At 57.7% G+C, this 175631-nt stretch carries 122 protein-coding genes, 10 tRNA genes, 1 rRNA gene and 3 pseudogenes; 105 read left to right on the top strand and 31 right to left on the bottom strand.

What is annotated here, in order from left to right; genetic code table 11:
• From BM235_RS07210 to BM235_RS07235, 6 genes are all read left to right on the top strand, one after another.
• Positions 1-282, top strand: a 23S ribosomal RNA gene (locus tag BM235_RS07210); the annotation flags it as partial.
• A 107-nt stretch (positions 283-389) separates the two neighbouring features.
• Positions 390-465, top strand: a tRNA-Thr gene (locus tag BM235_RS07215).
• A 7-nt stretch (positions 466-472) separates the two neighbouring features.
• A tRNA-Glu gene (locus tag BM235_RS07220) sits at positions 473-547 on the top strand.
• A 7-nt stretch (positions 548-554) separates the two neighbouring features.
• Positions 555-630: transfer RNA gene (locus BM235_RS07225), tRNA-Val, on the top strand.
• Positions 631-647: 17 nt separating this feature from the next.
• Positions 648-722 (top strand) — tRNA-Gln (locus BM235_RS07230).
• Between the two features lie 37 nt (positions 723-759).
• A tRNA-Leu gene (locus BM235_RS07235) sits at positions 760-842 on the top strand.
• 165 nt (positions 843-1007) lie between these two features.
• Here the strand turns inward: BM235_RS07235 and BM235_RS07240 are convergent.
• Entirely contained in the window at positions 1008-1655 is a 648-nt protein-coding gene (locus BM235_RS07240; RefSeq protein WP_090111124.1) for a carbohydrate-binding family 9-like protein, read from the bottom strand.
• A 174-nt stretch (positions 1656-1829) separates the two neighbouring features.
• On the opposite strand from BM235_RS07240, the gene BM235_RS07245 reads away from it, so the two are divergent.
• The 18 genes from BM235_RS07245 (at position 1830) to BM235_RS07330 (ending at position 18096) form a co-directional block, all read left to right on the top strand.
• Positions 1830-3596, top strand: a complete 1767-nt coding sequence (locus BM235_RS07245) for an ABC transporter ATP-binding protein (RefSeq protein ID WP_255374136.1) — start codon at positions 1830-1832, stop codon at positions 3594-3596.
• A complete protein-coding gene (locus BM235_RS07250) occupies positions 3593-5428 on the top strand; it encodes an ABC transporter ATP-binding protein (protein ID WP_090111136.1) in 1836 nt (611 codons plus the stop codon). Before BM235_RS07245 ends, BM235_RS07250 begins: the two co-directional genes overlap by 4 nt.
• A 24-nt stretch (positions 5429-5452) precedes the next feature.
• Positions 5453-6208 (top strand): class I SAM-dependent methyltransferase, encoded by a 756-nt coding sequence (locus BM235_RS07255; RefSeq protein WP_090111138.1) that lies wholly within the window; start codon positions 5453-5455, stop codon positions 6206-6208.
• A gap of 441 nt (positions 6209-6649) precedes the next feature.
• Positions 6650-7780, top strand: coding sequence for an ABC transporter substrate-binding protein (locus BM235_RS07260; RefSeq protein WP_158543684.1), 1131 nt, complete (start codon positions 6650-6652; stop codon positions 7778-7780).
• A 51-nt stretch (positions 7781-7831) separates the two neighbouring features.
• Positions 7832-9199 carry an LLM class flavin-dependent oxidoreductase gene (locus BM235_RS07265; RefSeq protein WP_090111142.1) on the top strand — a complete coding sequence of 456 codons (1368 nt, stop codon included), beginning with the start codon at positions 7832-7834 and terminating at the stop codon, positions 9197-9199.
• A 13-nt stretch (positions 9200-9212) separates the two neighbouring features.
• Positions 9213-9689: a VOC family protein gene (locus BM235_RS07270; protein ID WP_090111145.1), complete on the top strand. Its 477-nt coding sequence runs from the start codon at positions 9213-9215 to the stop codon at positions 9687-9689.
• A 1-nt stretch (position 9690) separates the two neighbouring features.
• Positions 9691-10530: an ABC transporter ATP-binding protein gene (locus BM235_RS07275; protein ID WP_090111147.1), complete on the top strand. Its 840-nt coding sequence runs from the start codon at positions 9691-9693 to the stop codon at positions 10528-10530.
• A gap of 30 nt (positions 10531-10560) precedes the next feature.
• Positions 10561-11490, top strand: coding sequence for an ABC transporter permease (locus tag BM235_RS07280; protein WP_090111150.1), 930 nt, complete (start codon positions 10561-10563; stop codon positions 11488-11490).
• 31 nt (positions 11491-11521) lie between these two features.
• Positions 11522-12952 (top strand): LLM class flavin-dependent oxidoreductase, encoded by a 1431-nt coding sequence (locus BM235_RS07285; protein ID WP_090111152.1) that lies wholly within the window; start codon positions 11522-11524, stop codon positions 12950-12952.
• Positions 12949-14331, top strand: coding sequence for an LLM class flavin-dependent oxidoreductase (locus tag BM235_RS07290; RefSeq protein WP_090111154.1), 1383 nt, complete (start codon positions 12949-12951; stop codon positions 14329-14331). Before BM235_RS07285 ends, BM235_RS07290 begins: the two co-directional genes overlap by 4 nt.
• Positions 14324-14692 carry a YciI family protein gene (locus BM235_RS07295; protein ID WP_090111156.1) on the top strand — a complete coding sequence of 123 codons (369 nt, stop codon included), beginning with the start codon at positions 14324-14326 and terminating at the stop codon, positions 14690-14692. Before BM235_RS07290 ends, BM235_RS07295 begins: the two co-directional genes overlap by 8 nt.
• Positions 14689-16044 (top strand): amidohydrolase family protein, encoded by a 1356-nt coding sequence (locus BM235_RS07300; protein WP_090111158.1) that lies wholly within the window; start codon positions 14689-14691, stop codon positions 16042-16044. The genes BM235_RS07295 and BM235_RS07300 overlap by 4 nt, the downstream gene beginning before the upstream one ends.
• On the top strand, positions 16029-17399 hold the full coding sequence (locus BM235_RS07305) for an LLM class flavin-dependent oxidoreductase (protein WP_090111160.1): 1371 nt from the start codon (positions 16029-16031) through the stop codon (positions 17397-17399). Before BM235_RS07300 ends, BM235_RS07305 begins: the two co-directional genes overlap by 16 nt.
• Before the next feature lie 237 nt (positions 17400-17636).
• A tRNA-Gly gene (locus BM235_RS07310) sits at positions 17637-17711 on the top strand.
• 6 nt (positions 17712-17717) lie between these two features.
• Positions 17718-17794 (top strand) — tRNA-Arg (locus BM235_RS07315).
• A gap of 12 nt (positions 17795-17806) precedes the next feature.
• Positions 17807-17883, top strand: a tRNA-Pro gene (locus BM235_RS07320).
• A gap of 8 nt (positions 17884-17891) precedes the next feature.
• Positions 17892-17965 (top strand) — tRNA-Gly (locus BM235_RS07325).
• A 56-nt stretch (positions 17966-18021) separates the two neighbouring features.
• A tRNA-Gly gene (locus tag BM235_RS07330) sits at positions 18022-18096 on the top strand.
• 129 nt (positions 18097-18225) lie between these two features.
• Here the strand turns inward: BM235_RS07330 and BM235_RS07335 are convergent.
• On the bottom strand, positions 18226-18939 hold the full coding sequence (locus tag BM235_RS07335; protein WP_090111162.1) for a GntR family transcriptional regulator: 714 nt from the start codon (positions 18937-18939) through the stop codon (positions 18226-18228).
• 445 nt (positions 18940-19384) lie between these two features.
• Between BM235_RS07335 and BM235_RS07340 the strand changes: the two genes are divergently transcribed.
• From BM235_RS07340 to BM235_RS07375, 8 genes are all read left to right on the top strand, one after another.
• Positions 19385-20746 carry an ABC transporter substrate-binding protein gene (locus BM235_RS07340; RefSeq protein WP_158543685.1) on the top strand — a complete coding sequence of 454 codons (1362 nt, stop codon included), beginning with the start codon at positions 19385-19387 and terminating at the stop codon, positions 20744-20746.
• Positions 20747-20761: 15 nt separating this feature from the next.
• On the top strand, positions 20762-21691 hold the full coding sequence (locus tag BM235_RS07345; RefSeq protein ID WP_090111167.1) for a carbohydrate ABC transporter permease: 930 nt from the start codon (positions 20762-20764) through the stop codon (positions 21689-21691).
• Between the two features lie 15 nt (positions 21692-21706).
• Entirely contained in the window at positions 21707-22636 is a 930-nt protein-coding gene (locus BM235_RS07350) for a carbohydrate ABC transporter permease (protein WP_090111169.1), read from the top strand.
• Positions 22637-22696: 60 nt separating this feature from the next.
• Positions 22697-24025, top strand: a complete 1329-nt coding sequence (locus tag BM235_RS07355; protein ID WP_090111170.1) for a 6-phospho-beta-glucosidase — start codon at positions 22697-22699, stop codon at positions 24023-24025.
• A 68-nt stretch (positions 24026-24093) separates the two neighbouring features.
• Complete coding sequence (gene nagB / locus BM235_RS07360) at positions 24094-24861, top strand: glucosamine-6-phosphate deaminase (RefSeq protein ID WP_369803494.1); 768 nt, start codon at positions 24094-24096, stop codon at positions 24859-24861.
• 118 nt (positions 24862-24979) lie between these two features.
• On the top strand, positions 24980-26728 hold the full coding sequence (locus BM235_RS07365) for an S-layer homology domain-containing protein (protein ID WP_158543686.1): 1749 nt from the start codon (positions 24980-24982) through the stop codon (positions 26726-26728).
• Positions 26729-26740: 12 nt separating this feature from the next.
• Positions 26741-29296: a hypothetical protein gene (locus BM235_RS07370; RefSeq protein WP_090111175.1), complete on the top strand. Its 2556-nt coding sequence runs from the start codon at positions 26741-26743 to the stop codon at positions 29294-29296.
• 113 nt (positions 29297-29409) lie between these two features.
• Positions 29410-29766 carry a DUF1304 domain-containing protein gene (locus tag BM235_RS07375; RefSeq protein WP_090111177.1) on the top strand — a complete coding sequence of 119 codons (357 nt, stop codon included), beginning with the start codon at positions 29410-29412 and terminating at the stop codon, positions 29764-29766.
• Between the two features lie 23 nt (positions 29767-29789).
• Here the strand turns inward: BM235_RS07375 and BM235_RS07380 are convergent, their stop codons facing one another.
• Entirely contained in the window at positions 29790-30518 is a 729-nt protein-coding gene (locus BM235_RS07380) for a class I SAM-dependent methyltransferase (RefSeq protein WP_090111179.1), read from the bottom strand.
• Between the two features lie 310 nt (positions 30519-30828).
• Here BM235_RS07380 and ppc point away from each other — a divergent pair, with 310 nt between their 5' ends.
• From ppc to BM235_RS07430, 10 genes are all read left to right on the top strand, one after another.
• A complete protein-coding gene (gene ppc / locus BM235_RS07385) occupies positions 30829-33621 on the top strand; it encodes a phosphoenolpyruvate carboxylase (protein WP_090111181.1) in 2793 nt (930 codons plus the stop codon).
• 793 nt (positions 33622-34414) lie between these two features.
• On the top strand, positions 34415-34972 hold the full coding sequence (sigW, locus tag BM235_RS07390; RefSeq protein ID WP_369803495.1) for an RNA polymerase sigma factor SigW: 558 nt from the start codon (positions 34415-34417) through the stop codon (positions 34970-34972).
• 115 nt (positions 34973-35087) lie between these two features.
• Complete coding sequence (locus tag BM235_RS07395) at positions 35088-35696, top strand: zf-HC2 domain-containing protein (RefSeq protein WP_090112189.1); 609 nt, start codon at positions 35088-35090, stop codon at positions 35694-35696.
• A gap of 171 nt (positions 35697-35867) precedes the next feature.
• Positions 35868-36713, top strand: a complete 846-nt coding sequence (cdaA, locus tag BM235_RS07400; protein WP_090111183.1) for a diadenylate cyclase CdaA — start codon at positions 35868-35870, stop codon at positions 36711-36713.
• A complete protein-coding gene (locus BM235_RS07405) occupies positions 36706-38145 on the top strand; it encodes a CdaR family protein (RefSeq protein WP_090111185.1) in 1440 nt (479 codons plus the stop codon). Before cdaA ends, BM235_RS07405 begins: the two co-directional genes overlap by 8 nt.
• A gap of 69 nt (positions 38146-38214) precedes the next feature.
• A complete protein-coding gene (gene glmM, locus BM235_RS07410; RefSeq protein WP_090111187.1) occupies positions 38215-39555 on the top strand; it encodes a phosphoglucosamine mutase in 1341 nt (446 codons plus the stop codon).
• A 623-nt stretch (positions 39556-40178) separates the two neighbouring features.
• On the top strand, positions 40179-42011 hold the full coding sequence (gene glmS / locus BM235_RS07415; protein WP_090111189.1) for a glutamine--fructose-6-phosphate transaminase (isomerizing): 1833 nt from the start codon (positions 40179-40181) through the stop codon (positions 42009-42011).
• Positions 42012-42213: 202 nt separating this feature from the next.
• Positions 42214-42696 carry a DUF1206 domain-containing protein gene (locus tag BM235_RS07420; protein WP_090111191.1) on the top strand — a complete coding sequence of 161 codons (483 nt, stop codon included), beginning with the start codon at positions 42214-42216 and terminating at the stop codon, positions 42694-42696.
• Between the two features lie 544 nt (positions 42697-43240).
• The gene (locus tag BM235_RS07425) at positions 43241-43672 is read left to right on the top strand and encodes a MerR family transcriptional regulator (RefSeq protein WP_090111193.1); all 432 of its coding nucleotides are present in this window, start codon (positions 43241-43243) and stop codon (positions 43670-43672) included.
• An 11-nt stretch (positions 43673-43683) separates the two neighbouring features.
• Positions 43684-44655, top strand: a complete 972-nt coding sequence (locus BM235_RS07430; protein WP_090111195.1) for an aldo/keto reductase — start codon at positions 43684-43686, stop codon at positions 44653-44655.
• A 257-nt stretch (positions 44656-44912) separates the two neighbouring features.
• On the opposite strand, the gene BM235_RS07435 is transcribed toward BM235_RS07430, so the two are convergent.
• Both BM235_RS07435 and BM235_RS07440 read right to left on the bottom strand, forming a co-directional pair.
• Complete coding sequence (locus BM235_RS07435; RefSeq protein WP_158543688.1) at positions 44913-46382, bottom strand: glycoside hydrolase family protein; 1470 nt, start codon at positions 46380-46382, stop codon at positions 44913-44915.
• 266 nt (positions 46383-46648) lie between these two features.
• Complete coding sequence (locus tag BM235_RS07440) at positions 46649-47836, bottom strand: GntR family transcriptional regulator (RefSeq protein WP_143106646.1); 1188 nt, start codon at positions 47834-47836, stop codon at positions 46649-46651.
• Between the two features lie 230 nt (positions 47837-48066).
• Between BM235_RS07440 and BM235_RS07445 the strand changes: the two genes are divergently transcribed.
• The 5 genes from BM235_RS07445 (at position 48067) to BM235_RS07465 (ending at position 59881) form a co-directional block, all read left to right on the top strand.
• On the top strand, positions 48067-50919 hold the full coding sequence (locus tag BM235_RS07445; RefSeq protein WP_090111202.1) for an alpha-mannosidase: 2853 nt from the start codon (positions 48067-48069) through the stop codon (positions 50917-50919).
• A 29-nt stretch (positions 50920-50948) separates the two neighbouring features.
• Positions 50949-51908 (top strand): ABC transporter permease, encoded by a 960-nt coding sequence (locus BM235_RS07450; protein WP_255374144.1) that lies wholly within the window; start codon positions 50949-50951, stop codon positions 51906-51908.
• Positions 51902-52855, top strand: a complete 954-nt coding sequence (locus tag BM235_RS07455) for a carbohydrate ABC transporter permease (RefSeq protein WP_199408920.1) — start codon at positions 51902-51904, stop codon at positions 52853-52855. Before BM235_RS07450 ends, BM235_RS07455 begins: the two co-directional genes overlap by 7 nt.
• Before the next feature lie 63 nt (positions 52856-52918).
• The gene (locus tag BM235_RS07460; protein WP_090111204.1) at positions 52919-54544 is read left to right on the top strand and encodes a type 2 periplasmic-binding domain-containing protein; all 1626 of its coding nucleotides are present in this window, start codon (positions 52919-52921) and stop codon (positions 54542-54544) included.
• Positions 54545-54718: 174 nt separating this feature from the next.
• Entirely contained in the window at positions 54719-59881 is a 5163-nt protein-coding gene (locus BM235_RS07465; RefSeq protein WP_090111206.1) for a glycosyl hydrolase family 28-related protein, read from the top strand.
• 60 nt (positions 59882-59941) lie between these two features.
• On the opposite strand, the gene BM235_RS07470 is transcribed toward BM235_RS07465, so the two are convergent.
• Together BM235_RS07470 and BM235_RS07475 are read right to left on the bottom strand one after the other, a co-directional pair.
• On the bottom strand, positions 59942-60358 hold the full coding sequence (locus BM235_RS07470) for a MerR family transcriptional regulator (protein ID WP_090111208.1): 417 nt from the start codon (positions 60356-60358) through the stop codon (positions 59942-59944).
• A gap of 21 nt (positions 60359-60379) precedes the next feature.
• Positions 60380-61114, bottom strand: coding sequence for an SDR family oxidoreductase (locus tag BM235_RS07475; RefSeq protein ID WP_090111210.1), 735 nt, complete (start codon positions 61112-61114; stop codon positions 60380-60382).
• Between the two features lie 242 nt (positions 61115-61356).
• Here BM235_RS07475 and BM235_RS07480 point away from each other — a divergent pair, with 242 nt between their 5' ends.
• From BM235_RS07480 to BM235_RS07510, 7 genes are all read left to right on the top strand, one after another.
• Complete coding sequence (locus BM235_RS07480) at positions 61357-61782, top strand: MarR family winged helix-turn-helix transcriptional regulator (protein ID WP_090111212.1); 426 nt, start codon at positions 61357-61359, stop codon at positions 61780-61782.
• 101 nt (positions 61783-61883) lie between these two features.
• Positions 61884-63218 (top strand): NtaA/DmoA family FMN-dependent monooxygenase, encoded by a 1335-nt coding sequence (locus BM235_RS07485; protein WP_255374149.1) that lies wholly within the window; start codon positions 61884-61886, stop codon positions 63216-63218.
• Positions 63219-63252: 34 nt separating this feature from the next.
• The gene (locus BM235_RS07490; protein ID WP_110468834.1) at positions 63253-64695 is read left to right on the top strand and encodes a DHA2 family efflux MFS transporter permease subunit; all 1443 of its coding nucleotides are present in this window, start codon (positions 63253-63255) and stop codon (positions 64693-64695) included.
• The gene (locus tag BM235_RS07495) at positions 64695-65453 is read left to right on the top strand and encodes an NADPH-dependent F420 reductase (RefSeq protein ID WP_255374277.1); all 759 of its coding nucleotides are present in this window, start codon (positions 64695-64697) and stop codon (positions 65451-65453) included. The genes BM235_RS07490 and BM235_RS07495 overlap by 1 nt, the downstream gene beginning before the upstream one ends.
• A 145-nt stretch (positions 65454-65598) precedes the next feature.
• Entirely contained in the window at positions 65599-68628 is a 3030-nt protein-coding gene (locus tag BM235_RS07500; RefSeq protein WP_090111218.1) for a hybrid sensor histidine kinase/response regulator, read from the top strand.
• A complete protein-coding gene (locus BM235_RS07505; protein WP_090111221.1) occupies positions 68621-69739 on the top strand; it encodes a response regulator in 1119 nt (372 codons plus the stop codon). The genes BM235_RS07500 and BM235_RS07505 overlap by 8 nt, the downstream gene beginning before the upstream one ends.
• Before the next feature lie 87 nt (positions 69740-69826).
• Positions 69827-74050, top strand: coding sequence for an S-layer homology domain-containing protein (locus tag BM235_RS07510; protein WP_177244209.1), 4224 nt, complete (start codon positions 69827-69829; stop codon positions 74048-74050).
• Positions 74051-74159: 109 nt separating this feature from the next.
• Here the strand turns inward: BM235_RS07510 and BM235_RS07515 are convergent, their stop codons facing one another.
• On the bottom strand, positions 74160-75251 hold the full coding sequence (locus BM235_RS07515) for a GntR family transcriptional regulator (RefSeq protein WP_090111225.1): 1092 nt from the start codon (positions 75249-75251) through the stop codon (positions 74160-74162).
• Between the two features lie 202 nt (positions 75252-75453).
• Here BM235_RS07515 and BM235_RS07520 point away from each other — a divergent pair, with 202 nt between their 5' ends.
• The 4 genes from BM235_RS07520 (at position 75454) to BM235_RS07535 (ending at position 79606) form a co-directional block, all read left to right on the top strand.
• Positions 75454-76827 carry an ABC transporter substrate-binding protein gene (locus BM235_RS07520; RefSeq protein ID WP_090111227.1) on the top strand — a complete coding sequence of 458 codons (1374 nt, stop codon included), beginning with the start codon at positions 75454-75456 and terminating at the stop codon, positions 76825-76827.
• A 72-nt stretch (positions 76828-76899) separates the two neighbouring features.
• Positions 76900-77757: a carbohydrate ABC transporter permease gene (locus BM235_RS07525; protein ID WP_090111229.1), complete on the top strand. Its 858-nt coding sequence runs from the start codon at positions 76900-76902 to the stop codon at positions 77755-77757.
• Complete coding sequence (locus BM235_RS07530; RefSeq protein ID WP_255374172.1) at positions 77754-78599, top strand: carbohydrate ABC transporter permease; 846 nt, start codon at positions 77754-77756, stop codon at positions 78597-78599. The genes BM235_RS07525 and BM235_RS07530 overlap by 4 nt, the downstream gene beginning before the upstream one ends.
• A gap of 26 nt (positions 78600-78625) precedes the next feature.
• A complete protein-coding gene (locus BM235_RS07535) occupies positions 78626-79606 on the top strand; it encodes a glycoside hydrolase family 43 protein (protein ID WP_090111234.1) in 981 nt (326 codons plus the stop codon).
• 155 nt (positions 79607-79761) lie between these two features.
• Here BM235_RS07535 and BM235_RS07540 read toward each other — a convergent pair whose 3' ends face one another.
• From BM235_RS07540 to BM235_RS31985, 7 genes are all read right to left on the bottom strand, one after another.
• On the bottom strand, positions 79762-80961 hold the full coding sequence (locus BM235_RS07540) for a trans-sulfuration enzyme family protein (RefSeq protein ID WP_090111236.1): 1200 nt from the start codon (positions 80959-80961) through the stop codon (positions 79762-79764).
• A 32-nt stretch (positions 80962-80993) separates the two neighbouring features.
• Positions 80994-81824, bottom strand: a complete 831-nt coding sequence (locus BM235_RS07545; RefSeq protein ID WP_090111238.1) for a carbohydrate ABC transporter permease — start codon at positions 81822-81824, stop codon at positions 80994-80996.
• On the bottom strand, positions 81824-82699 hold the full coding sequence (locus tag BM235_RS07550; RefSeq protein WP_090111241.1) for a carbohydrate ABC transporter permease: 876 nt from the start codon (positions 82697-82699) through the stop codon (positions 81824-81826). The genes BM235_RS07545 and BM235_RS07550 overlap by 1 nt, the downstream gene beginning before the upstream one ends.
• 90 nt (positions 82700-82789) lie before the next feature.
• Positions 82790-84148 carry an ABC transporter substrate-binding protein gene (locus tag BM235_RS07555; protein ID WP_090111243.1) on the bottom strand — a complete coding sequence of 453 codons (1359 nt, stop codon included), beginning with the start codon at positions 84146-84148 and terminating at the stop codon, positions 82790-82792.
• A gap of 172 nt (positions 84149-84320) precedes the next feature.
• Positions 84321-85004 carry a FadR/GntR family transcriptional regulator gene (locus BM235_RS07560; protein ID WP_090111245.1) on the bottom strand — a complete coding sequence of 228 codons (684 nt, stop codon included), beginning with the start codon at positions 85002-85004 and terminating at the stop codon, positions 84321-84323.
• 96 nt (positions 85005-85100) lie between these two features.
• Entirely contained in the window at positions 85101-85700 is a 600-nt protein-coding gene (locus BM235_RS07565) for a hypothetical protein (protein WP_143106647.1), read from the bottom strand.
• Positions 85701-86076: 376 nt separating this feature from the next.
• The gene (locus tag BM235_RS31985) at positions 86077-86253 is read right to left on the bottom strand and encodes a hypothetical protein (RefSeq protein ID WP_158543690.1); all 177 of its coding nucleotides are present in this window, start codon (positions 86251-86253) and stop codon (positions 86077-86079) included.
• A gap of 387 nt (positions 86254-86640) precedes the next feature.
• On the opposite strand from BM235_RS31985, the gene BM235_RS07575 reads away from it, so the two are divergent.
• The 5 genes from BM235_RS07575 (at position 86641) to BM235_RS31610 (ending at position 89808) form a co-directional block, all read left to right on the top strand.
• Positions 86641-87114, top strand: coding sequence for a hypothetical protein (locus BM235_RS07575; RefSeq protein ID WP_090111251.1), 474 nt, complete (start codon positions 86641-86643; stop codon positions 87112-87114).
• Positions 87115-87313: 199 nt separating this feature from the next.
• Positions 87314-88078, top strand: coding sequence for an MBL fold metallo-hydrolase (locus BM235_RS07580; RefSeq protein WP_090111253.1), 765 nt, complete (start codon positions 87314-87316; stop codon positions 88076-88078).
• A 19-nt stretch (positions 88079-88097) separates the two neighbouring features.
• Complete coding sequence (locus tag BM235_RS07585; protein WP_090111254.1) at positions 88098-89093, top strand: hypothetical protein; 996 nt, start codon at positions 88098-88100, stop codon at positions 89091-89093.
• An 18-nt stretch (positions 89094-89111) separates the two neighbouring features.
• On the top strand, positions 89112-89615 hold the full coding sequence (locus tag BM235_RS07590) for a GNAT family N-acetyltransferase (protein ID WP_090111256.1): 504 nt from the start codon (positions 89112-89114) through the stop codon (positions 89613-89615).
• Positions 89569-89808 carry a hypothetical protein gene (locus BM235_RS31610; RefSeq protein ID WP_143106648.1) on the top strand — a complete coding sequence of 80 codons (240 nt, stop codon included), beginning with the start codon at positions 89569-89571 and terminating at the stop codon, positions 89806-89808. Before BM235_RS07590 ends, BM235_RS31610 begins: the two co-directional genes overlap by 47 nt.
• Before the next feature lie 99 nt (positions 89809-89907).
• Here the strand turns inward: BM235_RS31610 and nudK are convergent, their stop codons facing one another.
• A complete protein-coding gene (gene nudK, locus BM235_RS07600; RefSeq protein ID WP_090111259.1) occupies positions 89908-90873 on the bottom strand; it encodes a GDP-mannose pyrophosphatase NudK in 966 nt (321 codons plus the stop codon).
• A complete protein-coding gene (locus BM235_RS07605) occupies positions 90870-92060 on the bottom strand; it encodes a MerR family transcriptional regulator (RefSeq protein ID WP_090111261.1) in 1191 nt (396 codons plus the stop codon). The genes nudK and BM235_RS07605 overlap by 4 nt, the downstream gene beginning before the upstream one ends.
• Before the next feature lie 252 nt (positions 92061-92312).
• On the opposite strand from BM235_RS07605, the gene BM235_RS07610 reads away from it, so the two are divergent.
• The 13 genes from BM235_RS07610 to BM235_RS07665 all read left to right on the top strand — a co-directional run bounded on the left by BM235_RS07610 (position 92313) and on the right by BM235_RS07665 (position 114257).
• On the top strand, positions 92313-93998 hold the full coding sequence (locus BM235_RS07610) for a CehA/McbA family metallohydrolase (protein ID WP_090111264.1): 1686 nt from the start codon (positions 92313-92315) through the stop codon (positions 93996-93998).
• Positions 93999-94100: 102 nt separating this feature from the next.
• Positions 94101-95711: a response regulator gene (locus tag BM235_RS07615; RefSeq protein ID WP_090111266.1), complete on the top strand. Its 1611-nt coding sequence runs from the start codon at positions 94101-94103 to the stop codon at positions 95709-95711.
• Positions 95712-95746: 35 nt separating this feature from the next.
• On the top strand, positions 95747-97495 hold the full coding sequence (locus BM235_RS07620) for a sensor histidine kinase (RefSeq protein ID WP_090111268.1): 1749 nt from the start codon (positions 95747-95749) through the stop codon (positions 97493-97495).
• A gap of 325 nt (positions 97496-97820) precedes the next feature.
• Positions 97821-98711, top strand: a complete 891-nt coding sequence (locus tag BM235_RS07625) for an ABC transporter permease (protein ID WP_090111270.1) — start codon at positions 97821-97823, stop codon at positions 98709-98711.
• A 31-nt stretch (positions 98712-98742) separates the two neighbouring features.
• Positions 98743-99630, top strand: a complete 888-nt coding sequence (locus BM235_RS07630) for a carbohydrate ABC transporter permease (RefSeq protein ID WP_090111272.1) — start codon at positions 98743-98745, stop codon at positions 99628-99630.
• Positions 99631-99697: 67 nt separating this feature from the next.
• Positions 99698-101401: an extracellular solute-binding protein gene (locus tag BM235_RS07635; protein WP_090111274.1), complete on the top strand. Its 1704-nt coding sequence runs from the start codon at positions 99698-99700 to the stop codon at positions 101399-101401.
• An 85-nt stretch (positions 101402-101486) separates the two neighbouring features.
• Positions 101487-102146, top strand: a complete 660-nt coding sequence (locus tag BM235_RS07640; RefSeq protein ID WP_090111277.1) for a histidine phosphatase family protein — start codon at positions 101487-101489, stop codon at positions 102144-102146.
• 20 nt (positions 102147-102166) lie between these two features.
• Positions 102167-103420: an amylo-alpha-1,6-glucosidase gene (locus tag BM235_RS07645; protein ID WP_090111279.1), complete on the top strand. Its 1254-nt coding sequence runs from the start codon at positions 102167-102169 to the stop codon at positions 103418-103420.
• 41 nt (positions 103421-103461) lie between these two features.
• The gene (locus BM235_RS07650; RefSeq protein WP_090111281.1) at positions 103462-106032 is read left to right on the top strand and encodes an alpha-L-rhamnosidase; all 2571 of its coding nucleotides are present in this window, start codon (positions 103462-103464) and stop codon (positions 106030-106032) included.
• A gap of 77 nt (positions 106033-106109) precedes the next feature.
• Positions 106110-112019, top strand: coding sequence for an InlB B-repeat-containing protein (locus BM235_RS07655; protein ID WP_090111283.1), 5910 nt, complete (start codon positions 106110-106112; stop codon positions 112017-112019).
• Positions 112020-112191: 172 nt separating this feature from the next.
• Positions 112192-112863: a helix-turn-helix domain-containing protein gene (locus BM235_RS07660; RefSeq protein ID WP_090111285.1), complete on the top strand. Its 672-nt coding sequence runs from the start codon at positions 112192-112194 to the stop codon at positions 112861-112863.
• Positions 112864-112905: 42 nt separating this feature from the next.
• Complete coding sequence (locus tag BM235_RS31615) at positions 112906-113133, top strand: cytochrome P450 (protein ID WP_110468840.1); 228 nt, start codon at positions 112906-112908, stop codon at positions 113131-113133.
• A gap of 20 nt (positions 113134-113153) precedes the next feature.
• Positions 113154-114257 (top strand): cytochrome P450, encoded by a 1104-nt coding sequence (locus tag BM235_RS07665; protein WP_255374279.1) that lies wholly within the window; start codon positions 113154-113156, stop codon positions 114255-114257.
• A gap of 89 nt (positions 114258-114346) precedes the next feature.
• On the opposite strand, the pseudogene BM235_RS07670 reads toward BM235_RS07665, so the two are convergent.
• A pseudogene (locus BM235_RS07670) lies at positions 114347-114598 on the bottom strand (GNAT family N-acetyltransferase); the annotation flags it as partial.
• 69 nt (positions 114599-114667) lie between these two features.
• On the opposite strand from BM235_RS07670, the gene BM235_RS07675 reads away from it, so the two are divergent.
• The 8 genes and pseudogenes from BM235_RS07675 to BM235_RS07710 all read left to right on the top strand — a co-directional run bounded on the left by BM235_RS07675 (position 114668) and on the right by BM235_RS07710 (position 128761).
• Entirely contained in the window at positions 114668-114994 is a 327-nt protein-coding gene (locus BM235_RS07675) for a LysR family transcriptional regulator (protein WP_090111292.1), read from the top strand.
• Positions 114995-115144: 150 nt separating this feature from the next.
• On the top strand, positions 115145-116527 hold the full coding sequence (locus tag BM235_RS07680; RefSeq protein WP_255374182.1) for a copper amine oxidase N-terminal domain-containing protein: 1383 nt from the start codon (positions 115145-115147) through the stop codon (positions 116525-116527).
• Between the two features lie 121 nt (positions 116528-116648).
• Entirely contained in the window at positions 116649-124403 is a 7755-nt protein-coding gene (locus tag BM235_RS07685; RefSeq protein WP_090111297.1) for an S-layer homology domain-containing protein, read from the top strand.
• Positions 124404-124546: 143 nt separating this feature from the next.
• Positions 124547-124993 (top strand): MarR family winged helix-turn-helix transcriptional regulator, encoded by a 447-nt coding sequence (locus BM235_RS07690; RefSeq protein WP_090112197.1) that lies wholly within the window; start codon positions 124547-124549, stop codon positions 124991-124993.
• Between the two features lie 14 nt (positions 124994-125007).
• Positions 125008-126234: an epoxide hydrolase family protein gene (locus tag BM235_RS07695; RefSeq protein ID WP_090111299.1), complete on the top strand. Its 1227-nt coding sequence runs from the start codon at positions 125008-125010 to the stop codon at positions 126232-126234.
• 24 nt (positions 126235-126258) lie between these two features.
• Positions 126259-127042 (top strand): annotated as a pseudogene (locus BM235_RS07700) (MBL fold metallo-hydrolase).
• Between the two features lie 175 nt (positions 127043-127217).
• Positions 127218-127703 carry a hypothetical protein gene (locus BM235_RS07705; protein ID WP_090111301.1) on the top strand — a complete coding sequence of 162 codons (486 nt, stop codon included), beginning with the start codon at positions 127218-127220 and terminating at the stop codon, positions 127701-127703.
• 29 nt (positions 127704-127732) lie between these two features.
• A complete protein-coding gene (locus tag BM235_RS07710; protein WP_090111303.1) occupies positions 127733-128761 on the top strand; it encodes a methyl-accepting chemotaxis protein in 1029 nt (342 codons plus the stop codon).
• A gap of 3 nt (positions 128762-128764) precedes the next feature.
• On the opposite strand, the gene BM235_RS07715 is transcribed toward BM235_RS07710, so the two are convergent.
• Positions 128765-129700: a cation diffusion facilitator family transporter gene (locus tag BM235_RS07715; protein ID WP_090111305.1), complete on the bottom strand. Its 936-nt coding sequence runs from the start codon at positions 129698-129700 to the stop codon at positions 128765-128767.
• Between the two features lie 211 nt (positions 129701-129911).
• Between BM235_RS07715 and BM235_RS07720 the strand changes: the two genes are divergently transcribed.
• The 8 genes from BM235_RS07720 (at position 129912) to BM235_RS07755 (ending at position 140476) form a co-directional block, all read left to right on the top strand.
• Positions 129912-130415 carry a hypothetical protein gene (locus BM235_RS07720; protein WP_090111307.1) on the top strand — a complete coding sequence of 168 codons (504 nt, stop codon included), beginning with the start codon at positions 129912-129914 and terminating at the stop codon, positions 130413-130415.
• Complete coding sequence (locus tag BM235_RS07725; RefSeq protein ID WP_090111309.1) at positions 130412-130990, top strand: hypothetical protein; 579 nt, start codon at positions 130412-130414, stop codon at positions 130988-130990. Before BM235_RS07720 ends, BM235_RS07725 begins: the two co-directional genes overlap by 4 nt.
• Positions 130991-131483: 493 nt before the next feature.
• Positions 131484-133301 carry a sensor histidine kinase gene (locus BM235_RS07730; RefSeq protein ID WP_255374186.1) on the top strand — a complete coding sequence of 606 codons (1818 nt, stop codon included), beginning with the start codon at positions 131484-131486 and terminating at the stop codon, positions 133299-133301.
• Between the two features lie 42 nt (positions 133302-133343).
• Positions 133344-134123, top strand: coding sequence for a helix-turn-helix domain-containing protein (locus BM235_RS07735; RefSeq protein WP_090111311.1), 780 nt, complete (start codon positions 133344-133346; stop codon positions 134121-134123).
• Between the two features lie 175 nt (positions 134124-134298).
• Positions 134299-135180 carry an ABC transporter permease gene (locus tag BM235_RS07740; protein ID WP_090111313.1) on the top strand — a complete coding sequence of 294 codons (882 nt, stop codon included), beginning with the start codon at positions 134299-134301 and terminating at the stop codon, positions 135178-135180.
• 2 nt (positions 135181-135182) lie between these two features.
• Complete coding sequence (locus BM235_RS07745) at positions 135183-136052, top strand: carbohydrate ABC transporter permease (protein WP_090111315.1); 870 nt, start codon at positions 135183-135185, stop codon at positions 136050-136052.
• 73 nt (positions 136053-136125) lie between these two features.
• Entirely contained in the window at positions 136126-137709 is a 1584-nt protein-coding gene (locus BM235_RS07750) for a type 2 periplasmic-binding domain-containing protein (protein ID WP_090111317.1), read from the top strand.
• A gap of 73 nt (positions 137710-137782) precedes the next feature.
• Positions 137783-140476, top strand: a complete 2694-nt coding sequence (locus BM235_RS07755) for a glycosylhydrolase-like jelly roll fold domain-containing protein (RefSeq protein WP_090111319.1) — start codon at positions 137783-137785, stop codon at positions 140474-140476.
• 22 nt (positions 140477-140498) lie between these two features.
• Here the strand turns inward: BM235_RS07755 and BM235_RS07760 are convergent, their stop codons facing one another.
• Positions 140499-141353 (bottom strand): helix-turn-helix transcriptional regulator, encoded by an 855-nt coding sequence (locus tag BM235_RS07760; RefSeq protein ID WP_090111321.1) that lies wholly within the window; start codon positions 141351-141353, stop codon positions 140499-140501.
• A 178-nt stretch (positions 141354-141531) separates the two neighbouring features.
• Here BM235_RS07760 and BM235_RS07765 point away from each other — a divergent pair, with 178 nt between their 5' ends.
• Positions 141532-143592, top strand: coding sequence for a beta-galactosidase (locus BM235_RS07765; protein WP_090111323.1), 2061 nt, complete (start codon positions 141532-141534; stop codon positions 143590-143592).
• A 96-nt stretch (positions 143593-143688) separates the two neighbouring features.
• On the opposite strand, the gene BM235_RS07770 is transcribed toward BM235_RS07765, so the two are convergent.
• Complete coding sequence (locus BM235_RS07770) at positions 143689-144630, bottom strand: alpha/beta hydrolase (RefSeq protein ID WP_199408921.1); 942 nt, start codon at positions 144628-144630, stop codon at positions 143689-143691.
• 185 nt (positions 144631-144815) lie between these two features.
• On the opposite strand from BM235_RS07770, the gene BM235_RS07775 reads away from it, so the two are divergent.
• Positions 144816-145361 (top strand): TetR/AcrR family transcriptional regulator, encoded by a 546-nt coding sequence (locus BM235_RS07775; RefSeq protein ID WP_090111325.1) that lies wholly within the window; start codon positions 144816-144818, stop codon positions 145359-145361.
• Positions 145362-145452: 91 nt separating this feature from the next.
• Here BM235_RS07775 and BM235_RS07780 read toward each other — a convergent pair whose 3' ends face one another.
• Genes BM235_RS07780 through BM235_RS07805 form a run of 6 tightly spaced genes read right to left on the bottom strand, consistent with a single transcriptional unit; the run spans position 145453 to position 149825 of the window.
• Positions 145453-146478 carry a potassium channel family protein gene (locus BM235_RS07780; RefSeq protein ID WP_090111327.1) on the bottom strand — a complete coding sequence of 342 codons (1026 nt, stop codon included), beginning with the start codon at positions 146476-146478 and terminating at the stop codon, positions 145453-145455.
• A gap of 59 nt (positions 146479-146537) precedes the next feature.
• The gene (locus tag BM235_RS07785; RefSeq protein ID WP_090111329.1) at positions 146538-146930 is read right to left on the bottom strand and encodes a DUF350 domain-containing protein; all 393 of its coding nucleotides are present in this window, start codon (positions 146928-146930) and stop codon (positions 146538-146540) included.
• A complete protein-coding gene (locus BM235_RS07790) occupies positions 146930-147604 on the bottom strand; it encodes a hypothetical protein (protein ID WP_090111330.1) in 675 nt (224 codons plus the stop codon). The genes BM235_RS07785 and BM235_RS07790 overlap by 1 nt, the downstream gene beginning before the upstream one ends.
• Positions 147601-148803 carry a glutathionylspermidine synthase family protein gene (locus tag BM235_RS07795; protein WP_090111332.1) on the bottom strand — a complete coding sequence of 401 codons (1203 nt, stop codon included), beginning with the start codon at positions 148801-148803 and terminating at the stop codon, positions 147601-147603. Before BM235_RS07795 ends, BM235_RS07790 begins: the two co-directional genes overlap by 4 nt.
• Positions 148800-149582 (bottom strand): hypothetical protein, encoded by a 783-nt coding sequence (locus BM235_RS07800; protein WP_090111346.1) that lies wholly within the window; start codon positions 149580-149582, stop codon positions 148800-148802. The genes BM235_RS07795 and BM235_RS07800 overlap by 4 nt, the downstream gene beginning before the upstream one ends.
• A gap of 27 nt (positions 149583-149609) precedes the next feature.
• Positions 149610-149825, bottom strand: a complete 216-nt coding sequence (locus BM235_RS07805) for a hypothetical protein (RefSeq protein ID WP_090111347.1) — start codon at positions 149823-149825, stop codon at positions 149610-149612.
• Positions 149826-150097: 272 nt separating this feature from the next.
• Between BM235_RS07805 and BM235_RS07810 the strand changes: the two genes are divergently transcribed.
• The 4 genes and pseudogenes from BM235_RS07810 (at position 150098) to BM235_RS07820 (ending at position 152443) form a co-directional block, all read left to right on the top strand.
• Entirely contained in the window at positions 150098-151180 is a 1083-nt protein-coding gene (locus BM235_RS07810) for an alkene reductase (RefSeq protein ID WP_090111350.1), read from the top strand.
• Positions 151181-151226: 46 nt separating this feature from the next.
• Positions 151227-151382: pseudogene (locus BM235_RS32495) on the top strand (TetR/AcrR family transcriptional regulator); the annotation flags it as partial.
• A gap of 90 nt (positions 151383-151472) precedes the next feature.
• On the top strand, positions 151473-151838 hold the full coding sequence (locus BM235_RS32500; RefSeq protein WP_255374295.1) for an LmrA/YxaF family transcription factor: 366 nt from the start codon (positions 151473-151475) through the stop codon (positions 151836-151838).
• Positions 151835-152443 carry a DNA-3-methyladenine glycosylase I gene (locus tag BM235_RS07820; RefSeq protein ID WP_090111353.1) on the top strand — a complete coding sequence of 203 codons (609 nt, stop codon included), beginning with the start codon at positions 151835-151837 and terminating at the stop codon, positions 152441-152443. Before BM235_RS32500 ends, BM235_RS07820 begins: the two co-directional genes overlap by 4 nt.
• Before the next feature lie 212 nt (positions 152444-152655).
• Here BM235_RS07820 and BM235_RS07825 read toward each other — a convergent pair whose 3' ends face one another.
• Positions 152656-154437 (bottom strand): ABC transporter ATP-binding protein, encoded by a 1782-nt coding sequence (locus BM235_RS07825; RefSeq protein WP_090111355.1) that lies wholly within the window; start codon positions 154435-154437, stop codon positions 152656-152658.
• Positions 154430-156199 carry an ABC transporter ATP-binding protein gene (locus tag BM235_RS07830; protein ID WP_090111357.1) on the bottom strand — a complete coding sequence of 590 codons (1770 nt, stop codon included), beginning with the start codon at positions 156197-156199 and terminating at the stop codon, positions 154430-154432. Before BM235_RS07830 ends, BM235_RS07825 begins: the two co-directional genes overlap by 8 nt.
• Before the next feature lie 318 nt (positions 156200-156517).
• Here BM235_RS07830 and BM235_RS07835 point away from each other — a divergent pair, with 318 nt between their 5' ends.
• Positions 156518-157408 (top strand): sugar phosphate isomerase/epimerase family protein, encoded by an 891-nt coding sequence (locus BM235_RS07835; RefSeq protein ID WP_255374196.1) that lies wholly within the window; start codon positions 156518-156520, stop codon positions 157406-157408.
• A gap of 622 nt (positions 157409-158030) precedes the next feature.
• Here the strand turns inward: BM235_RS07835 and BM235_RS07840 are convergent.
• Together BM235_RS07840 and BM235_RS07845 are read right to left on the bottom strand one after the other, a co-directional pair.
• Entirely contained in the window at positions 158031-159668 is a 1638-nt protein-coding gene (locus tag BM235_RS07840; RefSeq protein ID WP_158543693.1) for a response regulator, read from the bottom strand.
• A gap of 46 nt (positions 159669-159714) precedes the next feature.
• A complete protein-coding gene (locus tag BM235_RS07845) occupies positions 159715-161250 on the bottom strand; it encodes a glycoside hydrolase family 31 protein (RefSeq protein WP_090111362.1) in 1536 nt (511 codons plus the stop codon).
• Between the two features lie 244 nt (positions 161251-161494).
• Between BM235_RS07845 and BM235_RS07850 the strand changes: the two genes are divergently transcribed.
• The 6 genes from BM235_RS07850 to BM235_RS07875 all read left to right on the top strand — a co-directional run bounded on the left by BM235_RS07850 (position 161495) and on the right by BM235_RS07875 (position 175268).
• Positions 161495-162847 (top strand): ABC transporter substrate-binding protein, encoded by a 1353-nt coding sequence (locus BM235_RS07850; RefSeq protein ID WP_090111364.1) that lies wholly within the window; start codon positions 161495-161497, stop codon positions 162845-162847.
• Positions 162848-162923: 76 nt separating this feature from the next.
• Positions 162924-163793: a carbohydrate ABC transporter permease gene (locus BM235_RS07855; protein ID WP_090111366.1), complete on the top strand. Its 870-nt coding sequence runs from the start codon at positions 162924-162926 to the stop codon at positions 163791-163793.
• Between the two features lie 12 nt (positions 163794-163805).
• Complete coding sequence (locus BM235_RS07860; RefSeq protein WP_090111368.1) at positions 163806-164642, top strand: carbohydrate ABC transporter permease; 837 nt, start codon at positions 163806-163808, stop codon at positions 164640-164642.
• Positions 164643-165541: 899 nt separating this feature from the next.
• Positions 165542-171949 carry an S-layer homology domain-containing protein gene (locus BM235_RS07865; RefSeq protein WP_090111370.1) on the top strand — a complete coding sequence of 2136 codons (6408 nt, stop codon included), beginning with the start codon at positions 165542-165544 and terminating at the stop codon, positions 171947-171949.
• An 83-nt stretch (positions 171950-172032) separates the two neighbouring features.
• Positions 172033-173550, top strand: a complete 1518-nt coding sequence (locus tag BM235_RS07870) for an extracellular solute-binding protein (protein ID WP_090111372.1) — start codon at positions 172033-172035, stop codon at positions 173548-173550.
• Positions 173547-175268 carry a sensor histidine kinase gene (locus BM235_RS07875; protein ID WP_090111375.1) on the top strand — a complete coding sequence of 574 codons (1722 nt, stop codon included), beginning with the start codon at positions 173547-173549 and terminating at the stop codon, positions 175266-175268. Before BM235_RS07870 ends, BM235_RS07875 begins: the two co-directional genes overlap by 4 nt.
• Positions 175269-175631 lie beyond the last annotated feature (363 nt).

The following is a 175631-nucleotide window of genomic DNA, read 5'->3' on the forward strand; positions in this document are numbered from 1 at the left end:
CCCTATCTGTCGCGGGCGTAGGAAATTTGAGAGGGGCTGTCCTTAGTACGAGAGGACCGGGATGGACGCACCGCTGGTGTACCAGTTGTTCCGCCAGGAGCATCGCTGGGTAGCCAAGTGCGGGAGGGATAAGCGCTGAAAGCATCTAAGCGCGAAGCCCGCCTCAAGATGAGATTTCCCAATAAGTAAGACCCCTTGGAGAACACGAGGTTGATAGGCTCGGGGTGTAAGCACAGTAATGTGTGTAGCTGACGAGTACTAATCGGTCGAGGGCTTATCCTACGGTTTGCATGCATGCAGACCAACGGTTAAGCTACACAGGCAAGAGAATTTCTAGCGCAAATTCGTTTCGCATCCGGTTTTCAGGGCGCAAGCTCTGTAAAACATAAGCTCTCATAGCTCAGTAGGTAGAGTGCATCCATGGTAAGGATGAGGTCACCGGTTCGATCCCGGTTGAGAGCTCCAGCTTTATGGCCCGTTGGTCAAGCGGTTAAGACACCTCCCTTTCACGGAGGTAACGGGGGTTCGATTCCCCCACGGGTCACCATACATACGGAGGCTTAGCTCAGCCGGGAGAGCATCTGCCTTACAAGCAGAGGGTCGGGGGTTCGATCCCCTCAGCCTCCACCATCCATTATCTTATCCGTTGGGGATTAGCCAAGCGGTAAGGCAACGGACTTTGACTCCGTCACTCCTAGGTTCGAATCCTAGATCCCCAGCCATTTGGTTTTATTACAGCCGGCTAGACACTGGCCATCTGCGCGTATGGCGGAATTGGCAGACGCACCAGACTTAGGATCTGGCGGGCAACCGTGGGGGTTCAAGTCCCTCTACGCGCACCAACTTTATACTTTAATGATCGAAAACCTTTGACGTTCATTCAAAGGTTTTTTTGCATTTAGCAGAGTTTATCGTTGCTCGCATTAAAGGTAAACCGACTTTATGATTAATGATGAAAACCGCCGCAAGACTAAGTCTCAGCGGCGATTGGTCATAAAGCCGTAGGATTATCGCTCGAAAATCAAACTTCCGAAATATTGGCTGCGATGAAAGTCAGGCTTAACTTCCGGTATGTCGGACCATGAGGCATAATGCGGTCTGGGCGTAAGATCTCCGCATTTGTAGAAATTGCCCTTCATCGCCATCCGATCTGACGGGGTGAAGCTGGGGAACCAATCCGCAAGAACCGCAAATGGAATACGGAAGGATAACTGCCAGTAAACATGACCATGCTCGTCAAGAAGTCCGCGCTCTGCCTGAATGCCATAATGCGAAGGCTGATGACCAGGCGTTTGATCTCTGTTTTCTCTGTTGACGCCGAGGCCAAGCAGCAACGATCCATTCGAGTTGAATTCGAAGTTCAAATAACGCGGATCCTGGTCCGGCGCAGGCTGAAGGAAAAATTCGACGCAGCTATCCTGGTATACGGTGGGGTTAAATCCATCGTTATGTATGGCTACGGGATCGGATTCATACGTGCGGAAACGCGCGTATAGGGCCTCGTCCGTATAGTAAAGGCGTACCTGGACCTCCGGTCTGTAAGGCTCTTCGGCCGTTTCCCATAAAAAATGAGCGATATGCAACGGGGGAATCGCATCCCATTGCGCGTCGCCAAGCTCTTCGGCATGATATTGAACCCGATGACTCTCTGCCATTTTCAACGCCTCGCTTCCAAAAAATTGGCTCTATGCTCCATAGTGTACTCCGACCTGAAGGCCCGCACAATGACAATTCAATGCCATCGGGGACATTCTAGGTCGCCCACGACGGTCCGCACCCTGTATAATAGACGGCATGCAGATTTATGGATTCGAATTACGAGGTGAGACATGAACCGTTCTAACGATACGCCAAAGCAAGAGCGTCATTACGGAGATATGATCAAACGCTATTTGCTGCCTGAATGGCGAGCTCTCGTCTGGTTGGGCGTACTGCTGCTGTCTTCGATCGCGCTGCAGCTCGTCAATCCGCAAATCATCCGATACTTTATCGACACGGCGCAAGGACAAGGCAGTTTGACGCCGCTCTACTATGCAGGCGCATTGTTCATCGGGTTTTCCTTGCTTCAGCAAGGCGTGTCCGTCGTGGCGTCTTACTTCAGCGAAAATCTCGGCTGGAAGACGACCAACAAGCTGCGCGTCGACCTGGCGGCGCATTGCTTGTCGCTCGACATGTCTTTTCACAAGAAGCATACCTCGGGCTCGCTCATCGAACGGGTGGATGGCGACGTCAACGCGCTCGCTCAGTTTTTCTCCAGCTTTATGATCAATCTCGCGGGCAACGGACTGTTGACGCTCGGCATCCTCGTCCTGCTGTTCCGGGAAAACCTCTGGATCGGCATCGTGATGGCTGTTTTCGTCTTCGGCAGCATCTGGGCGATCCAGCGCATCCGGGCGTTCGCCGTCCCTGTCTGGACGCGGTGGCGGCAAGCCAACGCCGAATATTACGGCTTCATCGGCGAACAGCTTGAGGGGACCGAAGACACGCGAGCCAACGGAGCCGTCGGCTTCGCGATGAACCGCTTCTACGACATGACCCGCAGGATGCTTCCGATGCGCGTGCGGGCGTTTCTGGGCTACTTCCTCATGTGGAGCACGACGATCCTGGTGTTCGCGCTAGGCAACGCCGCGGCCTTCGTCGTTTGCGCGATTCTCTGGAAGCGAGGCGAACTCACGATAGGCTCGGCGTATCTCGTATTCTACTATACGGAGCTGCTCGCGAAGCCAATCGAGAAGATTCGGACCCAACTCGAGGATCTGCAGAAGGCCGACGCCAGCCTAGTCCGGATCGGCGAACTGCTCGCGACGCGCTCGGCCGTTCAGGACGGACCGGGAGCGTCGCTCCCGAGCGGTCCTGCCTCGGTCGAACTGCGCGGCGTTACGTTCGCCTATGAAGAAGAAGGAGAACCTACTTTGCATGACGTGAATCTGAGGCTCGAGAGCGGCCGCACGCTTGGCTTGCTGGGCCGAACGGGCAGCGGCAAGACGACGATCGCGCGCCTACTGCTCCGTTTCTACGATCCGCAGCAGGGCGCCGTCGTGCTCTCCGGTACGGACTTGCGCGAGTTCAAGCTTGGCGAACTGCGCGGCTACGTCGCGATGGTGACGCAAAACATCGAGATTTTGGCGGGCACGATCAGAGACAATCTCACGTTGTTGGACGCGCGTATTCCCGATAGCCGCATTATGGCTGTGCTGTCCGAGCTCGGACTGGACGGATGGTTCGCGGGCATGCCGGACGGGCTGGATACTTATTTGTCTTCGGGCGGGGCGGGCTTGTCTGCAGGCGAAGGACAGCTGCTTGCTTTTGCGCGCGTATTCCTTACCGATCCAAAACTAGTCATATTGGACGAAGCTTCGTCGCGGCTGGACCCGCTGACGGAGAGCCGAATCGAAGCGGCAGTAGACCGGCTGCTGCAGGATCGAACCTGCATTATCATCGCGCATCGGCTAGCGACGATTCAGCGGGCCGACGATATCGCGATCCTTGAGCAGGGGCGGGTCGTCGAGTACGGCAGGCGCGCTTCGCTCGCCGCAGACTCCGACTCCCGCTTCAGCCTGATGCTGGCCGTCGGCATGGAGGAGGTGCTCGTATGAAAACAAGCGGATTTTTCTGGCGGATGCTCGGATACCGGCCCGGCTTGTACCTGCTTAATCTGCTGGCATGGACGCTCATCCACATGGCGCCGCTGCTGCCGGGTCTGCTGACCAAAGCCTTTTTCGATCATCTGGAAGGCACGCATCCGTTTCCCTTCGGCGCCGGCGCGATCGCCGCGCTTCTCGTGGCCGCGGCATTGGCGCGCATCGCGCTGATTTACTGCGGGTTTTTGACGGACGTCGCGTTCCGGTACCGGATCTCCAGCCTGCTTAGGCGCAACTTGTTGGCTCACGTCCTGCGTGCGCCCGGCGCCCGCGCGCTCCCCGGCTCTCCCGGCGAAGCGATCAGCAACTTCAGGGACGACGTCGAACAGGCCGAAGAAGCGACGAGCTGGTCGGTGGATACGCTCGGTCTCGTCGGCTTCGTGGTCGCGGCCAGCTGGATTCTGCTCTCGATCGACGCGCAATTGACCGCGCTCGTGTTCGTGCCCCTCATTCTCGTCGTCACCGCCGCCCAGATCGCCACGACGCGCATCCGCAAGTACCGTGCGGCAAGCCGGGAGTCGACCGCCCAGGTGACGGGAGCGATCAGCGAGATGTTCGGCAGCGTGCTGGCCATACAGGTCGCAGGCGCGGAGAAACGGGTTGTCGACCGATTCGCGAAGCTGGGCGAGAGCAGGCGGCAGTCGATGATCAAAGACAAGCTGCTGACCGAGACGCTGTCGTCGGTGTTCAACAACTCCGTGAACCTTGGCACAGGCATCATCCTCTTGCTGGCGGGTATCAAGATGAGGGGCGGCGAATTCACGATCGGCGACTTTTCGCTGTTCGTCTACTATTTGACCTTCGTGACGCAGCTCATCTCCAATGTCGGCAACTTCATGACCTACTACAAGCAGATGGACGTCAGCTTCGGGCGGCTCAAGGAGATGCTGCGCGGCGCGTCGCCGGCGCTGCTCGTGCGGAAGGCATATATCGGTCTCGGTAAAAAGGAAGGACGTGGAAGCGCGCAACATGAGCAGGATAGGAAAGGTGGCGTAGCGCAGCATGAGGAGGAAGAGGCGCTCGCGCCGGTCGTTCGGGCGGAGCCGCTGCGCGAGCTTGCCGCTGCCGGCTTGACCTACCGGTATCCAGAGACGGGAAGAGGCATCGAGGACATCGATCTGACGCTGCCCCGCGGCTCGTTTACGGTAATCACCGGCATGGTCGGCTCGGGCAAGACGACGCTCCTGCGTACCTTGCTGGGGCTGCTGCCTGCAGAGCGCGGCGCGATCCGATGGAACGGCGAGCCCGTCGCGCAGCCCGCCGACTTCTTCGTGCCCCCGCAGAGCGCGTATACGGCCCAGATCCCCAGGTTGTACAGCGCCTCCTTGCGGGACAACATCCTGCTCGGCGCGTCCTCCACGCCGGAGGAGCTCGCCGACGCGTTGCACGCCGCCGTACTGGAGGAGGACATCGCGGGGCTGAGGGACGGCTTGGATACGATGGTGGGACCGAGGGGCGTGAAGCTGTCCGGCGGGCAGGCACAGCGTACGGCGGCGGCGCGCATGCTCGCGCGGGACGCGCAGCTGTACGTCTTCGACGACTTGTCCTCCGCGCTCGACGTGGACACCGAGAGGCGGCTATGGGAGCGCCTGTTCAAGGCAAAGGGCAGCGCGACCTGCCTCGTCGTCTCCCATCGCAAAGCGGCGTTGGCGCGAGCCGACCGAATCGTGCTGCTAAGCGACGGGCGAATCGAGGCGCAGGGCACGGCGACGGAACTGCTCGCGTCGAGCGAGAGCTTCCGCAAGCTTTGGCAAGGAGAGAGCGCGGAGGAAATCGGGGAAAAGTAGAATAAAGCGAGGAGGCAGCAAGGCATGGAGAACAAAGAGCGTTTTACCGATCGCGTGGAAACGTACGTGAAGTACAGGCCGAGTTATCCGGCGGCCGCCATCGATTATTTATACGGGGAGGCCGGTCTCCGTCGCGATTCCCAAGTAACCGATATCGGCGCGGGTACCGGGATCTTCTCCCGGCTGCTGCTGGAGCGGGGGACGCCGGTCACGGCCGTCGAGCCCAACCGGGCGATGCGCGAGGAAGCGGAGCGGTCGCTGGAGGGATATCCGGGCTTCAAAGCAGTGAACGGCGCGGCCGAGCAAACGGGGCTGCCGGATGCTTCGGCGGACTTTATCGTTTCCGCTCAAGCGTTCCACTGGTTCGACCAGGCGGCGGCGAAGCGGGAGTTCCACCGGCTGCTGCGGCCAGCCGGGAAGGCGGCGCTCATCTGGAATACGCGGCTTACGAGCGGTACGCCGTTCTTGGAAGCTTACGAGGCGCTGCTGCTTCGTCTAGGCACCGATTATGCCACGGTGAATCATCGCAATATTACGCCGGAGCAGCTCGCGGCCTTTTTCGAGCCGGGCACGAAGGGAGAGGCTCGGTTTCCCAACCGCCAGCTGTTCGACTTCGACGGCCTGAGCGGGCGGCTGCGCTCTTCCTCGTATACCCCCGTACCGGGTCACCCGAACTATGAGCCGATGATGCGCGACCTGCGCGACATCTTCGATCTTTATCAGCAGGATGGATACGTATCCTTTGATTATGAGACGGAGATTTACTGGGGCGAGGTATAGGGACGTAAAATTTAATATAAATCATTGAAAACCGATCGACATTATTATAATATTATTCCAAGTACAGAAGGACGGCATGGCAGCGGAATTCATTTTCTCCAGCCGTGCCCGTCGACGCCGTCTTTGCGGCTGTCTCCCTCAGGTAATCGAGACCTTTGGCTAGTTCTGCGTTAGCGGGATTGCTGCGGTCTTTTTTTGTTATCCGTCATCATCGGTGGACACCTTGCAATTATAATCCCTATTATTCGCATTTAATAAAAGGGTATTGTGAACGAGACCCGGCATGTCGATGAGGAACAGACTGCGTCATCCCGGCTAAGCGATCAAGCAGAACCAGCCGGTCTGCGCATAGGAGGCGTAGGAGACCAGAATCGGGGATCGGTCATCCGGAGAGCAAGCACTAAGAGACAGATCAAAAAACAAATGGAGCGTGGGAATCCCATGAGCAAAAAGTCGTTGAGCTTATTCGTACTTATTCTCGTATTCGCCGTCATCGCGTCCGCTTGCGGAAAAAACGGCAACAACAACGCCGGAGCCTCGGCTTCCTCGGCGGCGCCTTCGTCCCAAGCGGCATCTCCAAGCGCATCGCCCGAACCGTCGCCGAGCGCATCCTCCGGAGCCTCGCCAAGCGCCTCCCCAGCCTCCGCATCGCCTGAAGGCGAGATCGCCAAAGCGGACGAGCTCAGCAAGGTGACGCAGGTGCTAGATTGGTTCGCGCAACCGACGCACGGCGGCTTCTATGCGGCGAAGCAAAAAGGGCTGTATCAGGAAGCGAACCTCGACGTATCGATCGAACCGGGCGGGCCGCAAGTGTCGGCCGTGCAGATCGTAGCATCCGGCAAGGCAGACTTCGGGCTGGCAGGCGCGGACACGCTGCTGCAGGCTCGCGAGCAGGGGATTCCGGTCGTGGCGCTCGGCGCCGTACTGCAGATCAGCCCCTCCGCGCTCTTTTATCACAAGGAAGATACGAGCATCAAGGACTTCGGCGACCTGAACGGTCACAAGGTATCCGCCGTTCTGGCCGCGACCTACTGGCAATACCTGAAGTCGACCTACAAGCTGGACAAGGTCCAGGAGCTCCAGTTCAACGGCCAATACGCGAACTTCATCAACGATAAGACGGCCGTCACGCAAGGCTATGTCACCAACACGCTGGCGGATCTGACGGCGCAGGGCGTCGAGACGAATTATTTGCTCGTGGCGGATTCGGGCTATCGGCCTTATTACACGGTCATCTTCGCGACCGAGAAGTACGTGCAGGAGCATCCGGACATCGTCCGGGCCTACGTCGGGGCGACCGCAAGGGGCTGGGCTTACTATAAGGACAACGCGCCCGAGATCAATGCGGAGCTGGTCAAGCTGAACCAAGGCGCGAAGGTGGAGAGCTTCAATGCAGAGGCGGAGGCGCAGAAGCCTTATATATTCGGCCATGACGCCGAACAGAACGGCGTGCTGTACTTCACGAAGGAACGTTGGGAAGAGCTCTCCAAGCAGCTGCACGATATCGGCATTTTGAAGAAAAACGAGGACGTGGCGAAGGCGTTCACCATCGAATATCTGCCCAAGGCGTGATGTGGCGCGGAGCGTAAAGTCGCATTTACGAAGCGGGCGGGAGGGAACGGGATGGCCGGAAAAAGAATCATTTTGAACGCGATCGAGAAGGCTTGTCCGACCGATACGCCGGGTCTGTGGGCTCACCCCGAGGATCAGGGAGCGCGTTATACGGATCTGGCCTACTGGACCGGGCTTGCGCGTCTGCTGGAGGACGGGGGCTTCGACGCCGTGTTTCTGCCGGACGTGCTGGGGCAATACGACGTCTATGGCAACAGTCGCGACACGGCGCTCAAGCAGGCGATCCAGTCGCCGATCAACGATCCGGCGTACCTGCTGCCCGCGATGGCGGCCGTAACGAAGCATCTGTCGTTTGCGGTGACCGCCTCGACGTCATACGAACATCCCTACGCGCTGGCACGCAAGATGACGACGCTCGATCATCTGACCGACGGTCGCGTCGGCTGGAACATCGTCACTTCCTTTCTGACGAGCGCCGCGCGCAACTTCGGATTGGAGGGACAGCTTAGCGCGGAGGAGCGATACGCGCGCGGCGAGGAGTATCTGGAGGTCGTCTACAAGCTGTGGGAGCAAAGCTGGACGGAGGGGGCTGTCGTACGCGACCCCGCTAGAGGCGTGTACGCCGATCCGGCAGGCGTACGCGATATCGGGCATATAGGCGAGCATTACCGCGTGCCAGGCATTCATCTGGGCGAGCCTTCTCCGCAGCGGACGCCGGTGCTGTTTCAGGCAGGCGCTTCATCCAGCGGGAGAGACTTTGCCGCGAGGCATGCGGAATGCGTCTTCCTGAACACGCCGACGCTCGAAGCGACTCGCGCGATCGTGGACGACATTCGGCGACGGGCGGCGAGCTTTGGCCGGTGCAGCGAGGATATCCTGTTTTTCCCGAAGCTCACCGTCATCACGGCGCCTACCGACGCGGAAGCCGAGGCCAAGCATGCGGATTACTTGCGTTACTCGAGCACGGAGGGGCTGCTGGCGCTGCTCGGCGGCTGGTCCGGCATCGATTTTGCCGTCTACGGTCCGGAGCGGTTGCTGCAGTTCGCGCAGCGGGGAGGCAACCGCTCGATCGTCGAGTACATCAACGAGCGTCCGGAGCACCGGTGGACGACCGAGGAGCTGGCGAATCTGTACGCGTTCGGCACGAGCTCCCTCCACGTGGGCTCTCCGGCAGTCATCGCCGACGCAATGGAGCGGTTCATGGCGGAGACCGGCGTTGACGGATTCAATATTTCGTATCTGATCCGTCCGGGCTCGATCCGCGACTTCGTGGAGCTCGTCGTGCCGGAGCTTCGCAAGCGAGGTCTGGTCGGGGACTATGCGCCGGGCACGTTCAGGCAGAAGCTTTTCGGCCGCGGGGACCGGCTCCCGGAAGCGCATCCCAGGAGAAACGCAAAGATACCTTCCGGAAGCCAATAAGGGGGACACCTGAATGACCTATCGGATCCATATCGCGCTTAACGTATCGGACGTCGCGGCTTCCGCCGAGTTCTACGCCCGCTTGCTCGGCTCGCCGCCGGACAAGCGGAGCGAGGGCTTCGCGAAGTTCGAGCCGGCGGGAATCGCCCTTAATCTGGCGCTCATTCAGCGCGGCGAGACCGCTCGGCCGGCGTCCGGCCACGGCGATATCAATCATCTCGGCCTGCAGCAGCGGAGCGCGGAGGAGGTGCGCGCCGAAGCCGCGCGGCTTCGGGAGGCCGGTCTTGCGCCGGTGCCCGATGTCAGCCTGTCCGGCGAGGAGCGGGTGCTGCTCTACGACCCGGACGGCAACGAGTGGGAAATTTTTTATGCGACGGCGCTTCGGGCGCCGCAAGCTCCGGATGCGCCAACATCGCAGGAAGAGCGGGACAGGCCTCGGGGAGCGGGAGAAACGGAGCCGGACGGATCGCGGCGGGCGGGGAGGGATTAAAATGGCCGGGACAGTCTTGCGTGAAGCGCTCGTCGGTCGGGCATCATCGGGCGATCGATCGCCGCAGGAGAACGCGGCTTCGCAGGAAGCTCCGCTCGTCGTCCTGCGGGACGTCGTCAAAACCTACGCCAACGGCACGGTTGCCGTGAGCGACGTGAACCTGTCGATCCGCGAAGGAGACTTTTTATCCTTCGTCGGGCCTTCCGGCTGCGGAAAGTCCACGCTGTTTCGCATCATTGCCGGACTAGGGCGCCAGAGCGAAGGGACCGTCGACGTGTTCGGCGGAGATCCCGAGCGCTCTCGCAAGCAGGGAGGCGTGTCCTATGTGTTTCAGGACGCGACGCTCATGCCGTGGGCCAACGTGCTCGACAATGTCACGCTGCCGCTCAAGCTGGCGGGCGAGAGCCGGCGGGACCGGATCGCCCGGGCCGAAGAGGCGCTGGCGCTGGTCGGCTTGGCGGATTACCGGAAGGCGCTGCCCCGGCAACTGTCCGGCGGCATGCGGATGCGCGTCTCGATCGCCAGATCGCTCATCTCCAAGCCGCGGCTGCTGCTGATGGACGAGCCGTTCGGGGCGCTCGACGAGATGACGCGGCAGACGCTGCAGGACGAGCTGCTCAAGATCCGGGAGCGGGACCCGCGCCTGACGGTGCTTTTCGTCACGCACAATGTGTTCGAAGCGGTGTACTTGTCCTCTCGCGTCGCGGTGATGTCCGTGCGGCCCGGTCGCATAACAGAGGAGATCGCGATCGACGTTCCTTACCCGCGAGGCGAGGATTTCCGTACGACCCCGGTATTTTCAGAGCTGGTCAGGCGCGTTGGGAGAGGTCTCGCGCACTGATCGGCTATTGCAGACAAGGGAGGGATGAACATGACCGACCGTTCCGCGGCAGCGGCCGCAGGCGAGCATGGGGAACGGAGCGACGGCCGAACGCGCGAGGCGCGAGGCCCGGCCGGCCGTCGCGGCGATTCGGCTCGCAAGCACGAGGCGGGCGCCGGCTTCTTCGTCCGGTTGACAAGTCGATGGGGCGCCGGCGCGCTGCCGCCGCTCGGGGCGCTGGTCGTCGTGATCGCGTTGTGGCAGTTCGGCCTCAAGCTGCTCGGCACGCCTTCATATTTATTTCCGAAGCCGACGGACGTCGTCCGCGCCGCATCGGACAATTTTCCGTTACTGCTGCAATCCGTCTGGACGACGGCTTACGAGTCGCTCCTTGGCTTTTTGCTCAGCATCGTCTTCGGCGTCGCGCTGGCGATCGTGCTGGCGACTTCACGTATGATCGAGAAAAGCGTCTATCCCTACGCCATCGTACTGCAGACGATCCCGATCGTCGCGATCGCGCCGATCATCGTGATCTGGTTCGGCGCAGGGCTGAACGCGGTCGTCGTCATCGCTTTTCTGATCGGCTTTTTCCCGATGCTGTCGAACACGCTGATCGGCCTTCATTCGACCGACCAGAACCTGCGCAATCTATTCTATCTATACAATGCAGGCAAGTGGCAGACGATGTGGCGGCTGCGTATTCCTGCAGCGCTCCCATACATGGCCGGAGGGCTTAAAATCTCGGCGAGCCTGTCCGTCGTCGGCTCGATCGTCGGCGAATACGTCGCCGGAATCGGCGGCGGCAAGGGCGGTTTGGGCTTCGCGATCACCCAGGCCGCCATTCGAGTCCAGACGGATTATTTGTTCGCCTGCGGCCTGTCGGCATCGCTGCTCGGCATCGCTTTTTTCCTGGCGGTCCAAGGGCTCTCCAGATGGATGCTGAGCTCCTGGCACGAATCGGCCATGCGAATTGAGAACTAACACGATAAACGGAAATGGGGCCAGATCGAACATGAGCGAAACGGCGAAAGCCGGCGCAGCCGGGGGAGAGCAAGCCAAGCGCCTCCGGCTGAACGCCGTAGAAATGGCGTGCCCGCTGCAAGACAATTCGGGCATGTGGCACCTGGAAGACAACCAAGCCGAACGTTACAAGGATCTCGATTACTGGATCGACTTGGCGCGGTTGCTGGAGCGGGGGCGCTTCGACAGCGTCTTTTTCGCGGATATTTTGGGCGTGTACGACGTGTACCAGGGCAGCCGCGATACGGCGGTACGCGAGGGGCTGTACGTGCCGATGAACGACCCCTCCTACGTCATTCCGGCCATGGCGGCCGTCACGGAACACCTGGGATTCGCGGTGACGAGCTCGATTACTTACGATCACCCTTACTCGCTGGCCCGCAAGATGTCCACGCTCGACCATCTGACCGGCGGGCGCGTCGGTTGGAATATCGTCACCTCCAATCTCGACAGCGCGGCCCGCAACTTCGGGCTCGATGCCCAGATCGCTCATGATGAGCGCTACGACAGGGGGGACGAATTCCTTGAAGTCGCCTATAAGCTGTGGGAGAAAAGCTGGGAGGAGGGCGCCGTCCTCCGCGACCGTCAAAGCCGCGTCTACGCGGATCCGTCACTCGTCCGGGATATCCGGCATCATGGACGCTCCTTTTCGGTGCCCGGCATTCATTTGAGCGAGCCGTCTCCGCAGCGGACGCCTGTGCTGTTCCAGGCCGGCTCGTCCGAACGCGGGCGGGACTTCGCGGCCCAGCATGCGGAATGCGTCTTTTTGAACGCGATGACGGCCGAGGAGACGCGATATCTCGTGCAGGATGTCCGGGCGCGGGCCGCCGCGTACGGACGCAGGCCGGAGGAGGTCCTCTTTTTCCCGAAGCTCAATCCCATCGTTGGGCGCACCGGAGAGGAAGCGCAGAGCAAGCTGCGCGGTTACCTGGAAGCTGCCAGCGCGGAGGGCTCGCTGTCGCTGTTGTCCGCCTGGACGGGCATCGATTTCTCGACGTTCGGCGCGGACGACCTGCTCGGCTTCATTCGGCGGGGAGAAGAGCGCAACGGCAGCGGCTATTTGGCGGAGTTTTTCTCCCGGCGGCGCGACGGCGGCGACTGGACCCGCGAGGAGCTGGCCAAGTATTTTGCGTTCGGCGGCGTCGGCTCCGTCGTGGCGGGCACGCCGGAGGAGATCGCGGACCGGCTGACGGCGTTCGCGGACGAGACGGGCGTCGACGGATTTAATATCGCTTATATTTCGCGGGGCGAAACGTTCCGGGAATTCGTCGATCTTGTCGTGCCTGAACTGCAGCGGCGCGGCCGCGTTCAGACGGATTACGCGCCGGGCACCCTGCGGCACAAGTTGTTCGGAGAAGGCGCGCGCTTGCCGGACTCGCATCCGGGCAGCAAGATCACGATCGAAGAAGAGGTGCGGACATGACTAAAAAAAGAATCTACCTGAACGCGGTGACGATAAACGGTCCGACGGCATCGCCGGGTCTGTGGGCGCATCCCGAGGACCGCAGCGACGAATACACGAGCTTGAAATACTGGACCGAATTCGCGAAGACGCTCGAGCGCGGTCGTTTCGACGCCGTCTTTTTCGCGGACATGCTCGGGGTTTACGACGTCTACAAGGGCAGCCTCGATACGGCCGTCCGGCAGGCGATCCAAGTGCCGCTCAACGATCCGAGCTACTTGATTCCGGCGATGGCCGCCGTCACCAAGCATCTGGGCTTCGCGGCCACCTTTTCGACGACTTACGAGCATCCTTACGCCCTCGCGCGCAAGCTGTCCACGCTCGATCATCTGACTCGCGGCCGAGTCGGCTGGAACATCGTCACGTCTAACCTCGATAGCGCGGCGAAAAACTACGGGCTCGAAGGCCAAATCGGACTGAACGAGCGCTACGACCGCGGCGACGAGTACATGGAGGTCGTCTACAAGCTGTGGGAGGCGAGCTGGGAAGAGGACGCGGTCCTGCGCGACCGCGAGCGGCGGATCTATACCGATCCGGCGAAGGTTCACGACATTCATCATAAAGGCCGTTACTTCTCCGTGCCGGGCATTCATCTGAGCGAACCGTCGCCGCAGCGTACCCCCGTGTTGTTCCAGGCGGGCAATTCGACGCGCGGGCGCGAATTCGCGGCGAAGCACGCGGAAGCGATCTTCTTGAATACGCCGACGGCGCAGGCGACGAAGTTCATCATCAGCGACATTCGGGAGCGGGCCGAGCGGCAGGGACGCGATCCTTCCAAGGTGCTGTTCTTTCCCAAGCTGACGCCGATCGTCGGCCGCACGGAGCAGGAGGCCAAGGAACGGCTTCAGGAGTTCCTCAGCTTTTCGAGCGCGGAAGGCATTTTTACGCTGCTCGGCGCATGGTCGGGCATCGACTTCGCTTCGGCGGGGGAAGGCAAGCTGCTTGAGTTCGTGGAGAAAAGAGACAACCGCGGGCTGATCGAATCGCTGCGCCGTACCGATCCGAACAAGCGCTGGTCGGTGGACGAGCTGGCCAATTTCTTCGCGTTCGGCACGAGCTCGCTCACCGTCGGCTCGCCGGAGCAAATCGCGGACGAGATCGAAGCCTTCGTCGAGGAGACCGGCGCGGACGGCTTCAACATCGGCCACGTCATCCAGCCCGGCACGGTGGAGAGCTTCGTCGATCTGGTGGTGCCCGAGCTGCAGAAACGGGGCTTGACGCAGAAGGAATACGCCGAGGGAACGTTCCGCGACAAGCTTTACGGCGAAGGTCCGCATTTGCGGTCGGATCATCCGGGGCAGGCTATTGCGCGCGAAGGGAGGCTGGCGGCCCATGAGTGACTTCGTCGTCTTATTAAAGACGCTCGACGCGGACAAAGTGGACGCGCACCGGGAGACGCACATCGCTTTTCTGGAGGCGCTTCGGGCGGAAGGGAGCGTCGTCGCCAACGGCAGGCTGGCGGACGGTTCGGGCGGGCTCGTCATTTACCGCGGCGAATCCGAGGCGCAGATCAGGGCGCTGGTCGAAAATGATCCGTTCGTCGTCAGCGGCGCGCGCAGCTACGAGATTCGCGAATGGCTCGTTAAGTGGGGGCCGGCTGCGGCATCGCTAGCCGAGCCTGCCGGCGAAACGTATCGGAGGGCGCCGAGCGAGGAAGGCAGGGATGCCGGGGACCACGACGTCCAGCGCGAACGGCCGTGAGCGGCGGCGAGGGAGCCGATCTCCGGCTGATTCGCGCGAGACTGCCGTCGCTCGACGGCGATGGCGGCGGCCTGTACCGGTTAGAGGCGCGCCGAGGCGTCTGGACCAAGATCGAACGGCAGACGCCAGCGGACGATCCGCCGCATGGCGTGAGGGAGCCGCGGCAATCAGGCTGCCTTGCAGACGACGACGGGCTTGAAGAAGACGGCGCGATCGATTGCCGGGGAGGCATCGTGCTTCCCGGCTTCGTCGATTTACACATGCATCTGGACAAATCGCATTCGCTCCCTTTCGCAGGCAACGATTCGGGTACGCTCGGCGAGGCGATCGCGAGCTATTCGGCCGCTTATTCCAGATTTACGATGGACATGCTGAAGGCGCGCATCCGCAGGACGGCGCTCGATGCGCTGTCCAAAGGCACGACCGCGATTCGTTCGCACCTGGATTTTCAGGCGCGGCACGGCCGCGAAGCGGCGTTCCGCACCGTGCACGCGGCGCTGGAGGTGCGGGAAGAGCTACGGGACCTGATTGATCTGCAATTCGTACTTATGACGCCTAGCTTCGGGGATACGCCGGAGGTATGGTCCTGGATCGAGGAGACGCTGCTGCTCGGCGTAGACGGGCTCGGCGGGGCTCCGCATATCGCCCCGAATCCGAAAGAGCTGACGGACCGCATATTTAAGCTGGCGACCAAGCATAGCCGATTTATCGATCTGCACGTCGACGAGAGCGACGATCCGGCCCGGGATACCGCGCTCTACCTGGCGGACAAGACAATGGCCGAAGACTATCAAGGACGAGTCGTCGCGGGGCATTTGTGCTCGCTGTCCGCGATGGAGCCCGGACGGGCAGCGGTCATCATCGAACGGCTGGCGGAGGCAAGAGTCGGCGCCGTCACCTTGCCTGCGAGCAATCTCTATCTCCAGGGACGCGAGGATGCGGGCCTTGTCCGCCGCGGGATCACGCGCGTACGCGAGCTGCTCGTCGCCGGCGTGCCGGTAGCGGTCGCCTCGGACAATATCCAAGATGCCTTCCATCCGCTGGGCAGCGGCGACCTGCTGCAGATCGGGCTGCTGACGGCTTATGCCGCGCATCTGGGCACGGATCGCCATCTGGCAGAGCTCCTGCGGATGCTGACGCAAACGCCTGCTTCGCTGGCTTCCCTGCCGGAGTATGGCATCGAGGCGGGGAAGGAAGCGAATTTCGTCCGCTTCGAGGCGACATCGTTCCGGGAGGCGCTGTCTTACTTGCCGTCTCACCGCTTCGTCTATCGGAAAGGGAGGCTGCTTCGTCAGCCGCGCAGGGCAGAGGAACAACAGGGGGAGGCGGAAGTTGGATGGGCAAACGCATAAGGCTCCAGTTTATCGAGAAAAACTGCCCGACCGTCGACAATATCGGGATGTGGACGCATCCTGACAGCAAGCCTGAGCTGTACAACCAACTCGATTACTGGGTATCGCTGGCCCGGACCCTGGAGAAGGCCCGGTTCGACGGCATTTTTTTCGCGGACGCGCTTGGCACGTTCAGTACTTACGGCAATAGCAGGGATACCGCGGTTCGCGAAGGGATGAGCCTGCCCATCAACGATCCGATGTACCTCGTCCCGGCCATGGCCGCCGTCACGGAGCATCTGGGCTTCGCGGTCACCGGTTCGCTGACCTACGATCACCCGTACGCGATGGCGCGCAAGATGTCCACGCTCGATCATCTGACCGGCGGCCGCATCGGATGGAATATCGTGACCTCGAATCTGGACAGCGCCGCTCGCAACTACGGGCTGGACGCGCAGCTGGAGCACGACCGGCGTTACGATCGGGGAGACGAGTTCCTGGAGGCGTGCTATAAGCTGTGGGAGCGAAGCTGGGAGGAGGACGCGGTCGTCAGGGACCGGACGCGGGTCGTGTATGCCGAGCCTGCCAAAGTTCATGACATCGGCCACCGGGGCGAGTTCTTTTCCGTGCCCGGCATCCATTTATGCGAGCCGTCGCCGCAGCGGACGCCCGTCTTGTTCCAGGCGGGATCGTCGCAGCGGGGACGACGGTTCGCCGCCCGGCATGCGGAGTGCGTGTTTTTGAACGCGATGACGCCGGAGGAGACGAAGCTGCTGGTCGACGACGTGCGCGCAAAGGCGGAAGAGGAAGGCCGCGATCCGGCCGATCTGCTGTTCTTCCCGCGGTTCGTGCCGGTCGTGGCCCCGACCGAGGCGGAAGCGAAAGAAAAGTTCGAATCGTATCTGGCCCATGTGAGCACCGAAGGTACGCTGGCGCTGCTCTCCTCGTGGTCCGGCATCGACTTTTCCCGATTCGGCCGGGACGAGCTGCTGGCCTTTATCGAGCGCAAAGGCAACGGCAGCCAGTACATCTCCGATTATCTCGCCCGCGTCTCGACGGAGCGTCCGTTGACGGTGCCCGATCTGGCGCGCTTGTACGCGTTCGGGGGCATCGAGAACGTATCCGTCGGTTCGCCTCGCCAGATCGCCGAACGCATGATTTCGTTTGCGGACTACACGGGCGTGGACGGCTTCAATATCGCGTACGCGATCCGTCCGGACAGCATCGGGGACTTTGCCCGGCTCGTCGTGCCGGAGCTGCAGCGCGCCGGTCGCGTCCAGACGGAATATCGCCCGGGAACGCTGCGCGCCAAGCTGCTCGGCGGAGGGGATCGACTGGCGGCTGCGCATCGCGGCGCCCGGGTCGAGATCGGGTAATGCGCAGGCGTTCCGATACTGCCGCCGCTTGCTTGTGCGGCGGTAGAGGACGCCTGCTGGCCGATATGCGGCCACGCGCAATAAGCGCCCTGAATAGGGGCCAAGACGGTCCGCGAAAGTTTTTTTGAATTTTTGCTTGCATTTGTCTTGGGGATTTGCTAATATAAAAAAGTCGCTTTTGGGGGAACACGTTAACGAAGACAACGAGGCCATTTGCCCCCGGACTGACCATTATACGCGGAAATAGCTCAGTGGTAGAGCATCTCGTTGCCAACGAGAAGGTCGCGGGTTCGAATCCCGTTTTCCGCTCCATGATATGCGCCCTTAGCTCAGCTGGATAGAGCGTCAGACTACGAATCTGAAGGCCGGGAGTTCGAATCTCTCAGGGCGCGCCACTTTCATATTAACGGGACGTAGCTCAGCTTGGTAGAGCACCTGGTTTGGGACCAGGGGGTCGCATGTTCGAATCGTGTCGTCCCGACCATTTGTTTTGCGGGTGTAGTTCAATGGTAGAACCTCAGCCTTCCAAGCTGATGGCGTGGGTTCGATTCCCATCACCCGCTCCAATATCTACTTGCAAGCACCGGCCTTGCCATCAAGGCTTTTTATTTTGACTACATATGCGGAAATAGCTCAGTGGTAGAGCATCTCGTTGCCAACGAGAAGGTCGCGGGTTCGAATCCCGTTTTCCGCTCCATAACGAATCCAACATCCGCCGACGGCGGATTTTTTATTTTATCGAGGATAATGCCGATGCCCGCATCTACCGCCTAGAGACGAACGCGACAGCCGCGGATCGTCTCTTTTTTCGTATGGTCGCCAGGCCTCAGTAAAACCGCTCGATCGTGAAGTTCGGGAAATCTCCCCGGAAAATGCCGTAGTTGTATTCGAGCGGCGTGTTGTCCGTCAGATACGTAATCGTCTGCACCTCGAAGCAGGGCGAGCCTTCGGGGATGTTCAGCAGCTTCGCGACCTGTTTGTCCGCGAGCACGGGCTTCAGCTTCTCGACGGAACGGTGAATCTGCAGCTGGTAACGGCTCTGAATGAGCGAGAATAAGGAGCCCTCGTCATGATTAAGCGCAAGACCCGGCGCCAAGCTCCAGGGAATGTACGAGGTTTCGTAGATCAACGGCTCGCTGTCGGCGTACCGCAGGCGCACGAGCTTCGTCACCGGCGAATCGAGGGGGATGCCGAGCACACCGGCGAGCGGCGAGTCCGCGGGCACGACGACGGCTTCGAGCACCTTGTTGCTCGGCTTTTTGCCTTGGGCGCTGATATCCTCGGAAAAGCTGCGGGTCGCGAGCAGCTGGAGCTCTTTGCGCTTGACGAACGTCCCGCTCCCTTGAATCCGTTCGAGTATGCCTTCCCGCTCCAGCTCCTGGAGCGCGTATCGTACGGTCGTGCGGCTCACTTGGTACTGATCGCACAGCTCCGACTCTGTTGGCAATCGATCCCCCACCTTGTACTCCTCGGATTGAATTTGAAGCAGCAGCTTCTCCTTCAGCATCGCGTAAAGGGGATTATGTTGTTTCTTTGTCATTACAAATTACCTCCACTAAGTGCAACTGCCAACATTCATCATTATAAATGTATTCGTCATTTTTGTGAATCGAATCCTCGTTTCCGTGCAATTTCGCTATGTTTTTCTCAAAACCATTGTAAAGACAACGCTTCCTTCCTTTTCAAACTGTCCATTGCACACAAAAATATTTTAGACGATTGACAAAGGTAATAACAAATAATAACATGTACTTAATTCATTATTACCATTTAGAGACGAGGGGATAACGAAGGTACGAATTAACTGGCGGAGCAAAGGTTGGAAGAACATCCGATCATTGCTTGCATAACGCGAAAGCCGCAGGATGCACGATCCAGAGGGGCGCTATCGCGAACGGGCGAGCTACGCACAAAAGAAAGCGTTACCACGAAAAGCATGCAAACCGCGTCATCGAAACGAATATCAGACAGGGAGGTCATCCGTTTTGCCAAACAAACATTCCTGGCCCAAGTGGGCCGCGCCGGTCCTCTTATCCGCAGCGCTGCTGTCGGCCTGCGGCGTGACGCCGTCCGCCAAATCGGATGCGTCGCAGCCGGCTTCGTCGGCATCCGCCGGCGGCGCGCAAGCCGAGATGGATTGGTCGAAGCTCGGAGACGGCTCGCAGAAGGGCAAGAAAATCACCGTGCTGATGGTCGATACCGACGGACGCGTCGCTGAAATGGCTAAAAAGTTTACCGAAGAAACCGGCATTGAAGTGAACTTCATGGGCGTCGATTATAACTCGCTCTTCGGCAAGATCACGACGGCCTCGCTGTCCAGCTCCTCCGACATCGACATCATCGAGATGGATACGATCTGGGGCGGTCAATTTTACGAAGGCAAGATCGCGGCGGATCTGACGAACGTCATGCCCAAGGAGACGCTCGCGAACTACACGCAATCCTCGGTCGATTCGGTCATCTACAACGGCCACGTGCTCGCCATTCCTTATTACTCCAGCAGCAAGCATCTGTATTGGAACAAAAAACTGCTGGCCGATGCGGGCTATGACGCGCCGCCGAAGACCTGGGACGAATTCCGCGATATGTCCAAGAAGCTGACCAAAAACGGCGTCTACGGCTCGGCTTGGTCCTGGAAGCAGGCGGAATCGCTCAACATCGACTTCGATACGATCGTCGCGGCGTTCGGCGGCCAGCTGCTGGACGAACAGGGCAAGCTGCACGTCAATTCCAAGGAAGCCGTACAGGCGCTCACGTATATGACGGATCTGCTGCACATCGACAAGACGGTCGATCCTTCCAGCCTTCAATGGACGGAGGACGACGTGAAGAACGCCTTCTCCGCTGGCAAGATCGCCATGATGATCAACTGGGAGGGCATGTATCCCGACCTGAACAACGCGGAGATGTCGCAGGTGGTCGGACAGACCGACGTCGGCCTGATCCCGGGACAGGGAGACATCATGTCCACCGCCGTCTCCGGCTCGGAAGGCATCGGCATCATGCAGAGCAGCAAGAACAAGCAGGCCGCGCTGGAGTTCGTCAAGTGGATCGGAGAAAAGGGCTTCCAACTCGACAACTTCAAGGAGATGGGCATTTATCCGTCGCTGAAAAGCCTGTACGAGGATCCCGATATGATCGCAGCGGACTCGACCGAGACGCTGGGCAAGATCGTCGAGCAGTTCCAATACGGGTCCAATCGACCGAACGCGCCCGGCTACGTCGAGTGGGCAGATATCCAATCGAACGAAATTTACAACGCGCTCGTGAAAAACAAAACGCCGCAGCAGGCGCTGGACGACGCGGCTGACAAGATCGACCAAGCGATACAGCGCGCGGCCAAATAGCAAGGAGGAGCAGGAGTGGCTGAGCCGAACGCGGCACCGAAGAGAAAACGAGCGAAATTCACGCCCGCCATGCGACACGACGCGCTGCTGGCCTACGTGCTGCTGGTGCCGACCCTTTACATTCTGTTCCGCATCTTTATCGTGCCGATTTTCCAGTCCTCGGTATGGAGTCTCTACAAGTACAACCTGATGGACGGTTCGGATCCGAAGCCCGTGGGCTTTGGCAACTATGTCGACATCTTCAAGCTGCAAGACTTTTGGACGTCGATGGGGAACACCGTGTACTTCACGGTTTTCTCCGTCGCGGCCGAGCTCGCGATCGGATTTTTCGCCGCGCTGCTGCTGAACCACGCCTTCAAGGGCCGGCTGCTTTTCCGCGGCATGATCATGATCCCGTGGGCGATGCTGACGCTCGTCAGCGGCTTGCTGTGGAACTGGATCTACCAGCCGGGCTACGGCGCGCTCACGGTCGTGCTGCACAATCTGCATCTGCTGCCGGATACGTCCAACCCGCTTTGGCTGTCCAGCTCGACGAAGGTCGTCACGTTCTCGGCGATCGCGGATATTTGGAAGATGACGCCGTTCATGACGCTGCTGCTGCTCGCAGGCCTGCAGAGCATTCCGCATTCGCTGTACGAGGCGGCCGTGATCGACGGAGCGGGCTTCTGGAAAAAGCTTCGGCACATCACCGTGCCCCAGCTGCTGCCGACGGCGATCGTCGCGGTCATCCTGCGCATCATCGGGGCGTACCGGGTGTACGACATCCTCACGGTATTCACGGGCGACGCCAAGACCTCGACCTCGTATCTGACCTACAATTATGCCTTCCGCTATTTCTATCTCGGCAAGGCGTCGGCGATGGCATGGGTATCCACGCTGCTCATCCTGATCCTCGTCATCGTCTACATGGTGCTGCTGAGGCGCAACCAAGATTCCCACCTTTAAGGAGCCGAGCAACGTATGGAATCGACTAACCGCGGCGCCGGCATCCGGCGCTGGTTCACCAGGCCTCGCGAAAGCGATCTGATGCCGCCGTTCTATCTGTGGCTCGGCATCGTCTTGCTGACGCTGTTCACGCTGGGACCGTTCATCTACCTGCTGACCAGCTCGCTTAGCCTGACCCGCGATCTGTTGTCCGGACACCTGCTGCCGCATTCGCCGACCTGGCTCAACTATCGGCATCTGCTAGGCGGGACTGTCGGCAGCGACTTTTTCCACGCGCTCCGCAACAGCTTCACCGTGAGCGCCGCCACGACCGTGCTGACGATCGTCGTCGGCACGCTGGGCGGGTACGCGCTGGCAAGGCTCAAGTTTCCGCTGCGCGTCACGCTGCTGTTCATTATCCTGGCGATGCAGCTGCTGCCCTCGATCAGCATCATCGTCCCGCTGTACGTCATGATGCGGGACGGCATCGACTTCAGCATCCCGTTCACCGGCATCGGCTGGCATACGCCGCCGCTGCTCGATACGAACGCGGCGCTCATCGCAGCCAATCTGTCTTTTTCCCTTCCGTATGCGGCATGGCTTCTGTCGGGCTATCTGCAGGGCGTGTCCAGGGAGCTCGAGGAGGCCGCGTACATCGACGGCTGCGGCAAGCTCGGCACGATGGCGCGTATCCTCGTGCCGCTCGCGATGCCCGGCATCGCGGCGACCGCGATCTTCACGTTCCTCAACTGCTGGGACGAATTCATATACGCCAATGCGTTCACCCAGACCGCTGCCTCGAAAACGCTGCCGATCGTCGTGCGTGAATTCATCGGCAAGCACAGCATCGACTGGGGCCTCATGACGGCCGGAGGCGTCGTCGCCTCGCTGCCGCCGGTGATCATCTCGCTCGTGCTCTACCGTTATATCGTGAGCGGCCTGTCGGCGGGCGGCGTCAAGGAATAAACCGGCGGCGGGCATCGGTCTCGGGAAGCAAGTCAGCAACATGAAGGAGCGTAAAATCGTATGACCAGACAACATCTGAAGGTGGCCGTCATCGGAGGCGGCTCCTCTTACACGCCTGAATTGATCGACGGCATACTGCGGTATCACGACGAATTCCCGGTTCGGGAGCTCGTGCTGGCGGACATCGAAGCGGGCGCGGAAAAGCTCGCGATCGTCGCGGATCTGGCCCGCCGGATGATCGCGCGCAGCGGCAAGGAAATCGAGCTGCGCACGACGCTGGACCGCCGGGAGGCGATCGCCGGGGCGGACTTCGTCACGACGCAGCTGAGAGTCGGCATGCTGGAGGCGAGATCGCTCGACGAGAAAATCCCGCTGTCGCACGGCCTGATCGGCCAGGAGACGACGGGCGCGGGCGGCTTCGCCAAGGCGCTGCGCACCGTGCCGGTCATCCTGGACATCTGCCGGGACATGGAGGAGCTGGCGCCGGACGCCTTCCTCGTCAACTTCACCAATCCGGCGGGGCTCGTCACGGAGGCGGTGCTGAAGCACTCGCGCATCAAGACCGTCGGGCTGTGCAATCTCCCGATCGACACCAAGATGCAGATCGCGGCCCTCTACGGCGTGGAGCCGGAGCGGGTGTTCATCGAGATGGCGGGCATCAACCATCTGCACTGGACGACGCGCGTACTGCTGGACGGCGAGGACGTCACGGCTTCGTTCCTGAAGACGCTCGGATCGGGCAAAGGGCTGACGGTCAAAAACGTCCCCGATCTCGAGTGGGACGCGGCGTTCATCGCCTCGCTCGGCGCGCTGCCGTGCTCGTATCACCGCTACTACTATATGAAGAACGAGATGCTGGCCGAGCTGGCGTCCGACTTCGAGCGTACGGGCAAGACCCGCGCGGACGAGGTCAAGGCGGTCGAAGCCGAGCTGTTCGACATCTACCGACGGCCCGAGGTGACGGAGAAGCCCAAGCAACTGGAGAAACGGGGCGGCGCCTACTACTCCGAGGCGGCGGTGCGGCTCATGAAGTCGATCTACGCGGACAAGGGCGACATCCAGGTCGTCAACGTGAGAAACGGCGGCATCGTATCCTGCCTGCCCGACGACGCTTCGATCGAGGTCAACTGCGTGATCAAGGCGGACGGCGCGCATCCGCTGCAGCTGACGGCGCCGCTGTCCCCGCAGATCCGGGGACTGCTGCAGCTCGTCAAGTCGTACGAGGAATTGACGATCGAGGCAGCCGTGCACGGCGACCGCCACGCCGCGCTGCAGGCGCTAACGGTTCACCCGCTCGTCGGCGACGCCGTGCTGGCGAAGGCGGTGCTCGCCGATATTCTGGAGGCGAATGCGGCTTACCTGCCGCAGTTCGCGGCGGTAGTGCCGTGAGGTCGATCATGAACGAGACGAGCGCCGCGGATGCATCGGTCGCGGAAGCCGGACGGCACGCGAAGGGCGTGAAAGTCATGGTCCTGCCTTCCGCAGCGGATGCGGAGCATCACGTCGCCGCGCTGTTCGCGAAGCAACTGCGGCGCAAGCCGGACAGCGTGCTCGGGCTGGCGACCGGAGGGACGCCGGTCGGCGTCTATCGGGCGCTGGCCGCGGCGCATCGGGCGGGAGCGGCGGACTTCGCACGGGCGCGGACCTTCAACCTGGACGAATATGCCGGACTGCCGGAGACGCATCCGCAGAGCTATGCGGCTTATATGAAGGCGCACCTGTTCGACCTCGTCAACCTGTCGCCTGCGCGGACGCATCTGCCGGACGGCGAAGCGGCGAACGCCGAAGACGCTTGCAGGTTCTATGATGCGCTCTATCGCTATTATGGCCCCGCGGACTTGCAGTTGCTCGGCATCGGGCTGAACGGGCATATCGGCTTCAACGAGCCGGGCTTCGCTCCCGCTCCGGGCGGCACGCATGTCGTGCGGCTCGACGAGTCGACCCGTCGGGCCAATGCGCGGTTTTTCGGCGAAGGCGAGCAGGTGCCCGAATATGCGCTGACGATGAGCGCAGGGCGGATCCTTCAGGCCAGGTCCATCGTGCTGCTCGCCACGGGCGCGGCCAAGGCGACGATCGTCGTCAGGGCGCTCGAGGGACCGATCGGCACGGATTGTCCCGCGTCGCTGCTGCAGCTCCATCCGGACGCGACGTTTGTCCTGGACATCGAGGCTGCCGGCAAGCTAGAGCCTGAGACAGCGGCAGGGCCGCCGCTCGAGAGGGGCTGATCGGCCGGCGGCGCGGCGTCGGAGCGAGCGGGGAGCAAGGCAACAGAGGTTCGAGGCAACAGGGGTTCGAGACAACAGACTTCGATGTGTCCAAATGATCAACCGAGGAGGCTCGCAAATGGGAAAAAGGTGGAAGCAAGGAGCAGTGTCGCTACTGTCGGCGTCGGCGCTGATGGCGCTCGGGCAAGGCGCGTATGCCGCGACGTCCGCGGAGACGATTCCGGCCTGGGCATCGGCCGAGATTCAGACATGGCAGGAGCTCGGGCTGCTGAAAGGCGATCAGAACGGACTCGTCCGTCCGAATGGCGCCGTAACGCGCGCTGAACTGGCCGCGATGCTGAATCGCATATACGGCTATGAAGCGGGACGCGCGGCATCGTTTGCGGATGTGCCGGCGCAGGCCTGGTATGCGGCCGATATCGCGAAGGTCGCTGCGGCCGGCATTTTGCAGGGCGATGCGGCGGGCAACGCGACGCCGCTGGCCAACGTGACTCGCGAGCAAGCGGCCGTCATGCTGAGCCGGGCGCTGCACCTAAGCGCGGCCTCGTCGGACGGCGCATTCGCCGACGAAGGGCAGATCGCAGCCTGGGCGAAGGATGCGGTGCATGCGCTGCAGGAAGCCGGCTACATAACAGGGACGCCTGCGGGCGAGTTCCAGCCCAAGAAAAGCCTGACGCGCGCCGAGGCGGTCAAGATGCTGAACGGGGCGATGGGGACGCTGATCGCCGACGGCGCCGCGCACGAGGGCGTGGCCGGCGGCAATCTGACCGTCAACAAAGCGGGTTCGACGCTGTCGGGCTTAAACCTGACGGGCAGCCTGTACGTCGGGCCGGGCGTCGGGGACGGCGAAGTGACGATCGAAAGCTCGAACATCGGCGGCACGGTCTATGTGCTGGGCGGCGGCGCGCGTACGGTCGTGCTGAAGGATACGAAGGCGGCGCGCCTTGTCGTGGACAAGGCATCGGGCGAGATCCGGGTCAAGCTCGAGGGCGACACGAACATCGCGAACGTCGAGTTTGCGTCGGGCGGCGAGCTGGACAACGGGTCCAAGCAGCCGATCGGCCTCGTCGTAATCAAGGCGAAGCCTACGGACACGGTCCATTGGAAGGGCGCTGCGACGGAGCTGACGTTCGCATCGGGCCTGTCGTTTGAAGGTTCTGCGGGACATATCTCGAAGTTCACGGCAGCCTCCGGCTTGAAGAACGGTAAGATCGTGCTGGCACCCGATTTTCAGCTGGAGACGTTCACGGCCGACGGTCCCGTACAAGTGACGGGCGAAGGCAAGATCGGGACTGCGATCATCAACGCGGAAGGCGTCGAGCTGTCCAAGGCGCCGGGCGTGCTGACGCTTAATGCGAAGAGCGCTACAATCGCCGGCGAAACGAAAACGAGCGGCAGCACGGGCAACAACAGCAGTGGCGGCGGCGTTATCGACCTGAGCACGAAACTGTACAGCTACGCGGAAGCGTCCGCGCAATTGGGCGGCACGACGGCCGAGCTGCAGGTCAAGCAGTATATCGCGTTCCTGCAGGACCCGAGCTACAAGCCAAGCGTAGCCAATTCGGCGACCAAGGTGCCGGATCTGACGAATGCGACGACTTTCGTCAATTCGTCCTTCGACGTTAAGCCTTCGATCTTCGCCTCGCTCCGGGGCGTCAACGCTTCGGTGCTGGACGCGTCGCGTACGTGGCTGTGGCTCGGAACGAACGACGGCGTAACGCGCGTCCGCCTTGCGGACAACGAGATGAAGTCCTACACGACGGCAAGCAACGATCTGAAGGACGACAAGGTGCTGCTTCTGATCTCGGACGGCAGAACGGGCGTTTACGCGATCACCGCGACCGGCGTATCCCACATCCAACAATAAGGAAGGTGCCCCATGGCGAACAAAAAACTCAGCAAATGGACGACCGGCGCGCTGACCGCGACGCTGGCCGCCGCGATCGCCGTTCCGTCCGCCAGCGCGAACGTCGCGCTTCCCGGCGCGAGGTTCGCGCCGGTCCAGCTCCATGCCGCGGCGACCAAAAACGTCGCTTATTACAAAGCGGGCGACGCCTCCATCCCCGCGAATCTCGCATGGACGACCGCCACCGACATCCCGTTTCTGCCCGGCGCCGTAACCGGCGACGTCACCGCCGCGTTCAAGGACAAGAACAACGTTTACTGGATCGGCACCAAGACCGGCCTGCAGCGCGTGGACTTCACGGAATCCGATGCGCGTGACATCGTCCAGTACTTCGCGGGTCCGCGTTATCTTTACGGCGGAGACGACAATGTGCTAGCGCTGGCTACCGACGACAACGGCGGCGTATGGGCCAAGACGGCAAGCGGCGTCACGCACATCACGATGCCCAAGATGACGCTGCTTGAGCGGACCACCGTATACGAGAAGCTTGTCAAAGCCGTCAACGACCGCCGGGGCATGGCTTCCGGAGCATCGTTCACCTTCTCGGACGGCGCGAACGCGAGCGTAGACTACAATTCCGCTACCGGAACGTTCACGGGCTCGCCGGCGACGAGCGACAATGACGGCTTGTGGACGACGATGTACGCGATCGGCGAGATCTTCCGCTACCGTACGCTGAAGGATGAAGCGGGCGCGAGCCCGACGACGCGGCAGAAAGCGGATATCGCGGCCGCAAAAGCGGACGCGCTGCGCGCCTCCAAGGCGGTCCTGCTGCTGGACTATGTGTCCGGCCGCGGCAACGGTTTTCCCGCCCGCTCCTACATGCTGACCAGTGAAGGGCTCGCACAAACTACTGACGGCACCGACTACGGTTTCCAGAGCCAGAACGGCCTCTGGTTCCATACGATCGTCGGCGATAACGCGGTTAATCCGAACGCCATCATCCCGAGCATGCAGCAGGCCGGCAAGACGCCGATCGGCTACGGCCTTGTGCGGGTCACCAAGGACGCCGAGAGCAAAAAGGGCGACACGCTGTTCCCTTCCGGCGGTTCGGACGTCATGAACTACAACGGCTTCGGCCTGAGCCACGAGGCGATCGACGCGCTGAACGCGACCCGGCCCGAAGGGCAAAAGCTCGGCATCGAAATCAAGACCTCCGTCGCCAAAGACGTTTATCAGGTGCTGCCCGTCATCACCGCCAAGACGAACAACGCGAGCGCCGCGGAGGACAAGTCGACGACGGCTTCCAACAAGCCCCTGTTCCAGCTGACCGTGCCGGTTTACGAGAAGATCCCGACCTTCTTCAACGATCTGTTCCCGGCCAGCGCCATCGGCAGCGACGGTTATATCGACCAGAATCAGATCGTCTACAAAGCCGATACTTCCTCGGATGAGGTCGACGGCCACTATGCGCTCTTTTTCACCGCCTATCAATATTTGTGCGACGATGCTTCCGATCCCGAGCTGGCCGAGTTCAAGCGCCTGACCGCCGAGGCGACCGACCGGATGACGAATCTGATCCTGAAGGACGACCACTACTACATCGAGGACGCGACAGGCAAGTCGACCCAATGGTCGAGATGGCTGTCCAAATACTTCAACGACAGCTTGTCCGTCATGGAAAAGCAGGCGCTGTGGACGCAGCACATCGGCGTGGACGAGAACGGCGACGACGCGCTGTCCTACGGCTACGAAGACGGACCGCTCAACGCGCTCGAGATCATGTCCATGCTCAAGACGGCGATCACGGTGACCGCGGAGGCATACCCGCAGGATCAGGCCAAGTTCAAGGCGGCCTACGATCTGGTATACGACGGCGATTATAGCAAGGAAGAGCCGTTCGTCAACGGCAAGGGTTACATCAACATGGCGCTGAACTACCAAGAGCGCAGGCTCGTGCGTCAGGCGAACAACGCTTACGGCATCAACGACAACAATCCTGTAACGTACGAGAAGCCCGGCTACACGGGAGACCGCGAAGACGATTCCAACATCAACGGAACGCTGCACGGCGATTGGACCCAGTACATCAACTATTCGGACGAGGAGCTTGGTTGGTTCCCGGTCTACGAATTGATTTTGCAGGAACAGGATCCGGTCCGCAAAGCGCAGATCGTAGCGGCTTACGACCAATGGTACGCGAACGAGAAACGCGAGGAAAATCCGTTCTACACGTTCCTGTACCAAATGGCGCATCCGGAGGATACGAGCGTCGACCTCGCGTCGGCCGTCCGCTTCCTGTACCGCATGCCGCTGTACCGCATCGAGTTTGCCGCTCAATACGACCGTCAGGACGTCCTCTATATCGAACCGGGCGATCGCGACAAGTACAAGCAAACGAACTACGCGCTCGCGCCGGACGAACGGAAGATCATCAAGAACAACAACAACCCGTTCGCCCAGCTCGACGCGGCGTATACCGTCAATCCCAATTACGATTACAATCACGGCAGCATGGACACGTCCGCGGTGTTCACGCTTCCGTATTGGATGGGCCGCTACTTCGGCATCATCAAGGAAGCGCAGTAAATCGTCAGGCTGCAGCTGCGCATACGAAAAAAACGTCCTTTCGGGGACGTTTTTTTTGCCGTCGGGACGGCGCGACCGATGATATACTGAAGTCCATTAAGGGAGGTTTTCACATGTTAGGTCAAATATTTGCGGGCTTGGTCGCCTTGGAGCATGTCTACATTCTGATCCTTGAAATGTTCCTCTGGACGACGCCCCGGGCGATGAAGTCGTTCGGCACGACGCCGGAGACGGCCGCGGCGACAAAGTCGCTGGCTGCCAACCAGGGGCTGTACAACGGATTTCTTGCAGCCGGCCTATGCTGGGGGCTGCTGCACCCGAACGAACAGACGGGGCAGCAGATCGAGGTGTTTTTCCTGGCGTGCGTGCTGGTCGCGGCCCTCTTCGGCGGCTTCACGGCTAAGCGATCGATTCTGCTCGTGCAGGGGCTGCCGGCTCTGATCGCGTTGGCGCTGGTGTTGTGGGCGTAACGTCGAAATAGCGGCGAAAGGCGTTACTCATAGACGCGATGCCAGACGCCGGCGAACTCGGGCACGATGCGCGAGCCGCTCGTCGCGACCTTGTCTCCGGTCTCCTCGCCGAAGAAGAAGCGCGCCAGGCGCTCGGCTTCGGCGGCATCCGCGAACGTATAGTCGAATGGGAAGCATTCGTGGGCGAAGCCGTGGACATGCTCGAGCGCATCATAATAGGAAAGCAAAAAACCGGGCGGATTCGGCGCCGCATAGCCGGTGCCCATCGTTTCGAAAATAACGGCGGTACCGCCGGGCCGCAGCACGCGGCGAATCTCGTCCAGAATGGCGGCGAGCGTCGTACCGTCAGGATCCGTATCCGAGGCGGCCGAGTAGGCGATGCTCCAGCCCGAGACGACGAGGTCGGCGCTGGCGTCCTCGGCGGGGATGCGCAGATGCGTGCCGACGGCCGTGCGCCAGTTGCCGGCGCCCGACGCCGTCAGCTTGGACGCGGCCACTTCGAGCATGGCGGACGACAGATCGACCGCCAGCACGCTGCCGGCTACGGCGGCGATCGGCACCGTCAGCCGGCCGCTGCCCGCGCCGAGGTCGACGACATCGAGTCCGGCCAGCGGGCGGATCGCGTCGATGCGCGCGCCTAGCGAAGGCTGGGCGGAGATGAGCCGGTCGTATTGCTCCGCCTGGCTGCGGTAGATCTCGTCGTGATTCGGTTCGGACGAGGACGTGGTAGAAGATGAGGAAGAAGAAGTCATGGCGCAAGCCTCCGCGATTACATAATAGGTATATATTACACGCAGCGGCAATCTTCTGGATAGAGGCGCGCGGCGCATCGCTGGCGACGGTAAAGTCGTGATGCGGCTATGGCCCGATGCATGCAAGAGGCCGCGGCCGGCGCGGCATTTAAAGTTTATCCGGCGGCCGCGCAGCCCGGTTCCCGGCTAACCCGATGCGGGTACATTATTTTTGAGGGCCCGAGGCGAGGGGCAGATTTTGTAGATCATTTGTAGTATGATGTTTAGAAGATTGTTTAGCGTCGAAAGTCATGATTTTGAGGTGAATGGGATGACAGAAATGGCCACGGCAAGCCGCTCTTCGACCAACCATTTGCTGCGCCGGGACGTGCGGTTCCTGGGCAACATTTTGGGCGAAGTGCTGGTGCACCAGGGCGGCCGCGAGCTGCTCGATCACGTAGAGAAGATCCGGGAGACGAGCAAGGCGCTGCGCGCCGAATTCGTGCCCGAGCTTTACGAGGAATTCGTCAATACGATTACGGGACTGGAGCCGGGCGTCCGCCACCAGGTGATCCGCGCTTTCGCGATCTACTTCCAGCTCGTCAACATCGCCGAACAGAATCACCGCATCCGCCGCAAGCGCGACTACGAACGCTCCGCGGGCGAGGCGGTTCAGCCGGGCTCCATCGAGAGCGCGATTGTGGAGCTGAAGGACAAGAACCTCCCGCTGAACGAGGTGCAGGAGCTGCTGTCCGGCATTTCGCTCGAGCTGGTCATGACCGCGCACCCGACCGAAGCGATGCGCAGGGCCGTGCTCGACGTACACAAGCGAATTGCCAACGAGATGATGGAGCTGGACAATCCGTCGCTCACCTACCGCGAGCGCGAGCGTCTGCGGGAGCAGCTTCGCAACGAGGTGCTCACTCTTTGGCAGACCGACGAGCTGCGCGACCGCAAGCCGACGGTCATCGACGAAGTGCGCAACGGCATGTACTTTTTCCACGAGACGCTGTTCAACGTGCTGCCCGACGTCTATGACGAGCTGGAGCGCTGCCTGGCCAAGTACTATCCGGAGCAAAAGTGGCATGTGCCGACGTATCTCCGCTTCGGTACGTGGATCGGGGGCGACCGCGACGGCAACCCGTCCGTGACCGCCGACATCACCTGGCGCACGCTGAACATGCAGCGCAATCTGGTCATCCACAAGTACGAGACGCTGCTGAAGGCCCTCATGCGCAAGATGAGCTTCAGCACGACGATCGTCAAGGTGAATCCGGAGCTGCTCGAATCGATCGAGCTGGAGCGCGAGCAGGTCGAACTGCGCACGGTCGACCGCTGGACGAACGACCATGAGCCGTACCGCATCAAGATCACCTATATGCTCCAGAAGCTGCAGAACATGCGCGAAGAGAAATTCAAAGGAACGTCGCAGCGCTACCACCAAGTGTCGGAGTTCATCGCCGACCTGCAGCTGATCGATCGCAGCCTGCGCCATCATTACGCCGACTTTGTCGCCGACACGCATCTGAAGAAGCTGATCCGTCAAGTCGAGCTGTTCGGTTTCTATCTGGCCGCCCTCGACGTGCGTCAGCACTCCCAGGAGCACGAGAACGCGATGACCGAGGTGCTGGCGAAGGCAGGCGTCACGGATCGCTACAACGAGCTCGGCGAGGAAGAGAAAATCGAGCTGCTGCACGGGCTTCTATCGGACTCCCGTCCGCTTCTGCACGCGACGGCATCGCTCAGCGAAGGCACCAAGGAGTGCCTGGAAGTATACCGGACGATCTACCGCGCGCAGGAGGAGTTCGGCGAGAGCTGCATCACGACGTACCTGATCAGCATGACCCGCGGCGCGAGCGATTTGCTTGAAGTCATGGTGTTCGCCAAAGAAGCGGGTCTCGTGCGTCGCACGCCGGAGGGCAAGCTCGTCAGTTCGATTCAGTCGGCTCCGCTTTTCGAGACGATCGACGATTTGCACGCCGCGCCGGCGATCATGAAGACGCTGTTCGACCTGCCGGTGTACCGCGAAGCGGTCGCCTCGCGCGGCGACATGCACGAGATCATGCTCGGCTACTCCGACAGCAACAAGGACGGCGGCATGGTCACGGCGAACTGGGAGCTGCGCGTAGCGCTCAACAAGATCACCGAGACGGCGGGCGACTACGGCGTCAAGCTGAAGTTCTTCCACGGCCGCGGGGGCGCGCTCGGCCGCGGCGGCATGCCGCTGAACCGCAGCATTCTGGCCCAGCCGCCGCACACGATCGGCGCGGGCATCAAGATCACGGAGCAAGGCGAAGTGCTGACGTCCCGCTATTCGATGGAAGGCATCGCGTACCGCAGCCTCGAGCAGGCGACCAGCGCGCTCGTGAAGGCCGCGTACCTGGCGAAGCATCCGTCGCTGGATCAGACGGCCGACGCGCATTGGGAGGAGATCCTCCCGTCGATCTCGGAGACGGCCCAGACCAAGTACCAGGATCTGATCTTCCGCGATCCGGGCTTCATGACCTTCTTCAAGGAATCGACGCCGCTGTCCGAGGTCGGCGAGCTGAACATCGGCTCCCGTCCGTCCAAGCGCAAGAACAGCGAGCGCTTCGAAGACTTGCGGGCGATCCCGTGGGTATTCGCCTGGACGCAAAGCCGCTATTTGCTGCCTGCATGGTATGCCGCGGGCACGGCGTTCGAGAAGTACGTCGCAGGCGATCCCGCCAAGCTCGAGACGCTTCGCCGGATGTATCGCGACTATTCGTTCTTCGCGACGCTCGTCGACAACCTGCAGATGGCGCTGGCCAAGGCGGATCTCTTGATCGCGCAGCAGTACGCCGACATGATCAAGGACGACGAGATCCGCACGCGGATTTTCACCCTCGTTCAAGAGGAGTACGACCTCACCAAGCGCATCTTGCTCGAGATTACCGGTCAAGAAGAGATTCTGGACAACGTACCGGTCATCCAAGAGTCGATTCGCCTGCGCAACCCGTACGTCGATCCCCTCAGCTACCTGCAGGTCCAGCTGCTGAGCGAGCTCAGACAGCGCAGGGACGAGGGCGAGGACGACACGGAGCTGCTCCGCGAGGTGCTGCTCACGATCAACGGCATCGCCGCCGGCCTGCGCAACACGGGCTGATCTTGATACGCAGATAATGGAACGACGGGCCCGGGCGCATGCCCGGGTCCTTTTTTGGCGGATCGCTAAGGATAAGATTACGGGGAAATCACAGGCTTTGATTGCTTGCCAACCATTTGGCGACGATCGGCGGGAAGTTAAGCGGATTGGCGCAATGAGGACCTGCTGGCAGCGGTTGCGTGCAGGTTGGGCGGAGGGCGTCGGGACATAAGAGACGCTGGGACGCTGGAGACACAGAGACGAAGGAGACTTAGCGGACACAGGAGACGTTATTTTCGTAAAAACCGGTCCGAAGGCGATCGTATCGGACTGGAGGGACGCTATTTTCCTGGATCAAGGCTAAAAAAGGCCGGCAATCGCGAAATAGCGTCCGCTGAGTCCGCGAGCGGGCCGCGAATCGCGATATGGACAAAAATAGCGGCTCCTCTGTCCGTTCTGTCCGCGCCAATGCGCACACAAAGAGCGGCAGGCGTCTTTTTTAACAGCCTAAAAGAACAGTGTAATGGTCTTTTAGAAGGGGCGAAATTAGATGTCTTAGCAGTTAGTGCGAAGGCGGAGCGGCGGGCGACGCATAGGACAACAAAATGTGCGAAGGGGAGAGGGCTCCGAATACCCGCTTCTTGCTTTTTTGATACGTGTGCATTACCATTTTCTTGATCGCATCATGCGAAGGGTCTTCCCGACCCGGCCGGGCCTAGCCGTCCTGCTCGCCGGCATCGCGATGCCGAGCGGACGAGAAGGGCCGAGCGCCGGGCGACCGGCGAAGAAGGTGAGGGTTAACACGTTGAAGCCAATTGAGACGCGACTCGCGAAGCTGGCCCGCAAGGGAGATCAGCGCGCGTTCGCGGAGATCGTGGATTTATACAAGGACAAGCTGTATCATCTGGCTTACCGGATGACGAACAACCGGCAGGAAGCGGAGGACGTCGTTCAGGAGTGCTTCCTGCGCGTATACCGCAACCTGGACCGGTACGACGAAAATCAGAAGTTCTCGACGTGGATCTACCGGATCGCGACGAATCTGTGCATCGACAGGCTGCGCAAGCGCCGGCCGATCTACTCGCTGGACGCCGAGTCGTCGGACCACGAGGGTCTCGACGGATACGCGATGCTGCCGAGCGACGACCGGACGCCCGAGAGCGAGCTGATCCTGTCGGAGACGCAGCGCATCATTCGGGACGCGATCGATACGCTGCCGGTGAAGTACAAGTCGGTCATGGTGCTGCGCTATCTGCAGGACATGTCGCTGCAGGAGATCTCGGACGTGCTGGACATGCCGGTCACGACGATCAAGACGCGGGTTCACCGGGGCCGCGAGTTCCTGCGCAAGAAGCTGGAGCACAAGCTTTGACGGTCCAGCCTAATTTTCCGCCAAAGATGAAACCGCGCCGAGTCGGGGAACGTACAGTATAGGAGCATTCGCAAAGGAGGCTCTATGTTCTCCTGTGCAGAAAGGGATGGCTATCATGAAGTGCAACGATGCCGTGAAGCGAATGCACGATTATCTCGACGGGGATCTGCCCCGCGAGGAATCCGTGCTGCTGCAGCAACATCTTCGCGAATGTCCGGCCTGCGAGGCGCGCTACGGGGCGCTTGAGAGGACGGAGGCTTTGATATATGCCCAGCCTGTCCCGGCTGCGCCGTCCCATCTCGCCGACGCCATCATGGGCGCGCTGCCCAAGAAGCGGAGTCCGCGTACGTGGACCTCGTGGGTGCAGCGGCATCCGGCGGCTTCGGCGGCGGCGATCTTCCTGGTCGTCATGCTGTCCAGCTTCGTCGCGATGTGGAATCAGGACGATCAGCTCAGCCTGAGCGGAGACCTGTCGCATGTCGTGATCGAGGGCAACAAGGTCATCGTGCCCGCCGGCCAGAAGGTCGAAGGCGACCTGACGATCAAGAACGGCGAAGCCGAAGTGCTCGGCGAAGTCGAGGGCAACCTGACCGTCATCGACGGCAACGTGACGCTCGCATCGACCGCGCATATCGCCGGCAAGGTGAAGACCGTGGACCGGGCGCTCGACTGGGCATGGTACAAGGTGACGACCTGGTTTGACACGGTGGCCTACGGGACATGACGGCCGCCGTCCGGCGGCCAGACGAGGCGGCCTCCCTGGACATCGGGGAGGTTTTTTTGTATTCTAAACAGGATTTAGAAGTTCGTTTATAGAAAACAATATATACATATCCTAAGCGCAATCTGACAAGATTCGGGAAACCCGATCGAGACGCCAGACGGGGGGTGCGTCTTGGATTATTTCGAGAACTTAACGGTGTGGGGCGCCGTCAAGGACGCCGCGGACATCCTCATCGTCAGCTATCTTATATACCGCATGATCCTGCTGGTGCGCGGCACGAAGGCCGTCCAGCTTCTTAAAGGCATCCTGCTGCTCGTGCTCACTTGGGCGCTCAGCACGTGGCTGAACCTGTATACGCTCAAATGGGTGATGAACCAGCTGTTCCCTTTCGGGATCATGACGATTCTGATCATTTTCCAGCCGGAGCTTCGCAGAGCGCTGGAGCAGCTCGGACGCGGCACGCTGTTCAGCCGTTCCTCCCTGGAGGAGCACGACATCAGCCATCCGATCAACGAGGTCATTAAGGCCGTTCAATACCTCGCGAGGCGCAAGATCGGCGCACTGATCGTCTTCGAGCGGCGCACGGGACTCGGCGACTACATCGAGACCGGGATCAAGATGAAGTCCGCGATCAGCTCGGAGCTGCTCATTAATATTTTTATCCCCAACACGCCGCTGCACGACGGCGCCGTCATCGTGAGCGGCGGCGAGATCATGGCGGCGGGCTGCTATTTGCCGCTGTCGGAAAATCCGTTCATCTCGAAGGAGCTGGGCACACGACACCGCGCAGCCATCGGCATCAGCGAGGTATGCGACGCGATCTCGGTCGTCGTCTCCGAGGAGACGGGGCATGTATCGCTCGCTTTGAACGGACAGATCGTGCGGGACATCAAGGAAGAGTCGCTGATCTCCAAGCTGTTCGACGAGCTCCGCCAGACGAACGCGAAGAAGGCCAGGCGGAGCTGGAACGTCCCTTGGAAGTTCTGGCGGCGGAAAGGCGGTGACGGCCATGGATAAGTGGCTCAGCCATCCGAACGCCGTACGGCTCATCTCGCTGGCCCTCGGCATTCTGCTGTGGGCGGTCGTTCACTTCAATCCGGATTCGACGCCGAACAACGTCGCTTCGCTCATCGAGACGCGCACGTTCACCGACGTGAAGGTTCAGGTACGCGGACTGGACGAGCAGAGCTACGTGCTGAAGAGCATGGACCCGACGAAGGTCAAGCTCATCGTACGAGGCACGCCGAGCGACCTCCTGGCCGCGCGTTCGGACGGCGGGTATATCGTGGAGGCCGATCTGAGCACAGTCAAGGCGGGCACGCATACGATAACGCTAAGAACGGATCTGCCCAGAAGCATTCAGACGATCCAGGTCGAGCCCGCGACCGTGACGGTCGAACTGGAGGAGCTGCAGACCAAGGAATTCGAGGTTCAAGTGACGCCGACGGGGACGCCGAAGGAAGGCTACAAGGCAGGCGCGCCCGTGCTGCGTCCGACGAACCGGGCGCATGTGACGCTGCCGGCCAGCGAGATGGATCGCGTCGACCATGTCGGCGGCTCGATCTCCATCGAAGGCGCGGACAAGACGCTCAAGGACAAGAGCGTGAAGCTCGTCGCGTACGACGGCTCCGGGCAGGAGATTCCGGGCGCAGAGGTCGATCCCGCCGTGCTCGAGGTCGAAGTGCCGATCACCAATCCGTTTAAGCAGGTGCCGATCCAGCTGAAGCTGATCGGTCAGTTGCCCGCGGGGCTGAGCGTCGCGAATCTCGCCCCGAGCGCGGAGCAGGCGACGATCTACGGACCGCAGACGGAGCTGGACAAGATCGACTCCATCGAAGCGGATCTGAACCTGTCCGAGGTGACCAAATCGGGCAAAGTCGACATCACGCTGAACAAATCCGACGCCATCACGGAGGTGTCGCCGGCTACGGTCACCGTCGACGTGCAGGTCGTGCTGACGCAGACGCGCACGATTCAAGGCTTGCCGATCACGATTAAGGGGCTGGGCAACGGCCTCAAGATGCAAATCATGAATCCGACGAGCGGCCAGGCGGACATTACGTTCAAGGGCGCGCCGGCGGTGCTCGACAAGCTGCAGCCGGGCGACGTGAGCGTCGAGGCCGACCTGAGCGGGCGCGGGCCCGGCACGTACACGATTCCGCTCAACGTGAATTCGCCGCGGTTCGTCGACCAGAGCGGCGGCAACACCTCGATTGAAGTCGAGATCGCGAACATCGGCACGGAGCCTACGCCTACGCCGGGCTTACCGACATCGGACGAAGCCGCCTCGGGCAGCATCGACCCGGACGGCACCGAGCCGCCGGGTACGGAGGCGGAGGGAGCGGGCGGAAGCGCCGGCGGGTCGCCGACGCCAAGCCCGTCTCTGACGCCAACGCCGACACCATCGTCATCATTATCGTCATCGCCATCGCCGACGGATGGCGCTTAGACAGCAACGGTCGAACGAACAGCATTCCGTCGGGCAGAATGAATTGGGGACGAAGGGGTCAAGAGGAGCATGGGGAAGTATTTCGGAACGGACGGCGTTCGGGGCGTAGCCAACTTGGAGCTCACCGCCGAGCTTGCTTATAAGATCGGCCGCTGCGGCGGCTATGTACTGGCAGGTGGCGCGCAGCGCCCGAAGGTGATCATCGGTCTCGATACGCGCGTATCGGGCGCGATGCTGGAAAATGCATTGGCGGCAGGACTGCTGTCGATCGGCGCCGACGTCATCCGCCTCGGCGTCGTGAGCACGCCGGCGGTCGCGTATTTGACGCGCACGCTAGGCGCCGACGCGGGCGTCATGATCTCTGCGTCGCACAATCCGGTGCAGGATAACGGCATTAAGTTTTTCGGCGGCGACGGCTTTAAGCTGCTCGACGAAAAGGAAGCGGAGATCGAGCGCCTGCTCGACGCCGAAGAAGATACGCTGCCGCGGCCGGTCGGCAAGGACCTGGGCACGGTGACGACGGATCTGGCGCTGAAGCGGATGTACGTCGATTATTTGAAGCTGACGGTGAAGCATTCGTTCGCCGGCCTTAAGATCGTGCTGGACTGCGCGCACGGGGCGGCCTACGAGCTCGCGCCGACGATCTTCCGGGAGCTGGGCGCGGAGGTCGTCACGATCGGCGCGGAGCCTAACGGCTTGAACATCAACGAGGGCGTCGGATCGACGCATCCGGAGAAGCTGGCGGCTAAAGTGCGGGAGCTGGGCGCCGATCTGGGCCTGGCGTTCGACGGCGACGCGGATCGGCTCATCGCGATCGACGAGAGCGGGGAAGAGGTCGACGGCGATTATATCCTGCTTATCTGCGGCGAAGCGATGCGTGGCCGAGGCAAGCTGAAGCACGACACGGTCGTGACGACGGTCATGGCGAACATCGGCTTCTTCAAAGCCGCCGACAAGCTTGGCCTGACGACGGCGAAGACGGCCGTCGGCGACCGTTACGTGATGGAAGAGATGGTCCGCGGCGGCTTTAACCTTGGCGGAGAACAGTCCGGCCACGTGATTTTCCTCGATCATAATACGACGGGAGACGGCATCCTGACGGGGCTGCAGCTCGTCGACACGATCGTCGCCTCCGGCAAGAAGCTCGGCGAGCTCAAGCAGGTCATGCGCAAATATCCGCAGGTGCTCGTCAACGTCCGCGTGGCGGATAAGTCGAAGTACGAAGGCAATGCGGCGATCGCGGACGCCGTCGCTACGGCGGAGTCGGCGCTTGGCGACAACGGTCGCATCCTCGTGCGGCCATCGGGCACGGAGTCGCTCATCCGCGTCATGGCGGAGGGGCCGGACAAGGCGGAGATCGAAGGCCATGTCGACGCGATCGCCGACGTGATTCGCGCGGAGCTCGTCTAATTGACAGCATGCTGGCGCGCCCGGTGTCGACGATGCCGGGCGATGTCATTTCCTGGGCAATACCGTCATTTGGCGGAAAGTCGCGAATAAAGGTTGCGCAGTCATTTCAAAACGAATATGATGGGTTAGATTGTCGGCGCGAGCCGCGGGTAATGAAAAGAGAACGGATACGCCATTCAAGAAGGAAAGGTAGGGTTGAGGTCGCATAAGCATCATAAGCGCCAGAACTTGCCGCCGGCGCGCGGCGAGTTGACGAGGTGGAGGTGTTCGGATGATCGGCGGGGACCTCCCGGCCCAATCGGGGCCGTCAGCCGGAAGACAAATCGCTCAGGGCAACCGGGCGCACAATACGCCGGCACGATAAGAAAGACGAATCGGAATCATACTATAGCGGAATGTCCGGCGAACCGGAGCACGGGGACCTCGACATGTCGTGGATATCGGGTAATGCTTATCCTGCGCAAGGCTGCGGCCGGCGGGACGCCTGCGTGGCGTTCGGGCCTGACTTGGCTAGAAGGATATGCATGCATACCCCTGGTTGTCTGCGGTCTGCTATAGGCATGCGGCAGCCTGACCGGCTCCGGCGCGTCCAGGGACGTTGACCGAAGCGGAGGCATATATCAATGTGCGGAATTGTCGGATATATCGGATTTAGAGAGTCTCAGCCCATTTTGATCGAAGGGCTCAAGAAGCTGGAATACCGCGGGTACGACTCGGCGGGCATCGCCGTGCATACGGAACGCGGCCTTGAAGTGACCAAGGCGGTAGGGCGTCTGGTCAACTTGGAAAATCGGCTGACAGGCGAGCCGCTGTGCGGCACCATCGGCATTGGGCACACGCGCTGGGCGACGCACGGCAAGCCGTCGGATGCCAACTCGCATCCGCATACGGACAACTCGCTCAAGTTCTCGGTCGTGCACAACGGCATTATCGAAAATTACTTGGAGCTGAAGGAAGAGCTCATGCTCGCGGGTCACCGCTTCCTGTCCGAGACGGATACGGAGGTCATCTCGCACCTGATCGCCGTCGAATACGAAGGCGACATCGTGAAGGCCGTGCAAAAGGCCGTCCGCAAGATGCGCGGCGCGTTTGCGCTGGGCGTGCTGACCGAGCACGAGCCGGACCGGCTGATCGCCGTGCGCTATGCGAGCCCGCTCATCATCGGCGTCGGCGAAGGCGAGAAGTTCATCGCTTCGGATATTCCGGCGATCCTCGAATATACGCGAGACATCTATATCCTCGAGGACGGCGAGATGGCGGTGCTGACGCGCGACGGCGTGGAGCTGCTGACGGTCGAAGGAAATCCGGTCGCGAAGGAAGTCTTCCGCGTGAACTGGGATCTGATGACCGCTGAAAAGGGCGGATACGATCACTTCATGCTGAAGGAGATCTACGAGCAGCCGCGCGCGTACCGCGACACGATGCGCGGACGCATCAGCGAGGACGGACGCTCGGTCGTCCTGCCCGAGCTGTCGATCACGCCCGAGCAGCTGCGCGCGGTGAGCCGCGTGCACATCGTCGCCTGCGGTACCGCGATGCATGCCGGCATGGTCGGCAAGACGGTCATCGAGCGCCTGGCGCGCATTCCCGTTGAGGTCGACGTGGCGTCCGAGTATCGCTACCGTTCGCCGATCATCACGAAGGATACGCTGGTCATCGTCGTGAGCCAATCCGGCGAGACGGCCGACACGCTGGCCGCGCTGCGCGAAGCCAAGCGCTGCGGCGCCCGCGTGCTGGCGATCACGAATGTCGTCGGCAGCTCGGTCGCGCGCGAAGCGGATGACGTCATCATCACGCTGGCAGGTCCGGAGATTGCCGTCGCATCGACCAAGGCGTATTCGACGATGCTGATCGCCTTCTTCCTGCTCGGACTGTATATGGCGCAGACGCTGGGCACGCAGGATGAGGCAGAGATCGCGCACGTCCTGGCGGCGATGGACTCGCTTCCGGAGCAGGTCGAGCGTATCCTCGCCCAGGCCGACACGGTCAAGGGCATCGCGGAATCGATCGCGAAGTCGAGCAGCCTGTTCTTCATCGGCCGCGGCATCGACTACGCCGTCGCGCTCGAAGGCTCGCTCAAGCTGAAGGAAATCTCGTATATTCACTCCGAAGCGTATGCCGCCGGCGAACTCAAGCACGGCACGCTGGCGCTGATCGAGGACGGCGTGCCCGTCATCGCGCTGCTCACGCAGGAGGACCTGTTCGAGAAGACCGTTAGCAACATTAAGGAAGTGAAGGCGCGCGGCGCCGAAGTGCTCGGCCTCGTCAACGAAGGCCACGAAGAGGAGTCGGCGAAGTCGGTCGACCGCCAATTCGCCATCCCGCGCACGCTGCCGCTGCTCACGCCGGCGCTGTCGGTCATCCCGCTGCAGCTGCTGTCTTACTACGCTTCGCTGGCGCTGGGCCATGACGTCGACAAGCCGCGGAATTTGGCGAAGAGCGTGACGGTGGAGTAAATGCAAGAGAAGTAAGCTATATATTGTCAGAAGAAAACGTACAAAATGCTAAACTAACGGAAAACATTAGTTTAAAAAAACAAACCGGCAGCAGATCAGAGATCCGCTGCCGGTTTGTTGTTGAAGTAAAGGGAGATTATTTAGCTATGGTGGTAAGGATAACGACGGTTACCATGGTTAGGCGGCATTCTGCTGCTCATTCTTGCCGTCGGACTGGCTGGATTCTCGGCGTGGCGGTTCGTACAAGCCTTCGCGGATCCGGACGGTAATCACCTATCATGCAGCGAAAACGATCTTGGGCGCCCAGTCGTCTTCGGAAAACAGCGAACAAACGGTGACAGCCGTACTTCTGCAGCAGCCGCTTGGTGCTTCATTAATTGCTGCAGCCGGACTCGGCTTCGCTATATACGGGATTATTGAGCTCGTCAAAGCGACACGCAACTCCTTCATGGATCCATTCAAATTGAATGAAATATTACGTGCTATGTATCGATATCTTGTGGTTACGGCTAAGTTCGGTCTGTTTGCCAGAGTAGTCGTATTCGGTCTAATCGGTTATTTTCTCGTACGCACCGCCGTTTTCTCCGATCCTGAAGAAACGAAAGGTTTGGACGACGCGCTCGCGAGCTTGCACTGCAGCCGCACGGCCGCTGGTTGCTCGGCACAGCGGCGCTCGGGTTCGTAGCATACGTTAAAAAAGGTGATCGGTGGCCGAACAACGGAGTATTCGAATTTATCAGGTAATTGGATGAGGACGTGCTTTTTTATGCTCATTTTTTTTTCTAGTTGGTTTTATCATGGTAACTGTGATACTCATTTTGATCTTGCATAAGTTGATTGAGAAGTTTCTGAAACCCCGCAAACTGTATACTTGGATTCTTTCAGGTGCGATCGTATCCATTATTATGTATCTTTGGATGACAAGCTCGTTGAAGAATTTGCTAACCCCTATGCCATGAGACGATAGTAGAATGAACACGGCGGTAGCTGGCCATCTGATCGGCTGCCATTAAAAGTCGCGATAGTCGCGGCTTTTTTGTTTTATGGGATCAAGTTCTTGAATGACGTTGATTGCGCAACGATCCCGCACCTTTGGATCCGCTGGCCAGCATTGCACCGAATTACACTACAACGCAATTGTTTCAAAATTACATTTGCCTTAAAGTGTACTTTAAGGCTTAAGCTAAAAAAGACCTAGTCGGCCTTTCTAAAAAGGAGGGAGTATCCATATGTCATATACAATTAAAGAGGCATCGGAGCGGCTTGGTTGCCCTGCACATACGATTCGGTTCTACGAGAAGGAGGGATTACTTCCTTTCATTAAGCGAGATATACACGGGAATCGTATATTCGAGCAGGATCACTTGGATTGGATACGGTTAATGACGTGCTTCCGAGCCACAGGAATGAAAATTTCCTTGATGAAGCAGATGGTTAACCTCGCATTAGACGGCGATGCCACGATTCCAAAGAGAAAAGCGATCTTAAACCAGTACAAGGAAGAATTGTTCCGCCGCCAGAATGAACTGGCTGAAGCCCTTGATGCCGTCAATAACAAGCTTGCCATCTACGAAGATATTGAGGGAGGAAGGCTTCCCTCCGAGAGCAGATTGCTGAAACAACTGGAAGACCGACATAACCAACCAATTAAACGAGAATGAGGGATATAGGAATGAATCAAAGAGCATTGGGCAATAGCGACATTATCTTATCTGCGATTGGTCTTGGCATCATGGGCATGTCTCCGGGAATGTATGGCGAGACAAACGATGAACTTTCTATAAAGACGATTCATCGCGCTTTGGATTTAGGCGTCACGTTGTTCGATACAGCCGACGTTTACGGAAACGGTCACAACGAAGAGTTGCTTGGAAATGCAATCCAGGGACGTCGAGAGCAAGCTGTTATTGCGACCAAGTTCTCATACACCCCCAATTACGAGAGCCTCAGTGGCCATCCCGAGTACGTTAAGAGGGCAGTTGAGGATAGCCTGCGTCGCTTGAAGACAGATTACATCGATCTGTATTACCAGCACCGAGTCGATCCTCAAATTCCGATCGAAGAGACTGTCGGGGCAATGGCCGACCTGATCAAAGCGGGAAAAGTGCGGGCTCTTGGTCTGTCCGAAGCTTCTGCTTCCACCATTCGCCGGGCCCATGCCGTGCATCCAATTTCCGCACTGGAGAGCGAATACTCGTTATGGAGCCGTGACATCGAAGATGAGATTCTTCCTGCCGCAAAAGAGTTAGGGATCACTCATGTTGCATACAGTCCGCTCAGCAGAGGCTTTATCTCCGGCGAACTTCGTACGTTCGAGGATTTGGCTGCCGAAGATCTTCGCAGATGGATGCCTCGGTTCCAGGGAGAGAACTTCCGCAAGAATATAGCGATCGTCGATAAGATCAAGGAGATCGCAATAGAGAAAAACTGTTCGCCATCTCAATTGGCCATCGCCTGGACGATCGCCAAAGGAGCGCTGCCGATTCCAGGTACAAAGCGAATCAAGTATTTGGAGGAAAACGTCGCTGCTGTGGATATTGTCCTCTCGAAAGAAGATCTTCTGCGCGTCGAGAGTGTAAGTCCTAAGAACGTTGCCCAAGGCACTCGATACATGGAAGAACAAATGACGTTGCTTGATGGTTAAGTTTTAATTTAGTGGTCCACGTTATTTATGTCGGAAGTCAAAAACATTGGCCAATTCAAAGCCGCAATAGTCGCGGCTTTTTCGTTTTATGGGATCAAGTTCTTGTCATTGGCCGATGTCAAGAACTTGATCCCATTCCCGATGAGTGTCACTAACTTGGGAGTCAATAAATCCCACGGGTACCATCAGTGCAAGGATAAAGTATGTCAAAAAACACTTCACAAGGAATGCTTAGCGAATATGAAAGTAATAAGTGCTCATTTCATTTCCCAAATCTTCAATTCTGAAACGACCCCGCTTGAATCTTCGGAATAAAATCCGAGGCTTGAGAGCGTCAGCGGTTCATCCAGTCGATAAGAGATCGCGTAGTCATTATTAATGAACAGCTCGACGCATTCGTTGCGGGCGAAAACTTTGAGATCATACTCGGCGTTATACGCCAAAGTCCAAGGCTTGTTAGCCGTGATCTCGAGCACGTTCGGCAGTGCCCAGCCGTTTTTGACGTCGCCCAACTCCAGGCGGTTGTGCTTAAAATTCAGAAAAAGACAAAAACGCCGTTCTCCCAAAAAGACGCCGATCCCGGTGCCTTCCCGAACCGTAACCTTATATTCGACCACGCGCCCGTCGCTCCAGTCCGTGACATCTGCCGTCGGGGACGGCGTATGGTCAAGTGCGCATTCGATTCCTCCCGTGCTCCCTTGGTTGCCAAAAGTCAGCGTTTGGTCGTCCGGCGAATGCCAGACAACGGTCGGCAGTCGACCAGGTTGCCGCAGCACGCGGTACGCGGAAAAGGATATTCCGCTGCCGAGCAGCTTCCCTTTGACTGCCTCGCAACCTTCCCAATATTCCAGCTTCAGCACCCAAGGCTCTCGCTCGACGATCCTTTTTGGTAAACCCACTCTGCCGTCAATATGGTCGTTTCCCCAAAAATGATAGAAAAGGTAGCCGGACTCAAAAGGGATAACCCGGCCAACGTATGCCATCACGACATTGGCATGATCGCGGCTTCCGATCAGCATCGGATCCTCGGGCGGCAGCCGGTAGGGACCCTGAAGCTTGTCGGATACAACGTAATAAGTCCCGCCGGAGCGTGCCAAAGCCCGGTCGTCATATCTCCAGCCGTGCTGGGTCACGGTCGAGAACATCACGTAATGGCGGTCATTGAAGCTTAAATGTTCGGGAACCTCGAAATTGGGAAACAAATCCGCAGGGGTGCCCGGGGGCAACGCTTCCCAATGGATGCCGTCCATGGAAGTCATGACGCCGAGCACGCCGGCTTTCGCTTTCAGTTTGCGGTCGGCGGCATGGGCGGTCAGGAAGCCGGTGTACGGAGGCGGTGCGTCTTGCAAAGCGTTGACGATTCCTAGCGAATCCCAGCGCGGCAATTCCTCGCAGCAATCCTCGGGATCGTCCAGGTAATAGGCGGGATCGGGTCTCAGCACAACCTCCTCGATACGCTCCCAATTGTACAGATCCTCGCTGCGGGCAAAGCGGATTTGCTGGTGGCCGCGGACGAGCTCTTCGGAGTAATTCATGATAAAGGTATCGCCGACTCGCTGTACCATGCCTGTGCCGAGCCATTCGGCGTCGGGATGCTTTTCGAGAATAGGGCCGTGTTCCTTCCAGTGCAACAGATCGTCGGAAACGGCCATGCTTATCCCGTTCCAGCGGCTGGCTCCCGGCGTGATTCGGATATAGAACAGATGGTAGCGGTCGTTGTGCGGCACGATCCAGCAATCCCATAGACGATCCTCGTGCGGTTTATAGAGCATTTGTTAAATGGTCCTCCTAAAATTTAATATCTAAATACCAATATACCTATAACACAAATAAGTATAGATTAAGTTGTTTTTGCTGTAAAGCGGGATTCGCGAGCGGTACAAAACGAGAGTTGGCATACGAAGGTGGCTGAAAACGAGTCGGAGCCGTCCGATCGGGGAAAGGGCATTTCCCGATTGGACGGCTCCGCCGATTAATTGCGATCGTGTACGGGTCACCTTATCTCATTCGAAAGAGGGGCGGTGGATTGGCGCAGCACCAGTCGGGTCGGCAGCGTTAGCTTCTTCCTTTCCTGCAGCGGGTTGTCGATGATCGACAGCAGCAGCTTGGCGGCATCGATGCCCAGCTGGCTTTCTTGCTGCACGACGCAGGTCGGCGGAATCCGGGACAACGCGGAATGCTCGAAATCGTCGCAGAAAACGACCGACAGTTGCTCGGGCACCTTGATTCCAAGATTCGTCGCGGCCTGCAAGGTGGCCAACCCGCTGTAGGTCGTGGCGGCGAATACGGCCGTGACCGCAGGATTTTGCTCCAGAAAAGCCTGAATGCGCACCGTCATGCGTTCAAGTTGATCCGCTTGCGGCTCCCCGGACGGCGAGGCGTGTTCCCCGTTCTCCGATTCGAAATAAGCCAGCCGCGGACCGAAAGGATAGCGGCTGGCAGACAACGCCCGCTCATAGCCGGCGATCCGCTCCTCCAGACTCGTTGTCGTTCGGTCGTGAACGACGACAAAAGCAATATTCTGATGCCCCAGCCCGATCAGATGGGACGTGGCGTCGAACGCGCCGCCGATGTTGTCCGAGCAAACGCAATTGGTGTCCACGCCGCGCAAATAGCGGTCGATAACAACTACCGGAAACTTGTTCAGCGTCAGCCGAAGGATCTCTTCGTTGTATGTCTCCCCGTCGACGGGGAAAATCAGCACGCCCCGTACGCCGGCGCGGACGGATTCCACCAGCAACCGGCGCTCCAATTCCTGCTCGTTGCGCGTTGATCGGACGATCAGCTGGTAGCCATGGTCGGCCAGGTAATATTCCGCTCCCGTAAGTATGCTTGCGGACAAGCTGCTCTGAATATGCGGGGTGAGCAGCACGATCAGCTTCGCTGTGGATATGCCGGCATCGGTGGCGGGGGCAGAAACCGGGCGATGTTCGTCGCCGACCATCTGCGAGATGAAGGAGCCCTTGCCCTGTATGCGGTAGATAAGTCCTTCCTGGACCAATTCAGCCATTGCTTTCTTGACAGTAAAACGGCTGACGTTGAATTTCTCGGCCAGCTCCTGTTCAGTCGGCAATTGATCGTTGGCCTGCCAGTGCAGCTGCTGTATATTCGCAAGGATGTAATCCCGGATTTGTGAATAAAGAGGCGTACGTTTCTTGCTTGACGTCATCCGATCGTTCAACTCCGCTTCATCGACATTATGTTTTATTTTAGCACAGCCGGGCGAAATTTACACATAAATATACCTATATACCACTTTAAAACCTTGTGTCCAAGAGCAAAATTTCAGCGCTAATAAGTTCAAACTTTTAGCTTTACATCGCTTTTGAATTGTAATATATTTTACTTGATAAAAGGTATCTAAATATGAATAATTGGTATATAGGTATCTAATTGAATGGAGTGAACCAAATGCCAGTCACCATCGAGCGGCGCCTGAGACAGCTGCTGGGGCCGGAGCCGAAGAGCTACTGGGAAGAGAAAATCACGGAAAGGTACGGCTATTGGGGAGGACGAATTCTGGCGCAGCTATTTTTTGCCTATGAGTTGTCAAAGGTAAACGGCGGCCAATACGACCAAGCGATTTCGAAAGCGCTTACCCCCGTTGAGAACGGGCTTGCCGAAGAAGGCGTCATCGGCAAACAAACCGCGATCGCTGCCGAAGCGCTGCTTCAGGATATCGCAGCAGAGGCGAAGAGCTACGAGATTCTGGCCGTTGCGCACGCGCATATCGACATGAACTGGATGTGGTCGTGGGACGAGACGGTCGCCGTGACGTTGGATACGTTTCGGACGATGCTGAACTTGATGGAAGAATACCCTGCCTTCACATTCTCGCAATCGCAAGCGTCGATCTACCGCATCGTCGAGCAATACGCACCGGACATGCTTTTGGAGATTAAGCGGAGAGTCAAGGAAGGGCGCTGGGAAGTGACGGCCTCCCACTGGGTCGAAGCGGACAAAAATATGCCGAACGGCGAAAGCCTGTCCCGACATTTATTATATGCCAAACGTTATCTGGCCGACTTGTTCGAGCTTGATATCGACAGCCTGAATCTGGATTTCGAGCCGGACACGTTCGGCCACAGCCTTAACGTTCCCGAGATCCTGGCGAACGGCGGCGTCAAGTACCTCTACCATTGTCGGGGAAATGAAGCGCCGGTTTTCTACAAATGGGAAGCGCCTTCAGGGAAAAGCGTGCTGGTCTACCGGGAACCCACTTGGTACAACGATAATATTCAATCGTCGCTCGGCTCCTACGTGCCGGACATTTGCCGCCAAACCGGACTGAAAACGTACTTGAAGGTGTACGGCGTGGGCGATCACGGCGGCGGTCCGACGCGGCGGGACCTCGAGCGACTGCTGGATATGAACGATTGGCCGATTTATCCGCGTTTGAGATTCGGAACGTACCGTGAATTTTTCGCCATGGCGGACGCGATTGCGGACCGGTTCCCCGTCATGCGGGGAGAGCAGAACTTTGTGTTCACGGGTTGCTACACCTCGCAGACGCGGATCAAGACGGCGAACCGGATGGGCGAGGCGGCGCTGAACGAAGCCGAAGCGATCAACGCGTTGGCGAACGTCGAGACGGACAAGGCTTATCCGGCCGAAGCGTTCGAGGAGGCCTGGCGCAACGTGCTGTTTAACCAGTTCCACGATATTTTGCCGGGGTCGGGCGTGATCGAGACGCGCGAGCATGCGCTAGGCCTGTTTCAGAATACGATGGCGACCGCCAATACCTATCGCAAGCTTGCGATGGAGCGGATCGCCGCCGACATCGATACATCCGGTCTGGCCGGTGACCCAAGCCGGCTGACTTTGTCGGAGGGGGCGGGAGCAGGCTACGGCGCGCGGTCGTTCCGGATTACCCAGGTGGAGAGAGGCCGCGGCACCACCCGGATCGTACATTTGTTCAACCCGTCCGTACACGAGCGCGAGGAAACGGTTGAAATCGTGCTATGGGACTGGAAAAGCCCGATTGCCGCGCTCTCCGTCAAGGACAGCAAGGGAAATGCCGTGCCGTACCAGGTGATCGATCAAGGGTTCAACATCTATTGGGGACACGATTTTATCCGGATTGTGGCGCCGGTCAAGGCACCGCCGTTCGGTTACTCCACTTACACCGTCTCTGAAGGCGAAGCAACGGTCGGTCCTCTGCAGGCGACGGAGCCACGGGTCGACCTCGAGGAAAAGTTCGTGCTCGAGAACGAGCTGCTGCAAGCGACGTTCGATTCACGCGACGGCACCGTCCGATCGCTCATCCGTAAGGACACGGGCGAGCAACTGGTCGATCCGGCGAGGCCGGCCGGCGTGTTCAGGCTGATCCAAGAAGATCCCGAGCGGGCGATGACCGCCTGGAGAGTCGGCCGTTACATGGAAGTGACGAACCTGCACGGCGGCGCGGTGAAAATCAAAAAAGGCGTATGGGGACCGCTGCGGCAAACCATACATCTGGAATTCAGATTCAACCAAACGCTGCTTCGCGCCTACGTGTCGCTCGACTCTAACAGTTCCTTCATTAAATATGATCTCGAATGCGACTGGCACGAAATCGGCCAGCCGGGCCAAAGCGTTCCGCAGCTGAATTTTCATTGGCCGCTAGCCCAAGCCATCAAGTCCTACCGATACGACGTACCTTACGGTATCATCGAACGCGCGCCGTTGGATCATGACGTGCCGGGCAACAGCTTTGCGCTCGCCGTGCCGGCCGACGAGGCGGCGCAATCGTCCGTCATGCTCGTGACGAACAACAAATACGGTTTCCGCGGAACGGAAGATTCGCTCGCGGTATCGCTGATTCGCAGCTCCTACGATCCCGACCTCCATCCGGAACTGGGCAATCACCACCGTTCTTCCTTTGCGATCGGCGTGCTGCAAGCGAGTTCGGCAAACCAACACAAGATCGAGGCTGCCTATCGGTTCAATCACCCGCTGAACGTGATTTCCGGCACGCCTCATGCGGGCATGCGGGCGCTGGACGCCGGCTTTCTCCGGCTGGCGGAAGGAACGGCGGCGGTGTCCGCCGTGAAGATGCCGGAGGACAAGGACGGAAAAGCCTGGATCGTGCGCGTGTACGAGACCGAGGGGACGCCGACGACCGTTCGTTTGCATACGGCCGGACAGGCGGCTGAAGCTTATTTCGTGGATACGCTGGAGCGCAAGCTGCTGGAAGGCGAGGATGTTCGGCTCGAGGAGCCGGGTATCGTTGCATTCGACCTTGCGGCGTATGCGACGGCTGCGATTCGCCTGAAGTTTGTTTAAAATCGCCATAACCATAATGAACGAAGGAGGTGATTCATCTGAGCGCACGGGTTCATAAAACGAAGGAATGGAAGCTTCGGGATTCAAAGAAGAAGCTGTCGACGCGGATTTGGGAAGCCCGGTTCATTTACCTGCTGATCGTTCCGACCATCTTGTACTTCTTCATTTTTGCCTACCTTCCGTTTGTGGGATTGCAAATCGCGTTCAAGGATTTTCAGATTTTCAAGGGGATGTGGGAAAGTCCATGGGTCGGCTGGAAAAACTTCGAGGACGTGTTCCAGTCGGCGAAGCTGCCGCAGGTCACGATCAATACGATCACGATCAGCTTGTATCGCTTGCTGTTCGGATTCCCGGTGCCCATACTGTTCGCCTTGCTGCTAAACGAGGTCCGGGTGCTGTGGTTCAAAAGAACGATTCAAACGGTCACTTATTTTCCCCACTTCCTGTCGTGGGTCGTCTTCTCGGGCATCGTCTTCAACCTGCTCGGACCGCTGGGCATTATCAATCTGCTGCTGAAGAATTTGGGCTTCGAGCCGATCAACTTCTTGACGATGCCGGAATATTTTCGCTCGATTCTGGTCGTGACCGGCATTATCAAGGAGTTCGGCTGGGGGGCGATCATTTACTTGGCCGCGCTTTCGGGGCTCGACCCTCAGCAGTACGAAGCGGCCAAGATCGACGGAGCGGGCAAACTCCGCCAAATCTGGCACGTTACGCTGCCGGGCATCCGCCCGATGATCGTGCTGATGCTGGTTCTGTCGCTTGGAGGCATTCTGGATGCCGGCTTCGATCAGGTGTTCATGATGTACAACGGTGCCGTTATGGGTGTGGGCGATATCATCGACACCTATGTTTATCGGCTCGGGCTTATGGAAGCGCAATATGAGATGGCGACCGTCTTCGGATTGCTCAAGGGGATCATCGGGTTCACGTTAATCGTATCGGCCAACGCCATCATTCGCAGAATGGGGGAGAAGTCGTTGTGGTAACCGATCCATCCAACAACAAGGCGCCAATGGACGACGATCTCCGGGTTTCGCTGGCCGGTACGGGGCATCTGGACCGCAATCCGCTGTGGGCGCAGACGATCATCTACTTGATTCTGGTCGGGCTCGGCCTGGTCACCTTGCTGCCGATGGTTAACGTGTTGGCGGTTTCCTTGAGCGAGGGTTATGCGATTACGCAAAATCCGCTGATGCTGCTGCCTCACGACTTCACCGTGGAAGCTTACAAATATATTTTCGGCACGCAAGTGCTGTTGAAATCGTTCGGCATTACGGTGTATGTCACTGTCTTCGGCACGTTCCTGAACTTGGTATTCACGATCACGGGCGCCTACGGCCTGTCGAAAACGCACATTCCCGGTTACAAACTCCTGATGTGGCTGATCGTCATTCCGATGCTGTTCGGGGCGGGGCTGATTCCCTACTACCTGTTGCTCAAGAATTTGCACCTGCTGAATACGCTGTGGGTGCTTATCATTCCCGGGCTGGTGGCACCGTTTAACCTTATTCTGATGCGTAACTTCTTCTGGAATATTCCGGAGAGCCTCGAGGAATCGGCAAGACTGGACGGCGCGTCCGAACTGCAGGTGCTGTGGAAGCTGATCATCCCGCTGTCCAAGCCGGTGATCGCGACGGTCGGATTGTTTTACGCGGTGGGGCACTGGAATGATTTCTTCTCGGGTCTGTTCTTCATTAGCGACAATTCGAAGTGGCCGCTTCAGGTGGTCATGCGGTCGATCATCATCGATCAGAACATGATGAACATGGGCAGCGGTCCGTCGCAATCGGGCGACCTCACCAAGATCGTAGTCTCCCAGCAAAATATCAAGGCGGCAACCATTATTTTCGCCATTGTGCCTATTCTGCTCGTGTACCCGTTCCTACAAAAATATTTTGTCAAAGGCATTATGCTCGGTTCCGTGAAAGGCTGACCGCGTTGAAACTTCCCTAAAGGGATTTTTCATAAAATCAAACAAAGACGGGGTGTGCGATCTATGAAAAAAGGGAAAGCGGCAACAGGCGCGCTGACGCTGCTGTTGACGGCATCGTCGGTGCTGGGCTGCTCCAGCAATAACAATGAAGGAACGCCGACGGCAACGGGAAGCGCGCCGGTCGCAAGCGAATCGGCACCGGCCGAAAGCACGGCCGGCAACGCCAATCAGAAGGTCGTGAAATTCTCCTATCTGCGACCGACATGGGGGCCGGCGACATACGCCAAAGGCGGCGCCTACGAGAAAGAGCTGTTCAAGCAAGCGAACGTGGAGATCGACGTGCAGATCATTCCCGTCATCGACTTTGACGCCAAGATCAACACGATTCTCGCAGGAGGCGATTTGCCGGACGTTCTGTGGGCGAATGGACCGCTCATGGAGCGTGACCGGAACTTGCAGGAGCAGGGGGCGTTTCTGCCGATCAATGAATATCTCGACAAATATCCGGCGGTCAAGGAAGCGGTCCCGGACGGCATCTGGGAGCAGCTCAAGGCGAAGGACGGCAATAATTATTTTATACCGAACCTGATTTATCCGATTACCCCGGCTCCGATCATGTACCGCCAGGACTGGTTCGAGAAGCTGGGCATCGCCGAGCCGAAGACGGTGGACGAGCTGGTGGCGGCGCTGAAGGTCATCAAAAACAGCGATCCGGACGGCAACGGCAAGAACGACACGGTTCCGCTGACGGCCGGCTACGAATGGTCGTTCAAAGACCTCGCGACCGCGTGGGGTGTTTCGTTCAACGGCTGGACGCCCGACCCGAAAGACGCGAACCGGATCATTCCGTCCATCGCGAACGAGAAAAACATCGACTTCTATTACTGGCTGCAAAGTCTGTACAAAGAAGGACTTCTCGATCCGGAATTCAAGCTGAACAAGGAGCCCAACTTCGCCGAAAACAAATTCAACGCCGGAATGGCCGCCGTCATCGCTACGCCATGGGTCAGCTACATCGAAAAGGTGACCAAGCTGCAGAAGCTCGACCCGAACGCCAAGGTCGGCATCATGTCGCCGCTGGCTGGTCCGGACGGCACGCCGGGCGGCACGCGTTCGGTATTCCCGGTAGATCGCGGCTTCTACATTTCCGCCAAAACCAAAGATCCGGACGGTATTTTCCGCTACCTGAACTGGACGTTGACCGAAGGATCGGACTTCCGCCGATACGGCGTGGAAGGTAAAACCTACAATGTGGTGGACGGCAAGAAAGTAGTTATTCCGAACGAGCAACGCGAAACGGACTATAAAGGCGAGCAAATCGAGCCGCTTCATTTCCTCGATCCGATCGAGGAGAAGCTGGATTGGGACAGCCTGCAATTGGACTATGAAGGCGCGGGGATCGGCGATAAGTTCGCGTACGTGAAGGGGAAATTCGCCGAGTACGCGAAGATCGACTATCCGGACTGGCGAGATTATACGGTAGCGTCGCCGGCCGACGCCGAGCTGGGCGCACGGCTGTGGAACGATTATTTGCAGCCGGTCATCGACAGCGCCATTATCAACAAATCGTCGAATAAGCAGCAATGGCTGGATGCGCTCAAGAAATGGAGCGACGCCGGCGGACAGAAAATTATCGACGAAGTCAACCAGCTGCAGACGAACAAGAGTAAACCGGACTATGTGAACTAAATAGCGGTAAGGGACTGCTGTAATCCAATACATGGATAGGCGGCGAGGAAAGAGCAGGTTGGAAATCATTCCGTGAAAAGCACGTCGGTAATGAATCCATGAGGACCTGCTCTTTCTGCGCTTTCTGTTTGTGTTGCGCCGTTCCAATTCGAGTAAGAAAGGGATGGATTGATAATGACTGGGATGAATCGGTTTCAGGCAAAGATGGTTCTTGCGCTCGCAACTGCCGTGACAGTCCTCGCAAGCGGCTTGGGGTGGAGCGCGCTCCCCGGCAAGACGGAAGCGGCGACGACCTCGACGATCGTCACGCTCGATAACGCAGATTCGCTCTCCGGTTGGACCTCCTCCAATCCGCTGACGCTGGACACCGTGAATAAGCAGGAAGGAACGGCCAGCCTGTCGATGACGGGCAGCCAGGTCGTGCAATTCCAGAAGACGTTCGCTTCGCCGGTCGACACGGGGCTGACGCTGCAGCATGGCTCGTTGAACTTCTGGTACTATGTGGACGACGTGTCGAAGCTGGACGGCACGTACGGTCAGGTCGAGCTGACGAGCTCCGGCGGTTCCGACGTCAATGAATTTTACTGGGAATTCACCTCGCGGGTGTTGCCGCAGCTCGGCAACGGCTGGAATCTCGTGACGCTGGAGCTGGATGACGTCACCGGAACGCTGGGCGATCCGGATCTGGCGGCGATCGACTACTTGCGCATTTATTTCCTCAATTCGAAGTCTCCCGTCGTCAAGCTGGACCAAGTTTATTTTGAGGAAACGGTGAAAAGCCCGGCGTCCGCGATCGTCACGCTGGACCCCGTCGATTCGCTCGCCGGTTGGAGTTCCGACAATCCGCTGACCCTGGACACCTCGAACAAGCAGGAAGGCGCGGCCAGTCTGTCGATGACGGGCAGCCAGACGGTGCAGTTCCAGAAGGCGTTCGCCGCGCCGGTCGATTCGGGACTGACGACGCGTTATGGCACGCTGAACTTCTGGTATTACGTGGACGATGTATCGAAGCTGGACGGCACGTACGGTCAGGTCGAGCTCACAAGCGCCGGAACCTACGACGTCGACGAAGTTAATTGGGATTTTGCGACGCGCGTGCTGCCGCAGTTGAGCGACGGCTGGAACCTCGTGACGCTGAAGCTCGAATCCGCGACCGGCACGATCGGCACGCCCGATCTGCAGGCGATCGATTTCATTCGCATTTTTTTCTTCAATACGAAGTCCCCGGTCGTCAAGCTGGACCAGGTGTATTTTGAGGAGCGTCCGGCTTCTTCGGTCGCTATCACGCTAGACGCCGCCGATTCGTTAACCGGCTGGAGCTCGGCCAATCCGCTGACGCTGGACACTGCGAACAAGCGGGAAGGGACGGGCAGCTTGTCCATGACGGGCAGCCAGGCGGTACAGTTCCAGAAGGCGTTTGCCGCGCCGGTTGATTCAGCGCTAACGATGCAGTACGGCACGCTCAACTTTTGGTATTATGTGGACGATGTGACGAAGCTGGACGGGACATACGGTCAGGTTGAACTGACCAGCTCCGGCGGTCCGGATGTCGACGAGATTTCCTGGGACTTCGCGTCGCGCGTGCTGCCGCAGCTCGGCAACGGCTGGAACCTCGTGACGCTGAAGCTGGACGCTTCGGCCGTCGTGCTGGGCCATCCGGACTTCGAGGAGCTTAATTTCTTCCGGATATTCTTCCTGAATGCCAAGTCTCCCGTCGTTAAGCTGGACCATGTGTTTTTCGAACAGTTTAATCCGGGTGCCGTTGTGCTGGATCGTGCGGATTCCGCGGCAGGCTGGGTTTCCTCCGATACGCTGACGCTGGATACGACCGACAAAGCCGAGGGGCGGGCCAGCCTGAACAGGAGCGGGAGCGGGGCGGTCGAATTCGAGAAAACGTTCGCCACCCCCTTCGATACGCTCGTTGCCCAGGATGCCGGCGTGTTGAGTTTCTACTATTTTATAGGGAATATTTCCGCTCTGGGCGGGGCGACCGGCAAGGTGGGCTTTTCGAGCGCGGGCAGCCTGACGGCCGACGCTTATACGTGGGAAATGGCCGACGTGCTGAGCCAGGCGGTGAACGGCTGGAACTTGATCTCGCTGAGGCTGAGCGAAGCGGATATCGTCGGTCATCCCGACCTTGCGGCCGTCAATTATTTCCGGCTGGCGGTGAACAAGTCGGCGTCGACGGTTTCGAAGTTGGATACGGTTTATTTTGTCGAGCGTCAAGGTTTGGCCGTGCAAAATCACGCAGGAGCCGGCACCGATGTCCTGACGCTGGACGTGACGAACGCCGCGGGCTCCGGCAACAAATACGTGTATCATAAAATCGGAATGCCCGACTACAGGTTCCAACCGGGCGATTATATTGAATATGACGTCCGCATGGACGGCGCCGTGAACGGAGCGGGCGGCCTCGACATTTTGGCGCTGGAAGGCGGCAATTTCCGCGATACGGGCTGGACCGACCAGAATGGCCTGAGCGGTCACGGCGGCTCCGCCAATCTGTCGGCGTATGCCGACAACCAGTGGTATCATCGGAAGCTGAAGGTGCCTCTGTCCATGGTCCGCAAGCACATGGACCAACTGCTGCTCGTCGGCGAGAACGACAAAGGCGGGCTCAGCTACAGCACGGCGTACAAGAACATCGTCGTCACCGACAGACTGGGCAACCTGCGGCAATCGCTATTTACGGTCGCGGAGGAAAAGAGTCTGTTCGGCGTGGCCTACAGCAGCGGCGTCGCCGACAGCAGCGTGACCGGCGGACCGACCGTTTATGCGCCGGACGCCAAGGTGTATACGACCGTTTTCGCCTCGCAGGACGTCGTCGTCGCAGGGTTCGACGTAACTGACGTGCGTTATGGCGCGGACCCCACCGGGATGTTGGACGCGACAGCGGCGTTCCGGCACGCGCTGAACGACTGCGCGATCGCGGGCGGCGGCGTCGTCTATGCGCCGGACGGGCAATACAAGCTGCTGGGCAGCCTGTTTGTGCCGACGTCATGTACATTGCGGGGGGATTGGAAGAAGCCCTCCGACGTCGACAAATCCGTGGACGGCACGCTGCTGCTGGCTTATCCGGGACGCGAGGATGCGCAGGCGCGTCCGTTTATCACGCTCGGAACGGCTGCCGGCGTGCGCAACCTTTCGATCTATTACCCCGAGCAGACGATAGGGGATGTTAAGCCTTACCCCTACACGATCGATCTGACGACGCCGTCGTCCGGAACGGCAATGAACGTGACGCTGGTCAACGCCTATCAAGGGCTATCGACAGCCAAGCGGGTAAACGGCCTGCATTATATCCGCGACGTGTACGGCACGCCATTGCAGACAGGTATTTATCTCGACCAGGTCTACGACGTCGGCAGGGTGGAGGAAGTCGTATTCTCGCCGGCATATTGGGCCGAATCCGGCTTGCCCGGCTCGCCGAACGCCGCAGCCGTGGCAGCCTACACGCAAGGCGACAACGGTTCCGTCGGAATCGTGATCGCTCGCAACGACTGGGAGGTCCTGAACGGCGTCACGATCGACAGGTATGCAACCGGGATCAAGTTCATCGGCACGAGCGGCTTGTCGAACGGCAGCATCTACAATCTGACGGTAAAAGGCGCGCGCACCGGCGTGGACGCGGAAGCCGTCAGTCCGTACGGCTGGCTAATCTCGGCCAGCTCGATCGAAGCGGCGGCCGGGCCGGACCCGGTCGCCGTGCTGGCGCCGACCGGATTCGCGAATACGAGCCTGCAATTCAACAAAACGAAGCTGAGCAGCACGGGCGTCGCGGTTCGGCAACTCGGCGACGGCTTGCTCAGCTTCGTGAACGGCAGCTTCGAAGGCTGGAGCTCGACGGGCTGCGCGATCGACGCGTTAAATGGCAGCTTGCTCGTGCAAGGCAGCGCGTTCGCGGCTGCTGCAGGCGGCGGAACCTCCAAGCACGTCTGCCTGGGCAGCGGGGTATCGTCCGCAAGCTTGCTCAGCAACGATTACAATGGCTCTGCGGTCATTCAGAATGCCAATCCGTCTAACAGCCAGATCGTGATCGACCAATCTCCGCGAACGTTCGAGGAAATGGACGGCTCGCCGTATATCCGCTCCGTGCATCCGAAGCCGGCCAAAGTCGGAGCGAGCGACATGTTCGACGTGTCGGCGAGTCCTTACAACGCGGCGGCCGACGGCGTGACCGACGATACCGCGGCGATTCAGGACGCGCTGGACGACGCGGGCGCGAACGGCGGCGGCACCGTGTATCTGCCGGCCGGCAAATACCGGGTCGACGGCCACCTGGAGGTGCCGGCCGGCGTCGAGCTGCGCGGCGCGCAGGATGTGCCGTTCCATACGATGAGCCACGGCACCGTGCTATACGCTTACGTCGATGGCGACGCCGGAAACGCGGGCGGAACGCCGTTTATCAAGCTGAATTCCGATAATGTCTTGGGCGGTTCCGGCATTCGCGGTATCTTGATCTGGTATCCCGAGCAGGATGTCGACAACGTCACGGCCTACCCGTGGGCGATCCAGAGCCAGGGACCTCAGTGCTGGATCGTTTACACGAACGTTTCGAACGCCTATCAGGGCGTGGACTTCGGCACGTACAACAACAACGGCCATGTCATTGACTACTTGTCCGGCGCCGGCTTGAAGACGGGCCTGTTCGTCGGTCATACGTCGACCGAAGGCTGGGTCGAGAACGTGCACTTCAATCCGACGTACTGGTCGGGCGACGAGAAGCTGCTCAACTCGCCGACCGGCGCGGAGACGCTGGCAAAGATTTGGCCATGGCAGAAAGCGAACGGCACCAGCTTTGCGTTCGGCGCCGTGGCGGATGGCCATGTCAGCGAAACGTTCGTTTTTGGCGCCTACGACGGCATGCGGTTTATCGAGCAGCCGGGCCTTGGCAGCTTTCACGGCATCGTGCTGAACCACGGTACGGATGGCTCCAGGAACGGCATCCGATTCAGTTCGGTCGACTCGCAGGGCGTAACCCTCATTAACTTGGAGACCGTCCAATACGACAACGGCCATTTCGTCGCGGTCGACAACACGGTATCCGGCAGCGCGCCGATTCGCCTTTTCAACACCAACCACTGGACCAATCCGGCCGTGGGCTACGACATCCGAGGCGGCGACGTGCTGTTACAGCAAGGGCATTTTGCCGACGGGGGAACCAACGCGATCAAGGTCACGGGCGGCAGCGCGGACATTCAAACGAGTTATTTTGCAACAGGTATGGCGCAGATGATCAACAACGCCGGAGGTAACGTTAGCGTCACCGGCAGCGCCGCCGCCGACGGGCTCACGATTTCGGGAACTGTGACGCAGGATGGGAATGTGAGCCGGTAAAATCAGGGGAGCAGATCGCGGCCGCAACCGTTATCTGCTCCCTTGTGCTTTATGGTTTCACTATTCAATCGGATCACAAGCCGTATTATTTATGTCCGGATTTACAAGAACCTCGTTATAATTGTCGATTTTGTAATTGATAATTCTTTGTGTCTCCAGTAATCGACCAATCTCGTTTTCAATTTTATTCTTGTGCTCAACTAGAATGGAGACTCTTTGTGCGAGTGACGTTTCACCTTGTTCGTAAAGTTTCTGAAAATGCTTTATTTCTTCCAGCGACATTCCGGTTGATTTGAGTCTCGTTAAGAAGACCATGCCTTCCAAACGCCTTTTACTGTACGCTCTGCGCCCGCTTGCTGTGCGGTCGGCATAAGGAAGCAAGCCGATTTTCTCGTAATAACGGATCGTATCCTCTGTCAGGCCCGTGAATTCGGCCGCTTGTTTAATTGAGCTTGTGGTTTTAGCGTTGTCGATCACTTTGCCGCACCTCCTACCGTATTACCATGGTATCACGCCTTTTTCATCAAAGAAACCGCCTGTCGGGCCACTGTCCGAAAGGGTAGCGAGCTTAACGACAATAGTAGCCCCCTGTTCAACGGTGCGATAGCCCGTATGCCCATTCAAATCCGTAGCCGTAAAACCTGGATCCGCCGAATTGATCTTAATCGGCGTATGCTTTAATTCTTTGGCAAACAAGACAGTGAGTGCATTGACAGCCGTTTTCGAGCTCATGTAGGCGAGTAAATTAACGCCGAATTTTTCGGCGTCGGATTCCGGGTCATCGTTTAAGGCCAAGGAAGCCAAGCCGCTCGATAGGTTTACAATTCTGCCGGCTTGCGACTTTTTAATCAACGGGAGCATGGCCTTCGTGACAGAAAACATGCCAAAAACATTTGTCTCGTAAGTATTCTTAAGAACGGTCAATTCCAGTTGACTCGGAGGAAGACCTTTATCCAAGCTCACGCCTGCGTTATTAATCAGAATATCTAGCGAGCCATACTGATCTTCAATTCGTTTCGCGGCAGAATGAACGGTATCCTGGTCAGTAACGTCAAGCGTAACGGACTCGGCATCGATGTTTATGCTTTTTAGCGATTCTGCGGCTTCTTGCCCTTTAGATTGATCTCTTGAGCCGATCAAAATCGTGAATCCCAGCTTGCCCAGTTGCCTCGCACTCTCGTATCCGATACCTTTATTTCCACCGGTTATTAAAACAGTCTTCGAAGTGTTCATGATTAAGCCTCCATAGGATTGAATCGAATTTACTTGCTGGAGATCATGGTACAACTTGGAGCACACTCCAGGTCAAGAGCAAAATTCAGGGTGGCGCCGCTCGCATCCAGGGATCTAAGCAATTGGATATATCGTGATTCGCTTTGCACCGGACTTTTGTCTGGACGCCCGCCGTTGACACAACAATTCGACCATGATATATTTAGTCCGCTAAATATATACGGTTGCTAAGGAGATTTATCATGGCAGATACCGTGGATTGCGACATTCGTCAGTCGTTAGATCGGATTTCCTCCCGTATGCGCCGAGATTACAGCGAATCGCTTAGGGAGCTCAATCTTTACGTCGGCCAGGATAATTTACTTTCCCGTTTGTGGTCAGGCGACGGGATCACGCAGATGCAGCTTTGCGAACATTTGAAATGCGAGCCGCCAACGGTCACGAACATGGTGAAATCCTTGGAGCAAAATCAATTTATTTACCGCAAGCGAGATGAGCATGACGCAAGGATTATGCGCATTTTTTTAACGGACAAAGGCAAAGCATTAGAGGAGCCGGTCGCTGTGAAATGGAAGCGGCAGCAAGAGAAATTGCTGGATTCGATTTTACCGGAAGAGCGCCTCCTGTTGAGACGTCTTTTGAAGCAAATGGAGAGCAACTTATTGTGAGTTCTCTCCGATCATATATTTAGCTTGCTAAACACCATCTTATTACTTAGCCTGCTAAACAAAATGTCGTTTAAAGCAGATCAGTGAAGGAGAAGAGAACGGTGGCAAACGAAAAACAGATGCAGCTGGCTCTGCAAATGGTCTCGGGATACGGAGCGGAATTCAGCGCTTGGAGAATGCCGGGCACCGACCCGGCAGCTTACACCAACATGGACAGTTACGTAGAGCGGGCCAAGTTGGCCGAAAAGGGAAAATTTCAAATGATCTTCATCGCCGATACGCCGGCATTAACCAATGACTTGGGTCCGCAGACGCCGATGGCCCCTATGGATCCGATGCTGGCATTAATGGCCGTAGCCAGAGAAACGAAGCATATCGGGCTTGTCGCTACCCTCTCTACGACCTTTAACTACCCCTATAACATCGCGCGTCAATTCAAAGCGCTGGACGTGATCAGTCATGGACGTGCAGGATGGAATGCGGTCACCACGTCCGATCCGTTAGCGGCGGCGAATTTCGGCCAACAGCTGGCGAACCGCAAAGAACGATACGACATGGCGCATGAGTCGATACAGATCGTTCAAGCTTTGTGGGGGAGTTGGGGAGTGGATGCCTGGACGCTTGATGTAGAAGGCGGGCAGTTTGCCGACATGGACAAAATTCAACCGATCAACCTGGAAGGGCAATATTATGCCTCCCGAGGTCCTCTGCCGATTCCTCCTTCGGAGCAAGGGCAGCCTGTTGTTTTCCAGGCCGGCGGAGGGGAGCAGGGGTTGGAGTTGGCGGGGAGATACGCCTCCGGCGTTTACGCGAACCCTTACGATATAGCGGCTGCTCGCGAACACAGACAGGCGCTCCGGCATAGCGCTGCCCGTTTTGGCAGAAGTCCCGACGATATCAAGATGTTTGCCGGATTTATGTTTTCGCTGGGCTCGACCGAAGAAGAAGCTTTGGAGCGGCGAAGACAGCTCATGCGATTTAACCCGGAGGAGATCCCCAGTCGGGTCCGTTACCTGGGTTCTATGGTCGGGTTGCCCCTCTCGGTGAACGCGGTAGATATCGATCAACCTTTGCCGGCCGATTGGCTGAAAAATGCTTATGCAAACCCGCGGGATCCGCGCTCGCCAAGAGCCTTAGAGCTGCTAACAAAAGGACTGTCCATTCGCGATGTACTTGCCCATGGCGTCATTAACTATCACCCTGTAGTCGCGGGGACGCCGGTACAAGTCGCCGACTTTTTGGAAGAGTGGTTTGTGGCGGGCGCCTGCGATGGCTTCTCGGTCGTGCCGGATATATCCGACGATGGCGTCGCCGCTTTTGTCGATCTGGTCGTCCCCATTTTGCAGGGCCGCGGTTTGTACCACAGGGAGTACGAAGGCAAGACGCTGCGCGAGCATTTGGGGGTTCCTTATCAATACGGAAGACTGGCCTATTGAAACCCAAGAACGTTTTAATTGATGAATAAGGAGAATGAGGATGAACAAAACATATAATACGCGTGCCATCTTGGCATCGCTGCTCATCTGCGGTTTTGTCGGCATGTTCAGCGAGACCGCGTTAAACATAGCCATGACGAATTTAATGGACGTATTCGAAATTACGGCCGCAACCGCACAGTGGTTAACGACAGGGTTCCTGCTTACGCTTGGGATATTAATGCCCATGAGCGGATTGCTGCTTCAGATGTTTACGACAAGGCAGATGTTCGCGGGTTCGCTTATCTTCCTCACGGTAGGGACATTGATTGCCGCGCTCGCGTTCAATTTTGAAATGTTGATGTTCGCTCGCGTGTTACAGGCGATAGGCATGGGCTTACTTCTCCCCCTTATGTTCAATACGATACTTGTCATTTTCCCGCCAGAGAAGCGCGGTGCGGCGATGGGGTTCGTCGGATTGGTGATCATGTTCGCGCCGGCTACAGGCCCCACCGTAGGCGGTTTATTAATCGAATACTTATCCTGGCATTATATCTTCTGGTTTTCGCTTCTCTTTCTCATCATCGGGCTGTTGGTGGGGCTGAAGTATTTAGATAATGTCACCGAGGTCAAGAAGCCTCGAATCGATCTGCTGTCCGTCGTATTGTCGACGATCGGCTTCGGCGGCATCGTGTTCGGCTTTAGCAAGGCAGGCGAAGGCGCTGAGGGCTGGGGAAGTACGGTCGTGATCGCATCCATCGTCGTGGGAGTTGTCGCGCTGGCGTTATTTATCCTTCGGCAGAACTTGATGCACGATCCGATGCTGAACCTGAGCGTCTTCAAATATCCGATGTACGTCGTAGGGCTGCTGCTTGTGCTGTCCTGTATGTCGATCATTATGTCGAGCATGATTATCCTGCCGATGTTTTTGCAGAAGGGGACAGGGCTCTCCGTGTTTACTGCCGGACTTATGCTTTTGCCGGGCAGCGCGCTGAACGGTATTCTTTCGCCGCGCGTTGGGCGATTGTTCGATAGACACGGACCGAAATGGATCGTTATTCCGGGCCTCGCGGTCGTTGCCACGATGCTGTGGCTATTTAGTACAATATCTCCCGACTCTTCGGTCGCCTTTATCGTGGCTCTGCATATCGGGCTCATGGTCGGCATCGCCTTGATCTGGATGCCTGCCCAGACGAACGGGCTCAATCAACTGCCGCCGGAATTGTATCCGCATGGCACGGCGGTTATGAACACCTTTCAGCAGGTTATTGGTGCGATTGGAACTGCAGTCGCCATCAGTATTCTCACGAGCGGTACGGAGAATTATCTGCACGGCTCCGCTGCTCCGACAAAACCAAGAGAAGTCGCACTGGCCATGACAGCCGGCTCGCAACACGTGTTCTTGTTCACGATGACCATCGCGTTGATCGGCTTGGTCGTGGGCTTCTTCATCCGCCGCGTCATCGTCAAACGCGAAGTCGCGCATGCGATTCACTGATAGCATTTAACGAGGAGGCGTACAAAATGAAATTCGGAATCATAGGAGCAGGAAACATCGGGTCCATCATTGCAGAAAAGCTGGTTGCTAACGGGCATGAAGTTAAAATCGCGGATGCTCGCGGAATCAAGCGTTTAGAAGGAAAAGAACTTCCAGGAAAAAAGGTGACGGTTGAAGAGGCAGGTATAGCGATCGACGTGCTGATCGTATCGATCCCGCTGCACGCTCTGCCAAGCATTCGACATGTTCTAGCATCCGTTGGCGAGGAAGTCGTCGTTGTAGACACCTCGAATTATTATCCGCAAAGAGACAATAAAATCGAAGAAATCGAAAAGGGGACGGTAGAAAGCGTATGGGTTTCCAAGCAACTAGGCAGACCTGTAATAAAGGCTTTCAACAATTTATTGGCATCAACCTTGCAGAATGAAGGAACGCCGGAAGGGACTCGCGGACGCATCGCGATGGCGATTGCCGGCGATGACTTATCGAAAAAGCAAATCGTTATGGAGATCGTCAATGAAATGGGATTCGACACCGTAGACAGCGGTTCTTTGGAGGACTCGTGGAGACAGCAACCGGGAACGCCGGCCTACTGCACGGAGCTGACCAAAGAGGAGCTTGCCGAGGCCTTAAAGAAAGCCGACAAAGATAAAGCGCCGCTTTTGCGGGATCGAGCGATTGAGAAGCTTTCAGCGCCTACATCCGCTTTTTCAATTAAAGATGTCGTTCATATGAATAGGGAAATATACAATTCATGAACTGGGCACAGGTAGAACCGTATCGTCCCGACGTATTCTGAACTTGAGGCGTTTCCGTAAAATCCGATTTTCGCCGCAGCCGTTCATTCAATGACGGTCGTTAACAACCGATATTGTTAGCATCGCTTGAAAAGACGGTGAAATCATGATTAGGAAAAATGCCCTGTTGCTCGGAATGATCGGTTTGTTCGTTCTCGTTACGATCGTGAATGTATTTCAATGGCTTAGTCCCGCTACGCAGGCCGTGAGGGCGAGCGGCGGATCGTTGGATGCGACGCAGTGGGACTTTGCGAAGCAGGGCGTCCTCTCGCTGCGCGGGGAGTGGGCGTTCTACGAAGGGAAGTTGCTAGGGCCTGAAGACTTTCGAGCCGGCCCGATCGAAGGCCGTTTCGTTCAAGTTCCCGGAGGCTGGAAGAATAAGCTGGCTTCGGCAGACAAGAACGGTTATGGCGCCGGTACGTACCGGTTGCTCGTCCGCACGAGCGAAGCCGCATTGTACAGCATCCGGGCCAAAAAAATCCGCATGTCCAGCCGCATCTTCATGAACGGCGTCGATTTGGGCGGCAACGGCAGTCCTTCCTTATCGGCGGACGGCTTCGAGGCAAGCAATGCGCCGTTCTTCGGCACCGTCCAAGCCGATTCGGGAACCGTCGAGATTATCATTCAGGTCGCCAGCTTTAACTATCTGGAAGGCGGATTGGTGCAGCCGCCGGAATTCGGACTGGCGGACGACGCGATGAAGCGGCGCGACGATTCCAAGCTCGCCGATATGATTCAGACGACGATCTTGCTTGCGTTCGGATTGTATTATGCGGGCATGTTCAGACAGTGGCGCCGGGAACCGCACCTGATGCATTTTTGCCTGTTTTGTCTGGCGCTCGGACTGTTCTTCAGCATCGACAACGAAATACTGGCGCTTGACTTCTTGCCCGGATTGACATTCCCATGGCTTCAGAAGATGCTTTTCCTATTGCCGCTCTTCTCCTTTTATTTCTTCACGCATTATGTGTACCGGTACCTGAAGGAAAGGGATAACGTTGTATTTACTTGGCTTCGCAGAGCGACGTACGTTTATCTTGCGACCATTCTGCTGCTTCCCAATCGTTACTTGGTCAGCTTCCTGGACGTCGGGATCGCGATCGGGGCGGCCGCCTTCGGGGTGATGCTCTATGCCGTCTTCCGCGGCCGCAGCCGCGGTAACCATAGCAGCCACTACATCATGCTTGGCATCTTCTTTCTGTTTGTCAGTTGGCTCTATGCGCATCTGCGTTACCAGCTCGCGCTGGACAATCCCTATTATATGGTGGTGACGCCGGCGCTGCTCGTCTTGTCTCAGGCGCTGCTCATGTCCGACGAGCTTCAGCTGAGCTATCGAAGAAGCGAGCGGTTATCCCAGCGATTGCTGCGTTACGATCGCCAGAAGGACGAGTTTCTGGTGAAAACTTCGCACGAGCTGCGAACGCCGCTGCACGGCATCGTGAATCTGTCTCAGGCGCTGTTGGACAATCGGACGACCCCGCTTCAGGCGGAACATCGGGACAATATACATATGCTGCATTTGCTGGGCCGACGACTGGCGGGACTCGTGCACGATATCCTCGATCTGAACCGGATTCGCCACGGACAACTTCTGATTCGCACGACATCGGTCAACTTGGGTCAGTCGGTTCGATTCGTCATGGAGACGTTGTCCATCTCGCCGGTCAACAAAGAGGTGAGGCTCATGAATGCGCTGCCGGCCAAGCTGCCGCTTCTCCTTGCGGACGAAAACCGGGTGAAGCAAATTTTGTACAACTTGCTGGAGAACGGGCTGAAATTCACGAAGCAAGGGACGGTGACCCTCTCCGCGGAGCGGAGGGGGGACGAGTTGGCCATCTCGGTGACGGATACGGGGAGCGGGATTCCCGCGCATGAAATCGCCGGCCTGTTCCAACCGTTTGTCCAGTCGGAGGCGTTGGGGCATGCCGGCGAAGGGCTAGGTTTGGGGCTGAGCATCGCGAAGCAGCTGACGGAGCTGCAAGGCGGCCGGTTAGAGGCGGAATCCACGGTGGGCGTCGGCTCGCGGTTCACGTTCACGCTGCCGATCGATCTGGCATCGGAGGAGGCCGCTACGGCGGCCGCGGAAGCGGAGCTGCCTTCGCCGGTAGTCGTGCCGATGCGGGACAATCAGACGGCCGAATTTCACCTTCTGATCGTAGACGACGAACCGTCCAACCTGAAGGTGCTAATCGATGAAGTCTCTTCCATGGGATATGGTTATACGGCGGTGGGAAGCGGAGAAGAGGCGCTCGAAGCGTTGCGGCGCCACAAGATGAAGCCGGACTTGCTGCTGCTCGATCTCATGATGCCGGGCATCTCGGGCCTCGACGTATGCAGGGAGATCCGACGGCTGCAAGGACTTGCCGAGCTCCCGATTCTGATGATGACCGCCTCCGGACAGACGGGCGATATCGTGGCCTCGTTCGCCGCCGGCGCGAACGATATCGTGCAGAAGCCGTTCGAGCTGGCCGAATTGCGGGCGAGGGTACAATCGCTGCTGGCGATGAAGAGCTCCTCGGAACGCGCGGTGCGGCGGGAGATGGATCTCCTGCAAGCCCAAATTACGCCGCACTTCCTGTACAACAGCATGAATGCCCTCGTCGGGCTCAGTTATAAGAACGTAGACAAGCTCAGGGAGACGATTCACCACCTGACGACGTACTTGCGGGCCAAATTTACTTTCGTCTTCTCGGAGGAGCTCGTTCCGTTCGAACGCGAGATGGAATTGGTCGAGGCGTACTTGGCGATCGAACAGCTGCGATTCGGCAGCAGGCTGGCTGTCGAGATCGAGATCGAGGCGGGTTTCCGATGCATGCTGCCGCCGCTAACGCTGCAGCCCATCGTAGAGAACGCGGTGCGGCACGGCATCGGACCGAAAGCGTCCGGAGGAACGCTCCGAATTGCGGCATGCAGGCGCGACGGCGGTGCGGAAATAACCGTGGAAGACGATGGCGTCGGCATCGGCGAGGAATTGTTGCGCGTGCTGAAGGAAGGGCGAGCCGCAGGGGTCGGCGTCGGCAACGTCAACCGGCGCCTCCAGCTGGTATGCGGCGGCGGATTGGACATTCGAAGCGGCGACGGAACAGGGACGCTGATCAAACTGCAAATACCGGAGGCGAAATCAAGCCATGGTTAGGGCGATATTGATCGACGACGAGGAAATCGCGCTCGACGTGATGGAAATCTTGCTCCAAGAGGTCGGCGGGGTTACGGTGCTCGGCAAATTCAGTCTCGTGTCCGATGCGATCGCGCAGGCGGATGAGCTGCTGCCGGACCTGATCTTCCTCGATATCGAGATGCCCGAGACGAGCGGACTTGCGGCTGCGGCCAAGCTGCTCGAGCGGTTTCCCGACGCGGATATCGTGTACGTGACCGCTCACAGTCAGTATGCGGTGGACGCTTTCGATACGAAGGCGATCGGGTACTTGCTGAAGCCAGTCGCCAAGCCCCGGCTCGTCGCTGCCTTGGAGCGGCACGCGGAGCTTCGCGAGAAAACGGCGCGACGGGCCAAGGCTGGAATCTTGACGAGCGACCGGGACGGCGCACAATCCCCCGAGCCTTTCAGACGACCGCTGTCTCTGAAACTGCTCGAAAGCGTCGAGCTTTACGATGCCGATGGCCGGTTGATCACCTGGCGGACGAAGAAGACAAAAGAGATGTTCGTTTATTTGTGGCACCATGGGGGAACCCCCGTGTATCGATATCACATTCTCGAGCATTTGTGGCCGGAACTGGATGCCGAACGCGCGCAAGCGCTTTTTCATACGACGATGTACTACGTGCGGAATACGCTGAAGTCCGCGGGCTATCCGGAGATGATCGGTTCCGGGGACGAGCGTTATTGGATGCGAACCGACGAAGTCGCCTGCGACGTGACGCGGCTGGAAGCGTTGATCGGGGCGGGGAGACGGGCGAGCGATGCGGAGGAACTGCTGTCGCTCTATCGCGGCGACTATTGCGAGACGGAAAATTACGGTTGGGCGAACAGCAGAAGATACGAGCTGCGCGGGGCCGTCATGCGGCATCTGGAGCTATGCGCGGAGCATGCGGCCGACGGTTCGCTGAAGGAACGCATGCTCCGCAAGCTGATCGAACTGAATCCGTACGAAGAGAAATATTACGACCGGCTGGCGCTGCATTTGACGTTCCTGGGGGATGCTGCTGCCGCGGATCAGGTGAATCTTCTTAAAGAAACGACGTTTCGGGCCGACCTGGGACTGAATGTTGCCGACATGAACCGCGAATAATCGATTATGTTTGGAAAATGTTTAGCGTTCGGCTGTTACGCTTCTCCCATGCAACCCACGATTGAATTGCAGAGAGGGAGAGGTACATTGAAAGCACGATCGATGTTCCGTTTGTTGTCTAGAATAAAGCTTCAACTGCTGCTGGCCGTTGCGCTGGCGATTCCGCCCATCGCGATGGCCGGCACCGCGAGCGCGGAGCCGGATTCGTCGGGTACGTTCTCCGGCACGTTATTAGCCAGCTGCGAATACAAAAGCGACATAGAGAATGGAGACGTAACCGCTTCTTGTCCGGACGCGATATCCATCGGCGCAAATGAGTTAAACGCGTTTGCGGGCGTACTCAAGTTCGATTTGAGCGGTTTCGACGGAACGGTACTTGAGGCCGATCTAAAATTGTATGTAACCGCTAATAATGCCGATGAAGAAGCCAGTCCCGAGCTGACGATCTACCAGCATGACGGGAACTGGACGGAGCCGACGACCTTAGAGGCGGCTTGGCCTTCCTACGGCAGTGGATTGCATGCGAGAGCGGTTGCCGTAACGGAAAAAGACGGCGCATGGATGACATTCAATATTGCGTCGCTGGTGCGCGACAGTATCAATAAAGGACAAACCGAACTTGTTCTCGTGCTGGCGAACATGAGGTGGGATGCTGGGGGACAGCGGATTTTCCAATTTACATCGTCCGGTACGAATAGCCCACAGCTGGATATCTCCTATACGACATCTCCCGTTCAACTGCCGGCCCCGCATGCGCGAATTGCGGCTGGGGACGGATTTACGCTGTCGCTTCAGGATGACGGAACGGTCAAAGCCTACGGTTGGATTAACGGCAGCAAGATCGAAGTGCCCGACAACCTGACCGGCGTGCAGTCGGTGTACGCGTCCAATGCCTGCGGCTATGCCATCAAGACGGACGGTTCCGTTGCGGCCTTGGGCGACGGCTGCACGGTTCCCGCCGAGGTTCCGAACAGCAATGTGGTCGGGCTCGTCCTGGATGGGAGCGCCCCTGCCGTCTTGAAGAATGACGGGACGATTATCAATTGGGGATCGGGACAGTACAAGATGCCGGAGGAATGGGAAACCATTTACGGACCGTTCAAGTCCGTCACGGGAGGCTATAACCATGCGGCCGCACTGACGTGGGATGGCGATGTTGTCAGTTGGGGCTCTGCTTCGATGGGGGCGACGTCAGTGCCCGAAGACCTGCCGGAAACTGCAGCCATCGCTTCGGGAATCAATCATACGCTGGGGCTGTTGAAGGACGGCAGTGTCAGACTATGGGGTTACTGGAGCTTAGAACGCCCACCGGCAGACTTGCCTAAAGCAGTGGCGATCGGTGCGAACGATAACTACTCCGTGGTGGTTACACGCGACGGGGCTGTCGTCGTATGGGGTGACGGAGAACGATTGCAGCCGCCGGCCGGACTTAGCGGTGTCGTAGCCGTCGCGGCAGGTAGATCGCATATCGTCGCCCTGAAGTCGGACGGCACCTTGGTCGGATGGGGGAACAATCAGCATGGGGAGACGGTCACGCCGGCGCCGTCCGTAAAAGGGTTGTCCTGGTCGGCCGGCAGCGAGATCGGCACGACGAAGGCGATCATCGCGGACGAAAGTCTGAACGACGAGAACTACGGCGAGCTGACGCTGAAATATCGGATCGGCGCCGCGGGCAGCGTCAGACATCCTTATGTCGGCGAAGATCCGGCCGATCTCGGCTACGACACGGAGCTTCACGCCGGCGACGAGCTGACGGTCCCTGCGGGACAGCACGTATATGTCATGGCGGAGTACGAAGAGAAAGACGAAGAGGACAGCGCTGCGGTTGGCGTCAGGAAAGTAGCCTATTGGTCGGACGCCGACCCAATCGTAGCAAAAGCACCTCCTGAGGCGCCAAGTGTTACGGCCGACGATGCGGCAAACACGATCGCAGGTCTCACGACGGCGATGGAGTTCCAGGTCGACGACGGAGCTTACGTAAGATACGTCGGAACGAATGCGCCCGATCTCAGCGGCACGCATACGGTCAAAGTCAGAGTCGCGGCCGATCCGGCAACGGGAACGCCGGCTGGGGCGGCAGCCACGCTGAGCTTTACGACGAACCCGCCTGCCCCTGCAGCGCCAAGCGTAAGCGCCGACGATGCGGTGAACACGATCGCAGGTCTCACGACGGCGATGGAGTTCCAGGTCGATGACGGAACTTACGTGAAATACAACGGAACGAATGCGCCCGATCTCACCGGCACGCATACGGTCAAAGTCAGAGTCGCGGCCGATCCGGCAACGGGAACGCCGGCTGGGGCGGCAGCCACGCTGAGCTTTACGACGAACCCGCCTGCCCCTGCAGCGCCAAGCGTTACCGCCGATGATGCGGCAAACGCGATCGCAGGCCTTACGACGGCGATGGAGTTCCAAATCGACGGCGGAGCTTATGTGAAATACGACGGAACGAATGCGCCCGTACTCTCGGGCACGCATACGGTCAAAGTCAGAGTCGCGGCTGATCTGGCAACGGGAACGCCGGCTGGAGCGGCAGCCACGCTGAGCTTTACGACGAACCCGCCTGCCCCTGAAGCGCCAATCGTAAGTGCCGATGACGCGGCAAACACGATCATTGGCCTCACGACGGCGATGGAGTTCCAAGTCGATGGCGGAGCTTACGTGAAATACGACGGAACGAATGCACCCGATCTCTCGGGCACGCGCATGGTCAAAGTCAGAGTCGCGGCCGATCCGGCAACGGGAACGCCGGCTGGAGCGGCAGCCACGCTGAGCTTTACGACGAACCCACCTGCCCCTGAAGCGCCAATCGTAAGCGCCGACGATGCGGTGAACACGATCGCAGGTCTCACGACGGCGATGGAGTTCCAGGTCGATGACGGAACTTACGTGAAATACAACGGAACGAATGCGCCCGATCTCACCGGCACGCATACGGTCAAAGTCAGAGTCGCGGCGGATCCGGCAACGGGAACGCCGGCTGGAGCGGCAGCCACGCTGAGCTTTACGACGCCATCAACGTACGTACCGCCGACATCCACGCCATCGGCGCCGAAGAGTCAGGGAGTGGATGTACTCGTCAACGGTAAGGCGGAAAATATAGGCGCCGCCACAACGTCGACGAGAAGCAACCAGACCGTAACGACCGTCATCGTGGACGAGCGTATGCTGGAACAAAAACTTGCAGCAGAAGGCCAAAAGGCCGTTTTAACGATCCCGGTTAACAAGAAGTCCGATGTCGTAGTCGGAGAACTTAGCGGTAGAATGATCCAGGGCATGGAGCAGAAGCAAGCCATTATTGAAATCAAGACGGATCATGCAACCTACACGATTCCGACGCGGCAAATCAATATTAGCGCGATCTCCGAACAACTCGGAAAGACAATCGGACTGCAGGATATTACCATTCAAATCGAAGTGGCAGCTCCAAATGAAGATACCGTGAAACGAGTGGAGAGCTCGGCTAAAAATGGCGATTTTTCAATTATCGTTCCACCCGTTGAATTCACGATCAGAGCCGTCTCCGGAGATCAAACGATCGAGCTTACCCGTTTTGAAGCTTATGTAGAAAGAACGATCGCGATCCCGGACGGCGTGGATCCGAGTAAAATAACGACGGGTATCGTCGTAGAACCGGATGGAACGGTTCGCCATGTGCCTACCCAAATCGTTATGATCGGGACCCAGTATTTTGCAAAGATAAACAGCTTAACGAACAGCACCTATTCCCTCGTCTACAACCCGGTAGCGTTCGATGATGTAGATCGGCACTGGGCGAAGACGGAAGTAAACGACATGGGCTCAAGAATGGTCGTTAATGGCACCGGCAACGGTTTATTTAATCCCGATCAAGCGATTACGCGGGCCGAGTTTGCCGCCATTATGGTTCGTGGATTGGGCTTGAAATTAGCTGAAGGCGCGACTGCGTTCAGCGATGTGAAACCGACGGATTGGTTCGGCGGGGCGATTCAAACCTTGTATCAATACAAGCTGATCGACGGGTTCGAAGACGGAACCTTCAGGCCGGCGGATACCATTACTCGCGAACAGGCCATGAAGATCATGGCCCAAGCGATGGTGCTGACCGATCTCGAATCCAAGCTTTCGTTAGAAGGATCGGCTGAACCGCTAAAACCGTTCGCAGATGGAAACACAACCGCGGAGTGGGCTAAAGCTGGCGTGGCCGACGTGATTCAGGCGGGGATCATTAAGGGCAGAAGCGGCTCGACCCTTGCTCCGAAAGCGAATATTACAAGAGCGGAAGTCGCGGTTATGATTCGGAAATTGCTTCAATCTTCAGGATTGATCTAAGCAACTGCTTATCGTAAAACAAAGAGACCTATTCCGGCAGGAACAGGTCTCTTTTTCGCGTTTTCATGCGGCTTAAATGGTCTTGAATCCTATGATGCCGATCTGCACTTCATCTTTTTGCTTCTTCTCTCCCGTACAGCATCAGTTCAACCGGCAAGACCGTCCGTCGCGGCGTATAAACGCCGTCGATCTGCTCCCGCAGCTGTTCGACGGCTGCTTGGGCCAGGGCCTCTTCGTTCTGGCTGATGTAGGAAACGCCGGGCAGGTCGGGATCGTCGAACGAGATTAATTCCGTGTTTTCTCGCCCAAGCTTTTGAAGCGACCGGGCGGTGAATTGAGCCGTCTCCGCGGACAGGGCCAGGACGGCGGTCACTTCGGGATGGGCGCGCAGGAACGCGAGGACATAGGGCTCGCCGTCGTCGGTTCGCAGGATATCGAGCGGCACATGGCACCAGAGCGTTTTGTCGATCGAGGACCGGCGGTCGATATAAGCCTTCTCGAATCCTAGCGTGCGGTCTTCGATGGTCGAATTCGTATTGTCCGGCGAGACGAGCGCGATCTGGCTGTGCCCTTTGTCGAGCAGCATGTTCACGGCGTCGCAGGCGCCCGCCGCGTTGTCGGAGACGATCTGGTACGTGTCGATGTTGCGAAGATAACGGTCGATGAATACGAATGGGAATTTGTCCAGCGATAAACGAAGCAGCGACTCGTTGTACTTCTCGTCCTCCGTCGGAAAGACGATCATCCCCAGGGCGCCGCTCTCCGTCAACTGCTGGATCGCTTTGGTCTCCTCGGCCGAAGATTCGCGGGTAATGTGAAGGATCATCTGGTATCCGGCGTTCTTGGCGTAGTATTCGACGCCGTCGATCAGCTTGCGGATGACCTTCGTCTTCAACGTCGGGACGATCAGGCCGATCGCGCCTTCCGCCGCTCGGCTGGCCACATCCGATTCCCGTGACAAGGATCCCGCAGGAGCATCCGCCGAAGGCCGGGAGACAAAGGTTCCTTTGCCTTGGACGCGCGTGATCAAACCCTCGTCGGCGAGTGCCGTCAACGCGTTTTTAACGGTAATCTTGCTGACGTGGAATTCGTCCATAATCTCCTGTTCGGACGGCACCCGGTCTCTATGCCGAAGCGCTCCGGCGAGAATTTGCTCGCGATAATGATCCTGAATTTGTTTGTACAAAGGCAGCTTGGCCATATATCCAAACCTCCGGCCGTCTCATTTAGGGCATTCCATAGTATTACTATACCATCAAAATCCAACAAAATATAAATAAATATATTTTATAAATTTTATGATCAATTGGTTATATAAAAAGTTATAAAACCCTCCTATAATTCAATTTGTAAAGCGGTTACATTCCGAAAAAGAAAGAAAATAATCCGTGGAGGTCTACAAAATGAAAAAAGCGGTCACGATGGCTTCCGTCTCCATGCTGACGGTCGCCCTGCTGTCAGGGTGCGGCGGTAACAACAAAGAAGAAGGCGCTTCGCCTTCCTCCCCAGCTTCTTCTGCAACCTCGGATGCAAGCGCTTCCCAGGGTTCGTCCGCATCCGCTTCGTCCAGCGCAAGCGCGAGCGCCGGAGACAAGGTCAAGCTGACGGTTACGCATTATATGGTCGAAAAGCCGAAAGTGGATACCTTTAAGAAGCTCACGGACCGCTTTTCCGAGCTGAATCCCGGCGTAAGCTTCGACATTCAAGTCATGCCGGTCGACAAGTATAACGACAACATCAAGCTCAAGATCAATGCCGGCGATTCGCCCGACATCATCTTCGGCCGGCCGGCCGGCATGGTGGACATGACCAAAGCCGGCGCCTTCCTTGACGTGACGAACGAAGCGTTCGTCAAGCGCTTCGATCCCGCTTATATCCCGAACGTCTCGTACGACGGGAAAATATACGGCCTTCCCGTAGACCTCATGACCAACGCCGTCATTTATAACAAGGATCTGTTCAAGCAGGCGGGCGTCGAGGTGCCGAAGACGTACTCGGAGCTGCTCAAGGTTGCGGAGACGCTGAATTCGAAGGGCATCACGCCTTTTGCGGCTTCCTGGAAGGACGGCGCCTCGTATATGAGCTTCATGTGGCCGGACATGTGGGGGACGCTCCTCGTGCATAATCCGGATTACGCGGGAGCGGTCATGGCCGGAGACAAGAAGTTCTCGGACATTCCGGGCTACAAGGATTTCCTGCAGCGCATCAATCAACTGAGCGCCTACGCGAACGGCGACGCGAAGGATATCGACTACGATCGCTCGCTTCAGTACTTCGCCCAAGGCAAAGCGGCGATGGACATTATGGGCAGCTTCGCGATCGGCTCGATCCGTGGCTACAATCCGACCGGCAACTTCGGCGTGTTCATGTATCCGGCGACCGACGATCCGAACGACAACTATATGACCTACTCTACGGACGACACGTGGATGATCGGCGCCAAGTCCAAGCATCTCGACATGGCCAAAAAGTTCTTCGACTTCATGGCATCGGACGAAGGCGCGCAGATCTGGGCGGACGGCGTGCAGACGATCAGCACGATCTCCAAGGATATCAAGCCGGCGCAGCAGGACCAGATCGCGGCCGAGTTCCAGGCGATATTCCAGACGGGCAAGATCGTCAACAACCAGGTCAAGCCGCTTTGGTACGGCCAGTACGACGATACGTGGCAGAAGACGATGACCTTTTTCCTCGTCACGGATCCGGCCAAGCGCAGCGTAGACGACACGCTCAAGAAGCTTGACGACGGATTCGTCAAGATCAACAAGATGAAGTAAGAGACGGCTAGCCTTCGCGCCCGGCCCGGGCGCGAAAGGCCGGCCCTACGACAAGAATTCGGCGGTGATGGCATGAAGCGTTTGTACAAGGATCGGATCGTTACTTTTTCGTTTTTGATACCCGCGCTTTTCTTTTTTTCGCTGGTCGTCATCATTCCCTTTTTCCGGGGCTTGAATATCGCGTTCACGAACTGGGACGGGATCAGTCCGACCTACGAATACGTCGGCTTTCACAATCTGAGGCTGCTGTTCGGCGATTCGGACGCGCTCGAGCCGCTTCGCAACACGCTGTTTTTCGCCTTGTTCACCACTTTTTTCGTGAACGTCTTCGGTTTGCTGCTCGCTGCGGCGCTGAATACGAAGTTCAAGGGCGTCAACCTGCTGAAGTCGTTTATTTTCATGCCGATGGTCATCAGCCTTGTGTTGGCCGCGATTATCTGGCGTTATATTTACAGCGATATCTATCCGCTGCTGTTCCATACGGACGGCGGACTGCTCGGCAATCCGTCGACCGTCATGCTCGGCATCGCGATCATCTGCGTCTGGAAGGAAGTCGGACTCGCGATGGTGATCTACTACGCGGGCCTGCAGACGATCCCGAAGGATATGTACGAATCCGCCCGGATCGACGGCGCGGGGATCGTCCAGCAGTTCCGCAAGATCACGGTACCGCTGCTCATGCCGGCATTCACGTACTGCGTGCCGTTATGGCTCGGCACGGGACTTCGGCAGTTCGATTATCCTATGGTCGCGACCAAGGGCGGCCCCGGCACCTCGTCGGAGACGCTTGCCATGTACGTATATAACTATGAGTTCCCTTATTTCAAAGCCGGCTACGGCCAAATGTCCGCGATCGTGCTGTTCGCGTTCATCCTCGTGCTCACCATGCTCGTGACGCGTTATTTCCGTGGGAGAGAGGTGGAATATTGAACACGCATCTCTTAAAGAAGCCCCGCAGCTGGCCGGACCGGCTCCGGATCGCTCTCTTATACGCGATCGCCGTGCTTTTCCTGTTTCCTTTTTACATCGCCATCGTCTATTCGCTCAAGACGCCCGTCGAGACGGCCGCAAGCCCGCTTAGCCTGCCGAAGCATATCGCCTGGAGCAACTACGCGGACGCCATCGCGGCATCGCATTTCTTCATGGCGCTCCGCAACAGCGTCGTCGCCACGGTCGGCACGGTCGCGCTGACGATTCTGGTCTGCTCGATGGGCGCCTACGTCATCGCGCGCAATCAGAATCGCTTCTATTCTTTCTTCTATTACTTGTTCATGTCGAGCATCATGCTGCCGTTCCAGGTGCTGATGTTCCCGCTCTACAAGACGTGGGCGGACCTGCACATCCTCAACACGCTGCATGGTCTCGTCATCTCGCTGACGGGCGTGCAGATCGGCTACTTCTGCTTCCTGTACGTCGGCTTCATCAAGACCGTGCCGCGAGAGCTAGAGGAGTCGGCGCTGCTCGACGGCGCATCCAAGTACAGGACGTTCTTCTCCGTCATCTTCCCGCTGCTGAAGCCGATTAACGCGACGATCATCGTCCTGAGCGCGCTCGGCGCCTGGAACGACTTCGTCGTATCGATGGTGCTCGTGCAGAAAAAAACGGCATCGACGCTCCCGCTCGTCCAATTCCAGTTCTTCGGCGAATATACGTCGGAGGTGAACATGGCGTTCGCGGCCATCATTCTGTCGATGATTCCCATCATGGTGTTCTATGGATTCGCTCAGCGCTACATTATCGGTGGCGTTACCGCGGGTGCAGTCAAAGGATAAAAATGGAATGAAACGAGGTAATATGCATGAACCCATCCGCGCAAAAGGCAGACAAAACGATTTTTCCCAACCCCTTAATCGCCCAGCGGGCGGACCCATGGGTATACAGGCATGCTGACGGTTACTATTATCTGACGGCGTCCGTACCCGAGTACGATCGAATCGAGCTGCGGCGTTCGAGGACGCTGGCCGGCCTTGCGGACGGCGAACGGACCGTCGTATGGACGAAGCCTCTCTCGGGGCCGGCCAGCGCGCTGATCTGGGCGCCCGAGCTCCATCACATTGACGGTAAATGGTATATTTACTTCGCCGCAGCACCGTCGGAGGAGATCGTGGACGGACTGTTCAATCATCGGATGTACGTGCTGGAAAACGGATCGTCCGATCCGTTCGCCGGAGATTGGATCGAGAAAGGGCGTATCGCCACCGCCTGGGATACCTTCTCGCTCGATGCCACCAGCTTCGCGCACCGGGGAAAACGGTATCTCGTCTGGGCGCAAAAGGCACCGGATGTCGAGGGCAATTCAAATCTGTACATCTCGGAAATGGAAAACCCGTGGACGCTGCGGGGAAAACAGGCGTTGTTAACAAAGCCGGACCTTGCTTGGGAACGAATCGGCTTCCTGGTCAACGAGGGGCCGGCGGTGCTGGAGCGGGACGGCAAGCTGTTCATCACCTACTCCGCAAGCGCGACCGACCACCACTACTGCATCGGTCTGCTCGAAGCCGACGCGGAGGCGGACCCGCTCGATCCGTCCGCTTGGCGCAAGTGGGATACGCCAGTATTCACGACCAGCGAGGCGAACGGCATTTACGGTCCCGGCCACAGCTGCTTTACGGTGGCGGAGGACGGCGAGACGGACGTGCTCGTCTATCACGCTCGCAGCTACAAGGAGATCGTCGGCAATCCGCTGTACGATCCGAACCGGCACGCGCGCGCGCAGGCGTTCGGCTGGGATGCCGAAGGCCGCCCGGCGTTCGGCGAGCCGCTGCCGGAGATTTCTTAACTTCCGATCCGCCCGACGGGCGAGAGCGGAATGAATGTCGGATCGGATAGAAGACGACCTCAGCGCCGGATTCCCGGCACTGAGGTCGTCTTTTGTTCCTAGAGAAATAGCCAGCCGGCTATTATTACCGGCTGGCTATTTCATCCCGTTGTATTTTACAAAGACTGGCCTCTCAGCGAAGGCTCATACAGCTTCGCCCAATTCCGCTCGATATCCGCGATCAGTTCGTCCGGATCCTCGATGCCGATATACAAGCGTACGCTCGCCAGCGCGCTGCCGTCTTCGATATCTTTGGCGGGGGCGGCGCCGACGGTGACGAGGCTCTCGTATCCGCCCCAGCTGACGCCGATTCGGAAGTAGTCGAGATCGGTCGCCCACTGTTTCATGGTCTCCACGCTGTGGCGCGTCACGAACGAGAATAGGCCGCCGTAACCGCTCAATTGGCGGGCGGCCAGCTCCTTCTGCGGGTAGCCTGCCAGTCCGGGATGGTTGACGCGGACGACATCGCGCTTGGACGCCAGATGCGAGGCAATCTTGAGCGCGCTGGCCTGGTGACGCTCGAGACGCAGGGGCAGCGTACGGAGGCCGCGCGTGATCAGGGACGCGGTCTGCGGCGCCATAGCGGCGCCGAGATTCAGGTAGCTGCGGTGGCCGATCAGGCCGATCAGCTCGCGGCTGCCGATGACGACGCCCCCGAGACTGTCGCTATGGCCCGAGAAGTATTTGGTGAGCGAGTGCATGACCAGATCGACGCCCATCGCGAGCGGCTTCTGGAAATAAGGCGTCGCCCAAGAGTTGTCGATAGCCGTGATAATGCCGTTGGCTTTCGCCAGGCTGGCGAGCGCGGGGAGGTCCTGCATTTCGAACAGGCCCGACGTCGGGCTCTCCAGGTAGAACAGCTTGGTATTCGGACGGATCGCAGCCGCGAATCCTTCCGTATCTTTGCCGTCGATGAAGGTGACTTCGACGCCGAAGCGCGCCGACAGGTCGGCGAGCAGCTCGCGGGTCGGTCCGTAAGCTTGGTCGACGCAGACGATATGCTCGCCCGATCCGACCAGCGCGAAGATGACGGCGGAGATGGCGCCCATGCCCGAGGCGAAGCAGCGCGCGCTTTCTCCGCCTTCGAGCCGCGCGATCTTTTCCTCCAGGTACATGACCGTCGGGTTGTTGCCCCGCGAATAGACGGAGGCGGCCAGCACGTCCTGCATGGCCTCGTCGAACTTCTGGTGCGTCTCGAACGCGAACAGACTGCTCTGGTAGACCGGCATCGTGATGGCGCCTTGGTGGCGGCTGTCCACAGAGTCGTGCGATACTTGCGTGTAAAAATGGTTTTTGTCTCTCTCGCTAGTTGTCATATATACCTACTCCTATCCCGCAAGAAACTGGCTCAGCCCTTCTCTGCCCCTTGCGTCAAGCCCTCGACGATATAACGCTGGGCGAAGGCGAACATGATGATCGTAGGGATGACAGAGATGACGGTTCCGGCCGACATGGATCCCCAATCGATATCGAACTTGAGTACGAATGAATTCATCCCGACAGGCAGCGTCTTCAGCGAATTCGTATCGATAAACATGACGGCTTGGAACAATTCGTTCCAGTTCTGAACGAAGGCGAATATAAACGTGGAAGCAATCCCCGGCAGCATGACCGGGATAATGATGCGGAACAGCGACGTAATCCGCGAGCAGCCGTCGATCATGGCCGCTTCCTCGAGACTGGCCGGTATTCGCTGGAAGAAGCCTCTGAGCATAATGGTCGAGAAGGCGATGGAGCCCGTCGTGTACAGCAGGATAAGCGACATGCGCGTGTTCGTCAGCCCCATGTCGGACATCATCAGGTACAGCGGCGCCAGCGACACGAAGCCGGGCAGCATCTGCGTAAGGAAAAACGCGAGCATGATCTGCTTGTGGCCCCGAAACGAGAATCGCGCCATGACGTACGCGCACAAAATCGAGATGATAATGACGGCGACGGCGGACACGATCGACACGATCAAGCTGTTCATGATGTAGATATGGAACTTGGAAACCGTAAAAATGCGGTCGAAGTTGCTGAGAGAAAAATGCGTCGGCCAATATGTGATAGGCAGCTTAAAGATTTCGCCCTTGGGCTTGAAGGACGTGATGACGATCCAATACAGCGGGAATACGACCACGGCCAGGTGCAGCGCTAGGTAAACGATCTTTAATCCCTTGAGAGTCGCTTTGGCGGCCATCAGAAGTCACCCACTTTCTCGGACTTCGTCACGAACAGATAGAAAATCGTGTACAGCATCAGGATCGCGAGCATGATGACGCCGATCGCGGAGGCCATGCCGTAATTGCCGGCGAGGAGCTTCTCCATGAGCAGGGAGGAAAGCACGTGCGTGCTTCCGGCCGGACCGCCGTTGGTCATGCCGTAGATGAGCGTCGGGTCGTTGAAGATCCAGATGACGCGCAGCAGCGTCGTGGCGATGATCGTCGGCATAATGTAGGGAAGGGTCACGTTGAAAAACTGGCGGAACGCGTTGGCGCCGTCGATATCCGCGGCTTCGTACAATTCGCCCGGAACGGATTGGAGAGCGGCCAGCAGCATAATGGCGAAGAAGGCAATGCCGTACCATACGTTCGCGACGATAACCGAGAACATGGCCCAATGCGGGTCCGATAAGAAGCCGATCCGTTCGTGAATGATGCCGATTTTAAGCAGCAGGTCGTTGATCACGCCGTATTGGGAATTGAACAGCCATTTCCAGATCAGGCCGATCAGGAACCCGGACAGCGCCCAGGAATAGAACACGAAGCCTTGATAAACGCCGCGTCCGCGGAATTGCTTTTTGAGCATAAGCGCAAGCGCAAGCCCGATAAAGAACTGGAATACGAGCGAGAAGAAGACCCAATATACGCTGTTCTGTAACGCGGTAAGAAACTTGCTGTCGCGGAAGGCCGTCTCGAAATTCTGGAGTCCGATGAAATCCACGTTGTTGAGGTTGAACAATTCGTAATTCTGAAAGGCCATGATCACGCCGCGCAGGAACGGATAGAACGTGAAGACGGCGAGCAGCAGAAATGCGGGAAATAGGCTGAGCCAAATAAATGTACGCTGTTTCATCCGGAGTCACCGCCTTATGTTGCAGGGAATATGGCTTGCGGCGCAGGCCGCCCGCCATATTCCCTTTGTGGTTAACAGTCGCTCTGCAGCTTATTTCGCGTCAAGCTCCGCTTTGGCATCGATCCAGAACTTGTCCCATTTGGCCAGCGTTTCTTCTACAGACGCCTTGCCGAGCAGCATTTGTTGACCGGTCTCCATGGACACCGTGCCGAACTTGCTGTTCGCCGGGTAGTTGAACGGAGGCTTGTAGTTGACGAACGTCTTGGGATCGGCCGTCATATCCAGCAGCGTCTTGTAAGGACCGTCATTGAAGTATGCGTCTTCGGTCGCCGTGCTGTGGATCGGAATCGTGCCGTAGCTCTTGGACCATTCGACGTTCTGCTCGTTGGAGCTCAGGAATTCGATCAGCTTCCAAGCCGCTTCCTTCTTGGTCGAGAAGGACGTAATGCCCCACCCTGCGCCGCCGGCGCTGATCAGCGCGACGCCGCTCGGGCCGGTCGGCATCGGCGCGGTCGCCCAGGTTCCTTCTTCCATGCCGTCCTTCAGCGTGTTGATGACGTCGGGATCCTGAAGCAGGAAGGCCGTTACGCCGGAAGTGAACGCTTGTACTTGCTCGGAGAAGCCCCAGCCGACGGAGTCTGCAGGCGAGCCTTCCTTAAAGAGCTTAAGGTACAGGTCGAGCGCTTGCTTCGCTTCGGGGGAAGAATAGATCGACTTGCCGTCGTTCAGGAACATCGCGTCGCTCGTGTTGACGTTAGCGCCGTTGTAGGCCAGAACCATCGTGTCCGGCACGGAGTTCGCCCCAGGGCCGCCGCGGAACGAGAAGCCGTAGCGGTTCTTGGACTTGTCGGTCAGCTTGATCGAGGCATCGACCAGCTCCTGGTAGGTCTTCGGCACGGCGATTCCCGCATCTTTCAGCCAATCGGCGCGGTAGAACATTTGACGCTGATAGAGGCCGTTGGAGATGAAGTACAGCTTGTCGCCGATGCTGCCGACGTCAAGGGCCGTTTTCGTTACCGTGGAGAATTCGCTCCAGTTTTTCGTGTATTCGTTAAGAGGTTCCAGGTATCCGTTGTTGACGAATTCCGCTACGTTGAGGTCACGGGCTTCGACGATGTCGATATCTTCTTTGGCGGAGAGCATCGTACGGATCTTGTTGTCGGCTTGGTCGAAAGGAGGCGAGATCAATTCAACATCGATATTGGAATTGGCTTTCTCGAAAGCGTCGATCATCTTTTGAAGCTCGGCTGTCCGGGTGTCGGAAGTCAAGCTTTCGATCATGCGGAGTTTAACTTTCTCTCCGCCGGCAGAACTGCCCGCAGAGGCGCCGGCCGAAGCGCCCGACGAATTGTTGTTGTCATTGCCGCCGCATGCGGACAGGACCAGGGCCATCGCTACAGAAGATACCGCCAATTTTGAAATCGTTTTCATTCCACTTTGTGTGAACATTCGATTCCCCTCCTCTATGGATATCATACCGGCAGACTGTCTAACTATCAACCTGTATGATAGGTACAATCGTACTGTCTGGACCTATTTTTTGTCAACCGTTTTGTTACCTGGATGTTAATATTTCTTACAACAAGATGACTAGTACAAGTATTCTCTTTATTTTACATGCTCAAATCTCGTAGGATTTAATGATTTCTTCCAGGGAATTCATTAGCTTATCGAATTCGGACAGCGCCGTCGGTACATCGTGCGCCGCGATCGCTTCGAACATCGTGAAATGAAAGGGGTAAGTCGCGTCGAATAAACCGGCGTTCCCGAGCGGCTTGTCAAAAAATTTATTGTAAAGGACGGAAAAGGATTCTAAAACGCTTTCTAAAATGGGATTAGCGGCCGCCTTGTTGACAAGTTGATGAAAGGTAAAGTCGATCCTGGACGTGCTTTGGCCGTTTTCCTTTAATCTGCGGTATTCATTGAGGCACGACTGAATTTCTTTAATTTGCTTCGGGGTGATGCGTTGCGCGGCCAATTCGATCGCCTTGCCTTCGAGCGCGCGGCGGACGTCGAGCGTCGCGAGGAGCGAGCTGCGTTCCACCTCGATCTTCACCTTGCCTGAAAAGCGGAAAGAATCCATGTCTCTCACAAAAACGCCTTTGCCGTTTTCGATCCGGACGACTTCGTTCGCTTCCAGGTAACGCAGCGCTTCGCGAAGCGAAGAGCGGCCTACGCCGAACATTTCCGTCAATCTTTCAACGGATGGAAGCTTGTCGCCTTCCTTCAGTTCTTTCTCCTGAATATAGTTCTGAAGCTCCTCGGATACCTGCTCGTATAAATGGATTTTCTGTATCTTCTTCATGAACCTTTCCTTCTTCCCGTTCACCTATCAGACAGGTCAATCATAGTTAAAATGCCCATTAATGTCAATGGAAAATAGGGGCTGACAAGGACGTAGCTAGAATCGCAAGGCGCCCCCAACCAATTCCTTGGTCATCGGATCGAAATACATCGTAATGGGTCCCAGCAGGCCATCCCTGTCGGTGCTAAATTGAACGGATATAACGACTTCGAGCGTCTTGTTTTCAATCCAATGAGTCACGTTTTCTCCAGCCTCCAATACGACGATGGCTTTCTCTCTTGGCGTCGTCAACGTTTTTCTTTCTTCGTCGGACAGAAGGCCCCAGGCTATTTCCCGATACCGGTCTTCCTCTTTAACTTCGTCATAGTGGTAGACAAAATAGTACCAGTTGCCGCCCAGATCCGTGTAATCCTTGACGTAACTGAATTTCGAAGGATCATTTTCGAGCAATTCCGGCGAGCTGAAATAGGCGATGCCTTGTCGAAATAAGCCGGGTTCATCGTCTATCAAAATGTCGACCGTCTTCGTCGGGTCATCGTTTGAGGAAGAGATCTGCTTGATTACGCTTTCTTGGAATAGCCGATGAGCGAATGACTGAATAACGGGGTCTTGGATTTTGTCGACGGCGTGGTCTTGATGAAGGATGACGGGGCGGGTCCGGAATACACTTTCATTCTCGAGCATGTAGTTGCCCAAGTTCTCTAAATTCTCGCGTCTTTCTTGGAAATACTTAAGCACATCCGCCTTCGGATACCTCAATGCTTCGGCAATATTCAAGGGAATGATGAGATCGCTCGCTTTTACGCCGTCCTTGCCGGTACTTCCTAGGTGTCCGCATTCGCTTGCCGTAAGGATAAAGCAGATCAGGATCGGGATGATTTTACCGACAATGGCTTCATAGGGTCCCCTCCGGAGAATGGCTAACTTAGCAAGAAATGTTCAAGATGCTTTTCTATCGCTTCGATCGATTTAATAGAGAACTTAAAATACGATCCTTAGCCGGCAGCAGCGAGAGCCGGGCCGCGGTATCCGAACTTAAAATTAATTTGGAGCTTAGACCGAACGCAATCGTTTAGAAACCGCCGTTCAGATGAACCAGGACCAGACGTCCCGAGACAAAGTGGAGCTGGACTCTCGCCTCCTCTTTAAAAAGGCGAAACCGTTCCTTATACAAAAATACCTGATACGGCGTATCGTGAATGTCGCGCTGGGTGAGCAGCTCCGGCCTCTTGCCGACCACCTGAGTCATTTGCTCGAGGCTCATTCCTTCTTCGAGCTGCCGCTACTCCGCTTCGCTGATGACAGGAATATCCGCCTCTTTCATAAAAGCCACGAAAATCGACCAACCAAACACGGTCCCGACGATTGTGGAAATTACCAGAAATATAGAAATAAAATGCCTTAAATTCATCAGCCTCGCAAATTTAATGGGATGAAAATTTAACCATATCTCAAATGATACTTATAGTCCGTTGACCTTATTCTGCTTGGCTCAGTACGATTAAGATGCTAAAGAACCGAAGTCGTAAGACGTTTTTGATCTATTATATAGAAAAATAAAATATTTAAAATATGGAATTTTTTAATAGAACTTAGCGTCGTAGAGAGCGAAGTTCACCATGGGAGGTTGGATACGGTGCCGGTATTGGACAACAATTCGATTTTTATCCCGGTCAGCGTGCTGTCCAAACATTCGGGCATCAAGAGCAACATCGATCCGCAGACCAACATCTATTCGATGACGGGCGACAACCTGATGAAGATGGATATGATCAAATACACGCTCGAAGACGCCGAGACAGGCGCGATGATCGCGCCGCCGGGCAAGATCGCAAGCAACAAAGCCTTTGCGCCCGTCTCCTATACGTACGACGATAAGAAGGAGAGCTTCACCGTCAAAGCCAAGAACATCACGGGCGCCGATGTGCCAAAGGGAGAGGCAGACGTGGCAGCCTACCTGATCACCGATGCGGGCGTTCAGTTCTTGAACCCGAAGCGGGAACGGCCGGCCGTCAAAAAGGACGGGATCGTCACGGAGAGCATTCAGAACGGGGCGATCGGGGAAGACGTGAATTACTTGCTCGTGAAGGGGCGTTCGTTGGACCGCTAAGACCCGTAAAAGAATGAACTGCGTCAATGACAGGCAGCCGCTGGCGAGGTCGACACTCGCCAGCGGTTATTTTAACGGAAGGAGTTCGCTGCGCTTGGCGGTGCGTATGATTGTTTTCGCGCTATCTATCATTAATATATCGGAGCATCGTCTCGTTGGTCCTATCCAGGGACATTAGAAAATCTTGAGGAGGGAAATCATGCACGGCTGTCACCCATTGACAATCGAAGTGACGACTTACGGCGCGAGTCAAGTCATTACGCCTGTACTGCTGCACGACGGCGATGAATGTATCCTTGTCGATTGCGGGTATCCGGATTCCATTCCCCAGCTCGAACAAGCGATGGCGCTCGCAGGATTCACGTTGGAACGCATTACGAAAATGATAGCCACGCATCATGACATCGATCACATCGGGGCGCTCGGCGCTTTAAAGCGGTTGTTACCTGACGCCGTCCTTATCGCGCATGAGATTGAAGTCCCGTATCTCGAGGGGACGCAGAAATCTCAGCGACAAGAGCAAGCGGAGTCGACGCTTCATGCATTGCCTCCGGAGGCGGTGCCCGCCGCAGAACAATTCATTGCGTTGCTCGCATCCGTTGAGAAGGCGGCAGTCGATCGTCAAGTTCGTCATGGCGATATGCTGCCGTGGTGCGGCGGCCTCGAGGTCATTCATACGCCCGGGCATATGTCGGGGCATATCTCGCTCTATTTGCGTGCAAGCAAGACGGCGATCGCGGGCGATGCCGTAGTCATCGAAGAAGGAGAGCTTCATATTGCCAATCCGCAATATACCTTAGACTTGGAAGAAGCGGTAGCATCGGTGCGACGGCTGATGTCTTATGAGATCGATACGCTGATCTGTTATCATGGCGGATGCTTCCAAGGGAACGTACAGGATGCTTTGCGGGATTTGGTAAATCGCAATTCTACTATGGGACGAACCCATAAAGAAACAGAGTGACCTGAAGGAGAAGAGACTCATGTTGACCCGTCAAAGAACCATGATATTGCTATTGATCTGTTTCTTCATTTCCTATGCAGTAAGCTTCCCCGTACATGCAGCTCAATCCGCGGCTGTTAAGTCATCATCAACCAGTCGTCAGTTCGGTGCGGCGCCTTTTGATCCTGAGCGGACGTTCGAAGAGTATAACAGTAACTTAAAAGTACAGGAAAAAGGCGACTATACCATCGTTACCTGGTCGCCTATATACTCGCCCGACGGTCAGCACATTTATATGAGCGTGGCGAAAAAGGATAAGTGGCTTTTTCGCGGTAAAGAAGTGCTTACCTTTAATAAAACCGGCGATGGTTCATCGAAATCCATCGTTTTCGTGAACAACTCTATTTTTTTCGGAGATAAAAAGAGCCTTCAAGTAGCAACGATTAATTTGGAAGATGGTCTAGTCACTAGCCAGAAAACGCTGCATATCTGGGATAAACCTGCAGATTCCTATTCAACGGCGAGGAAGTTTTTCCCGATCGAAACGAATGACCGTTCAGGCGTAATCTATGAAACTGAAAAGGGGAAGTACGAGATTGTTTTCGAGGGCGAGCTTTCGAAGCCTTTAAAAATAGACGATCCGAAAAATAAGATAAAGCGCAACATCGCCTCGGAGATGATCTTGACCTCGAAACGAGACCGTCTTATTTTCAGGGGCGGAGCCGTTACAACCGTCTTTAATATCAATAAGAAAGACATGCTGTACGATGCGCGCGGGTACGATTGGGTTTATCGGGGGATTTCATTCTATGATAGCGGAAGATTTTACGCTTGCGAATCCGGCGATCTTTTTTCCATTCAAGCCATAGACGAAAATTTCAAAGTGCTTTCAAAAACTTCATTTAAGGTTCCTGCCGCGTCCGACGGATATTTTGCGGGCATAACCGTAAAAAACAACGTTGTGAGGTATTGGAACTTTAAAGCTTACCAGGGCACGAATTCGCTGCAAGTAACGAATTTCAATCTTGGGAAGTAGACGGGGGAATGCTGAACGATGATAAAGCAAGTTGTCCCGTATCACGATAACTATCAATTAGAAGTGCTAGATATTTGGTACCGAGCCGTAAAACTTACGCATACGTTTTTAACGGACGAGGATATTACGTTTTATCATCGGATGCTTCGAAACGGAGCATTGAATCAAGTTGAGATTTGGTTGGAGTTAAGTGATAACAATGAACCATCCGGATTCATCGGGCTTGATGGAACAAAGATAGAGATGTTGTTCGTAGATCCCAAATATCATAGGACGGGTGTCGGCAGCAGGCTCATAAATCATGCTCAATCCATCAAAGGCTGTCGCCTTGAAGTTGATGTAAACGAGCAAAACGAAAATGCATACGCATTTTACAAACAACTGGGTTTTGTTCAGATTGGAAGATCGGAATTAGACAGTTCAGGACGACCTTTTCCTTTATTGCATTTAGCATTAAATGAAAGGGGGTGTCGTTATGGTCCTTACGGTAAAGAAAATGAGAGCGATTTTAAGTCGTTTTGACGATGACGCTGTAATTATAACTACTTCTGATAATTTTGAACTTGAAAGCAGCATGGTTAATGCTAACGTGCATGAAATTCATTGCAGAAAAGTAAAAAGGGAATTCAAAGATGCGTTCGATGGCGAATGGTATAACAAAGATGTTTATGTTTATGATGAAGCCGGAATAAAAGCTATTAAAATCGGTGGATAAGAATGTACCTTTCAACAGAATGAAGGCTTAAGGCGCAAGCAAAAGCCCCTTCCGACGTTGTTTGCTCGCAAGGGGCTGCGTGTATTTTTGCGCACCGGATTATAAAAGCGGAAGCTCCTCTAGACGTTCATAAACGAGCATCCCCTTCTCTTTTGCGATACGAACCATTTCATCGGCCCCCGCAGAAGCGCCGCCGATTCGGAGTACGGCATCGCAGTGGTCCAGCAAGCGGATCGAAGAGGGATGGAAGATGCGCGTGAAAATCTCGTCGCCGAGCGCGTTGGAGCCCGCCGTTGCGATCAGAGGCAAGGCATACCACTCTCCCAGCACCGGCAAATGTCCCGCTTGATAGACTTGTAAAGCGATCTCGTTCATGCGCTTCATGTTGTTTTGTATTTTCGCGGGGTCGTCGTTCGTTCCCGAGCGGTAGGGGCCTGCAATCAGAACCTGCAGCGGTCTAGCCTCTGTTGCCTGCAGAAGACCATGGATCCGGGCGTATTGAAGCAGCATGATCGTCTTGCCGTCGCGGATCTCTCCGCTCTCGACCATCTGCAAGGCTTGACGGTAAGGGAGCTCCATCACTTCGATGTTTTCCTGTTCCTCGTCAAGTCCGCCGCCCGCGCCGATCGCCATGTCTTCATCGTACTCCGCGACGAAGAAGTGCAAGATTTCCGTCACGGAGCCGGGCGACATATACGCCTCGCCGATCTTCTGCACGCCTTTAATGCGGTATCCGGTTTCTTCTTCCGTCTCCCGCAGGATGCTTTTTTCCGGCGTTTCCTTGTCGAGCAGCCCGGCGCAGGCTTCGATTAACATGCCCGATCGGTTCCCGTTCTTGTAGGTGGGCATGCGGAATTGCCGCGTTAGCACGACCTTCTGTTTTTTTCGGTTATAGAGCAGTATCGTCGCGCCATTGCCGCGGTCGTATACTTCGCGGGATTGGGTCTCCCATTGTCCGTTGCCCTTCTCGTACTCGAACGTGACCTTTTTCAATACATACCAGTTGTCCGACAATAGCTCTTCCTTGACGATCCGCACCTGCGGATGCGGCTTCGTTGCGTTCATGGACGTTTCCTCCCCGTGAATATTCCGTTTTCTTTGGTCATACGCAAGCTCCCGGACTGCTTCAACACGCGTTCGACATATTCGCGAAAGCGGTCCAAGGCGGGGCCGACCAGTTTTTCTCTCGCGTTCATGGGCGTCGAAGTCATATATTCAATGAGGGGTTCCGCTTCGTTAACCAGCAGCTGATCCGGATATTGAAGCAAGCGAAGATCGGTAAAATAGGATGAGAGATAGGTCGCCCCGTTGTCGAAATGAAACCTGAATAGGGCTTGGTCCAGGACGTGCAGATCAGGATCGAAGGATGCGGCCAAATCCTCCAGCTCTTGCAGATGCCGCGTGCTCATGGTAGACGCGCAAAGCATGCCCCCCGGCTTAAGGACGCGGTGGATCTCCGCGACGGCAAGCGGGAGATCGGCGACATGGTAGAGCATGTTGTTGGCAAGCACCAGGTCGAACTGTTCCTCGTGAAAGGGAAGTCGCCCGACGTCGGCCGGCAAAAATACGAAACGCGACGGCTCGTGGCCTAACCGGGAGCGGGCGGCTTCAACCATGCCGTTCGACAGGTCGGTCAGCGTCACGCGCCAGCCCGCCGGAATTCGGTCGGCATTGCGAAGCCAGAAGGTTCCGTCGCCGCAGCCGACTTCGAGTATGCGGGCATCCGGAGCCGGCTCCAGCCGATCGAACAACCAACGATGCCACCCAAGCGGATTCGCGCTGAATTTGTTGTAGAGATGAATGCGCGTTTGCAGACGCGTCGCCGTCCGATATTGCTCGCCCCAATTTTCTTCGGTCTGCACGGCTCGAATCAGTCCTTCGATATGCGCCCAATCGGTCTCGTTCCCGAGCGATCCCAGCGTCTCGCGAATCGCGTGCACAAGGTGTTCCGCATGCGCGATCTTCTTCTGCAAGATGTCCAACTGGGCTTCCAGGGAACGGCGCATTCCCGCCTCGGATAACGATTCCTGATGTAAAATATCTTTGATTTCTTCAAGGGGCAGTCCCACGTACTTCAAGGTTTGAATCCGCTGCAGACGCTCCAAATTGCGCAGCGTGTACTTGCGCGAGTCGCCCGGGAGATGTTCTTGCGGCGCCAGGAGGCCGATCTGATCGTAATATCTCAAAGTTCTTAGGGTGATCCCCGTACGTTTGGCGAGCTCGCCGGTCGTTAGATATTCTCCGTGGGCCAAAGGCTCTCTTCCTTTCTGAACGTGCTGATCCTTCTTTAAACCTAAGTATACTGGGTGACGTTACGTAACCTGCAAGCTATTATTTTCGCGCCAATGCCGTTTTCGCTATTTATCGAAAATATTCATTTCTATCGATGCAGGCGCGATAAAGAGTGAACGATAGCGATACGCTTCGATGGATATTTGAATGGTTGGCCCATGCCTAACTTATATAATGGATTTAAGCTCCACGGAGATCGGAGGATCAAGATCATGAAACTAAAGGTGCAAGTCTACGATAAAAACAAAAAGCTAATTCCTTGTAAAATCGACTTATATCCGTTATCCGGCGAGGACGATTCGGTCGCGGACCGAGATAGAGCGGAGACCGTATACAGCGACGGACGGCATGAATTCGAAGTGGAAGCCGGCGCATATGCGATCGCATGCAAAAAAGGCAAGCTGTTCGTGCCGGCGCAGGAGTCGGTGATCGTCATGAACGAGGATGTCCAGGTAGACTTCGTATTGGAGGAAATCGTCGATACGAGAAATCTCGGGCTATACGCGTTTGACGCGCATTCCCACGTTGCGAGGAACGAGAGGAAGAAGAGCGATCCCCGGCGCGCCGCCGCCGTCATGAAAGCCGAAGGCTTTCATTTCTTTTTTGCCGGCTCTCCTTACGACGCCGAGACGCTGCTGGAAGATCGCGAACCGGCGCGTTCCGTGGGAGACATGCCGTACCGGGAGAGATTCCGCGATCTCCTCGAAGCCTCGAACGACGAAGATTTTATGATGGATATCGGCAACGAGATCGTAAAATGCAGATACGGGCATACGTTCCTCATGAATTACGAGCAGAAGCCGCCTTTTAGCAAATATTACGACCGCGCATGGGACCCTTGGTTGTTCACCAAAATCGGCGACGAGCCGAATTACGAGATTTTGTATCCCTACGAAGCGTTGGCCCAGGAAAGAGGGAGCAACTCGGTCGCGGTGGCCGCCCATCCGACGAGCTGGTGGGACCATAAGGGCGAATTCATCACGAACATCGCGACGACGTTAGGCTTCGACATCCTGGCGCGATCGATCGACGCGATGGTCGTTATGGGCTACGACGCCGATCACGTTCACTACCAGAAGCTATGGTACGAGGTGCTGAATCAGGGATACTTCATGCCGGGCGTCGCGGAGATGGATCTGACGTTCGATGCCCTCTCGCAGAAGCATCTTCAGTTTAAAACGTATGCGTACGCGGATGCGTTCAACATCGACGCTTTATGTACGGCGGTCAAAGCGGGCAAAAATATCGTCACGACCGGCCCGATCGTCCAATTGTTCGCGAACGATCAAGGTCCGGGCTCAGTGCTCGCATACGCGGCAGGCGAGACGTTTCGCCTTCGCGTCGAAGCCGTCGCCTGCTATCAGGCGCCGCTAAGCCGCGTTCAACTCATCGTGAACGGCGAGGTGTGGAAGGAATACGAAGCGAACGACGCCCGCTTGGAATGGATCGAAACGCTGAACGTCGACAGGGACGGCTTCGTGCTCGCGAAGTGCTATGACGGCGCAGGAAACGTCGCGATGACGAATCCCGTGTACTTCCGGAACAACCCGTTCGAAAACGAAGCCTTCAAGTCGAATCTGACCGTGCACGTATGCAAGGACGGAAAGCCGGCGGAGGGCGCGTTCTGGATCGGCGATCAACCGGAAAAAACGCCGTTTTCGGAACGAATCGACTGCCGGATTAACGTGGCGGCCGACGTGAATATCGAGGTCGACGGCGTCGTCCGTATCGTGAAGCTGTTCGAGCTGGAAGAGCTGCAGACGATCTTCAAAAACTTGTACTTCGGCTATTTTAATCAAGACCGCCGCTATGCGCCCGGAGAAGTGCCCGTCTCCGCCTACGAATTGGGACGAATCAAAGAGATTCTGAGCAAGGTCGACCTCCGGATCGGCTTTTAACGCATTCGGTATACCGAACTTCAAGGATTTTTATATCCCTTTTAAATTAGTTTGCTATATTAGTTGCATAACGACTGAACGCCAACGAAAAGGAATTCGCCTATGATCAAACTGCTGATCGTCGAAGATAACGATTTTGAGCGGAATGCCTTGCAAAATTACATGAATTGGGACATCCTCGGCATCCGGCAGGTGGAGACCGCGTTCAACGGGCTCGACGGATTGGAAAAAGCGCGTGCGCTCCTGCCCGATATTATCATCAGCGACGTCAAGATGCCCGGCATGAGCGGAATCGAGATGGCCAAGCAAATCATTCAATTTTGCCCGCAGGTGAAGATCATCTTTTCCAGCGGTCACGAGGACGTCAGCCTGATGCAGGAGGCGATGGAGGTCAGGGCGTTCAGCTACCTGATCAAGCCGCTGAAGCAGGAGGAGCTGACCGCGCTCATCAAGAAGACGACCTCGATCCTCGTCGACGAGAAGCTATCCCATGTCGAGAACAACAAGATGATCGAACAATTCAACAACAACCTGCGTTACCTGCAGTCCAAGTTTCTCGAGGAGCTGATCGTATCGGGCCGAAGCGCCGACGATTCCCGGTCGATCTACGTGCAGGCGAACGATTTGAAGCTGAGAATGATCGGCATGTACAGACTCGCCCTGATCGAGTTCGACTTCGGCGAGGATACGGACATTTTTGAAAATGCCAACATCTTGAATGTCATTCTCTACGGTCTCGAAAGCGTCGAGCGTTTTAAAAACGCGATCTTTTTAAAGAAATCGGGCAAGGGCGTCATCGCGCTCCTTCATACGCTGGTCAAAGGAGACGAAGAAAGCGCCAAAATCGTCCGGGAGATCGAAAATGAAATCGAGCGGTTAGCCAAGGAAAACAGCTACAAGTACATCATAGGCGTTAGCGATTTGTTCGCGAATCTGGACGAGCTGCACCTGGCCTACAAGCAATCGCGGACGGCAGCCAGAAAAAAGGTCGAGCTGGGCTATGGGCGAATCGTCTATTACGCGGACGATAAGGAAGCGACTGCCGCTTCGCCGGAATCCGAGCCTCAAAATCCGAAGGCGGCCATCTCGCAAATGATCGACCGGGTATGCGAGGGAGAGAGCAACGAGGAAGAGATCAACCGCCTCATTCAATGCATGCTCGCCGAACCGAACAAAAATATCGATTACGTCCAAAGCTTGTTTATTTATCTGTTTTCCAATCTGTCCAAGCGGATGACGGGAATGGACGAAAGCTTCGAAAAAATCGCCGAAAACGAGATCGACATTTTCAAAAACGTCATCAATGCCAAGACGATCCCGGATATGATCGTGTACACGAGCAAAATCCTAGTGTCCGTATCCTCGTATATGGGCCGCAAAAGGCTTAATAAAGACGACTACATCATCAAAGAAATATTAGACATCCTGAATCGTGAATACCGGGAGCCGATCACGCTCACCTATCTATCGGACCGCGTCTATCTGAGCCCGAACTACCTTCGGATCCTGTTCAAGGAGAAGATGGAGATCAGCATTCAGGAATACCTGACCCGCCTGCGAATCGGCAAGGCCAAGGAGCTGCTCAAGGAAACGCGCCACAAAATCCACGAGGTCGGCGAAAAGGTCGGGTACGAGAACAGCACCTACTTTAACATCGTCTTCAAAAACTACGTTCAAATGACGCCCGGGGAATACCGGAACAAGCATATGTAACTGACGGTACGAGGCATAGAGGGTGATGAGAGAAAATGGAACTCGCTTTAAGAAAAATGGATTTTAAATTTTTTCACATCATGCTGGCCATCAATATCGTGATCGTCCTCGTATGCTCCGTCACGATCAGCTCGATCATCTCCGGCAGATTGAACCGGACGCTGAACAGCCAAAACGAGGAGTTCATGCGTTATGCCACCTCGCAGGCGCTGAACGGCATCGAGAACATCATGAAAAACTGCGAGCTGACCGCCAGAAACCTATACTCCGACAGTACGATCGCCAGCCTTTTTTTGGGCAAACGCTCGGGCAGCGTCGACTACGCGCTTTTTCAGCAATTTATCGACATCAACAATCTTTTCGAAAACTATGTCACGACGAACAACGACATTAAAAGCATCGCCCTGTACAAAATCGATCCGGACCTCATCACGGACGGCAAAAACGTAAAGAGCATCGAGAGCTTTAGCCGGCAGGACCTTATGAAGAAGGCGATCGATGCCCGCGGCAAAGACGTCTGGGTCACGTTCGACGAGGACGGCGCGGGGACGCGGATCTTATTGTTGAAGTATATCAATATCAACCGGCCGGGCGGCGTGCTGGCCATTGAATTGAATCAAGACAGACTCAGCAGTCTGTATAAAGCGGACAGCGACGCGAAGTACTTGATCTATCTGCTGAGCGAAGGGGACATCATCTTCAGCTCGAACCCGAACGTGTGGATCAATAAAAAAACGCTGGACGACGTGGAAAGCAACGCGCAAACGGCGCAAACCTTCGCGAAGATCAAGCAGGGAAAAGACTTTTATTATACGTATCACGGCACCGTCAACAATGCGCTGACGTCGGTCATCCTCTACGACGCTTACAAGCTTGAGAAGGAGAAACGATCCATCGGCAATTACGTTTTGCTATGCACGTGCTTTTTCATCTTAATCGGCGTCGTGCTGGCGATTCTGTTCTCCAAGCGCTTCTCCCAGAGCATCGAGAAGCTGGCGCATAAGATCAAAGCGGTCGAAAAGGGCGAGCGGCATATCGTGCCGGGCACGAACCGCATCCGCGAGGTAGCCGCGCTCGACCAGACGCTGTGCAGCATGGCCCATCGGATCGAAGGGTTGACCGAGGACATCACGAAGACGGAACGGCAAAAGGTAGAGAGCGAAATCAAATACTTGCAGATGCAGATGAACCCGCATTTCTTGTATAACCTGCTATCCGCCGTCAGATGGATCGCGTTCGGCAAAAATGAAAACAAAATCGTCACGATTATCGACCTGTTAAGCGACTTTTATAAAATCGTGCTGAGCCAGGGCAGGGACATTATCCCGATCAAGTCCGAGATCAAGCTGATCGAGTATTACGTCGCGCTGCAGAACCTGTGCCACAGCGATCAGATCCGCCTGGACGTGCGCGTCGACCCGGCGTTCGAAGAGCTGCCGATCAGCAAGATGACGATTCAGCCGTTCGTCGAGAACAGCATCGTCCACGGCCGCATCCACGGGAAAATCATCCATATCGTCGTGGATATCCGCAAAACGGAGGAGCGATTCGCGATCACGATCCGGGACGACGGCATGGGTGTCAAGGAGAGCTTCATCGAATATATCGAGCGGCTTAATCGCGGGGAAGTGCCGGACAACAGGGTCGGGTACGGCGTCACGAACACCTTCATGCGTCTTCGGCTGTTCTACAGGAGCGCCAGCATCCATGTATACCCCGGCAACCCGGGTACGGTCGTCGAGCTTCAGTTTTCCGTCGACGCGCAGCACAAAACGATCGAATAGCGCAGCTTCCGCAGCAGACTCCCATCGTGGCGCGATTCAGGCCATGCTCGGGAAGTCTGCTTTTTTGCTTGTTAGATCGATTGTGGAATGTTTGTTCGATTGTGGAATTTTGCCGAAAAAGAGAGTTTTATTTCTATAGATTATGTTTATTTCTATGCTTTTTGCATTGAAAAAACGAATATGAATCGCAATAGAATTCGATGAATCCTTAAATTGAAGTCCAAGCGGCCCGCCACCATAATTGAGGTATGAAAGCCGGCAAGCGAACGCAAAAGCCGGGATACAACCGGGATAGGGGAGGAATTCGTTGAGCGTCCTAAGGAAAATGAAAAGACAAAGAGTCCATCTGCTCTTGCTGGTACCCTTTATCTTGTTCATGGTGATTTTTAAATACGGGCCGATGTACGGTTCGCTGCTCGCCTTCCGGGAATTTTCCTACCGGACGCCGTTCGGCGGGGATTGGGTCGGCCTCAAGTACTTCAAGACGTTTTTTAACAGTCCTGACTTCTCCTACGTCCTGCGCAATACGGTGGTCATCAGTTCGTTAGGCCTGGTGTTCTCCACGGTGGCGGCGATCGCGTTCGCGATCATGATCTGCGAAGTCAGGAACGCGGCGTATAAAAAGGTCATCCAAACCGTTTCTTATCTGCCGCACTTCATTTCGTGGGTCGTCGTGGCGGGCATGGCGATGACGATCTTTTCCATCGACGAGCTTGCGCCGCTGAATTCCTTATTGCTCTCTTTGAACCTGATCGACAAGCCGATCAACTTTCTGGGGGACGCGGATCATTTTTGGCCGATGATCACCAGCCTCAACGTATGGAAAAACGTCGGATGGAATTCGATCATCTATATCGCGGCGATCGCTTCCATCGACAAGCAGATGTACGAATCCGCCATGATGGACGGCGCGGGCAAGTTCAGGCAGATCTTCTACATCACGCTGCCTTCGATCATGCCGACGATCATCCTGCTCTTCACCTTCGGCCTCGGGTACATCCTCAACGCCGGCCTCGACCAGCAGCTGTTCCTTCAAAATCCGATGAACATGAAGCATTCCGAGGTGCTCGACACCTACGTACTGAAGTACGGATTGCAGCAAGCGGCATACTCCTACGGGGCGGCCGTCGGCCTGTTCAAGAGCGTGGTCGGCCTGATTCTGATCGTGATCTGCAATTACTTTTGCAGAAGATTTCTAAAGACGGGCATTTTCTAGGCGCTGTCTAAAAAGCAATGGGGGAACCTGGATGAGAGCGACATCAGGAGAACGCGTGTTTTATGCCGTCAACGGCATCATCCTGCTGTTGATCGGATTTTTAGCGGCATTTCCGTTCTGGAACATCTTCGTCGTATCCTTCAACGAAGGCCGGGACGCGATGAGAGGCAGCATCTACTTCTGGCCGCGGAAGTTTTCGCTGGAAGCCTACCGCGCGATTTTTAACGAGAACAACTTGATGCATTCGACCTATATCAGCATCGCCCGAACGCTGCTCGGCACGGTAGTCGGCGTCATCTGCACGGCGATCCTGGCTTACTTGCTCTCCAACCGGGAGCTCATCTTCAGACGCGGGATCCTGTTTTTCTTCATCATCACGATGTACTTCTCGGGCGGGTTGATCCCGGAGTTCATGCTGATTCGGGATTTGCACCTGTACAATCACTTTCTCGTTTACATCATCCCGGGAGCGGTCGGCGTCTGGAACGTCATGGTCATGAGGCAATTTTTCGAGGATTTGCCGCCGTCCCTGGCCGAATCGGCCAGAATCGACGGGGCTTCCGAACTCCGGACGCTGCGCAGCATCATCCTGCCGATGTCGACGCCCGTACTGGCCACGATCGCGCTGATGGTCGGCGTCGCCCAGTGGACGACCTGGTTCGATACTTATATGTACACCTCGGGTTCCCAGGAGCTTTCGACGCTGCAGGGCGTGCTCGTCAAAATATTGATGGAAACGCAAATCCAGTCGACCGACCCGACGCAGGCGGCCAGGCTGGAGCAATCCGGCGCGATCCTTACGCCCGAAGTCATCAAGATGGCGACCATCACCATCACGACCGTGCCTATCGTCATGATCTATCCCTTCTTGCAAAAGTATTTCGTAGGCGGACTTACCGTAGGTGCCGTGAAAGGATGATAGGCTTATCGGAACAACCGATCGCCTACTATTCATAAAAACAAGTTGAGAGGGAGAGGCAACGAACATGAAAAGGTATTTGAAGTCGGCAAGGTCCATGGCAGTCGCGGCGATCTGCGTCGCGATGCTCGGGGCATGCGCCAACAACGGGGGAAAAAACGCAAGCGAACCGACCGGCTCGAGCAGTCCGAGCAGTTCCAGCCCGCCTGCCAGCAGTTCGGCAGCGCCTGCGAAGGAAGAGCCGATCACGCTGACGATCGTCAACGCCGGCGGCGGCACGCCGAATTTTCCGACGGGGGACCCGTTCTGGGAGAACAATCCCGTCGCCAAGCAGATCGAAGAGAAGCTGAACATCAAGCTGAAGTGGGACGTCTTCTCGGGCGTCGGTCAGGACAAGCTGAACGTCATGCTCGCCAGCGGCGATTATCCGGACTTGATCATGATGTCGGATCCGACCCGCGTCATCGCGGACAAGATCGCCATTCCGCTTAATGACCTGATCGACCAATACGGCCCCGACTTGAAAAAGAAGTACGGCTCCGCCCTCAATATGCTGAAGCAAAGCGACGGCAACATCTATCACTTGACCAACAGCTACCTGCCCGAAGGCGCGACGCCTCCCGGATACGGCTACAGCCTGCAGGTCAGAACGGACATCTACGAAGCGCTCGGCTCGCCGAAGCTCGAGACGTCGGACGACGTGTACAACTACCTGAAGCAAGTCAAGGAGAAGTACCCGAAAACGGCCGACGGCCAAACGATGTACCCGCTTAGCGGCTTCAACCGCAACTGGGGATCGCCGTACTACGCCATGATCGCGATGGCAGGTTCCCCGGCCGATTCCAAAGTGTACGTCGGGCAGGACGATTCGATCAAGTTCTGGCCGAAAGCGCCTTGGGGCAAGGACGTACTGCAATTCTACAACAAGCTGTACCGCGAAGGCCTGATCGATCCCGAAGCCTTCACGCAGGACTATGCCACCTGGCAAAAATCCAAGCTCTACCCGGCGAGAGTCGCGGCCCATATCGGCGGCTGGAACCAAACGTACGACGTCTTGAAGACGTACACCGACGCGAAACTCCCGAACGCCGAAAAAATGTACTTCCAAAACTTCGTGTTCAAGTTCCCGAGCGGCGACAAGCCGGCCGTATTCTCGGTCAGCAAGAAGGGCATCGGCGCGCTGGTCATTACCGACAAAGCCAAACATCCGGAAGCGGCCATGAAGCTGCTCAACTACCTCACCACGGAGGAAGGCAACTTCCTGGCGATGAACGGTCCGCAAGGCATTCAGTGGGATATGGTCGACGGCAAGCCGACGCTCGTCAAGTCCTACCTGGACCGCTGGCTGGCAGGCGAGAAGCAAGTGAACATCGAGAAGGAAACGGGCATGGGGCACTACGCAAGACTGGTCGGCTCCGACCTTGGCAAGACGAGCTGGGGCACGTATTGGATCCTGAAGGACGACCCGATCGCCACGAACAATACGAGAGCGCAGCAACGAGACAAGGAACTCGGCCCGTACTGGTACGACGCGACCACGCTCGGGGACCTGATGGCCGGCGCGGATACGGACACGATCGCGAAGCAGCAAGCCGTGGACAAGCGGCTGTACGAGAACGCCTACTCCGTCATCCTGGCCAAGACCGAAGCCGAGTCCGCGGCAGAGTACGACAAGTACGTGAAGGAGCTTGACGCCGCAGGCGCCGTTCAGGTCGAGGAATACATGACCAAGATGCACAAGCAGTACGAGCAGCAGCTGGCGGGCAACTAACCAACCGGCTTCTGCGCACGAAGGCAATGGGTGGAGACAACAACCTTCATTCATTGCCTTTATTCATGAGCAAAGGAGAAGAGCGATGCGACTCACATTGATCAGGCACGGCCATATGGCGGGGGATCCGTTCATCTGCCCCGAACGGCCGGTGTCCGGCTGCTTGTCGGACGACTGCGGCGTGCTGCAGGCGGAGGAGACGGCGGCGGCTTTGAAGGACGAAGTCTACGATTATGCGTTCTCCTCGCCTTACGGCAGAGCGCTGCAAACCGCCGAGATCGTCCTGGCCGGCAGAGAGCTGGATATCCGAATTCTGCCGTTCATGCACGAATGGATGCCCAACCGCGAGTTGGAAAAGCTGCCGAGCACGGCCTTCGAGGCCATGCAGCGGGAAGCGGGAGGCGGCTATGCGGAGGAAATGTGGAAAACCGAGATGGGCGAAGGCTATTACGACATGTGCGCGAGGATCGTCCCTCCTTTCCTGAAGGAATTGGGCGGGATCGGCTGGCACGGCCGGATGGGCGGCTTCGTGCCGGATGAGGACGCCAAGTCGCGCTCGGCGGTCGTGTTCGCCCACGGCGGCTCGCTCGGCGTGCTGCTCGGCTTCCTGCTCGGCGTCCGGGCCTTTCCGGTCAGCAGCTTCGCGTTCGAGCATACGGGGATCGCGACCCTCGATTTTGCGGAACGGCACGGCATCTTTTACCCGCAGCTGGTCCTCCCGGCGCTGCACCGGGTCGGCAAGTAAGGCCGAACCGGCTATATACCATGGAGAAGAAAGGGATCGATCTTATGAACCTGCTCGACGAAGCCTACCAACAATCCGTTCTGGTCGTAGAACGGTGCATGCACGCGATCGGCGCCAAGGCGTCCGCTTTATCCGAAGGCTATAACCAAGTGTTCGCAAGAGACAGCATCATCACGTTTTTAGGCGCGTCCTTCGTCGAAAACAAGGCATTTCAGGATGCCTTTAAAATAACGCTCGAAACGCTCTCGAAATATCAGTCCGGGCTGGGCATGATCCCGTTGTCCGTCGACGTCGACCGTCCGGCGATCGAGCCGAACCAGGGCGCGGTCGACAGCAATCCTTGGTACGTCATCGGACAAAGCGTTTATTACTCGCGCTACAAAGATCTGCCGTTTCTGAAGAGCCACCTGGAAGCCATCAAAAAAGCGATGCTATGGCTCGAGTATCAGGACAGCAACAACTGCGGGCTGCTGGAGGTCCAGGAGGCGGCGGATTGGGGCGACCTGTACGCGAACAGAGGGAACGTCCTTTACGACAATGTGCTCTATTACAAAGCGCTGGTCGAATACGCCAAAATCCTCGAGCTGTGCGGGGAAAGCGGCGTCGCCTACCGTCTTCGGGCGGAAGAGGTGAAATTCAAGCTGAACCTGCTGCTTTGGCCGGGAGACGTCGAGGAAAAAACGAAAATCGTGAACGAGCGAGGGTACAGCCAGGAGTGGCTGCGAATCATCAGAATGAGCACCGAGCTGTACTGGTTCGGCAAATTCTATCTGCCCTACGCTGCCTTCCGGGACTTCGGCTACCACTGCGACGCGCTCGGCAACAGCCTGGCCATTCTGTTCGGCATCGCGGACGACGCCAAGGCGGACGCCATCGTCAATCACTTCGTTCAGACCGGCATGAACAAGCCCTATCCGATCATGGCCAACTATCCGCCGATCATGCCGGGCGACAAGGATTGGCGCGAGTACTACAGGAACGCGCACCTGAATTTGCAGTACCAGTACCACAACGGCGGCATCTGGCCGTTTATCGGCGGCTTTTACGTCGCGGCTCTCATGAAGGCAGGACGGAAGGACTTCGCCAAGGCGGAGCTGGAAAATCTGGCGAAGGCGAACAGCATCGGCAAACGATTCGAGTGGGAATTCAATGAATGGCTGAACGGAAGGAGCGGCATGCCGTCCGGCATGGCCTACCAGGCGTGGTCAGCGGGCATGTACATTTTCGCCTATCGTTCCGTCCTTGACGAAGAAGCGTTCCTCGAAGTCCTGTAGGGCGATCGCGGCGCATCATTCCAGGAAGCGGGGTTAAAATCATGCAGCAGACGAATTCAGCTACGAGATCGTGCGTCCCTATCAATCTGCGATGCGAATACCGGACGGCGCCGCTCGGCATCGACAAGCCGCAGCCCAAGTTAAGCTGGGAGACGGCTTGTACCGAACCGGGTTTTATGCAAAAGGCTTACCGGATCATCGTCGCTTCGCGTCCTTCCTATATCGAAGACGACATGGGCGACTTATGGGACAGCGGCCAAGTCGAATCGAGCGAGCAAAATGCCGTTCGCTACGGCGGCTCGGCATTAAAGCCGACGACCCGCTATTGGTGGAAGGTCAAGGTATGGAATGAGCTTGGCCGTGAGCTCGACTGGAGCGAAGCGGCCCTTTTCGAGACCGGCTTGTTCAAATTCGAAGATTGGGGATGCGGCTGGTTGAACGCCGAATATCCCAACAGCCCGACGGCCGTGTATTACGAGCGGCGCGCCTTCGAATTGAAGCAGGATGCGCGCGTCGCGTCCGCCAGAGCGTATATCGGCGCGACCGGCAGCAAGGCGAACGCTTACGAGGTGCGCATCAACGGGCGCAAAGTCGGCGAAGACCTGCTGAGCCCCGGGCAGACGCACTTCAGGCGGGGGCTGTACCGCACGCATGACGTGACGGAGCTGCTCGCAGACGGCGTCAATGCCGTCGGCATCATGCATACGAGAAAGGTCATTTTCCGGCTCGACGTCCGTTATGACGACGGCACGGTCGATACGATCGTCGGCGATCATACGTGGAAGCGGCTGAAAAAAGGCCCCTATACGGCCTTGCGCTATGCCGGGGGCAGCATCTCGGAGGGGAAGGGCGAGACGTACGACGCGAGGCTCGAGCCCGTCGGATGGGATCTGCCCGGGTACGACGACGCCGCGTGGGGCGGGACGATTCCCGACAGCGGCCCGCTGCTGCTCACCGCGCAGCTGGAGCCGATCCTGTGCACGGCCGAGATCAAGCCGGTTTCCGTTGCCGGCTTCGGGGCCGGCAAGTTCGTCGTCGATTTCGGCCAGAATTTGTTCGGCACCTTAAGCCTCGCGGTCGGCGGACCGGCGGGAACGCGCGTCGCGCTCCGTTATGCCGAGCGCCTCGGGCCGGACGGTTCGATCGATACGGGGAGCGTCGAGGCGGGCTGGCTGGCGGAGGGGCAGACGCATTACGACGAATATACGCTGCGAGGCGAGACGGAGGAGACGTACCAGCCGAGGTTTTCCTGTCACGGTTTCAGGTACGTCGAAGTCGCCGGCTATCCGGGGACGTTGACAGCGGATCGGATCGTCGCCAAGGTCGTGCACAACGATCTGTTGAACGATTCGGCGTTTTCGTGCGGCAATGAGCTGCTCAATCGGCTTCATCATGGCGCGGTATGGTCGTTCCGCTCCAATCTCGTCTCCGTCCCGATGGACTGCCCGACGAGAGAGCGGCAGGGCTGGCTCGGCGACGCCCATTGCCATTCCGAGGCGGACCTTTTGAATTTCGATATGGCCGCTTTTTACGAGAAGTGGTTCGACGATATCGCCGATTGTCAGTTGGACAACGGCATCATTCCCCTCATTTGCCCAAGCGAAGGCCATGAATACGCCCTCGATATCCCCTGGGTTTCCGCCGTCGTTTTTATTCCCTGGGAATATTACATGGCCTACGGAGACAAAGCGTTCCTGTCCAAGCACTATGCGACGATGAAACGATGCCTCGACGTCTTCAAATCCCGGCTGGACCGCGACGGCCTGCTGCAGGGCAGCGTCCTGTTCGGAGACTGGTTCGGCCAATCCAAGGACATATCCAAGCCATATCTGGCTTCGGCGTACTATTACAGATGCCTGACGCTTTTCTCGAAGATCGCCGGCGTGCTCGGCTACCGCGCCGACGCGGCCGCGTACGCGGAACGGGCGAGCCGGGTGAGAGACGGCGTCAACGCCGCGTATTTGAAGCCGAACGGATCCTACGACAACGATTCGCAGACCGCCAATGCGCTCGCGCTGCACTTCGGGGTCGTGCCGGAGGCGCACAAGGAGCGCGTGCTAAGCAGCCTGGTCGCGGACATCCGGTCGAGGCAGACGATGACCGTCGGATGCCTGGGCGCGGAGGCGATCCTCGCGGCGCTGGCGGACAACGGAAGGAACGACGTCGCCTACGCGCTCGCGACGAATACGCGCCAAGGCGGCTGGGGCTACTGGATCGAAAAGTACGGGGCCACGACGGCCTTCGAAAGCTTTGCGGACGACCGGTCGTCCAACAACCACGCCTTTCTCGTCGGGGGGCTCGACGCCTGGTTCTACAAGCATCTGGCCGGCATATCGCCGGCGAAGCCGGGCTACGAGGAGATCGCGATCAAGCCCTTCGTTCCTCCAGGACTGACGCATGCGAGCGGCCAGGTCCGGACGGTTAGAGGTCTCGTGAAGGCGAGCTGGCAAAGGAAGGGCGCGGAGATCGAATTGGAAGTCGAGGTTCCCGCCAACGCGACGGCGAACGTGCATGTGCCGTCCGACGAGCGGGGCGAACGCTATACGATTTATGCCGTCGGCTCGGGCCGTCATCGGTTTACGTCCATCATGGCCGCGCAAGGAGGTGATTGACCTTCATCCTACATTGAGAAGTCCCTATTCGTCGTCAGGGAACAGTCACGAACCATTAATGAGGAGGCACTCAAGTGATGGTAAAGAATAGGCTTCGCCGCGCACGCCGCGCCATGATCGTCTGGTTAACGGCATTATCCATGCTAATTCCTTTTTCATCCGCATTCGGCGCCCCGGTATCATCCGCTTCAAGCGCTCAAGCGAATGCGCTCAAAGAGCGCGCGCCCGTCGCGTACATTCCCCAAGTCTCCCATGCGAACGTGCTGAATTCGCAGTGGATGGAATATGTGCTGATCGACAATCCCTACGTCGACGCCAACGTAACCAACACGGACTACTACACGATCACCAGCTCGAACGACCCGAATTTTTCCGGCAACGGCGTCAAACCGGTGCTGGTGAATTACCGGTATTTTCCCGAGCAGGCGCCTTACAACCCGACCATGTCGGGGAACATCGGGAAGATCCAGGTCTTCTATCGTGCGTACCTCAAGCTGCCTTCGTCCGTTAAGTTCCAGGAAGGCAAAACCTATACGCTGACGATCGATCCCGCGGTCGCGAACGTCGGCGCGCTGAATTTTACGTTCAGCCTGAGCGAGCCGAACCTGATGATTCATACGAACCAGGTCGGCTACCCGGCGGAAGGGAAAAAGGTCGCTTACCTGAACCAATGGACCGGGCAGGGAAGCCTCGACTTCAGCGGCTACCCGAAGTTTTATATCGTGGCGGGGAGCGATACGACCAGCGTCGGCAAAAGCGTCTACAGCGGCGACATCCTCCCGCAGCGGGACGAGAAAACCGGCCAAATCGTCACGGACAGGTGGACGAAAAGCGTGATCTACGAGATGGACTTCAGCACGTTGAAGGCCGAAGGAACCTACCGTCTCTACATCCCGGGCATCGGCGTGTCCTATCCGTTCAAGATCGACAGCCTGATCTACAAGGACGAGATCGCGTATACGATCACCCGCGCCTTGTATTTGCAGCGCGACGGGGACTACGGAATCGACTATGACAATCACACGGCCTCGGAGTATACGCATTGGGATCGGCCGCCTTCGCACATGGACGACGCGATCGACCAGGCCGAATTCATCGACAACGGCGGAGACCTGGAAAAAGCGCGGGTCGACCTTACCGGCGGTCACATGGATGCCGGCGACCGGGGGAAATATCCGTACAACTCCGCCTATGTCGGCATCGACATGCTGCTCGGCGCCAAGTATTTCCCCGAACAGATCAAGGCGCTGGGAGAATCGCTGCAGATCCCGGAATCGGGCAACGGCGTGCCCGACTATCTGGACGAACTGGCGTACGAGCTCGACTGGTTGACCAAAGCGATCAATAATACGACCACCGACGGGACCCTGGCGAACTACCTGCGGCCGCAGACGCCCGGCAAGCCCGACGAAGGGACGTATGAAACCGGATCGCCGCTCACGGGCGCCACGAACCGGTTCTTCTACAACCGGACGCAGGGTCCGAACGTCGCGGAGACGCTGTTCGCCGCGGGCGTGCTGGCCCAGGCCTACAATACGCCGTTGATGCAGGAGTACCTCGCAGGCAAATCAAACGGCTATCTAAAGGCGGCGATTCGGGCGTACAACGGCTTCAAAAAGCATTACTACGATAACCAGGAGGATCCGAGACATAAAACGGATCTCGACGCGCTCACAACGAATACCTATTACGATGTCAGCCAGGAAGGGATCCCTCATCCGTGGTCCAACGAGATGCTGCTGGCGGCCAGCGCGCTGCTCGTTGCCATGGGGGACAACGATTACGTGGAGGATCCGAGCGTTCCCGGCAGCCGGATCACCGCGGAGGAGCTGCTGCACCAGATCCAGGAGGATATGCCCAAAAGGCCGACCCAGTACGACACGTTCAAGCGCTACACCTGGGTACTCGACCGCGCTTGGCTGGGCGTATTCGTCTCCATGTACGAAAACCCGCGCGTAACGGCGGAACAAAGACAGTGGGCTTATAACTGCATCATCGACTTCGTCGACAGGGAGATGAAGCACGAAACCCCGTTCGGCGCGTCGACGCAGGATGAAGGTTTCCCGGACAAGATCGGCTGGCGGTTCACGAGCTCGACGCTGATGCCGATCATCGTCGGCTACGGCCTCACCGGCGACCAGAAATACCTGGATCGCATTCAACAGACCTGGGACTACACGCTGGGCAGCAATGCCGTCAGCCGCTCGTTCATCACGGGACTGGGCGATCCGCAGCGCGAGCCGCGGTGGTTCGTGCACGAGATTAACCAGTATCAGTGGGTCCAGGAGCAGAAGCAGCAGGGCAACGGCTGGATCGAGCCGCCGCCGGGACTGCCGAACTCGGACATTCAGAGCGCCAAGTATCCGTCCTGGTTCAGCGATACGTGGAATACGGACGCGAAAACGAAAGCATTTCCGAGATACGAAGACCACGCGGTCATGTATCGCTATACGGATTCCTGGAACACGCAAAACGAATTCTCGGTCAACATCCTGTCGGCCAACGCCGCGAGCATGCTGCCGCTCATTCCGGTGGAGACGCGCACGCTTAGCGTCGAATCGGTCTACGGAGACGTCCTGCCCGCAGGCGGAACGTACACGAAGGGCATGCAGCTGAACCTGACGGCCAAAGGACACGTCGGCTACAAGTTCACGCATTGGAGCGGCGATATCGGCAGCGCCGACAGCACCGCCAGCTCGATCCAGGTCACGATGGACACCAATCGCGAGATCGTGGCGAATTATGAAGAGGTAGAGGTGCGCACGCTCGCGGCCACTGCCACGGAAGGCGGCACGGTGAAGCTGGACCATGCGGACGGCAAATACAGCGACGGCGACGTCGCCAACCTGACCGCCGTGCCGGCGTACGGCTACAAGTTCGTCCATTGGGAAGGCGCGTTGACGAGCGACGATCCGACCGGGCAGGTGACGATGACGAGCGATAGCAGCGTCCACGCCGTGTTCGCGGAGCTGCCGCGCCACGCGCTGACGACCGCGGCGGACCCGGTTCAAGGTTCGGTGAAGGTTAATCCCTCCAAGCCGAACTATGTCCATGGCGACGAGGTCATCCTGACGGCCGTCGACAAATTCGGTTACCGCTTCGACAACTGGACCGAAGTGAACAACGAAACCGAAGCGGAAAAGACGTATCCGGATAACCCTGCGACCGTGGTCGTCGACGCGCCGAAGCTGGTAACGGCCAACTTCATCAAAGTGCCGGAATACGCGCTCGACGTCGAGACGCAGGAAGGCGGCACGTTCAAGGCAACCGCCGACCGCCCGGCGAACGTATCCGGCAAGCTCTACGAAGCAGGCACCAAAGCGACGTTGACCGCCGTAGCCGAGCCCGGCTATCTGTTCACGGGCTGGACCGGCGACATCACGAGCAGCGCCAATCCGCTCGAGGTGACGATGGACGGCAACAAGGCGGTCACGGCGAACTTCAAGCCGGCCAACGCCTTGATGAGCGTGGATATCTCGCCGCCGGGAACGCCTGGCGCCACTTCGGTCAGCGGCGGCGTTTATACGCTGACGACGACCGGCAACCAATTCGCGCAAGCGCCCGACAGCTTCCGGTATATGCTGCGGCCGGGACTCAAGGGCAACGCCGTATTTACCGCGAAGCTCGATTCGCTGACTGCGAGCGGCAAAGCCGCCGATGCCGTAGCCGGCATTCAGATTCGCTCTTCTCTCGCGAGCGGCGCCCAATACGCCGCCATCCTGGTGAAGGACGGCAAGGTGATCGTGCAGTCCAGAAAAGGCGGCGACTGGTACAGCACGGACAAGACGATCGAAGCAGTATCGACGCCGGTCTGGCTGCGGATCGAGCGGACCATTAACCGCGACCTCACGATGTCCTGGTCGACGGACGGCGTCACGTGGAAGGACCCTATCAAGGTCACGATCTGGGATTGGGACAATGCCAACCTGGAGCTCACGATCGGCTTGTTCGCATCCGCGGGTCCGGCAGGCGGCACGGCAACCGCGCAGTTCAGCCACGTCAGCTGGCCGGATATGCGCACGCTGGCCGTGAACGCGAACGGACACGGCGCGGTATCGGCGGCGTCCGGCCTATACGTGGCCGACTCCAAGGTGAAGTTAACCGCGCTGCCGGAACTGAATTACACGTTCACGGGATGGTCGGGCGCGCTGGAGGGCAGAGTGAACCCCGCCTACTTGAAGATGGACGGCGACAAAACGGTCACGGCTACCTTCGATGTCATGCCGGAGGTGTGCAAGTTGACCGTGCAGCAGACGACGGGCGGTACGATCGAGATCGAGGATCCCTCGGCCGACGGCGGTTATGCGCCTTACACCGTGGTCAAGATTCAAGCAAAGCCGGCTCTCGGATACCGCTTCGTGCACTGGGAAGGAGACCTGATCGGGACGACGTCGGATACCGTCAATTTGATCATGGACGGCCACAAAACGATATCGGCCAAGTTCGCGGCATACAAGGACGCGGATATCGGTACGACGTACGCGGGCGCCACGACGGACGATACGGACGGCGTCACGATCAAGGCATCCGGCTCGACCGTCTGGGGAAGCAGCGATAGCTTCAGGTACACCTACGAGGACAACCTGAGCGGAGACGGCGCGATCGTGGCCAAGGTGAACGAGTTCGCGGCGACGGCAGGCGATGCCCGGGCGGGCGTCATGATGCGGCAGAGCACGGCCGCGAACAGTAACTACCAAGGCATTTTCATATCCAAGGATCGCAAAGTGTACAGCCAGTACCGGGACGGGTCGTACGTCATCCGTGAATATCTCTCGGACGAACCCGTTACCGGCCCCGTATGGCTGAAGGTTGAAAAGACGGGGACGAGCTTGAAGACCTACAGCTCGAACGACGGCACGAACTGGACGCAGCGCGGCTCGCGGACGATCGCTTCCTTCAACGGGGCGTACACGGCCGGGCTGGCCGTAACGGCCGGCCAGGACGGCAAATTCGTCACCGCGCGATTCGGGCAAGTCGACTGGCCTGCGATACCTTCGTATACGCTGCATACCGAAGCCGTTAACGGGACCGTATCCGCGTCGCCTTCGGTTCCCGCCTATCCGGCAGGCTATGCCCTGACTTTGCAGGCAACTCCCGCCGAAGGCTATGTCTTCACCGGCTGGAGCGGCGACCTGAGCGGCAATGCCAACCCGGCGACCGTGACGATGACCGGGAACAAGAACATCACGGCCAACTTTAGAAACGCCTCCGACGTCTACACGCTTACGACCGACGCGGTAAACGGCACGATCCAGCGAGGACCGGACCAGGCCGGCTATGCGGCCGGCGCCTCGGTTGCGTTGACCGCGGTACCTGCCCAGGGTTATGCGTTCATCGGTTGGAGCGGCGGCGGCCTGAGCGGCAGCGCGAATCCGGTCACCGTGATCATGGATGGAAACAAGACCGTCACCGCTAGGTTCGTCGAGATCAAAACGCCTGTCGAAGCGGAAATCGATACGGCGATCGCCGGTTCGACTTCGCAGTCCGGCGCGTCCGTGACGATGACGGCGGCCGGCACCAGCATTTGGGGGCAGACCGACAAGTTCCGCTACGCGTACCTCGGCGGTCTGCAAGGCGACGCTACGATCGTCGCCAAGGTCGCAAGCGTGAGCGTACCCGGCGGGAGAGTCAACTCGGACACCAAAGTCGGTGTGATGATTCGCCAGAGTACGGCAGCCAATAGCGCCTTCCAAGGCATTTTCACCGTCGGCGGAACCGAGGTCAGCAGCATCTATCGCGACCAGACGAATAATTGGGCATCCAAAAATACGGACAGTACGACGACAAACACGTGGCCGATCTGGCTCAAAGTCGAAAAGATCGGCAACGTCGTGAAGACGTACACTTCGGTCGACGGCGAAGCCTGGACCGTAAGAAGCACGCGAACGATCAACTTCACGGGGGCCTTTACGGCTGGTTTGGCCGTGTCCTCGGGCACGGAAGGCAAGCTGGCGGAAGTCGCCTTCGACACGGTCATTTGGCCGTAAGCGTTAAGCAAAACCGTTCCGACAAGCTGGCTCCGGCCCCGTGCCGGGGTCGGCTTGTTCCTTCATTTGCAAGTATATAAAAGAATGAGACTTATAGTCCGTCGACTCCGCGGCGAGAAACGGATTAACATGGAGGTAGTGCATGGGAATTTGTACCGAAGGAAGTTGTCCAATGAGTGTATTAGAAGATTTCGGTTTGCGCCTGAAGGAGCTGCGGCTTCGGTCGAACATGTCGCAGGACATGCTCGCCGCCCGCTCGGGACTCGATCGCACCTATATCGGCGGCGTCGAGCGCGGCGTTCGCAATATTTCGCTCAAAAACATCGAGCTGCTGTGCAATACGCTGGACGTCGACATTAGCTATTTTTTCCTTCACGAGCGCTTTTCCCTGCATTCGGCGTCTTTGAAAAAGGAGCTGGAGCGGCCGCTCCGGGATCGCTTCAACTATCGCGTCGACCCCGCGCACAATGTCATCGCTTGGCAAGTCACCGGCGGGATCAGCCAGGACGAGATCAAGCAAATCGTCGCCGATCTCAAAAGCGCCTGCCTGCGGCTCGTCTCCGGCAAAGTCAAACTGCTGATCGATAACCGGAAAATGATGATTCACGGACAACCGATCGTGTTCCAGCATGAAGTCAAGGAGAAGTGGGAGGAGCTGCAGCGATGGTTTCTGCCCCATTGCGAGCAAGTCATCGTCCTGTGCAACTCCAAGCTGATGCAAAACCAAATGAACCGGCTGGCCAAACGTAGCGGAATCATCGCCGTACAGAAGAGCCTGTTCGCCGAGGGCGAAGACTGGCTGAACGAAGACGTCGACCCCTGCGCGCTATTCGAGGCGCGTTAAGCCCGAACATTCACGCTGTACGATTGAAAAAGGAGAGTAATTATGAGCGCTTCACAAGCTTTAATCGAACCTAAAGGACCGAAAGGTTCCTGGATTGCCGGCAATCTGATGGAATACCGGAAAGATCCGCTCGGATTTTTGACGGAGCTGCAAACGAAATACGGAGGCGTCGTCAAAATCAGGTTCGGTCCGCAAAAAATGTACGTCATTTACGACCCGATGCTGCTGAGGGAACTGTTGATTACCAAACAAGATCAATTTATCAAGTAAAGGCCTTTCAAGAAGCGAGGCTGTTCGTCGGGGACGGCGTGGCGACCAGCACGGGCGAAAAGCATAAACGGGTCAGGAAGTTGATCCAGCCGCACTTCACCCGGGCGCATGTGCATCTCTACGCCGAGCAAATGGCGGACATCGTGGACAGGGAGCTGCGTACGTGGAAACCGGGAGAACACCGCCTGCTCACCGACGACATCTCGAATATTACCTTCGCGATTATCGCCAAGACGCTTTTCAGCTTGGACGGCCATGAACATTCGCGGTCGATACGAGAGCCGTACGAGCTCATCAACCGGATGTGCGCCGAGCGGATGCGCTCGCTCGTCTCGGTGCCGCTCTTCGTCGGGACCGCTAAAAATAAAGCTTACAAGTCCGCGCTCGAAGCGCTGGATCGCGCCGTCTACGAGATCATCAAGCAGCGTAGAGCGAACCCCGCGATCGGCGAAGGCGATCTGCTCTCCGTGCTGCTCTCGTCCAAGGATGATCAAGGGAACGGCATGACCGACCAGGAACTCCGCGACGAGCTGATGATCATGTTCATCGCCGGGCACGAGACGTCCGCCAATGCGCTGTCCTGGGCATTCTCGTACATTTTGAAGCAGCCGGAGGTCGAGCGGAAGCTATACGAAGAGTGGGATCGGGTCCTGCAAGGCGAGGCGCCTACGGATGCCGATTATATGAAGCTCACCTACACGCAAAACGTATTATGGGAAGCCATGCGGCTTCGCTCCCCCAGCTTCTTCACCGGACGTTCCGCGATCAGCGACGTAGAGCTTGGTCCGATCAAGATTAAAAAGGGACAATCCGTCCTGTTCAGCCCTTATGCGATCCACCACAATCCGGCCTATTTTCCGAATCCCGAGTCTTTTATCCCGGAGCGGTTCGAAAACGACTTCGTCAAGCGAATCCCGCAGTTTTCCTATATCCCGTTCGGCGGCGGACCGAGAGGATGCATCGGCAACCACTTCGCCATGCTGGAAATGGTCATCGCCTTGTGCATGATCGGCCAACGCTACCGGCTGCAGTTAAAAGCGGGGCATCCGCCCATCGAGATGGAGCCGCTCATGACGCTGCGTCCCAAAGACGGCATCGAAGTGCTGGTAGGAAGCCGTAAATAACCAATAAGTAACCGCCAATAAGGATAGAGCGCGGCCATCCGGCGTCGGATGGCCTCTTTAACGTATTTCGGCCTTGCGTTCGGTTAGCGAAGGGCGTGCAAGACCATTTGCTTCCCGATCCCTTTTCCCTGCCATTTTTCCGCAACGGCAACGTTCACTAACTCAACCGTCTCCGGCCTCGTAGGAAGAAGGACGTAGGTTCCGATCATTTGACCTTCCCTTTCGGCAACGAAGCAATCTCCTCGCTTTACGTATGCCATGACGATGCTTGGGGAGGGGTCTGCCAGCAGCAAGAGGTCCATGGGACACGCTTCGCCTTGATCTAATTTTCTGATGTTCACGCGATGCTCCTTTAGGGTCGGCTCAAAGACCGTTATTCGATATCTTCGCTTGAGCGGGAGGATGCAGCCTTGGAGATCAAACAATTGACGACCATCCAAATGATACTGAATAAGGGAAGTTTTTTAAAGGCGGCCGAATCGCTCGGGTACGCGCCATCTACGATATCCTTGCATATTCAGCAGCTGGAAGCGTACCTTGGCATCCGTTTGTTCGAAAAACGGGGCCGCAGCATGGCGCTGACGACGGAGGGGCAAGTTTTCTGGGAAAACGAAAGGCATTTGCTAGAGCAATTTACCCAGTTAAAGGATCATACCCTATCGGAGCTCTCAAAAACGATACAAGGCCACGAGATGGCGATCGCGGTCGTGGCTTGGAAAGGAAACGCTATCTATTAAAATGATACTCATAGTCCGTCGACTCCTCCCAATATCTGCGATTAAATGGAAAGGCGGCTTAGGAATGCACGCATGAGAGAATATCGATTATGAGTCTATCGGTGACTTCGTTTAAGCCTAATCTATGGGATAAGGGAGCGTATTTTTAAAATGAAAGCTTTGCGCAAAACGCTGCAGACCGCAGCCATCGGGACATTGGCCTTTCAAAGCTTGTTCGTAGGGGGGGCCGCCTTCGGCGCGGACGTAGCGCCGACGACCGAGCTGGTCAAGCAGTTCCGCTTTCTGGACAAGGAATTGGACCGCATCTCGCTGGAGAAGACCGGCGCCCCGGACGGCACGCGGGACGGACACCTCAGCCTGCTCATCGACGCGGGCGAAGGAACGGAGATCAAATCGATCGTGATGAAGACGGCGGACGGCAAGGGCGCCGACACGGGGCACGGCATCTGGGCGACCTGGAAGGAGCCGGGCGACGTCGGCAAATACCTGCTCGCCGTCGAGCAGGACGGGAAGACGCTGAACAATACGTTCAAGGATACGCTCGGCCAGTTCAAGGGCGTCAACCAGTTCGAGCTGTACGCCTCCGACAACAACAGCATGAAGGAAGGCGAGTACTACTATCTTGAAATTACGACGGGCACCGGCGTCGTCAAATCCGACGTAACGCCCTTCGCGGACGCCGATACGTCGTATGCGCCCGTCGTCATTCGCCAGTTCGCCTCCGTCGATCTGACCCAGGACAAGTTCGGCAGCGCCGCGGTCGGCGAGGACGGCAGCATGGACGGGCACTTCAAGCTTAACCTGGCGTTCGCGCAGAAGACGAAGCTGCTCTCCGTCATTCTTCGTCCGACCGACGAGGAGGGCAAGCCGGTATCGGCCGGGATCTGGCGTACGAACCGGGCTGGCGTCGGCTGGCTGCTGGGCATCGTGCAGAACGGCAAAGCCGTCAATCCTGAGTTCAACAAGGACGTGACGGCGCCGGTCGGCTCGTTCCGCGGCAGCATCTCCTTCGACCTGTACGCGACGAACAACGGGTCGATCAAGAACGGCCAGCATTACGTCATCGAGGTCGAGACGCAGTTCGGCACGGTGATGTCCGATCCGATCGAGTTCGGCAACAAAAACTCCGTCTTCACGGACAACACGGTGTTCCCGTTCAAGACGATCTCGTTCAAGCTGAACGCCAAGGACGCGTTCGTGGACGACAAGAGCTTCAAGCTCGAAGTCGCGCCGTTCACGCTGAACGGACGCACGATGGTGCCGCTCCGCTTCATCAGCGAAGCGTTCGGCGCGAAGGTCGGCTGGAATCAGAAGGCGCGCAAGGTCACGATCGAGAAGGGCGCGAACAAAATCGAGCTCGTGATCGATAAAAAGGAAGCGGTAGCGAACGGCGAGACCGTCCTGCTCGACTCGCCCGCGATCGTCAAAAACAACGTGACGCTGGTGCCGGTTCGCTTCGTCAGCGAGTCGCTGAAGATGAAGGTGTTCTTCGAAGAAGGCGAGCTGTTCGTGACCGACGCGATCGAGCAATAAGCGAAAAACAACTTAAGCGACGGTTCGCGAAGGCCATCCGATTCGGGTGGCCTTTTCTAACCGTAGTGCAAATCGAGATGAGGCACGAGGGCACCACAATCATGAAAGGGGAGAGATTGGCGTGAGTTCGTTGAAAGCAAAACGCTACGGCAAGAGGTGGATCGCGTACTTGATGATCGTCTCGTTGCTGAGCGGCAGCTTGTTCTCGGGTTGGGCGCGGGCGCAGGCACAGGAAGAGGAAGGCGTAACGGACGTGCTGTCCGACGTCTTGAAGTCCGAATGGCAGGCCGCGACCGCGACCGCGGAGCCTGCTTGGAATCAGCTCGCTAAAATATTCGAATACTCGGATTTTGAAGGGCTCGAAAACGTGAGGGTTACGCCCGATGGGCAATATGTCGCGTACCTCCAAAACAAGCTGGAGGGTGCCGAGTTTCATTCGCGGCTCCAGCTGTTCGACCGCAAGACCGGCACGCAGGAGTCGGTTCTGCAGGACGTTTCGGGCTTTGAGGCCGTCCAGTTCGAGATGACGCCGGATGCCCGTTGGTTTGCCCTGATAGGCAAGGAGAGTATCTTCTCCCAGGAAAACGCGCAGGTCTATCTGTTCGACCGCACGACCAAGGAAGCCGCCTTGATTACCAAGCAAGCGGGGGGCACCGCGCCTGCGAACGGGATGAGCGGTAACCCCGCGATCAGCGCCGACGGCCGTTATGTGGCTTATGACTCGAGCGCGGCGGATCTCGTGCCGGGCGATACGGACAATCGGGACGTTTTCGTATATGACCGGGATTCCGGCATGAACGCCATCATCAGCGCGGCTGCCGATCTTGATGGGGACTACAGCGAACGGCCGTCGATCAGCGCGGACGGGCGTTACGTCGCCTTCGAGTCGGATTCCCAGTCCCTCGCCGAAGGAGACGACGACTCCAACAAAGACGTCTTCATCCATGACCGCACGACGGGGACGAACCGGCTGATCAGCGGCGGGGCGGCGGCCTCGGGCGAGCCGAACGGAGAAGAGAGCGGCAACCCGAAGATCAGCGCCGACGGCAGCATCGTCGCGTTCGAGTCGGAAAGCGCCTTGACGCCGGACGACGGGAACGAACTCAAGGACATCTACGTTTATCGTGCATCCAGCAATGCCGTCGAGCGCGTATCCGTCGCGCCGAACGGCTCGGAGCTGGAATATGACAGCGCCGATCCTTGGATCACTGCGGACGGCCAATATGTCACTTTCGATACGACGACCGATTCGTCCGACATGTCGCAACCGCTCATCGCAATGCTCGATTTGGGCGTCACGAAGGAAGTGGCCGTCGACGTTGCCGAGCCCAAGCTGATGCTGCCGGTTACGGACCTGGCGATCGGCGACGGCGCGGAGGTCGCGGTATTCAGCGCAGGCTACGGCGACGCCGGGGCCGACCCGGACGAGCCGACGAAGGTGGCGTTGTTCGTCGCTTCGAAGGCGAAGCCCGACGACGGCGCCCCGAAGTGGCCGCAGGGCAGCAAGCTGGAGGCGAGCGACGTCCGCTCGGACCGGGCGACGCTGAGCTGGACGCCGGCGACGGCTGCGGGCGGCGTCAAGTCGTATCGCGTATTCGCGAACGACGAGAAGGTTGCCGACGTTGACGGCGCCCTGTTGACGTATACGGCCGAAGGGCTGAAGCCGGCAACCGTCTATATTTTTCGCGTAGAGGCCGTCAGCGCGGATAACGTCGCGACGACCGACGGTCCCGTCGTTCGCGTCGACACGCCGGCCGACGACCGGACGCTCGAGCTAAGCCTGTCGTTCGACAAGCTGACGCCGGATCGGCTGCCGAAGCTGGGCAGTACGATGAAGATCAAGGCCAAGGCAATGGCCGGCCGCGCCATCTCGGCCGAGATCGCGTACGAGACGTGGCTGGACGAGTCGGACGCGCGTCTGCCGGCGCCGCGGGCGACGTCGTCTTCGATCGAGCTCGCCGAGACGCAAGCGGGCTCGGGCGAATACGCGGCGACGTTCCCGGTGAAGGAAGGCATCTCCCGCATGCTGTCGGTGACCGCCGTCATGCAGGGGGCGGCGGGCGGACCCGTAGAGAAGGCGGCCGCAGGCTTGCCGCTCGTCGTTCCGGGCAATTTGCAGATCGCGTTCGACAATCCCGGCCAGGTCGAGCTCGACGGCGCGTATTTAACGGCATCCAACCCGAACGGGAACGGCGCGTCGATCAGACTCGGCGGCGCCGAGCCCGTTAAGCTGGAAGGCCTGGCGGCTTCCTCGGACTATACGGTCTCGCTCATGTCCGAGGACGGCAAGTCGCTCGGGCAGCAAGCGGACGTCGAAGTGTCCGCAGGATGGACCTCCGCGATGACCTTTGCCGTGAAGCAACCGGTCCGGCTGACGTTCGAGGTCCGCGACCAGGACGGCAATCCGGTGCCCGGCGTTTACGCGGAGCTGTGGGACGAAGCGCAGGAGAACTATCTGACGTCGGCCGTGACGGACGAAGACGGCCGCACGGACCTGATCGAGCTCGAGGACGCTGCGCCCAAGTATACCGTGAAGGCTAACCTGACCGATCCGGCATACGACGAGCTGGCGCCGTTGACGTTCCCGGTCGCCGGCGGCGATCAGACGGTCAAGCTTGCCGTCAAGCGTACGCCCGAAGGCAAGCTGAAGGGCCGGGTGCTCGACCCCAAGGGCCAACCGATCGCGAATGCGCAAGTATCCGCCACGCAGATGCATAAGGGCAAGCCGGTCGTTCGCAACGCGTATACGGGGCCTTCGGGTACCTATGAGCTGACGCTGTACGCCGGAGAAGCCGCGATCCAGGCAGGCAAATCTTCGTTTAACTACTTTTCCGAAGAAGGGTTGAAGGCCGACATCGTCAAAGGCGAGACGAAGTCGTTCGATATTTCGCTGACGACCTTCGCGACGGGACAGGTGACGTTAAAGGTCCACCTCAAGCCGATCGGCGGCGACTGGCAGGGGCCGATCGATATGGAGGCGCTTCGCTTCAGCGCCACATTGATGGGGCGAACGAGCAAACGCGTCAGCTTTTTCCACAACATCGTCATGCTTCAGGGCCTGCCCGGCGACAACGTCGAGGTATGCGTCAACGGCGCCATGACGCGGTCGTTCACGGAATGCACGCATGTCGTGCTCGACGCCGACGCCAATGCGACGGCGGAATTGTGGGTCGAAGAAAAAGGCGGGTTCGTCAGCGGCAGCTTCGATGCCAATGTCGACGTATGGACGAATGTCGCGCTGTACGATGTCAGCGGCGGCAGCCAATCTTATGTCGATTCCCAAAGCTACCGCGGAGGCAGCTTCCTCGTGCACGCGCCGACGCCGGGAACCTACAAGCTGGAGGTGACGCGCAGGGACCCGGATACGAACGCGCTGTCTTCGGCTACTGCCCAAGTAACCGTTCGGGAGCGGGAGACGGTGAACGTCGGCAAGCTGACGCTCGTGCCGGCGAGTTACTTCACCAGCTCCAGGTACAACGGCTTCATGGCGGAGCCGAGCGAGGTGTCGCCGGGCGCCGTCGCGAACTTGCGGGCGTATTATCAAAACGGCGCGAAAACCGCGATCGGCGGCGCCGTGCTTCGCGTAGAGCTGCCTAGCGGCGTGACGCCCGTGTCCGAAGGCGGCAGCGTCTTCGTCCGCGTGAACGGCGAGACGGAGAAGGCGTCCGTGAAAACCGGCGCCCTGGAAGTCCAGCTTGGCGACATCGCCCCGTACGCGAAGGGGACGGTCCTGTTCCAGGCGAAGCTGGCTTCGGATTATAGCCAAGGCCGCGCGAAGCTGACGGCCCGAATCGCCGGCGCTTCCGAAGGAAAAGCGCTGGACGAAGCGCTGGGCACCGCCGTGCTGGAAGTGCCGTCGGTCACCATCGAAGCGCCGGAGACGGTCTCCTCCGCCAACGTGAAGGTCGGCGGGCTCGCGCCGGCGTCGAGCCGGGTCAACATTTATGACGAGCAAATGCTGCTCGCCTCCGTGAACGCGACTTCGGCCGGTACATGGCAGAGCGAAGTTCAGCTCAGCCCTTCGGGAAGCTCGGACATGCACCTGCTATGGGCCGAGGCGGTGACGGGCGACCGAACGCTTCGCACGAAGCAAACGCTGGTGAGCTACGACGAAGCGGAGCCGACGCTCCAAACGATCGACATGGTTCAATATCCGGACGGCAAGTGGGTGCGTCTGGAGGTCGCCAAAGGGATGGTGCAGCTGCCCTACACGGTCGTGCCGGGCAATCCGTTCGCCTTCGTCCTGAAGTTCGACAAGCCCGATCGCGTGAAAAACGTGAAGGTCTACCTGGCCGGCCAGATCGGGCGGCCGGTCACGGCGGAGAAGCATGCCGACGGCGAATTCTGGGCGACCGTGCCGTCCACGCCGAATTCGCTCGGCGGCCTGTACGTCTCCTACGATACGGTGAAGCCCAAGGCCGTGATCACGCGGGATATCCCGACCGAGGCAGAGACGAACGCGCTGCTGCCTCCCGCATTCCGGAATTTTAAGATCGTCGAAAAGACGCCGTTTACGCTCAAAGACGACGTTTACGCAGGCAAAGCCGTGTTTGAATTCCCCGGCGCGGCGGATATCCGGCTCGAAGCGAGCGAGCGCATCGACCTGACGCCGACGTCCTATTTTCCGACCGTGGAAGAGATCGTTCAGGCGGAGGAAGAGGGCATCCCGATGTACAACGTTACCTTCGAAACGAAGGAAACGGAAAACGGGATCGAGGTAAAAATGAAAGGTTATATGCCGAAAGGATACTTGTTCCCGGAGGACAATGCGCGATCGGGCTTACGCGCGATGGCCGCGTTCGACGGCGATTTGGACCCGCTTGAGATGCTGGACGAGATGGGCATCGACGCGACGCCGTATCAGAAGGGAATGATCGAGGTATCCAGCGACTACAAGATGATCTCCACGGAAGCCTCGGATCCGCTCTTCTCGGTCAAGGATCAATACGAAGGCTACAAAGGCTACGCCGGCAAAGTGATGAAGATCATGGAGAACATCGAATCCTCGACGGTCTGCCCGGAAAACATGGAAGCGACCGGCGAGCAGGCGGGCAAGGCGCTGCTGGCGACCGTCGGCGGCGAGATTGCGAAAACCGCGCTCGGCGCCTGGACGGGGGCGATGATGCTCGAAGGACCTGTCGGCTTCCTGGGCGGCTACGCGAGCAAATACGTCACCAACAAGATCGACAGCTACGTCGACGAGCAGATCGGGCTTGTCGGATCGGCGGGTCCGACGGATCCTTCGAGCTGCCGCGATGACGACGAAGACCTCGAAGATCTGGAAGAAGAAAACATTTACAAGAAAAAACTGAAGAAGAAGGCCCGTATCAAATGGATTTACGATCCGAGCGGCTACGTGTACGAAGCGGTGCCCGCCAACCGACTGGAGCAGGTGAAGGCGACCGTGCTCTTCAAGGAATCGGGATCGGGCATGTGGAAGGTGTGGAACGAAGCGCCGGAATACGGGCAGATCAATCCGCAATACACCGACGCCCAGGGCCGATACGGCTGGGACGTCCCGGAGGGCGTCTGGAAGGTCGCCTGGGAAAAGCCGGGGTATGAAACGACGTACAGCGAGGAACTGAAGGTGCCGCCTCCGCACTTCGACGTCAATGCGGGGCTCGTCTCGAAGGCGCCGCCGACCGTCGTCGCGATCGAGGCGATCGCCGGCAGCGGCGAAGCGAAAGGCTATATCGACGTGACGTTCGGCAAGTATCTGAAGGCGGACGCGGCGATCGCGGACGGCACGGTCGTCGTGACGGGACCGGAGGGAGCCGTAGCGGGAACCGTCGCCTTTGCGGAGACGCAGGAGGCAGGCGGCGCGAAGCTGGCGCGCAAGATTCGATTCACGCCGACCGAAGGCGCCTTGGCGGAGGGAGCCGAATACGGCGTCGATATCCAACCCGCGCCGTTCGTCAGCTACGCGGACGCGAAGATGCCGGTCGGCGCGTCGCAGACGGTCAAGGCCGTGCTTCGCGACGCGAAGGGGCCGGTACCGACATCGGCCAAGGCGGCGGGCGGCAATGCCGCGATCCGGATCCAGTTCGATGAAGGACTGTCGCAGGGCGCGGTCCTGGCTCCAGAAGCGTTTACGCTGAGCGGCACGAACCGGACGGTTCAATCCGCCGTCGTAGAGATGCCAGCCAAGGGCGGGCAGCCGCAGGCGGCGATTCTGACGCTCAGCGGACCGATCGCCGAGGCGAACGGCGTCGAGGTTCATCTCGCGGCCGGCGCGGCAGCCGATGCGCTCGGCAATCCGAGCGGCGAAGCGACGCTCCGGTTGTCCGGCCCGAATGCCAAGCTGAGCGGGCTGGAGATCGCGGGCGGCAAGCTGACCGAAGCGTTCTCCCCCGACAAAACCGATTATACGGTTCAGGTCGGCGCGGACGTCGCGAAGATCGAGCTCAAGGCAACGCTGGCGCAAGCGGGCGGCAAGCTGAGCGTGCGGGACGTTCCGCTCGCGGACGGCGAATTCCGCGCGATCGGCATTCCGAGCGACGGCCTGATCCCGATCGCGGCCGAGGCCGCGAACTACCCTGACGTTCATCAGGTTTATACGCTGAAGATCGTACGCGTCTCCGAACCGGGACCAGGTCCTGGACCTGAACCCGGTTCGGGCAGCGGCAACGGCGGGACGAACGGCGGCGATCCTGCCGATATCGGCCGCGATGCCGAGGTGACGGGCAAGGAGACCGGAGGCCGCAAGCAAGCGGTCGTCTCGCTGAAGGCCGCTACGGTGCTCGCGGCGCTGAAGGCAGGGCAGGACGGATCGGAGCTGTACCTTAAGGCGCCCGCCGGATACGACGCCTATGACATCGTCATTCCGGCGGAGGCGTATCGCGCGCTCGCCGGAGCAAAAGCGAAAATGCTGTTCAAATTCGATTCGCTCTCCGTCGCCGTGCGTACGGATGGCTGGCAAGCGATGGGCGACAAAACGAAGCTCGTCCATCTGATCGTCGAACGGGCAGCGGAGAATGATGAACGGGCATGGGTGGAACGGCTGCAAGCGAGCTCGAACGGGATAGACGCGCGGACCGGACTGTATAGGTTCGCTCTGACGGCAGAGTCGGATTCGGCTCCGATCCCGCTGGCTGCCCTGCAGCCGGATGCGCTCTCCGTTCAATGGGCCGGCGTCGCGAACGACGACACGGCCGGGCTGTACCGCTACGATTCGGCTAACCAAAGCTGGCGCTTCGTCGCCGAAGCGCAGGGAGCCGCGGCGCTTGCCCATGGCGGCGAAACGGACGTCTCGGCATATTACGGCGTTGCGGTATACGCGAGTCCGTTTACGGATATCGGCAAGCATTGGGCGAAGGCAGACATCGACTGGCTTGCGACTCGCCTATACGTAAAGGGCGTGTCCGCCGATGCCTATCAGCCGAATCGCAGCGTGACCCGCGCCGAATTCGCGGCGCTGCTCGTGCGCATCGCCGGCGACGGGGCATCGGATACAGAAAGCCTATCGTTTAACGACGTGAAGCCGAGCGACTGGTACAACGATCCGGTGCGGCAAGCAGCCGCTCTGGGGTTGATTAACGGCGACGGCTCGGGCAAGTTCCGGCCGAACGAACGGATTACCCGCGAGCAAATGGCCTCGATGGCTTGGAGAGCCTACGCCAAGCTCGTGCCCGAAGCAACGACGGCGAAGGGTGCGGAGATTGAAGCGCTATTGCAGCCGTTTGGGGACCAAGACAAGATCAGCCCGTGGGCAAGAGCCGAGGTTGCTTCCGCGGTCCGTTCCGGCCTTATGCAAGGCGCGAGCGCTAATCGGTTCGACTCGTCCGGCATCGCTACGCGCGCGCAAGCAGCGACGCTGGTTAAGCGCCTCGCAGAGCGGCTGGGCGACCGACTCTCGAACGACGTTAAGGGAGGATGAATCGAAAAAGGCTCCTACTTTGACCGAATTGGATCGAACCGGTCGAGGCGCAGGGAATTTTCCCTGCGTCTTTCTTATTGGCTGAACGAGGCGAATGGCAATTTATATTTGAAACTTATATAAGTAATTGATATATTTTGATTATGAAACCCATACAACCCCCATCGGAGCTGAATGTCAACGACTTCACTCTCGTATTTGAAGACCTGACCCGGATCATCATCCGGCTGCCGTCCACGCAAAAGCTGAGCTTTACGACGCTGTCCGTCTTGCACACATTGTCTCGTAAGAGCCCTATGCGCCTTACCGAATTAACGGCCCACGAGCAGGTCACCCAGTCGGGAATGACGCAGCTGGTGACCCGGCTTGAGCGGGACGGACTGGTCGAGCGTCGGCCGGACCCCAAGGATGGGCGTGTCGTGCAAGTCCATCTCACTGAGCAGGGGGCAGCTGTCATCCATTCCCGGCGTAAGGAACGTATCGCGCGGATGATGAAGTTTGCGGAAGGACTCGCGCCTGAAGAAATGCAGGCGATCGCATCGGCGATCCCGGCCCTGCGTCGTCTCGTCGAATTGGGAGATCAAGTTTAGAGGGAGGCGTGCTTGTGGAAAACGTTTCGACTACGCTTCAACCGTTTCCTATTTTCGTATCGGATGAGATACTCGCCGATCTTGAGCGTCGCTTGCGATCCACGCGGTGGCCGCTCGACATCGGAAATGAGGACGGGTATTACGGCGTAAATAAGGGAGAGCTGCGCGAGCTCGTCGATTATTGGATCAACGCGTTCGATTGGCGCAAATCGGAGAAAGCCATCAACGCTTACGAGCACTATCGCGTAACGATCGACGGGATTCCCGTGCACTTTATGCGCAAACCGGGCGTCGGTCCAAATCCGGTCCCTTTGATCCTTTCCCACGGATGGCCTTGGACGTTCTGGCATTGGAAAAAAGTCATCGATCCGTTGGCAGACCCAGGGGCGTACGGTGGCGACCCGGCCGAAGCATTCGATGTTATCGTGCCCTCCCTTCCCGGCTTTGGATTCTCGACGCCGCTGCCGAACAACCCGGACATCAACTATTGGAAGATCTCCGATCTCTGGCACAAGCTCATGACCGACGTTCTCGGTCATGCCAAATACGGAGCCGCGGGATGCGACGTCGGCGCGCTCGTGACGGGCCAGCTCGGACACAAGTATAGCGAGGCGCTCTACGCGATCCATATCGGGTCCGCGCAGAAGCTCGACCTGTTCTCCGGGGATCGCGCTTGGGATCTCTCCGGCGGCCGCCCCCTTCCGGACAACCTCCCGGAATCGGTCCGACACCGCATCCTGGAGATGGACAGACGCTTTGCCTCCCATCTCGCGGTTCATGTGCTGGATCCCGGCACGCTGTCGTACGGGTTAAGCGATTCGCCGGTCGGCATGCTCGCTTGGATCTATGAGCGATGGGCGAGATGGAGCGACAACAAGGGCAGCATTGAAAATGTCTTTTCAAAAGACGATCTTCTGACGCACGCCACTATATTTTGGGTCAACAATGCCATCGAAACGTCCATGCGAATCTATGCGAACAATAACCGGTATCCCTGGTCGCCCGCGCATGATCGTTGGCCTGTCGTCGAGGCTCCTACGGGCATCACCTTCGTTGGTTATGAAAACCCGCCAGGCGTTACGACGGAAAGCCGCGTACCAAGCTTCCTCGAGAGCGATCGGGCTTCCTGGTATAATCACGTAAATATTACTGCCCATGAACAAGGCGGACATTTCATACCGTGGGAAATTCCGGATCAATGGGTCGACGACTTGCGCCGTACCTTTCGGGGGCGGCGGTAAGGGGTACGAAAGGACAGAGCCTTCATGCATACGATCGAGCGAATCGGCAAGCGTTTTTGGTATATGACGCCCGAAGCCGAGACCGACCGTCCCGTATTGGGGATGGTGGTGGGCCGGGATAAGACTTTAATGATCGATGCGGGCAACTCGGAAAATCATGCCCGATACTTCTTGAGCGAACTACGCAAAAGAGAGATCTCCGGTCCCGATCTTGTGGTTCTTACGCATTGGCATTGGGATCATGTTTTCGGTCTGTCTGCTTTGACGGATGCCGTGTCTATCGCTTCCCAAGCCACGAAAGAGGGAATGGAAAAGCTGCTGCCTCTCTCTTGGCGAATTCGCAAGCCAAAGAGAGATCAAGATCGTATTGCCGAATATGGGATTTGAAAATCGATTGGAAATCGACCTGGGCGGCATCGCTTGCACACTGGAGCGGGTTGGGGGCAGTCATGCTTCGGACGCTGTCGTCGTGTACGTGAAGGAAGAGAAGATTCTGTTTTTGGGAGACTGTATTTATGCGGATATTTACGCGAAAAACAGAAACTATAAAATCGATGAAACCATTCGGTTGCTCGACCGGCTAGCGGTCTTTGACGCAGAAACGTACATACTTTCCCATGGACAGCCGATTTCGAAGCAAGAATTTATTCAGGAAGCGACCATGCTTAGAGCCATCGCGGCCTTGACGGACCGGTTAAAAGGAAACATACCTAATGTGACGGAGGCCTATAAACAATCGGTAGAGCGGGATCTGACGGAAGACGAGCTGCAGGTCATCGACGAGTTCGCGATGGGCTGTTTTTTCTAAACGATGAAGTGAGTGATCTCCTTAAAGGGATCGCTCTTTTTTATTGTGCTAAACGTTCCGGAATCGATGGGTTGATACTTATAGTCCGTCGACTCCAACGCGCCTTTTCCCTATCATTGAGGTATGACATCATTCGACAAATATTTTGTTTCTCTACATGAAGAGGAGGATCGACATGTCCGTTGAAGTGCATGGATCGGCCGTCAAAAGCGTCATCGAAGGATGCGGCGTCTTTCAGAAAAGAGTAAAAACGCTTCTTGCGGAAAAAGGGATCGAAGAGCTGGACGTGAACGCCTGGTACTCGCTGGACGATGTCATCGCGGTCATTACGAAGCTTGCCGCTTCCGTCGGCAACAACCTGCTGCTTGAGATCGGGAAGTACATTCCGAAGAATTCGGTTTTTCCTCCAGAAGTGGATAGCTTTGAGAAAGCCGTCGTACTGCTGGACGTTGCCTACAAAATGAATCATCGCAACGGAAACTACGGCGAATATAAATGCATTCAAGAGGATTCTAAAACGATACGCGTGATTTGCAACGTTCCTTATCCGGCCATGGTGAACCTGGGCATCCTTCGCGGGTTTGCGCGCAGATTCCGATCCTTGGTCACCATCACGGAAGTCAGCATGAACGGTGGCGGCGAGTTTGTCGTGAAGCTGTAGTCTATCATGAAAACAAGGGACGGATCGCGATGATCAGAAGAATAAAGGCTATATGGAAGTTAAAAGAGGCGCTTCGTTCCGAACGGCCGGGAGCTGCGGAAGACGCCGAGCATAATCGCGCGCGCAAATTAGCGATCCTGGAGCTTCTCGATTCCACCGAACAAATCGCCTCTTATTCCGACGAACTTGCGGCAACGACGTCCGAGAGCACGCGAGGGATGACCGCGATCCAACGGAGCACGGAGCAAATCGCGCGAGGGAGCGCGCAAATCGCTGCGTTTAGCGATGAATGCGCCCGCTCGATGGAGGAAATGGCCGAAGGCATCACGAGAATCGCCGAAGCGTCCGCCATCGTTCACGAAGCGTCCATCCAATCCGCCGCAGAAGCCGAAGGCGGCAGTCTTTCCTTGGACGGCGTCATGATGCAAATGAACGCCATTACCGAATCCATCGACCAATCCGATACGCTTATTCAGTCGCTCGGCGAGAGCTCCGACAGCGTACGCAAAATCATCGGATTCATCTCCGAAATCGCAGCGCAAACGAACCTCCTCTCTTTGAACGCCGCCATTGAAGCTGCGCGCGCCGGCGAACATGGCCGAGGCTTTGCCGTCGTCGCCGCGGAAGTCAAGAAGCTTGCCGATCAGTCTTCGCAGGCCGCGATACAAATCACGCAAATCCTGGAAGACATTCGAATCAAAAACGAGCAGTCCATGCAGGCGATGTCGGCCGTTCGCGTCGAAGTCAGATGGGGCGTGCAGAAGGTCGAGGAGACAAGCGACGTTTTCCATCGCATCGTATCGGGAGCCAGACAAGTCGCCGAGCAAATCCACGACGTGTCCGCCGTCGCCGAGCAGCTGTCTGCCAGTTCAGAGGAAATCGCCGCCTCCGTGGCGGAGATGAACCATATTTCGCAAGCTACCGCTTCTAATGTCGAAGCTGTTCTCAACGCGACGGAGGAGCAGCTGGGTTCGATCGAAGAGATCGCCGCGCTGGGCGAGCAATTGAACCTGTTTAATCAGGACTTGGGGGATCGGATGTCCAAGGTGTTAGAATAAAGCTTAAGCTTGCTTCAGCATAAACGCTCTTCCATAATCTCCGTGATCATGCAAAATCGGGTGTTCGATCTGGATCGTTGAATGCTCGATTCCGTATTTATTTTTCAAAAGATGATTGATCGCCAGTATCGCGCAGAAGGGCTCCACCTCTTTCTTGACGAATACGTGCGCGGTCAGCGAATAATGCTCGGTTGTCACCGCCCACAGATGAAGCTCGTGAACGTCCGCTACGATGTCCAAGCCGTTGATCTCTTCGCGAATGGCATCAAGATCGAACTTCTCGGGGACGGTCTCCATCAGTACGAGATAGGATTCGCGGATAATTTTGAACCCTCCCAAGAAAATAATCCCCCCGACGACCATGCTGATCAGCGGGTCTATCATCAAGAAGCCGGTAAAGTGTATAAGAATAGCGGAAACAATAATGCCAACGGAGCTTAGCAGGTCCCCGACAAAGTGCCAAAGCGCGCTTTTCACGTTCAGATTTTCTTCTTTTTTCGTGCTGCGACTGAGTACGATCGTAAGAATGACGTTCACGGCCAAGCCGATGGATGCGATCGTTAACATGATGGGCATATCGACGGCTTGCGGCTGAATGATGCGTTTGATCCCTTCCGCAAAAATGCCTACGGCAATGACGGCAAGCGCCAGACCGTTAAGAAACGACGCAATGATCTCAAAGCGGAGGAAGCCGAACGTGTACTTCCGGTTGGGCTTGCGGGTCGCCATATAAATAGCCGCCATGCTCAAGCCCAAAGCCAGCACGTCGGAGATCATGTGCGCCGAATCGGAGAGAAGGGCGAGAGAGTTGGATACAAGTCCGCCTACGATTTCTACGATCGTAAAAAACATGGTCAGCAGCAGGGTAATCCAAAGCGTCTTTTTGGATGTGTTTTGTTCTTTTACGTGATCAAGGTGATGAAAATCGTAGTTGTTCATTCCGATCTTCCTTTCGCCTTACATTAGAATAATTATTATATAATAATTAATTAAAACTTATCATGATTCGTTCCTGCGCGCAAATGAACATTTAATGGATCCTATTAAAGATATTCATTATCAATGTGAGGATTAAAATTCCCCCAACATATCCATAAAAAGGAGTATTATACATTAGGTAAAGGAACAACGCTTGGAGAGGGGAGCACGCATGAAAAGACGGCTGACATACGCAACTTTCCTATTCAGAAGAACGATTTTTGTCGCATTGATCCTCATTCTAATTCCGAATTATATCCAGAAGTGGACGATAGATAAGGACCGGGGAAATAACGACTTGATCAAAGTGCTGCAAGCGGACGGCCCCGTTACAGAAATAACAGTCAACAAGAGCTTTCCGATCGACAAAGATACATTCACCGCCGATATCGTCTATGTGACGCCGAAACAAATCCAGGTGACTTATACGTTTCATACAAAACAGAAAAAGGGTGTCTGGTCTTTTCCGACGATGAGTCTGAAGCTCGTAACGCCGGACGGTCAACAATTGCTCAGCCATAATGCGGGATCCGATGGCAACTCTTCGGGAGAGACAGGTTATATTTCATTCGATTTGCCCAATAAGCCGACCGATCGGGCGACGCTCATCTACGAACTCTATGATCGATACGGCCAAATAGAGATTCCTCTAAAGAAGGCTGGTGAGGGAGCGTGAACCGAAAACTCATATTTGCGGGTTTCGAATGGATAGCCATTCTGCTACTGGTCTGGTTGGTCTTGCGAGAAGAGATCTTTACCCCTGGCAGCTCTACGCCCGAGCAGGCGCATCGGCTGTCGGAGAGCGGCTTTCATTATGGCCCTTCCAAGATCGTCCGCAAGGTGATGGTTCCTTACGACAAGCATCGGGTGATTTTCCTCGGTACTTATAAAGATTGGTTTTCCGCGGACACCATCGTTAAGAAAAAGGGCGGATGGGTGGCTGGAGGAGGGGTTGCCGGCATCAAGATCGATCGCGACAAAGCGCTCTCTTATAGCTGGGAAGGCAACTCCGTGTCTCCCTCACTCATGATATACAAATTTTTCGGATACGTATCCGACGACAGGGTAGCCACGGTGGAATTGCTCATGACGGATAAGGAGACGGGCAAGCTCGTGCCGATGCGCGAAGGCATTATGGATGATCGCATGTTCTTGTTTTTATGGGAAAGCAAACAAGGGAGTTCCACGTGGCAGGCCATTCGTGGCCTGGACAAGGAAGGCAATGTGTTGTATGAGCAGAATCTGAACTGAGGCGGTTCCTACAAGATAGATGGATATGATATTTCGTCACTACAACATTGCATAAGGCAAGCGTTGCCTTTCTATGCGGGGCGGACAAAACCGGATAAGCTGGTCGGCGTTAGGCGGTCGTAATTTTGTCGGACACACGATCCTTTATTTCGGTAAAATCGCCCGTTTTCTCTCTCCCACGGACACAGGTTCCGCTATTCGTCGCTTTGGGTAACACAGAGTCCCTCTTTTTCTCAAATAACGGCTCCTCAGTCCGGAACATCCGGCTTTGGACCGCAAACCTCAAAAATAGCGGCCGCTGAGTCCGCTCGGGGCCCCGCACGATCGTCTGCCGTCTTTGTTTCCAGGTGTTTAACGCAAAATCATAAAAATGTCCTTGTTAATCCCATAAAATGTACCTTTGACGAAATGGGAAGGGTCTTGGTATATTGGCGTGTAAACGCATTCAAACTTATGATAGTTGAACTTGCAACATTAAAGGGATGAACGAAGGATGAAAAGTATCGGGCGGTTGAGCAAGGTTGCCTCCATCGTCAAAAATATGAAGCTCCAGAACAAATTAATGGCCAGCTTCCTGCTCGCCTGCGTCGTGCCGTTGATCGTCGTCAGCGTCCTTATTTTTCGCCAGTCCGCGGCCGGCCTTGAGGAGTCTTCCGAAGAATTCGCCGCCTTATATACGTCTCAGATCAGAACCTCGCTGAACGAATTCCTTAAGGAATACGACAAGGTGACGAAGTCGGTATTGGTGGACAACGAGCTGATCTACAGCCTTGGAGACAAGCAAAGCAAGTCCATCGACGAACAAATCATTCAAAGCGTCGCGGTGCAGCGCCTGCTAATGCGGGTCGCCCTGCTAAAGCCGGAGATCGGCGCCGCGATGCTGATTAGCCGGGACAACGCCGTGTATCAGTATACGAACACGACGAGCAAAGTGAACGATAAAATGCTTTTGTCTCAAGCCTGGTTTAAACGGATAAGCAGCTCGGAGGATACCTTTTTTATAACGGGGCTGCATGACCGCGCTTACTATGAGGATAAAGGGGCAGGCGCGATCGTGACGGTGGGGCGGCTGCTGTACAGCTCCGACGGGGCTTATGCGGGCATCCTGCTGATCGATCTGGATCCCTTTTCGCTGCTGCCGCTGGACAACGACTTCGTGCTTGCCCGAAAAAAGTACGGGATGAGCGTCATCATCAGCAATCGGAAGCAGCAGATCGTCTATCATTCGGATGCGGCCAGCGGCCGGTTGTCCTGGGAGCAGGTGCTCGAGTCCGGCGCGGACGAAGTCAAGGACAACGGGACCAAGGACCGGATCGTCTTGACGGGAAGCACCGCGCAAGGCGAGCTGTCGATCAAGACCGAGATTCCCCGCGACAAGCTGCTGCAGAAGATCAACCGGATCAAGGGGACGACCCTGATCCTCATTCTGGCGAGCTGCCTGATCGTCACCTTGATCTCGCTGGGCTTAAGCTATACGATCACGAAACCGGTCAAGGCGCTTCGCCGAAGCATGAAGCAGGCCGAGGTCGGCCAGTACCTGCCGATCGAGAAAAAGCAGGCGAACGACGAGATCGGCAGTCTCGTGAACAGCTACAACAAAATGATCGTCACGATCCGCACGCTGATCGAAGACGTGTACATGGCGGAGATCAAGCAGAGACAAGCCAAATTTCTCGCGCTGCAGAATCAGATCAACCCGCACATGCTCTACAACACGCTCGAGTCCATTCGCATGAAGGCGCTCATGAAGGACGACGACGAGACCGCCGACATGATCAAGATTCTGGCCCGCATGTTCCGGATCGCGCTGGGCAAGGAGGGACATTCGCATTCGATTCGGACCGAGCTGGAGTATACGGTCTATTATTTGCAGCTGCAAAATATACGGTTCGACAACATGTTCAAGCTCGACATCGACATCCCGGACGACATGCTGGACAGCCGCCTAATCCCGCTTATTTTCCAGCCGATCGTAGAGAACAGCATCAATCATGGCTTCGAAGGCTACAGCCGGACGATTCATATCGAGATCCGGGGAAGCTGGACGGAGACAGGCCATATTCGGATTCGTATCTCGGACGACGGGAGCGGCATGACGTCGGACAAGCTGGCGGAGCTGCGGGCGCTCGTGGAAGGCGCGGGTACGGAAAAGTCCAGGCTCGAGCCTGAGGACGAACCGTCGAGCAAAGGGCTCGGCCTGAAAAATATCGCGGAGCGGATCAAGCTTCAATACGGCGAGCCGTACGGCTTGAAGCTGGACTCCGATCTAAACAGCGGGACCACCATCGAGATTTTAATCCCGAGGAACTGACGTGTGAAGATGACGACGCGAAACGGAAAGGAGCGATAGCGCGTGAACATCGTGCTGGTGGACGACGAAAAAGGCATCGTGGCGGGACTCCAAAAAATGATCGGCCGCCATATTCCGGAATGCGAAGTGACCGATGTCGCCTACAACGGCATCGAAGGCTACGAGCTCATTCATCGGCTGCGCCCGGATATCGCGATTACGGATATTCGCATGCCGCTGTCCGACGGCCTGGATATGATCAAGAAGCTGATCGAAGCGGGCAGTACGACGAAGTTCATTTTGCTGAGCGGCTATGCAGACTTCGAATATGCGCGCCAGGCGATGCAGCTGGGCGTTCGGTTCTATATCAACAAGCCCGTCGAGGAGGAGGAGCTGCGCGACTGCGTACGCCAGGTCATGGCCTCGATCAGCGCGGAGCGGGACAAGCTGCGGGAAATGGACGCGCTCAAGCAGGAGGCGCGCCAGCGCAATCAGGAGAGCGAATTGCCGCCGCAGAAAAAGGATCTGATCGCCGAGATCAAGGCTTACGTCGCGGCGAACTTCGATCAGCCGATCAGCCTTGCCGATCTGTCTTCGCGTTTTTATATCAGCCCGATCTATTTGAGCCAGATCTTTAAGCAGAAAACAGGGGAGACCTATGTGAACTTTTTGGCGAAGGTCCGGATCGGCAAAGCGAAGGAGCTGCTGGAGCGGACCGATCTGAAGGTATACGAAATATGCCAGCGCGTCGGATATTCGGACACCCAGTATTTTGCGCGGCTGTTCGAGAAATGGACCGGCTTAAAGCCCACGGAATACCGCAAGCGGCAGCCTGATGTTTGACCTTTCAACCACTCCATGCGGGGTGGTTTTCTTTTTTTAATCCTAAAAAATGCCCCTGTTTAACCTTGATTCTGTCCGATTGAGGCAAATCGCCGCCGCGGATATCATTGATTTGTAAGCGAATTCAAGTCAGGAGCAAGGAGGGGCAAGGTTGAGAACAGCCGCACTGCAACGGATGAAAGTGTATTGGCCGCTGTACGCCATGGCGATACCCGGAATCGTTTTTCTGATCCTATTCAAATACATTCCGCTGGCGGGCGCCGTAATCGCATTCAAGGATTACTCCGTTTTCAAAGGATTCGTCGACAGTCCCTGGGTGGGCTTCAAGCATTTCGAAACGTTGATTCATCATCCCGATTTCGCCCGCGTATTCGGCAACACCATGATACTGGGACTGCTCAAAATCGTGCTGGTGTTCCCGGTGCCGGTGCTGCTGGCGCTGATGATCAACGAGATCCGCAAGTCCGCGTTGAAAAAGGGCGTGCAAACCGCGCTCTACATTCCGCACTTTTTGTCCTGGGTCATCGTATCCGGCATCGTCTTCGACTTTTTCTCGCTGAGCGGACTGTTCAACGTCGTCCTCGGATGGTTCGGGCACGAGCCCGTGCTGGCGATGCAAGAGAGTGGGTACTTCCGCGTCATCTACGTCATCACCTCCATCTGGAGAGACGCGGGGTGGGGAACGGTCGTCTACATGGCCGCGATCAGCGCGATCGACCCCCAGCTGTACGAATCGGCGATGATCGACGGCGCATCAAAGGTGCGGCAGATTCGCCACATTACGTTCCCGCTGCTCCTGCCGACCGTCCTGGTGCTGTTTCTCCTCGAGATCGGCAACTTCCTAGACCTCGGCTTCGACCAGGTGTTCAACCTGCTCACGCCGATGACCTACAGCGCCGGCGACATTCTGGACACGTACGTCTTCCGGACCGGCATCCAGCAGGCGCAGTACAGCTTTGCCACCGCCGTCGGGTTGTTCCAATCGGTCATCGGATTTATCCTCGTGTTCGTCTTTAACCGGTTGTCCAGAAAAGTATCGGATGGGGGGCTCTGGTAAACGTGTTCGAATCGCGAAGCGAAAAAGTATTCGTGACCGCCGTGACCGCGCTGCTCATCCTGTTGTCGGTCCTCGCGCTGATCCCGCTCTTGTCCGTCGTCGCCACGTCGCTGAGCTCCAAAAGCGCCGTCGACATGAACCTCGTCACCCTTTGGCCCAAGCAGCTGACCCTGGACTCATGGCGCTACATCATCGATCGGCCGGACCTCTGGCGGTCGTTCGCCCTGACGCTCGGCTCGACGCTGATCGGCACCGTGCTGGCGCTGCTGATGACGGCGCTGCTCGCCTACCCGCTGTCAAAGCCGGAGTTCCGCTGGGGGGGCGTCGTGATGATCGCCGTCGTCGTCGCGATGATCTTCAAGGCGCCGATCGTCCCGTATTTTCTTACCTTGCGAGGGCTCGGCCTCTATAACAACCCGTTGGTCCTGATCGTGCCGCATGTGCTGAACCCGTTTAACCTCATTATCATGCGAACGTTCTTCAAGCAGTTTTCCAAGGAATTGGAGGAGGCGGCTTTCCTGGAGGGCTGCGGGTACTTCCGGATGCTGTTCCAATTCGTGCTCCCGCTGTCCAAAGCCGTACTGGCGACGCTGGCCTTATTCTACGGCGTCGTGCTGTGGAATCAGTTCCAGCATCCGCTCCTGTTCCTGCAAAATCCGGATTGGTTCCCGCTTCAGATCAAGATCCGGCAGTTCATCACCGACGATAACGTCATCATGTCGGGGGCGGTGTCGTCAGCCGATCTGAACTATAATGAACGGACGCTGAGAGCCGTCACCGTCATCTTCGCCATCATCCCGATCGTCGCGGCGTATCCGTTTTTGCAGAAGTACTTTGTCAAAGGGGCCATGATCGGCTCGGTTAAAGGGTAGAATATTCCTTTAGGTTTAGCGGCTAATCGCCTAAACATATCATTTCCGCATTCATTTTAAGGGGGAGCAACACATGAAGATGAAAAAGATGGGGCTGCTGTCGGCGGCCGCGCTGCTGGCGGTCGTCACTGCAACCGGTTGCAGCGGAAGCTCGAATTCCGCCGAGGGAACTTCTTCGCCTGCCGCGCAGAGCCAAGCGGGCAGCGATACGGACGTCGTCGATATCGAAGTGTGGGGAACGAACATCGGCTACAAGCCGGTCGAAAAGGGCAGCAAGCTGTACGAGCTGTACAAGAAGAAGCTGGGCGTCGGCGTCATCAACCCGTACGTGGAATGGAACGGCGGCACCAACTACCTGAACCAGCTGAACTTGAAGATCGCCGCGAACGAGATGCCGGATATGTTCACGCCGCAGCAGGGCATCGAGGACAGCCTGGCCAAAAACGGCGCGATCGCCGATTTGACCGACCTGCTGCCCAAGTACGCGCCGAACGTGCTGGCGGTCATTCCGGAGGAGATGTGGGACATCGTCAAGGCGAACGATCCGACCGGCCAAGGACGGATCTACTACATTCCCGGCTCGGTCGATTACGGCAGGTACGCCGGCATGATCCGCCAGGATTGGCTCGACAAGGTGGGCCTCACGATGCCGACGACCCAGAACGAATACGTGAAGGTGCTCGAGGCGTTCCGGGACAAGGATCCGAACGGCAATGGGCAGAAGGACGAGCTGCCTACGGGCGGCCGCCAGGAAGCGCGCTGGATGGACCACTTGTTCGCGATGTATGGCGTCGCGATGTTCGAAGGCTATCCGGACTGGGATCTGTACGACGGCCAGCTGACGTATTCCGCGGTGACGCCGAACATGAAAGCCGCCTTGGCGTTCATCGCCAAGCTGTACAAGGACGGACTGATGGATCCGGAAACGCTGCTGAACGACAAAGCCAAGTGGGACGGCAAGATCACGTCCAACAAAGCGGGCAACTACTTCCACTGGGTCGAGCAACTGAATCTCAACCTGGAAAATCTGCAGAAGAACACGGGCGTGAAGGCGCAATTTTCCGTCCTGCCCGTTCCTAAGGTCGAAGGCTACGATGGCTTCTACACGTGGAAGCGCGTCGGTCCGCCGCAATGGGTCGTCAAAAACAACAAGGACGAGAAAAAGCTGATGGCGACGTTGAAGCTGCTGAACAACATGTACGACAAGAAGAACTGGAAGGACCTGTACCTCGGCGTGGAGGGCATGCACTATACGATGAAGGACGGCAAGGCCGTCAAGCTGCCGGACGACAAGAGCACCCAGGAAAATCAAATCCTGAATCCGTACTCCAGCTCGGCTACGCTTGAGTTCACGACCGATCTGTTCAACAGCACCGCGTCCGAAGACAGCAAGTGGATCGCCGATCAGGTAACTGCGAACATGCAGGAAGCGCAAAAATACGCCAAGGTCATCGCCGGCGACGGCATGCCGGCCAGCGTCTATGAAGGCTATGCGGATATCAACAACCGCACGCTGTTCATCGAATACGCCAGCAAGATCATTCTCGGCAAATATCCGATCGACAAGTTCGACGAATTCGTGGAGAAGTGGAACAAGTCCGGCGGCGAAGAAGTGACGAAGCGCGCGAGAGCGTGGTACGACAAAGTGAAGAAGTAATTCGTTTGCAGGTGGTCCGCCCGGCTCGATAACGGGCGGACTCTTTTTATTAGGGGGAGCAGGGGGTTATCACATGAGCGATCGTCTTCAGGAAGTGCTCGAAGGCAAGGGGCAAAATTATATCCTTCCTTTTTTGTGGCAGCATGGGGAGGAGGAGCGGGCGATCCGGGAAGAGATGGCCCGCGTCCACGAAGCCGGCATCGGGGCGGTGTGCATCGAGTCCCGTCCGCATCCCGATTTTCTCGGTCCGAAGTGGTGGACGGATATGGACATCGTGATGGACGAAGCCCGCAAGCGCGGCATGAAGGTGTGGCTGCTCGACGACGATCACTTTCCGACGGGCCATGCGGTGGGAAAAGTAAAGGAGGTGCCGGAGGCGCTGCGTCGCGTATTTCTCGGCGAACGCCACGTCGATGTCGTCGGCCCTGCCCGCGGCGCGTCCTTGCTGTTCGACACGCTGCTGCTGAACGGACTCCGGCCGACCGTCTCCACGCCCGGGAGCGCGAGCGGCAGAAACAAGCTGATCTCCGTCGTCGCGGTCCGCCGGGACCCGTCGGACGGCGACTTGCTCGAAGAATGCGTCGACCTCACCGACCTGGCGCAGGACGGAATCCTGTATTGGGATATTCCCGAGGGCTACTGGCGCGTCTTCATCGTATCGGAAAACAAAGACGGCGGCAGCCAGGCGCAGGCGGATTATTTAAACCCGCTGGATCCGGCTTCCGTGCGGATTTTGATCGATACGGTATACGAGGCTGTTTATGAACGGTACAAGGCGGATTTCGGGAAGACGTTCGCCGGATTTTTCTCGGACGAGCCCGGATTTTACAACGACAAGACGACCTTCGACTTCGATTCTAAGCCCGGCAAACAAGGCGTAGTGCTTCCTTGGAGCAGCGAGCTGCCGGCCCTGTTGGCGCAGGCGCTGGGCGACGACTACCGCGAGCGGCTGCATCTCCTCTGGCACGATGCGGGGGAACGATCGCAGGTCGTGCGATACGCCTATATGAACATCGTCAGCAAGCTGTACGGGGAAAACTTCTGCAATCAGATCGGCGCGTGGTGCAGCGCACGCCGCGTCGAATACATCGGACATGTGCTGGAAGACAACAATGTCCACGCGAGACTGGGCTCCGGGGCCGGACACTTTTACCGCGCGCTTGGGGGACAGCATATGTCGGGCATCGATGTCGTGCTGTGGCAGATCGTGCCCGGCTTCGACGAGATCCCGTTCCGCTGGCCGGCGGGCGAGACCGACAGCGAATTTTTCCACTACGGCCTGGCCAAGCTCGGCGTCTCGCTCGCGCATATCGATCCGAAGAAACAAGGGCGTACGATGTGCGAAGTATTCGGCGCCTACGGCTGGGCGGAAGGATTAAAGCTGATGAAGTGGCTCACGGACCACATGCTCGTGCGGGGCGTGAACTATTTCGTGCCGCATGCCTTTTCCCAGAAGGCGTTCCCGGATCCGGACTGCCCGCCGCATCTGTACGCGGACGGGAAAAATCCGCAGTATCGCTACTACAAAATCTTAAACGACTATACCAACCGCATCAGCCATCTCCTCTCCGGCGGCAGGCATGCGGCGACCGCGGCCGTCCTGTATCACGCGGAAGCCGAGTGGTCGGGGCCGGCGATGTATTTTCACAAGCCCGTAAAAGCGCTGATGCAGCGGCAGATCGACTGCGACGTCGTCCCGGCCGATGCGCTCCTGGACGGAGCGAAAGTCCGCGAAGGCAAATTGCGCGTGCATCTGGAGGATTATGCTTGCCTGATCGTACCGTATGCGGAGGCGCTGCCGGCGGCGTTGGTTCGGCATATCGTCCGGTTCGCCGAGCAGGGCCTCGCCGTCCGCTTCGTGGACGGGCTGCCGACCCGGTCGAGCGAGGGCGAGGACGTGTCTGCCGAGCTGTCGCTGCTGGCCGTGCATCCGAACGTGAAGCGCGTATCGCTGGACGCGCTGGCGTCGAGGTTAATCGCGGACGGACACTGCGATATCCGTGCCGACGCCTACGAGCCGTATCTTCGGAGTTATCGATACCGGCATGACGGCTGGGAGGCGTTCATGTTTTTTAACGAGCATCCGAGCCGAACGATACGCACCAAGGTCGCGCTGCCGGTCGACGGCGACGTGCATGCCTACGATGCGTTCTCGAACCGGTTAACCCGATTAAACGTCGACGTCATTAACGGAGTTAACGGCGGGAAAGGGGCTTCGATCGAACTCGTCCTCGAACCGTACGAATCCGTCATCGTGCTCCACGGCTCCGGTCTTGATGGCTTTTCGGCGCCTTTGCGACCTTCCGCAGGTATGGCAAGTTCGGCAGGTTTGACCATCGAGCTGCGCGGGGAATGGGTCGTTTCCGTCGCCGATGCCGGGCGGTATCCGCATTTTACGGCGTGGGGCAAGCTGACCGAGCTGACGAATATGAGCGGACCGGAGGCTTTGCCGCGATTTTCGGGTACGATCCGTTACGAAACGGAGTTCGACTGGGACGAATCCGCGGCCGGCGAGGTTCTGCTCGATTTGGGCGAGGCGTACGAGACGGCGGAGGTTTGGCTGAACGGCGAACGGACAGGCGTCCGAATCTGTCCCCCGTACCGGATGGAAGCAACAGGTCTGCTCAAAAAAGGAAGAAACCGGCTTGTCGTCGAAGTCACGAATACGCTGGCGAAGGAACAGCGGGACTTCCTCTCCGCCTTTGCGCAGCAGGAGCCGAGCGGGCTGCTCGGGCCCGTTCGTTTAATCCATATGGAGGGGAATTGACCCGTTGCGCCCAGCTTGACGGTTAATCGGCACGGGTCAGATGCAGATTCCGAAACTGGAGCGGGGTCATGCCTTCCGCGCGCCGGAAGCAGGAGCTGAAGTAACTCGCCTGCGAGAAGCCGGTCTCCAGCGCGATCTGCTTGACGGACAGCTGCGTGGAGGCCAGCAGGCGCTTCGCGTGAATCAGCCTGGATTCCAGCAGGAAGTCGGGAAACGATTTTCCGAACGTCGCGCTGAACCTGCGGCTGAAATGGTGCGCGCTGTAGCCGGCCAGCGCCGCCGCCTGTTCGATCGTGAACGGCTCGCTGCTGCGGGCGCGCACGTAATTGGCTGCCGTCCGAATCCGGTCGGCGGCGGAGCTGGCGGGCACGTTCAATCGCGACGACGTTTCCTGCAATCTGGCCAGCAGCTCGTAAAGCGTTCCCGCCACGCTGTATTCGTCGTCGATCTGATAAGACCGCCCCAGTCCCAGCAAGCGATCGAGCAGCTCTTCGACGGGAGGCAAGTCCGACAGGGCGAACAGCCAAGGACCGTCGAGCCCCTTTCCGTCGAGCAGCTCCTCCAGACGTTCGCCGAAGAAATGCACCCACCGAATATGCCATGGATCCCCGGTATCGGAGCGGTACACCTGCCGAAGACCCGGACCATACAAGAATCCCTGTCCCCGCGTCAGCTCGTAGCGCTGGCCGTCCGTTTCAAGAAAGCCTTTGCCGTCGAGCACGATGTGCAAATTGTAGAGGCGATCCATGCGGCTTTCCTTGGTCTGATATTCGCGGCTCACTGCGTGCTCCGGGAAATGGCTGTAGCCTCCGATAAAATCCGGAAAGCAAATATGTCTGGGAAACAACGGCTTCGGCAGGAAAATATGCTCGCGCATGGGATGACCTCTATCCACGAAATTTTAAAGTGAGACCACAAGAGGGCCGCGATAACGGTCCTTTGTCGTTAACACAATAACAACATTTTAATAGAAGTCGCACGTATTTGTCATTTAAGCGCGGCCGTGACTCCTCTAAAATGAAGGTATCGACAAGCGAGGGGAGCCGAAGAAAGCGATGGCAAAATCGATCCGAATGGACGAGCTGCGGCTGGGCGTCTGCTACTATCCGGAGCATTGGCAGGAGGAACTGTGGGAAGACGACTTCCGGCGCATGCGGGAGATGAATATCACGGTCGTGCGGCTGGCGGAGTTCGCATGGGCCATGTTTGAACCGGAAGAAGGACGTTTCGACTTTTCCTTTTTTGTTCGGGCATTAGATCTGGCGCACGCGAACGGCATCCAGGTAATTCTCGGCACGCCGACTGCGACGCCGCCCGCCTGGCTGACGCACAAGTATCCCGAGGTGCTGAACGCAAGCGTGGACGGCGTTCTATATCGGCACGGCATGCGGCGGCACTACAATTATAGCAGCCCGCTCTACCGGCAATTGTGCGAGCGCATCGTGAGCAACATGGTGGAGGCGTATAAGGATCATCCCGCGGTTATCGGCTGGCAGATCGACAACGAGCTGAACTGCGAGACCAACGTTTTCTATGCGGAAGCCGATCATGTCGCGTTCCGCGAGTGGCTGAAGGCGCGTTACGGCTCGCTCTCCGCCTTGAACAAAGCGTGGGGCACCGTCTTTTGGAGCCAGACCTATACCGATTGGGAGCAGGTACATCTCACGCGGCCAATGGTCAATCCCTCGCCGAATCCGCATCTGGCGCTGGACGAAAAGCGATTTATATCGGACAACACGATCTCGTTCGCGAAGCTGCAGGCCGATATCATCCGCGAGCTTGCGCCGCAGCACTGGGTGACGACGAACGGCACGTTCGGCCATCTGGACAATCATGAATTAACGGATCGGGTGCTCGATTTCTTTTCTTACGATTCGTACCCGCAGTTCTCGACGATCTCTCCAAGCGATGAAGAGAAGCCGCTTCGCGATCGCGGCTGGAGCATGAGCCTGTCCAATGTCCGGTCGATCTCGCCCAACTTCTGCGTCATGGAGCAGCAATCCGGGCCGGGCGGCTGGGTGAACCGAATCGGCATGGGCGCGCCAAGGCCGGGACAGATCCGGTTGTGGTCGTATCAATCCGTTCTGCACGGCACCGACCTGCTCGTCTACTTCCGTTGGCGGACGGCCACGTTCGGCACCGAGATCTACTGGCACGGGATCAACGACTATCATAACCAGCCCAATCGCAGAGTGCGCGAGGTGGCGCAGGTCGGCGACGAGTTCCGGAAAATCGGCGCTGCGATCGCCGGAACCGTGTACCGGGCGGAAGTGGCGATTTTGCAGGATTACGACAATACGTGGGACGGGGAGTTTGACGAGTGGCACGGTCCGCTGCGCTGGCGGAGCATGGGAGCGTGGTATAAGCAGCTGCAGTACCGCCATATTCCCGCGGACGTGATCACGCTGCGTCAGGCGACCGCGCTGGCGGATCTGGCCAAATACAAGGTCATCGTATATCCGCATCCGGCGATTATGAGCGATGAGACGGCGGCGCTGCTTACGAAGTACGTCGAGCAGGGCGGGCAGCTCTTTTTCGGCGCGCGCACCGGCTACAAAAACCTGGACGGCCACTGCTATATGCGGCCCTTCCCGGGTCCGGTGGCCGAGCTTTGCGGGATCAACGTGGAAGACTTCACGTTAATCAAGGGCACCGTATCCGCAGCGGAGCTGCAATGGAAGGAAGGCCGCTTGCCGGCAGGCACGAAAGCGGAAGGCTTCAACGAAGTGCTGCGCGTCGAAGATCCGAGCACCGAGGTCGTAGCCGAATACGCGAGCGAATACTACGCAGGAGCGCCTGCGTTGACGAAGCGCGCGGCAGGCCAGGGAAAGGCCTGGTATTACGGTGCGGCTTACAGTGAACCGGTCGTCGATGCGCTGATCGACTCGCTTGGACTCGCGTCTCCGGCTTCCGATCTGCTGGATGCGCCGGCCGAGGTCGAGCTTGGCATTCGGTCCGCAGGGGAGAGAAGCTATCTCTTCCTGCTGAACTACGCCGACAAGCCCGCGGCGATTCGCTTCAAGAAGGCGGCGCGCGAGCTGTTGACGGGAGAGCAATTGGAAGGCGAGCGGGAGCTGCCGGCGTATGGCGTGATGATCGTGGAGCTTAACGCATAAATGAAGATCATTAAATAAACCAGCGGCAGTCTAGGACTTTGTTTTCAGTCCAAGACTGCCGCTGGTTTTATATATGGGGAGTTATTGGGGTCGAACTTAAGCTAAGCCGGATGGGGACAGATTTGTACGGAAAAACGCCGAGAGCTTCGTAATCGCAGGCAATACGTACTCGTCTTTGTCGTAAAGATCGACATGGGTGGCGCCATCTATCCAGGACAGTTCTTTGGGTTCTCGCGCGTTCGCAATGGCTTCGGTCGTCATCCAAGAGGTAACCGCTTCAGTTCCGGCGATCATGAGAAGCGGACGAGGAGCGATTCGGTCTATGAACCGGAACGCTTCGAAGGACGCGATGCGGTCTATGCTGTTCCAGGTAAAAAATTGAGCTGAGCGCGGGTGCTGCGCGCGGTCGGTGCAGTAATATTCCCAACCCTCGAAGGCGTGCAGATCATCCATTGCGCGAGCTTGGTCTTCGGTCTCGGGAAAAATCGGAAACCTGCCGACGCCTTCCCCGCGTGCTTCCGAGCTGCGGGCCGCCGCCGCCGCGTCAAGCATATTCTTGAAGATGGCAGGGTCCTGATTGCCAGCGCTGCCTTTTTGGAATTGAAGATTGATGTCAGCCGCGCTGACAGTGGCGACGGCCTTAATTCGGTGGTCAAAAGCCGTGGCGGGAATGACGTAGCCGCCTGAGGCGCAGATGCCGAGAACGCCGATGAGATCCGGGTCGACTGCCTGATGTGCGCTCAGAAACGAGACTGCGGCCTTAAAGTCCTCCACGCGGTGCGCGGGATCCTCTAACCACCTCGGCTCGCCTTCGCTTTCTCCCTGATAGGCCGCGTCAAAGGTAAGCGTAACGAAGCCTTGCTCGGCAAGACGTTTCGCGTAGAGTCCGGCAGTCTGTTCCTTAACGCCGGTGCCGGGATGGCCGACGACAATCGCAGGGAGCCGGCCGCCAAAATCTTCTTTGGGCGCGTATAGATGGCCGGCGATCTTCAAACCGGCGCTATCGAAGGCGACATCCGTTTTGATGTAATTCTGCATGGTATAATTCCTCCAATTTTTTTAATTAACATCTGTTCAGTAGTAAACCTTGACCTATTTGTTAACACGTTTATAATTATATCTGGGCCTACCATATCCGCAATTGTTAGATCAGCTTATTTTGTTAATTAGTGAACAAAGGCTTGAATATTGTATATTATTTTTTCTGAAAGTTCGGTGATTCGATGTCTAAAGTGGATCGAAGAATAGGTAAAACGCAAGAAGCGATTAAGAGCGCGGTTATCGACTTGATGTCTAAAAAGAATTTCGACGACATTACGATTCAAGACATATCCGACAGAGCCAATGTGAGTCGGGGGACGATTTACCTTCATTATGTAGATAAATTTGATCTGCTGGATAAGCTTGTCGAGTCGCATATCAACGAGCTCCGGGAAATTTGTATAGCGGGAGCGAATCTGGACTATTTTAGCGGCTCGCCGCTATGGACCGAATATTTCGAACGAAATTATTCTTTCTTTTCGTTAATGCTTGCGAGTAAAGGCGCTCCTTATTTCCGCAATCGGTTCCTCGACTTTCTGATCGAACAATTTACGCAAGAGGTGGACGTCGCCGATGGGAAAAACCAGGGATTAAAGGAAGAGGTAATCGTGAGGTTTGTCGCATCCGCATTCGTCGGGGTAGTCGAATGGTGGTTTATGAATGACAAGCCGATCCCGCATCATGTCTTGGCCGAACAACTCGGATTGTTGTTTGAGAGGAATTTGTAACGAATAAAAAAAGCGACGGTCCAGGACATTATTTTTCAGTCCAGGGCTGTCGCTTTTTTTAATTTCGGTGCTTATCGTTGAGTGGCGTGCGTCAAACAACCGGCTTGCCCGCGATGGCGCGATAGGTCGCTTCATCGGCTACGATATACAGCTTTGCGCCGGCCGGTATCGGCTCACGGAGCTTGCGATTGATGCCGAGATCGTTCCTGTCGGCGATCAATGTCGCCCCGCGCTCCAGCAGATCGTTGAAGGCGTCCCCGTACGTTAGCCATTCGGATCGAACGGGCACTTCGTATATATCGTCCCCGTGCTGGCGGCTGAGCAGCTGGTTGAAGATGTCCGCGTTGCCCTCTTTCATGGCCGCCCGCGCAGCCAGCCGAGAGATCGCGTCATAGGAGAGCACGAACTCGTTGACTTTGATATAACGAAAGTTCTGAATGTTTTTCTCTTGGATGATCTCTACGGTCGTATGGATATCGGGCGCGATTCGCTCCAAACTTGAGGCGATCAGCAGCGTCTTCCCGTCTGCCAGCGCCGCCTCCTCGATCCGGGCGTCCGCAAAGACGATGGCAGCGCGCGCAGTCTTAAGTCCGGCTTCTTCAAGCGTCTCTTCGGCGGAAGCGTCCCCGCAGATAAAGTGGACGTTGCTGTGCCGCTGCATGGGATGCCGATCGATCTCGTCGACGATGACGATCTGCGCATCGGGCAACCTGGCCAAGATTTCTTCTACGGCATACTGCGCTTTTTTGCCCCAATTTATGATGATAAAGTGATCTTTGCCTTGAAAGCTCAACAGGCCGGCCTCCCTCTGCCGTTGAATGAACGCAATCGAATCGAGGACCTTGCCGATGAGAACGCTCAGCAAGCCGATGCCGAAAATATACAGGAAGATCGTCAGCATCTTGCCTAGCGCCGTCTTCGCGTAATAATCGCCGTATCCGACCGTCGACATCGTCGTCAGCACCCAATACAGCGAATTAAACCAGTTGCGGAACGTGCCGGGCTCCAGCAAAAAGGCGGCCGAGGCGCTGAACAGGATGAAGAGGGCCGCCGTTAAAGCAATGGACGTATTTTTGAAGCGCATCGTCCTGACCAGCAATCTTAGAAAAAAGTGCATGCGGATTCCTCATTCTTATGGACAGGATCGATTCAGGCGTAATGCTAAGCGTAGGGCGATTATACGATCAGGCTGCTCACCGCAAAGCTGGTCCCTAAAAAGACGCAGCAGAGCAAAATGCCGATCGCCAGGTTGCCCTGCTGCAGATGCTCCGAGATCTTCAGCTTCGGCGTCGCCAGTTCGAAGATCCAATAGGAGGCCACCAGGCAGACGTAACCGACCGCAAACCAAAGCATCATATCCCAGATGGTCGAATTCGTGTACGCGGACACGCCGAGGATGATGGCGGTGCCCAGAAATTTGCCGCCGAAGGCCAACCCTACGGCCGCATTGCCCCGGCGCAGTTCTTCCATATCCTTGAACGGCGTCATCCAGCTGAAGATCAGCATGCCGAGAAGCTGCAGAACGATAATGACGATAACGCTGACGATAATATTGGTGACGACAACCATTACGCCCACCCCCTGAATTTTGCGTATGCCGAATCGTAATCGGCAAAGTCGTGAACCTCTTCGACCATGATGGGCACCTTTTTCAAGCTTTTGAGCTGATTAAAGCGCTCGTCGTCGATCGGCTGCTTGAGCTGGTTCCCTGAGGGCAGCGTGAGCACGGCGAAGTTGCGCGTTTTTCCTTGATACGAGGTTTTGTATACGCCGACTAACGGCACCGTCGTCTTCAGCGAGACCTTCAGTTCCGCAATGTCCGCCTTCGCCGCGCTCTCTTTGGCATAGGATTTGATCGGCGTCCAGGCGGACAGCTTGACTTCGCTGCGGCCGCTGTCGTTGGTCGTCATGTCGGCGCTCATATACTGCAGCGTCCAGATCTTGTCGCCTGTCGCAAAATTGCCGTCATTGGGCAGCAGCGCGTTATCGGGCAAGATCGTCATGTCGCTGCCGATCAGGTCGCCTACCGTTCCCTCTACCAGCTTGTAGTCCCAAGGGATCCGGCTTGCGTCGCCGGATACGGCGGACGTAGCCGAGTTTTTGAAGACGGATGGCTGGTCGCTTGCGCACCCGCCGACAAGAAGCGGCACGAGCAGCGCCAGCGCCGCCAAGACGGGGAATTTGCTTCGTACGCGAGGCAGCTTGCGCCCCGGCGCAGGCCGGTTTGAATGTCGATCGGTCATAAAGGCTCTTTCACTCCTACGGGGATAAAATGACTCGTATTGCCTGTAATCAGTCCGCCTGCCCGTCCCAGCACGCCGCTGGGCTTGCCGTCCAGCATGAACATGCCCGTCAGCAGACGGAACTCGCCTGCGGCAGTTTTGATGCGCGCCAGCTCGGCTCTTTTCTGATAGACCAGCGGGAACATGGCGCTCGTATCGAAGCCGTCCTCGTCCGCAAGCTCAAGCTCGCCCCGTTCGTCGTACAAGCGTACGGAGCCGCCTTCGCGTCCGAACATGGATTTGGAGACGAAGTTATCCTCAAGCACAGGCGAATTATAAGTAGGAAGCATGTACCGTTCGATGGCTTCCCGTTCTTCTTCGTCGAACAGCAGCCCCAGCTCGAACAGTCCCCAAGCGGCGGCCTGAAGTCCTTTCGATTGCAGGATAATGCTGTGCGGCCCGTTGAACAACGTCAGATTGCCGCTATCGATCGCGTAGAGCAGCGCTTCCCCGCCGTCGTCGAAGGCCAGCCACTCCTTGGGGTATAAGGCGAACATGCGCCGGATCGGAACGCCTTCGCCGTCCTTCAGCACGCCGTCTTCCACCCATAGCTCAAGACAATCGACGCAGCGGGCGTCAAGCCCGCTGTGGCGCACCAGGGCTTCAATGGTCCCCGAATCTTCCAGATGTTCGCCATAAGCCATGCAGGCTACAGCCTCCGGACGTTCGACCGACCATGCGGCGGCGACCTGAGCGGCCATCGCCCCGTTAGGGGAATCGATTCCCGCTTCCTGACAAAGCCAAGGCGTCGCTACGGCCGCTTCGACGTATCCGGTCGGCGTATCGGCGTTCAGCTCCAGCAGCTTGATCGCGCCATCGTCGCCGATCGCGAAGTCGAAGCGGGCATACCGGCTGATCCGCCCTTCGGGCGGCAGCGGCAGCAGATCGAGCGTGTCCCACAAAATATCGGGGATGCCGAGCAGCTCGTAAAATTCATGCTTGCCGGCGACGAAGCGCACCGTCTTGTCCAGGATGCGCCACAGCGCCGCCGAAGCCTGTACCAGCTCGGCGTAGAGCGCGGGCGGCATCGCGACGAGCTGGTCGAGCCAATATTCCTCTTCCTCTAGGTCCGCCCACGTGAACCCGAGCGCCTCAAGCTGCGCGACCCGCGCGGCACGGTCGGCATGCGGACGCCCCCGTACCTCGAATACGGAACTCATCCGCCGAAGCCGCCCGAGGAGGAACGGGAGCTCTTGGAGCTCGACGAAGAGCTGGATTTGGAAGAACCGAAGACGGATTTTTTCGAGCTGCCGGACGACGAACCGCTGAAGCCGCTGGATTTGCTCCCGATCCCGCCGGGTTGGGAGGAGGAGGAGCGGCGCGTGACCGTCCCGCTCTTGTCTACGGACTTCGGCCGTACGGAGGAGCCGACCACGGGCTTGCTCTGGAAGCTGTCGGCCGTATATTTCTTCGCTTTGTACGGCTTGCTGGTCCCGGCATAATAGGTCGTATGCGAGTTGTACCAGGACGTCGTGGAGTAGGACGCGCCGTTATTAAAGAGAAGATGGTAGAGAATCAGATCGTCCCAGCCGAGACCCGAACCGTAGTGGTTATTAACGACGACGGTGCTCGATCCGCTTTGTACGGCCGTGCCCGTGCCGGTTGTCGGGGCGGCCTCGCACGGAACGGCAGGATCCTGCGCGCTCTTGTTATCGGCATTGTCTTGGACGCAATCGTCTTCGCCCGGAACCAGCGGGATATTCCAATCCACCGCCGGGTCGAAGTAGGATTTGACTGCTTCGGACGACCAGGTCACGAGCTGCGGCTGCTCGCCCGCGGAAGCGCTTGGCGACGCGGCCGCCGAATACGCGACGGGTCCGATGGCCGCATTGGCCAGCAGCGCGATGCCTAGCGAAGTGGACAGCGTGCGCAGCGGCCTGCTGTCCTTTGAAAATAGCTTGTTTTTGACCGGTTCCTCCGGCCTATGCTCGGGCTTCAACCGCTTTTCCTCCTATCGGTATATCGATCAAACGTTTTCCGTCGGCGTCACTAAAATCTCCAGCTTGCCGCTGTCGAGATTCAGCCGGCCCTCCTCGGTCTCGTACTCCTGTCCGGAGATCGTGATGTAGTTGACATGCTCGAGCGAAGCGATCATATTCAGCGTCCATGTGCGTTCATCGACGAGGACCAGATTGTCGTCCAAGTCCTTCTTATATAGAATGACGGCGATCCCGTTATCCAACGGTTGCCCACCTTTCCGGTTATAATTATCTTCCAACGATTACAGTAAGCGAGGGTTCCAAGAGTTGTCAATACTTGTTGAAAAATAGGAGAAGCGAGGCATTTAAGTATTGAAGCAGCGAAGCTCCTTCAGAAGGCACGGAACAGGCACGCGGCATCGGAAGAGGTGAAAGCCTTATCGTTTGACGGATTAGGACGATCGTGCTAAAATTCAACTGATTTTGACGATCGTCCTAATTTTGATTTATAATTTAAAGGAGATGATTGATCGTGATGGAAAAAGACGTATTTGAGCCTGTTCAATTGGGCGATTTGACGCTGGCCAATCGGATGGTCATGGCGCCGATGACTCGCAATCGCGCTGACGCGCAAGGTGTCGTAACGCCAATGATGGTGACTTATTACCGCCAACGGGCCAGTGCCGGTCTCATCATCACCGAGTCCGTCCCCGTCTCGCCCGAGGCGATCGGTTATCCGTTAACTCCGGGGATTTACACGGAGCAACAGGTTGCCGGCTGGGTCCGCTTGACCGATGCGGTGCATGCGGCTGGCGGAAAGATATTTGTTCAATTGCAGCATTGCGGACGCATCTCGCACCCGAGCTTGCAGCCGGACAACGCGACGCCGGTGGCGCCGACTCCGCTTCGGCCTGAGGGCCAAGTCTATACATATACCGGCAAGCACGATTATGTAACGCCGCGCGAGCTTGAGATCTCTGAGATTCCGAAGCTTGTCGCGCAATTCAAACACGCCGCCGAGATGGCCAGACACGCGGGCTTCGATGGCGTAGAAGTGCATGGCGCCAATGGTTATATAATCGATCAGTTCCTCCGTGACGGCAGCAACCGCCGCACCGATGCGTATGGCGGAAGTGTGCAGAACCGTATGCGCCTTTTAAACGAAGTTCTCGATGCGGTTGGCACGGTGTGGCCGGCGCAGCGGATAGGCGTCCGCTTGACACCGGAGAATCGGTTCAACTCCATGTCGGATTCCAACCCGCAGACGCACTTCTCCTATTTCGTCGAGCAGTTAAGTCCGCGAGGATTGGCGTATTTGCACGTGCTTGAAGGTGATATGACGATAAAGGACAGCGAAGTGGACTATCGTGCTTTGCGTTCGAAGTATTCCGGTTCTTATATCGCCAATAACGGCTATGATCTGGCTCGTGCCCAAACGGCGGTCCGTAGCGGAAACGCGGACTTGGTTGCCTTCGGAACTCCTTTCTTGGCCAACCCGGATCTGGTAAGGCGTTATCGGGAGGGGTTGCCGTTAAACGAAGCTGATCGAACCACATTCTATCAAGGCGGCGAAGCAGGCTATATCGACTATTCCTTTTACAGCGGCGAGCAAGCATAAAGCAAGTCGACTATCCTAGGTGCGGTCGGCTACGGAGGTGTTCGACATGAAGGGGAAAATTACGCGCGAGTATATTGTGGAGTCGGCCGACCGGCTGTTTTATCAGCGAGGCTATGAGCATACCTCCTTTTCGGATATTGCCGATTTCGTTCAAATTTCAAAGGGAAACTTCTATTATCATTTCAAATCCAAGGACGAAATTCTGGCTGCCGTAATCCAATTGCGACTAGAGAACACCCGGAACATGCTCGCAAAATGGGAAGCTGACGGAGAACGGCCGGAGGATCGTATCATGAGCTTCATCGATATGCTGATCGCGAATCTTGCCGACATTAAAATGTACGGCTGTCCGGTAGGCACGCTGTGCACGGAGCTGGCGAAGTTGAATCATGCCTCTAGGGCGGAAGCGAACGAGCTGTTGTTCCTGTTTCGCTCCTGGTTGAGCCGGCAGTTCGTGTCGCTCGGCCTCGAAGCAAAGGCCGACGAGCTGGCGATGCATCTTCTCGCCCGAAGCCAAGGCGTCGCTACGCTGGCGCAAGCTTTTCAGGATGAAGGATATGAAGGATTCATCAAGCATGAGGTTGAGCAGATGCATGCCTGGTTGAGCTGTACGGCGAGCGCCGCGCAGTCTGCGCAGGAAGCGGGTGCGGGCCGATGAGCGCGACGATCGCGGGACAAGACGGTCGGCCGCGCTGCCGCTGGTGCGCTGCCGCACCGGAGTTTCTCCATTACCACGATACGGAGTGGGGATTTCCGGTCGGCGACGATCGAAGGCTGTTCGAGAAGCTAAGCCTGGAGGGCTTCCAATCCGGATTGAGTTGGCGTACGATTCTTGCCAAACGCGAGAACTTCCGCGCGGCGTTCCATCATTTTGACTTCGAGCGAATCGCGCGCTTTACACAGGAGGACCTCGACCGTCTGCTCTCGGATGAAGGCATCGTCCGGCATCGCGGCAAGATCGAGGCAGTGATCAACAATGCGCAGCGGGTGCAGGAGCTTATCCAGCGCGAAGGCTCTCTGGCCGCTTTTGTCTGGCGGTACGAGCCCGACGCAAGTCAGCTGGCCAAGCCGCAGACCGCATCGACCTCGGCGCAATCGATCGCGCTGTCGAAGGCGCTCAAAAAACAAGGCTGGAAATTCGTCGGGCCGACGACGGTATATGCGTTCATGCAAGCGATGGGGCTGATCAACGACCATGTCGAGGATTGCGCGATCCGCGCAGAGGCCGAAGCTGCGCGCAAGCATTTCCGGCGTCCTGGATAGGACAGCCTTCAACCTGTATGCCAACGTGCGTCCCGCAAAAAACATAGCCGGCATTTCGGGCGTCGTGGGGGGAGCGGACCTCGTCATTTTCCGGGAAAGCCGAGGCAGTCGTGAGACGGATCGAATCCATGCATCATCATGAGCAAACGAAAAAAGCGTCCCAATAACGGACGCTTTTTCGTTTGCTTATATGCATCGGGAAATCTTGCCCCTTACACGACCATCTCCATCTTCTGCGCGGTATACAGCTTGTAATACAGCCCGCGCTTCGCGATCAGCTCGTCATGCGAGCCGACCTCCGCGATGCCTTTGTCCGAGATGTACATGATCCTGTCGCAGTTGCGGACCGTCGAGAGCCGGTGGGCGATGATGAAGGACGTGCGCCCCTTGAGCAGCTCGTTCAGGCCTTGCTGGAGCAGCCGCTCCGTCTTGGCGTCGATCGACGAGGTCGCCTCGTCGAGGATCAGGATGCGCGGGTCGGCGAGCAGGGTCCGCGCGAACGAGATGAGCTGCCGCTGGCCCTGCGAGAGCTTCGAGCCGCGCTCGTTCACTTCCGTCAGGTAGCCGTGCTCGAATTCGCGGATGAACGCGTCGGCGCGCACGGTTTTGGCCGCTGCGACGACCTCTTCTTCGGTCGCGTCGAGGCGGCCGTAGCGGATATTGTCCAGGATCGTTCCCGAGAAGATGAAGCTGTCCTGCAGCATGATCCCCATCTGGCTGCGCAGCGACTGGAGCGTGGACTGCGCGATATCGTGCCCGTCGACCAGGATGCGGCCGCCCGTGACGTCGTAGAAGCGGGAGATCAGATTGACGACCGTCGTCTTGCCTGCGCCCGTAGGGCCGACCAGCGCGATGCTCTCGCCCGGCCGGACGTCGAACGACAGGTTCTCCAGCACGCTCGAGCCCGTATCGTAACCGAACGTCACGTTATCGAAGGTCACGCGGCCCTGGAGCTGCGGCAGCGTCTTCGCGCCCGGCGCGTCCTTGACCGATACCGGTTCGTCGAGCGTCTCGAAAATCCGTTCCAGGTAGGCGACGGAGTTGACGAAGCCGTTGTACAGGTTCGATAGGTTCAGGATCGGCTGCCAGAAGCGCGCCGCATAGCTGCTCATCGCGAGGATGACGCCGAACGTCACGTCCTGCGGGCTCAGCGCCAGCAATCCGACCATATAGATCAGCGTGGTGACGAGCGTCGCCAGGTTATCGACCGTGAACGGGATCATGGCGTTAAAGTGGATCGCGCGCATCCATTCGTGGCGGTAGTTCGCTGCGAGGCGGGTAAAGATGGCTTCGTTGCGGTCCTCCCGCGTGAAGATCTGCGTCACGCCGACGCCGCTGATGCTCTCCTGCGTGTAGGCGTTCAGGTTGGAGTTTTTGTTGGACACCGCCTGCCAGGAGCGCCGCTGCTTGTTCTTGATGAGCAGCAGGAACAGGGCGAACACCGGGAGTCCCGCCAGCGTCACGAGCGACAGCTTGACGTCGACTGCGAACATGAAGACGGCGATGAAGACGAGGTTCAATATTTCCAGGACAAAGTTGATGATGCCGTTCGAGAGCACGTCGGAGATCGAGTTGACGTAGTTGACGACGCGGATCAGAATTTTCCCCTGCGGGCGGTCGTCGTAGTACTTGAAGGACAACGCCTGCAGATGCTTGAACAGGTCCGACCGGATCTCGAAAATGATGTCCTGCCCGACGCTCGTCATGATCCGTCCTCGGACGGCGGCCAGCGCGACGCTGATCACGATCGTGGCCAGCATGAGCGCGGACCAGCCGACGAGCGGTCCGACCGCCTTGGCCGGGATGGTCACGTCGACGATATGCTGCGTGATGAGCGGCGCCGTGAGCCCGATGCCGGCGGACAGGACGCTGAGCGCGAGCGCGACGATCATCGGCCGCTTCTGTTTCTTGATATAGACGAGCGCGCGTTTGAAATGCCGGATGTCGAACGGGGACTCCAGATTCTCGTCGATGTCGAATTTATTTCTAGCCATTGGCCGCCACCTGCCTCTCGATGCCTTCGTTCTGCAGCATGAACACTTCGTAGTAATACCCGCGTCTCGCCAGCAGCTCGGCATGCGTGCCTTCTTCGATCACGCGCCCGGCGTCCAGGATGAGGATGCGGTCGGCCTTGGCGGTCGTGGAGATGCGCTGGGCGATGATGATCTTCGTGCACGGGGCTTCCAGCCGGTTCAGGCTGTCCTGGATATGCGCCTCGGTCTCGAGATCGACGGCGGACGTCGTGTCGTCGAGGATGAGGATCGGCCGTGCGACCGCCATGGCGCGCGCGAGCGCGAGACGCTGCTTCTGCCCGCCCGACAGCCCGACGCCCCGTTCCCCGATGATCGTGTCGTAGCCCTCCGGCATTTTGCGGATAAAGTCGTGCGCCGCCGCCAGCTTGGCGTATTTCACCGTGTCGTCCTCGGGCAGCTCGGGATCGCCGAACGCGACGTTGCCGTCGATCGTGTCGGAGAAGAGCAGCACGTCCTGCGTCGCGATGCCGACATTGGTGCGCAGCTCGCCGAGATCCAGCTCGCGCACGTCCACGCCGTCGATCAGCACGCGTCCTTCGGTGACGTCGTAAAAGCGCGGGATAAGATTGACGATCGTCGTCTTGCCCGCGCCGGTCGGTCCCATGATCGCGACCGTCTCGCCCGGATTGACGGTGAAGCTGACGTCGCTCAGCACCGTCGCGCTATCGTACTTGAAGGTGACGCGGTCGAACCGGATGCTGCCTTCAAAGCGCTCGCCGGCGCCAGTCTTGCGCCCGCCCGCGATCTTGGGAATCGCGTAGTAGATCTCGACGACCTTGGTCAGGCTGGCGAAAAAACGCTGGATATCGTTAATGATCATGCCGATGTTGCGCATCGGGTTGGAGATCGCCCAGATGAGCGCCGAGAACGCGGCGAATTCGCCGAACGTGATGCGGCCGTTCATGACCAGGATGCCGCCCGCGATCATAAGGACGACATTGAACGCCTGCGCGAACGACTCGAGATAAGGGAAGTAGTCGAGCCACACCATCGCGGCGGCTTTGTTCGCCTGTTGATAGTTCGCGTTGCGCTCGCGGAACTTCTCGATCTCGTATTCCTCCCGCGCGAACGCTTTGACGACGCGGTTCGCCGCGATATTTTCCTGGGTGGAGGAGTTCAGCTGGGAGAGACGCTCGCGCAGTCCCACGTACATCGGACGGACGCGCTTCGCGAACAGGTAGGCCGTGACGAAGATCGGCGGCGCGAGCAGGAGCAGCCACCACGTGAGCGCCGCGTCGATGTAGAAAAAGTAGCTGACGGCCGCGATGAAAATGGTAAGCGACTCGACGATCGTCTTCACGATCCATGCGAGCGAATGCCGGACCATCTCGAGATCGCCGGTCATCCGCGTCATCTGGTCGCCCGTACGGTTGCGGTCGAAGTACTCCCGGTCCTGACGCTGGATCTGGTTGTAGAGGAAGATGCGGACATTGTAGAGCATGTTCTGCGAGGCGCGCTCGTACTGCATCATCGTCACGTACGCGAGCCCCGTGCGCAGCAGCGAAAAGCCGATCATGCCCAGGCAGAGCGCGATGAGCAGGCCGCGCTTCCCGGTTAGATTCTGCACCGCGTCGTCGCCGGCGATGAACGTATCGACGATGCGCTGGCTGAGGTACGGGTTCGCGATCGTCAGGGACGACCCGATGACGGATAGGCAGAGCGCGAGGATATATCTTGCACGGTTGCCCTCCAGGTTTTTCCACAACCACTTGACTTCAAACATGCTGATTGACCACCTGTTCCTGTAAGTTCTGAAGTCGCAATGCCAATTAAGCAAACAAGGCGATTATACACCCATTTGGGCGCACGGGAAGACCCAATTTTAAGGTTGTCGTTATTTTGAAGAAGAAGGCGCGTTTCCGGAATGCGCGCTTGTCGCTCGAAGCGCTTCGCCCCGCAAAACCTAGCAGAATCGTGTGATTAAATAGCAGGAATGTTACTTTCCGGTCATAGCCCCGCGGCCTATGCTGTGGAGAGAAGCGACCTGGGCCAGCCTGGTCTGGGTTGTAGGGTTCGAGCATGGAAAGGGGGGCTTGCGGCAGTGAATGCGAAATATTCCGTCTCGGAGCGAAACGCCAGACCGAGGCTGGACGTGCAGATGTCTTGGTGGGGGATGTCGGGCCTTGCGGACAAAATGGGGACGCGAACGGTGGAAGAGCGCGTCGCGGCGATCGCCGAAGCGGGCTTCGACGGGATCAACGGGTATATTCCTCCGGCGGAGCAGCAGGACCGCTGGCGGCGCCTGCTGGAGCGATACGGTTTGTCCTTCAGCGTCAACGCGTATCCGAAGACGGCGGAGGATATGGACGGATTTTTGGCGCAAGCGGCCGCGTACGGCGGCATTCAGCATATCAACATTCAGGTCATGACGCCTTTTCTCGTGGGCGAGCCGGCCGTCGGTCTGCTCCGCGAGCTCGATCGATTGTCCTCGGAGAAGGGCATTCCGGCTTTCATCGAGACGCACCGCGGCACGATTACGCAGGACCTGCTCCGCACGCTCGAATATTTGGATGCATTGAAGTCGCTCAGGTTGACCGCCGATTTGTCCCACTATATCGTAGCGGGCGAGATGCATACCGTATCCGACGAAGCCGAGGTCTTACTCGGGCGGATCGTTCGGCGGGCCGCCGCGTTCCATGCGCGGGTGTCCAACGGCGAGCAGGTCCAGGTCGACGTCGGGGAAAACGGCGAGCATCCGATGATGCCGCACTTTAAGCGCTGGTGGGGCGAGGGCATGCGGCATTGGCAATCGGCGGCCGGTCCGGGAGACGTGCTGCCGTTCGTGGTCGAGCTGGGGCCGCCGCCGTACGCCATCACCGCGGACGAGCATGCGGGGCGAACGGCCGAGATCGGGGACCGGTGGCGGCAGTCGCTGCTGTTGCTGCGTACGATCAGAGGGGTGTGGGCGGATGCGGAGAGGGAGCGGTCTTAGCGATAAGGCACGACTCGCATCGCGGCCACGGCACGCGCGGCTTTCCTTGTTCGCGCGACTCGTACCCGCGGCCGCCCACGGGCTCATCCCACTCACGTGATACTCATAATAGCGCAAAATTGCGCTATTCTCGTACCCACGGCACCCGACCACTCACCCGCCGCCCACGTGATACTCAGAAATAGCGCAAAATTGCGCTATTCTCGTACCGCGCCTCCCACTAGCTACCCCGCAGCTCACGTGATACTCAGAAATAGCGCAAAATTGCGCTATTCCCGTACCCGCATCTCCCGTTAGCTAGCACGCAGCTCACGTGATACCCAGAAATAGCGTAAAATTGCGCTATTCTCGTACCGCGCCTCCCGCTAGCTACCCCGCAGCTCACGTGATACTCCAGAAATAGCGCAAAATTGCGCTATTCCCGTACCCGCGTCTCCCGACTACTCACCCGCCGCTACCTTTGGCTCCCCGCCGCTCGCCTGAGTGCAGGTTTGAGCAAGCCGTAAGCACGAAAAAGCAAAAAAAGCCGCCCCGTCATCTTATGACTTTGGGGACAGCTCTTTTGACGCTCGGCAATCTCCGCCGGCCAATAAACTTAACTTCATCCAAAGCCCCCGCACGATCAGAAAGACTTGTGCCGGTAATCTTGCGGCGTCAGACCGTAGTGCTCCTTGAACAGCTTGATAAAATACTGCGGCTTGTGATAACCGATCGCCGAAGCGACGTCGCTGACCTTGAGCTCGGGCTGCTCAAGTAGCAGCTCGCGCGCCCGCTGCATGCGCGCCCTGTACAGATAATCGCTGATGTTTTCGCTCATCTTGCTCTTGAACAGCGCGGACAGATACGCGGGATGCAGTCCGACGTGGTCCGCCGCCGACTGGAGCGTGGCATCGGCAAGCCGTTCCGCGATGAACTGCTGCACCTTGCGGATGAGCGCGGCCTGCTCGTTGTTCCATTCGCTCTTGGTCATCTCCTGCAGCTGCTCGAGCGTGTGCGCGACCCAGTCCTGGAGCTGGCGCATATGGCGGAACCGGTTGGCGTCGCCGGGCTTGTCGGGCTCGGACGGGAAGACGTCGTGGAGACTGAACCCGTTTTTGTGGGCAAAAAAGCTGAAGGCGCCCATCGCGTGATAATAAAGCTCGAGCAGCGTCTCCCGCGATTCCATCCCTTTGTCCCCGACCTCCTGGAAGACGACATCCCACTTCGCGCGGATCGCCTCCCATTGGCCGATCTCGGACAGCTGAATGAACGTGGGCGACTCGTACAAGCTGTGAATCCGATAGGGCATCTCTGGCGTGGCGGCGTCTTGCAGCCGGATGAGCAGATCCGTCCCGCCGCCGAGCTGGCGGGCGAATACGGCCAGCGAATCCCGGTACATGCCGCGCAGGCCGTGCGACATAACCTGCCAATCGCCCAGCACGATCGAGATGCTGCTCTTGAGAAATTGCCTGACGTGCTGCTGCAGCCGCGAGGCCAGATGCTCGAACGATTGCTGCCGGGCGAGCTCGGGCTGCGGATCCTGCGACAGCCAAGTCTCTTCCCGGACTTTGAGAATGAACACCTCGTAATCGTAGGCATCGCGGCCGTGCCAGACGTGGAACAGGTCCGAGAACGTCTCCTCCGCGATGTTGGCGACGGCGGAGGCGAGCAGGGACTGGTCCCGCCAGTTCAGCTCCTCCGCGGACGACTCGATGCGCAGCAGGCACATCGCCGTCAGATCTCCCGGACGAAACGGCAGCTGATAGTAAGCCAGCTTCTCCTCAAGCAGCTCCGGCGGCAGCTTCCGCCCCTGCAGCAGGTCCGTCAGCAGCTTCTCCCTGAACAGCGGCATGTGCTCGCGAACCATATCCATGGCCTTCTGTTGTCTGCCGCGCTCGTCCCACTCGAGGCGAAGCGCCTCGGTCAACCGGCGCACCGCGCCGGCCAGCTCCTCGTGATCCACCGGCTTGAGCAGATAGCCGTCCACCTGCTGCCGGATGGCCTCCTGCGCATAATCCCATTCCCCGTACCCGGACAGCAAGATGCTTTTAAAGTGCTTGTCGTATTTTTTGAGCTGCTGGATCAGCTCCAGGCCGGAGATGCCGGGCATGCGGATATCGGTGAGGACGATGTCGACGGGACTGGTCTTGCAAAATTCAAGCGCCTCTTCGCCGGAAAACGCCTTATGCACCTTGCCGATCCCCAGCGCCTGCCATGGCATGTTGCGTTCGAGACTGTCCACGAGGTGAGAGTGGTCGTCGACGATGAGCAGTTCGTACATGCAGGCTCCCCCCATGGTTCGATTCATTGCGATTCATTGCATACGCCTATTGCTTACGATACCACGGCAGCCGCGAGAGCGGCGCCTCTATCTCAAGTGCGACGGGGCCTTCGACGAGGCTGCCGTCATCGCCCTTCCAGCGGCCTTCGGGGAAATGTACGACTCTGGCCGACTGTCCCTTGACGACGACCGGCGCGACGAGCAGGTCCGACCCGAGCAGGAACTGATCCTGCACGAGCGCATAGCCTTGGCCCGGATACTCGAACTCCAGGCTGCGCAGGATCGGGAGGCCGTCGACCGCCGCTTGTCTGGCGAGCGCCAGCAGTTCCTCGCAGAGCTCGGTCCGCAGCCGCACGGCGTCCAGCGACCAGGTTAGCTCGTCGCCGCTCAGCACGCGCCAGGGTGCCATGGAAAACTGCATGACCGGGAACAGTGCGGCGCACTGCGCATACCGGACGAATAGCTCGCTGTCGAAGCGGAAGTCGGGAGCGTTGATGTCGCCGTCCATGCCGCCGCCGATCATGTCGGGACAGTTGAACGCGTAGCCGAGCAGCCCCTGCGCGATAGCGTTCGGGATCAGGCCGCCGAGCCCGCCCGCGTCCCAGGTGTGCGTCTTGTCCCGTTGGCGCTGGATGAGCGCCTGACCGCCGAGCTTCCAGCACATGCGCAGCTCAACGAGCGAGTAGCCGATGCCGAGGGACGCGTAGGCCTCGCAGTCCTCGAGCTGGCGCAGCGGGCGCGACCAGGAGACAGGCTGCGTCACGTCAGGCGCGCCCGGCAGGATCGGCTCGCCGGCGTCGAGCTTGAAGCCGTCCACGCCGTAGTCCACGATCAGCCGGTCCATCTGCCGCCTGAACCAAGCTGCGCCTTCCGCCTTCGTATAGTCAATGACGGCGCTGTAGCCGTTCCACCATTGACGGAGCACGGGCGCTCCGTCCGCGCCGGTCATGAGCAGTCCGCCGCCGCGAAGTTCCTTGAAGATCGTGCTGTCCGCGCTCACGTAGGGACACATCCACAGCATGACTTTGAAGCCCATGCGATGCAGCTCGGCGACCATCGCGCCCGGATCGGGGAACCGGTGCTTGTCGAAGTCCCACATGCCGTAGTCCTTCATCCAGTTGTCGTCGACAATGAGGATGCCCGGCGGCAGCCCGTTCGCCAGGATCGATTCCGCGTAGCGGATAATCTTGTCCTGCGTGGGCGCGTAGAACATCTCGATCCAGGTGCAGTATTGCGGCGCCGTAAAGGCGAGCGCGTCGGGAATTTGGCCGGACGGGGGAAAGTACGTGCGGCTGGCATGCGCATAGGCACCTTTCAGAGAGCCGTGTCCTTCTTCCAGGACGACCTCTCCGGCGCCGGGCGAGACGGATAGCTCTTCCTCGTCTGCACGGAAGGCGAACGGATCCTCGCTCCAGAGGTAACGGCCTTGGCTGGACAGCAGCAGAGGGGAGGCTTGATTGTCGTCCGTCATGCGCAAATCCCTGGCATGGACCGTTCGTCCGAACGGCATGGCGCTGCCTTCGTTGATGACGCCGCCCCACCAATATTCGCCGGGCAGCCTGGCGATCGTTTTGTCGGTCATGGCTTCATTCTCCTTGTCTGTAACGGACGGATGCGGGCGGAGGCCATCGTCTTTAGCGTCCTCGTTCAGCTGATTTTTGCTTCAGTTTTAATTATGCAGACAACGCAGACGGCTGGAAAGCGGATCTAAAGAATGTGGTTTCAATCTTAAAATCGGGGCATATCAACGCGCAAATCCCGTGCTTTATGATGAGAGCGTCAAGAGCTCACGACGATCATCAGCCAAAAACGAGGGGGATATCACGATGAACGTAAAAAAGAAATCGAAAGCGGCTTCGGCAGCCGGCGTACTGCTCGTCGCTTCGCTGGCACTGGCTGCCTGCGGCGGCAACTCGAATAGCGGAGGCAACGCGGCAAGCAGCGCGCCGGCAAGCGGCGCTTCAAGCCCTGCGGCCAGCAAGCCGGCAGGCGGCGACAGCGGCAAAGCCGTCACGATCTCCTACACGATCTGGGACAAGAACCAGCAGCCGGCCATGGAAGCGATCGCGAAGGCGTTCACCGACCAGAATCCGAACATCAAGGTCAAAGTCGACGTCATCCCCTGGGGCGACTACTGGACCAAGATGTCCGCGGCCGCGCCGGCAGGCACGCTGCCCGACGTCTTCTGGATGCACGGCGGCCAGTTCATCAAGTACGCGACGGGCCAATTCCTCGAGCCGATCACCGACAAGGTGCAGGCAGGCGAGATCGACCTGAACAATTACGCCGCGAACCTCGGTTCGATTTACACGCTCGACGGGCAGAACTACGGCATTCCGAAGGACTTCGATACGATCGGCCTCGCTTATAACAAGGAGCTGTTCGATCAGGCGAGCATTCCGTATCCGGACGATACGTGGACCTACGAGAAGCTTGCCGAAGTGGCCAAGAAGCTCAGTCAGCCGGACAAAGGCATCTACGGCTTCGGCGCCAAGCTGGATACGCAAGCCGGCTACTGGAACGACATTCTGGCGAACGGCGGCCACATCCTGAACGACGACATGACCAAGTCCGGCTACGACGAGCCGGCAACCATCGAAGCGCTCAAAGCTCGCTACCAGCTGATCGTCGACAAGGCTTCGCCGACGCACCAGCAGATGACCGACACGGACGCGGTCGAGATGTTCAAGTCCGGCAAGCTCGCGATGATTTTCGACGGCTCGTGGGACAATGGCAACCTGGCCAGCAGCGACGTCATCAAAGGCAAGTACGACTGGGCGAAGCTGCCTCAGGGCAAGGTCAAGCGCGGCAACATCATCAACGGCCTCGGCAACGTCATGTCCGCGAAGGGCAAGCACAAGGCAGAGTCCTGGCAGTTCCTGAAGTTCCTCGGCTCGAAGGACGCGGCCGACATCACGGCTCAAATGGGCGCGGCGATCCCGGCATTCAACGGCACGCAGGATGCTTGGGTGAAGTCCAAGCCGGACCTCAACCTGCAGGTGTTCATCGATCAGACGGCGGACGCGGTCCCTTATCCGAGCGGCTCCAAGTCGTATCCGGTCTGGTTCGCGAAGGAGAGCGAGATCATGTCCCAGGCATGGGGCGGCGCGATCTCGGTCGAAGAAGGCGCCAAGAAGGTCGCGGAAATGATGAATCAGGCGATCGCGGACGCGAAGTAAGCATCGTCTCCAGAGGTAAAATCGTCGAAGGCGATCCCGCTAGCGGGACGCCTTCGGCCATGATGGGGTGAACGCAATGAACGCAAAGAGCAGGTACGCATGGGCCTACGTGATGATCGCCCCTACCTTGATCGGGACACTGGTGTTCTGGCTGTGGCCAGCGATCTATTCGGTTTACCTGGGCTTCCTGAAGTCCGAAAATTTCGGAATGGACAATCACTGGGTCGGCCTGGCCAACTACGAGCGATTGTTCAAGGACGACGAGTTCTGGCAAAATCTTCGCAATACGATGCTGTATGTCGTGCTGTTCGTGCCGCTGACGATCGTGCTGTCCACGTTTTTCGCCGTTCTGATGAACGCGAAGATCAAGGGCAGGTCCGCTTACCGGGTCATCTACTTCCTGCCGCAGGTTACGATGGCAGCCGCCGCTGCGATGGTATGGGTCATTATTTTCGCGCAGGATTACGGCCTGCTGAACTCCGTGATCGGCACGCATATCGCATGGATCTCGGACAAACGGTTCGCCATGTACGCGCTCGTCATGGTGGGCGTATGGGGCGCGATCGGCTTCAACATGCTGCTGATCCTGGCCGGCCTCCAAGGCATCCCGCGTCCGCTGTATGAAGCGGCCGAGCTCGACGGCGCCGTGGGCTTCCGCAAGTTTCGCTACATTACGCTTCCGCTGCTGACGCCGACGCTGTTTTTTACGTCGATCGTGCTCGTCATCGGCGCCACGCAAATTTTCGACAGCATCTACCTGATCATCGGCAAGACGAACGTCGCGCTGCCTTCCGTGCGCTCGCTCGTTTACGCCTATTACCAAAATTCGTTTATCTACTACGATCAGAACTACGGGGCGGCGATCGTCAACATCCTGCTGCTCATCAACCTGATCCTGACCGGCTTCCAGTTCCTGATGCAAAAAAAATGGGTGGTTTACGACTGAGGAGGTACGAATATGAGCGGCGTCGCCTCTGCCAAGCGTAGAAGCAATATCGTCATTCACTTGATTCTCATCGCGGGAGCCGTCATCATGGTGCTTCCGTTCCTCTGGATGGTTCTCACGTCGCTCAAGACGACGACCGAGGCGACCCAGATTCCGATTCGACTGTTCCCTGCTGAGCCCAGCCTTCGCGGCTATAAGGATGCGCTCGCGCAGTCCCCTTTTCTGCACTACTACGCGAACACGCTGATGTCGGCGTTCATGAAGACGCTGTTTCCCGTCATTTTCAGCGCCATGGCGGCGTTCGCGTTCGCGCGCATTCGCTTTCCTGGCAGCGCCCTGTGCTTCTTCCTGATCATCTCGGTCATGATGGTGCCGAACCCGGTCTTTTACACGCCGCAATACATGATGATGAGCAAGCTCGGACTCGTCAACACGGTGACCGCGCTCTGGATCGCCTCGCTCGTCAGTCCGTTCGCGACCTTCTTGCTGCGGCAATTTTTCCTCGGCATCTCCAAGGAGCTGGAGGAGGCGGCAGTGCTCGACGGCTGCAATCCGTTCCAGATCTTCCGCCACATCATGCTGCCGCTTGTGAAGTCGGCGCTCGTCGCGATCGTCATCATCCAGCTGCTCTGGTCCTGGAACGACCTGCAATGGCCGCTCATCATCAACAGCTCGCCCGAGAAGCTGACGCTGTCGGCAGGACTTGCGACGCTCGTCTCCATGTTCGGCACGGACTATCCGGTGCTCACGGCCGGCGCGTTCATGGCCGTCATTCCGATGCTCGTGCTGTTTTTTATCTTCCAACGGCGGTTTATCGAAGGCGTTGCGTTTAGCGCCAGCAAGGGCTAAGGCGGCTTCGAACCTGGCATCCTGGCGGCGCCTGTGCGCTGCCGGGGAGTGTTGGTTTGTTAAGACCGCTGAAGTGCTTCCGCCCACTTAGCTGTAACCGCAAAAAGTGAGGTTGGAGCGGTGAAAGTAGCTGGCTTGGGAGCTGTAACCGCAAAAAGTGAGCTTGGAGCGGCGGGAGTACCTGGCTTGGGAGCTGTAAGCGCAAAAAGTGAGGTTGGAGCGTCAGAAGTAGCTGGCTTGGGAGCTGTAACCGCAAAAAATGCGGTTGGGGCGGCAGAAGTAGCTGGCTTGGGAGCTGTAACCGCAAAAAGTGAGCTTGGAGCGGCGGGAGTACCTGGCTTGGGAGCTGTAAGCGCAAAAAGTGAGGTTGGAGCGTCAGAAGTAGCTGGCTTGGGAGCTGTAACCGCAAAAAATGCGGTTGGGGCGGCAGAAGTAGCTGGCTTGGGAGCTGTAACCGCAAAAAGTGAGGTTGGAGCGGAGGAAGTAGCTGACTATGGAGCTGTAACCGCAAAAAATGCGGTTGGAGCGGCAGAAGTAGCTGGCTTGGGAGCTGTAACCGCAAAAAGTGAGCTTGGAGCGGCGGGAGTACCTGGCTTGGGAGCTGTAAGCGCAAAAAGTGTTGTTAGAGCGCAGAGGCGCGGCTGTAAGCGAGGAAAACGCGGTTGCAGCGCGGTGTGAACGTGCGAAGGCAACTGCAACCGAGAAATGTGCTGTTACAGCGCAGAGGTTCGGCTGCAAGTGCAAAAAGAGCGGCTGCAACGCGGCGCGGACGTGCGTAGGCAGCTGTAAGCGCAAAAAGCGAGCTTACAGCGGCAGAAGGCCCGCAGCTTCAAGCGGGCATTTTCAAATCGCCTTTTGATAGCGCTAACATTGGAAAAAATCGAACGAGGAGGATTCCGATGAATCCATTGTCTGCCCAGCAGATTCGAAAATCGTCATTCAGCGTTTTTCTCGCGATGTGTTTGCTCTTGAGCACCGTGCTGGCGAATACCGCGCCAAACAGAGCCAATGCCGCGAGCCCGGACCCGACGCGCGTGCCGGTCAATCCCTATCCGAGTCCGGTGGCGGACAGCGCGCTGGCCAGGCACGATCTGACCGCCGCGTCCAGTCCGCTGGACAATCCGCTCAAGGGCTTCGCCCCTTTTTATCCGTGGGACAACGAGACGTCGCTTCCCCACAGCCTGGAGTGGTTTTACGTACCGCTCAAGGCGGTCATGAACGGCCCGAATTCATTCACGTTCGACTCGGGGATCGAACCGCAGCTGAATGCCATTGCCGCAAGAGGCAATCAGGCGGTGCTTCGCGTCTATCTCGAATATCCCGGCGAAGCAGACGCGATCCCGCAGTTCATGCACGACGACGGTATTGCAATTCGTCACAACGATGCCTTCAATCAGGACGAACCCGACTACGACGACCCGCGCATGGTCGCGTATTTGACCAACTTCATTCAAGCGTTCGGCGCCAGATACGACGGCGATCCGCGCATCGGCTTTATTCATATGGGCCTGGTCGGTCTGTGGGGCGAGTGGCATACCTGGCCGTACGACACGGATACGAGCAGCGACAACTATCCGGATCACATGCCGAATGCTGACACGATCAACGCCATTTTTAGCGCCTACGACACGGCCTTTAATCACACTAAATTAGAGGTCCGCAATCCCGGCCTGCCCAATGCGGGCGATTACGACATCGGCTATCATGACGACTCGTTCGGCTTCAAGGAAGGGGATCCGCTGCAGAGCGTGACCCAGCCTGAAAGCATGGGCGGCGCCTACTATTCGTTCATGACGCAGATGCTGGATGCCGGCTCGGAGAACAAATGGATCACGGAATCGATCGGCGGCGAGGTCCGTCCGGAGATTCAGGAGCGCTTCTTCAGCGGCGGCGACGACGTCGACGATGCGATCGACGATATCGAGCTCACGCATGCGACGTGGATGATCAATCATAAGGGCATCGGCAGCTACAGCGCGAACGATGCCGCGGTGGCTGCGGGCATCCGCAAGATGGGCTACGATCTGAACGTGAAAAGCGCTTATTACAACGACGTGCCGCAGGGAGATCCGCTGAAGGTCGGCGTGACCATTCAGAATAACGGCGTTGCGCCGTTCTCTTACGCCTGGAAGGTACAGCTGGGCGTGAAAAACGCGTCCGGGAAGCTGGTCAAGCAATGGGACACGTCATGGGATATCACGAAGGTTCAGCCTGCGCAGATCCGAACGTACCCGGAATGGAATGTAGATGGCAATCCAAAATACGTGCCGTTCGGCGAGCCGTATTACTTTGATACGACCATATCCGATCCGGCCTTAAGCGACGGCTATTATTACTTGGTCATGAAAGTCGTCAATCCGCTCGAGGCGATTAGCACGAAAGCGAAAAAGGTCGGATTCGCGAACACGGATCAGGACAAGGAGGGCTGGCTCAATCTCGGTACGGTGCTGATGGGAGACTGCGCGTCGCCATGCTCGCCGCCGCCGACAACGCCGCCGCCTCCGCCGACGAAGCTGCTCGTCGATAATTACGACGGCACGCCCGCCTGGTCGGTAAGCACGCAGAACGATCTGAATCAATGGACCGGCTCGAGCAACTTCGCGAACGGGGGCGGCGCGGGCGTCGTCGAAGACGGCTCACTCGTCCTGCAGTATCAGAACATGTCGCGGTTAGAGACGAATATCGGCCGCAATCTGGCCGCTATGGGCAAGCTGGTCATTCGGGCGAAAGGCGCCATCGGCGGCGAAGAAAGCCAGGTCAACGTCACGATCGGCGGCGTCACGAAAACGCTCGGTCAATTCAGCGGCGATACATTAACGACAAGCTATAAGGATCTCGTAATCGATCTGCCCGCGAACGGCGTGGATCTGTCGCAGACGATCTGGAGCATCGCCCTCGCGCAAGCGACCTGGAATACGACGGGCACGATCTATATCGATGAGATTTACTTTACGGACAAATACGAATCGGATACGGAGACGGGCGGCGGCAACGGTCCGGGCACTGCCGCACCGGGGCTGATCGAAGACTTCGAGTCCTATGCGAACGATGAAGCCATCGGGCAAGCATGGACCGAAGCCTGGTCCGACAAGCCTGGCTCGGTGACGAGAGCGCTCGGCGATGCGAGCGGGAGCAAGGGCCTCCAGTTGTCCGTGGCCACCGCGGATTCGGAATGGGCGAATATCATCCACGCGATTCCTGCAGACAAGCGGGATTGGTCCCGGTATGACGGTCTAAGCTTCTGGGTGAACAACACGACGAGCGACAACAAGAATTTCAGCTTAAACGTCGCGCTCGAGACGCCTGTTGCGAACGGAGAGTTCGGGTTAAAAGACGGCGGATCGGCCCTGACGCTCGCCGCCGACGGAAGCTGGCGCACAGCGGCGTTTAACGGAGCCTCGCTGAACGTTCCTGCGGGATTCAGCGGCGTCGTCAGAATCCCTTGGGATCAATTCGTTCAAGCCGCCTGGCAGTGCGACGGCGATCAGGCCGCATGCGCGGCCGCACTGGACCCGAGCGAGATCGACGGCCTTCAGTTCGGCTTCCCGCCCAAGGGTTACATCTACAATGTCGTCACGATCGACGACATTGCGCTCTATCGTGCAGATCGCAGCCTGGACAGCTTCGATACTTATGCGGACGATGCCGCGCTGCAGAACGTCTGGAAGATCGATTGGGAGGACGGGGATCCATCCGTGCTTCGGACGCTCGACAAGGCGAACGTGGCGAACGGCACGCAGGCGATGAAGTTCTCGGTGTCCCCGACGCCCGGCAAGTCTGCATCCAATTGGGTCAATATCAAACGCGCGGCGTTTACCGGGACGGATACGGATTGGACCGACTTCGACGGTCTCGCCTTCTGGGTGAACAATACGTCGCCGAGCGGCAAAAGCATGGATCTCAACGTAGCGCTCGTCACCGACGCGTCCAAAGGCGAGTTTTCCTTAAAAGCCGGCGGCGCCGTCAAGTTCTATAACGCTGCGGACGGCTGGAAGACGACCACCCTCGGCGGAGGTTCGCTGTCGATCGCCGCGGGCTACAAGGGCATGGTCCGCATTCCTTGGGGCGCCTTTTCCCAATCGTCCTGGCAGGGCTGCGGCGCTTGCGACGCCGCATTCGACCGAAGCAAGGTGCTGCAAATTCAATTTGGCTTCGGCCCGAGCAGCCAATCGGACAATGTGCTCACGATCGACGCGCTTGGACTGTATGCGTTAGCGGGCAGAACGAGCGGCAACGGCGGCGGTCCTTCCGGACCGGAGCCTGTCGACCACCCGAGCGCGCCGGCATGGGCGACGGCAGAGGGGACGCATGCGCTCACGTACAGGCAGGCGCCTATAGATAATCCGCTTAAGGGCTTCCTTCCTTTCTACGATGCGTCCGAGGAATCGTACTTCACGGCTGGCGACGATTGGAGAGACCGTCCGACCCAGCTGCCGTACAGCATGGAGTTTTTCTACCTCCCGCTGAGCAAGCTGATGAACAATCTGAACGACTTCGATTGGACGGAACTCGACAAACGGCTGGAAGCCGTGGCCGCCAGAGGCAATCAGGCCGTGTTCAGAGTGTATCTGGACTATCCGAACAAGCCTTCCGGCATCCCGCAATTTCTGATCGACGAAGGGTTGAAAACTTTTGCCTATGAAGGTTACGACAATGGCAAGGATGCCACGAGCTTAGCGCCCGATTACAACGACGAACGCTTGATGGGCGCTTTGGACAATTTCATCGGCGCGCTTGGCGCGCGCTATGACGGCGATCAGCGGATCGGATTCATCATGATCGGCCTGATCGGCTTCTGGGGGGAATGGCATACGTACCCGTATGACGGGAATTTAAAGTCGCCGAACCTCATGCCGACCGACGCCAACCTGAAGCGCGTGCTGACCGATATGGATAACGCGTTCGACAGCACCCAGCTTGTGCTGCGGTATCCGATGGACAACAGCACGCTGAAAACGACGAATTTCGATGTCGGCTATCACGATGATTCGTTCGCGTTCCAGACGCTCCCGCCAAGCCTGGGCGGACAAAGCTGGCACTTCTGGGGCCGCATCAAGGACGCGTCGGCCACGGAATTCTGGAAGACGAACGGCATGGGCGGGGAGATGCGGCCCGAGATTCAGGTGAAGATGTGGAACAACGATCCGCCGCGCTACAATGAGCCGTCGACGCCGATCGAAGGCGCGCAGGGCGAGGATTATTACACCAGCTTGAATCTGACGCACGCTTCCTGGCTGATCGCGCAGGGCATCTTCCAGACGCCGCTGGCCCCGGAGGCGTTGGCAAGAGCGACGGAAGGCTCGCGCAAAATGGGATACGAGTACTACGCGCCCACAGCGTATCTGGATGCGGCGGGCGGGAACCTCAAGGTCGGCGTAGAGTTGGAGAATAAAGGCGTGGCGCCCTTCTACTATAATTGGAAGGTAGAGCTCGCCGCCCAAACGGAAAACGGCATCGTGAAGATCTGGGAGCCGGGCTGGAATCTGAAAAACATCCTGCCGAATACGAACGGATTCGACGGCAACAAGCTGTTCGAGTCGACGAGCAATCAGGCGCTGAGCGACGGAAGCTATCAAATTCTGATGCGCTACGTGAACCCGCTCGAGCAGGTCAATGCGGACGCCAAGCCGTTCCATTTTGCGAATGCCGAGCAAAGTGATGGCGGATGGCTGAATCTGGGCAGCGTCGTCGTATCCGGCAGCGCGGCCGAGGCGCCGGTGAGAGTGACGGGCATCACCTCCGACACCGCAGAACAACTGAAATTGGCGCCAGGCAATAGCAAGCAGATCAGTGTCGCTGCTGCGCCCGCAGAAGCAAGCAATACGAGGGTCGTATGGTCGGCGGCGGATCCGGCAGTGGCCTATGTTTCTGACGCAGGCTTGGTGAAGGCTGTCGGCGTTGGCCAGACTGTGATAACGGCCAAGACGTCGGACGGCAACTTCGCAAAGCAGTTCCAGGTTACCGTGTCTTCCGAGTCCGAGCCGGAGACCAATCCGCCTTCCGGCGGCACGAACGTAACGCCTGCGACACCGGCGCCGGAGCAGACGAAGGATGGCGTCAAGCTGGGGCAGGACGCAGTGAAGTCGGTTCAAACCAAGAATGCGGACGGCGTCGCCGAAACGACGGCAACGATCGATGCGAAGCGGCTCAAAGAGGCCTTCGACGCGCTCACGAAACAAGCGTCAGCGACCTTAAACGCGGTCACGATCGACGTGAAAAACGACGGCGGCAGCGTGAAGGTAAATGTCCCGTCGTCGGTGCTTGTCTATGCCGCGAGCAATCTGCCGGGCGCGACCATCCTTGTACAGACGGATCTCGGAAGCTACAAGGTGCCTGTCTCCGTTTTGGGATTGGCTTCGATGGCCGAAAAGCTGGGTACGAGCGCTGATGGAATGACCATCCGAATCGAAATCAACGAAGTGGCAGGCACGACAGCGGAGCAATTGTCCGCAGAGGCAGCCAAGGATGGCCTGACCTTGCTCGCCCCTGCGCTGGAATACAACATTATTGCGGAAGCAAACGGAAAATCCGTCGAGATCGCCGACTTTGGCAACACTTACGTCGAGCGAACGATCATCCTGTCCGGAACGGCGGACCCATCGAAAACGACAGCGCTGCTGTACGATCCGGCTGCAGGGAACTTCCGTTTTGCGCCGGCCGTCTTCCAGGCCAGCGGCGACCGCACGGAAGCCGTGATCAAACGGAACGGGAACAGCATCTACACGGTGGCGTCCAGCAGCAAGACGTTCGCCGATCTGAACGGCCACTGGGCCAAGGCGGACATCGAAATGCTGGCATCGAAGCTTATCATCAATGGCGTCACGCCAAGCAGCTTCTCGCCGAACAGTCCGATCACGCGTGCGGCGTTCGCGGCCCTGCTCGTTCGTTCGCTCGGATTAAATTCGCCGGCTGCGGCAGTTTCGTTCAGCGACGTCGCCGAAGCGGACTGGTATCACGATGCGGTCGAACAAGCGGTGAAGGCGGGTATCATCGAGGGGTATCAAGACGGTACCTTTAAACCGAACGACCGGATCACCCGCGAACAAATGGCGGTCATGCTGTCCAGAGCGCTGAAGTACGTGGGCCAATCCGCGCCGGCGGGAGATGCCCAGGAGACGATTCTTGAGCAGTACGCGGACAAGGGAACGATCGGCGCTTGGGCCAAACCGGCCGTCGCTCAGCTGCTTGCGTCCGATATTATCGAAGGAAGATCGGCAACGACGATCGATCCCGGCGCGAGCGCAAGCAGAGCCGAAGCGGTCGTCATGCTCAAACGGTTTTTGCAGCTCGTTCAATTTATGAACTGAATGTTGGAGCCTCGGCAGGATTCTGCCGGGGCTTTATACAATTGAATGGTATCGACGTTCTTTTTCCGGGGGAGACAGCTTAGGTGAAAACAATCCATCGTATTTTTCTACTATGCGCGTTCATCGCGTGGGTCGCGGTTGCCTCGGCCTGCAAAGGCGCGCCGGAGCAGGGCGAATCCACAAGCGCGGATGTGCCGCAGCCCTATGTCACGCTCAGCATGATCATGCCGGGGGACGAATCGGCGCGCATGCGGGAGTTCGTCGACAACGAGCTGAACGCGCGCTTGAAGCAGGAGCTCAACATCAAGCTCGAATTGACGTATATCCCCTGGGCGGATTATCAATCCAAGGTAGAGCTGGCGCTTTCCACCGGCGAGAACTACGACTTGTTCTGGTACGGCACGTCGTTCGTATCGGATTACAAGACGAAGGGCTACATCCAGCCGCTGGACGCGCTGCTTCAGACCTATGGACAAGATCTGACGGCGAACATCCCGGCGGACAACTTCAAGCAGTACGAGATGGACGGCAGACTATGGGCGATTCCTTCGCAGGCGTTTACTTCCGCCGGCAAGTTCACATCGGTGATGGTGCGGCAGGATCTGCTGGAGTCGGTCGGCATGAAGGACATCCGGACGATCGCCGATTTAGAAGCGTTTTATACGAAAATGCATGCGCGGGATCCGAGCTACTACGGGTACTTGGAAAACGATCGCGGCCAGGACGTCCTGTGGCGGGAGCTGTCGGATCAGCCGCTCACCTTCCTCGACGAAAATCAGATGTTCGCCGTGAACGAGAATACGGGCGAGTTGGTCGATTACCTGGAATCCGATCTGTACAAAAAGGTTGCGCAGGTTCGCAAGCGTTGGGTGGACATCGGCGTCATCGACAAGCGCCTGGCCGGCAATAAGGCGGCCAACATCGATCAGGAAGACGCGGGCAAGCTGCTGTTCCGGGTGGGCGCGGTCTCCCGGGCGATGGAGAACCTGCAGACGGTGCAGAACGCGGATCCCAAAGCCAAGCTGAGAGAATATTACTTGGCCCCGGACAAGCCGAAGTACGTCGTGGCGCCGTCCAACGAGGCGTATATGATTCCGACCAAGGCCCTCCACCCGGAGCGCGCCATGCAGTTTATGAACTGGATTTTGCAGAGCAAGGAGCATTACAACTTCATCATCTATGGCGTAGAAGGCAAGGACTATCGCATCGAAAACGACAAAATCCAGCTGCTTACGAACGACCAGTTCATGTACGAGTGGATGTGGCGCAACAAAAATTACTTCATGCCGACGACCAGCGTGGACGACTCCGTCGTAGAGGATATGCTGCATAACGACGACAACGCGCGGATCTCCAACATTTTCGGCTTTCATTTTAACCAGGAACCGGTCAAAAAAGAGTACGCCAAAGTGCTCGCGGTCTATAACGAGAAGTTCCTGCCGATCAATCTGGGCATCGTCGGCTATGACCAAGCCTTTCCGAGCTCGATGCAAGCGCTGAAGAAGGCCGGCTACGAGAAAGTATGGGCAGAATTTAAGCGGCAGTATGCGGAGTTCCGGTCTGCGCAACCCTCCGGCTCGGATCAGGAGGGATCGAAGTGAAATCCAGCATTTTCACGAGGATGGTACTCGCTTTGCTTCTGCTGCTGACCCCGATCATCGCGCTGTACGCTTACTCGAACCATACGAGCTCCAGCGTCCTGACGCGGGAGATCGTGAAGGCGAAGCGCACGCAGGTCGAGACGTTCGTCGGGCAGCTCGGGCAAATGTTCGCCCAATACGATTCCTATCAAAAGATGCTGTACGAGAGCACGGAAGTCCGCAATCTGGCCTATCCAGACCTGTTGAACGACGATCTGCTCTACTATCGTACGCTTAAAACCGTGTCCGAGGAAATCAGCAGGCTGGCGGGCTACGGGAGGTGGAAGGGCATCATCGCGGTCGTTTACCCGAAGACGGGGGTGGTGATCAAGAGCAATTCCAGCCTGGGCGCCGTGCCTGCAGAGCTGCCTGACAAAGACGGCTTCTGGAGCTATCGGACGAGCTCGAAGGGCAATGCCTATTTTATCGAGACGATCTCCAATCCGGCCAAGAGCGCCAGGGAAGAAGAGGCGGATCTGACGGTCGTCGCCAAAGTGGACGAAGGCGAGATCAAGAGCGATCTGTCCGAGATGAAGAGTAACGGGCTGGAGGATCCCTTTTTATACAAGCCTGGCGATACCCCGATCTACAACTATACGGCGAATCAGGCTCTCATTCAGGAGATGCTGCCCGAGCTTGACCCGGCGGGCGCCGACGGCGAATTCGAGCCGCTGCTCATCCGGACGAGCGGGGGCACGTACCAGGTGCATATGGACATGGTGCAGTCGCTGGGCTGGTATCTGGTAGACTACGTGCCGATCGACACGATCATGGCCCCGATCAAACGCAGCCAGACGATGTTCTACTCGATCAGCGGCATGATGCTGTTTATGGCTTGCATCCTGAGCTTTTTGCTGTACCGGAGCATTCGCATTCCGTTCCGCAAGCTGATGCAGGGCATGAATTTCATCGAGAAGGGCATCTATACGAGCCGGATGAAGGATCCTCCGAAAGGGGAGTTCCGATACGTCTATCAAAAGTTCAACTCGATGGCCGCGAGAATCGAAGAGCTGATCGAGGACGTGCTGAAGGAGCAGATCCGGACGAAGGAAGCGAACGTCAAGCAGCTGCAGTCGCAGATCAATCCGCATTTCCTCTACAACACGCTGGCGTATATCAAGAGCATGGTGGAACTCGAGGAAAAGGAAGCGGCCGTCTCGATGACGATGAATTTGAGCCGGTACTACCGCTATACGACCAAGCTAAGCAGCAGCTTCGCGACCATTCAGGAAGAGCTCAATCTGATCGAAAATTATTTGGACATTCACCGCATGCTGACGGACGACTTCGAATACGAGATCGATATCGATCCGGCGATGCTGAAGATGGAGATCCCCCGCCTGTCGCTGCAGCCCTTGATCGAGAACGTAATCGTGCATGCATTCCGAAAACCCGTGAAGTACGGAAGCGTCCGCATCCGGGGAACGCTGGAGGAGGGCGGCCTCGCGCGGCTCACGGTCGACGACAACGGCACGGGGATGACGCCGGCGCAGCTGGAGTCGCTGCGGACGAAGATCCGCACGGCGCCGAGCGATCAGATCGATTCCGGCTTGCAGAACGTTCATCAGCGGCTCATGCTGCTGTTCGGCAAAAGCTCCGGGCTGTTCCTCAGCCATTCGGAGAGGGGCGGGTTGTGCGCGGAGTTGGTGTGGCAGGTGCAAGTTGGCGAGCCGGAGTGATGGGAGGTTGTCGGGGGGACCGGTGGAAGGCTTTTGGGAAATCGTTGGGAGATCGTCGAGAGATTGTCGAGAGATGGACACAGGAGCCGCTATTCGGTAGAATTCGCGCCAAAAATGATCGGTTAAGGACTACCGTTCCGTCATCCTCGCTTGAAACTTAGGAAACTCGCTTGATTCGCCGCATGAACGAACCCTGTGACCGCAACATCGCCAAAGCCGTGATTTTGAGTAAATAACGCATTCAGTGTCCGGCCGCGTCGGCCGCGGTATCGCCTGCTGTATAGCAGGCGATGGGCCTACGGCGGAAGGGGAAGTTGGCATCGCCTGCTGAATAGCAGGCGTTGGGCCTGGGGCGGACGGAGA

The organism is Cohnella sp. OV330, from assembly GCF_900112065.1.
Classification (GTDB): domain Bacteria; phylum Bacillota; class Bacilli; order Paenibacillales; family Paenibacillaceae; genus Cohnella.

Bases quoted from the DNA above. Each gene is read 5' to 3' on its own strand.
- BM235_RS07240 (WP_090111124.1), bottom strand. From the start codon at position 1,655: ATGGCAGAGAGTCATCGGGTTCAATATCATGCCGAAGAGCTTGGCGAC.
- BM235_RS07245 (WP_255374136.1), top strand. From the start codon at position 1,830: ATGAACCGTTCTAACGATACGCCAAAGCAAGAGCGTCATTACGGAGAT.
- BM235_RS07250 (WP_090111136.1), top strand. From the start codon at position 3,593: ATGAAAACAAGCGGATTTTTCTGGCGGATGCTCGGATACCGGCCCGGC.
- BM235_RS07255 (WP_090111138.1), top strand. From the start codon at position 5,453: ATGGAGAACAAAGAGCGTTTTACCGATCGCGTGGAAACGTACGTGAAG.
- BM235_RS07260 (WP_158543684.1), top strand. From the start codon at position 6,650: ATGAGCAAAAAGTCGTTGAGCTTATTCGTACTTATTCTCGTATTCGCC.
- BM235_RS07265 (WP_090111142.1), top strand. From the start codon at position 7,832: ATGGCCGGAAAAAGAATCATTTTGAACGCGATCGAGAAGGCTTGTCCG.
- BM235_RS07270 (WP_090111145.1), top strand. From the start codon at position 9,213: ATGACCTATCGGATCCATATCGCGCTTAACGTATCGGACGTCGCGGCT.
- BM235_RS07275 (WP_090111147.1), top strand. From the start codon at position 9,691: ATGGCCGGGACAGTCTTGCGTGAAGCGCTCGTCGGTCGGGCATCATCG.
- BM235_RS07280 (WP_090111150.1), top strand. From the start codon at position 10,561: ATGACCGACCGTTCCGCGGCAGCGGCCGCAGGCGAGCATGGGGAACGG.
- BM235_RS07285 (WP_090111152.1), top strand. From the start codon at position 11,522: ATGAGCGAAACGGCGAAAGCCGGCGCAGCCGGGGGAGAGCAAGCCAAG.
- BM235_RS07290 (WP_090111154.1), top strand. From the start codon at position 12,949: ATGACTAAAAAAAGAATCTACCTGAACGCGGTGACGATAAACGGTCCG.
- BM235_RS07295 (WP_090111156.1), top strand. From the start codon at position 14,324: ATGAGTGACTTCGTCGTCTTATTAAAGACGCTCGACGCGGACAAAGTG.
- BM235_RS07305 (WP_090111160.1), top strand. From the start codon at position 16,029: ATGGGCAAACGCATAAGGCTCCAGTTTATCGAGAAAAACTGCCCGACC.
- BM235_RS07335 (WP_090111162.1), bottom strand. From the start codon at position 18,939: ATGACAAAGAAACAACATAATCCCCTTTACGCGATGCTGAAGGAGAAG.
- BM235_RS07350 (WP_090111169.1), top strand. From the start codon at position 21,707: ATGGAATCGACTAACCGCGGCGCCGGCATCCGGCGCTGGTTCACCAGG.
- BM235_RS07355 (WP_090111170.1), top strand. From the start codon at position 22,697: ATGACCAGACAACATCTGAAGGTGGCCGTCATCGGAGGCGGCTCCTCT.
- BM235_RS07365 (WP_158543686.1), top strand. From the start codon at position 24,980: ATGGGAAAAAGGTGGAAGCAAGGAGCAGTGTCGCTACTGTCGGCGTCG.
- BM235_RS07370 (WP_090111175.1), top strand. From the start codon at position 26,741: ATGGCGAACAAAAAACTCAGCAAATGGACGACCGGCGCGCTGACCGCG.
- BM235_RS07375 (WP_090111177.1), top strand. From the start codon at position 29,410: ATGTTAGGTCAAATATTTGCGGGCTTGGTCGCCTTGGAGCATGTCTAC.
- BM235_RS07380 (WP_090111179.1), bottom strand. From the start codon at position 30,518: ATGACTTCTTCTTCCTCATCTTCTACCACGTCCTCGTCCGAACCGAAT.
- ppc (WP_090111181.1), top strand. From the start codon at position 30,829: ATGACAGAAATGGCCACGGCAAGCCGCTCTTCGACCAACCATTTGCTG.
- BM235_RS07395 (WP_090112189.1), top strand. From the start codon at position 35,088: ATGAAGTGCAACGATGCCGTGAAGCGAATGCACGATTATCTCGACGGG.
- BM235_RS07405 (WP_090111185.1), top strand. From the start codon at position 36,706: ATGGATAAGTGGCTCAGCCATCCGAACGCCGTACGGCTCATCTCGCTG.
- glmM (WP_090111187.1), top strand. From the start codon at position 38,215: ATGGGGAAGTATTTCGGAACGGACGGCGTTCGGGGCGTAGCCAACTTG.
- glmS (WP_090111189.1), top strand. From the start codon at position 40,179: ATGTGCGGAATTGTCGGATATATCGGATTTAGAGAGTCTCAGCCCATT.
- BM235_RS07425 (WP_090111193.1), top strand. From the start codon at position 43,241: ATGTCATATACAATTAAAGAGGCATCGGAGCGGCTTGGTTGCCCTGCA.
- BM235_RS07430 (WP_090111195.1), top strand. From the start codon at position 43,684: ATGAATCAAAGAGCATTGGGCAATAGCGACATTATCTTATCTGCGATT.
- BM235_RS07445 (WP_090111202.1), top strand. From the start codon at position 48,067: ATGCCAGTCACCATCGAGCGGCGCCTGAGACAGCTGCTGGGGCCGGAG.
- BM235_RS07460 (WP_090111204.1), top strand. From the start codon at position 52,919: ATGAAAAAAGGGAAAGCGGCAACAGGCGCGCTGACGCTGCTGTTGACG.
- BM235_RS07465 (WP_090111206.1), top strand. From the start codon at position 54,719: ATGACTGGGATGAATCGGTTTCAGGCAAAGATGGTTCTTGCGCTCGCA.
- BM235_RS07475 (WP_090111210.1), bottom strand. From the start codon at position 61,114: ATGAACACTTCGAAGACTGTTTTAATAACCGGTGGAAATAAAGGTATC.
- BM235_RS07480 (WP_090111212.1), top strand. From the start codon at position 61,357: ATGGCAGATACCGTGGATTGCGACATTCGTCAGTCGTTAGATCGGATT.
- BM235_RS07490 (WP_110468834.1), top strand. From the start codon at position 63,253: ATGAGGATGAACAAAACATATAATACGCGTGCCATCTTGGCATCGCTG.
- BM235_RS07500 (WP_090111218.1), top strand. From the start codon at position 65,599: ATGATTAGGAAAAATGCCCTGTTGCTCGGAATGATCGGTTTGTTCGTT.
- BM235_RS07505 (WP_090111221.1), top strand. From the start codon at position 68,621: ATGGTTAGGGCGATATTGATCGACGACGAGGAAATCGCGCTCGACGTG.
- BM235_RS07515 (WP_090111225.1), bottom strand. From the start codon at position 75,251: ATGGCCAAGCTGCCTTTGTACAAACAAATTCAGGATCATTATCGCGAG.
- BM235_RS07520 (WP_090111227.1), top strand. From the start codon at position 75,454: ATGAAAAAAGCGGTCACGATGGCTTCCGTCTCCATGCTGACGGTCGCC.
- BM235_RS07525 (WP_090111229.1), top strand. From the start codon at position 76,900: ATGAAGCGTTTGTACAAGGATCGGATCGTTACTTTTTCGTTTTTGATA.
- BM235_RS07535 (WP_090111234.1), top strand. From the start codon at position 78,626: ATGAACCCATCCGCGCAAAAGGCAGACAAAACGATTTTTCCCAACCCC.
- BM235_RS07540 (WP_090111236.1), bottom strand. From the start codon at position 80,961: ATGACAACTAGCGAGAGAGACAAAAACCATTTTTACACGCAAGTATCG.
- BM235_RS07545 (WP_090111238.1), bottom strand. From the start codon at position 81,824: ATGGCCGCCAAAGCGACTCTCAAGGGATTAAAGATCGTTTACCTAGCG.
- BM235_RS07550 (WP_090111241.1), bottom strand. From the start codon at position 82,699: ATGAAACAGCGTACATTTATTTGGCTCAGCCTATTTCCCGCATTTCTG.
- BM235_RS07555 (WP_090111243.1), bottom strand. From the start codon at position 84,148: ATGTTCACACAAAGTGGAATGAAAACGATTTCAAAATTGGCGGTATCT.
- BM235_RS07560 (WP_090111245.1), bottom strand. From the start codon at position 85,004: ATGAAGAAGATACAGAAAATCCATTTATACGAGCAGGTATCCGAGGAG.
- BM235_RS31985 (WP_158543690.1), bottom strand. From the start codon at position 86,253: ATGACTCAGGTGGTCGGCAAGAGGCCGGAGCTGCTCACCCAGCGCGAC.
- BM235_RS07580 (WP_090111253.1), top strand. From the start codon at position 87,314: ATGCACGGCTGTCACCCATTGACAATCGAAGTGACGACTTACGGCGCG.
- BM235_RS07585 (WP_090111254.1), top strand. From the start codon at position 88,098: ATGTTGACCCGTCAAAGAACCATGATATTGCTATTGATCTGTTTCTTC.
- BM235_RS07590 (WP_090111256.1), top strand. From the start codon at position 89,112: ATGATAAAGCAAGTTGTCCCGTATCACGATAACTATCAATTAGAAGTG.
- BM235_RS31610 (WP_143106648.1), top strand. From the start codon at position 89,569: ATGGTCCTTACGGTAAAGAAAATGAGAGCGATTTTAAGTCGTTTTGAC.
- nudK (WP_090111259.1), bottom strand. From the start codon at position 90,873: ATGAACGCAACGAAGCCGCATCCGCAGGTGCGGATCGTCAAGGAAGAG.
- BM235_RS07610 (WP_090111264.1), top strand. From the start codon at position 92,313: ATGAAACTAAAGGTGCAAGTCTACGATAAAAACAAAAAGCTAATTCCT.
- BM235_RS07615 (WP_090111266.1), top strand. From the start codon at position 94,101: ATGATCAAACTGCTGATCGTCGAAGATAACGATTTTGAGCGGAATGCC.
- BM235_RS07620 (WP_090111268.1), top strand. From the start codon at position 95,747: ATGGAACTCGCTTTAAGAAAAATGGATTTTAAATTTTTTCACATCATG.
- BM235_RS07625 (WP_090111270.1), top strand. From the start codon at position 97,821: ATGAAAAGACAAAGAGTCCATCTGCTCTTGCTGGTACCCTTTATCTTG.
- BM235_RS07630 (WP_090111272.1), top strand. From the start codon at position 98,743: ATGAGAGCGACATCAGGAGAACGCGTGTTTTATGCCGTCAACGGCATC.
- BM235_RS07635 (WP_090111274.1), top strand. From the start codon at position 99,698: ATGAAAAGGTATTTGAAGTCGGCAAGGTCCATGGCAGTCGCGGCGATC.
- BM235_RS07640 (WP_090111277.1), top strand. From the start codon at position 101,487: ATGCGACTCACATTGATCAGGCACGGCCATATGGCGGGGGATCCGTTC.
- BM235_RS07645 (WP_090111279.1), top strand. From the start codon at position 102,167: ATGGAGAAGAAAGGGATCGATCTTATGAACCTGCTCGACGAAGCCTAC.
- BM235_RS07650 (WP_090111281.1), top strand. From the start codon at position 103,462: ATGCAGCAGACGAATTCAGCTACGAGATCGTGCGTCCCTATCAATCTG.
- BM235_RS07655 (WP_090111283.1), top strand. From the start codon at position 106,110: ATGGTAAAGAATAGGCTTCGCCGCGCACGCCGCGCCATGATCGTCTGG.
- BM235_RS07660 (WP_090111285.1), top strand. From the start codon at position 112,192: ATGAGTGTATTAGAAGATTTCGGTTTGCGCCTGAAGGAGCTGCGGCTT.
- BM235_RS31615 (WP_110468840.1), top strand. From the start codon at position 112,906: ATGAGCGCTTCACAAGCTTTAATCGAACCTAAAGGACCGAAAGGTTCC.
- BM235_RS07680 (WP_255374182.1), top strand. From the start codon at position 115,145: ATGAAAGCTTTGCGCAAAACGCTGCAGACCGCAGCCATCGGGACATTG.
- BM235_RS07690 (WP_090112197.1), top strand. From the start codon at position 124,547: ATGAAACCCATACAACCCCCATCGGAGCTGAATGTCAACGACTTCACT.
- BM235_RS07705 (WP_090111301.1), top strand. From the start codon at position 127,218: ATGTCCGTTGAAGTGCATGGATCGGCCGTCAAAAGCGTCATCGAAGGA.
- BM235_RS07710 (WP_090111303.1), top strand. From the start codon at position 127,733: ATGATCAGAAGAATAAAGGCTATATGGAAGTTAAAAGAGGCGCTTCGT.
- BM235_RS07715 (WP_090111305.1), bottom strand. From the start codon at position 129,700: ATGAACAACTACGATTTTCATCACCTTGATCACGTAAAAGAACAAAAC.
- BM235_RS07720 (WP_090111307.1), top strand. From the start codon at position 129,912: ATGAAAAGACGGCTGACATACGCAACTTTCCTATTCAGAAGAACGATT.
- BM235_RS07730 (WP_255374186.1), top strand. From the start codon at position 131,484: ATGAAAAGTATCGGGCGGTTGAGCAAGGTTGCCTCCATCGTCAAAAAT.
- BM235_RS07740 (WP_090111313.1), top strand. From the start codon at position 134,299: ATGAAAGTGTATTGGCCGCTGTACGCCATGGCGATACCCGGAATCGTT.
- BM235_RS07750 (WP_090111317.1), top strand. From the start codon at position 136,126: ATGAAGATGAAAAAGATGGGGCTGCTGTCGGCGGCCGCGCTGCTGGCG.
- BM235_RS07755 (WP_090111319.1), top strand. From the start codon at position 137,783: ATGAGCGATCGTCTTCAGGAAGTGCTCGAAGGCAAGGGGCAAAATTAT.
- BM235_RS07760 (WP_090111321.1), bottom strand. From the start codon at position 141,353: ATGCGCGAGCATATTTTCCTGCCGAAGCCGTTGTTTCCCAGACATATT.
- BM235_RS07765 (WP_090111323.1), top strand. From the start codon at position 141,532: ATGGCAAAATCGATCCGAATGGACGAGCTGCGGCTGGGCGTCTGCTAC.
- BM235_RS07770 (WP_199408921.1), bottom strand. From the start codon at position 144,630: ATGCAGAATTACATCAAAACGGATGTCGCCTTCGATAGCGCCGGTTTG.
- BM235_RS07775 (WP_090111325.1), top strand. From the start codon at position 144,816: ATGTCTAAAGTGGATCGAAGAATAGGTAAAACGCAAGAAGCGATTAAG.
- BM235_RS07780 (WP_090111327.1), bottom strand. From the start codon at position 146,478: ATGCACTTTTTTCTAAGATTGCTGGTCAGGACGATGCGCTTCAAAAAT.
- BM235_RS07785 (WP_090111329.1), bottom strand. From the start codon at position 146,930: ATGGTTGTCGTCACCAATATTATCGTCAGCGTTATCGTCATTATCGTT.
- BM235_RS07790 (WP_090111330.1), bottom strand. From the start codon at position 147,604: ATGACCGATCGACATTCAAACCGGCCTGCGCCGGGGCGCAAGCTGCCT.
- BM235_RS07795 (WP_090111332.1), bottom strand. From the start codon at position 148,803: ATGAGTTCCGTATTCGAGGTACGGGGGCGTCCGCATGCCGACCGTGCC.
- BM235_RS07810 (WP_090111350.1), top strand. From the start codon at position 150,098: ATGGAAAAAGACGTATTTGAGCCTGTTCAATTGGGCGATTTGACGCTG.
- BM235_RS32500 (WP_255374295.1), top strand. From the start codon at position 151,473: ATGAGCTTCATCGATATGCTGATCGCGAATCTTGCCGACATTAAAATG.
- BM235_RS07820 (WP_090111353.1), top strand. From the start codon at position 151,835: ATGAGCGCGACGATCGCGGGACAAGACGGTCGGCCGCGCTGCCGCTGG.
- BM235_RS07825 (WP_090111355.1), bottom strand. From the start codon at position 154,437: ATGGCTAGAAATAAATTCGACATCGACGAGAATCTGGAGTCCCCGTTC.
- BM235_RS07830 (WP_090111357.1), bottom strand. From the start codon at position 156,199: ATGTTTGAAGTCAAGTGGTTGTGGAAAAACCTGGAGGGCAACCGTGCA.
- BM235_RS07840 (WP_158543693.1), bottom strand. From the start codon at position 159,668: ATGTACGAACTGCTCATCGTCGACGACCACTCTCACCTCGTGGACAGT.
- BM235_RS07845 (WP_090111362.1), bottom strand. From the start codon at position 161,250: ATGACCGACAAAACGATCGCCAGGCTGCCCGGCGAATATTGGTGGGGC.
- BM235_RS07850 (WP_090111364.1), top strand. From the start codon at position 161,495: ATGAACGTAAAAAAGAAATCGAAAGCGGCTTCGGCAGCCGGCGTACTG.
- BM235_RS07855 (WP_090111366.1), top strand. From the start codon at position 162,924: ATGAACGCAAAGAGCAGGTACGCATGGGCCTACGTGATGATCGCCCCT.
- BM235_RS07860 (WP_090111368.1), top strand. From the start codon at position 163,806: ATGAGCGGCGTCGCCTCTGCCAAGCGTAGAAGCAATATCGTCATTCAC.
- BM235_RS07865 (WP_090111370.1), top strand. From the start codon at position 165,542: ATGAATCCATTGTCTGCCCAGCAGATTCGAAAATCGTCATTCAGCGTT.